The sequence below is a fragment of the Mycobacterium sp. IDUB_9 genome (assembly GCF_055419505.1).
On the sequence record NZ_JBVAXU010000001.1, the window covers coordinates 335,255 to 504,583 of the forward strand.

A 169,329-nucleotide genomic window follows, 5' to 3' on the forward strand; every position below is an offset into this window, starting at 1 on the left:
AGTCCCGCTTCTACGGCTCGCACAACGGCGGCGCCTGGACGATTTTGATCATGATCTTCCTGGTCATCGCCACCTACGCGGTCTTCCGCGGCGCGGCCGTCAACGTGCTGGGCGAGAACTTCCCCTACCAGACGGGCGCTTTCTTCTCCGACGGCATGGCCGCCCTGCTCGCTCCACTGGGCCACACCGCCAACGTCTGGCTGGAGACCATCGCATTGATGGCCCACCTGGGCGTCATGCTGGCCTTCCTGCTGATCGTGCTGCACTCCAAGCACCTGCACATCGGCCTTGCCCCGATCAACGTCACCTTCAAGCGTCTGCCCGACGGCCTCGGCCCGCTGCTGCCGATGGAATACAAGGGCGAGCAGATCGACTTCGAGGATCCCGCCGAGGATGCGGTGTTCGGCAAGGGCCGCATCGAGGACTTCAGCTGGAAAGCCAACCTCGACATGGCCACCTGTACAGAGTGCGGTCGCTGCCAGTCGCAGTGTCCGGCCTGGAACACAGGTAAGCCGCTGTCGCCCAAGCTCGTGATCATGAACCTGCGCGACCACCTGTTCGCCAAGGCTCCCTACATCATCGAGGGCAAGCCGATGCCCGAGGAGGGCTCGGTCGATTTCGCCAAGCTGGGCGACAGTCTGCACGGACACGGTGTGCCCGAAGACGGCTTCGCCCGCATCGAAGGTTCCGGCCCCGAGCAGGCGCTGCGCCCGCTCGTCGGTACCGCCGAGCAGGGCGGCGTCATCGACCCGGATGTGCTGTGGTCCTGCACCAACTGTGGTGCGTGCGTCGAGCAGTGCCCGGTGGACATCGAGCACATCGACCACATCGTCGACATGCGTCGCTACCAGGTCATGGTCGAGTCGGAGTTCCCCGGCGAGCTCGGTGTGCTGTTCAAGAACCTGGAGACCAAGGGCAACCCCTGGGGCCAGAACGCCAAGGACCGCACCAACTGGATCGACGAGGTCGACTTCGACGTCCCGGTCTACGGACAGGATGTCGAAAGCTTCGACGGCTTCGAGTACCTGTTCTGGGTCGGCTGCGCCGGCGCCTACGAGGACCGGGCCAAGAAGACCACCAAGGCCGTCGCCGAGCTGCTGGCCGCCTCGGGCGTCAAGTTCCTGGTGCTGGGTACGGGTGAGACCTGTACTGGTGACTCGGCCCGCCGCTCCGGCAACGAGTTCCTGTTCCAGCAGCTGGCTGGGCAGAACGTCGAGACCATCAACGAGCTGTTCGAGGGCGTCGAGACCGTCGACCGCAAGATCATCGTGACCTGCCCGCACTGCTTCAACACGATCGGTCGCGAGTACCCGCAACTGGGTGCCAACTACACCGTCGTGCACCACACCCAGCTGCTCAACCGGCTGGTGCGGGACAAGAAGCTGGTGCCGGTCAAGTCCACCGGTGGGCCCGAGGTCACCTACCACGACCCGTGCTTCCTGGGTCGTCACAACAAGGTCTACGAGGCTCCGCGTGAGCTGGTGGAGGCCTCCGGCGTGACGCTGAAGGAAATGCCCCGCCACGCCGACCGCGGCCTGTGCTGTGGTGCCGGTGGCGCGCGGATGTGGATGGAAGAGCACATCGGAAAGCGCGTGAACGTGGAGCGCACCGAAGAGGCGATGGACACCGCCTCGACCATCGCGACCGGCTGCCCGTTCTGCCGCGTGATGATCACCGACGGTGTCGACGACGTGGCCGCTGCGCGCAACGTCGAAAAGGCCGAAGTGCTCGACGTGGCTCAGCTGCTCCTGAACTCGTTGGACACGAGCACCGTCACGCTGCCCGAAAAGGGCACGGCGGCAAAGGAATCCGAGAAGCGGGCCGAGGCTCGTGCCGCTGCGGAGGCCAAGGCCGAGGCCGCAGCACCGGTTGTCACCGAAGAAGCACCCGCTGCCGAGGCTCCCACCGCGGAGGCACCTGCAGCACCCGCCGCGCCGGCGGCGCCGGTCAAGGGTCTGGGCATGGCCGGAGGCGCCAAGCGTCCCGGCGCCAAGAAGGCTGCAGCCCCGGCTGCGTCGGCAGCTCCCGCCGAGGCGCCCGCCGCCCCGGCGGCGCCGGTGAAGGGTCTGGGTATCGCCGGAGGCGCGAAGCGTCCGGGTGCCAAGAAGGCTGCGGCTCCGGCAGCTCCTGCCGCCGAGGCTCCCGCTTCGGAAGCTCCGGCCGCTCCCGCGGCGCCGGTGAAGGGTCTGGGCATGGCGGCCGGCGCGAAGCGTCCGGGTGCCAAGAAGACTGCGGCCCCGGCCGCGTCGGCTCCCGCGGCAGAGGCACCGGCTGCCGCTCCTGCGGCCGCCGAACCGGCCAAGCCGGAACCCCCGGTGGTCGGGCTCGGCATGAAGGCGGGCGTCAAACGCCCCGGTAAGCGCTGAGCACGTCCCTGACGTACCGAACGGCCATCTCCGCAAGGAGGTGGCCGTTCGGCGTATCGGGGAGCGCGACGCGTGTCTCCGCCGGCATGTCCCTGCCCGACCACTGTGACGAGCGTGCAGCATATTGCGCCGTCCAGCGCGGATCAGTGAAAAATCCTGCACGCTCGTCACAGTGGACCTCAGGCAACATCGGGCCCGAAGCAGCTTCCGGCAGCGGTGCCGGTGGGCGTCAGCCTCCGCTGCCGCCGTAAGGCGGGGCCTTGACCGCAGGCGCCGCGACCGCGGGAGCGATCGTGCCGGTGTAGGTGACGGTCGTGGTTTCACCGAGGGTCATCGCTCCGCCCGAGACGACGGTCGCCGGGCCCTCCTGCTGCGCCCCGCCGAGGGTCGCAACGACGACGCCCATTGCGACGACGGCGCTCCCGCCGAGGACCGGGGCCAGGGTGCTGACCCGGAACATGCTGGTAATTCGTGCCATGTGATTGCCCATCGTGTCGAATGGTTGCCGACGCAAATACCCTTTGACCTGGGGAAATCGTCGGCCATTTGCGTTCCAGCCATGGTTGCGCAGGTTTTTGGCCGGCGCGCGGCCACCCAAGCGGATCCACAGCGGTCTCGCATACGAATCCCAGGGACGCCCACATATGCCAGGTACCGGCAAATCGGCGGACTGTGGCGGTGGCCACCCACAAGATCGGCAAATTCCAAATTCGGTGGACGGTGATGAGACCATGGTGAGCGTGACTACCCATCAGTTGCCGTGGCAGACCGGTCAGCACCCGAAGCCGCGTACGTTTACCCAGTCCACGAAGCTGCAGGACGTCCTGTACGAGATCCGTGGACCGGTACACGAGCACGCCTCACGGCTGGAAGCTGAAGGGCACCGCATCCTCAAGCTCAACATCGGCAACCCCGCGCCGTTCGGCTTCGAGGCACCCGATGTGATCATGCGCGACATGATCCAAGCACTGCCGTATGCGCAGGGCTACTCCGATTCCAAGGGCATCGCCAGCGCCCGCCGCGCGGTGTTCACCAGGTACGAGCTGGTCGAGGGCTTCCCCAAGTTCGACATCGAAGACGTCTACCTGGGCAACGGTGTCTCCGAGCTCATCACGATGACGCTGCAGGCCCTGTTGGACAACGGCGACCAGGTGCTCATCCCGGCGCCCGACTACCCGTTGTGGACGGCATCGACCGCGCTGGCGGGCGGCACCCCGGTGCACTACATGTGCGACGAGACCCAGGGCTGGAATCCCGATGTCGCCGACATCGAGTCGAAGATCACCGAGCGCACCAAGGCGCTCGTGGTGATCAACCCGAACAATCCCACGGGTGCGGTGTACAGCCGCGAAACCCTGGAGCAGATGGTGGAGTTGGCGCGCAAGCATCAGCTCTTGCTGTTGGCCGACGAGATCTACGACAAGATCCTCTACGACGACGCCGAACACATCTCGCTGGCGACCCTGGCGCCCGACCTGCTGACCCTGACGTTCAACGGGCTGTCCAAGGCCTACCGGGTGGCGGGTTACCGCTCCGGCTGGCTGGTCATCACCGGGCCCAAGGAGCACGCGACCAGCTTCATCGAGGGCATCAGCCTGCTGTCGAATATGCGGCTGTGCCCGAATGTGCCTGCGCAGCATGCGATTCAGGTGGCCCTCGGTGGCCATCAGAGCATCGACGACCTGGTTCTGCCGGGCGGCCGGCTACTCGAGCAGCGCGACACCGCATGGACCAAGCTCAACGAGATCCCCGGGGTGTCCTGTGTGAAGCCCTCCGGTGCGCTGTACGCGTTCCCCCGCCTGGATCCCGAGGTGCACGACATCCACGATGACGAGCAGCTGGTGCTCGATCTGTTGCTGCAGGAGAAGATCCTGCTGACCCAGGGCACGGGATTCAACTGGCCCACACCGGATCACCTGCGCATCGTCACCCTGCCGTGGGCCCGCGACCTGGCCCAGGCCATCGAGCGGCTCGGCAACTTCCTGGTGAGCTACCGCCAGTAGGCGCCAGGAACCCGACAGCCGCTCGCTCTACTCTGTCGGGGTGGCGCACACGCATTCCCACTCCCACTCGTTGGCCGGCCCGTCTCCGCTGGGTCCGCTGGCCGCCCGCATCGTCGTCGGCCTGTTGATCGCCATCGGGCTGGCGGTCATCGTCGGCGCCGGCGTGCTCTGGCCCAGCCATCAGAAGGTGGACATCCCGCTGCCCTTCCAGAACGCCGCGGGCGGGGCCGTCACCACCGAGGCCGGCCATGTCACATCCAGCACCCTGGCCGACTGCGGCAGCCCATCGGCGGGCGGCGTGTTGACGTCTGCACCGAGGCCTGCCGAGCCGGGCGGCGGCACGTGTGTGCAGAACCTGGTGGCCATCGATTCCGGCCCGAACCAGGGGGCCAAGACCCTGCTGGAGTTCACCACAGGTCCCGGGCAGCCGAATCTTGCTGCCGGGGACAGCATCCGGGTGAGCCGACAGGTCGACGAGGCCGGCACGACGACCTATGCGTTTTTCGACTACGAGCGCACCTGGCCCCTGATCGCCCTGGCCGCGGCGTTCACGGTGGTGATCGTGGCGGTGGCGCGGTGGCGCGGATTGCGCGCCATCGTCGGCATCGTGGTGGCCTTCGCGGTCCTGATGATCTTCCTGTTGCCCGCGCTGCGCGACGGCGCCCCCGCGATCCCGGTGTCACTGGTGGCCTCGGCAGCAATTCTGTACGCGGTGATCTATCTGGCCCACGGCGTGAGTCTGCGTACCAGCGCGGCCCTGCTCGGCACCCTGACCTCGCTACTGCTGGCGGCGATCCTGTCCTGGGCGGCAATCGAATTGGCCCATCTGACCGGCTTGTCCGAAGACCAGAACAACGAGGTCGCAGCGTACATGGGCAACGTGTCGATCACCGGCTTGCTGCTGGCCGGGTTCATCATCGGCTCGCTCGGTGTGCTGAACGATGTGACCATCACCCAGGCCTCGGCGGTGTTCGAGCTCGCCCAGCACGGTGGGTCTCGGAGGTCGATCTTCGTCGGTGCGATGCGGGTGGGCAGTGACCACATCGCCAGCACCGTCTACACCCTGGTGCTGGCCTATGCCGGCAGTGCGATGCCGCTGCTGCTTTTGTTCAGCGTGGCCAACCGGTCACTGGGTGATGTGCTGACGGGTGAGAGCGTGGCGATCGAGATCGCCCGCTCCGCGGTGGGCGGCATCGCCTTGGCGCTGTCGGTCCCGTTGACGACGGGCATCGCCGCGGTGCTGGCGACACCGCAGGCCGGCAGGCAGACCAGCAGGCACTGACCCGACACGTTTGACTACCGTCGGCAGGGGTATTCGGCGACGGTGAGTCAGCCCAATCGTCACCGCAGCGCGGTCACGCTCGAAGTCGACGGAACCCGGCGCAGTCTGACCGTCGACAACCGCATGACGCTGCTCGACGCCCTGCGTGAGCGGCTCGGCGTCACTGCCCCGAAGAAGGGCTGCGACCACGGCCAGTGCGGCTCGTGCACCGTCCTGCTCGACGGTCGCCGGGTGACCACCTGCCTGCTGCTGGCGGCAGCCGCTGACGGAGCGTCGGTCACCACGGCCGCCGGGCTCGAGCACGACGGTGAACTGCATCCGGTGGCCCAGGCGTTCTACGACGAAGACGGGTTCCAGTGCGGCTATTGCACACCAGGCCAGATATGTTCTGCGGTAGGCATGTTGGACGAAGCCAAGGCGGGTGCCCCGAGCTTCGTCACCGATGATCTCGAACTCCCACCGGCGCTGACCGATGACGAGATCCGCGAACGGATGAGTGGCAATCTGTGCCGGTGTGCGGCGTATCCGAACATCGTCGCGGCGATCGGGCTGGCGTCCACGCAATGAAACCGTTCGACTACCACCGCGCCACCAGCCCCGCCGAGGCGGTGGCGATGCTGACGGAGCACCCGCACGCCGCGTATCTCGCCGGTGGCACCAATCTGGTCGATCACATGAAGCTCGGCGTTGCGGAACCGGACCTGCTGGTCGATGTCAGCCGGCTCGATCTGGCGGAGACGGTGACCACGCCTGACGGCGGCGTGCGCATCGGTGCGAACGTCCGAAACAGCGATCTGGCCGCCAACCCGGTGATCCGCTCGCACTATCCGATGCTGGCGCGGGCCCTGCTGTCCGGTGCGTCAGGTCAATTGCGCAACGCTGCCACCACGGCCGGAAACCTGCTGCAGCGCACCCGGTGTGCCTACTTCCAAGATGTCACCACACCCTGCAACAAGCGGGTTCCCGGCAGCGGCTGCTCGGCGTTGGGCGGCTACGTCCGCTACCACGCGATCCTCGGGGCGTCCCCGCACTGCATCGCGGTGCACCCGTCGGACATGGCGGTGGCGATGTGCGCGCTGGATGCGCAGGTGGTGGTCGAGACCGGCGACGGGGAACGCCGGATACCGGTCGACGAGTTCTATCGCCTTCCGGGCGACCAACCGGACCGCGACACCGTGTTGGGGCACGGCGAGCTGATCACAGCGGTCGAGCTGCCCGCCGCGCCGGAAGGGGCGGCCTCGGATTACCGCAAGGTCCGTGATCGGGCGTCCTACGCGTTTGCGCTGGTGTCGGTTGCCGCCGAGCTGACTTTCACCTCGACGTTCCAGATCGGCTCGGCCCGCATCGCCTTGGGCGGTGTGGCGCACAAGCCGTGGCGGGCGCGGCGCGCCGAGCAGGTTCTCACCGGCGATCAACCCTCGGCGGAGACGTTCGCCGCGGCGGCCGACGCAGAGCTCAAGCAGGCCGAGCCGTTACCGGGCAACGAGTTCAAGGTTGCCCTGGCCCGCCGTACCTTGATCGCCCAGTTACGCATGCTGACCGAGCGGAGGCGGCCATGACCCTCGTCGAACCCCATGCCATCGGTCAGCCGCTGGCCCGCACCGATGGCCGGGCCAAGGTCACCGGAACCGCGCGCTACGCCTTCGAGCAGCAGGTCGAGCATCCGGCCTACCTTCATCCCATCCAGGCCACCATCGCACGTGGCTGCGTCGTGGCGATGGACACCACCGGAGCCCTCGCTCTCGACGGCGTACTCGACGTGTTGACCGTGTTCGACGCTCCGAGGCTCGCCGATACATCCGATGGCGAATTGGCGATCCTGCAGGACAACCAGGTGCACTTCCGCGGGCAGCTCATCGGTGGCGTTCTCGCCGAGACGGCCGAAATCGCCCGGGAGGCAAGCGCTCTGGTGCGAGTGGACTACGACGAGGAGTCGCAGGACACGGAACTGTCCGCCGATCACCCCGGCCTGTACACCCCCGAGTCGGTCAATCCGTCGTTTCCTCCCGACACCGAACAGGGTGACGTCGACACGGCGCTGGCCACAGCCGAGGTGACCGTCGATCAGACCTACCGCACGCCGATCGAGCACAACAATCCCATGGAGCCACACGCCTGTATCGCACAGTGGGCGATACGCGACGGTCAACCCGCGGTGACTCTGTACGACTCCACCCAAGGTGTTCACGTCGTGCGCAAGACGCTGGCCCCACTGTTCGACCTGCAGCCCGAACAGCTGCGAGTGGTCGCCCCGCATGTGGGCGGCGGCTTCGGGTCCAAGGGAGCACCCCACGCCCACGATGTGCTGGCCGTGCTGGCTGCTCAGCGCTGCGACGGCCGCCCGGTGAAACTCGCATTGACCCGACAGCAGATGTTCTCACTCGTCGGCTACCGAACCCCCACCATTCAGCGGGTACGGCTGGGCGCCGACAAAGACGGCCGGCTCGTCGCCCTCGCCCACGAGGTGGTCGAACAGACCTCGGCGGTCAAGGAATTCGCCGAGCAGACGGGCGTGACATCCCGCAAGATGTACGCCTGCCCGAACCGGCGCACGTCGCACCGGCTGGCCACGCTCGACGTTCCCGTTCCGTTCTGGATGCGGGCGCCGGGTGAGTGCCCGGGCACCTTCGCCGCCGAGGTGGCGATGGACGAACTCGCGGTGGCCTGCCATCTCGACCCGATCGAGCTGCGTGTCCGCAATGAACCCAAGGTGGATCCCGAAACGGGCAAGCCCTGGTCGGGGCGCCACCTGATCGAGTGCCTACGCGTCGGGGCTCAGCGCTTCGACTGGTCGCCGCGTGACCCGCGGCCTGCGAAATATCTTGCCGGCCATTGGTTTATCGGTACCGGGGTAGCCGCCGCGACCTATCCGGGCATGGCGATGGAGGGCAACACGGCCCGCATCACCCACATCGAGCAGGGCCGCTACACCGTGCAGATCGGTGCGGCCGACATCGGCACGGGCACCTGGACGGCGTTGACTCAGATCGCCGCCGATGCCCTGGATTGCGATGTTGCGGCGGTGGACCTGCAGATCGGGGACACGGATCTGCCGCAGGCTTCGGTGGCGGGCGGCTCGTCCGGCATCACCTCCTGGGGTTCGGCAATCGTGGCTGCCGCCAAGCAGTTTCGCCGCGAACACGGGGACCATCCACATATCGGTGTGACGGCTGAGGCGGAGGCACCGCAGAACCCCGACGCCGAGAAATTCACCGTGCAGTCGTTCGGCGCCCACTTCGTCGAGGCACACGTCAACTGCGACACCGGTGAGATCCGGATACCGCGGATGCTCGGGGTGTTCTCGGTGGGGCGTGCCATCAACGCGCGCACGCTGCGTTCCCAACTGATCGGCGGCATGTCCATGGGCTTGTCCATGGCGCTGCACGAGGAGAGCGTCCGTGACCCGCGCTTCGGGCATGTCGTCACGCAGGACCTCGCGTCGTACCACATCAGTGCGCACGCGGATGTTCCCGATGTCGACGCGATCTGGCTCGACGAGGTCGAGGAGCACCTGAATCCGATGGGCTCCCGCGGTGCGGGCGAGATCGGCATCGTCGGCGCCGCCGCGGCAGTGGTCAACGCCGTCTACCACGCCACCGGGGTGCGCGTCCGGGATCTGCCGGTCACTCTCGACAAGGTGCTCGCCGGCCTGCCCTGACGGCGTGTCAGCCCGCGAGGTCTTTTTCGGTGAGCTCGGTGGCCGCCAGGGCTGCGGCCAGGGTGTCGTGACGGAACGCCGACGTGACGTGGTCGTGCACCACCCGGAACGCCGCCGCGCCGGTGCGGGTGGTTCCGTCGGCCGCCATGATGGTCTGTTCGACGACGACCACGCCGTCGTGCACGAACATCCGCCCGGGCGTCACGGTGTCCCCGCCGGACGCGGCCCACTCACGCAGGGCGGCGTGCCCTTGGGCGGCACCGTTGGCGTCGCCCACCTCGATGTCATCGCTGGACAGCGCTATCAGGGTGTCGATGTCGTCCTCGTCCAGCGCGTCATGCCAGGCCAGAACCGTCGCGATCTCGGATGTGGTCATGAACGAAACCTACGCCTCTCAGAACGGTGTGCGGTCGAGCCAGGCGTCCCAGGTTGCGGTGTCGCCGAACACTTCCAGACCGAGGTCGGCAGCCGTGCCCCGGCGGGTGACCGCCATCAGTAGCTTGTGAGCCGGGCCCTTCAGCGCGACCGTGCCCTTGCCGTGACTGTGAGACCACCCGAGCCCGTCCTCGTCGTGCTCTACCGTCCACTCCCCCGTCGGCCCCAGGCCGTCGTCGGTCGCGTGCAGGTGGATGCTGGTGCCCAAAGCGAGCGGTACTCCGTGCCGTTTCTTGGCCATGCCGGTGGCGATCTCGAGCCATTCACTGACCGCGTCGGCGGCGAGATCGGCGGGTGGCACGAACTCGGTTCCCACGGCCAGTGCGGCGTCGGCGTGGTGTACCGCCGCCTCGTGAACGCGTCGCCGTACCCACCAACCCGCGGGTTTGGGGCCCAGGAAGGTCCACACCCTGGCGTCGGTGCCGATCTGGTCCACCGACTTGAGGACCTGGGCCGCACCCGCGTTGAGCCAGTCGATCGCGGCGTCCGGATCGTCGGGCGGCTTCCCTTCGTGGACCTCGCGGGGGTCGAGAGGTGAGACCCGGCGCTCGGAGATAATCTGTGCCGCCCAACGGTTTCCGCGCCCGACATGTCGGAACAGTTGCTTGAGCGTCCAGTCCGGGCACGTCGGCACCAGCGTCTCGGGATCGCTGGCGGCGATCAGTTCCCCGAAGCTCCGGGTCTGGTCGAGCAGAGCAGCTCGGAAGTCCACGTCACGAACCTACCGCTGTGCGTGCCTTTCCGAGTGTTATCGGCAGAGTCGACCAGCCGCGCAGGATCCGGGTGTCGCGGCGACTGCCTTCGCCGGCGGCCCGGGCGTCGGGGAAGCGATCGAAGAAGGTTTGCAGGCCTACCTGTCCTTCCGCCCTGGCCAGTGCCGCGCCGAGGCAGAAGTGCCGGCCGCCGGAGAACGACAGGTGCCGGCCCGCGTTGTCACGTTCGACGTCGAAACGGTGTGGGTCGGTGAAGACCGCGGGGTCGCGGTTGGCGCCCGCGAGATGCACGATGACGAGTTCCCCGGCCTGCACCGCGGTGCCGGCGACTTCGGTGTCGCGGAGGGCCACCCGCGCGCTCATCAGTACCGGGGAGTCGAGCCGCAGGATTTCCTCCACCGCGTTCGGCCACAGCTCGGGGCGGGCCGCCAGGGTCTGCAGGTGCTCAGGTTGGTCGAGCAGCATGCGGATTCCGTTGCCCAGCAGGTTGACCGTGGTCTCGAAGCCGGCCGCCAGCACCAGCCCGGCCAGCGCCCGCAGTTCCGACTCGTTGAGCGGTTCCCCGGCCGCTCCGGCATCGGAGGCCTGGATGATCTGGCTGAGCAGGTCATCGCCGGGATTGCGCCGCAGCCGGCGCAGGTGATCGGTCAGCCAGGTCTCGAATCCGTGGATGCCGGAGTTCACCTTCTGGTACTGCCGCCAGGTCAACCCGATGTCCAGGCTCGGGGCGCCTAGCTCACCGAAGCGCAGGATCTGGGGCCGGTCGGCGTCCGGTACGCCCAGGATGTCGCTGATCACCGCGACCGGCAGTTGGGCGCAGTACCGGTCCACGATGTCGACCACACCGCTGTCCATCGAGTCCAGCAGCTCGTTCGCGGTTTCCTCGACGCGTTCCCGGAGCCGGGCGACCGCGCGGGTGGTAAATACCGAGGAGACCAGCTTGCGGTAGCGGGTGTGATCTGGGGGTTCTGTCGCCAGCAGTGACGGCGGCAGCAGCGGGTGCAGCATCCCGGTGTCGGTCTTGTCGGCCACCCAGCGCAACGGTTTTGGCAGGTTGCCGCCCAGCCGCGACACCCGGAAGTCGTCGGAGCGCAGCAGGTCGGTGGCCACGTCGTGGTCGAACGTCATCAGGAGGGCGCGGCCACGCACCAGCGGTCCGCGACGGCGCATTTCGTCGGCGAACGGCGCCGGGTCGGCGCGCACCGCCGGGTCGGCGATCAACCGAGCCTGCGGATCGCCCCGACGCATGCCGACCGCAGAGATACCTCGTACCACCCCGTGCAGGGCCATCCACCGGATTCGTTCCCGCATGGCCCGAGCCTACGACCGCGGAATTTGTTCTACAAGTGTCAAACAGTGGCGACGGGGCGTCCCAGTGCGTACACCCGCCATCCGGCGTCCCGCCACCGCTCCGCATCCAGGCAATTGCGGCCGTCCACAACGACTTTGACCCGCACCGTGTCGGCCAGCTCGGCCGGGTCCAGGTCGACGAATTCGGCCCACTCGGTGAGCACCAGCACCGCGTCGGCCCGGTCGCAGGCTTCGATCACCGAGGTGGAGTAGTTCAGCGTCGGGAAAACCCGCTGTGAGTTGTCCATCGCCTTGGGGTCGTACACGTTTACCGCAGCCCCGTTCAGTTGCAGCATGCCGGCGACGTTGAGGGCAGGTGAATCGCGCACGTCGTCGGACTCGGGTTTGAATGCCGCGCCGAGGACGGCGATGTTGGCACCCAGCAGGGATCCACCGCAGGCCCGGGTGGTCAGTTCCACCATCGCGGTGCGACGACGCATGTTGATGCTGTCGACCTCGCGCAGGAAGGTCAGCGCGTGGTTTGCGCCGAGTTCGCCTGCACGGGCCATGAAAGCGCGGATGTCCTTCGGGAGGCAGCCACCGCCGAAACCCAGGCCCGCATTGAGGAACCGGCGCCCGATGCGTGGGTCGTAGCCCAGTGCGTCGGCCAGGAGGGTGACGTCAGCGCCGGCTGCTTCACACACTTCGGAGATCGCGTTGATGAACGAGATCTTGGTCGCCAGGAACGCGTTGGCCGACACCTTGACCAGTTCGGCAGTCTGCAGATCGGTGACGAGAAACGGCACGCCGTCCTCCATCAACGGGGCGTAGAGTTCGCGGACCGCTGCCTCCGCCCGAAGCGAATCGTGCTGCACCCCAACCACGATGCGGTCGGGGTGCAGGGTGTCGTGCACCGCGTAGCCTTCGCGGAGGAACTCCGGGTTCCAGGCCACCTCGACGTCGACCTCCGCGGGAGCCAGTGCCCGGGCCCGCTCAGCCAGGTCAGCGGCCGTGCCGACCGGAACGGTCGACTTGCCGACGATCACCGCGGACCGGCGCAGCCGCGGCACCAGGGTGTCGATGACGGCGTGCACGTGGCGTAGATCGGCGCTGTATTCGCCCTTCTTCTGCGGCGTACCGACGCCGAGAAAGTGCACATCGGCGAAATCGGCGGCCTCGTCATAGTCGGTGGTGAACCGCAGCCGCCCGGCAGAAAGGTTGTCGTTCAACACCTTGCGCAGGCCAGGTTCGTAGAACGGGATGTCACCGGCGGCCAGCTTGGCCACCTTGCCCGGGTCGATGTCGACCCCGATCACCTCGTGGCCGAGCTCGGCCATCCCCGCGGCATGTGTCGCGCCCAGATAGCCGGTACCGAATACGGTGCATCGCATACTGCCTGGATAGGCCGCAAGTATGAGCTAGCCGCTACGTGACACTGAGCGGCAGGCCAACGTCAGGTGACGGTTTCAGTGCCCGCCAAATGACGGGAAGGGCCACAGCCCACCGCCGTCACTGCCACCGCGCGAACCCCCGGACCGACCGGGGTTCCAATCGCCGGATCCCGAACCACCCGGGTTCCAGTCACCCGAGCCACTTGAACGACCGGGATTCCAGTCGCCCGAGCCCCGGCCGGGATTCCAATCGCCCGACCCGCGGCCCGGGTTCCAGCCTGAGCTCGGACCCGAGTCATCCGAACCTGAGCCCGGCCACTGCGGGGTTTCGGGTTCGTGGCGCGACGGGGGCTCCCACGGCCGCTGACGCTGCGGCGGATCCCACGGGGGACGGAAGATGTTCGGCAGTCGCGGTGCAGGCGGCAGCACGACCAGCGGCGGGATGTAGGGCGCCGGCGGGTTGTAGATCGGCGCCGGTGGGGGCGGTGCCACGGGAATCGGAGCGGGTGCTTCGGGGGCCGGAGCCGGAGCCTCGGGCGCCGGCGGCGGGGCCGCGGCGGGCTGCTCGACGTAGACCGTGCGCGGCGGTGCCTGCGGTGCGGGCGCCGGGGCCTCCTGGACCACCGGGATCGGCGCCTTGATGGTCTCTGGCGGCGGGGCTGGTGGCGGCGGTACCTGCGCTTGGGGCGGCGGCGCCGGGGCGGGGAGCTTGGCCGGGGCGCTGGGCGCCACGGCGCCCTGCGCCGGAGACGGGCGTTGATCGACCGTCGGCCGGATGCTCACGGCCAGCGAAATAACCAGCGCCACAACGCCAACCACGAACACCGACGTCAACGCGGAACCGACGAGCAGGAACGGTTTGCGCTCCTCTTCCATCGGCATCTCGTCGCCGACGAGTTCCACGCCGTCGAGCGGCGCATCGCCCAGCGGTGCCATCGCGGTGGCCAGACCGGCCAATGCGTAGGCGCTGCCCGCGGTGGTGCCGTCGGGATCCTGCGAATAAGCCAGCCCGACCGTGGTCGCTTCGAACGCGGGCGCGGTGGCCGAGGCCAGCGCTGCGCCGCGGGCCAGCGCCATCTCCGGCTCGTCTGGTGCGCTGACCGGCAGTGACACCAGGTTCTCCAGATGCGCCTTCACCGAGGCGACGTCCACACCGGAGCCCAGGACGAACATGCCGTCAGGCGCGGAATCGGAAGCTTCGACCGCCGCAGCCATATCGGTGAGCACGGCCATGGCGTCGGTGGTGTGCAGAGACTGCGCCAGCACCTTGACCACCGAACCGTCGTCGGTCTTCACCACCGACAGCGTCGCCGCATCACGGTCGATGAACAGCAGCGCCGTGGTGTCGTAGCCGACCGCGCGACCGACCGCCTGGGCCAGTGCCGCGGCGGCGTGGCTTTCGGAGACCAGCATGACGTCGTCGATGCCGTGCGCGGACAGTGCGTCGCGCAGAGCGGCCGCGTCCGAATGGTCCGTCCAGGTGACGCCGATTGACTTCAGATGATGCCCACCCGTGGTGGCGCTCTCCTGGGTTCCGAGGATGGCCGCGACCACCTGATCGGACGTACTGATGGTTGCCGAATCATCACCGGCGGTGACATCGAAGACGTCGTGATCGACGGTAACTCCGTCTGCCTTCTCCCCCTCGACCAGCACCATGCGGACTGTCGTAGGTGCCATCGCCACACCCAATACGATGTCCACCGAGCCCTCCAATGTGTTTGCTGCACTGCCTTTGTCGCCATTGCGCACACATTCCGCACGAACCGACAACTAGAACCTTTTTCGGTGTAACCAGCTTGATCGTTACACCCGTGCGCATTAGCTACAGCGCTGAGATTCTGGTCGGACCGCGACGGTGTGGTGCACGCCGGCGCCGGTTAGTTAGACCCTACTCGGCATTACGACAAAGAGCGCCGCCCGGTTCATCCCGCGCTGTCTTCCTCGGCCGGATCCGGGCGCTGCGTCAGGCTCCCGGGCTGGCCCAGCTGCCCGAGCGTCCCGCCGAACAATCCAGGTCGGCGGGCAGGCAGATGGCCGTGCACACCCTCGGCGTACGCGGTTTCGGCGTGCTGGGTGAAGTCGACGCCGGTGGTCTCATCCTCGGGGCTGAGGCGGAATCCCATGAACCGGTCGATGGCCTTGGCGAGCAGGTAGGACATCGTGAAGGCGTAGGCCGCCACCACGACCGCACCGAGCAGCTGCTTGCCCAGCTGCGTCAGCCCGCCGCCATAGAAGAGGCCCTGCGGACCTTGGGTCATGACCTCGGTGGCCAGGAATCCGATCAGCAGGACGCCGACCACGCCGCCGACGAAGTGCACGCCGACCACGTCGAGCGAGTCGTCGTAGCCGAACCGGAACTTCAGGCCGATCGCAAAGGAACACACCACACCGGCGGCCAGGCCCACCACGACCGCGCCAAGGGTGTTGACGGTGCCGCACGACGGGGTGATCGCCACCAGACCGGCCACGACACCGGAGGCCGCGCCGAACGTGGTCGGCTTGCCGTCGCGGACCTGCTCGACCGTCAGCCAGCCGAGCATGCCCAGGCAACCGGCCACCAGGGTGTTGAGGAAGATCGCGGCAGCGGTGCCGTTGGCGGCCAGCGCCGAGCCGGCGTTGAACCCGAACCAGCCGAACCACAGCAGACCGACACCGAGCAGCACGAAGGGCAGGTTGTGCGGGCGCATCGCGTCCTGTTTGAAGCCGATGCGGGGGCCGAGCACCAGGGCCAGTGCCAGGGCCGACGAGCCGGAGACGATTTCGACGACGAGGCCGCCGGCGTAGTCCAGCACGCCGAGCCCGGCCAGCCAGCCGCCCGGGCCCCAGACCCAGTGGGCGACGACGGCGTACACCGCGACCGCCCAGAGCGGGACGAACACCATCCAGGCGGCGAACTTCGCCCGGTCCGCGATGGCCCCGCTGACCAGGGCGGCAGTGATGATGGCGAAGGTCAGCTGGAACGTGGCGAACAGCAGTTCGGGTACCGAGCCGTGGGCGGTGCTGGGCGTGATGCCGAGCATGCCGAAGTGCTGCAGGCCGCCGATCAGGCCGCCGCCCGCGTCGTCGGAGAACGCCAGGGTGTAGCCGACCAGCAGCCAGGCCACCGTGACCAGCGGGATCGAGATGAAGCTCATCATGATCATGTTGAGCACGCCGGTGGTGCGGACCATGCCGCCGTAGAAGATGGCGAGGCCGGGGGTCATCAACAGGACCAGCGCGGTGCTGGCGAGCAGCCAGGCAGTGGCGGCCGGATCGATCTCGTGCACGTCGGGCTCCTTCGGTCCCGACGAGAATCTCCGGCGCGCGTTTCAGGTGCGCGGCGGGCGTGTTTCAGCCGTGTTTCGTGTTGCGGTGTGGTTACTGAAAGTTCACCGGATTTGCGCGGATGACGCTGGTGTCGCCGCTGGTGTCGCCGCTTTCTGCACCAGGGCTATTGATCGACAATTTCCACAGCCCAGGCGTAGAAATCGGTGCAGGCGTGGCTCGTCACCCCTCGCCCACTTCTACGCCAGGGCTGCGATCGGCGATTTCCACAACCCACACGTAGAAAACGACGCAGGCGTGGCTCCCTAGGACTTGATGAAGTTCAAATGTGAGCGCGACGGCGTCGGGCCACGCTGACCTTGATATTTCGAGCCGACCTTGTCGCTGCCGTACGGGTGCTCGGCCGGACTGGTCAGCCGCAGCAGGCACAGCTGGCCGATCTTCATGCCGGGCCACAGCGTGATCGGCAGGTTGGCGACGTTGGACAGCTCCAGGGTGATGTGGCCAGAGAAGCCGGGGTCGATGAACCCCGCCGTCGAGTGCGTCAACAATCCGAGGCGCCCCAGCGAGGACTTTCCTTCGAGACGTCCGGCCAGGTCGTCGGGCAGCGTGCACACCTCGAGCGTGGAGCCGAGCACGAACTCGCCGGGGTGCAGCACGAACGGCTCCCCCTCGGTCGGTTCGACCAGCGTGGTCAGCTCGTCCTGCTGTTTGGCCGGGTCGATATGCGTGTAGCGGGTGTTGTTGAACACCCGGAACAGGCTGTCCAGGCGGACATCGACGCTCGACGGCTGCACCAGGGCATCGTCGAACGGCTCGATGGCCAGGCGTTTCGCGGTGATCTCGGCCCGGATGTCCCTATCGGAGAGCAGCACCCGACGAGCGTATCGGTTACCGACGGACCACCTGCGGCAACGGTGGCGCGACGCCGTCGTCATACGGCGTCGCCAAGGTTTTCTGAGCCGCCCGCCCAGCCAGAGGCTCCACCTTGCGTACCACGGCGTGGATCGGCGGCTCTGGCGGCGAGACCGGCGCAGTGTGTTCGGCCGGGGTCGACGCCTGCGACGGGTGGCTGCCGTCGTGCCCATCAACAGTGATCGCCAGGAACACCGACCCCGCCACGATCAGCACCGCCGTCGTCACGATCATCGCCAAGGTGCGCATCAGTGGGTCGCGCTTGGGCGCCGACGCCGCCTCGTCCCGAACGTCGGCGCTGGCAAGCAGCGCACCACGCGCCAGGAGGAGGGCCGCATCGTCACCGAGCACGACGGGGCGCGCCATCACTGAATTCGTTTCCTCGACAAGGCTTTCCGCGTTCGGGGCCGATCCCGCGATGGCAACCTCGGCGATCGGCTCGGGGAAGCTCTCGCACATGCCACGCAGCGCCAGCAGCGCGGTGGGCTGATCGGGTCCGTCCAAGCGGCGGCTACGAAATCGGCGTGTGCCGTCCTCACCTTCGGCCCCGATCACCGCCAGCATGGTCTCGTCGGGTTCCACCACGCACATCGCGATGGAATCGCAGTCAGCGATCTGGACGGTGTATTCAGCGGCGGCTTCGAATGCGTCGGCCGTGGAGACCGCCACCACCTGGGCGATACCCAGCTCCTCAAGGTCACCCAGGACCAGTTTGGCCTCACTGGCCACCGCTTCGGTCCAGGTCAGCGCGACGCGCGTGACGGTGTGCCCATTTGCCGGCGCGGCGGCGCGGCTGTCGATCACCGCGTTGACGACGTGCTCGCGGAAGCTCGGATGCTCGACGCCGATGTGAGCTTCCGTGTCGAACGAGTCATGGTCGATTACCGCGCCGTCGCCGTGGCTGCCCTCCACCAGGAGCAGCTGGGCGTCGCGCGAGGTCATGGCAATACCGATAGCAACATCCATGGGTAAAACCCCTCGGTTGGTTCGGTCCGATCTGCGGGCCTGTTCGCTCCATTCAGCGCCGGATGGAGCCCGTGACACCCACGGTAGAGCGGGCGCCTGAGAACGACAGCCCGATGTTTTACGTGACTCTCAGGGTCGGGCGTGAACAGCAATCATGTTCTGGGGTCATATGTTTCGCCACACGCTCCGTGGCCTCGGGTCCGCACTGGGCAGCCGTGCGTCGGCCACGTCGGCGACCTTCGCCAGTTCTCGACCATCACCCGGTGGACACCGGCGTCAATTTCTTAGACTCGCCGAGACGATATCCGCCCGGCTTACCCACGACCCGGGTCGTATTGCTATCCTTCGTCAGCACCATGCCGATGTAGTTCAATGGCAGAACATCAGCTTCCCAAGCTGAATACGCGGGTTCGATTCCCGTCATCGGCTCCATACATGCAGGTTAGCGCCGTATAGCAATTTGCCGGCTAACTCGAATCGGCGGACCAGTGATCACCCGCTGCACATAGTGGCATTCGGTGCTCCGAGCTGCGCGTGACCGAGCTGGTGTCGCGCGGCCTCGACGCCGAGCCATGCCCGACAACAGTTCCGGTAGACGTCGGAAGCTGTGCGGTGTCACCCATTTGAGGCGTTCGCGACGGGCGAGTGCTTCCCGCAGCGACGACCGGTCACTCCTCCAGCTCACCTGGCAAATCTGGCGCGCGATCATCGGAAACGACGTCGACCACACGAGTAGCATTACTACTTGTCGGGGACCATCAGCCGGAGGTACCGATCATGTTCGACTCGAAACGCTCGCTCGTCGTTACTGCCGCAGCAATACTGACGCTGGGCTTCAGCACCGCCGTCGCCAATGCCGACCCGCCAGCACCCGGCTCCGCCTGCGGCCCCGGCAAGGTGATCACGTCCGTCAACACCTGCGAGCCGCTCAACTCATCGTGCACGGGGTACGACGGCATGGTGATTGGGCGGGTGGCTGCTGACGGCCGGTGCGTGATTCCTGGGCTCGACGGCACCCGGTGGTAGGCCGGACCGGTAGCGGGCGAGTCGTCACCGACCGTCGATGATTGCCGCTGCTCCAGCACCAGAAACCCACGAAAGTGGTTGCAGCGCAATACTTCAGCGAACGATGGCGGACGGCATTCTTCACCGTCGTGCACGCGCTTGATCTTGCCAGCGCCCGGCTCACGCCGCCAGATCCTCCCATTCATTGAGAACCCTCATTGACAATTGTGCTCTCGGCAGCCGACAGTGCTAGGCATCCACGCGACGAGAGGCACGGAATTGAGCACGAACCACCCCGACGGCCAGCTCAACGAGCTCGGCTATTACGCCGTGACCCGCCACCCCGCGGATGTCCGGGTGGTCTTGCCCGAAGCCCGTACGGCGGACACGCTCGGCCTGGGCTCCTGCCACATCGGTGAACGCTTCACGGTGAAAGACCCGGCGGTCCTCTCGGGTGCGGTCGCGGGTGCCAGCACCACTCTGGGTATCGCGCCGTCGACGAACTACCACACGCGGCATCCCACGGTCACCGCGACGATCGGCTCGACGATGCACGCGCTCACCGAAGGCCGCTTCGCGATGGCGTTCGGGCGTGGGATGGCGGCGTACTGGCAGGCGATCGGCCTGCCGGTGGTGACCGAGGCCCGGCTGCGCGATTTTTTCGGCATCCTGCGCCGGCTCTGGGCCGGCGAGATGATCCTGGATCACGACGGTCCGGCCGGGAAGTGGCCGTTCCTGCGTCACGCCAGCGGCCTGCCCGACGGACCTCCGATCGGCCTGGTGGCGGTCGGCCCCAAGACGATGGAACTCGCCGGCGAGATCGCAGATTTCGTTGTGCTCCATACCTTTTTCTCCGATGAGGCGACGACGTCGTCGGTCGCGGCGGTACGCCGGGGTGCGGAACGCGCAGGCCGGGATCCCGACAGCGTCCGCATCTGGGCGTGCCTGGCGACAGTCCCCGACGCGTTGTCGCCGGAGGATCAGATGCGTCGCGGGGTCGGGCGGCTGGCCACCTACCTGCAGGCATACGCGGACGTGTTGGTGTCGGCCAACGGCTGGGATCCCGCGGTGTGGGAGCGGATCAAGCAGACCGAGCTGTTCGCCGATGCGGCCACTGCGGGGCCGATCGACGCCAGTGCCTCATTCGAGACGCTGCAGCGCATCGCCGAGTTGATCCCCACCGAATGGCTGGACTCGGTAGCCAAGGGATCACCACAGGACTGCGCGAAAACCATTGCCCGGCAGTATGACCTGGGCACTCATTCGGTCATCATGCATGGCGCGAGTCCGAACGAGCTCGCGCCCGTCGTGCAGGCATACCGGGACAACCGGCCGACCCTGCGCCGAGCGGTCGCGGCGAACCCTGGACGGTTCGCCTGAACACCCGCGAATCCCCGCAGGCCACCCGCGCTCGGGAACAGTGGGTGGCGGCGGTCCCGTCTGCCGACATTCAGTCGGCCGCGGGCACCCGGCTGAACAAGCGCGGGTTGGAGACCCGGGCACGCCTGCTCGACGTCGCCATCCACTGTCTGGCCGACAGCGGTGGCGAGCCGGTGTCGGCGAATCGCGTCGCCAAGGATGCGGGTGTCACTTGGGGCACGGTGCAGCATCAGTTCGGCGATCTGGACGGCCTGTGGGTGGCGGTGATCACCGAGATTCATTCCCGCAGTTGGTCATCCAATTCCGGGCCGTCGGTGCGCAGTGGCACCTTGCGGGAACGGGTGACCGCAGCCATCGACTCGGTCTGGACGTACCTGGACACCACCGAGGGGCGGGCGCTGACGGCGTTGCGCACGTCACTGCCCGCGCGTCGTTCCGACATCGCCGCCGAGTATCCGCTGACGGCTGCGGCTTTCGCGGCACGAGAACTCGATTGGATTCAAGGCTTCGACTACCTGATGGAGGGCCTCGACCTCGACCCGGACCAGCTGTACCGGGTGCGGTGCCTGTTGCCCGCCGCGATCCGGGGCCTGAGCAACGAGCGTCAGATCGGTTTCACCTCGGACCTGGAGATCGCCCGCGCGACGTTGACCGACGCCGTGGTGGCGTTGCTATCCGAGGCGCGCTCGTAAACCTCCCCAACCCGCCGCGATTTCTACGCCAGGGCAGTTGAGCGGCGGTAGTTACGACCCTGCGGTGGAAAGCGGCGCTGCTGCCCGCCGATCCCGCTGCCGCGTGAGCGGATAACAGCACAGCCCGATCAACAGCGCCGCTACATGGCCGATCGCAGTGAAGTTGACATCGGTGACCAGCGCTGCACCGAAGTACACAAACACCACGCCGAGATACACCCACCGCCATGGGCGCACGATGCGGTAGGCCAGCACCGCGCCCACCCCGAGCAGAAAGTAGCTGACCCCCACGTCGCGGACGTGCACGAGGCGTTCGGGTGCGACGTGATCGTGGATCGCCACATACAGCAGGCCTTCGCTGATGTAGGTGGCCAGCACGTGTGCGATCAAACCTACTGCCAACCAACGAATCTGGCCGAGCCAGCGCTCTGCCGGCGCGAGAATCAAGGTGAACAACACCAGGTACGGCGTCCAGTAACGGCCGTCGATCCAGAACAGGCTGGTGACCAACACGTAGAGCGGGTCCGTCCCCAGGTGATGGATGTTGGTCGATCTCTCGACCAATAGGGCATGCAGCTCCCGCCCGGGCATTTGGTGCTGAATGATCGTGGTGACCAGCAGCGCGGCCAGCCAGGCATAGGTCAGCGGGGCGCTGCGCACATATCTCCACACCGCCGACGGCCATGACCTCGGACGCACAGCATTCAGTATGTGCTCGACGGCTGGACGCCCGCCGGGATAGTGCTGACGTGACGCAAAGTTCCCCGTCGACCCCCAGTCGTCCTGTGTTGAAATATATTGTGTACCAATATATTTAGCCACGAATACTGTCGTTCGACAGGTAATCAACTCCAGCGCACAGACCACCACAGCAGACTCACAACCACCGAACCCGTCGGCATGGGATACTCCCTGGATGGGTAGCGCGCAGCAGCACGAGATGACCCGAACTCCGGTCGACGAACTGTCGGCATTCGAGGTCGCAACCCGAGATCTGGTGGGCGTAGCGCTGCGCAGCGTGGAGCAACTGGAGATCTCGCTGCCGCAGTTCCGGCTGTTGCGCGTGCTGCAGGAGCGCGGGAAGTCGGCGTCGACGGAGTGCGCCCAGGCCCTCGGGGTGGTCGGGTCGACGGTGACGCGGTTGGCCGACCGGCTGGATGCCTCCGGCCATCTGACGCGCGGTTCCGACCCGAGCAACCGCAGTGTCGTCACCCTCGAGCTGACCGAGCGCGGCCGGAAACTGGTCCGGCAGGTGAACTCCCGGCGGCGGCGGGAACTGAGCAAGGTGCTGGACCGGCTCGATCCGGCCGAGCGGGCGGCGTGTGCGTCGGTGTTGCGGAATTTCCATGACCTGCTCGCAGATGATGACGCCGACGATCTGAACCGTCCGATTCCCTTGTAGGAATATCACCCTTAACGGGTGAGCACAGGGCGCCTTTCTCAAAGGTAAATACCTTGGCCCACAATGGATTTCAACTTTTATTAGCTCGTGCGGTGATTTATCCGGACAATGTGCCCAATCGGGCATAGTGTCAAACAACATGGAATCGAACAACGATGACATGGCCCAGACCGATGGCAACAAGCGCGGCAAACTGTCGAGACGTTCGATGCTGGGGGGCATCGCCGCTACCGGAGTCGGAGTAGCCGCAGCCGGCGCGTTCGTCGCCGGATGTGAAGACAACTCGGGAAAGCCGGGCCCTAGCGGAAAAGCCGGCCCGCCCGATTACGGGACCGGCATCAACGAAGGCTTCGACGGGAAGATCGAACTGGATGTTCGTGACTCGAAGCCGGATTGGAAGCCCTTCGAGCTCAAGCATGCCCCGGAGGGTGCGCCGAATGTCCTGGTGGTGCTCTTCGACGACACCGGCATGGCCTCATGGTCGCCATATGGCGGACGGATCAACATGCCGACGCTGCAAAAGCTGGCCGACAACGGGCTCACCTATTCGCAGTGGCACACCACGGCATTGTGTTCGCCCACCCGGTCCTGTTTGTTGACCGGCCGCAACCACCACGTGAATCGGTTCGCGAGCATCACCGAGGGGTCCGACGGCTTCCCGGGCGCGGCGGCCCGACTGCCCGCCCAGTGCGCGACCGTCGGACAAGTGTTGCAGGACAACGGCTACAGCACGTTCTGGGTCGGTAAGGACCACAACGTGCCGGAAGAGGATGTCTCCAGCGGTGGCAGCAAATCGGAGTGGCCGCTGCAGAAAGGCTTCGACAGGTTCTACGGCTACCTGGGCGGCGAAACCAACCAGTGGTACCCGGACCTGACGGAGGACAACCGGTTCATTGAGCAGCCGTACGCCCCCGAACAGGGATATCACCTGTCGAAGGACCTTGCCGATCAAGCGATCCGGATGTTGCGCGATCAGCGTTCCAGCAACCCGTCCAAGCCCTGGTACATGTGGTTCTGCCCGGGCGCGAACCACGCCCCGCATCACAGCCCCGAGGAGTACTCGGCGAAATACAAGGGCAAGTTCGACGACGGCTACGAGGCCTACCGCGAGTGGGTGCTGGGCCGGATGATCGACAAGGGCATCATGCCGAAGGGTACTGAGCTGACCCCCATCAATCCGCTACCCGAGGACGTCGCGTCGGAGGCCGATGCGGTACGTCCGTGGGATTCACTGAACCCCGACGAGAAGAAGCTGTTCAGCCGGATGGCCGAGGTGTTCGCCGGTTTCTCCGAGTACACCGACGCCCAGGTGGGCCGTGTCGTCGACTATCTGGAGCAGACCGGGCAGTTGGACAACACCGTCATCTTCTATTGCGCCGACAACGGCGCGTCCGGTGAGGGATCTCCGAACGGTTCGGTCAACGAAAACAAGTTCTTCAACGGCTACCCGGACGACCTCGCCGAGAACATGAAGATGCTCGACGTGATCGGCACCCCCGACACCTACAACCACTATCCGACCGGCTGGGCGGTCGCGTTCTCCACGCCGTTCCAGATGTTCAAGCGCTACTCGCAGTTCTCCGGCGGCACGTGCGATCCGATGGTCATCCACTGGCCCAAGGGCATCAAGGCCAAGGGCGAGGTGCGCCACCAATATCACCACGCCACGGACGTTGTCCCGACGATCCTCGACGTCGCGGGAATCAAGATGCCGGAGGAGTACCGCGGCATCAAGCAGTATCCGGTCAACGGGGTGTCGATGCGGTACAGCTTCGACGGTGCGGATACCCCCACCGCCAAAAAGCGGCAGTACTACGCGATGCTGGGCACCCGCGGTATCTGGGCCGACGGCTGGAAGGCGTCGGCACTACACGCGCCCATCAGCGGAAAGGGCCATTTCGATCAGGACAAGTGGGAGCTCTTCCACGTCGACGAGGATCGCTCCGAGGCCAAGAACGTCGCCGATCAGAATCCGGAGAAGCTCAAGGAGCTGATCGACGCGTGGAACGAAGAGGCCAAGAACAATTACGTCCTGCCCCTCGACGATCGCGTTGCCGTCGAAATGACCACCATCGAGCGGCCGCAGTTCGAACCGCCACGCAATCGCTACCTGTACTACCCGGATACCGCGCCGGTGCCTGAAGGCGTGGCGGTCAACATCCGCGGCCGGTCCTACAAGGTCATCGCCGATGTGGATATGACCAAGGATGCCCAGGGCGTGTTGTTCGCCCATGGTTCGCGCTTCGGTGGGCACGCACTGTTCATCAAGGACAACAAGCTGCACTACGTCTACAACTTTCTGGGCATCAAGCCCGAGCAGGTGTTCGTCTCCGGTCCGTTGCCGGAGGGCAAGCACGCGCTGGGCATGGAGTTCATCTGGGAAAAGAAGGGCGAGCACGGCGAATCCCTGGGAACCACAATCCTTTACGTAGACGGCAAGGAGGCCGCGAAGGGGCCGATGCGGGCCCAGATCGGCAAGTTCACTCTCGCCGGTGACGGGTTGTGCGTGGGTTTCGACAGCGGCGACAGGGTGTCCGAGCTCTACGAGACGCCGGGTCGGTTCACCGGCGGCACCATCAGGGGCGTCGCGGTCGACGTGAGCGAGGAGAAGTACGTCGACCTTAACCGGGAGGCGCAGGCCGCGTTCGCGACCGACTGATCAGGCGGCGACGGCGACTCTCTGGCCCAGCAGCGGGTGCTGGGCCAGAGTGCTGTATGGACACCCTGTGGCGAACGTGCAGGCTGTTGAGGCGAAACTGCGAATCCCGGGGGCAAAAGCCTGCACGTTCGTCACAGCGCCCCTCGCGACTAGTTTGATCAGAGAACCCTGACGATTGGAACAGCCGTGGACTCCGACACCATCTGGCGCAATGTCGATGAACAGCGCGGACAGCTCGCTGATCTCCTCGACACCCTCCGACCCCAACAATGGGCCACGCCGTCACTGTGCGCGGGCTGGACGGTGCGCGAGGTCGCCATCCACATCACGCAGTCCCACGCGAGCGTCGGCGAGATGTTGCCGGCAGCGCTCAAGTCAGGCTTCCGGTTCGACGCCATGGTCCGCCGGGCGGCGCTGGAGGACCCGTCCGACCCGGCCGCCGTCACGGCGCGGCTGCGCGCGATGGCGGGGTCGCGTAAACGCCCGCCGCTGACCAAAGAGGTCGATCCGCTGCTGGATATCCTGATCCATACACAGGACATCTGCATCCCGCTCGGGATCGACCGGCCGATGCCTACTGCTGCCGCCGTCGCCGTCGCGGACCGCTTGTGGCACATGAAGTTTCCGTTCGCCCCGCAGCGGGACCTGCCGGGCTACCGGTTCGTCGCCACCGATGCCGACTACGCCGTCGGCCCGGAGTGGGGTGGGCGGCGCGAGGCGCCGATCCGTGACATCGTGCTGATGTTCTCGCGACGACGCGACGTGCCCGACGCGGAACCCGAGCCCGAGCCCGAGTAGCCGGCCAAGAATCGAGTAGTCCGCTACTCATGTAATCCGGCCACCGCGATGTGACGCTCTGTGCATGGGGACATCAGTCGGCTGGGACCGGCAACAGGTGGCTGGACCGGGGTCCGCCTCACCGGACAGCGATATCACCGCAGTATCCCGATTCCGCGACAACCTGGAAGTCTGGTGGACCGGGCCGGATAACGTTGTGCACGGCGGCTTCTGGTACGACGATGGCCAAGGCTGGAAAGGCCCATACGTCGTGCCCGGGCCGGTCGGGTCGACGCCGGCCGGCGGCCTGACCGCCGCCTCGCGGATCAACACCAGCATGGAGGCGTGGTGGATCGGCGCGGAAACCTCGGTGCGCGGTGCGTTCTGGTACGACGACAGCAAGGGTTGGCGCGCGTATCACGACCCTGTGGCGCTCCCGACGGCCGCAGCCCCCACGAGCGGCGTGGCCTCCTTGTCACGCATCGACACCAGCATGGAGATCTGGTGGGTCGGCTTGAACGGGTCGGTGCAGGGCGCTTTCTGGTACAAGGGCCAGCATCACGATGCGTGGCAGCGGTACGAACTCGCGCCGCTCGGCCAGGCCTCCCCGACCAGCGGCATCGCCGCGGTCTCACGGATCGACACGGCGATGGAGATCTGGTGGGTGGGCCCGCAGGGCTCGGTGGAGGGCGGCTACTACTACGCCACTGACACCAAGCCGTGGCAGACCTACACGGTCGCGCCCAATGGCAGTGCCTCTCAGACACACAGCATCGCGGGGGTGTCCCGCAGGCCCAAGAGTATGGACGTCGTCTGGATCACCCCGGACGGCGGTGTCGAGGGCGCCTTCTGGAATGAGGGTGACGACTGGGCCCGCTACCCCGACGCGCTGGCACCTGCCGGCAGCGCGTCGAAGACCGGCGGTCTGGCCGCCGTAGCCCGTTCCGACGCCAGCATCGATGTGTGGTGGATCGGTACCGACGGCTCGGTGCAGGGGGCGACCTGGAACGAGGGTGTGGGCTGGCGTCGCTACGACGACCCGGTCTCAGGGCCCGGTACGGCCTCGAAAACCGGTGGTCTGGCGGCGATGTCACGAACCGAAACCACGACCGAGGTGTGGTGGATCTCCGACGACGGTTCCGTGCAGCTCGCCATCCGCGACGAAGCCAGCGGCCCGTTCTCGTTCCGCATCCTGCGCCCGGACGATCTGGTGCACCTGGAGATCGACGTCGTCGGCTGTCGGCTGAGTTCCAGTTCGGGGATTGTCCCGACGCCGACGCCGGTGGCCGACACCCATGTGGTGCAGGCCGGAGACACGTTGTGGGACATCGCCAACCACTTCTACCACGATCCGTTCAAGTACCACCTGATCGCCAACGCGAACCACCTGGCCAACCCGAACCTGATCATCGTCGGGCAACGGCTGACCATCCCCCGGCTGACGCCGCCGCCACCGCCGCGGTCTCAGATCGTCGCGGTCGACGACGGCGCACACATGATCGTGCACTTCGGGGTGCAGAACATCTACGAAGAGTGGTTCCTCAAAACGGCTTTCCCCGACGCCGACAAACAGCCGTCGGCGGTATCGCGAGCTCGTGCCGCGAACTCGTCACGGGTGGTGTTCGAACTGCCCCCGAAGACCCGCATCGACTACACGGTGTCCGGCGTTCTGGCCGCGCTCACCACTCTCGGGTTGCGGGTGGCACCACTCGCGCTGCCGCGCGTAGCCCCTGGGGATGAGCGCCCTGCCTCCGCGAAAGGTGCGAACGGCATTCCGACGGCACCCAAACTGGATCAGACAGCGATCGAAGCTCCGTACCGACTTGTCTTGTCGCCCAATCACAAGTATTGCGGATTCGTACATTCTGCGGATGCGCACACCGCCAACGATGACACGTCCCGTGTCGAGCTCTGGCATACGCGGTTGGGCGTGCGGGTAGTGAAGGACGGCACGTTCGTCCGCATCGACGAAGACGACGCTGAACACCGGACCGTGCGGCCGATCTGGGCTCGCGATAAGGAGCTGGAGGTTCCGGCCCCGCCCGATACAGGATTCGATGGATCGCTGACACCGCGGTATCGCCGTCTCATCGTGCACCAGAGCGCGGATGCGCAAAAAGTCGAGCCAGAGCCGTTCGCAGTCGATCGGCTGTATCTGAGTTCGCTTGGTGCCTGGCTGGATTGGCGGGTCACGTGGGATGAGAACCTGTATCCGGGCGATAAGCTCAGCGCCTACCGGCATCTGGCCACACAGGGCCGGGACCAGTATGTGCGGGTCGAGGAACCCATCTACCTCTTCCCCTTCGGGCACCGCGGCACCAAGATCACGATCACCGAACGCAAGATCAAACTGAACACGCCGAATCCGGCGGCCTACCTGTATCAGCGCACGTACATCGTGCTTCGCGAACGCACGCGCCGTTACGACGCCACCAAGGCGCCGACCGATCTACCGTTCGTCGCGGTGTCGATCGATCCCGTGGTCTCACCTGACCTCGATGAGATCGATCACCCGGACCAGCCGTTTGTCCCGGCCGTCGGTGGAAAAGCGTTCGGTTGGAAGATCACCGGGGTCGACCACGCCGGGCATCTGGTCACGCTGACAACGGCATTGGTCGCCGTTCCCCGCAACGGCACTGCGTTCGGGCAGGCACTCAAGACCTGGCAAGACTCTGTCGTCAAGTCGACGCAACCCCCTGAGCTCGTGCACCCTATCGACGTCGGCGGCGCCGAGGTGGCCTTCGCGCCGGAGGCCAACCGGGGTGACACCACCTCGCGGGTGCAATACATCGAGTTCACCGGCGTCGCGGGGCCGGAAACAAGTACACCTTCGATGCTCAAGGCTCACATCGAGATTCCGGCGCTCACCGCCCTCAACGGGGGTCGTAAACCGATCGGCGTGACGTATCGCGACAAGTACATCGCCGGCGGCTTCTCGGCCAACCAATCAGAGATTTTCCTGACGCTGGATCCCGCGGACACCACCAAGCTCGACTTCTCCGGCGGCAGCGACAAGGGCGGCGGGTTCATCGAGCCCAGTACCGCGATCACCGCGCTGTCGCGCAAGCACGGCGCGGTCGGCGACGCCGGCGGGGGCGCAGCGGGAGGCATCGACGACGGCAAGTTCGACCCGACACGGTTCCTCGGCAGCGCAGGCCCGAAACTCTTCGGCTTGCTCAGTCTGGCGGACATCCTGGAACTCGATACCCCTCTGACGCAGGCACCCAAGCTCATCGCCAACCAGCTGGGCTTCGTCGCCTCGGTGCCCGCTGAATACGCGAACCTGAAACTCGCACTGGAGAAATCCGTCACGACTCTCCAGTCCGACGTCAGCAATCCGAGCACCCCGGATGCCCTCAAGCAACGGTCCCAGGCCTTGCTGACACAGGCCAACGACGCACTTCAGGCGCTGAGCGGACACGGGCCGGATCAGCTGGTGCAGGCTCTAGCCCAACTGGACATCGGCACGGCCGCCGCGGAGGCCAACGCGATCCTCGGCACGCTCGGCAAGACCAAACAGCTGGCGAGCAGTCCGGATCTCGCTGCCTTCCTCCGTTCGATGGTCCAACGGTCGCTGCAGTCACTGGAATCGGTGCTCGCCACTGCGAAGAAGAGCACGGACCTGCTGGCCGCTCTCCGCGCATCCAGCGCGGGCAACGTCGTCCGCTACGACTGGTTCCCCACAATCAAAGGCTGGCCGGCCGGCGCCGACGTCAAGCACATCTTCCACCCCAACGCTCCGGACGGCCTGGCGATCTCGGTGGAGGTGCGCACCCCCAAGGACGGCAAGCCGCAATCGGATATCAGTGCACAGCTTCGCGATTTCGAACTGAGACTGCTCCCTGCCACAGATCCCCTGATCACGATGAGATTCGCCCGGCTGGGATTCCGGATATCGACCGGCGGCAAACCGGAGGTCGACGTCCTCTTCAGCAACATGGTGTTCGGTGGCGTGCTGTCCTTCATCGAGAAGCTGCGTCAGGTCATCCCGTTCGACGGGTTCTCCGATCCGCCGTATGTCGACGTCACCCCCGAAGCCGCCCGGGCCGGATTCGACCTGGCGCTGCCGAGCCTGGCGATCGGTGTGTTCAGCCTGGAGAACATCCGCCTGGGCGCCGATTGCCGGGTGCCGTTCCTCGGCGAGGCCGTCACCGTCGGCTTCTTCTTCTGCACCAAGGAGGCGCCGTTCCGGCTCACCGTGCTGGCGATCGGTGGCGGTGGCTGGGTCGGACTCCGGTTGGCCCCAAAGGGTCTGGTGCTGCTGGAGATGGGCTTGGAGGCCGGGGCCTCGCTGAGCGTCGACCTGGGCGTCGCCTCGGGATCGGTGTCGGTGATGGTCGGTGTCTACCTGCGTCTGGAAGATGACGAAGGGAAGCTGACCGCGTACTTCCGGATTCGAGGCGAGGTGGAGGTACTGGGCATCGCCTCGGCATCCATCACGCTCGAGCTGTCCATGACGTACGACACCAAGACCGGCAAGTTGACCGGGCGGGCCAGCTTGGTCGTCGAGATCGAGGTGGCGTTCTTCTCCGCGTCGGTGGAGATCACCTGCGAACGCAAGATCGCGACTCGCGACGGTGATCCGTCCCTCAAAGACATCATGCCGCCCGACGAGGGCGGACAGGACATGTGGAAGAACTACTACACCTCGTTCGCGATCGGAGCGTAGACCATGGCGACCACCACCCGCGTGATGACCACGGTGCTGCCGTACTCGGTCGACCCGGACGGCACCTTCCATGTGTCCCTGTTGTTCTCGCATCGGCTTACCGGCAGCGCAAAGCTGTCCGATTATCCGGCGGTGGTCAACTGGGTGAAGTCGCTCAAGGCGGCCACGTTCACTCTGCACACCGATGCCCTGGACCCGGTTCGGTGCACACCGCTACTCGGAGTGACAGATGAAAGTGTGTGGCTGAAGGCGTTTCCCGCGGACACCACCACGGTTGCCGACTTTCCGAATCCCGATGTTACGCAGAATGACTGGAAGAGCTACCCGGCCCACCGCACGCCCGATCACGCCTTCGACGCCCACAACGCGTCGGCATGCGCCTCCCCGGTCAGCCGTCCGGCGGTCACCACGGCCCCGCTGGCAGCGGAGCTGTTCACCACACTCGGTGACATCGAGGGACTCCGGGAATTGATAGCCGGGTTGCTGAACTACCGCGCGCGCCGCGACCGCGACCTCGACAACTTGGAGGCAGCGCGGACCCGAACCGTGCAGGGAGCCCTGGCGCCGACCAAGCCTGCGCCCGATGCCGGGCCACCCGCCGGCGGCGGCGGGGGCGGCGGACCGCACCTCGGCATTCAGGAAGAGGGAGGACAAGAGGCTTCGATCGTCCTTCCCAAGTCCCCGATCGACCTCCTGCTCTCGGCGGAGAATGTCGACAATCACGTCAGCAATTACATTGCGCAGCTTGATGACACCACCGCCAATACGCCTGTCAAGAAGATGCTGCGCGATGTGCACGCCGCCGTCGGCTACTACCACCGTCCCGAAGAGCAGCCACACGACACCGACAACCTGGCGGACGAAGCTCCTCCCCGCACACCGCATCCCGATCCGGATTTCCATGAGCGGGCGGCTGCAGCCGGCAGTGTGAAGACCTTGGCCCGAGCACTCGGCCTGGTGGTCGACGTGAAGGTCCACAAGGACGATCTGGCGAAACTAGCCACCGCTAACCGGATCTGGTGCGACGTCACGATCGCGCAGACCGAGAAGTACGTCTCCCCGGTCACGCTGTGCACCACCTCGGGCACACAATTGCTGGCACAGGCCAGGGAGCCTGACCGCTGGACCGGCGGGCGGCTGCGCCTGGGTGACGAGGACCGCTACCGGGTACTGGATCTGGATCCCGACGCGGGCGGCATGTCCGTGGAGCAGATGCTGCGGAGCGTGCTGCGTGCCCTGGCGATCGAAGTCAACGGCGACGGCGGCTCTTTCGCGCCACCTAGTGTGCGCGCCACGGGATTCGCGGTGGCCGAGATCGATCGCCCGGACCGGCTCAAGGATCAACTCGACACCAGCCCGAAGGGTGAACCCGCCGTCGACCAGGGCGGCGCACAGCCGGGTCCCGACCTCAAACTCGAGCACCTGCTGCGCGGTACCCGGCTCGAGGTGTGGGACGACCTCACCAACAGCTGGCACAGTCTGCATGAGCGGTCGGTGGTCGCATCGTTCGGCAAAGACGAGATCTTCAAAGCCAACGACGACGCCGGGCATCTGCAGAACCCGCCGATGAGCCAGGTATCGGGCGATCCGACCAACAACCCCTTCTATGTGCACGAAGTGCTGGCCGGTTGGGATGGTTGGAGCCTTTCGGCGCCACGACCGGGAAAGCTGGTGATTCACAACCCTTCCGATGCCCCGGAGCCCGGTAAAGAACGAATCACCGACAAGCAGGAGGCCACCGCGAATCCGGGACTCGGGGTACGGTCGACCGCCAAGCACGGCTCACTGCCGGCACTGCGGTACGGCTGCAGGTACTCGTTCCGGATCGCCGGGGTGGACCTGGCCGGCAACAGCGTGCCGATGAACACGGATCTGCCGCCCGTCGTCTCAGAAGCCCAGATCCAGGCCGCGACGGCCTATCTGGACGGCGTCCGCACGAAGACGACGGCACGCGACAACGCCAGTGTCACGGCAGACCTGCGGACGCGGGGCAAGCTGCAGGCTCCGACGTTGGGCACCGGCAACGGGGTGCGCGCCGAGGCCGAACGTGCGATGGCCTCGGTGATCAGCACCGCGTCGTCGGTGCGGACCCGCCCGGAGCTGGACACCCCGCCCGAGGACCTGGCCCGGTTGATCGCCGATGCTGACGCCGCGACCATCACGGTGCCCAAACCGTTCCTGCGCTGGGATCCGATCACCGCGCCCACCCTCGTACCTCGCGCGGCGTACGTGACCGGTGAGTCCCTACAGCGCATGGTGATCCGCACCGGATTGACGGGAACACCGGGCGTGACCGAACGCCACATCGTGCCACCGAAGGGCAGCGAACTCGAAGCCGAGCAGGACGGCCGTCTCGATGGGCTGATGCGGGAAGGCCACGTGGCGCGGGCTTACGCGATCGCCCTCAAGGAGCGCGGCAGCCTATTTTACAAGGAGGTCCAGGACCTCGACAATCCGAAGGGCACCATCATTCAGCCCGGCATCAAGCTGCTCTCGATGCCCAATGTCACCAATCCCCTGACGTTGGAAGAGATCCAGGACCCCGAGGTGCAGCCCGCGGCGGGACAGTACATCGTGCACGACGTCGACAACCTGTTGATCCCATATCTGCCGGATCCGATGGCCGACGGCGTGGCGCTGGTGTTCTACGAAGCCGGGGCGGATCACAAGTTCACCAACCCTCGTGTGCTGCAGTCGGTCACGCTCAAGTACGCCGGCGAGTGGCCGCTGCTACAGCCACTGCGCCTGGTGCTACACAACGCCCCGCGGTTGGACGCCGAGCAGGTCGGCAACGTCATCCACGTCGGGCTGCCACCCGGTGAGCAGGTCGCGGTCAAGGTGTCCTCCACCCTCGATGACGCCCATCTGAACAAGATGGGCCTGTGGGTGACCAGCCCGATCAACGATCCCAATGTGCCGGAGGCCGACCGTGAGGTGCTGGCCGCGGCGGCCCGCGACGGTTGGCTGTGGTGGCTCACCCCGGACGAAGACCTGCGCCTGGTCCACGCCACGGCGCGGCCGGCAATACCCCCGAAGATCTCCAGGCTCGTCGCCGAACCCCGCTCGGCCAACGTCGTCGCAGCCAATCTGGACGGCGTGCTCGACGTCCACGGGGCGAGTACCGACAAGGTCGAGTTGCGCGCGGAATGGACTGAGCGCGTCGATGATCCGAATGCATCCGAGTGGACGTTCCGCACCACGCGGGAAGTCGTCGTCAGTCATCGGATCGAGGAGAATGAACGCTTCTCGCTGCTCACCCTCGACCCGAACGCGAAACACGTCGGCTCCCGCGACGCCGAGGTGCCGGTCAGGCGTGCCGTTCACACGCTGCCGGATACCAAGGCACGCACGGTGACCTACCAGTTGTACGGATCGTCGCGGTATCGGGAGTTCTTCGTCCCCGATGAACTGCCGGCTGTCGATGACCCTGACTCGATGGGCAACAAGGTCGAGGTCAGCATCCCGAACTCGGCGGTTCCCGCGCCGCCGGTGGTCCATGATGTGATTCCGATGTTCCTGTGGGAACAGACAACTGAACCCGAACATCCGTTCGCGATCCGGCGTAGCCGTCGCAGCGGGGTCCGGATCTGGCTGGACCGGCCGTGGTTCTCCAGTGGGGATGGCGAGATGCTGGCGATCATCGCCACCGGTGATCCAGCGCTGGCGAAGGACAAGACCGACAGCGTCAGCCTGTGGGCTCGCGACCCGATCCTGGCCGGGGCCAAGATTCCCGATTCCTACGAGGTGCCGGTGCTCACGGCGTGGCAGCAACGGGCGGTGCAGTTGAACCTCGAACCGGAGAGCCTCCCGGGTCGGCCCGAGCTGCACGTGGTCAAACCCGGCAGTCCGACCGCAGGCGACAAGGTGATGAACGCCTACGCCTACACCCCAGATTTCGACAAGGACCGTAAGCGCTGGTACGTCGACGCGGTCTTCGAATCAGCCGGGGTCAACTGGCCCTTCCTGCGACTCGCCGTCGCGCGTTATCAGCCGAATTCGATTGCCGGGATGGAGTTCTCCCAAGTAGTGGCCACCGATTTCGTCCAGTTGCCACCGGAACGCATGGGCACCCTCAGCCGTCCCGACGCCGATCATGTCCGCATCAGTGTCACCGGCACCACCTCGGTGACCAACGCACCCGGCATCACGCTGCCCAACCAGCCGGCCACCCTCACCGAGCGGTTGACCACGTCGCATCGGGTGGTTGCGACACTGCAGGTCCGTAGCAAGACCTCAGGATCGGACCTGGAGTGGAAGAGTGGCAGTGAGGTGCCGTGTGCGCTGGCCGGCGTCGATGCAACCACATACAAGGCAACGTGGACAGCAGAATTGGCGCTGGAGCCGTCCGAACAGTTGCAGACCCCGGGCACGGCCGACGACCTGCGCGTGCAGATCGAGGAGTACGAAATCCTCTCGGCTGACGAAACTCCGGGAACGCCGGGGCTCACGCCCGTCGAGCGGTTGGTGTATGCCGACCACTTCTACCTGTAGCCGCGGCGCCCATCAGCTCCCGTTCTGCACTTCGTGCAGTCGCTTGTACAGGCCGTCCTGCGCCATCAGGGTCTGATGATCACCGCTCTGCGAAATGCGCCCGTCTTCGAGCACCAGGATCCGGTCGGCCACCGCGGCAATGAAATCCAGATCATGGCTGACCACCACGCACGTGCGGTCCTTGGCGTAGCCACGGATCACCCCGATCATCCGGGCTCTCTCGTCGGCGTCGAGATTCTCGGTCGGCTCGTCGAGCAGCAGCACCTCGGGTCGGCGCAACAGACAGCGCGCCAGCGCGATCAGGCGTTTCTGCCCGCCGGAGGGGATCTGGACGTCCACCACCGTGTCGTAGCCATCGTGCATCTTGGTCGTGATGACCGAGTGGATGTGTGCCTCGGCGCAGACTTCTTCGATGTCCGCATCTGTGGCGGGCGGCCGGGCCAACCGGATGTTCTCCCGGATCGTGTCCTTGGTGAAGAACGGGAACTGGGCGAGTTTGGACACCTGATCGCGCAGTGACTCTATGGTGACGGTCGAAATATCGTTCCCGTCCAACAGGATCCGCCCGTTCTGCGGGTCCCGGAATCGCAGCATCAGGTTGAACACCGTCGACTTGCCCGAGCCGATACCACCGACCAGTCCGACTGTCTCCCCCTCGGCGACCGAGAACGACAGCCCTTCGACGATGTTCCGGCCGGGGGTGTAGCCGAAAGTCACGTTCTCGAAAACCAGGTTGCCGTGCACCTCGCCCAGCGCTACGGCATCCTCGGCCTCGCGCACGGACGGCGAAGTATCCAGCAGTTCGTAGGTCGAAATCACGTTCGGCGCCAGGGACTGGTATGTGGTGTACGCCCCTAGAACCCGTTGAGCCGCACTGAACATCACCGGAACCACACCTGCGAAGACCAGGAGGCCTGCGAATGTCAGTCCGAAGTGCGCACTGAGCCCCACACCGACCAACAGAACGATGACCGTGCTGAGGGCCACAAAGATCTGCGAGCCGTTGACGGTGGCCTGCATCCAGACAACTGAGGCCGCCGATCCCTTCGCGGCTTCCTCGGACACCTCGTGAAATCGCTTGCTGCGGACCGGTTGCGCGTTGAGCATCTGGATTTCGGCGATCCCGCTGATCGTCTGCTCCACCTCGGTGGCCATCGCTCGTTCCGCATTCATCACGCGCATCATCACCGCCTGCACGTGGCGCCCGACCAATCTGAGGGTGATCAGAGCCAGCGGCGTGAGCACCAACGCGGCCACCGTCATCTGCCACGAGATGGCCAACAGGTAGCTGATCACCACCACCAAGACGACGATGTCGATCAGCGGCGGTAGTAAGCAGTCGGTCAAGAGTCGTTGCACACCAGCAGATTCCGTCATCACCCGGTGCATCAACTCGCCACTGCGTGAGGTCAGGAAGAAGTCGAGGGACAGCGACTGCAGGTGATCGTGGACGCGCTGGCGGATATCGACCAACAGGACCCGTTCGACCTTCGCCCCGATCCAGGCGTTGACGAAGTACATGAGCTGGGTCAGGATCAGCGAGCCGGCCCAGACCACCAGAAGCACCACGAACGGCACCGGCCCGGCCAGCGATTTCAGCAGGCCGTCCTGACGGGCCACCAGCGGGCCACTCAGATCCCATACGCTGCTGAGGTTTCCGCTGTTCCCGGCCTCGGAGATGACCTGCACCATCGGCCCGAAGGCGGCCACCGTGACGTAAGGCAACGCCGAGGCGACCACCCCGATCGGCAGCAGCAGTACCAGCCCGCCCCGCACAGCCCGCAGCATGCCGAGACTGCGCCACACCAGATTCAGCGACGATGCTACGTCCGCCACGTGCACCCCCTCCGTCCTGCGAAGGCTAACCTGCGGCGTCGTTGCTGTCGCGCGAAGCCTCCGACGGCACCGGCGCATCGTCGGAGAAGAACTCGCGGATCGCGAGGAACCCACCGCGCCGGTATGCCTCGTAGGCCCAGATCGCAGCGATGATCGGCAACGGGCCGAACGCCACCCACCACCGCGCCGAGGGCGGCACCAGTTCAGCGATCACCTGAGAGCTGGGTTGATCGTCGACGACGGCCGGCAGCCATTCGTGCAACAGGATGGTCAGCATCCGGGTGGCCTCGAACGGGCCCGCCACGGTGGACAGCACCCAACTCAGGCACGCGATGATCAGCGCCCACGGCCAGGCCAGCAGGAGCGACTGGTCGTCGACGATGTCGGCGGCCGATCGGATCGATTCGGCGATGAACGCAAAACCCAACGCCACCAACAGCACACCGATCTGCGCCGCCAGCAGATCGTCGAGCACCGAGTTCGCCAGCTCGTCGCCGCTGCGCGTCGGCAGCCCGAACGCCAGGGACAGCAGGCCGGCCAATAGGGCCAGCAGCATCAGCGCCGAGGTGGAGTCGTCGACGCGCATAAACGAATCGGTCAGGATGCGCATCACCAGACGCGACGAGGACGACGGCCGCGTCCGGTACAGGATCATCACCACCAGCCCGGAGATGACGATCGAGAGCAGCCAGGCCACCACGGCCGCACAGATGATCACCAGCGCGAGGGATCCGATGACTGGAACCAATTGCTCGTTCGCGGTCTCCCCGTTGCGGACCACCAGCAGCGGCACCAGCCCGATGGCCACCACACCCAGGGCACGCACCAGGATCGGCAGGGTGAATCCGGCGATGTCGCCGGCATCGAGGTCAGGATCGGTGCGGCGGATCGAGGCGATCTCGGCACTCATCACGGAGCGCGCCCGGCGGAACGACATTCTTCGCGCCATCACGCGAATCTAAGCGGCCCAGGGCTCCCTGGTCTTGGGACACGCCACGCTCAGCGCAGGTAGAGCTCGCCGCCGGTCGGATATCCGCCACCCTTGGTGGTCAGGTGAACGTGGTCGTAATGACCGTAGCCGCCGGCTTTCGCGCCGCCGTCGGGCGTGTAATAGGTGCCGCGCCAGATAGCATCCTGCAGCGCGAACCGATCAGCGTTCTTCAGGGCATATGCCACGATCCGGTTACCGAGCGCGATGCCCTCAGAACTGCTCGGGTTGGGGATCATCACGTCGAGTGCCAGGCCGTTGGGGTGCCAGCGCAGCGCGTCGGGACGGACGCCGCCGATCTCGTGGATCTGCGGGAAGTCGGCGTGGACGCTGCGGGCGGCCAGGATCGTCTTGACCTGCAGGCCCCGCTCGGGTGCGATGCCGACGGGCAACAGCTGGGGAATGTTGATGACGCGCCAGCGCGAGGCGGTGCCGGGCTGTGCCTGCGCCGCGCTCAACGAGAGGCTCTGTACCGAGGGAGCCGACGCGGACGCGGCCGGTGCGGCGACGATCTCCATGCAGCACGGCGCGGCTTCGGGGGCCGCGATGGGCTGGGCGGTGTCCTTGACGGGATACGGGTGGGCATCGCCGCCGGCGGCGAAGAACGCAGCGACCGGCGCAAGGATTGCAGCCGCTACCGCCGGGAGTTTGCGCTGGCGGGGGCTGGCTAATGCGTGTCGGCCCACACGGGCACCATACGGGCACTTCCGGAGTAACGCAGCAACCCCTCCCCCGATCTACGAGTTTCCTCAGAAACGTGTCAAGCATCTCCGCGGCGTGTTTTCGCAGGTCATTGGTTACAAATTGGTCACGAAAATAAGAGCAGCCTAAGAGGGTTTTGGGCGCCACACCGGAGCCGCTCGGCCGGTATTCAAAACGGAAACACCATCCCGTGCACTTCCCTATCGCTACGCTCCGATCCGGATTGACGCAGCCGCAGACCGCGAGGAGGTCTCCGTGTGGCACTGAAGCCCTGGAACGGCGAACGGCCTCAGACCCGACGCATCCTGCTGGGCGAGCGCGCAGTCGGGACCCGTGGCCTGTCGCTGCGATACGCCACCGAACAGATCCACTCCTCGACCGATTGGTGCTGTTACGACGACGCCCGGCACCTGGTCTACGTCCACCGCGCCGGGCAACTGCGCTCGATGGAGACGGACCTGGACTGGGGCCCGTCAGGGCGGGCCCTTCCCAGCGTCGGCGATATCTGGGTGGTGCCGGCCGGCGACAAGTGCGCGTCCCTGGTCGAGGGGGACACCGCGGAGTACTGCGAGATCGCCATCCCCGACCATGTGCTGGGCGCGACGACTCTGATTCCGCGGGTCAAACACCGCGATCCGCTGATCCATCAGATGGTGGAGCGCATCCTCGAAGTCTCCGATCGCGACGACGCGCTCGCGCGACTCCTCGGCGATTCGATCGGCGAAACGCTCAGGCTGTTGCTCACCGACATGTACACAGTCGACCCGCCGCAGCGCGCCGAGCACCGTCCCGACACCCTGGATGCAGCGACCCGCTCGAAGATCATCGAATTCCTCGAGGACGGCATGGACTCGGAGATCACTCTCGAAATGCTTGCGCAGCAAGCGAAGATGTCAGTCGGCGGCTTTATCAAGGCATTCCGGGCCGCATACCACACTACGCCTTACCAGTACCTACTGGACCGACGCATCGAACGCGCAAAGTCGCTGCTGCTGCACACGACTCGGACTGTCACCGAGATCAGCGCGATGGTGGGGTTCTCTACGCCCAATCATTTCGCCACCGCCTTCCGGCGCCGGGTCGGCATGTCGCCCCGCAACTACCGCGACCCTCGCTGATCAAGGGCATCAGCCTCGCCGCGTCAATAATTCAAAACGTCGAAAAGAATGCGAATGTTGTTCGGCGACTTTCCAGATACCTTCGCGCGGTCAGCAATAGCTGACATCCCGCTGTTGCGAAGGAGACCTTCTTGAACCTCGCTCTACGGCCGTATATGACGGCCGGTGTCGCCTTGGTCGGCGCCGGCGTCATCGCCGTGACCCCGGTGGACGCGCCCCCGCCTCAGATGCAATCCCACTCGATACAACTCAGTGCGGCGATCGATGACCCGATCGAGGTCTTCTCCCCGGTGTTCACTCAGGCGAGCACCGTGATTCAGAATGCGATCCAAGCCGAAATCGACGATCCGTTCCCCATCATTGTCGGGCTGGCCGGCAAGCTCGCCGCGGACGGCAAAACGCTTGGCGACATCGCCAATGCGCTCGGGAAGTCCTACGGCGGGCTTGTGGCCGGCCTCCCTGGGGCATTGACCACCTACGCGCAGAAACTGGCGGCCGGCGATTTCACCGGAGCGGTCGGCGCGTTCATGCCCATCGCCATCGGACCGTTCTTCGCCACGTTCACGCAGCTTATGAACTTCCAAAGCTTCGTGAAGACCCAGTTCGATGTCACTAGGGATTTGACCAACGCCGCCATCATGGGCGCCTACGGCCTCGGCCCTGGCCAGCTTCTGTCGGTGTACGGCGTCATCGCCGCGGTGACAGGCACCCTGGACGGACTCGTGAAGGCGGTGCCGACAGGTGATCCCGGCCAGGTCATCAACGTCATCCAGCACGGCATCGCCAACATCGCGACCACGGCCCTCGGTGCTGCCGACCTCTGGAGATTCTCCTTCGACGACACCCGTCAAAAGTTCCGCGACATCCTGAACCCGCCGCCGCCGGACCCGGAGGAGCTCACCACTGCGGTGACCTCGAAGGTGACAACGCTGGCACTGCCAGCAGTCGAGACTCCCGCGATCGAGGCGCCTATCGCTGAACACGTGAGCGAAACTGCAGGCGGCGCAACTGAAGCAGATGCCGCCGCAGCCGCGCCGGCCAATTCAGCGGAAACAGTGAAACCCGCCGTGCGCGAGAGCCTCCTCTCCGTTCCCGGAAAGGTCGGCACTCTCGGCAAGGTCAATAAGCCTGCGGTGAGGGTGGCCTCCGATGTTCGCGACGGAATCTCGGCCACTGCCAAAAGGATTGGCGAAAACGTCAAGAAGGCATTCGCCAAGCCCGAGAAGAAGTCAACGAGTGCGTCGACCGGTTCCGACAACGGGGCTGGCTCCGGCAGTTCGGGAGATACCAAGTAGCAGCGCCGCGTCGCCCCCGCCCGCTTGGGAGGGGGCGACGCATGCTCAGTCGACTACGAACGCCGGCGATACTCGCTGGGCGAAATTCCCACGCGTCTCCGGAACGCGTTCGCGAAGTGACTCGGCGTGGAAAAGCCCACTGACGCACCGATTTCTGCGATTCTCCGCGGGCTAGTCAGCAGTAGTGTCTTGGCGCGCTCGATCCGCAGGTCCAACAGGAACTGGTACGGCGTGGTGTGAAAAGCGCGGCGGAAAGCCCCGATGAAACCCTGGACAGGCATCCCGGTCAGCTGCGCCAGAGCGTCCAGATGGATCTCCGAATCCAGGCTGTCGTTGAGGTAATCGACCAGCATCGTGCGCGTAGCAGTGTCGAAAGCCCGGTGTTCGCGCGCCTTCGGCGGCGCCTCGGCATACTTGTCCCTAATCAGAAGCCGCATGGTCTCGGCGACGGAGTCGGTGAGCAACCGCGCGATCGCATCATCACGATCGGCGACGCTGTAGATCTCCTCGACCAGGTGATGGAACAGTAAATCCCGGTACTTGATCCGGGGAAGCAGTGCGGTATCGCCGATCACCTGCCGCGGGATGGCGATCTCGCAGTATCCCGCGACGCCCCCTTGAACCAGAGCTGCGCAGGGAATACCGGCGGGCTTCCACCAGATCTCCCCGGCCTTCGGCGGTATCTGCCCGGTTGGCCCCCAATCGAGCGCCGTCTGCATCGAATGCATCGCGCCGCCGCGGTATACGTACACCGGATGATGGGTGTCGCTGAAGCTGCACCAATCCGTGGGTTCCGTTATCCGCTCAGTCCCGAACGTGAACGACAGGCCTCGAGCCGCGACATCTTTCTGCTCCAGCACGATGCGCGGAGTCAGCGGCCGGCCACCATCCCACGGCTTCAATCCCATGCGAAAACCCCCAGGCACAACGATCTCGATCGGCGCCAGGCTACGCCCCCGTCCGCCCCAAACCGACCGTTTCCGCCGACCCACCACATCCCGATGGCTCCTGACCGGAATATCTGGCAAGGCAAACAGAATGTGAATGCGCACGTGCGGTTCAGTCCGTATTTTTCGGCCCGTCAGTGACAACTGACGCCCCTCATCTGAACCGAAGGAGACCGAGTTGAGTCTCGCTCTACGACCCTACGTAACCGCAGGCGTCGCCCTTGTCGGCGCCAGCGTCATCGCCGTCACGCCGATAAGTCCTCCCCCGATTGACTTCGACGCCGCCCTACCGCAAGTTTCGACAGCTTTGGTGGAACTTACTGCCGCCGTCGATCCCATCGCGGCATGGGCGGACTTGTTCACGCACACACCCGAGAACATGTTGGCGCTAGGAAATCTGATCGCCGAGAATCCCGCCCCGATCCTCGGGCAGATCGTCGCCAACTGGTCGGGCTACGCCCAGACATACGGCGCCGCGCTCCAAATGGCCGGGACGGGCCTCAGCAACTATCTGACGACCCAACTGCCGACGGCCCTTCAGACGTTCTCCAATCAGCTGATGTCCGGTGATATACAGGGCGCTGCACAAACGTTCAGCGGCGCCATTCTCAACCTGGTGCAGGGCATCGGGTTCCCGATGTTGAACGTCCTGAGTATCCCCGCCGACATCACACAGAACTTCGCAAATGTAGTCGCTACCCTCCCCGGGTTCGCGGGCCCTGTGGTCAGTGCTGGTCTCGGCGCTCTCATCACGCTGACCGGAACCACCTTAGCGACGGGTGAGAGTGCCCAAGCGGTCGTAGACGCGTTCAAAAGCGGGGACCCCGTTGGGGCAGTCAACGCGCTCGCCGCCATGCCCGCCACGATCGCAGACGCCCTCCTAAATGGCTATGCAAGTCCAGACGGCGGCCTCTACTCAGGGCTTCTCACTGTCTCGCATCCCCGATCGCCTGACGCGGAGCCCTGGGATCCCTGGTGGTCTGACGGCTTTCCGGCAGCACTACTGAAGAGCCGGCTCACAATTGCGAAAGCGCTGGGTTGGGAGGATCCCGCAACAACCGGGGCGCTGTCACGGCTCGTCGCCCCGACTTCCGAGCCGACCGCGCTGCCATCGGCTTCGTCCGTGCCTGCCACCGCAACCTCAGTAACTCTGCCGGCGAATGCGACTCCCGTCGAGGCGGAGGCCAACGCGGCCTCGCCGACTGATGTCGTCGCAGCCCCAGCCGATTCCGCACCAACCGAAGCCGCGGGATCCCAAACCACCAAACAGGAATCGGTTCCGCTCGTGCGTAAGAGCCTCGCCGCAACTCCCGGCAAGACCGGCACTCTCGGCAACGCCGACAAGCCAGCCACGAAAGTGGCCTCCGATGTCCGCGACGGAATCTCGGCTACCGTCAACAAGATTGGCGAAAACGTCAAGAAGGCATTCGCCAAGCCTGAGAAGAAGTCAACGAGTCCGTCGACCGGTGCCGATAAGGGGGCCGGCCCCAGCAGTTCGGGGGACACCAAGTAGCACCGGCGCAATCGACCTGGCCGCGAATCGTCATCGCTCGCGGCCAGGCCGTCGTCCGGTAGGCCGATATCGTTCGCCTTCGCGAACTGGGCCGGTGTCGAAGATCCCACTGACACTGCAATTTCTGTGATGCGCTGCGAGGTGTGCTCAACAGAAGCAAGTCGCTCCTTGCGTGGTCTGAAAGATGCTCAGAGATTGCGTCAGAGGTCCTTCAGAAATGGGCACCCGACCCCTTCTCGGCGATGACCACCGCCGAACAATCGCGTACGGGTCAAATTTTTGAATTGAAACGATCACCCCGCCCACCTGCGCTCGCTAGTCTGCTGCCCAGCAGTGATGGATATGCAGATCGCGCAGGAGGTTTCCGTGTGGTGATGAAGCCCTGGAATGACGATCGCCCCCTGACCCGGCGCATCGTGCTGGGTGAGACCCGCGTGGCCACCCGTGGCTTGTCCATCAGATTCGCCACCGAGCAGATTCACACCGCGACCGATTGGTGTTGTCGCGACGACGCCCAACACCTGGTCTACGTGCACCGCGCCGGAAGACTGCGCTCGATGGAGACCGACCTGGACTGGGGCCCCTCGGGCCGGGGCGTGCCGAGGGTGGGAGACATCTGGGTGGTCCCCGCGGGTGACAAATGCGCGTCGTTGGTCGAAGGGGACACGGCCGAATACTGCGAGATCGCCATCCCCGAGCACCTGCTCGGGGCGACGACGCTGATTCCACGCATCAAACACCGCAACCCGTTGATCCATCAGATGGTCGAGCGCATCTACGCCGTCGCCGATCGCGACGACGCTCCCACCCGACTCCTCACCGAGTCCGTGGGTGAAACCCTGAAGTTGGTGATCACCGATGTGTGTGGGGTGGACCCACCACCTGTGACCGATCGCAGGCCCGACACCCTGGACTCGGCCGCCCGCGCGAAGATCATCGAGTTCCTCGAGGACAGCATCGACTCGGCGATCACGCTCGAAACGCTTGCCCAGAAGGCGGACATGCCAGTGCCCGTCTTCATCACCGCATTCCGCGCCGCGTTCCACACCACCCCGTACCAGTATCTGCTGGACAGGCGGTTCGAACGCGCCAAATTCCTGCTGAAGAACACCGCGCGGACCATCACCGAAGTCAGTGCGATGGCGGGGTTCACGACCCCGAGCCACTTCTCCACTGCCTTCAGGCGTCGCGTCGGGGTGTCACCCCGGGCCTACCGCGTCGGCCGCTGAACGCATAGCTGCCGGCGCGTCGACACGCTCCGCGAGCGCGTCCACCGATCAGGCGGGGATCGATCGCGATGTAAAGAGACTTCTACGAGGCAGTCATCACCGCGGTGAAAGTCATCCGGTCACCCCGATACAGGGAGCGCCGTTGCTCGATCGGGATCCCGTCCTCGTCGTAGGACACTCGATTGAGCAGGAACATCGGCGTGCGACTGTCCACAGTGAGCAGTGCGGATTCCCGCGAGTCTGGCAGCGCGGTATCGATGGTGTCGACAGTCCGCGCGAAATGAACGCCACGGCTGCGGATCTCGGCATAGAGCGAGTTGCGGTAGTCGAAAGCTTCCCGCAGACCCGGATATCGCGCGGCCGGCAGCTTGGTGGTCTCCAGCCCGACCCGGATGCCATCGGTAGTCAGGACCCGCTCCAATTGCAGGATGGGTGCGCCGATTTCGATGGCAAGCTGCCCGGCCAGGATGTCTTCGGCGACCAGATCGCTCCAGCCGACCAGGATGCGCCCACCGCTGCGGCCCTGCTCCTTGGCGGCCTCGGTGTAGGACCCCATGGACAGAGGCTGCAGGATCTTGGGCCGCGCGACGACGGTGGTGCGGCCGCGTCGTTCGATGCGACCGGCCAACAACAACTCTCGCAACGCCTGACGGACTGTCTCGCGGGCGACGTCGAATCGCTCGGCGATCTCGCGCTCGGCCGGGAACGAGTCTCCGACCTCCAGGTCGTCGAGCAATCGCTCCAGCTGCGCGCGCACTACCTGGTGCTTGAGAACCCGAGGTTCGGCACTTGTCGCCACCCGCTCACCGTAGCAAGTTTTGGTATAGACCAAGACTTGCCGTGTTGTTAACCTCCTCGCCAACTTCGATGCACCCGTTGGTATAGACCAACCCACAGGGTGTGGGGCAGGGCAGTTCTCCGCTCCCGCAAGCGCACTGCCCGTCAAACGTCCCCGCCCCGAAAGGTCCCGCGCGCCATGAAGTTCCGTACCTCTCGTACGTCAGCCCGGATCGCGACCGTGGCAGCCGCCTGTACGGCGGTCCTATTGTCGGGCTGCTCCAGTTCCGACAACTCCGACGCCAAGACCGCCCAGGGCTTCCCGGAAACCCTCACCCTGGCCGCGATTCCGGCTGAGAACTCGACCGACCTCAAGGCCAGCTACCAGCCGCTGATCAAGCTGCTGGAGAAGGAGACCGGCGCCAAGGTCGAGTTCGTACAGGCCTCCGACTACGCCGGGGTGGTCGAGGGCATCATCGCCAACAACGTCGACCTGGCCTTCTTCGGCCCCTTCGCCTATGTGGTCGCCGGTGTCAACGGGGCAAAGACGACTCCGGTCGGCGCGGTGATCCAGGAGCAGGGTGCAAAGCCCGGCTACCAGTCCTATGGTCTGACCCGCGCGGACGAGGCGAACATCAACGGCCTCAAGGACTTTGCCGGCAAGAAGGTCTGCTTCGTGGACCCCAGTTCGACGTCGGGATTCCTCTATCCGACCGCCGGGCTGATCGAGGCGGGAGTGATCAAATCCGGTTCCGAGGGCGACTTGTCAAAGGCGATGTCCCCGATCTTCGCCGGTGGCCACGATTCCTCGGCCCTGGCGGTCGCCAACGGTGACTGTGACGCCGGCTTCGCGTTCGACACCATGGTGGACAAGACCATGATCGCCAAGGGTGACCTCAAACCTGGTCAGCTCAAGACGGTGTGGAAGTCGGAGATGATCGCCGGGTCGGTGTTCGCCGCCAATGACTCCCTGGGTAGCGAGGCCATCGGCAAGCTCAAGACTCTCTTCGCCGACAAGGTCAACGTGCCCAACCTCGAGGCAGAAGGCTTCTGCCAGGGCGACGCCTGCCGGATCACCGACGAGCGCGCCTGGGGATTCGTCCCGGTCGAGGATTCGGACTACAGCGGCGTGCGCCACGTCTGTGACGTCACCGGTTCCGAGAAGTGCAAGGGCTGAAAACCTTGAGCACCAACGGACCCCACCATCCCGTCGCGGGCGACGATCTCGTCGTCATCGCCAAAGACGTCACGAAACGCTTCGGTGACACCCTGGCTCTGGACCGGGTGAGCCTTGAGGTCCGGCGCAGCGAGATGCTGGTGCTGCTCGGCCTGTCCGGATCGGGCAAGTCCACCCTGCTGCGCTGCCTCAACGGGCTGCAACCCGTCACCTCGGGCAGCGTCGAGGTGGGCGGCACCCATGTCGACACGGCTTCCGGTAAGCAGTTGCGTGCACTGCGCCGCAACGTGGGGTTCGTCTTTCAGCACTTCAATCTGGTCGGGCGGTTGAGCTGCCTGGAGAACGTCCTGATCGGCGGCCTCGGCCAGCTGCGGCTCCCCCGCTACGGAGCGCTGACCTATCCCAAGACGTTGCGCGCCGAAGCCCTGACCTATCTGGACCGGGTCGGTCTGGCCGACTACGCCGAGCGTCGCGCCGACACGCTTTCCGGCGGGCAACAGCAGCGCGTCGCGATCGCCCGCACTCTGATGCAGAAACCCGGCCTGCTGCTGGCCGATGAACCCGTCGCTTCACTGGATCCCGAAAATGCCGGTGTGGTCATGGATCTGCTGTTCCGGGTGTGCATCGAGGAGAAGCTGACGGTGGTGTGCACGCTGCACCAGGTGGACCTCGCGCTGGGCTGGGCGCATCGCTTGGTCGGCCTGCGCAATGGACAGAAGATCCTGGACCGGCCCGCGGTAGGCATGAGCCGCGAGGACGTCATGGAGATCTACCAACGCGTCGACCCCGCTGCCCGTTCGGCGGCCCGTCCATCGTGAGCACCGAACTCGCCGAACGGCCCACCCCGTCGGCCCCGACGCCCGAGCGCAGGCCGCTGCCCGGCCTCCTGCACCTGGTCGCCGTCGCCGCGCTGCTCGCCACCATCGCCGCCGCCTGGTACATCGACTTCGCCCCCGGCACGCTGCTGGACGGTGTCGACGAAGTGATGGCCCTGCTGGAGCGCATGATTCCGCCCCGGCTGGACGATCCGGGGCGCATCGGCGGCCTGGCCATCGAGACCCTGTTGATGGCCGTGCTGGGAACCGTGCTCGCAGCGATCGCCTCGGTGCCGCTGGCCTTCCTGGCCGCCCGCAACACCACCCCGCACCCGGCCGTCCAGGCGGTCGCCCGGGCGATCATCACATTCTGCCGCGCCATGCCCGACCTGCTGTTCGCCGTGCTGTTCGTCCGGGCCCTCGGAATCGGGGTACTGCCCGGCATTCTCGCGCTGGCCATCCATTCCATCGGCATGCTCGGCAAGGTATTCGCAGACGCCATCGAGCAGACCGATCCGGGTCCGCGGGAGGCGGTGCGCAGCACCGGCGTCGGCTACCTCCGCGAGATGCTCAACGCGGTCGTTCCTCAGGTGGTGCCCTCCTGGATCGCCACCTTCATCTACCGCATCGACATCAACCTCCGGATGTCGGTGGTGCTGGGCTTCGTCGGCGCCGGCGGAATCGGTTTCGCACTGCAGGATGCGTTGCGCGGCTTGATCTATCCGCGCGCTCTCGGAATCGCCTGCGTCATCCTGGCGATCATCGCCGCCATGGAGCTGCTGTCCATCCTGATCCGGCGGATGCTGTTGGATTCGGCGCAGTCGAATCCCGCCCGCGAGCGCGCCGCCCGGTTCTTCTTCAGCGGTGCCCTGGTCGCAACCTGCCTCGCAGCCCTGGTGGCGCTGAAGGTCAACCCGGTGTCCCTGGTGACATGGGTCGGACCAGCCATCGAGGTCTTCACCCGGATGATCCCGCCCAACTTCGGTGCGCTGGGAGGCGAATTGGTCGCGGCCGCCTGGCAAACCGTGGCGATCGGCGTAGTGTCCACCGCCATCGGCGTGGTGCTGTCGATCCCGGTCGGAATCCTGGCTGCCCGCAATGTCACGCCCCACCCGGTGGTCTACTGGTTGGCCCGGACGTGGATTCTGATGGTGCGGGCGGTACCCGAACTGATCCTGGCCGTGGTGTTCGTCGCCGCATTGGGACTGGGCCCGATCGCCGGTACCTGTGCGTTGGCCATCGGCTCGATCGGATTCCTGGGTAAATTGGTCGCCGATGCCGTCGAGGAGATCGATCCCGGGCCGCTGGAAGCCGTTCGTTCCGTGGGTGGCGGCTGGTGGAAGATGTTGTTCTCCGCGGTGATTCCGCAAGCCATGCCGGCGATGGTCGGTTCCAGCCTGTACATGTTCGACGTCAATGTGCGGACCTCGACGATCCTGGGCATCGTCGGTGCGGGCGGAGTCGGCTATCTGCTGTTCGAGTCGATCCGCACACTGAACTTCGATGTCGCCGGCGCGATCGTCATCGTCATCTTCGTCATCGTCTACGCCATCGAAAGGTTGTCCGGATGGATCCGATCACGCCTCGTGTGACGTCGGCCGCCGTCTGGACCGGCTCCGGCATGGACGTGCGGACGGTCCCGGTCCCCGAACTCGGGGCGGGCGAGGTGCTGGTCCGGGTGCGACTGGCCACGGTGTGCGGCAGCGACCTGCACACTGTCACGGGCCGGCGTCCCGCCGCCTGTCCGTCGGTCCTCGGCCATGAGGCTGTCGGCGACGTCATCGCCACTGGTCCGGAAGCAGATGCCCAAGTCGGGCAACGCGTTATCTGGTCCGTGACGGTGGCCTGCGGTGAGTGCCCGCGTTGCCGGTCCGGGCTGAGCGCCAAATGCCTGTCGGTACGCAAAGTGGGCCATGAGCCGTTCGACGGGGACTGGCCGTTGTCGGGTTCCTATGCCGCCCATGTGGTTCTGCCGCGTGGCACCACGATCGCCGCAGTCCCCGACACCCTGCCCGATGCGGTTGCCGCACCGGCGGCGTGTGCGACGGCGACGGTGATGGCCACGCTGGAAGCCGCCGGTGAACTGGCCGGCCGGCGCGTGCTCATCGGCGGGGCGGGCATGCTGGGGCTGACCGCGGTCGCGGCCTGCGCGGACGCCGGCGCCGACGTGCAAGTGATCGACCTCGATGCCGAGCGTCTGGCGTCGGTACCGCAATTCGGTGGCCGCGACTCCGACGGCGGGCCTGTCGATGTGGCGATCGACTACACCGGGTCTTGCGCGGCCGTGTCGGATGCGTTGGCGCGCCTCGACATCGGCGGCACCCTGGTACTGGCCGGATCCGTCACCCCTGGGCCGCCGATGGTGGTGGACCCGGAAACCGTTGTGCGGCAATGGCTGACCATCACCGGCGTGCACAATTACGAGCCCCGGCATCTGCACCGGGCCGTCGAGTTTCTCGACCGCACCCGCGAGCGCTTTCCGTGGGAAGCGCTGGTCGTCCCCGCGGTGCCGCTCAAACAGATTGCGTCGGCGCTGAATCCGCCGCCACCAGGAAAGCTCCGCACTGCGGTCTGTCCGTAGCTTCGGCGGCAAAGCAGGGAAAAGTCAGCCCTGGAAGACGCGAATCCAGTCGACCAGCATCTCGGCGGGGTAGTTGCCACCGCTCGGATCGCGGCCGCCGGATCCGCCGACTGCGATGTTGAACACCGGCACCAGTGTGTAGCCGGGATCGTTGAAGGGCCAGTCGTCCAGCGAGTTCGCCGGGACCTCGAAGAAGGGGTCCATGCCCGGGGCATAGTCCTTCCAGAAGTACATGCCCTGCGGCGTCCACGACATCCGCCAGGTGTGCCACCCGCTGTCGATGGCATGCGGGTTGGTGGCGAAGGACTCGCCGTCCAACCGGGCGTGCACAGTGCTGCCCGACGGCCAGTCACGGTTGCCGTACCACTCGACCAGGTCCACCTCGCCGCCACGGACGGGATCGTCGTTGAGGAGCCAGAACGCGGGCCAGGCACCGTCGGTCAGGCAGTTGAGCTTGACCCGGGCTTCCCACGTGGTGCCGATGCCGCCGCGCCAGTTTCCGATGACCTTGGCGCTGGCGTACTTCTCCTGGACGGTGGTGCCCGGACCGCGGGTCGCGCGGATCACCAGGTTGCCCTTGCCATCCTGGAACGCGTGGTCGGTATCGGTGACGTAGCGGCCCATGTTGAACGGCTTGTCCCACTCGACCGGGTTCTTGATGGTCTCGCGCTCGGGCACCAGGTGCCACCACGCCGGGTCCGGCGGGGAACCGGCCGGACCGTTGAATTCATCCTGGAACAGGAAGGTCGGTGACGCCGCGGTAGCAGCCGGTGGGGTAGGCGCTCCGGGCGCGGCGGGACCAGGTGCGGCCGGGTCGGCGTTGGCCGTCCCGGCGGGCAGCGCTGCGGCTGCCACCCCCAGACCCATCATGAACATCACACTGCGACGATCCATCTCAGGCACAGCAGAACCTTAACCGAACTCTTACCCACATACTCGCTCCCTACCCAAAGTTTCGTGGTTACAAGACCATTTCCCCAGCTAGGGACACTGGGCGGGCGCGTCGTCACGCACCGGAGCGTCGGCGGGCAGCGTGTAGGTCACGACTACATCGGCATCGTCGGCCGCCTCGTTGGTCACCTGGTGGGCCACCCCGCCCGGGATCACCACCATCTGGCCCGCCGTGTACACCGCAGGCGCACAATTGCCCGCGCTGCGCACCACCACAGCGCCCTCGTTGATCACCGACTGCTCCGGCCCGGGATGGGTGTGCCAACCGCTGCCGGCCCCGGGTTTGAGCAGCAGGCCCTGTACGTGCAAGGTGGTCGGCTGCCCCGCCGTGACGACCCAGATCGGCGCGGTGGTGGTGCCTTTGCCGAGATCGGTGCGCACGACGTCACCCTCGGCGGGAGTTGCCGCAGCCGGGCCCGCCAACACACCTGCGGCGACGACGGCGACGGCAACCACGGCGACGGTATGAATGTGCTTCATCTTTCCTCCCGGTTTTGACCGAGAAGGTACAGCCGAACCACGCTCCGGGCAGCGTATTGCCGAACCCCGCACTCAGTCGTCGCCGGCGGCCGAACCCTTCGCCGCAGCCTTCCCGCCACGACTCGTGTCACCCTCGGCGTTCTCGCCGGCCTTGGGGCCTCGGACTTCGAGGTTGTAAGACTCAGCGGTGCAGCGATTTCCGGCGTGGCATCTGCCTGCCCGGCGCGTTCGGTACAGCGGTCAGGTAGTAGGAGCCTCCGGTCGGGGTGACGTCGATGAGGGCGCCGGCCAGCATGGCGCCGACGTTGACCAGGATGTCGTTCGGGGCATCGCCCTTGATCTCGACGCCGCCGAGCAGATTCGTCAGAAAGATGGACGCAGCAATGGAATTCGGCCACCACACCGGGTTGAGCGTGACGGGCTCATCCGACAGCACGTCGTACGCCCAGGTGACGTCCGCCGTCGCGGCATTGAGGTCGATGCCGGAGAACTGGTTGGCCCCACCCATTCCCACCATGGCCCGAGACGTTACGCCGCCGTCAGTTCATTGTATTGACAATGCGCACAACGCTTTTCGCGCGCAACGAACCAGGTCGCAGCAAGGCAGAATGAGCGAAAAAGGGCAGGCAGGCGATCCGCCGCTCCAACCTTTGCCAAATACCGCTCAGTAATGAACCGGCAGCACCACGGGCGTCACGGATACGGCTGGTACGGATACTGAGGCTGCTGCTGGTAGGGGTACTGCGGCTGTTGCGGGTACTGGGGTTGCTGCGTCTCGCCGCGGTTCGGCACCTGGATCGGAATGGGCACCGGAACGAACGGCACGGTGACATACGTAGTCGTCATCGGGTTCGTCGTCGTGGTGGTCGTGGTCGGCGTCGTCGTGGTCGTTGTGGTCGGCGGCGTTGTGGTTGTCGTCGTCGTGGTCGTGGTGGTGGTCGTGACGGGCGGAGGCGTCGTCGTCTGCGTGACGACGTGCGTCTCCGTCACCGGCGGTGGTGGCGCCTGAGTCACCGTGACCGGCGGCGGTTCAGGGGCCTGCGTCACAGGCTCGGGGGCCGGCGGCGGCTCGACCGGCGGCGGCGCGACGGGGCTCGGTGCCACCTCCTGCGGAGGCAACGGCTTGGGCTCGGGTGGCTTGACCTCTGAACTCGGCGCGGTACCCGTCGCGCTGGTCAACGCATACGTCACACCACCGATGGCGACCAGGACCAGCGCGGCGGCCACGGCGAAAACCGTCAACGGCAACCGCTCCCACCCGCCACGCGGTTGTTCGATGGGACCCGTTGGGGGCACGTACTGCACAGCCGGACGCGCCGAGGTCTCAGTGCCGTAGGACTCCACCAAATCGGGTCCGGTGTAGGGCACCACGTCGTCGCCCGCCTCATCCTCCGACCAGGCCAGTGCACGGAAGGTGGATGAACCCTCAGAACCCTCTGCGCCGGAAGGCATTCCGGCCGGCGGGACTGCCGCCACGCCGAGGGTGGGGGCCACGCCGGTCTGCGCATCGGCATCGGCGGAGTAGGCGGCGGACAACGCGGCCCCGATCGCGGCATCCAGCGCCGGTTGCGGTGTCGTCACGACCTGCGCCTGCGAATGTTCCGAAAGCCTTTGGGTAACAAGGGGAATACTGGCCCCGCCGCCGATGGTCACCACTGCCGAGACTGCCGGCCAGCTGATCCCGTTGCGTTCCAACGCCTTTTCCAGCGCATCCAACGCACCGGCGAGCGGCGCCTGCATCAGCCCCTCGAGTTCGGTGCGGGTCACCCGCACCGTGGCCGAATATCCGGGTAGCTCGACCACCAGGTCGGTCGCGGTCTCTGCCGACAGTCGTTCCTTGGCCTGACGGCATTCCTCACGCAGCCGGGCCAGGGAGCCGACCGCGGCGGTTCCGGCCGGATCGATACCGCCGGCCTGGGCGACACCGTCGAGTACATGGGTCAGCAGGGCCTGATCGATCTGATCACCGGAGAAATCGGGATAGCGGGTGGTCTCGTCGATCGGCTCGAAAGCCGACGTGGCGTCGGCCAGCGTGATGCTGGTGCCGCCGCCGCCGAAATCCAGCAGTGCCACCACGCCGTTGGACGGCAGGCCCGGGTTGGCGCGCAGCGCCGCGAGCGAGGCAACGGCATCCGGGATGAGCCGGGGCGGCCGCCCATCGTGCGACAGGCTGGGATTGTGCCGGAGCGCGTTGCGCAGGGCCCGCAAGGTCGGTGCGCCCCAGTGAGCAGGCACCGCGACCGCCAGCTGTTCGGAGGGTCCGCCGACCAGCTCGACCATCGCATCGAGGGCCTCGACCAGCAGGGTGTCGGCGGGATAGGACGCACCGTCGGGCGCCACCAAGGGCACCGGGTCGCCGACCCGCTCCACAAATCCACTGAGCGTGACACCGGGACCGGATTCAGGCATGCCGACCTGCGGCGTCCGGTCTGTCGACAAGGTCAACACCGAACGCCGGCTGACAGGTTGATTGCCGACTCGCGCCGCAACCAAGTTGGTGGTCCCGATCGACAACCCCAACGGGCCGCTCATAACGCACGCCACGATAGCCGCCGCGCGGCTCCGCGGCCTTTCGACACTCCGCAGCCGCCGGGCCAAGCGCGTTCCGCCGGTGCGCCTTTGACCAGCTCAGCAACACTCAGCGGGTACATAGCCACCACGATGGTCACCGAACTCCGCGGCTGAATCAGTCGACCGGCAAACCGCTTCAGCCCCTGGGGCGAGTGTGCAGCTTCTGTCGCCGAACACCGCTTCGCTGCCGCGAAAGCCTGCACGTTCGCCACAGTGGACACAGAAGGTATTGCGCCCGCCGGAGGTGTGCTCCAATGTCGTGCATGGGTGACATCGACGACATCAAGCAAGTCAAATACCGGTACCTGCGTGCGCTCGACACCAAGCACTGGGACGAGTTCGCCGACACCCTCACCGAGGACGTCGCGGGCGACTACGGACAGTCCATGGGCCAGACCCTGCACTTCACCGAGCGCGATTCGCTGGTGGAGTACATGAAGGCCTCGTTGGGCCCGGAGGTCATCACCGAGCACCGCGTCGCGCACCCTGAGATCGTGGTCGACGGCGACGAGGCCACCGCCACCTGGTACCTGCAGGACCGGGTGATCGTCGCGAGTATGAACTTCATGTTGTTCGGGTCGGCGTTCTATCAAGACCGCTACCGCCGCACCGCTGACGGCTGGAAGATCAGCGCCACCGGCTACGACCGCACCTACGACGCCACTCTCTCGCTGGAGGGGCTCAACTTCAAGCTGGAACCCGGTGCCGCCCTGAATCTTTGAGCTATTGCGCGACGGCGATCAGCGCGCCTGGCCGTAGCCACTGCATGATCTTGACGAGCGTGGCGTCGTCGATCGCCACACAACCGGCGGTGGGCCCGCCATCGGTGGTGTGCACGAAGAACGCACCACCGTTGCCGGGCACCCGCGCCTTGTTGACGCCCATCACCACAGCGTGTTTATAGGCCGTGATGTCGAGGTTCTCGGTGCCGCTGGCCGGATCGGTGTTGAACGGGCACTGCGCCTTCTTGCACACCTGCATGGTGTTGTAGGTGGGGCTCTTCATGTCCCCGTCCCACCAGTGGTCGGGCGTCACCTGGACGTACTGCAGCCCGCCACCCGGATTCGGGGCGGTGCCGAAGGCGAAGTCGAGGGTGAAAATGCCCATGGGCGTCTTCATTTCGCCGTCATGGGTCTGCGGGGCCATGCCGTTGGAGCCGACGTTGGCCGGGATCCCGGCACCGACCGGTTGCCACCCCGCCGGCCCACGTTGCCAGACATCCATCTTTGCCTTCGAACCGCCCACTCCGACAACGGAGATCACCTGGGTGGCGTTGCCCACCGAGGAGGCGAACCAGGGCGGATCGACGGCACCGGCTGTGGGCGCGCATGCGAGAGCCAACACCCCGGCACACAGCATCGCGAGCAGTCGGCGCATCCGTCCATCGTCGTCGGCATCCCTCTCGGCCCGATAAAGCTTGGGGCACGATCCGGTCCCGACGGCTACGTTGGCGGCATGGACGCGCGCGCGATCGGCAAGGGCCTGGGCACGTTGGACCGCGAGGTCTTCGAGGCGGTTGCCGAATCGCCGAGCCCGCTGCTGGACACTGTGATGCCCGGGCTGACCAGGGCGGCAGACCATTCCAAGCTGTGGTTCGCCATCGCGGCCGCCATGGGTGCGCTGGGCGGCGCGTCGTTGCGGCGTGGCGCCGCGCGGGGCGTCGTCAGCCTGGCGGTGACCAGCCTGGTGACCAACCAGGTGGCCAAACGGATCTGGCGGCGCCCTCGGCCCGACCGCAGCCTGATCCCGCTGGCGCGGCGGACCCGACGCGTACCCACCTCGCATTCCCTGCCGTCGGGGCACTCCGCGAGCGCCGCGGCCTTTGCGGTGGGCGTCGGCCTGGAGTCCGCATCCGCCGGCCTGCCGCTGGCACTGCTCGCCGGCCTGGTCGGGTTGTCCCGGGTGGCCACCGGTGCGCACTATCCGGGCGATGTATTCGCCGGATTCGGCATCGGCGCCGCGATCGCGGTCCTCGGCGCACGCATCGTCCCGACCATCCCGGCCGCCACGCTGCCGACGTCGGATCCGCTGCGGTTCCACACGGAGCCCCGACCGGACGGTGCCGGCGTGGCCCTGGTGATCAACCCGGCCTCCGGTGACGGGACGGGCGCACGGATCATCGACGACGTGCGAAAAGCCCTACCGCGCACGGAGATCGTCGAGCTCGGCGACGACGATGACATCGAGACCGTGTTACGCGAGACCGCTGCCCGCGTCGACGTGCTCGCGGTGGGCGGCGGCGACGGCACGGTGGCCTGCGCGGCGGGCATCGCCGTCGAGGCAGATGTCCCGCTCGCGGTGTTCCCCGGCGGGACCTTCAACCACTTCGCCAAGGACATCGGCTGCGATTCGGTGGCCCGGACCGTGAAAGCGATCGCCGACGGCTCCGCGGTCTATGTCGACCTGGTGTGCCTCAACGAGGAACGCATGGTGATCAACACCGCGAGCATCGGCGCGTACCCGAACTACGTGCGGATGCGCGAGAAGCTCGAACACCGGATGGGCAAGCGCTTGGCCGGGATGTACGCGCTGTATCTGACGCTGCGCCGGGAGGCCCCGGTGCGGATCAGCTACGACGACAAGACACTTGAGACGGAACTGTTCTTCCTGGGCAATTCGACCTACTTCCCGTCCGGGTTCGCCCCGTCGCTGCGGCCGCGTCTCGACGACGGTCTCATCGACGTGCGGATACTGGAAACCGGGCGGCGATTCAGCCGGCTGCGCATCGCGACGTCCGTGGCGTTGGGCCGGCTCGAACGCAGCCCGCTCTATCACGAGTTGCAGGTACCGCAGTTCCGGTTCGTCGCTGTCGACGGGCCCACCACCGTCGCCCACGACGGCGAGGTGGGCGAGGCGCTGCGCGAAGCGAGCTTCACCGTGCGCTACCGGGTGCTGCCGGTGTTTCGTCCACTGCCGTGACGGCCGGCGGGTACGGCGGGTACAGCAGGAACACCGCCACGAACCACACGTAGCCCAGCGCCCACCCGGCCACCACATCCGAAGGATGGTGGACGTTGAGCACCACCCGGCCCACGCCGATCGCGATGACAACGAGTGCTCCGGCGGCCACCCACCAGCCCCGCGGCGCGGGCCGCAGCATGGGCCAGGCGAGCGTCAGCAGGGCCAGCACCGAGACCATGACGCCCATCGCGTGCCCGGACGGGAACGAGGTAGATAGGGCGTGCACCAGCGCGGTGGACGGACGCGGACGGTCGACCAGGGACTTGGCCACCTCGGTCGTCACCGCGCTGAGCTCGATGGTCAACAGCAGGAACCACGCGATGCGCCGCCGGCGGCGCACAAGCGCGACAACGATCATCACCAGTGCCAGCAACCGGAAGGCAAAAGGCCCGAGCACGGTACAGAACACGTCCCAGGCGGTCACCCAGCCCGGGTGCGCCGATCCGAACCGGTACGGACCCGCCAGGCCCGCGGCGTCGACGTCGGCCAGCCAGGTCCACTGCCGCTCGTAGCCGATCCACAGTGCCGCGTACACCGCGGCGGCCAGCACCGCGGTTGCGATCAGCCACCTGACACGGGTTCTCACCAGACAATCTCTACCAGCTCCCACTGATTTGCCATGTTTGCGCGCTACCGTCGAGGGCATGGCTCTGATCCTGCGAAAGCTGATGCACATCGGCGGACTGCCGGACGGTCTTCGGTCAGAGGCAGAAGCCGAGGGCATTCTGTTCCTGGCCGAATACATCCCGGTGACCAGGCGTTTCACCGGATCGATCCCGGGCACGCGTTCTGCAGGCAGTGTTGCCAGCTACGCCGGTTCACTGGTTCTCACGAACTACCGGGCACTGGCCACCATGTCCACCCTGCCCAAGCTCGCCGGCCGCAGCATCGACCAGCCGTGGTCGGCCCCGCAGGTCGGTGCGGTGCAGGCCGAGATCAGCGACACCGGACTCACCCTGCAGGCCGACGTGGCCCAGATCGACCGGCGCGGTCACGGGCGGCTTTCGCTGCACTACAAGACCGACATCCCGGACGAGATTCTCACGCAACTGCCCCGCCGGTTGCTGGCCTTCGACGTCGGCCCGGAGTACGTCCTCCGCGCGGTCGGCGTGCCATACCACCCGTAGCAAACCCCACCGGAAATCGGGTATTTACCGAGACTCAATGTCTCGGTAAATTGGGGCCATGGTTTCCACCTCGCCCGACGCCGCATCGCTGGATGCGGACTACCGGGATCTACTGCAGACACTGTCCGAGGGTTCCGTGCGCCGCCGCTTCGATCCCTATCTGGACATCGCGTGGGACTCCCCCGATCTGGCGATCGACCTCGACGATCCACGTTGGGTGCTGTCACCGAGCGTCGATCCGCTGGGCGCCACGGCCTGGTATCAGAGCCAGCCGCAGGCCCGGCAGATCGCGATCGGCCGCTGGCGGACGCTCAACTCCGTCAAGGTCGGCGCGGCCTTCGAGAGCATCCTCATCCGCGGGTTGATGGCCTTCATCATGAAGCTGCCCAACAACTCGCCCGAGTTCCGCTATGCGTTGCATGAGATGACCGAGGAGTGCAACCACATCCAGATGTTCCAGGAGCTGGTCAACCGCAGCGGCCTGGACGTGCCCGGCATGCGGCCACTGTTCCGACGGTTATCGCCGTACATCGGCCTCGTCGGCCAGTACTCGCCGACGGCGTTCATGGCGGGCATCCTGGCCGGCGAAGAGCCGATCGACCATTTCCAGAAGGGGCTGATCCGCGAGGGCGCCAACATCCCACCCGCGGTGCTGCGGACCATGCAGATCCACATCGCCGAGGAGGCACGCCATATCTCCTGGGCGCACGAATTCCTCAAAACCCATCTGCCGGAACGCTCGTGGCGCATGAAGGCTTTCGCGTCCGTCGCATTTCCGCTGGCCCTGCGCTGGCTCGCCCACGAGATCATGGCTCCGCCGAAGTCATTCGGTGAGGAGTTCGGGATTCCGCGGGAGGTGATCAAGGATGCGTTCTGGCGTAGCCCGCACTCACGCAAGATCTTGAACGGCTACTTCGGTGAAATGCGTTCCCTCAGTGAGGAACTCGGGCTGATGAATCGGGTCGGACGGTGGACGTGGAACCGGTGCGGAATCGGCGGTCAGCCGGCCCGCTACCGCGGCGTGCCGGACCGCGAAGCGGTTGCCCTCCTCTGATGCCCCACGTCATCACGCAGTCCTGCTGCAGCGACGCCTCGTGCGTCTATGCCTGCCCGGTGAACTGCATCCACCCCACGCCCGACGAACCCGATTTCCACACCGCGCAGATGCTCTATGTCGACCCGGTCGCATGCGTCGATTGCGGCGCATGTGTATCGGCGTGCCCGGTCGATGCGATCAAACCGCATACCAAGCTGACCGGCGCGGAGGACGTGTTCACCACGCTGAACGCCGATTTCTACACCACACCACGGCCACGGCCCGTGCTGGCGCCGGTGGTGCCGCCGTTGCAGGTCCGAGCCGGCGACCTGCGGGTCGCGATCGTGGGATCGGGTCCGGCCGCGATGTATGCCGCCGAAGAGGTGCTGACCATTCCCGGGGCCCGGGTGCGGATCTATGAAAAGCTCACGCAGCCCTATGGTTTGGCCCGCTACGGGGTGGCCCCCGACCACCAGAGCACCCGCAAGGTGACCCGGCAGTTCGACCACATCACCGCGAGCCCACGCTTGGAGATGCATCTGGGTGTCGAGGTCGGCAGCGGCGTCACCCACGACGATCTGCTCGCCGAGCACCACGCCGTCATCTACGCGGTAGGTGCCTCGACCGACCGTCGGCTCGACATCCCCGGCAGCGAACTGCCCGGCGTCACCTCGGCCACCGAATTCGTCGCCTGGTACAACAACCACCCCGACTACACCGGTCGGACCTTCGACCTGTCTCATCGCCGCGCCGTCGTGATCGGCAACGGCAACGTCGCACTCGACGTCGCCCGCATCCTCACGATCGACCCAGACCGTCTGGCCTCGACGTCGATCGCCCCGCACGCCCTGGAAGCACTGCGCCACAGCGCAATCGAAGAGGTGGTCGTGGTCGGCCGACGTGGGATCGAGCAGTCTGCGTTCACCGTCCCCGAACTGGTCGGGCTGTGCTCCACACCGGGTGTCGACGTCGTCGTCCGTGACGAGGATCTGCGGATGCTGCCTGGCCCGGATCCCCGGTCCACGATCCTGCGGGCGGCATCGCGCGGAGCAGGCAATCGCCGGATCGTCCTCGAATACCTACTGTCGCCGACGGCGGTCCACGGCCAGTCCGCAGCCACCGGCGTGGAGTTCGTCCACAACGAACTGATCGCCGCGCCCGACGGATCGGTCCGGGTGAAAGCCACTGGGCGCGAACGGCTCATCGAAGCCGGTCTGGTGTTGACATCCATCGGCTACCGGGGCCGGCCGGTGGCCGGGCTACCGTTCGACGACGCCACCGCCACCGTGCCCCATCACGCGGGCCGGGTCACGCAGGCCCACGGCGCGTACGTCACCGGGTGGATCAAACGCGGGCCGACCGGATTCATCGGGACCAACAAGTCCTGCGCCCAGGAAACCGTGCGCAGCCTGGTCGACGATTACAACGCCGGGCTGCTCTAGCGTTTGGTCAGCGCGGCGATCACGGCCGTCAACTCGTCGTCGCGGTTGATCTCCAACCCGCTGGCACGGGCGGCGCCGTCCAGGACGTACCAGGCGAAATCGGCCAGGTGCGTCACGATCTCTTCCCGTGACCGCTCCGGCGCCGCACCGCGGATCCACGCCGACAGCGTGGCCTCCACCATGGTCACCACCGCGAACGGAACGGTCTTGAACGCAGCGTCGTCCACGCCGATGGTCTGCGCGATCGCGGCGATGACGCCTTCGGACTGCCTGGTCATCCGGAGCTTGAGCTCGCTGACCGCATCCAGCGAGCCGTCGCTGGAGAACGTCGGCCCGCGGCGGACGAAGTCATCGAGCCGCGGGTGATCAAGCATCCAGTCCGCGACCGCCGCCACGGTGCGGGTCAGGATGTCGCGCAACGAGCCGTTGGTGACATCGAGGTTGGTGTCGAGAATCGCGGCGAAATCATCGAACACCCAGGACCGGACGCGTCGCTCGAGCTCGTCCTTCCCGCTGAACTGCCGGTACACCACTGACTTCGCCACTCCGGCGCGTTCGGCGATACGCACCATCGAGATCTCGGCGCCCGGCGGATTCTCCTCGACCAATGCCACCGCGGCCTGCAGGATCTGGGCGCGCCGCTCGGTGTTGTGCTGCTCCCAACGGGCCTCGTAGCCGCTCGCCGCAGCGGGATCGGTGGCGGTCGGCATGGAGTCCACCCTACCGACGACGACGCGCCGCATATGTAGCTCTCGATGAGCCAAACGGTTGCGGGCGGCGCATTCGGGCTGTTCGGTCGTAGGGTGGACCGAAAGGATGTGACGTGAGCGAGCTGCAACGGCAGAACCTGTTGATCGTGCACTGGCATGATCTCGGGCGCTATCTCGGCGTGTACGGCCACCCTGATGTGGCCAGCCCGCACCTGGACCGCCTCGCCGCCGAGGGGATCCTGTTCACCCGGGCCCACGCCACCGCACCGCTGTGCTCACCGTCGCGGGGCTCGTTGTTCACCGGCCGCTACCCGCAGAGCAACGGCCTGGTGGGCCTGGCCCACCACGGCTGGGAGTACCGCGCCGGGGTGCGCACACTACCCCACTTCCTTGCTGAATCAGGTTGGCACACAGCTCTGTTCGGCATGCAACACGAAACCTCGCAACCTGCCAATCTGGGATACGACGAGTTCGACGTGTCGAACTCGTTCTGCGAGTACGTCGTCGAGCAGGCCAACGCCTGGCTGAGGGCGTCACCGCAGCAACCGTTCCTGCTCACCGCCGGATTCTTCGAGACGCACCGGCCCTATCCGCGCGACCGATACGAACCCGCCGAGGCCGACGACGTCGCCGTACCCGACTATCTGCCCGACACCTCTGCGGTGCGTGACGACCTCGCCGAGTTCTACGGCTCGATTGCGGTAGCCGACGCGAAAGTCGGGGAACTGCTCGGCACCCTGGCCGCGAGCGGTCTCGACGAGAACACCTGGGTGGTGTTCATGACGGATCACGGGCCTGCGTTGCCCCGGGCCAAGTCCACGCTGTACGACGCGGGCACCGGCATCGCGCTGATCGTGCGCCCACCGCGGGGGTCTGCTCTGGCGCCGCGCCGCTACGACGAACTGTTCAGCGGGGTCGATCTGCTGCCCACCCTGCTGGAACTTCTCGGCGTCGAGATTCCCGCCGAGGTCGAGGGTCTGTCACACGCCAGCAACCTCACGGCAACCCCCATTGAAACGGTTGAGGTCCGTTCCGAGGTGTACACCACAAAGACGTACCACGATTCATTCGACCCAATTCGCGCCATTCGCACCAAGGAATACAGCTATATCGAGAATTACGCGGCGCGACCATTGTTGGACCTGCCGTGGGATATCGCCGACAGCCCCTCTGGACGTGCACTCGGCGATACCGTCCGGAGCCCCCGGCCCGGCCGCGAACTGTACGACCTCGTCGCAGACCCCACCGAAAGCAACAACCTGCTGGGACCGGACGCCACCGACAAGGCCGAGGCGATCGCGAACGACCTGGCACTGTTGCTGAACGACTGGCGCGAGAAGACGCTCGACGTCATTCCGTCCGAATTCGCCGGCACCCGGATATCGGAGCGTTACACCGACACGTATCTGCATATCCACGGCCGTCCGGCCACCAGCAGATCGGCCATCGCCACCGACCGCGGTATCACCGATACCCGCCATTAGTTTTCATCACGGTGAACGAAACCTCTTGACGCCGTTTTAAATAGGCGCCGCAAACAAATCATGGATAGAGTCTCGCCCATGCCAGATCATCCGACGGCCTACCTGGTGCTCGCATCTCAGCGCAGCGGCAGCACCTTGCTGGTGGAATCCCTACGTGCCACCGGCATGGCCGGCGAGCCCCAGGAGTTCTTCCAGTACCTGCCGACCACCAGCATGTCGCCGCAGCCGCGGGAATGGTTCGCCGGCGTCGAGGACGAGTCGATACTGCGCCTGCTCGACCCACTGGTCGAGGGCAAGCCGGACCTGGCCCCGGCCGAGGTCTGGCGCGACTACGTCCGCACCGTAGGCCGCACCCCCAACGGGGTGTGGGGCGGGAAGCTGATGTGGAACCAGACCCCGCTGCTACTGGAGCGCGCCGAGGGCCTGCCCGACAGATCCGGGCCCGGCCTGCTCGCCGCGATCCGCGCCGTCACCGGCGGCGATCCGGTGCTGATCCACGTCTACCGGCCCGATGTTGTGTCACAAGCGGTTTCGTTCTGGCGTGCGGTGCAGACCAGGGTGTGGCGCGGCCGGGCCGATCCGGCGCGCGATGCGCGTGCCGAATACCACGCGGGTGCCATCGCCCACGTGATCAAGCTGCTGCAGGCCCAGGAGGAGGGCTGGCGCTCCTGGTTCGCCGAGGAGAACGTCTCCCCCATCGACGTGTCTTACCCGTATCTGTGGCGCAACCTGACGACCGTGGTGGCCACCGTGCTGGAAGCGCTGGGCCTGGACCCGCGCCTGGCGCCACAGCCGGTCCTGGAACGTCAGGCCGATCAGCGATCCGACGAATGGGTCGACCGCTACCGCCGCGACGCCGAGGACCAGGGTCTGCCTGGTCTGACGGACTTGACGGGTTTGGCCGGCCTGGCTGACCTGCCCGGCGTGCCCTCTAACCTGTGATTTGTGGAGTTTTAGCCGCACCCGCCACGGCTGAAACTCCACAAATCGCGTCGATGACGCGGTCAGCGTGGGTCAGGTACAGCCCGTGTGCGGCGCCGGCGATCTCGATGAGCTCCGCATGCGGCAGCAGCGCAGCCGTGCGTCGTCCGGTGAGCTCGATGGGCGTCGACGCGTCGGCGTCGCCGTGGATCAGCAGCACCGGAAGGTCGAGTTCGGCGAGCTCCGCACGGTAGTCGGCGTGCGCACCCATCCGCTGGGTGGCCAGCAGGGTCTCGACAGGAACGGCAGCGATCTGGTCCACGGTCCACTCGACGATCTCGGGCGCCACGGTGTGCGGTCCGAAGAACGGTGGCGTGTTGTCGATGCACCATTGCCGCACATCGCGTTCCAGCTCGACGAGCATGGTGTCGAGGATGGCCTCGTCGACCCCCTCGGGGTTGTCCGGCGTCTTGACCACCAGCGGAAGTTGGCCCGCCACCAGTACCGCGCGGTTCACCCGCGCCGTCCCGTGCCGGCTGAGGTAACGCACGATCTCACCGCATCCCAGGGAATGCCCCACCAGTGTCACGTCGTCGAGTTCGAGGTGTCCCAGCACTCGGGCCAGATCGTCGGCCAGCAGATCCACCGTCCACTCACCGTGGTGGGCCCCCGAGCTCCCGTGCCCACGCCGGTCATAGGCGACACACCGAAAGCCCTTGTCCACCAAGCGTCGGACCACCTCATTCCACTGGCCCGAATTGAGGCCCCACGAGTGGGTGAAGACCAACACCGGCCCGGATCCGGTGTCGGTGTAGTGGATGTCGGTTCGGTCGGCCGTCTCTAGCGTAGGCATGCGTCGATAGTCGACCGCACAGGTACGCATGTCGATTACGTCGTAGGTAATGCCTACCCCGCGATTTGGGCCACCACGAACACGCGCCGGAACGGGAAGAACGTGATGCCGTCATCGCGTTTGGGGTAGGCCTCGGCCAGCATCGGGATGATGGCCTGCCGGTACTGCTCCCACAGCTCTTCGGTAAGCCGACCTTTCACCTGTGTCAACGCCGTCCCGGTGATCCAGTCCAGAACCGGTGTCTCACCAGATAATTGGTGCACGTAAGTGCTCTCCCAGGCATCCACCACGCAGCCCGCGTCGGTCAACAGCCCGGCATATTCGACGGGCGTATCCACTTGGCCGACATCGCGCCACGGCATGTCTCGCAGCGGCTCGATGAACGGCTCGCGGCGGGCCAGCTCGCGCACCGCGTGGTGGGACGGGGCGTCGAAATTGCCCGGCACCTGAAAAGCGATCCACGCACCCACAGGCAACTGTCCAACCCAGCGCACCACGAGTTCGCGATGCGTGGGCACCCATTGCAGTGCCGCATTGGAGATCACCACGTCCGTGTCGGGTTGCGGCGTCCACTCCTCGATCGCCCCGACGTGTGCCTCGAGCCCGCGCCCCTGCGCGGCTGCCACCATCTCCGGAGAGCTGTCCCAGGCCTCCAGCGTCGCATCTGGCCAACGCTGCGCCAGCGTCTCGGTCAGGTTGCCCGGCCCACAACCCAGGTCCACCACGCGGCGCGGAGCCGACGCAGCCACCCGCGATAGCAGGTCGTAGAACGGACGTCCGCGGTGATCGGCAAAGGCGAGGTAGGTGTCCGGATTCCACATGCCCCGATCATGCCCGGCGGTCGCATTTTCGAGGACGGCTATCGTCAGAGCGCGATGGACGAAGCAAACAAAGTACGGAAGATCTGGACCGAGCTGGGCCTGCCCGGCATCGTCGACGTACACACTCACTTCATGCCCAAGAACGTCATGGACAAGGTGTGGCAGTACTTCGACAGCCAGGGCCCGATGATCGGCCGCGAATGGCCCATCACCTACCGCGCCGACGAGGCGGAACGGGTCGCCACGCTGCGGGAGTTCGGCGTGCGCAGGTTCACCTCGCTGATCTACGCACACAAGCCGGCGATGGCCGCCTGGCTCAATCAATGGGCCAAAGACTTCGCCAGGGACACCCCGGACTGCCTGCACACCGCCACGTTCTTCCCGGAACCCGAGGCCCCAAAGTACGTCGCGGAGACGATCACCGCAGGTGCGCAGGTGTTCAAGGCACATATCCAGGTGGGGAATTACGACCCGAATGATCCCCTGCTCGACCAGGTCTGGGGGCCGATCGAAGACGCCGGCGTCCCGGTCGTGATCCACTGTGGTTCCGGTCCGGTGCCGGGCCGGTTCACCGGGCCAGAGCCGATCGCGAAACTGCTGGGCCGCTATCCACGCCTGGTGCTGATCGTCGCGCACATGGGGATGCCCGAGTACACCGCCTTCCTGGATCTCGCCGAGCAGTTCGGGCAGGTGAGGCTGGACACCACGATGGCGTTCACCCCGTTCGTCGAGGCGATGATGCCCTTCCCCGCCGCCGACGTCGCCCGGCTCAAAGCCATGGGTGAACACATCCTGTTCGGCAGCGACTTCCCGAACATCCCATACGGCTACGCCGAGGCGATACACCACCTGACCGACCTTCCGGGTATCGACGACGCCTGGCGCCGCAATGTCCTACACGACAACGCCGCGAAGTTGTTCGGGCTGAGCTGAGCGGTTGGCTAGCATCGGGAAGCGTGGAGCCGTCCAGCGCAGATCCGGTCGAACCCCCGATCCCTGTTCCCGATGTCCCCGGCGGTGATGCCGGTGCGGGCGGTCTGCCCCGGCGGGCCGATCTGACCGTGCGCCAGCGGGCGATCGTGGATGCCTCCGCGATCGCCGACATCGCGTTGCGCACGGGAGTTGCCTCGATCGTGGCCACGTCGATGGTGCCGACCACCCTTGCGTCGATGCTGGCTTCGATTCGGGACCCGTCGCAATCCCGCGCCGAGCACGACCACATGCGGTTCTACGCCGATCTGGCTGCCGCGCAAGATCCCGCGGTGTCATTTCCGGCGCCCACCCGGCCGCCCCGGGTATCCACCCGCCAGGCCAACCCGATCGCCGAGGTGATCGCTCACGGCCGGGTGGAGAACATCCGGTTCGAGAGCAGTTTCACCGCAGTCAACCCGGCACTGCGCGAAATGTGTGACGGGTTCACCCGCAACAATGTTGTGCGAGCCCAGCATTGGCGCCATGACGACGGCCCGCACCCCACGTTATGTGTGATCCACGGTTTCATGGGGTCGCCGTATCTGGCGAACGGCCTGTTCCTGTCGTTGCCGTGGTTCTACCGCTCCGGCTACGACGTGCTGTTGTACACCCTGCCGTTTCACGGTCAACGCGCCGAACGGTTCTCACCGTTCAGCGGCTACGGATACTTCTCCCACGGGTTCGCCGGGTTCTCCGAGGCCATGGCCCAGGCGGTGCACGACTTCCGTTCGGTGATCGACTATCTGGAGTTCACCGGCGTCGACCGGATCGCCCTGACCGGAATCTCTCTGGGCGGATTCTCCTCGGCGCTACTGGCCAGTGTGGACGACCGGATACAGGCCGTGGTCCCGAATGTTCCTGTGGTGACACCGGATCGCACGGTCGACGAATGGTTCCCGGCCAACAAGTTGGTGGCCCTGCAACGTCGGGTGGCCCGAATCGATCCCGCGTTGACCGAAGCGGCGGCACGGTATGCCTCACCGCTGAACTATCGTCCGGTGGTACCCAAGGAGCGACGAATGATCATCGCCGGCCTCGGCGACCGGCTGGCTCCACCGCAGCAAGCCGAGATGCTCTGGGAACACTGGGATCGCTGTGCGTTCCACTGGTTCCCGGGCAACCACCTGCTACATGTGAGCCAGCCGGACTACCTACGCCGGATGACCCGCTTCCTGCGGGATTTCATGTTCGACTGACCGCTGAAGCAACGTCTGCGGCGTCGCGGCCGGGGTACCGTCCAAACGGTCCGAGGACAACGGGTTCAACGCTGCCAATGCCGGACGGTGCCGGCCACCCGCCGGTTTCAGGCCCGCCAGTGGGCCCTTGCGTGCGGGCCGGTCCTCCGTGCGGAGCGCCGCGGCCACCGTCAGCTGCGGCTGAGTCGGAGATCCGCTGAATTCCAGTGCCGTCCAGGTTTCCTGGGCCGGCAGCGCGCCGAGCCCGGCGAGCACCGCGTACAGCTTGTCGCTCACGCTGACGCGGTAGGCCGCGACAAATCCCGAGTCGTCCTTCACCCCTCGCCAGGTTTCCTTACCGGGGTCGGGCAGCGGGGAATCCACCCCGTCGACGAGCGTGACCGTCCAACCCTGCTCACGCAAGTGGTCGGCGAGCCGACGCCCGACGACTTCAGTGGTGTCCCGCAACGGGATTCGCGATGAACGCGCACGCAGCGCATCGAGATTGTCCACTGCTGCCACGGTCACGCTGATCCAGCTGCGGCGGGTACCGCCGGCGTCACGGTGGGTGATCCGGACCTTGTCGCAGCGAATGCCGTAGCGGTCGAGATAGCTGACCACCACCGGCAACTGGGCCGGGTCCGCAGGATCGACACGCAGCGTGACGGTCTCTGAATCGGCCGGCTGCTCAGGCTGCTTTTTGGCGAGGTTCCGCCGCCACATCGCCAGGTGCCGGGCGACCCGCGTGGTCAGGAACAACCCTCCCCACCAGGCCAGCAACAGCACCACTGCCGCGATGGAAACCCCGAGCACCCACCGTTCGGTGTTGGTCTGCCATGGCCGGGCCAGCACCGCCGTGACGATGAAGAGGGATGCCAGCGCGAGTCGGGCGGTCATGTGGTGGGGTCCTTCCGTCGATATGCGGCGAACGCGACAACGATGGCCGCCAGCGCAAGTACCCCGGTGCCGGCGAAAGCGACGATTCGGCCGGTGTTGTCACGCGGGGTTGGTTCTGGTGGTGCGGCAATGGGTTTGCCTGCAGGAGCCGCCGGTCCGTCCAGCGGCATGTCGGCGACATCCCAGCTGAGTGCGGCCACCGGATCGACACCGCCGGCGCCGATGACGTTCGACGGCGAGCGGGCCGCGCCCTGGGCCGTCGTGGTCAACCGGTGCACCACCTGTCGGGCGTTCAGATCAGGAAACTTGCTGCGCACCAAGGCCGCAACGCCGGACACGTAGGCCGTCGCATAACTGGTGCCGCTGAGCGGAATGAGCTTGCCCTGGTCGGTGGGCAGCGCGTTGGCCAACCCTCCGCCCGGCGCATTGCTCACCGAGGAGATGTTCTCGCCCGGCGCCGAGATCCCCACCCAAGGGCCGGCCATGGTGAATCCGGACGGTTGGCCGGTGGCGTTGAGTGCGCCGACCGACAACACGTAGGGCTGCCACCACGACGGGATCGACACTGAGGAGACACCGCCCCAGTTGCGCGGATCATCGGGGGTTCCGGACAGCGGATTGGATGCGCACGCGGTACCGGTGGTGACCCCGCCCTGGGTGTTGCCGGCGGCAGCGATGATGACCGCATCCTTCTCGAGCGCCGCATAGCGCAGTGCCGCACCGAGTTCGGTCTGGTCAACCGGTTTGTCGGCGGGCAGACACGTCACCACCGAGATGTTGATGACACGCGCACCCATGTCGGCAGCACGGACCACTGCCCGGGCCAGACTTGCCACATCGGCGGCGGCACGGGCCTGGGCGGCATCGGCGCTGGGGGTGCGCGGCGCGAATCGCGGCGAATTCTGCCGGATCGAGATCAACCGGGCTTCCGGCGCAACCCCGGAAAAACCGTCGGGCCCGGGTTGGCCGGCGATGAGACCCGCGACCGCGGTGCCATGGCCGTCACAGTCGGTCAGGCCGTCAGTGGATTCGATGAAGTCTCCACCGCCCTCGACATGGGGCAACCGGGGTCCCGGCTGCACCCCGGTGTCGATGACCGCAACGGTCTGACCCTGGCCGCGGCTCTGTTTCCAGGCTCCGGACAGGTTGAGTGCCAACTGGTTCGGATTGACCGCACCGGGATCGGTACCCGGCCTGGCTTCAGTGCTGACGCACGCCGAACGCTGCGCCATCGCCTCCACCGGGCCGGCACTGCCGGCCGGCGGGGCGATCTGCGGGTCGACCTCGGGCGGGCTGACCGCACCCGCCGACGGGGAGCCGACCAACAGCACCAGGCCGGCTGTGGCCAGAACACCCAGAGTCTTGTGGATCACCGATTCATCACCTGTCGAGAACGAGGCTGAACAGCCCGACGAGGAAGGCCATCACCGGAATCAGCGAAGCATCGAGCCCGGTCCCCAGGAAGCCCACCAGACGCCGCATCGGCAGCGAGTAGGTGTCCGGAGACGCCGCGCGCGGATTCAGTGCGGCGAAAACCCACACCACGACGAGCGCGGCGAGCACTGCCAGCGCCAACCAGGCCGCCTGGTACCGGCCGTCGATCGCGAAGGCCACCAACAGGACAACGGACAGGAGGTAGGGCTGGCTCAGCAGCCAGGCCTTGCACGAGGCGGAGTCCCAGACGCGAGCCTTCAGCACGGCGCCGAGCGCGCCAGCGACCACGACGTACCAGGCCCACGGCGACGCGGTCGACGAACCGACCAGGGCCACCGATCCCGCGACACCGAGCAGCACACCCGCGGCGATCACGCCGGTCTGATGAGACTGACTCACCCGAACCCGACGCGGCAGGTCGGCCAGCACCGACAGCGGTTGCGGCGACGGGGACGGATCACCGGGCGCCGGGATGACCGGCAGCGGGAAGCGCGCCCACATCGCGGACAGTTGAGCGGCCTGAACCGTGACCAGCAAGGCGATCAGGATCAGGGCACACCCGATCACTGTCGCGTTGATCTCCCACAGCGTGGCCGCCGCGGCGACCAACAACACGCCGGCTCCGACCACCGTGGTCGCGGTGAACACCGCGATACCCCGGTCGTCGGGCGAGCTGGCCATGCTGATCAACGACCAGGCAGCCACTCCGGCCGCGGCCAACAGGATGCTGGGCGCACCGAATTCGCCTGGCACACCGAGCGCGAACACTGCGCCGACGGGTACGAGCGCGGCGAGCGCCAACGCGGTGGCCAGAGCTCCTGACCGGCTCCGGGTCGACAGCGCGGCGAGCACGGTGGCGATGGCGATGCCGCCGGCCACGAACAGCCCGAGCAGTTCACCGGTCAGCACGCGATGGGCGACGGCCAGGCCGGTGCCCACCAGGATCAGCCCGATCAGGGCCAGCGATGCGTACCGCGCGATATGGGCGGCCCCCCACGGGCGCTGGCGAGCCGCAGAGAAGATCACCGCAGCGTCGGCGATGTCCTCGACGATGCGCGGGGCGGCCGGCCCGGCGGGAACGGCTTGCAGCGCAAGCAGATCACCGTCCACCACACCGACCGTGTCGAGTGTGGCGTCCAGGCTGTACGGTGCACCTCCCACCGGGGCCAGGCTCAGCCGCACCGGGTCGTTGGCGCCGTCGTCACCGCCGGCGTTGGGGGGCAGCACGATGCGCTGGACCGCGGGCAGGATCTCGCGCAGCGGCAGCTCGGACGGCAGGGCCATCTCGGTCAGCCGGCCACCGTCGTCTCCGGCGGCCAGCACGGCCACCCGGACGATCGGCATCACAGTGTTGTCGGACATTCCTATGCTTTCTGGGTTCTTCTCATGGAGCGTGGATCTCGGTGGGCTACAACGTCATTAGAGCCATTGGACAAATATTGGTTGACGGCTTCGCTGTCGAAGTCGCGGATGAGCGGTTGGTCGGGGAACCAGGAACCGCTCGGCAGGGAGGCGGTGAGCCGCTCGATCGCCATCGCGATCGCCTCGGCACTGCCCGCCGTGAAAGTCGAAATCCACTCCCCGTCGAAGGCTTTCGACGGGGAGACCAGAATCCGCCCTCCGGGGGTGTCGATGATGCTGACCCCCACCTGGGTGGTGACCCGGTGGCCGTCGCGATGTTCTCCGGCCACGATCTCGACATACGTCCGTCGCCCGTCGAACACCGCCTCCACGATCGGGCGGGCCGAGGCTGGGACTCCGAGGAATCCCAGCACCTCGGTCAGCGGCGTGCCGTTGCGGATCTGCTCGTCGGCACGGGCGCCGGCCGCGGCCGGCAGCGCGAACTCCTCGAACCGCGCGGGCCTGCGCTGCGACAGTCCGGCTGTGAGCACCGGTCCCAAGGCGTGCGGGTGGGCGATGTCCATCTCGGTGAACGTCACCAACTGCGCGTTGCGCAGGACGACAACTGTCCGGCCGGCCCGGTCTCCGCTGTGCTCGTCGACTCCTCGCGCAACGATGCCCCGCAGCAGATCTCCCGGCCCGGAGACAAACCGCAGATCGAGCCACTGGGTCGGCCGACAAGCCAACCGAACCCATTGCGCCACCTGCGGATTGACTCCGCCACCGGCGTCGAGCACGCCCATCCTGGTCAGTTCAGCGGCCCGTCCGGCGACAAAGCCGGCCCGCTGTGCCGGTTCGCTGTAGGGCGGCGTGATGGCCAGCACCCACGGGTACGCCCCGGCGCCGAGTACCTCCGCGAGGTACCAGGCCTGATCGGTGGTCAGCTCGACGGCGTTAGCTCCGGTACTCAATGCGGAGCCACCGGCACTAGCCCCACTTGGCGCCTTCAGCCGCGTCGCGGGCACTCATCGACATGGTGTTCATCTCGTGAGTGGACGCCATCGCACGGTAGGCCCGGGTCAGCTCTTCCATCGCCTGGTTCCACTGGGCCTGCCAGGCCTGGTAGGTCATACCGGTGTCACCCTGCCAGGCGCTGCTCAGCGCGGCCTGCTCACTGGCGATGTCAGCACCGACGGCGTGCAGGGCAGCCGAGTAGGTGTTCATCTCTCCGGCGTGAGCCAGCATTGCCGGGTAGTTGTACATGATCTGAGACATGAAAACTCCTGTATCCGGGGTGATTCGGTTAGACCGAGGTGTAGGTGCTGGCGGCGGCGGCATCCTGGGCGACGTAGGTGCCCGCGGCGTCGCCGAGGTTGAGCTGCGCGATGTCGAGCAGCGCGTTGACCTTGGCCGACACCTCGACGAACCGGGCGTGGGCGGCCTGGAACGCGGCCGAGGCTTCACCCATGTGGAAGGCCTGAGACGACATGGCGGCCTGCTCGGCCTGCGCGATGGTGCTGCGCATCAGTGCGGCCTTGGCGCCGAAGGCGGCCTCGGAGGCGATCAACTGGGGGATGTGAGCATCCAACAGGCTCATGGATTTTCCTTTCGGGTCGTGGACATTTGGCGGTGCGACGAACGTGATGACGATGATCTGGTCAGCTGCGGTTACCCCCTTGCGAATCGCCGGGTTCCCAGGAGCCGGGCAGCATCGGCGAGACAGGACTGTCGTCGTAGCTCTCGCCGGCCAGCGTGGTCAGCCCGGCCGCGGTGGCATCGGATTTCGTTTCGGTACCGGTGAATCCCATGGTGCCGGCACCGCTTTCGGACGCTCGGACCCGCGGCTCCGGCTGTGGCTCGGGGTCTGGATCGGGTTGCTCGTAATCCATGTAGGCGTCCGCATAGGCGTGGTCTTCCAGTGCCGCACCTCGCTTACGACGCCGCTTACGCCGGGCCGCGAGCGACGCGGCCACACCCGATGCCGCCGCAGGAATGCCGGAAGCCGGTGCCGAAGCGCTGGACTTGCCGCCGACAGTCGGGCTGAACCCCTCATCGGGGTCACTGCCGAGCACCGCATACGGCGCGAAAGCCGCTGCTGCGACAGGCGCCGGTGCCGCAACCCCTCCGGAGGCAGGTGCAGCGGCGGGCGCGGCGGCTGCTCCTGCCCCACCCCCGACACCCGCAGGACTCAGGCCGGCCATCGGGAGTCCCTGATCGCTGCGGACCGGTGCCACCGGAGCGTCCCCATCGGCCGGAACGTCGACCGGTGCAACGTCGTCGGTGGGAAGCAGGTCGAGGAAACCCAGTGCGGCAAGACCCATTCCGAGGAGCGGGGCCAGGAACGGCGACAGCGCGACACCGATCCACGTGCCCCAGCCCACCGGCTGGAAGATCAGCTGATAGATGACGCCGAACAGGAACGGCCCCCAGGTGGTCAGGAAGCCGGACGGGTTGGTCATCAGGTCGGTGAGCATGCTCTGGATGGTTCCGAGCGGATCGTTGAGGAACCGCAGCAGCTCCTTGCCGCCGATCATCGAGTCATTGCCCAGGTAATCGACCAGCCACTGCGGCAGATTGGGGTACTCGCTGTCGGCCGTCGCGTCGGCACTGGTCAGGGCCGAACCTGATTCCGTCGCAGTGCCCTGCGCCATCATCTGCTGTGCGTTGGCCGAGGCGGCGCCGACTTCCCCGGCACCTGGCTTGAGCAGCATCGGCGATGGCGTGCCGGTCGGTGCCGCCATCACGGCGGCCCCGGAGACAGCCTGGTAGGTGGCCATGGTGGTGGCCGCCTGGATCCACATCCGGACGTAGTCGGCCTCGTTGACCGCGATCGGAATCATGTTGATACCGAAGAAGTTCGTGGCGATCAGCACGCCGTGCACCACATGGTTGAGCGCGAGCTCGGGCATGGTCGGCATGGCCGCCACCGCCGTGGTGTACGCCGCGGCCGCGGTCTCGTGCTGCACGGCCACCGCAGCGCTGTTCGCGCTCTGCTGCGCCAGCCAGGTCAGGTAGGGCCCGTGCGCGGTGATGTACTGCTCCGAGCTCGGACCTTCCCACGACCCGGCCTGCACCGCACCCAACACGCTGGTGAGTTCTGCTGCTGCCGAGGCATATTCGGTACTCAGCGACTGCCAGGCCCCCGCGGCGGCCAGCAACGACCCGGCGCCCGGGCCGCTGGCAAGCAGCGTCGAGTGCACCTCGGGTGGTAGGGCCATCCAAATGGGGGCAGTCATCTCAGATGCCGCGCGCAGTCATGTAGGACGAAGCCGCCATCGCGTCACCGGTGATGTAGCTGGCACCGGACTCGCCGACGCCGACGCCCGAGCGTCCGAGCTCCTCCACGCCCTGGGCCGCGATCGCCGTGTGCTGGGCGCCGTGGGTGCTGAACCCGGTCGCGGTCTGCAGCGAAACCGCGTCGGCCGCAGGCGGAATCACCGCTGAGACCAGGGGTGCGGCCGCGGCGTGCGCGGCGGCCAGCCGCGCGGTGAGCGCCTCGACGGCCGCGCTGGCGGCGGTCAATCCTTCTGGAACTACCCGCAATGTCATCAGAATTCCTTTCGCCCGTTGTTCACGGAAAGTGCCGTGTCATCGATGAGTGGGTTGACGAGCTGGACGAACTCGGGCGCGTCGCCGTCCCCGAGCAACATGCCGCGACCCGCGGGGAACCGGGCGAACCGGTGTCCGCGGAGCTTGCCGCTGTCGGCCGGATTGCCCGACAGCATCAGGGTGGTCGCCTGCAGATCGTTGAGACGACGCAGCAGCGGTGCCGTCATCACGGCGTGCGCCGATCCGGTGGCCCGGGCCGTCACGATGACGCGCAGACCCAGATCGGTGGCCTCGGCCAACAGTCCGACGATGTTGGTCCACGGGCGTTGCCCGGCGAACGGACCGCTGACCGCGGGGCCGTCGGGAATCTGGTCGACGTCGTCGATGATCAGGTAGTGGATGTGACCGTCGGGTCCTGACCGCTGATTCCACGCGCTGAGTTCCTGCGGGCTCAAACCGGCCGGCGGACGGCGCTTCTCGATGAGTGCCGACAGACCCAGCATCGCCGGCAGCACGCGGTCGATGTTGGCCGTGTACTCGTTGTCCGGGAACAACGGCTCCTCCACCAGGTGCAGCCGTCGGTCGACGACGGTGAAGGCCACCTCGTCCGGCCGGGAGTTCTCCCGGATGGTCCGGATGATGTGACGCAGCAGCGTGGTCTTACCCGACTTCGTATCGCCGAACACCGTCAGCAACGGGTTGTCCTTGAAGTCCAGCACCACCGGTGCCAGATCCTCTTCGCGCTGACCGATGACCACCCGCTCGGGGGCCGGGTAGAGCGGCGCCAGCACGGCGGGGGCCAGCGCGGTGGGCAGCAGGCGCACCGGCGGTGCGGTCTGCCCCGGGTAGCGGGAGTTGATGACGGCGATATCGCTCAGCTCTGGCTCGGCGAACAGGAAGTGCTCGGCGGCCATGGTCAGGCCTCGGCCCGGCTGATCGGCAGGTACGGACTCCGCCGGGCGGCGCAGCGCACCGACCACCCGCACGATGCTGTCGTGGCTGTCGTGCAGCTTGAGCTCCAAGCGCAGGCCCAGGCCGTCACGCATCGCGAGCGGTACCTCCAGCCAGTTCGGCGTGGTGATCACGACATGGATGCCGTAGGCGAGGCCGGTGTTGGCCAGCTCGGTCACCTTGGCCAGCAGCGGATTACGGGTGTTGAACGTGTCGGTGTTGTCCCGGCTGAACGCGTACAGGTTGTCGATGACGAAGAAAACCTCGCCGTAGCCGTCTTCATACTTTCCGGTGGAGCTGCCCACCCGGCTCACCGCACCCTGGCGCTGGCGGGCCCGCAGCAGCTGCTCGAGCTCACCGAAGGTGCGGCGGATGCGTTCGGGCTCCAGCGGCGTGGCGACACTGCCGACATGCGCCAGATCGGCCAGGCCGGCGAGCTGTCCGCCGCCGTAATCCAGGCAGTAGAAGCTCACCTCGCTCGGCGAGTGCAACGCAGCCGCCGACAGCACGAAGGTCTGCAGTGCGGTCGACTTGCCCGAGCGCGGACCACCGTGGATCAGCACGTTGGCTGCCGACGAGTTGGCATCGAACACCAAGGCATCCCGGCGCATCTCGAACGGCTTGTCGATCTCGCCCAGCGGCCAACGCAGTTGACCGGGCTCGATCTCGGTGCGGGCCAACACGTCGTCCAGCGCAATCGCGCCGTCCAGCGGCGGCAGCCACAGCTTCGGTGCCTGCGGGCCGTAGGCGGCCAACTGGTCGCCGATGGTGGCGATCAGCTTGCGCGGTGGCGCGACGTTGACCTCTGGCTCGTTCGTGACGATCACCGTATCGGGCTCGGGCTCAACGCGCGAGGCGGTGAACAGCTGTGGCTGCGGCAGCGCCCGCACCACGATCGACTTCTCGGCCCGCGGCGGATCGTAGATGCCGTCGACGTAGGTGCTGCGGAACTTGACCGGCACCGCGCCCGGGGCGGGCACCAGGAAGCCTTCGCCCTTGTGCTCGCGACCCGACTCGATGTGATAGGCGTCCTCGACCCCGATGATCTGACGAGAGATGCTGGGGCTGGCCACCTTCAGACCGATCCGGTACGACGTGTTCTTGTCGATGTCCTTGATCCGGCCCACGTCCAGGGTCTGCGACGCGAACAGGATGTGAATCCGGAACGAGCGGCCCTTGCGCGCGACGTAATCGAACAGGTCGGCGTACTCGGGATGGTCGGCGAGCATCAGGGTGAACTCGTCGGCGACCACGAACAGCGTCGGCATCGGGGGCAGGTCATGTCCGGCTGCGATGGCAGCCTCATACTCGGTGACCGAGTTGAACGCGCTGCCCTGCACGCGGCGGCCGGCTTCCTTGAGCACCTGCTCACGGCGGGCCACCTCACCGCGCAGGGTGTCGGCGAACCGATCGGCCAGCGACTTCTTCTCGGCCATGTTCGAGATGACCGCGACGACCTGCGGGAAATTGCGGAAGATGTCGGCGCCGGCCTCACCCTTGAAGTCGGCGTAGATCACGATGAGCCGCTCAGCGGAGTGAGTGGTCAACAGCGACAACAGGATCGACATCAGGGTCTGGGACTTGCCCGAGCCCGTCATACCGATCATCAGGCCGTGCGGGCCCATACCGCCCTCGGCCTCGTCCTTGAGGTCGAAGTACAGCGGCTCGCCGGTGGCGGTGACGCCGATCGGCACCCGTAGCTCGTCGTCGCGGTTGCGCGGGGCCCACAGGCTCGCCACGTCCAGCGCCGAAGCATCCGGGATGTCGAGCAGCGTGCCGAAGGTGGCGCCGCCGGTAGCGGTGGACCGCACGTAGCCGGGATTGGAATCCCAACGCGACAGCCGCCGCGCGATGTGGGCCGCCTCGGCAGCCGACATCGTGTCAGCCTGATTGACGTAGGGCTGCCAGCCGCTGCTCTGCCAGCGCTCGATCCGGCCTTCGGTGACCCGCAGGATGGGCCGCTCGGGATCCGGGTACTGCTCGCGGTTGGGCAGCTTGTCGCTGCGGTGGATCACGGTGACGCCGGTCAGACCTGGCTTCCGCGCGATGTCGTCGGGATCGGCTTCGGGATCGTCGAGGACGACCAGCAGATGCTTGAGGACCTGGTCCGCCTCGGCGGGGAACGCGGGCCGGCCGGTCAGCGCCCAATCGAGCTGTCCGCGCAGCTCGGTGACGCCGGTCGTCAGGTACCGGGCCGGGCCGACACCGTCGGCCTGCGACGGAATGTCCACGTGCGGAAGCCACTTCAGCCACGACCAGGCCTCGGAGTCGACATCGGGAGAAGCCAGGGCCACCCCGAGCATGGTCGGGTCGTGCCAGGTGACGGCCTGGGCGATCCAGGCGCGCAGCGCATCGCGGACTTCTTCGGCCTCACCGATCACGGTGATCCGGGCGAGCTTGGTGACGTCGATGCCGGTCGGGGCATCGCGCACGGTGCGCTGCACGTCGAGCAGACCACGAAGGGTGCTGTGCGACACCGGCTCCAGGTCGATCTCGTCGGCGGTGTCCTTGACCTTCAGCGCCGCATCCAGTGGCACATCGTGCAGCCCGGCGCGCAGCACCAGGAAGTCGCGGTCACGCGGGTCACGTTCCCACTGCCGGCGGGTACCCGGGACGGTGGCCAGCACCTCGGGCTCCGGGTGCGACCACTCCAGCGCCGCACGCTGCTCACCGGCATGCGCACGGACGTTGTCGCGCACCACCGACAGGTAGCGCAGGTAATCGGCGCGTTCGGCGTCGACCTCCTCGGTGCGCATCTTGTTGCCGCCGCGGTACAGCGCGGTGGCGGCCAGCAGCAGCACGAACGGGAAGAACAGCATGGTCGGCGAGATCATCCGCATCCCGGTGGCGAAAAGGGCCACGATCATGCCCACGATCAGGATGACGATCAGGTAAGGCAGCACCCGGCGCAGCAGTGACGGGGGAACGATCCGCTCCAACTGGGGCGGCGGCTCGATCGTGATGGTGCCCTTGCGGGTGGTCGGCGGAGCCAGCCTGCGCTGGTGCTCGAAGATCAGCCTACTCATTAGCGGGTCGCCTCCAGGCGGGCAGCATTGGCATTGGACGACAGCGCATCATGAGCGGTCAGGGCGTCGCCACGGGACAGGGTCGGGCCGGCCGCGAACTGCGTCAGGATCGACCAGGGAATGGGTAGGGCCGGCGAGGTGAGGCCAAGCGCCGCAACAACTTTGTCGTCACCGGCGGTTTCGATGCCGTAGCGGACGCCGGTGTCGCTGACCCAGAACAACGAGCCTGCGGTCGGCGAACCTGGCTCGGCCCCGACGGTCTGGACGAAGTAACCGCTGCCCGGGGTGAGCGCGACCCGGCTTGCGGCGCCGTTGCTGCCCGCTCCGACCAGATCGACGGTGTGCAGGCCGTCCGGCACCGGCAATGCCGCACCGGAGAGGACCGCCAGCTTGCTCTCGGTGGCACCCGTCGGCTTGATCCATTGGGCACAGGTCACCGGGGCGGTCGACGACGCAACCAGCTTGACCGGTGTGCTCGGGTAACCGGCGGTGTCGATGGCACGTGAGACGGGCATCCGCGACACCTCGTCGGGCCCGATCCGCGGCGCCTGGTCCAAGCCATAGGAGTTGGTGTTCCGCAGGATCGAGGCCAGGACCGGCGAGACCGGCTGTAGACCGTCATTCAGCACCGCGTAGTAGCGGGCGGTGTTGTCGGCGTCGTACGCCGCCACCACGCCGCCGATGGGCACCGGCGTCGACAGCTCGTAGCTCGTCGGCGCACCGGCGTCGGCGATGTGCGGAGCCGCCAGTGCCGGGGCTTCGGGGATGGCGTTGAACAGGCCGGCGGCGATCGGCCGCGGCGCGGGGATCTGCCCGCCGAGACCGAGGGCATCGGTGACGGCGCGGTTGGCCAGATCGATCGAGCTGCGCTTGCCGTCCCACAGCAGCCAGTCGCCCGGCGTCGGGCCTTCCGCGTTGTGCACCAGGACCGCCTGGTCGGACGTCAGCGTCAGGGCACGCTCACCGCCCGATGCGAGGTTGCCGGCGATGACGGTCACTCCGGCGTTGGCGCCCGAGACCGCATCGCACACAGTCCAATCCGCGTCGGTGCCGGCGCTCTGCACCATCCGCTCCGGCGCGCCGGGGATGCCCAGCAGGTTGCCGCGCGGGAACTTGTCGATCTCACTGGTCTTGACCGTGCTCGGGTTGTCCGACTTGCCGGTGATCAATCGCGCCGAGGTCAGGTTGAGCACGGGATGTAACTGTTCGCCCACCCGCACGTACAGCGCAGCCGTGGACCGGTCGGCGAGAACGGCATCGTTCCCGGCAGTCCCACCGGGTCGGAACAAGGAGAACAAGAAACAGCCGACCAAGCCGGTGATCACGATCAATGCGCCGGTCAGCACCGCACGGCTTTGCGTACGCAGCGGGTCCACCAGCATGCGGGTGTCGTGCAGCGCGACGCCAGAAGCGATGCGGCGCATGACGAATCGCCAGCCGGTGACCTGGTTCTTGGTGACAAAGCCGCGCCGGTACGACACCTGGTCGGGGTTTTCGTTGGACGGCGTGCGGGAGGTGAAGGAACGACGCTCGTCGGAAGGGCCGGGCGCGGTCATGCGGGCACCGTCAGACCCAGGCCGCGCAGCAGCGGGCCGGCAGAACTGTTCACGTCACCGGCGGTGATCGTCATCATCTCCTCGTCGGTGAAGTCGTCATTGTCGGAATGATCGAGGCGGTACTCGCGCTCCTCCTCGGAGCGCTCGACCAGGTTGCGGACGAAGCGGCCGTTACCGGCGATGTCGAGGCTGCGGCGCGGAACACCGTTGGCGTCGGGCATGGTTGCCTCGGCCAGATAACCGAACAGCTTCTCCATGTCGTCGTGCGCGGCCTTTTCGAACGTGCTGTCACGCTTCTCGGCCATCCGCTCGGCGATCTCGACGAGTTCGGACGAGGAGTACGACGGGAAGTCGATGCTGCGGGTGAAGCGCGAGCGCAGACCTTCGTTGGTGTCCAGGAAGCTGTCAAGGTCCTTGCGGTAGCCCGCGACGATCACGACGAGCCGGTCGCGGTCGTTCTCCATGCGGGCCAGCAGCGTGTCGATGGCGACCAGACCGAAGTCGTTCTTGGCGCCGGTGGACACCAGTGCGTAGGCCTCGTCGAGGAACAGCACGCCGTCCAGCGCGCTGTCGATGATGGCGTTGGTCTTGGCCTCGGTCTCACCGATGTGCTGGCCGATCAGGTCGGCGCGGTGCACCTCGCGGACCGTCTCCTTCTTGAGAAGCCCCAAGCCGCAATAGATCTTGGCGACGACGCGGGCGATGGTGGTCTTACCCGTTCCAGGCGGGCCGGCGAACACGAGGTGGTTGGTGCGCTGCGCCACGGCCAGCCCGCGCTCCTGGCGCCGGATCGACATGGCGACCGAGCTCTTGAGCCGCGCCACCTGGAACTTCACTTCTTCCAGGCCGATGAACTCGGCGAGCTCGGCTTCGGCCTCGACGAGCAGATGTGCCTTGCGCTCCTTGGCCCCCGGGTCGACGAAGTCGGATTCTGACGGTTCGGTGTCCGGGTCCCACGGGTCGGACCGGGCGTCGATGCGTGCGGCGTTGGTGATCAGCAGCCCGAACGTCGGATCCGACAGAGCCTCTTCGACCTGCTTGTTTTCGGGGTGCGCGGCGAAGAGGTCCTGCAGCACCTCGCCTGCGTCTTCATCCTCGCCCTGCCCGCGCAAGGTCAGTGCCTTCGCCAGCGCGCCGTCGAGCGCGGCCACCGCGACCGGGCCGGACGGGTCCTCCAGGTACGACAAGGCGGGCGCCGGCATGCCGAGCCGGGCCAGCGCGATGCCCAGGGTGATTCGCGCGGCGTGACCGGTGACCTCGTCGAGGGACGAGTCGGTGACGACGGGGGTGAGCAGCCGCACCACGTCGTTCCAGCGCTGGGCCCGGTGGTTGATCGCCACCCGCAGCCAGGTGGCGTTCAACCAGCCCGGCCGGCGGGCGAGCAGCTCGCCCACGAGCGCGTCGGCCTCGGCGAGCTGGCCCTGCGCGGCGCACCGCGCCGCGTAGGCCAGCTGGAAGTCGTCCACCTCGCTGGCACGGAACTGCAGGTACAGCCCGCTGTCATAGGTGAAACCGAGGTCGCCGGCAGCGAGGTCGATCTCGCGTTGCAGCAGACCGGCGCTGGCCCGGGTCCGCCACACCGCGTCGATGACCACACCGGATACGTCGCCCGCGGCGGCCAGTCCGGTCCAGGCGTCACAGTGGTCGTGCGCGATGTGTGCCAGTCCAGCAAAGCCGGACCGGGCTGCGGCGAGATCGGCCGGACGCTGCCGGTCGTTCACCGTCAAGCCCAGCGCACGACAACATGTGGCGAAACGGCTGATCACATCGCGATCGAGCCGGGGCGCTCCCTGAGGCGGAGCCGCAAGCGTGTCACTACCCATATGCGTGCACGGGAGCGACTAAGCCCCCGAATCTCTCCCTTATGTATGGCTAAGCTAACTTTTGCTGAAGTTAGCATTGCATAACTTAACTGTCGAGAGGCACGTAGTCTGGCTAGCTCGTGAACTGCCTCACCTTTTGGTCGCAGCCACCAAGGTGATAGTTCCCGTCATCAGGCCTGCTTCTGATTCCGGACCGGGAACGGGCCGGCCCGCTCGGCGCAGAAGGTCGTGCAGCGGTGTCACAGCGGCTTCCCAGCCATGCGCGCCGAACCACTGCTCTGCGGGCGCGTGTTGCTGGTTGTAGACGAGAGTGAAGAACGCGTTCTCCTCACCGGATGACAGGGCTTCGGCGCGCTTGGCCTCGAACGCCTCGTCCGGCATCGGCATCGCTTCCTCGATACCGACGAAGCTGCCCGGCGCGGCGAGCGCATCAATGCCAGCAAACAACTGTTCCTGTGCTGTGGCGGGCAGATAGATCAACAGCCCCTCGGCAATCCAGGCCGACGGCCGCGACGGATCGAAGCCGCTCGCGCGCAGCGCCGCCGGCCAGTCCTCCCGGAGATCAATCGCCACCTCGCGCCGCTCGGCCGTCGGCGCCTCACCCAGCCGCTCGACAGTCTCGCGCTTGAACTCGAGCACCCGGGGCTGATCCAGCTCGTAGACCACGGTGCCGTCGAGCCATGGCAGGCGGTAGGCCCGCGAGTCCAGACCGGCCGCCAACAGCACAACCTGTGTGATCCCGGCGTCGATGGCCCGGAGGAAGTACTCGTCGAAGTACTTGGTCCGGGCGCCCTGGAAGTTGACGAAGCTCTCACCGAATTCGGTCTGCAGCGGATGCTCGGGGTCGGTGCCCTCGACCGCGGCCGTCCATTCGCCGCCGACCGCGCGACAGAACGCCTCGGCATACTGGTCGACGGCGAGCGGATCGGGCTTCCTGGCCTCCAATGCCCTTGAGGCAGCGACGAATAGCGCCGTCGAGCCTACGCTTGTGGTGATATCCCAGTTGTCATTGTCTGTTCGTCCGGTACTCACGCGCGCGACAATACGCCGGGAGCCTGGCACCCGTCCGCGCGTCATCATCGCTCGTTGATGCGTGTGATGCGCATAGGATGACATCATGCGCACCACCATCGCCATCGCGGACGAACTGCTGGCTGCTGCCAAGCATCGCGCTCGGCAACGGGGGCAGTCGCTGGGTTCACTCGTCGAAGACGCGCTGCGCCGTGAGCTGGCAGCCGAGCAGAGCTCGGCGCCTCGGCCCGCCATTCCGGTGTTCACCGGGGGCAACGGGCCGCGCCCCGGCGTTGATCTGCGGTCCAACCGGGAGTTGCACGCAACCCTCGACGACGGCGTCGAACTCAACGCGCTGCGGTAGGCACGCGTGCATCTACTCGACGTGAACGTCGTACTCGCAGTCCACCGCAGCGACCACCCCGATCACGAATCCGTCATCACCTGGTTCGATCGGATGCTCGACGCCGAGGAACCCTTCTCAGTCCCAGCAGTGGTGTGGGGCTCGTTTCTACGAATCGCTACCAATCGGCGAATCTTCGAGATCCCCACGCCCCGCAACGCAGCGTTCTCGTTCATCACGGCGGTGGAAGCCCAGCCCAATCACTTGAGAGTCGGGCCCGGAGCCCGCCATCTCACGCTGCTGCAGGACCTGTGCGATGAGGCCGATGCCGTAGGCGACCTGATACCGGACGCGGTTCTGGCGGCCATCGCTGCCGAACACCACTGCGACGTGGTCACGCTGGATCGGGACTTCGCCCGGTTCAACTCGGTGCCGCACATCCGGCCCCTCTAAACCAGCGGTCGACCGGTCCGAATCCGCCAGTCGAGGTCTTTGAGCAGCACGTTGAACGGGAACTGCCGCAGGACCGACGGCAGCAGGTCGTTGATCGTGCGCAGCACAGAGATCAGCCGGTCGAACCGCTTCTGGCTCTCGGTGTCCCACGGCAACCGCATCTCCTCCCGGAACCGCTGCGGCAGGAATCCCGTGGTGATCAGCAGGGCGACCGCATCGAGTCGGCTCTGCACGAAGCGGGGCAGTTTCGGATTCTTCGGCCGACCCGCGGCGATCGGATACAAGTAGCCCCGCACGGTGTCGTCGATGCGCAGCTGTTCCAGGGATTCCTCCCAATACCGGTCGAACGCGGCCCGGTCAGCCGGCCACATGTCCTCGGGCACCTGCAGAGTGGTGCCCATCGTGACGCTGTCGCGGTAGTGCCGGTCGGCGGTCTCGTCGTCCAACTCACCGATGAACATCCGGAACACGTCGACCCCGCCCTTGTAGAGGCAGGCCGCCACCCAGAGCTGAAGGTTCTTGTCGAACGCGTTGTACTTCACCGGGCTGTCCTCGGTGGAGTACACCTGCGCGTGCGCCTTGTTGACCGCCCGCCGGTAGGCCGCCTTCTGCGCGTCGCTGCCCCGGGTGGCCACGGCCAGGTAGGTGAAGGTGGTCCTGGCCCGCTTGACCGGGTGCAGGTCGGTGCGGCCGCTCTCGACGCGGCTCTCGACGACGCCGTAGCCGACGCCGGGGTTGGCCAGCTGCATGATCACGTTGGCGGGGCCCGCCAGCAGCGCCACACCCATCAGCCCGTCGTCGAAACCGGCGCCCCGCCGACGCTTGGGCACGGCCCCGGGACGCGCCGACTCGTTCATCGGCCGCTCGACGTGCGGGATCGGTTCGCGGACCGTCATGGCCACTCCTCCTGGAAACTGAGAACCTGTGTTTCCTGATACTGGCCTGCCAGACTGACAGGTGTCAAGATGTGTGGGTGAAGCAGGTCCGCCCGTACCGCGGCGTCGAAGCGGCCGACCGCCTGGCGCAGCGTCGCAGCCAGCTACTCGAGGCCGGGCTGGATCTGCTGGGCGCCGAGGACGCCGAGGTCACCGTGCGCGCGGTGTGTCGCACCGCGGGGCTGGCCGCACGGTATTTCTACGAGAGCTTCACCGACAAGAACGACTTCATCGCCGCGGTCTACGACTGGGTGATCGCCGATATCGCGACCTCGACGCAGGCCGCCGTCGCGGCTGTGCCGCTCGCCGACCAGACCACCGCCGGTATGACCAACATCGTGCATCTGATCGCCAAAGATCCGCGGATCGGCCGGCTGCTGTTCAGCGTCAAACTGTCCAACGACGTACTGGCGCGTAAGCGTGCCGAATCCACTGCACTCTTCGCCGCGCTGCTCGGTCAGCACGCCGGCGATGCGCTGCAGCTCCGCACGAACGACTACCTCAGAGCCACATCACATTTCGCCGTCGGCGGGGTAACCCAGACGATCAGCGCGTGGCTGTCCGGCGAGATCACCCACTCCCCCGACCAGCTCATCGACCAGTTGCGATCGATGCTCGACGCGCTGGCCGGTATGCAACAACCCGGGAGCTGACGTGCCGGGCCCGGCGAATCGGCGCGTCGCCGAAGGTTCCCAGCCAGGGTCCCCCGTGCTGCCGTAACCGACCCAGGCGGCGTGCATCTCGGCGGCCAAACCAGCCGGAGGTTCGTCGGGGCCGAGCAGGGCGCCGGGGCCACGCAACGACTCCAGTCCGATCCGGTCGAACACGAATGGCAGCTCCACCGCATGCGCTGCCCCCAACGCGCCATCCACCGCCTTTGACCGCCACGAGAATTCGTAACGGTGCGTCGCGGCGCCACCCTGCTCCGCGTGGGCTCGCGCCGTACCGTCACTGCCCGTCCGGAACAACGCGTCACCGAGCATTGCCGAACGCAGCTCACCCCACCCCGCGTGGGGGAAGCGCAAGCGATACCGCCGGACGAGCGCGGCCGGGTCGCTGCCCACCTGCGAGGCGAGCTGCTCGACGTCCGCACGGGTCGATGCGTCGAACTTGCCCTGCGGAACCAGATACAGGTTGCCCTCCTCGGTGTTGGTCCCGATCAACAGCCCCACGTCGGGATTGAGACGCAGCACCGGCTGTTCTTCCAGCACCAGGCTGAACGGGCTCAGACCCAGCAGCGGGTCGAAGTGCCCTCCGGTGCGCAGATCCAGACCGGCCAGCCTGGGGAGCACCTCGACGAACTGCTCGTCAGACACCCGGTCGAAACCGGCGACGGTGGGCTCGACACCCAGAGCCTCGGCCGCCGCCGCGGCGACCCGGGCGGCCTGGTCCGGGCTGAACGCACCGAATCCATTGCCGCTCTGCATGATTGCCCGACGGATCAACCGGTGCACGCCGGGTGTGGCCAGCACTCCCGCAGTGAGCGTCGCGCCGGCAGACTGGCCGAACAGGGTGACGTTGCCGGGATCTCCGCCGAAGGCCCTGATGTTGGCCTGCACCCAGTCCAGCGCGGCCAGCACGTCGAGCAGGCCACGGTTGGCGACCGCTCCGGGCAGGTCCAGGAATCCGGTGACCCCCAGTCGATAGGTCACCGTCACCAGCACGACGCCGTCGCGGGCGAAGGCGCCGCCGTCATAGAGCGGCGAGCGGGTGGAGCCGGCCACGAAGCCACCGCCGTGGACGAACACCATGACGGGACAATCCCGCGCGTCCGGCGGCGCCCACACATTGACGGTGAGGTAGTCGGGATCCCGCACCCAGCCGGGCCCGAAGAAGGGCGACATATCCAAGCGCCCGAAGCTGTTTCGAAGTGGCTGCGGCGCGGTCGGCCCGGGCCTCGTGGCATCGCGGACATCGCGCCACGACTCGTGCACCTCCGGGGCCGCGAAGCGACCGACGACGGCGGGTGGCGCGGCGTAGGGGATGCCGAGAAACGTTTGCGCTTCCGAGGTCTGGAACCCCCGCACGGCGCCGGCGGTCGTCTCGACGATCGGTCGAGCCATGCTCAGGCCCCTCTCACCCGGTCGAACGCTGCCCATTCCTTGATCGCGAACCGGTCGCCGTCCCGCATCACCTCGGCCGCGCCGTGGCCACCGAAGTGAGCCGGGATCACCAGTGTGTTGGTGTCGGCCGCCTCGCCCAGCACCCGCAGCCGGGTCTCCCGCGCCTGCCTCGGGTCCTCGCAGTAACAGCTGTTGGTGTCGGGTTCGGCGATCTGCAGCGCGGTGTGCATCATGTCGCCGACGAACACCGCGCGGTCACCGCCAGACTCCAGCCGGACCACCGCGGAGCCCGGCGTATGCCCGGGCGCCGGTTCGAGCGCGAGGTTTGAATCGATGCGAAAGCTGTTCTCCCACAATCGTGTTTTCCCCGATGCGTGTACGGGAGCAACGCTGTCGAGGAAGACGTTGTCCCGCCCTGAGACGGGCTCACCGCGGTTCGCCGGATTCCAGAAATCGAAGTCCGCGCGCGGCATCAGATAGGTGGCATTCGGGAACGTCGGGACCCAGTTGCCGTCCTCGAGGTACGTGTTCCAGCCGACGTGGTCGACGTGGAGGTGGGTGTTGATCACCACGTCGACGTCCTCGGGGGCGACGCCGGCCCTGGCCAGATTGCCGAGGAAATCGGTGTCGAGCTGATGCCACACCGGGGCATGGGGCCGCTCCTTGTGGTTGCCCACCCCGGTGTCGACCAGGATGGTCCGGCCCTCACTACGCAGCAACCAGGTCTGGATCGCCGAGATACATACATCGAGGTCGGCGTCGTAGAAGTCAGGTGCCAGCCAATCTTCGTTCCGCCGCCACGTCTCGGCAGGGCTCTCCGGGAAGAACTCCTGTGGCGACAGCCGCACCGAGCCGTAGTACTCCATGACCCGGGTCACCGTGACGTCGCCCAACACGATTTCGTTCATGTCTCCAGCCTGGCAACACAGCGACCGGCCAACCAGGCCCAACGGTGCCTACCCCTGACAGGGTCAGGCACGGCGCGTCGGACCGGAGGCATAGTGGGGTGGTGGCCACCGGACAACTCGGCGAATTCCTGCGGGCGCGGCGTGGGCGCCTGCATCCAGAGGACGTGGGGCTGTCCCGGTACGGCGAACGACGACGCGTGGCGGGCCTGCGGCGGGAAGAGGTCGCCCAGCTGGCCGGAGTCAGCGTTTCCTACTACACGCGGCTGGAACAGGGGCAGTCGGTGAATGCCTCGGAAGCGATCCTCGACGCGCTGGCGCGGGCCCTGCAATTGGACAGCCACGAGCATGCACACCTGCGGGAGTTGGCATCCCAGCGGACACAGCCGCCGCGCCGCCCTCCGGTTGAGCGCGTCAGCACGTTGACCCGTGAGCTGTTGCGCTCGATGGATCACCTGCCCGTACTGGTGATCGGCCGCCGCACCGATGTACTCGCCTGGAATGAGCTGGGCCATGCCCTGCTGGCCGGCCATCTGAATTTCACGTCGGTGGACAACCCCGCGAACCGGCCCAACCTGGCCCGCCTGCTGTTCCTCGATTCGCATACACGCGACCTGTATGGGGATTGGCACCGCAAGGCCCGGGCCGTGGTCGGCAGCCTCCGTCTGGCCGCCGGCCGGCATCCCGACGATGCGCTGCTGTCCGCCCTGATCGGCGAATTGTCGGTCAAGAACCAGGAATTCGTGACGCTGTGGGCCGATCACCGGGTGAAACCGTGCGAGGCCGACTCCTACGACCTGCGCCATCCGCTCGTCGGCCCGCTCACCGTCACCATGCAGAACCTCAACCTCGCGCGGGACGTCGAGCAATCACTGTGCGTGGTGACGACGGCGGAGGGCTCGGGTTCAGCGGACACGCTGCAACTCCTGGCGCAATCGACGCCGGGCAAAAATATCCGAGCCCCGAGCACGGCCGGGCGCGCATGATGGCGATATGACCAACTCTGGACAGACCTCAGGTCGGGCCGTAGCCGATACCGGAGTCCTGGTGGCGGCCATCCGCGCCGAGGAAACCCGCCGCCCCGACCGGCTTTTCGACGATCCGTTCGCTCAGAAACTCTCCGGTGAATCCGGCCGGCGGTTGCTCGCCGAGGCGGTCGCAGCCACCGGTGACAAGTCGATGGTGCAGATCGTGGTGCGCACCCGGTTCTGGGACGAGGCGCTGTCGACTGCCGTACCGCCGGTGAAACAGGTGGTGATCCTCGCCGCGGGACTCGATGCCCGGGCCTACCGGCTGCCCTGGCCCGACGACACCACGGTCTTCGAGCTCGACCAGCCTGCTGTGATCGCCGCCAAGGCGGATGTGCTGGCCGGCGACGAACCACGCTGCCGACGGGTTGCCATCGGCGTCGACCTCACGCAGGACTGGACCGATACCTTGCGGTCCAACGGTTTTGACCCGACGATACCGGCCGTGTGGTTGATCGAGGGACTGTTGCAGTACCTCGACGAGGACGCCGTCCACATGGTGTTCGAGCGGGTCGACGCATTGTCGGCGCCCGGTTCGGTGCTGCTCTACGACATCGTCGGCAAGACGCTGCTGGACAACGTGATGCTGGCGGCAGTCCGCGAACAGATGGAGCGCAGCGGCGCGCCGTGGCTGTTCGGCACCGACTCCCCCGAGCAACTGTGCGAACCGCTGGGCTGGTCGGCGGTGGTCACCGATGTGGCCGAGCCGGGCAACAAGTGGAACCGGTGGTTCGCGCCGGCGGTGCCGCTCGACGTTCCGGGCGTGCCGCGCGGCTACTTCGTCACCGCCACCAAGCGGTAACGGACCGGACTACCGACCGGCAGTCACCGGCGGACGTCGGTCGGCCGCCGTCTTGGGCGCCGTCTGTGCGTCGTTGTCGGTGAATTCCTTGGTCCAACACGCGAATTCCAGGGTGACCCCGTCCGGGTCGAGGAAGTAGAACGACCGGACGTAGACGCCTGGGTGCACTGTGGCCGAGGCCTGCATCGGGCTGTCGTCGTGGTTGAGCACCGGCCCGACGCGCACGCCCTTGGCCTTGAGCTTCTGCCGGTACTCATCGAACTTCTCGGCGGGCACATGCAGGGCGATGTGGTTCAGCGAACCGGTGGCGCTGACGAATTCGCCGATGCCGGGGATGGCGGCGGGCGCCGAGATGCCGGGCACCCCGTCGGGAGCGTCACGGAACCAGAAGAACGCGATGCAGTCCCCGTTACCCGCATCGAAGAAGAAGTGTTGCCCCATGTCGCCGGGCAGATCCAGCGATTTGATCAGCGGCATGCCGAGCACGTTGGTGTAGAAGTCGACCGTGCGCGCCATGTCCGCGCACACCAGTGCCACATGGTTGATTCCGCCGAACTCGAACTCCGAGTTGGGATTGCTGGGCTTGATCACGTCGATAAACCTCCCGGGGCGATTACACCAAGGACTGGCGCAGCTGCGAATCTGAATCTAACATCAGATTCAGATGTGATCAATGGCCGTTCAAGATTTCCCGGCCCGCCGGGAGTGAGGAAATCCGTGACCGTCAGCCCCCGTACCCCGCTGCCGACCGCCCGCGGCCGCCAAACCCAGGCGGCGATCGACAACGCAGCTCGCGCGGTGATCGCCCGCAAGGGCATCCTGGCCACGACGATCTCCGACATCGCCTCCGAAGCAGGCCGATCGGCCGCGTCGTTCTACAACTATTACGCCTCGAAAGAAGCCATGGTCCGCGAATGGGCCCTGCGCTTCCGCAACGAGGCCCGCGAACGCGCACTTCCGGCGACCGGACCCAACCTGACCAACCGGGAACGCTGCCGGCAGGCGGCCTCCGCACACTGGATGACCTACCGGCACCGCCTGGCGGAGATCATCAGCGTGTCCCAGATGGCCATGATCGACGACGACTTCGCCGAATACTGGGACGAGATCTGCCAGCTACCGATCGCCATGATCACCGAGATGATCAAACATGCTCAGCAGCAGGGATTCTGCCCCGACGACGACGCCCACCTCACCGCCGTCGCGTTGGTGTCGATGCTCAACCAGTTCTGCTACGTCCAACTGTCCGGCGGCCGCGACGCCGTCGCCGACGACGCCGCCTGCGTCACCACCCTTGCCAACGTGTTCTACCGGACCATCTACCACGAGGAGAGCCCGCGTTCATGAGTACAGCGTCACCGGAGGTGGTCCGCGAGTTCATCGGGCTGGAATCCCCCACGGCTCAGCGCGCCGGCGCGGGTGGATACCCGTGCCAGGGCCTCTACTACCGCGGCGCGGGACGCAAACCCACGGTCGCGGTGATCGCCACGCACTACCAGATCGACTTCTCCGAGCACTACATCGCCGACTACCTGGCCACCCGGGGTATCGGCTTCCTCGGCTGGAACACCCGTTTCCGCGGTTTCGAGAGCAGCTTCCTGCTCGACCATGCCTTGGTCGACATCGGCGTCGGAGTGCGCTGGTTGCGCGAGGTCCAGGGACTCGAAACCGTTGTGCTGCTCGGCAACTCCGGGGGCGGATCACTGATGGCGGCCTACCAGTCCCAAGCCGTCGAGCCGAACGTGCAGCCACTGGAAGGCATGCGGCCGGCGCCGGGGGCGACCGAACTGTTGCCCGCCGACGGGTACGTGGCGAGCGCGGCCCACCCGGGTCGGCCGGACGTGCTGACCGCCTGGATGGACGCCTCCGTCGTCGACGAGAACGACGCTGTTGCCGCCGACCCGGAACTGGACCTGTTCGACGAGCGCAACGCGGCACCTCTATCGGCCGAATTCGTGGCCCGGTACCGCGCGGCGCAGATCGCGCGCAACGAGAAGATCACCGACTGGGCCGAGAGCGAACTCAAAAGGGTTCAGGCGGCCGGATATTCGGATCGCCCGTTCACCGTCATGCGCACCTGGGCCGACCCGAGGATGGTCGACCCGACCGTCGAGCCGACCAACAGGCAGGCCAACCTCTGTTATGCCGGGGTACCGATCAAGGCCAACCGGTCGGCCCGGGGAATCGCCGCGGCCACCACCGTGCGGAACTGGATCGGGATGTGGAGCCTGCGCCACGCCCAGACCCGGGCCGAGCCGCACCTGGCCCGGATCACCTGCCCGGCACTGGTGATCAACGCCGGGCAGGACACCGGCGTGTACCCGTCCGACGCCCAACGCATCCACGACGCGCTGGCGAGCACGGACAAGGCGCAGTGCTCGATCGACACCGACCACTACTTCACCACTTCCGGCGCCCGCGACCAGCAGGCCGATACCATCGCCGAATGGATCGCGAAACGGTGGCGGTGAACCCCGGCCCGATCCGGGTCCTCGCCCACTTCACCCCGGGCGACAATGTGCTGGATTTTATTGCGCCCCATAAGGACTGGCTCGACGTAAGGTTCTGCGCCGAGGATGACGACGCTGCGTTCTACCGCGAGCTTCCCGACGCCGAGGTGCTCTGGCACGTGTTGCGGCCGGTCTCCGGTGACGATCTGCAGCGCGGCCTGCGGCTGCGGCTGGTGCACAAGATGGGCGCCGGGGTGAACACCATCGACGTCGACACCGCCAGTCAGCTGGGCATCCTGGTGGCCAACATGCCCGGCGCCAATGCCCCTTCGGTGGCCGAGGGCACCGTGCTGCTGATGCTGGCTGCGCTGCGCCGATTGCCCGAACTCGACCGCGCCACCCGGGACGGCAAAGGTTGGCCGTCGGATCACAGCCTGGGCGAGACCGTCCGCGACATCAGCGGGTGCACGGTGGGCCTGCTCGGCTACGGCAACGTCGCCAAGCGGGTCGAGAAAATCGTCGTCGCCATGGGCGCCGAGCCGTCACAGGTACTGCACACCAGCACCCGCGACACCGGTCATCCGCGGTGGCGCAGTCTGCCGGACCTGTTGGCCGCCAGCGATATCGTCTCGCTTCATCTCCCGCTGACCGATGCCACCCGGGGCCTGCTCGACCAGAAAGCCCTGTCATCGATGAAGCCCGGTGCGGTCGTCGTCAACACCGCGCGCGGACCGATCATCGACGAGCCGGCCATGGTGGAAGCGCTGCGGTCCGGGCAGCTGGCCGCGGCCGGGTTGGATGTGTTTGCCGAGGAGCCGGTACCGCCGGGCAACCCTCTGCTGGAACTACCCAATGTGGTGCTGACGCCGCACGTCACCTGGTACACGGCCGACACCATGCGGCGGTATCTGACCATGGCGGTGGACAACTGCCGGCGCATTCGCGATGGCGAACCGTTGGCCCACGTAGTTAACGGAGTGCGATAGGCCGCCGGAGTGGCGCGCGTCACGCCGGGGTACCCTCGGCCCAACCGACCGGTTAATAGGGATATGCCCCGGATGGAGGAACTGCATGCCCATCGCGATCACATCTGAGCACAGCGACCTGGCCGATTCGGTCCGATCCCTGGTGGCACGGGTGGCGCCCTCGGAGGTGCTGCACGAGGCACTCGAGACTCCGGTCCCGAACCCTCCGCCGTACTGGAAGGCCGCGGCCGAGCAGGGGCTGCAGGGTGTCCACCTTTCGGAATCCGTTGGCGGGCAAGGCTTCGGCATCCTGGAGCTGGCCGTGACGCTGGCCGAGTTCGGCTACGGCGCGGTCCCCGGGCCCTTCGTCCCGTCGGCGATCGCCGGCGCACTGATCTCGGCCGCCAACCCCGAGGCCGAGATCCTCGGGGGCCTGGCCTCGGGCGAGACCATTGCCGCATACGCCATCGACTCCGGCCTGACCGCGACCCGCCACGGTGACGGACTGGTCATCCGCGGTGAGGCTCGAGCGGTGCCCGCGGCGGCGCAGGCATCGATCCTGGTGCTCCCGGTCGCGATCGAGTCCGGTGTCCAATGGGTGGTGCTGGACGCCGCCCAGCTCGAGATCGAGCCGGTGCGCAGCGTCGATCCATTGCGCCCGCTGGCCCATGTGCGGGCCAACGCGGTCGAGGTCGAAGCCGACCGGGTGCTGGCCGACCTGAGCCGCGCCCACGCCAGGGCACTGATCACCACACTGCTCTCGGCCGAGGCGATCGGTGTCGCGCGCTGGGCCACCGACACGGCCACCGCGTACGCGAAGATCCGCGAACAGTTCGGCAGGCCGATCGGCCAGTTCCAGGCGATCAAGCACAAGTGCGCCGGGATGATCGCTGACACCGAGCGGGCTACCGCCGCAGTCTGGGACGCCGCCCGGGCGTTGGACGACGCCCAGGAAGACCCCTCGGCGACAACCCATTTCGAGTTCGCTGCGGCTGTGGCCGCCACGCTGGCACCTGCTGCCGCGCAACACACCGCCCAGGACTGCATCCAGGTGCACGGCGGTATCGGATTCACCTGGGAACACGACACCAACGTGTACTACCGTCGCGCGCTCGTCCTGGCGGCCTGCTTCGGCCGGGCCTCGGACTACCCGCAGCTGGTGGTCGATACCGCGACCGCGACCGGCATGCGGCCGGTCGACATCGACCTCGACCCCGACACCGAGAAACTGCGCGACGAGATCCGCGCGGAAGTTGCTGGATTGAAAGCGATTCCGAGCGGCGCCGAACGCAACACCGCGATCGCCGAGGGCGGCTGGGTACAGCCCCACCTGCCCAAGCCGTGGGGCCGCGCGTCCGAGCCGATCGAGCAGATCATCATCGCCCAGGAATTCGGCAGCGGCCGCGTGCGGCGCCCGCAGATGGGCATCGCCTCCTGGATCATCCCGTCCATCGTGGCGTTCGGCACCGATGAGCAGCAGCAGCGGTTCCTGCCACCGACGTTCCGCGGCGAGATGATCTGGTGCCAGCTGTTTTCCGAGCCAGGTGCGGGTTCGGACCTGGCCAGCCTGACCACCAAGGCCACCAAGGTCGACGGTGGTTGGCGGATCACCGGGCAGAAGATCTGGACGACGGGCGCTCAGTACTCGGCGTGGGGCGCGCTCTTGGCGCGCACCGACTCCAGCGCGCCAAAGCACCAGGGCATCACGTACTTCCTGCTGGACATGAAGGCTCCGGGCGTCGAGGTGAAGCCGCTGCGCGAGCTGACCGGCAACGCGATGTTCAACACCGTGTTCATCGACGACGTGTTCGTGCCCGACGACATGGTGCTCGGCGAGGTCAACCGCGGCTGGGAAGTCAGCCGCAACACCCTGACCAACGAGCGGGTGTCGATCGGCAGCAGCGAGCCGCCGTTTTTGGCCAACCTCGAGCAGTTCGTGGCGTTCCTGGGTGCGGGCCAATTCGACCAGATCGACCAGAATCGTGCGGGCCAACTGATCGCGGAGGGGCACGCGGCCAGGGTGCTCAACCTACGTTCCACCCTGCTGACGCTGGCCGGCGGCGATGCCATGCCCGCCGCCGCGATCTCCAAACTGCTGTCGATGAAGACCGGCCAGGGCTACGCGGAGTTCGCAGTGGCCTCCTTCGGCACCGATGGCGCCGTCGCCGACCCCGAGCAGGAATTCGGCCGCTGGGCCGAGTATCTGCTGGCCAGCCGCGCCACCACGATCTACGGCGGTACCACCGAGGTCCAGCTCAACATCATCGCCGAACGCCTGCTGGGCCTGCCGCGCGATCCGTAGGCCCGAGGCGGCTCATGAGCGCGTTGCTTTGGCGACGAGTTCGCGTACGTCGCGCAGGTGGTCTTCCATGGCCCGACGCGCGGCGAGACGGTCGTGAGTCCGAACCGCATCGAAGATCTCCTGGTGACCACGTACCGACGCGCAGCGCCCGTGCCTCGTGGAATGCGAGTGCTTACGCACCTCACCGGTCCACTCGCTGGCCAAGGTCTGCAGTGCGGTCAGAAGTGGGTTCTGCGCGGCCTGCGCGAGCAACAGGTGAAACTCGACGTCGAGGCGAAGTGACTCAGCCTGCAGAAGGTTCTCGTGTGACTTGTCGAGTACGTCGCGAAGCTGCAGCAGGTTCGCCGACGTAGCCCGGTGTGCCGCGAGTTCTGCGATCGAGGGCTCGATGACAGAACGCAATTCGGCGGCATGCTCTTGCTCTGTGCCGCCGCCGGCTATCGCCAGTAGCTCGTCGACGCTCGCCGTCGGCGCCAACACGATGGTTCCGCGGCCCCGGACGCGCGAGACGAGACGCTTCGATTCGAGTTCGTGCATCGCCTCGCGAAGCGAGGACCGCGATACTGACATCGCCGCCGCGAGCTCACGTTCCGACGGGAGTCGCGTCCCGTGTGAGATCTCGCCGGTCGCGATGAGACGCTCGAAATGTGCTGCCAGCGCGACCGATACACTTTGCGGCCGCTGGATCAACGGCGGGATCGCCCCGCCTGCAGGTGCGTTCAACACGGTTTCTGCCTCCCTGTTCAGATCCCAACATAGGTCCGATGGTCGGGCCAAGCAGTCCAAAAAACGACGCTGGCCGTTTCCGTCGAGATAACTCTTTGTTACTCGTGTTACGAGACGCGTTCCCGGCGTGCTGCTCCTTTGGCGGCCACCTAATTTCAATGCCAGTTGGCCGGACCATCCGGCCATGACCGCCCCGCTCCCCTTCCGCGTCAGTGAATAGGACCTGCCATGAATCGCTCGCGTTGCACTGCACTTCTCGCCGTGGCCGTCGGTGTCGCACTCGCCGGTTGTTCCTCCTCGACCGAGGCGGCCACCACCGAAAAATCCAGTGAATACAGCGATCTGGCATCATCCGCGGCATGCACTGACCTGCGGGCCAAGAATCCGGATCTCAACGGCAAGACCCTCACCAATGCGATCAACCCCTACACGCCCGGGTATGAGACGGTGAATCCGGAAAACCCCAGCGAATACCACGGTTTCGATATCGACCTCGGGAATGCGCTCGGCGCCTGCCTGGGCTTCGACAACGACTACATCCCCGTCGGGTTCTCCGAACTCATCCCGACGGTCGCCAGTGGCCAGGCCGACTGGATCCTCTCCAACCTCTACGCGACGAAGGAGCGCGCTGCCGGCGGAGTCGACTTCATCAGCTACTCAAAGGTATTCGACGGCATACTGGTGGCCAAGGGCAACCCGAAGAAGATCACCGGGATCGACACCTCGCTGTGCGGTCTCACAGTCGGGCTCAACAAGGGATACGTCGAAGTGCCGCTCGTCGAGGCAATCGGACCCGACTGCGCGGCAGCCGGCCTCAAGGAGCCGGCCGTCAGCCTGTTCGACTCGAGCGCCGACTGCACGCAAGCGGTCCTCGCCGGCCGCGCCGACGCGTACATGAACGACGTCAACACGGTCAACGGATTCGTTGCGGCCCATCCGGACAAGCTCGACTCCGCCGAGACCGTCATGCTCGACTACACGATCGGTATCGGGGTGCCACAGGGCAAGCACGAGTTCCGCGATGCCATCCAGGCCGCCCTCACCGAAGTGCAGTCGAGCGGGCTGCAGGACAAGCTGGCCGCCAAATGGAAGCTGACGGAGAACGCGGTCGCCGAACCGACGATCCTCAGCGTCGGTTGATATCGCCACTCAACATCACAGCGACCCAACGCAAATGACAGAAGTGAGGTGAGCTCATGGACCAATTCCTGCACTACCTGACGCTGCCCTGGCTGCTCGACGGCATGTTGTTCACCCTCCAACTCACGCTGTACGGCTTTGGCGGCGGTATCGTGCTCGGCGCTCTCCTTGCCGCACTGCAACTTACAAGGTCTCGCGCGCTCACCGCGATCGGCCGTACCTACGTCGTCATCTATCGTGGCACGCCGCTGATCCTGCAGTTGGTGTTCGTCTTCACCGCGCTACCCCACATCGGAATCACCCTGCCGCCCTTGGTCGCCGGCTCGGTCGCCCTCGCGATGAACGAAGCGGTCTTCATCTCCGAGATCCTGCGCTCGGGAATCAAGGGTGTCGACCCGGGACAGTCACTCGCCGGTCGAGCTCTCGGCCTCGAACCCCGCAAGCTCATGCGGCGCGTGATCGCCCCTCAGGCATTCCGATCGATGATCCCCGCCCTGGGCAACGAGTTCATCTCCACCATGAAGAACAGTGCGCTGGCGTCGGTTATCGCTGTGCCCGAGCTCACCCTTCGCACCCAACAACTCGCCTCGGCCACCTTCGACTACTTCTCGATCTACTTCGCGACGGCCGTCATGTACCTCACGCTCACCGCCGTCCTCAGCGTCGTCCAGCTGATTCTCGAGGACACACTCAACCTCGACCGCGATCACAAGTCCCTGCTGTCACGGCTGGGGTTCCGGCGAAGGACGAGCACACCGACTCCGCCGACGAAGCCCGCGGTCGCGCCCTCGGCCGCTGCCAAGCGTCAGGACATCGGGGAGACCATTCTCGAAGTCCGCGACCTGCACAAGGCGTATGGCGAAAACCGCGTGCTCAACGGCATCAGCATGTCGGTGCGCCAGGGCGAAGTCATTGCGCTGCTGGGGCCGAGCGGATCCGGGAAGAGCACCCTGCTGCGCACGATCAACCACCTCGAGTCGGTCGACACCGGAACTGTTCGCGTCGCCGGGCAGGCCCTCGGCTACAGCGAGTCCGGTACCCCGCTTCCCGAAAGACAGATCGCGCGCGCCCGGATCGCCGCCGGAATCGGCATGGTCTTCCAGCACTTCAATCTGTTCAAACACATGACGGTGAAGGAGAACATCGCGGCGCCGCTGCGCTGGATCCAGCGCCTGCCTCCAGAGGAAGCTGCCGAGCGTGCTGACCTGCTGCTGTCGCAGGTAGGGCTGGCGGACAAAGCCGATGTTCTCCCGCACCGGCTGTCCGGCGGGCAGCAACAGCGGGTCGGGATCGCGCGCGCCCTCGCCGCCCGTCCCAGGGTCCTGCTGCTCGATGAACCGACAAGCGCGCTCGATCCCGAACTTGTCGCGGAGGTCCTCAGCGTCATCCGCGGGCTGGCCCACCACCACGGCCTCACGATGATCATCGCGACGCACCAGTTGCGGTTCGCTCTTGAGGTCGCCGACCGGGTCGTCTTCATGGCGGGCGGAGTAGTCGTAGAAGAGGGCACCGCCGAGCAGGTGATCACCCGGCCGCAGAACCCGGTCACCGCCCGATTCGTCAACGCGATGCAGCTGGCGGACGCATGAGCCACGCTTGCGGAGCGAATCAGCAACCGATATGTGAGACCCGAGCCTGCGAGGGAATCGCATGATCGCCAAACAGACCTTCAGTTTCACTGCCGTCGAAGGCATTCCGCCGCAGGTCGGTCCGTTCGCCCACGCAACACGGTGGGGAGACACCCTGTACGTGACCGGCCAGATGCCCACCGATCCCGGGACCGGCAGACTCATCGCCGGCGACGTGGCCGAGCAGGCGAATCAAGTCATGGCCAATCTTTCGGCAGTACTCGCCCAGTTCGACGCCACGCTCGACGACGCCCTGATGGTGCGCGTCTATCTCACCGACTTCGACGACTTCGACGTGTTCAACGTCGAATACGTCAAGTGGTTCGCCGGCCCGCTGCCCAGCCGTACCTGTGTCGGGGTCACCGGTCTTGCGGTGGGAGCGGCCGTCGAGATCGATCTCATCGTCGGACTTTCCCGGCCCCAGTCCAACCCCATCCCCGCACCCATGGAGGCATGATGATCTTCCCGACTCTTCATCCAGGCGAAGGCCACATCGGTGGCGAGCACTACCTGCAATCACACCCCGACGACGTGCTGTGGGGATGGCTTCCCAACGCGAGGACAAAGCCCGTGCTCTCGGTGGCTTCTGGCGAGACGGTGACGATCGACACCGTGAGCCATGAGGGGATCCTCGAAGACCAAGGGCGAGACCCTGTTTCGTACTTCGCGCAGTTCGGCATCCATAACGTCCTCAAGGACGTCATCGACATCGCGGCGAGTCCCCTCGCCCATGACGACACCTGTGGGCCGCACATCGTCACGGGGCCGATCCATGTCGGCGAGGCGCGCCCCGGCGACGTACTCAAGGTCGAGATTCTCGACCTCGCGATGCGTGTTCCCTACGGCTTCATCAGCAGCAGGCACGGTTACGGCGCACTCGCCGGCGAGTTCCCCGAGTTTCCCGACTCCGAGCCGGTGCGTGCGGTCGACCAGATCGTCTCGATGGGCACGATCAGTCATTTCAGCTGGGTCGAGAAGCATCAAGGGATGCCCTACGGCATGCTGTCGGCGGGCAGCTGCACCGGCCGCACCGTGCGATTCCCGATCGACCCGTTCCTCGGCATCATGGGCGTCGCCCGGGCAACCGAGGAACCGGTGCCATCGGTACCTCCCGGGGACCACGGCGGCAACATCGACATCAAACATGTTGTGGCGGGTTCGACCCTGTATCTGCCTGTGCAGGTCGACGGAGCCGGCTTTTTCACGGGCGACCCGCATTTCGCACAAGGAAACGGCGAAGTCGCGCTGACGGCGCTCGAAGCACCGCTGCGGGCCACCATGCGACTGTCCGTTCTGAAGTCCGACGACGCGCGGGCAGCGGTAGGCGCAATCGCAAATCCGGTGGTGGAAACCGCGACGCACTGGATCCCGACCGGCATGGACGCCGACCTCAACGAGGCCATGCGCATTGCGGTCCGAAATGCCGTCACGTTTCTCAACACTCGGCTGAACGTGCCGCGCGATGTCGCCTTCGCGTACCTCTCGGCGGCCGGCGATTTCGAGGTGAGCCAAGTGGTGGACGCGGTCAAGGGAGTGCACTGCATGATCCGGAAGGCCGACTGGGCCGCTTGGTCCTAGGCAGTTCCGCCGGCCGGCCCCGGAAACCGGCGACAAAGCGACCTGCCCGTTCGCCACCGCAGGCGTACCGTCGAAATAGGCGACCACCAGAAACGGTTGAAATTCGACGATGAGCACGTCACGACTTCGCATTCTGCGCCCAGTGCTGTTGGGTGCAGCGGCGCTGTCTGTCGTCCTCGCGCCGACCGCCGTGTCGTGGCAGATGTCCCCGGGGCCCGCCGAGATCCAGGCGGAACCATGTGTGAACGGCGTCATTCCGTGGAACCCGTATGTGGTGAACTGCAACCTGCAGCCAAGACCGCCGCGAGTCCGCGGGTCCGCTCCCGATGCCGGCGCCATCATCGCGTGCCGCGGCAGGCCGGGCTGTCTGGGCTGGTACGTCAACGGTCCGCCGTGACGATCTGAGCGCGCACCATGGGCAGCGACGAGGACGACGTAGAAAAGCGTTGGCACGATCCGGAGATGTTCCGATCGGCCGTGGGTTACGTGCTGGCCGTGGTCGCTGTCGCCGCAGTCGCCATGATCTTCTACGCCTTTGACCATTCCGTGCTCTCGGCAACGCTGGTTCCGACGATCATGTTCGTCGGAGGGGTCGGGGCATTCATCCGGACCTACCAGGTGTGGCGAGCCGAGGGCACCTGGCCCATCTGGCAGGGCGCAGGCTGGTTCCTGCTGGCATTGTCGTTGATGTGCCTGGCGGTGCCGGGCTCGGCACTACTCTCCTGACGCACCCTCGCTGAGTGCGGCTTCCACAACGCGACTCCGGTCGAGCGCCGTTTTCGCCAGGCGTAAGGACAACCGTGGCGACAGCCGCTCCAGGTACCAGAACGCCTTCCACCACGCAGGCACGATGATGATCGCGTCATTGCGCAACACGGCCCGCACCACCCGTTCGGCGAACACGTGAGGATCCATGGGCCGCAACGGTTCCCATACCTTCTTGATGAACTCTTCATCTCTGACGCCAGGGGCCTTGAGCCGCCCGAACTTGCCGCCGGTGAGGATCGGCGTGCGGATCACACCCGGGCAGAGCGCCGAAACCCGCACGTTGTGGCGGTCGGCTTCGACTCGCAGGGTCCGCGAGATGGCAACGACTGCATGTTTGGTGGCGGAGTAGCTCGCCTGCCCAGCGCCGGTCATCAGGCCTGCCATCGACGCCGTGTTCACGATATGCCCGCTGTGCTGCCTGATCATGATCGGATAGACCGCCTGGATGCCGTGCACCACACCGCGCAGGTTCACATCGAAGACGTCGTTCCAGTCATCGAGCGTGTACGAGTCGACTTCGCCCCCGACCCCGATGCCCGCATTGTTGAACAGATAGTCGATGCGGCCCGACTGCTCGACAATCCTGGCGGCCGCGCGTTCGAACGACGTGTAGTCGCGCACGTCGAGCTCGATCGCGTGTGCTGTTCCACCCCCCGCATTGAGGCGGCCGGCGAGCTCCTGCGCAGCGTCGGTCTGCCGGTCGGCGATCCAGACCTCAGCGCCTTCGCCGGCCAGCCTGGCCGCCAGCGCCGCACCGATACCTGACGCACCACCGGTGATGACAGCGATCTTTCCCGACGCACTCCGCCCCATGACCGCAGAATACGTTCGATCTCGGGGCCCCGCCGGTGGTTGCCCGACTGGGGATTACGGCAAAATCGAGTCGACGTAACCGCCGTCGACCCGCAACGCCCCGCCGGTGGTGGCCGAGGCGAGCGGAGAGGCCAAGTAAGCCACCATGTTTGCGATCTCTTCGGGCTCGATCAGGCGCTGGATCAATGACTGCGGCCGGTGCTTGATCATGAATTCGCGCTGCGCCTCGTCCCACGGCAAGGACTTGTCGACGAGTTGGTAGACGAAGTCCTCCACGCCGGCCGTGTGCGTCGGCCCGGCGATCACCGAGTTCACGGTCACGCCGGTACCCGCGGCTTCCTTGGCGAAACCGCGCGATACCGCGAGCAGTGCCGTCTTCGAGACGCCGTAGTGGATCATCTCCGCCGGCGTGACAATGGCGGAGTCACTGGCGATCTGGATCGCCCGGCCCCAGCCTCGCTCGGTCATCCCGGGCAGGTAGCTGCGGATAAGCCGCACCGAGGCAAGGACATTCACGTCGAAGTAGGTGCGCCACTGCGCGTCGGTGATCTCCAACGGCGGCACCGCCCCGAAGATACCCAGGTTGTTCACCAGGATGTCGACCTCGGGCAGCTGACGCAGCAGGTCGGCTGTTCCCTCCTCGGTGGAGACGTCGGCGGCAACACCTATTACGTCGAACTCGCCCAACTTCGAGACAGCTTCATCGACGCGGGCCGACGTGCGGCCGTTGACGGCGACCCGGGCACCGCTGCGGGCCAGTTGATCGGCGATGGCCAGCCCGATGCCTTGTGTCGAGCCCGTGACGAGCGCGGTCTTTCCGCTGAGGTCGATGTTCACAAGGTTGTACTACCACCGTTCGGAGCGAACTATTCCAGGTTGCGGAGCTCGCGCTTGAGAATCTTGCCGGTTGGGTTGCGCGGCAACTCGTCGAGGAACACCACCTCACGCGGCACCTTGTACCGCGCCAGATGCTCCTTGACGTAGGTCTTGATCGTGTCCTCGTCGATGCTGGCGCCCTCGGCCTTCACCACGTAGGCCTTGAGCCGGGCACCCCACTCCTTGTCCTCTACACCGAGCGCGGTGGCCTCGATGACGTCGGGGTGCCCGCTGATCAGATCCTCGACCTCGGCCGGGAAGACGTTCTCCCCGCCGGAGACGATCATCTCGTCGTCTCGCCCGCTGACGTAGAGCAGGCCGTGCTCGTCGAAATATCCGACATCGCCCGACGACAGCATGCCGTCGATGATCTCCTTACCCCCACCGCCGGTATATCCCTTGAACGGGAAGGTGTTTCGCACGAAGATGCGGCCCACCTGGCCGGCCGGGAGCTCCTTGCCATTGTCGTCGATGATCTTGACGGTGATGCCCTTGACCACCGGCCCGACCGTCGACGGATTGATCGACAGATCCTTGGGACGCGCGATGCTCGCGAAGGCGATCTCGGTCGATCCGTAGAGGTTGTAGATGACCGGCCCGAGTTCTTTGAGTGCGCGGGACGCCAGTTCAGCGCCAAGCTGGGATCCGGAGACGAACACGATCCGCAACGACGACAGATTGGGTTTGGGCTTCATCTGCTCGAGATGGTCGAGCATCCGCGACAGCATCACCGGCACCACCACCATCCCGGTGACCCCGTGTTTCTCGACGTCTTCGAACACGGTGGCCGGCTTGAACCGGCGACGGAGCACCAGGGTCGAGCCCAGCATCATCGCGACGGTGGCGTGCAGAAACCCGAGCGCGTGGAACATGGGCGCGGGCAGTGCGGTCACCTCACCGCCTTTGAACGGGACGTGCGACAGCACTCCCCCGATCGGCGCGAGCGACGGTGGGGCGGCACGGTTGGCACCCTTGGGAGTTCCGGTGGTGCCGCTGGTCAGGATGATGATCGCGGGATGTTTGGTGGCCTTGGGTGCGGGCTTGCCATTGCTGCGCGCGATGACGTCGGCCAGGGTCTCGTCGGTGCTGCCCGACAATCCAGTACTGTCCGGGTTGACCCCCAGGGCCCGGAGCTTGCCCAGTTCGGGTTCGGCGTGGGCGACCGCGGCGGTGTACTCGTCGTCGTAGATGATCACTTTCGCGCCTTCGCGCTCGGAAACCTCCTTGATCTGCGGTCCCGAGAACTCGGAGTTGAGCATGATGATCCGGGCTCCGACGCGCGCCGCACCGTATTGGGAGATCAGGAACCACCGGTGGTTGCGGGCCAGGATGGCCACTCCATCGCCGCCCCGCACGCCCATCGTGAGCAATTCGTTGGCCACTGCGTGCGCCGCAGCGTCGAGCTCACCGAACGTCAACTCACCTTCGTCGTCGATGACGGCGACACGGTTGGGATGCCGGCGCGCGTTGAGTGCCGGGATCATCCCGATCTCACCCCAGGTCCGGATGTCGTTCAGCATGGCCGCGATATGTTGTGGTGACTCCAGCCGCAGCGCGCCCGCCTCGAACATCTTGCGCGCGTAGTGCAATTCGGCCGCGCCTCGCTCCGCGTACTGCTTGGCCTTCGCGGTCAGGTTCGCCGGCAGATCAGACAGACTTGGCATGTCGCAACAATAAGTGACATCTATCGCACTGCGGGCGGTAACTACCATGTGGTCATGGCCGGTGCAATGTCGCTGGAGATCGATGGCCTCGAAGTGGCCGTCAGCAACCCCGACAAGGTGGTTTTCCCTGACGCGCACGTCACCAAGCTGGACCTGATCAACTACTACCGATCAGTGGCCGACGGTGCGCTGCGCGGGGTTTACGAACGCCCGATGATCCTCAAGCGGTTCGTCAAAGGCATCGCCACCGAAGCCATCTTCCAGAAGCGGGCGCCGGAGAAGCGGCCGGATTATGTCGACGTCGCCGAGCTCAAGTACCGGTCGGGCACGTCGGCCAAGGAAGCGGTCCTGCGCGATGTCGCGGGCCTGGCGTGGGCGGTGAACCTGGGATGCGTCGATTTCAACCCGCATCCGGTGCGGGCCGAGGATCTCGACCATCCCGATGAGCTCCGCGTCGACCTGGATCCGATGCCCGGGGTCGGCTGGTCGCAGATCGTCGATGTCGCCCACGTCGCCCGCGAGGTCCTGGAAGAGCACGGCCTGACCGCGTGGCCCAAGACGTCGGGCTCGCGTGGCTTCCACATCTATGCGCGCATCCAGCCGAAGTGGCCGTTCACCAAGGTGCGGCTGGCGGCCGAGACGGTGGCTCGGGCGGTAGAGCTCAGGGCACCGGACATTGCGACCGCGCGCTGGTGGAAAGAAGAACGGGGGACCCGGGTCTTCGTCGACTTCAACCAGAACGCCAAGGACCGCACGGTGGCCTCGGCCTATTCCGTGCGGGCCACCCCCGATGCCCGGGTGTCGACCCCGCTGCGCTGGGACGAGGTCGACGATTGCCGGCCCGAGGCATTCACGATCGCCACGGTGCCCGATCGGTTCGCCGAGATCGGCGACCCGTGGGAGGGCATGGATCTCGCGGTCGGCGAATTGGACGCGCTGCTCGGGCTCGCCAAAGAACTCGGCCCGGCCGAGAAGGCGCCCAAGGGCGCTTCCCACGACGGGCGCAGACAGTCGAGCATGCCGCTGATCGAGATCGCCCGCGCCAAGACCAAGGACGAGGCCATGGCGGCGCTGGATGTGTGGCGTGAGCGGTACCCCGCGGTGGCTGCGCGACTGGAGCCCGTCGACATCCTGCTCGACGGCATGCGCGGCCCGAGTTCGATCTGGTACCGGGTGCGGATCAACCTGCTGCACGTGCCGGAGGCCGACCGCCCGCCGCAGGAAGAGCTGATCGCCGATTACAGCCCGTGGGAGCACTATCGCGGCGCACAGTGGCAGCGCGGCGGAAACACTTAGGAGTGCGTATGCGAATCGCCCTGTTCGCGACCTGCCTGGCGGATGCGATGTTCCCACCCGCGGCGATTGCCACGGTTCAGCTGCTCGAGCGCCTCGGCCACCAGGTGGAGTTTCCCAAAGGCCAAACCTGTTGCGGCCAAATGCATGTCAATACCGGCTATCTCAAAGAAGCCACGGCGCTGGTCCGCAACCACGTCAAGGCCTTCGAATCCGCGAACTGCGACGCGGTGGTGGCGCCCTCGGGCTCGTGCGTCGGTTCGGCCCGCCACCAACACGCGATGGTGGCCCGCCGGGCCGGCGACGAGGACCTGGCCACGCGCGCCGAGAGACTGGCCGAAAAGACCTATGAGTTGTCTGAATTCCTGGTCGACGTCCTCGGTGTCGACGACGTCGGTGCCTACTATCCGCACCGCGTCACCTATCACCCGACCTGCCACTCACTGCGCATGCTCTGGGTGGGCGACAAGCCGCTGCGGCTGCTGCGCAACGTGCGAGGCCTGACACTGGTGGAGCTGCCGGATGCCGAATCCTGTTGCGGATTCGGCGGAACCTTCGCGATCAAGAACTCCGATACGTCCACCGCGATGCTGGCCGACAAGATGGCCCACATCGCAGCGACCGGGGCCGAGGTCTGCAGTGCCGGGGACTCGTCGTGCCTGATGCACATCGGCGGCGGGCTGAGCCGGCTGCGTTCCGGCGTGCGCACCGTGCACCTGGCCGAGATCCTGGCGGCCACATGACCACATTCCTGGGCACCCCCGGCGTCGGCAACCTGAGGGGCGACGAAGCCTTCCCGAAAGCTGCCCGCACCGCGCTGGCCGATTCCCAACTGCGTCGCAACATCGGCCACGCCACCCACACCATCCGGACCAAACGGCTGGCCGCCGTGGCCGAATGCGACGACTGGGAGCAGTTGCGTGCCGCGGGCAGTGCCCTCAAACAGGACGTCATGGCGCGCCTTCCCGAGTTGCTCGAGCAGTTCGAGGACAACGTCAGCCGGCGAGGCGGCGTGGTGCACTGGGCCCGCGACGGCGATGAGGCCAATCGCATTGTCGCCGAGCTCATCCGCGCCACCGGCTCCGACGAAGTGGTCAAGGTCAAGTCGATGGCCACCCAGGAAATCGGTCTCAACGAATATCTGGAAGCCCAGGGTATCGCCGCGTTCGAAACCGACCTGGCCGAGCTCATCGTGCAACTCGGCCACGACAAACCGAGCCACATCCTGGTGCCGGCCATCCACCGCAACCGGGCCGAGATCCGCGAGATCTTCAACCGGGAGATGCCCGACGCGGGCGAGCTCACCGACGACCCCCGGGTACTGGCCATGGCGGCCAGGGCCCATCTGCGGCGCAAATTCCTCACCGCGAAGGTCGCGATCAGCGGGGCGAACTTCGGTGTCGCCGAGACGGGCACGCTGGCCGTGGTGGAATCCGAAGGCAACGGCCGGATGTGCCTGACGTTGCCGCAGACGCTGATCACGGTGATGGGTATCGAGAAGATCGTCCCGTCGTTCACCGATCTCGAAGTCTTCATGCAGTTGCTGCCGCGGTCGTCGACGGCAGAACGGATGAATCCGTACACCTCGATGTGGACCGGTGTGCACCCCGGCGACGGGCCCCAGGAATTCCACCTGATCCTCCTCGACAACGGCCGCACCCGGGTGCTGGCCGATGAGGTGGGTCGCGCCGCGTTGCACTGCATTCGCTGCAGCGCCTGCCTGAACGTCTGTCCGGTCTATGAACGCACGGGCGGGCATGCCTACGGTTCGGTCTACCCGGGCCCGATCGGGGCGATCCTGAGCCCTCAGCTCACCGGCACCACCGGTCACGACGATCCCAACGCCAGCCTGCCGTTCGCCTCCTCGCTGTGCGGAGCGTGCTTCGAGGCCTGCCCGGTGCGCATCGACATCCCGTTGATCCTGGTGCACCTGCGCGCGCAGCAGGTGGACAAAGAAAGAGGGGCCCTTCCGTCCGGACAGGATCTGGCGATGAAGGCCGCGGGCTGGGCGATGTCCGGCGCGGGCCGGTTCGCGCTGGCTGAAAAGGCTCTGGGTGCCGGGCGGCTGATCGCCGGGCGCGATCACCGCATCTCCGCGCTGCCCTGGCCCGCGTCCAAGTGGACGGCCAGCCGCGACATTCCCGAGCCGCCCGCCGAGACGTTCCGGCAGTGGTGGAGCCGCACCCACGAGGGCGGCCGAGGGTGACCGGCCCGACCCCCGACGCGGCTCGGGCCACGGTTCTCGGCCGGATCCGCGGCGCCCTGGCCTCCGCACCCCCGCCCGCGGTCGCGGTGCCCAGGGACTACCACCGTGAGCCGCTGACCGGCGCCGGCGACGTCGAGCGGTTCGCCGAGACAGTCGCCGAGTACCGGGCGCGGGTCCATCGCATCGGGGTTGACGAGATCGCGTCGACCGTCCTCGGTCTGGTCGGGCCGGAGGCCACCGTCGTCATCCCGGCCGATCTGCCGCCCGAGTGGGCGACCGGGCTGACAACGGTCACCGACATGCCGGCGCTGCGTGTCGAGCAACTCGACAGAGCCGATGCGGTGCTGACCGGGTGTGCGCTGGGGATCGCCGCGACGGGCACGATCGTGCTGGATGCGGGGCCCGGACAGGGGCGGCGTGCGCTGACCCTGGTGCCCGACCATCACATCTGCGTGGTCCGGGTCGATCAGATCCTCGATACCGTGCCGCAGGCATTTGCCGAGCTGACGCCGACGCGGCCACTGACGTTCATCTCCGGCCCCAGCGCCACCAGCGACATCGAACTACAGCGGGTAGAAGGAGTCCACGGGCCCCGAACGCTCGACGTGCTGGTCGTGTGAACCTTACTGACGAGTAAGCCTCGGAGGGTTCTTAGCAAAGTATTAACGCTGGCTCCCAGCAGCCTTATTTTGCCCGCATAGCGTCATGGACAGGTTGACGCGACGGAGCTCAGCCCGAGCTCAAGAAAGACGGCGGGAGGCTGATCATGACTTTCACGAACAACACCCCGGCAATGGATCGACACTTTCGGTACGGGAACTCGGCAGTCATCTGCGAGGGCGCATCGATGCGCGCGCAGTGCCGCCAACTGGCGACAGTGGTGACCATCAAGGGAGACGTCGACAGCAACAACATCGATCAGATCGCGTCATATGTGAATCGGTTCATCCTTGCGGAGAAGCCGTTGGCGCTCGATCTGAGTGGCGTGAACAGCTTTGCACCGCACGCGATCTCGCTTTTCTACGATATCGATGAACGGTGCGGTGCACTGGGCGTGGACTGGGCGGTAGTCGCCAGCCAGCCGGTCACCGCTGAGATCCGCCGCCAGGAGGTGGGCGTCCCGCTCAGCTCGTCGGTGCCAGAAGCCCTGCATCACTTCGCCGAAGGCAACACGGCACGCCGCCGGTTGCTGCCCCTGCTTACCAAGAGCGCCTGAGAGAAAGGCCAACGCAATGTTGATCGATGTCCGCTGGTTGTCCCGCCTGCTTCGCCATCGTCACCGGGTGGTGCACATCTAAGCCCAACGCACACAAGACATCTTTCGAAGCGGCTGCCGGACCTGGTCCGGCAGCCGCTTCGTTCTGTCAGGGTCTATGTGATGTCGAGCGGTCCGGCCGGGCGTGGCCGAGAAGTTGTTCTCGAATCGAATCTTGGTGCGCTGCACGGTGAACGGGTTGCACTCGCAGTAAGAGTAGCTCTCATCCCGGGGATCGATTCTCACCGACTCGGCTGCGCCGGGCAAAGTGTCCTCACCCGCTCCTGCAAATGCTGACACGTCACGGCGAGCCACGTCCTTGCCGAGCGAACGATTCGTCGCACACACCCTGTTTCACCTGCTAAAGTTCGGCCCGCCGGGCGATGCAATCGGCACCTGCCCGCCTCGGGAAGGAGTCCCGCTGTGTCCCGCACTCTGACCACCGCGCGCTACGGAATGGTGCCGGCTTTCGCCGCCGGTGCCGTCGGGGTTGTCGTGGGTCTGTTCAGCCCCGTGACAGCGGCCGCCGAGCCGCCACCGCGCCCACCCGATTGCACGGCCGCCGATCTCGCCGGCATCGCCTCCGGGGTCGCCGCCGCAACTTCCACCTATTTGTGGGCCCATCCGGACGTGAACGATTTCTACACAAATCTGCACGGCCGCCCACAGGAAGAAGTGCCGGACGCCACCCGAACCTTCTTCGACGGCAACCCCCAGGCACACGCTGACCTGGTCGGGATCCGTCAACCGCTGACCGACTTCCGCGCCCGTTGCGGGATCAAGCCACCCGATCAGCCCTTAGGACAATGATGAAGAACCCAACGCCTCGATCATCATGGCTCCGCGCGGCCACGGTCGCACTCGCCTTCACCGCGCTGCCCGGCGCCATCGTCCTGGCCGCCCCGGCCGGGACGGCCAGCGCCGACGTGTGCGCCAGCGCCGGACGCCGGATCTCGGTCGGCGGGTGCGTCAACGTCGCCGACGCCGTCGCGCCATACGTTCCGCCGCCGGCCTACTACGCCCCGCTTCCGGAGGACGTGCCACCGCCGCCGCCCCCACCGGGTTCGAACGTCAGCGGCTGCATCGGCTACAACGGCCGGTGGGTCCACGCCGGCGGTTGCAACTAACTCAGGCGATCGCGCCGGCGTGCACCGATTTCGCCGACATGCACCGTTTTCCACCCAGGGGTTGTGACCGCGGTCGGTGAACAGCCCTGGCGTGGAAACCGGCGTCCGGGCAGAGCGGGCCCCGGACTCAGCGAGTCAGGCGATCGCGCCGGAGTCCTTGAGTTCTTCGATCCGGTCCCAATCGATACCGAGCTCCATCAGCACGAGCTCGGTGTGCTCGGAGGCCTGAGGTGCCCGGGTGGTCTCCAGCGGTTCGTGGTTGAACTGCACCGGCCCCCGCACCACCTTGAACGGCTTGCCGCCGTCGGTGGCCTCGACCTCGACGATCATGTCATTGGCGACGGCCTGGTCATCACTGGCGAGGTCGGTCAGGCTCTGGAACGGCGCCCACTGACCCTTCATGGTCTTGAGGTGTTGGCGCCAGTATTCGAACGGCTTACTTCCGATCGCCTGGGCGATGAGTTTGACACCTTCCGAGGCGTTCTCGATCAGCGGCAGCACGTCGGAGAAGCGCGGGTCATCGGCGAGCTCGGGCAGACCGAGGTGTTCGAAGGCGTCGCGGATGTAGCCGGTCGGGCTGACGATGCACAGGTTGATGGTCCCGCCGTCGGACGTCCGGTAGTTGGCCATGAACGGATTCACCGAGGTGGCGTCGTCCGGCATCAACGAGCGCATGGTCTCCCCGGTCTCCATGCCCTGGGTGACGCTGGCGCCGGCCGCCCACCACGCCGTGCTCAGCAGCGACACGTCGATCTCGGCGGTTTCCCCGGTCCGCTCACGGTGGAACAGGGCCGCGGAAATGCCTCCGGCGATGTTCATCCCGCCGATCGAATCGCCGAAGGCCGGGATACCCTGGGACAGAGCACCATTGATCGCTTCTGGGGTGAGGGCGTGCCCGACGCCGCTGCGGGTCCAGAAGGCGGTGCCGTCGAAGCCACCGGTATCACGCTCGGAACCTTTGTCGCCGTATGCGCTTCCGCGGGCATAGATGATGTCGGGGTTCACCGCACGGATGTGCTCGACATCGAACTTGTTCTTCTGCCGTTGGGCGGGAAGGTAATTGGTCAGGAAGACATCGGCCGTCTTGGCGATCTCGTACAGCACCTCCTGCCCGCCGGGGGTCGAGACGTCGATACCGACGCTTCGCTTGCCACGGTTGGGGTGCTCGATGAGCGGATGCCGGTTCGGGTCGAGTTGGTGCCCACCCATGTTGATGAAGCCGCGCTGCGTGTCGCCGCGCACGGGATGTTCCACCTTGATGACGTCGGCACCCCAATCGGCGAGGATGGCGCCCGCCGCCGGGACGAACGTGAACTGAGCGACCTCAAGTACTCGCACGCCCTGCATGACCTTGATCAACGCGGCTCCTAACCGTTGCACTTACGGTAAGTGTAGCGAGAGACCGCCGCCCGGATCGGGGCCCCGCCGAAACGGCATTCCGGCTGAAGAAGTTCGAGAGCAGCCCTGCCGGAATGCCGTTTCGGCGAAATTTGGCGCGGGTATGCCACCGGCGGACGGATGTATGGAGGCCGGCGATGACCGCTACCGGAGAAGTCAACGAACGACAGGCCAGGCAGGTCGCCGAGCAGGCGCGTGAAGCCCAGTGGCGCCAACCCAGTTTCGGCAAAGAGCTCTTCCTCGGGAGATTGCGGCTGGATCTGGTCCACCCACATCCACGCGGTCCGGCCGAGACGACGCAGCGGGGTGAGGCATTCCTGGCCAAGCTGCGGCAGTTCTGCGAGACGCAGATCGACGCCGCGGTCATCGAACGCGACGCGCAGATCCCCGACAAGGTGATCCGTGGGTTGAAGGAACTCGGCGCGTTCGGCATGAAAATCTCGACCGAGTACGACGGGCTCGGCTTGTCCCAGGTCTATTACAACAAGGCACTCGCCCTGGTCGGCTCGGTCCATCCCGCGCTGGGGGCGCTGCTTTCGGCACACCAGTCGATCGGAGTCCCGCAGCCGGTGTCGATGTTCGGGACGGCCGAGCAGAAGCAGACCTGGCTGCCTCGGTGCGCGCGGGAAATCAGCGCATTCCTGCTCACCGAACCCGATGTCGGCAGCGACCCGGCCAGACTGCACGCCACCGCCACCCCCGACGGTGACGACTACCTGCTCAACGGGGTCAAGCTGTGGACCACCAATGGCGTCATCGCCGACCTGCTCGTGGTGATGGCCCAGGTGCCGGCAAGCGAGGGGCACAAGGGTGGCATCACCGCGTTCGTCGTCGAAGCGGATACGCCCGGCATCGTCGTCACCAATCGCAACGCATTCATGGGACTGCGCGGCATCGAGAACGGCCTGACCAAGCTGACCGACGTACGGGTGCCGGCCGCCAACCGCATCGGTCGCGAAGGTGAAGGCCTCAAGATCGCGCTGACCACCCTCAACGTGGGACGGCTCTCGCTGCCGGCGGTGTGTACCGGGACGGCGAAGTGGTGTCTGAAGATCGCCAGGGAATGGTCGAAGGAACGCGTGCAGTGGGGTCGGCCGGTCGGTGAGCACGACGCGGTGGCCGGCAAGGTGGCGTTCATCGCCGCGACGGCCTACGGAATCGAGTCGATGGTCGAGCTCGCCAGTGAGCTCGCCGACGCCGGGCGGACCGATATCCGGATCGAGGCTGCCCTGGCCAAGTTGTACGGGTCGGAGATGACGTGGTTGATCGCCGACGAGCTGGTGCAGATTCGTGGCGGGCGTGGCTTCGAGACGGCCGAATCGCTGGCAGCCCGCGGTGAGCGTGGCGTGCCGGTCGAGCAGATCCTGCGCGACATGCGGATCAACCGCATCTTCGAAGGTTCCACCGAGATCATGCATCTGATGCTGGCCCGCGAGGCCGTCGACGCCCACCTCTCGGTGGCCGGCGACATCATCGACCCCGACGCCGACCTCAAGCACAAGGCGAAAGCGGCGGCACAGGCCGGTAAATTCTATGCCCGCTGGCTACCCACCCTGGTCACCGGGAAAGGCCAACTACCAACCTCATTCACCGAATTCGGAGCGCTCGGCGAACACCTGCGCTATGTCGAGCGGGCCAGCCGCAAGCTCGCCCGCAGCACCTTCTATGCGATGTCCCGATGGCAGGGCAAGCTGGAGCACAAGCAGCGCTTCCTTGGCCGGATCGTCGACATCGGCGCGGAATTGTTCGCGATGACCGCGGCCTGCGTCCGGGCCAGCAGCGACGCACCGGACTCCGCGGTCGAGCTCGCCGACGCGTTCTGCCGCCAATCCCGGGTGCGGGCCGAGCGGCTGTTCACCGAACTCTGGGACAACAGCGACGATTCTGACCGGACGCTGGCGCATGACGTGCTGGGCAGCCGGTACACCTGGCTGGAGGACGGGATCATCGACCCGTCGATCGAAGGGCCGTGGATCGCCCAGGAGGGCGGCGACGTGACGGAGGACGTGCACCGTGTCATCGGTTGAAGAAAGTACTTGCGCACGTGAACAAGTCACCCACGAATGCTTCCTGAGAACCGGGCACGCTCGTAGAATCAACGAGTTATGACGACCCCGTCGAACGCGCACGGCGGATGGGCACAGTGGCCCCATTCGGTGCCTGCGCTCGACCACCGTCTCACCCGCAGACAGGCGCGTCAGCTGAGCCGCCGGTTCGCCGGGGTGGGCGTGGGCATCGCCGCGGCCCGCCTTCGCGAAATCTCCTCCGGTGCCCCTGCCGCCGAGACTGAACTGGAACATGTCGAGTTCGCCTTCGTAGCAGACGAACTCATGAAGGACGAGCGGATCGCGAAGTTGGCACGCGGCAAGCAGCGCTGTGTGTCGTGGTTCGTGGTCCTCGTCATGGGGCTGATCATGTTCAGTTCACTGTTGTGCATGGTCGTGCTGATGTTGAGCCTGATGCAGCATTCGGCACCGTTCTGAGTCGGCCGCTCAGTCAAAGGCGACGCTGAAGTACTGCGTCTCCTGAAACTCCTCAAGCCCGACACGCGCGCCTTCGCGACCGAGACCGCTCTGCTTCATCCCGCCGAACGGGGTCGACGGGTCGGACACGACGCCCCGGTTGATGCCGACCATGCCGGCGTCGAAGGATTCGGCAAGCCGTACCGCATCCTGCAGCCGTCCGGCGTAAACGTATGCGGCCAAACCATATTCGGTGTCGTTGGCCCAACGCAGAAGATCCGCCTCGTCTTCCCACACCACTACCGGGGCAACAGGTCCGAAGATCTCGTCGGCGAGGATCGCGGCGTCCGGGGCAACTCCCGTCAACAGCGTGGGGGCGACGAACCAGCCCTCGGAGGGCGCCTGGGCCTGCGCGGTGATCATGGCGCCGCCGGCCACCGCGGCATCGATTGCGGCCGCCACCCGCTGGGCAGCGCGCTCGCTGACCAGGGGGCCGATCTGCGATGCCGGATCCGACGCGGGGCCCACCCGCAGCGCCGCCACCTCAGCACCGAAGCCGGCGATGAATTCGTCCGCCACCGACGCGTGCACGTAGAACCGGTTGGCCGCGGTGCAGGCCTGACCGCCGCCGCGGAACTTGGCCACCATCGCGCCCGCGACGGCCGCTTCGACGTCGGCGTCGGCAGTCACGACGAACGGGGCGTTGCCGCCGAGTTCCATGCTCGCGTTGACGATCCGGTCGGCGGCCTGCTTGAGCAGTACCCGCCCGACGCCGGTCGAACCGGTGAAGGACACCTTGCGGACCCGCGCGTCGCCCAGCCAGGCCTCGACCACGGAGGCCGCATCGGTGGTGGGAACCATGTTGACCACGCCGTCGGGAACACCTGCGGCTGACAGGATTCCGGCGATCGCCAGTGCGGTCAGGGGTGTCTCGGCCGCCGGTTTGAGGACCACGGTGCAGCCCGCGGCCAATGCCGGGGCGATCTTGCGGGTTGCCATCGCGGCCGGGAAATTCCACGGTGTCACCAGTGCGGCGACCCCCACCGGCTTGTGGGTCACCAGCGTGCGGGTGCCGCCGGCGGGGCTGATGCCGTAGGCGCCGTCGGTCCGCACCGCCTCCTCGGAGAACCAGCGGAAGAACTCGGCCGCATAGCCCACCTCGGCACGGGCGTCGGCCTGCGATTTCCCGTTCTCCGCGCAGATCAGCGCGGCCAGCCGCTCGGTGTCAGCGACCATCAGGTCGAACACCCGGCGCAGGATGTCGCTGCGTTGCCGCGGGCTGGTCCGGGCCCAGTCACCGAAGGCCCGGTGCGCGGCGTCGACTGCGGAGCGGGCATCGGAAACGGTGCCGTCGGACACTTCGGCGATGGTCAGACCCGTGGCCGGGTCGTGTACGTCGAACGTGGTGGCGGCCCCGCGGGCCTGCCCGTCGATGACAATGCCGTGCTTGGCGTCGAGTTCAGCGATCGCGTTGTGCGTATTCACAACAAAGGTCCCCGGACTCAGCGGGTCTCGGCGAAGATGGCGGCCAGGATGTCCAGGCCCTCCTCCAGCAGGTGGTCGGGCATCGACAGCGGCGGCAGGAACCGCAGCACGTTGCCGTAGGTGCCGCAGGTCAGCACCACCAAGCCCTGGGCGTGTGCGGCGGCAGAGACCTGCTTGGCCAGGTCGGCGTCGGGTTCGGTGGTGCCGGCCTTGACGAGTTCGACGGCGATCATGGCGCCGCGGCCACGGACCTCGCCGATCCGGGAATCCTCGGCGGCGATCGCGTCGAGGCGGCCGATCATGGTCTTCTCGATCTCCACGGCGCGGGCCAGCAGTCCGTCCCGCTCGATGGTGTCGATGACGGCGAGGGCAGCGGCGCACGCGATCGGGTTGCCGCCGTAGGTACCGCCGAGGCCGCCGGCATGCGGCGCGTCCATGATCTCGGCACGCCCGGTGACCGCCGACAGTGGCAGGCCGCCCGCGATGCCCTTGGCGGTGACGATCAGATCCGGCACGACATCGTCGTGCTCGACGGCGAACATCGCACCGGTGCGAGCGAAGCCCGACTGCACCTCGTCGGCGACGAACACCGCGCCGTTGTCGGTGCACCAGTTCTGCAGTGCGCGCAGGAATCCCGGTGCGGGAACGATGAATCCGCCTTCGCCCTGAATGGGTTCGATCACGACGGCGGCGACGTTGTCGGCGCCGACCTGCTTGTCGATGAGGTCCAGGGCGCGGGCGGCCGCAGCAGCGCCGTCGTTCTCGCCGTCACGGAACGGGAAGGAGGTGGGCACCCGGTACACCTCACCGGCGAACGGCCCGAAGCCGTTCTTGTACGGCTGGTTCTTGGCGGTCATGGCCATGGTGAGGTTGGTGCGGCCGTGGTAGGCGTGGTCGAACACCACAACTGCCTGCCTGCGGGTATAGGCGCGCGCGATCTTCACGGCGTTCTCGACGGCTTCGGCGCCGGAGTTGAACAGCACACTGCGCTTGTCGTGGTCGCCGGGAGTGAGCCGGTTGAGCTCCTCGGCCACCCGCACATAGCCCTCGTACGGCGTCACCATGAAGCACGTGTGGGTGAACGCGGCGACCTGTTGGGTGACAGCGTCCACCACGGCGGGTGCGCTGTTGCCCACGGTGGTGACGGCGATGCCGGAGCCGAAATCGATGAGCTGGTTACCGTCGGCGTCGACGAGGATTCCGCCGCCTGCGGCCACCACATAGACGGGCAATGTGGTCCCCACACCACCGGCCACCGCGGCGGTCTTGCGCGCCTGCATCTCCTGGGAGACCGGGCCCGGAATGGTGGTGACGAGCCGGCGTTCCTGGGTGACGGCCGCACCCGCGATCTCAGCGATGGTCACGTGTTCCTCCTGCAGCTGGCGGTATTCGTTCCTCACGCTAGGCAACCGTCGGCGCCGCCAGCAGGTCAGAAGTGCACATATGTCTCGTCTGTACTTGTGCAACACTGTCGGTGTGGTCCTGGTCGGCGATCTGCTGGAAGCACGCGCACTCGGGCTGCGTGCCGTCCAGGTCTGTCGCCCCGAGGCAGCGGTCCGCTGGGTGGCCACGAGTGAGCTCGCCGACCCGGGGCCATTCCTGGAAGGCGGCGAGATCCTGCTGACCACCGGCCTCGAAACCAGCACCTGGCACGACGAGTGGGACGGCTACGTGCACCGGCTCGGCGACGCCGGCGTGGCCGCAGTGGGGTTCGCCGTCGGACTCACCCACGCCGAGACGCCCGCTGAACTGACCGACGCATGCCGGCGACACCAGGTGAATCTGTTCGAGGTGCCGCGGCCGACCACGTTCGTCGCGATCAGCCGGCACGTCGCGCACCTGTTGGAGGAACAGGAGTCCACTGCCACACGCGAGTCGCTCAAGACGCAGCGCAAGCTCATCTCGGCCGCGGCCAAACCGGAACCTGCCGTTGCGGTCATCACGGCGCTGGCCGCGGCTCTCGACGGCGCGACGTGCCTGATGAATCCCGACGGCCGCGTCGTCACCGGCCCGGTCGGCACCCGCCGCGCCGAATTTCCACTCGACGAGGTCGCCGGCGACGTCAAGAGACTTCAGGCACACGGATTACGTTCGGCTGCCGCACAGTCGAATCCGACAACCTCGGTGTCGGTCCACCCGATCGGTCTGAGCGGGCGGGCATCGGCCTATCTGGCCGCCTTGATGCCGGCCCGGGCGTCGGAAGGACAGCGTCAGGCCGTGACGACGGCGGTGGCGCTGTTGGGGCTCATCGACGAGCAGGACCGGAGCCGTGCCACCACCCGACGGCACCTGCGCAGCCGCGCCCTAGAGCTCCTCGCCGAAAGTGACCTCCGCACAGCACAATTAGTGCTGGAGATGGACCAGGCGGCGATCGAGCTACCGAAGCACATTCGCTTCCTCCGAGGCGCCGGAGACGAATCCGCCATCGAGAACGCGGTAGCCACCCTCGAGCGACGCGGCATCCTCGCCGGGGTGTACGCCGGTGAGCTGTGCGCGGCCACCGAGCCTTCCCGTGCCGAAGCGACCGGTTCCCGGTTGGCCGAGGAAGGATTGCTCATCGGCATCGGGAATTCGGTCACACCCGGCGACGGCGAGACCGGCTACCGCACCGCCGGCCTGGCACTGGGTCAGGCCACCGATGTTTCCGGTGCGGTGGTGTGGGACCGGGTGATCGACAACGGCCCGCTCGGGCTGATCGATCCCGAGAAAGCCACCGCCTTCGCCGAATCCTGGTTGCGCGGGCTCGATTCCGAGCAGCTGGAGACTCTGCGTTGTTTCCTGCGCCACCACGGATCCCGGCTCAAGGTCGCCGAAGAACTCGGCCTGCACCGCAACACGGTGCGCAATCGTCTCGCGGCCATCGAGGCGGTGCTACCCGGGAAGCTCGACGATCCGCAGACCCGAGTGAGCGCCTGGATCGCCCTGCAATCGGTCCCCGAGGACCGCGGGCCGTGAAGTCTCAGGCCTTGAAGTAGACGAACTGGTGGCTGGTGGACAGCAATGCGCCGGTGCGGCCGAACAATTGCGCCGTCTGGTCGAAGTAGCCGCCGGAGTACTTGTGCGCCCGCGCCGTTCCCAGCATGAAGTCGTCCCCCTGCGCGGCGAGCTGCTCGCCGTCGGCGTGGAAATACACCGTGATCGACACCGTTCCGGCCGGTACGAACTGGCCGTGACGCAGGAAAACCCGCGGATAGAAGATGTCGCTCACCGCGGCCAGGGCGGCGAAATCCATTGGCCTGGAAGGCTTGTTGCGCACCCACAGGCTCGTGGTGGAACTCGCCGATGCAGTCGGTTCACTGCCGATGTCGGGCATCCCCCCGTCGACGAACCGCATGTCGTAGTTGTCGAACCACGTCACGCCGAACGGCGGCACCGTCGGCTCGATGTCCTCGGGCGCCGGAGCCTGCGGCCATTCGATCTCGGTGTCGGACCAGCCGTCGCGTCGTAGCCCGAATACCGCGGTGGCGGTGGTCTTGACCTCACCGTCCTGACTGAGTTCGACGATCCAGTGCTGATTGGATCGGTTGGTCTTGACGGCCCTGGTCACGATGTCGAAGTTGCCGTCGACGATCGGTGCCGCATAGTTCACCGTCAGGGCGATGGGCTGGCCGTGCCGTTTCGGGTGCAACTCGACCGCCCGCAGCATGGCGGCCGCGGTGATGCCACCGAACGGGCCGACCATGTTGGCCCACTCGGGGATTGTGCGCCCGCGCCACCGATCATCGCCGGACGGTTCGAGTTCCAGGGCCTTGTCGAAGGGATGCACCCGGCCACACTACCGAGGTGGCAGCACTTCTCCACCGTGGCGTCGGGATCGCCCGCTGTCAGGCGACGGTGACCGCTTTGCGCACCGGTTCGCTGCGGTAACGCGACGCGGGACCGTCAATTCGCAGAATCCGCCACAGGATCTTGGCGATCGGGTTCATCAGGCCGGTGTCCTCGGCAAGCATCCTCACGTCGCCGTAGATCTCGCGCAGCATCGCCCTGGAATTGGGCGACCGCCAGTAGATGTCTTTCATGACTGATCGCGGAATGTCGAACTCACGCCAGAAGGAGCGTGGTGGTTTGGCGATGAGCTTGGCCGCCAGGCGGAAGCTCAGCGGATACATGATCGACAGCCCAAATCGGTTGAACCGCCGCATTTCCGGGATTCGGCGACGCAGGAACTCGTGAGCAAATGAGATGTGGCGAGCTTCCTCGGCGACGTGTATCGCCATCACGCGCTCCATGATCGGGTGGACGTTGCCGCCCTCGCGCAGGATCGATTTCTGCAAGTGGTCGATCGGCTCCTCGCCGCACAACACCATCATGAAGAAGAACGTCGGCATCGGACTCGCGAACAGCGGCGGCAGCCAGTGGATCCATCTGAGCCACCGCACCAACCCCGGAGCGTCCACGCCCGTGTGATTCACCAACTCCTGGAACATCAGGGTGTGGTTGCACTCTTCCACCGCCTCGTGCAGGCAGTACCGGTATTCGGGGCTGCCGTTGGGAACCCAGAATGTGTAGTTCAGGATCCCTCGGATCAGCATGTTCTCGAATTGCAGGCCGGCCCTGGCGACATTCGCCTGACGCCACATGCCGATCGCAATCTGCTTTTCCAGCGGCTGCGCCTGGTACCACGCGTGCCCGCCCATGGGGTCGCTTTTGGGCAGCACCCATCGCGGGTCGTTCGCCGTCACCGTGAACTGCGGCGAATCCCACGGGATGTCCAGATACGGGTTGAAGTTGCGGTGCACCGATCCCGCCGACAGGGTCGCCAGCCTCGTGCAGTAATCCGCATCGTCGCTGACGTCCATCCGGTCCCGCCACCGCCGGACCGCCTTCGTCAATGCCATGACGTCCCCTCCCCAACACACCCAGGCCACATTTACCGGGACCGTGAGTCCCATTCCTCTTATCTGTATGGGACCCCCTGTCCCATACAGATGTCAAGGGCGTGCCGCGGCAAGGCGTCGGTTCAGCCGGTTTACTTCGCCGGCGAGTAGTTCGGCCGGCCCAACCCCAGTGCCTGCTGGGCGATCATGTTGCGGAACACCTCGAGGGTGCCCCCGTAGATGCCGGTGGGGCCGGCCAACCGGAAGATGTACTCGGCACCTCCGTCGTCTGCCGCCCCGGTCGCGCCGACGGGCAGCGCACCAGCCGACCCCAGGAGGTCCATCAGGTCCGGGGATACCTCGCGCATGGTCTGGGCGATCGCGACGCGGCCGTACATGCCGGGACTGCTCAGAGCGGCTTCCAACCGGGCGACGCCTCGGCCCAGTCGGTAGCTCGACGCCGCGTCGTCGGGGGCGACGGCCGCGACGTGGTCCACCGCTTCGGCCATCAGGTTGATGTGCTCGGTCATGGTGGCGAGCTTCTGCAGACCACGCGTCTCGCGTTCGAAGGTGCCATGTTCGAGTTCGAGGGCACCGCGCAGGACCGTCCAGCCGCCGTTCACCTCACCGACGCGGTAGCGGTCACCGACCCGCACATCGCTGTAATACGTGATGTTGGTGCGGTCTCCGTCGACGGTGCGGATCGGCTGGATCTCGACGCCGGGGGAATCCAGCGGCACCAGGAACATCGTCAGGCTCTTGTGTTTGGCCGCAGACGGATCGGTGTTGGTCAGCAGGAACACGTACTGGGCGTTGTGCGCATTCGAGGTGAACATCTTGGAGCCGTTGATAACCCAAGTTGATCCATCCGCTTCCCGCACCGCGCGGGTCTTGCAGGTCGCGACATCGGACCCGCCTTCGGGTTCGGTGTAACCCAGGCACAGCCGCAACCGCCCGTCCAGAACTCCCGGCAGCACCTCGTCGAGAAGCTCGGCCGAGGCGAACTTCTCGACGGTGTGGGCGACCATGGCAGTCGTCCCCCAGTGGAACCAGGGGGTGTGCGCGCGGCCGATCTCCAGCTCCCAGATGCGGCGCCGGACCGCGCTGAATCCGCCGTCGGCCTCGGCCCGGTAATCCCCGGCCAGATACCCGGCCCCGCCGAGGGCCAGATGCACCGCCTCGTCGAAGTTCTCCCCGGTCTCGCGGTCACGCGCGATCACCTCGTCGGTGACGACGCGGGCCAGGAACGCGCGCAGCTCTTCCCGGAAGGCCACGTCCTCCTCGGCAAGCTCGACATGGGAGAAGTCCATCAGGACACCGTGACACTTTCATCGTCATTTGTAAATACGACCTGCCCCCGTCGCAGCAGCAGGAGGAGCGCGCCACCGATGAACGCGGCGATTCCGGCCAGCACCAGGAACCCGTCGAAGCTGTTGGTGGCAGCCAACATACGACTCAACACCACCGCACCCAGGGCCGACGACACCCCGATCACCGCGGACAGGATGCTGAGGACCGTGCTGTACACGCCCAGGCTGAAGTGGCGTGCCACCAGGTAGGCGATCACGTCCCCTTCAGCTCCCCAGGCCGCTCCGAGACAGCAGACGGCCACGGCGAGGACACCGATGCCGTCCCACGACGAGGCGATGAGCAGGCAGCCGAGACCCGGCAGTGCCATCGCCACCGCGGCAACCGCCTGCGCGGGCAGTCGATCGAGCGCCACACCGCACACAAAGCGGCCGACGATGACGGCGGTCGCGAACACCGTGATGAGTACCGCGACGTCACCGCCGGCTCCGGCGTCGCCGAGCATGATGCCGAGTTGGGTGGTGGTGACCGAGTGGTAGAGATTGCACAGCAGCACACCCAGCAGCAGGATCCAGAACACCCTGCTGCGCCCGATGGCGCGGTAATCCCTGCCGGCCTTGCGTTCTCCCGCGGCCGGCACGGCGTCGCCGTTGCGCCTGGGCACGAGCATCAGGGCGATGACGCCGATGACCGCGATCGTGACGGCGATGGCCACACACCCGGCCCGCCAACCATGTGCGCGGTTCACGGCATCGACCACCGGAGCGCCGATCGCACCCAACAGGGGTGGACCTGAGATCGCGATGGCCAGGGCGAGACCCCGGGCCGCCTGGAAACGCGTTGCGACCAGCCGGCTGTAGATCGCCGGCGTCGTGGTCACCCCGAGCGCGATGAGTGCGACGTTGATCGCGAAGTACTGCCAGATCGGACCGGACATCAACGCGTACGCGATCCAGCACGACGGCAGCCCGACGACGCCGATGACCGCGACCCGCCGCACCCCGACAACGTCGGCGAGGCGGCCGTAGACCGGCAGGAACACGAACGTGAGCAACGTGATCGCGCCCGTCAGCGCGAAGTCCGAACGACTCCACCCGAACGCCGCCACGAACTGCGGCCCCATCACGGCGTTCGTGTAGGCGCTCAGGCTCAGACCCGCACTGAGGCCGGCGGTCGCGGCGGCCAGCGGCTGCCAATTGGTCCGAAACTCGCCGAAGTAGGTCATCGCCGGTGAATCTAGCCGGTGGACACCGGAATCGACGTTGTGTCCTCATCGTCGGCGCGGGGTGTGCGCGGCGGCACCGGTTTCCGGAAGTGGTTGTCCCCGCGGGGATAAACGACTTGTGGCCACCAGAACCACCGACCCAGCAGGGTGGCGATCGACGGCATCAGCAGCGAGCGCACGATGAAGGTGTCGATCAGCAGGCCGATAGCGATGGTCGAGCCCATCTGGGCCAGCACAATCAGCTTGCTCGCCATCATGCCGGCCATCGTCGCCGCGAACACCAGCCCGGCCGAGGTGACCACGCCACCGGTGCCGGCCATGGACCGGATGATGCCGGTCTTCAGGCCGGCGTGGATCTCGTCCTGGAACCGGGATACCAGCAGCAGGTTGTAGTCCGATCCGACCGCCAGCAGGATGATTACCGACATCAGCATGACCAACCAGTGCACTGGCATCCCGAACAGGTCTTGCCAGAGCAACACCGAGATGCCGAACGACGCGGCGATCGAGCTACCGGCCGTCAGCACGATGGTCAACGCGGCCACCGCACTGCGGGTCAGAATGAGCATGATCATGAAAATCAGCGTCAGCGCCGACACCACCGCGATCATCAGGTCGTAGCGGGCACCGTCGGACATGTCCTTGTACGTCGCCGCGACACCGCCGAGATAGATCTTGGCGTCCGACAGTGACGACATCTTCAGGGCCTCCTGCGCGGCCTTGCGCTCGGAATCGACTCGTGCGATCCCGTCCACCGTCGCCGGGTCGGTCTGGTGGGTGATGAACATGCGGGCGGACTTACCGTCCGGCGACAGGAACATTTTGAGGCCGCGCTCGAAATCGGGGTTCGTGAAGGCTTCCGGGGGCAGATAGAACAGGTCGTCGTTCTTGGCGTCGTCGAAGGCCGCACCCATTGACAGCGCCGTGTCGTTCATCGCCTGCATCTGGTCGATCAGGGCCTTCTGCGAGTTGTACGACGCCAGCGACAGGTCCCGGCTGGTTTCCATCGACGCGATCGTCTGGGGGAGCAGCGCAGTGAGTTTCGGGGCGAGGTCGGCCAGTTGGTCGGTATTGACCTGCACCGACGACGTCTTGTCGGTCAGCTCGTCGATCCCGTCGAGAGCATCGAAGACCGAACGCGCCGCCGAACACATGGGGATGTCGAAGCAGTGCGGTTCCCAGTAGAAGTAGTTGCGCATGGGCCGGAACTGGTCGTCGAAGTTCGCGATGTTGTCCCGCATCTTCTTGGTGACCTCGAGCAGCTCCTGCGACTTGGCCGCGGAGTCCTGTGTGAGGTGGGTCTGTTCGAGCGAGAGCTGGTATTGCCTCTTCATGATGTCGATCGAGGTGTTGGTCGCGTCGATCATCCGAAGCTGGTCTTCGAGTTGCTTGCGCTGGAACGGCAGGTTCATATTGCTGGTCTGCCCCGAGATACTGGTCTGGAACGGAATCGAGCTGTGCTGGATGGGGATTCCCAGCGGCCGGGTGATGCTCTGCACCATCGCGATGCCTTCGGCGTGCATCACATTGCTCGAAATCTTGTTCAGCACAAGCATGTCGGCGGGATTGCGCATGTCATGGGTGGACTCGACCATCAGGATGTCGGGGTTCATCCTGGCCTGGGAGAAGTGCCGGTCGGCAGCGGCGAAACCGACGTTCACCGGGGCGTCCTCGGGCAGGTAGTACCGGTCGTTGTAGGCCGGCTTGTACCCGGGGATGGCCACCACCCCGATCAGCACGATGAACAGGCTGGCCACGAAAATCGGTGCGGGCCAACGCACCACCGCGGTGCCGACTTTGCGCCAGAACTTGCTCTGCGGGGGCCGCTTGGACTCGTACAGCCCGATACGGCTGCCAAGGTAGAGCACCGCCGGGCCGAGCGTGACCGAGATGACCACGACCACGACCATGCCGATCGCGACGGGGGCACCCATGGTGGAGAAGTAGGGCAGTCGCGCGAAGCTGAGGCAGTAGGTCGCTCCGGCGATGGTCAGACCGGAACCCACGATGACGGGCGCGACCGATTTGAAAGTCGCGTAGTACGAGTCATCCCGGTCCAGGCCCATGCCGCGGTCTTCGCGATACCGGCCGAAGATGAAGATTCCGTAGTCGGTGGCAGCGGCGATCGCCAGCATGGTCAGGATGTTGCCCGCGAAGGTGGTCAACCCGAATACGTCGTGCATCGCCAGCACGGACACCACGCCGCGGGCGGTCAGCAGCGCCAGGAACGTCAGGAACAACTGGATCAGCGTGGTCCTGATCGAGCGATAGACCACCAGCAGCATGACTGCGATGGCGACCAGGGTGATCAGGGTGATCTCGGCCAGGCTCGCGTTGCCGATGACATGCATGTCATTGGTCAGTGCGGCTGGGCCGGCGACGTGCGCCTGCACCCCCGGGGGAGCCTTCGTTTCCTCGATGACCTTGCGGACCGCCTCGACGCCCTCGTTGGCCAGCGTCATGCCTTGCTCGCCGGCGAGGTTGATCATCACGTACGACGCCTTGCCGTCGGCGCTCTGCGCGCCGGCCGCAGTCAGCGTGTCACCCCAGAAGTCCTGGATGTGCTGGATGTGCTCGGGATCCTGCTGCAGTTTGCGGATGATCTCGTCGTAGTACTGGTGCGAGTCCGGGCCCAGCGGCTCCTGGCCCTCGATGACGACCATGATCGTGCTGTTGGAGTTGAACTCCTTGAAGTTGGCCCCCATCAACTTCATCGCCTGCATCGACGGGGCGTCCTCGGGCGCCATCGGTGCGGCGTGCAATTCGCCGACGACCTCGAGCTGCGGCGCGATCACATTGACGACGACCGCGATCGCGACCCAGATCAGGATGATCGGCCACGCCAGAATGCGGAGCAGGTGCGGGAAGACAGGTCGTTTCGGCTTGCCGGTGGGCTCAGGCGAGGTGGCGGATGTGGTCATGCGGACTTCACCAGGCAGTAGGTCTGGGCGTTGACGCCATTGGCGGATTGCTCCTCGCGGACAGTGCCGTTGACGGTGACCCGGCACCCGATGTGGTCGCCGCTGCTTTCACTGTCGCTGCGCGCCATCAGGTTCGCACTGACGGTCGGCAACGTGGTGGACAGGGTGACGGACCAGGGCAGCGGGGTGTTGACCGAGTGCACCTTGGCGTCCGGATCGAAATAGCTGATCTCGGCGGAAGTTCCGGGCGGTCCGTACACCTCGTACAAGACCACCTTGGGGTTGAACTGGACGATCTCGATCCCGGCGCCGGCATTCGCGTTGAGGTCCTCGGACCCGAACATGCGATGCAGACGGGAGACCACCAGGCCCGATACGGCCAGTACGACAATCAGAACCATCGGAATCCATGCGTATTTCAGCGAACGACGAACAGCCCGACCAGGACTCACCGGTACCTCCCGACGATTGCCCGCACCCGCCACTGGCACAGGCCCCGGCGATCGGCGAATTAGTTCGAATAACTATGTACAGCGGGGAGGAACTTTACACCGCCGTGAGCGGGAACGCAGTCGGGGCCCGCAGCCTGAGAACTTGCTGTCGGTTACCTGAAAGTCCCGGCCTTGCCCACCAGCCCGCGCGGCTAGGCTGCCGTGCCGTTGCCCGACGGACGGTCGAGATAGCCTCGGGCGACAGCCATTTCAACCAACCTCGAACGCAGCGCACGACGCCCGCGGTGCAATCGCGACATCACTGTTCCGACCGGAATCTGCAGAATCTCCGCAATCTCCTTGTAGCGGAAGCCTGCAACGTCGGCGTAGTACACCACGACGCCCTGCGATTCCGGCAACGCTCGCATGGCCTGGCGCACGTCGTCATCGCCCATCGATTCCAGGGCCGCCAGTTCCGCCGAGACCACGCCGAGCGGGAAGCGCTGCGCCACCTCTGCGAGTTGGGCATCCGAGAGTGCGTCGGCGAAGACCTCCCGCGGTCGACGCTGCGCGGTGCGGTACGCGTTGATCCACGTGTTGGTCAGGATGCGAAACAGCCAGGCCCGAATGTTCGTACCGTCCTGGAAGGTGTGAAAGCTGCTGTACGCCTTGACCATTGTCTCTTGAACCAGATCTTCGGCGTCCGCGGCATTGCGCGTGTATCGACGCGCGGCCGCGTAGAGCTGATCCACCAACGGCAGTGCATCGCGCTCGAACCGTTCCGCGCGACAATCGTCACTCACGTGTATATCCGTGCTCATCGGCATGGCCCCCGCTCCTGCCACTGCTCATATCGCCGGCCTCAGACAGTTCGCTCCTCGAAGTTATCCGGCGGCGCAGCCGTTCCCCAGGGGGATTACCCCCGGATTCGCGGCGGTTTTCCACACCGCACCGGTCGCGCCGAACTGTCATGCACGCAGCATGACACCTCAACCCAAGTTGAGGTCAAATGGTTTTCTGGCGCCAATCTCTTTGCGGCTGTTGCCCTTCAACATGTCAAAATTGACTCCACAGCAGCTGACTCAGACGGTGTTGGGCTCCACAGCCTTCCGCGCGCGCCGGGATCGAGCCGGAGGCCGCCAGTCGCGCCCATACGGTCATCGGCGATACGCCGCGAAACCGGGCCGTTCCCGCCTTAGGCTCATCGGTTATGAATCGACTCGATCGCTTCTTCGAGATCTCGGCCCGCGGCTCGACGGCCCTCTCCGAGATCCGCGGAGGCCTGGTCACCTTCATCGCGATGGCCTACATCATCGTGTTGAACCCGGTCGTCCTCTCCGGTTCCGCCGACGTCGCGGGCAACAAGCTCGAATTCGCTCAGGTCTCGGCCACCACCTGCCTGGCGGCAGGGGTGATGACGATCCTGTTCGGGATCATCGCGCGGCTGCCGTTCGCGTTCGCCGCGGGTCTGGGCATCAACTCGTTTCTGGCCACGACCGTGGTGGGCACGGTCACCTGGCCCGAGGCCATGGGCCTCGTGGTCATCGACGGTCTGATCATCGTGGCACTGGCGGCCAGCGGATTCCGCCGACTGGTGTTCGACGCGGTACCCATGCAACTCAAGCTGGCGATCACCGCGGGCATCGGGTTGTTCATCTTGTTCATCGGATTGGTCGACGCCGGATTCGTCGGTTCGACCGGCCTGCCATCTCCCCCGGTCGGTCTCGGCACAGGGGGTGTCGGCTCGATCAACACCGTACCGACCGTCGTCTTCGTATTCACTCTCCTGTTCACCGGAATCCTGGTGGCCCGGAAAGTGCGCGGCGGCATCCTGATCGGTCTCGTCACCGGCACCGTGGTCGCCGTGATCGTCGAGGCGATCTGGCACCTCGGCTCCGCTCAGGAGAACGCCGGCGGGTGGGGGTTGTCGGTGCCGACCCTGTCGGGCTCCCCGTTCGCACTGCCCGACCTGTCCCTCGTCGGCGATGTCAGCCTCGGCGCGTTCAGCCGGATCGGCGCCCTGGCGGCCATCATGCTGGTGTTCACCCTGGTGTTCGCCAACTTCTTCGACGCCATGGGCACCATGACCGGGCTGTCACGGGAGGCCGGACTGTCCGACGCCCAGGGCAACTTCCCGCGGCTGAAATCCGCATTGATCGTCGAAGGTGCCGGTGCCGTCGTCGGCGGCTCCTCATCGGCGTCGTCGAACACGGTCTTCATCGAATCCGGCGCGGGCATCGAGGAGGGTTCTCGCACCGGATTCGCCAACCTCATCACCGGCGCGCTGTTCCTGGCGGCCATGTTCGTCGCGCCGTTGGCCTCGATCGTGCCCACCGAGGTCGCCGCCGCGGCCCTGGTGATCGTCGGCGCCATGATGGTGTCGCAGCTGCGCCACATCGATCTCTCGGAGTTCTCGGTGGCCCTGCCGGTCGTGCTGACGGTGGCCACCATGGCATTCAGCTACTCGATCGCCAACGGCATCGGCGTGGGCTTCGTGGCCTGGGCCGTGCTGCGATCGGCCGCGGGTAAGGCCCGCGAGGTCAGCCCGCTGCTGTGGGTCGTGGCTGCCGGCTTCATCCTGTACTTCGCCCGCGGCTGGATCGAGTCGCTCATCGGCATGTGAGGGCCGGTAACCTTCACGATCATGGTGACGACATGAGCGCCGGCCTGTTCGGTTTGCTCGACGACATTGCGGCGTTGGCCCGGCTGGCGGCGGCGTCGATCGACGACATCGGTGCCGCGACCGGGAAGGCGACCGCCAAGGCCGCCGGCGTGGTGATCGACGACACCGCGGTGACGCCGCAGTACGTCCACGGCCTCACCGCCGATCGCGAGCTGCCGGTGATCAAGCGCATCGCGATCGGGTCGCTGCGCAACAAGATCGTTTTCATCCTGCCCGCGGCGTTGCTGCTCAGCCAGTTCGCTCCATGGCTGCTGACGCCGATCCTGATGCTCGGCGCGACCTACCTCTGTTTCGAGGGCGCCGAGAAGGTCTGGGGACGCTTCCTCAACCACGGCGGTCACGACGCCCACGACGCGCCCACCACGGCCGTCGGCGGCGACCCCGAAAAGTTCATGATCACGGGTGCGATCCGCACCGACTTCATCCTGTCGGCCGAGATCATGGTGATCGCGCTCAACGAGGTCGCTCACCAGCCCTTCCTGCCGCGGCTCATCATCCTGGTGATCGTCGCGCTGGTGATCACGGCCGCGGTGTACGGCGTGGTGGCCGGCATCGTGAAGATGGACGACATGGGCCTGCTGCTGGCCCAACGCTCATCGAAGGCGGCGCAGAAGATCGGCCGCGGCCTGGTGGCCGGGATGCCCAAGCTGCTCTCGGCACTGTCGACGATCGGCACAGTGGCGATGCTCTGGGTCGGTGGACACATCCTGCTGGTCGGTACCGACACCCTTGGGTGGCACACGCTCTACGGCCTGGTCCACCATGCCGAGGAGGCGGCGCGCCATGCAGTCGGCGGTGGGTTCGGCGGCCTGCTGGCCTGGCTGGTCAACACGGGTGTGTCAGCCGTCATCGGTCTGGTGATCGGCACCGTGGTGGTGGGGATCATGCACGTGCTGCCGTTCGGCAAGAAAGCCGATCACGACGCTCCTGCGTGATCGTCACCGCCGGTCCACCTGATTCGACCGAACGGCACGGGGCCCCACCCAGCCAAACGTCTGCGGCAGAAGCAAATTCTTTTAGGCGCCCCACCCATCGACGTGTCATACTTGATCCGGACGTTTTTGGTACGTCCAGTTTCACGATGAGAGAAGTAAAAATATGACACAGGGAACTGTGAAGTGGTTCAACGGCGAAAAGGGCTTCGGCTTCATCGCTCCTGACGGCGGCGCCCCGGACGTTTTCGTCCACTACTCCGAGATCACCGGCGGTGGTTTCCGGTCGCTCGAAGAGAACCAGCGTGTCGAGTTCGAGATCACCCAGGGAGCCAAGGGCCCCCAGGCAACGGGAGTTACCGCGGTCTAACCGCCCCAAGACCTGATGGTGGGCTGGTACGGATGAATTCCGTACCAGCCCATTTTCTTTCGTTCACACAGGCGTTTGCGCCTGAAGATCCCCCAGCCATCTCGCAGATTCGACCTGGGCGACGCGCAGCACGCGATCTGCGGTGTCGAACATGGGAGTACGCCGCACCGTTTCCTCCACAGGCATGGACGCGGCGCAGCGCATCACCAACCCGCCGAGATTGACGGACGTCTTGCACGGGACGACAAGCAGTTTCACGCACTGGTCCCGGCCCGCCACCATCATCAGACGGGGCCGGCTCAGCTTCACCCCGGTGGGCAGGCGGGTGCCGGTCACGATCGAGTCGAGGTCCAGCTGCCCCTGGGCGGCCGACCAGTTGACGCGAATATCGACAACTTCGCCGATCGATCGATGCAGAACTCCGACGAGCTCCGGCAGTTCGTTCGCCACGGAGGCGGTGTGCGGCCACCACGCTCCGTCAATATCGGCACCCAACTGACGGGCGAGGGCGAGCCGGACCGGACTGGCCAGCCGTCGAGTCCCGTTGAGGCCGTTCACGACGGCGACTGGGCGTCTGCGCGAGGCGGTGGCGCCGGCCGATCCGTGGGCCGATCCGAGAAGACCAGCCCCCAGGCCGGGTCACTCGAGCTGTCGACATCCGGCATAGGTTCTTGCTGTTCAGGGTGTGAAAACAGTTCGGACGATTCCATAGAGAGTGTCCTTGAGAGGTGCGGGACTACCGCACTGGTATTGGATAGCAAGCGATGGTTAATCGCCGGCTGCTGACGGTTCAACATCGAAAATCGTGACTGTCGAACGTCACGGTTGACCAACTGATGTATCCGGCCTGATCACAATCCTACCCCCGATGAACCGCACGCCGACGGCCCGGCACCCCGGGCACCGCCGTCAGCGGCCCCGTACGGCGGGCAGGATCAAGTTGTCGATGACGTCCCGGACGTACTTCGAGTCGACACTCTGACCGTTGACCACCCGCATCAGGCCCATCCCGGTCAGCACATCAGCGACCAACGACCAGTCCCGGTCGGCCGACACCTCGCCGCGGGCGACGGCTTGCTGAAGGATCGTCGTCATCACCCGCCTACCCTTGAGCAGCATCAGATCTTCGAGCGCAGAGCCGAGGTGCGGATCGTGGGTGGCCTCGACCGCGACCCTCAGCACCAGATCGTAGGAGAATAGGTCGTTGTCGCTGCGCGCCGTGCGCCGCACGATTTCGTCGAAATCGCCTTCCAGACTGCCGGTGTCGGGCGCATCGTCGTCGAGCAGGTCGGGCTTCCAGTACACGAGCGCGTCGGTGATCAACGCGGCCTTCGACGACCAGCGACGGTAGATGGCCGCCTTACCGACACCGGCGCGCGCCGCGATGTCGTTCATGTTGGTGTTGACATAACCGTTTTCGGCCAACGCGGCCAACGCCGCGTCGAGGATGGCCGGATCACGCGACCGGTCGAGTCGGCCGTCAGTCCGCTGGCGCAATCTCGACTTCGACTCTGCGTCAGGCGGGTAATCCGGGCCAGTCACGGCTGTCACACCGTCGTTGTCGGTATCGGCGCGGTGTTGTCGTCGGTCTCGCCCGCCTTCCGGGCACGCTCTTCGCGACCGCGCCTGGTGATCTCAAAGGTGTTGAGCGGCCACCAGAACCAGCGGCCCAGCGCCGCGGCGATCGACGGCGTCATGAACGAGCGCACGATCAGCGTATCCACGATCAGGCCGATACCGATCGTCATACCGAGTTGGCCGACCACCCGCAGGTCCGACACGATCATCGACATCATGGTGAAGGCGAACACCAGGCCGGCCGCGGTGACGACACGTCCGGTCGCCCCGATCCCGCGGATGATCCCGGTATTGAGCCCGGCGTGTATCTCTTCTTTGAAGCGCGAGACCACCAGCAGGTTGTAGTCCGAACCCACTGCCAGCAGAATCACCATCGACAGCGGGATCACGATCCACTGCACGCCCAGGCCCAGGATGTCCTGCCAGAGCAGCACCGACAAGCCACACGCCGTACCCAGGGACGCGGCCACGGTGCCCACGATCACCAAGGCGGCCACCACACTTCGGGTGATGATCAACATGATGCTGAAAATGAGGATCATCGCCGCGATCACCACGATCATGAGATCGGTTTTCACACCGTTCTGCATATCGCTGTAGAGCGATGCCGTACCGGCGAGTGAAACCTTCGCACTGGCCAGCGGGGTGCCCTTGAGGGCGTCGGCGACAACACCTTTGAGGTCGCGGACATGTTCGATGCCGTCCACCGAGGCGGGGTCGCCCTGGTGGGTGATGATCATCCTGACCGCCTTGCCATCGGGCGACATGAACATCTTGACCGCCCGGTTGAAGTCCGGGTTCTCGAAAACATCCGGCGGCAGGTAGAACATTTCGTCGTTCTTGGCCTGATCGAAGTACAGGCCGATCTCCGTCGCGCCCTTGGCCGCTTCCTGTTGTGCGGCCTGCGTGCCGGCCATGGTGCTGTGGGTCGCGATCATGAAGTCGCGCATCCTCTTCATCGTCCCGATGGTGTCCTGCAGCACCGGCAACATCTGCGGCATCAGCTGATCCATGCGGTCCATGTCGGTGGTCAGCGTCTGCATCTTGTCGGTCAGCGTGTCGATGCCGTCGAGCGTGTCGAAGATCGACCGCATCGACTGACACATCGGGATGTCGAAGCAGTGCGGTTCCCAGTAGAGGTAGTTGCGCAACGGCCGGAAGAAATCGTCGAAATTGGCCAGGTTGTCCCGCATCTCCTTGGTCGCTTCCACCATCTCGTGGGTATTGCCGACCATGCTGTGAGTGGTTTCGGTGAGCTCCTTGGTTATGGCGTACATGCGTTCCATGCTGGCGACGGTCTTGCTCATCTCGTCAGCCTGTTCGAGCATCTGCGCCGAGTTGTCGTTGTTGAACTTGGCGGACTGCAGTGTGCTGGCGTTCTGCGCGCCGAGAAGGAACGGGATCGAGCTGTGCTCGATCGGGGCACCCAATGGGCGGGTGATGGTCTGCACTCGTTCGATGCCCCGCATGTGCATCACGTTCTTGGCGACCTTTTCGATGACCAGCATGTCCGAGGGGGTGCGCAGATCGTGATCGGCCTCGAGCATCAGCAGCTCGGGGTTCATCCGGGCTTGGGAGAAGTGCCGGTCAGCAACGCCCATGGCGAGGTTCGCCGGCATATCAGCGGGGGTGAACTGCTTGTCGTTGTACTGCGGCACATAGGTCATGAGGGCGACGAAGCCGATGACGGCTATCAGGCTGGTGACGAAGACGATGGGGATGGGCCAGCGAACCACCGACGTGCCGACCTTTCGCCAACCCGGCGACGCGATTTTGTGCTTGGGATCGAGTAGACCGAACTTCGACGCGACGGTGAGGACCGCGGGTGCCAACGTCAGTCCGGCAATGATGATCACCAGAACCGCGATGGCGCAGGGCAGACCCATGGTCTGGAAGTAGGGCAGCGTCGTCATGGTGAGGCACAGGCACGCCCCGACGATCGTCAACCCGGAGCCCAGGATGACGTGAGACACGCCGCTGTAGGCCACATAGAACGCGTCTTCCCGCTCCAGGCCTTTCGATCTCTCCTCGTGATATCGCCCAAGGAGGAAAATCACATAATCGGTTCCCGCCGCCAGGGACAGCATGGTCACCATGCTCACCGCGTACGGGGTCAGGCCGATGATGTTCAGGTAGCCGGTAGCGGCCGTAACACCCTGTGCAGCAAAAAGTTCCAGAAGAATAACAACCATCGAAACGAGCAGCGTCACGACAGAGCGGTACACCGCGAGCAGCATCACGATGATGACGCCGACCGACACCAACTCCATTTTCGCCATACTTTGATGCCCCGCCACCTGGGTGTCGGCGTTGAGCACACTGTTTCCGGCGACGTGGGCCATGATGCCCGGCGGGGCGGGTACCGAGGCCACGATGTCACGTACTGCGGCCACCGACGCGTAGCTCTTGCTGGTGCCCTGGTCCCCGGCGAGGAAGATCTGGACATAGGCGGACTTACCATCCACACTCTGCGAGCCCGCCGCGGTCATCGGATCGCTCCAGAAGTCTTGAACGTTCTGGACGTGCTCGGGATCGGCCTTCAGTTTGGCGACGATCTCGTCGTAGTACTTGTGCGCAGCCTCGCCGACCGGCTCATCGCTCTCCAACACCACCATCGCCGTGGAGTCCGAATCGTACTGCTGAAACACCTTGCCGATGTTCAGCATCGCCTGATACGAATCGGCGCTGGTGGGGCTCAGTGGTACCGATCTAGACGCCGCGACCTCGTCAAGTGACGGGACAAGCGTTCCCAGAGCAACTGTGAGGAGCACCCAGAAAACGATGATCGGCAGCGAGAAGATCCGGACCATCCGACCCAGGAACGGGCGATGGGACTTCGTGTGCGCGTTGCTCATACGGATTTCACCAAGCAGTAGATGAACGGTTTGAAGGTGTCGGTGCTCGTCCGGTCGTCACGCACGTCGTCATCGACAGTTACCCGGCACCCGAGGTCTGTTACGTTCCGTTCGCCCTGAGCCATGATGTTGGCCGACATGGATGGCAGCGTCGTCACGATCGTGAATGACCAAGGCAACGGGGCCTTTTCGATGAGGTTGGGTTGACCGTATTCGTCGAGATAGTTGATGTTCGCCGTGCCTCCGGACCCGGTGATCTCGTACTTGATGTGCTTCGGATTGAAGTTCTCGGTAATCCCGGAGCCCTCCGCCACGTTCGGTTCCTGCTGCCCAGTACCCCGAATTCGAAGGATCGCGTAGGCGCCCAGAGCGACGACCACCACCAGCACCAGCGGTATCCACGCCTTCTTGAGCAACTTGAACACCGTTGCGCCTCCCCGACTGTGACACTCGAAAATTTACCCAGACGGAACCCAAGTTCCGCCTAAGAGGATGCTGAGCACTGTACCCGAGCCGCCCTTGCGTCACGACCCGTACCTACTCGGCCAGGAACCTTTCGAGCCCGGAGATCACGATGTCGAGGTTGAATTCGAAGTCCTGGGCAGCGGTCGCGGCGACACCGCGATCGGCCACCACACGGCTGAGCAGTGGAAATTCACTGGACGGAAGGTCTTTCAGCGCACGCACCACCTCGGGTGTCTGATGATGCAGCCGTGACTCCGCCGAGCCCAGCACATCGTGCGCGGCCGACATCGCCAGTCCGGACACCAGGGTGAGCACCCGCCCGGCGTCGTCGGTGCTGAATCCACCGTCGGTCAAAGCCTGCAGCACCTGTTCGGCCAGCGCGAGGCTCGCCGCCCCGCCGGTGCCGCTCAACCGGAAACTCGTCGCTGTCACCCCGAGTTTGAGTACGCCGTGGCGGATCGCGTTGCCGTAGGCCCGCAGAATCTCCTGCCAGCTCGCACCTTCGGGCAACTTGATCGAGCGCAGCTCGGTCTCGAACAGATCGGCCACCACCAGCTCCAGCAGGCCGTCGCGATCACCGACGTAGTAGTGCAACGTGGTGCGGTCCACCCCGAGCGCATCGGCGACCGCCTGCATGGTCAGCGCACCCGGGGGCATGGCGCGTGCCGCGGCAACGATCTGTTGCTGATCGATGCGCGGTGGACGTCCCCGGCCCCGACGTGGCGCATTTCCGGTGGTCACACAGGCAATTCTAGTTCCTCACGACGCCGCCGGAGCGCCACTCTTCCCTTTTTCTCACGGTCGTGGAAAACTGCCCGAAACCGAGCAAGGAGCTGCTGCGATGTCACAAACTTCGCCATACCGGGTTGTCCAGTGGACGACGGGAAACGTCGGGAAGAGTTCGGTTGCGGCCATCGCCCGCAACCCCACCCTGGAACTGGTCGGCTGCTACGCCTGGTCACCGGACAAGGCCGGCAAAGATGTCGGCGAGCTCGTCGGCCTCGAGCCCCTCGGCGTCGCGGCCACCAATGATGTCCAGGCACTGCTGGCCCTCAAACCGGACGTCGTGGTCTACAACCCGATGTGGATCGATGTCGACGAACTCGTCGAGATCCTCTCCGCCGGAGTCAATGTGGTTGCAACCGCGTCATTCATCACCGGCCACAACCAGGGCGAGGGCCGCGAACGCATCGCCGAGGCCTGCCGCAAGGGTGGCTCGACCATGTTCGGATCGGGCATCAGCCCCGGCTACGTGAACCAGTTGGCGATCGTGGCGGCCGGCATCTGCGACCGGGTGGACAAGATCACCGTCAACGAGGCGGCCGACACCACGTTCTACGATTCGCCCGAAACCGAGAAGCCGGTCGGGTTCGGTCAGCCCATCGACCATCCCGACCTGCAGGCCATGACGGCGCATGGCACGGGGGTCTTCGGCGAGGCGGTCCGGATGATCGGTGACGCGCTCGGCATCGAGTTCGACGAGGTGCGCTGCGACGCCGAATACGCCCAGACCACAGAAGATCTCGACCTCGGCTCATGGACCATCCCGGCCGGCGGCGTGGCGGGGGTGTTCGTCAGCTGGAAAGGCATCATCGGCGACATCACTCGGGTGGAGCTCACCCTGCGGTGGCGCAAAGGCCAGACACTGCAACCTGATTGGCAGATCGACCAGGACGGCTGGGTGATCGAGGTGGCCGGTCGTCCGACCGTGACGATGAAGGTCGGCTTCCTGCCGCCGCCGGACTTCGAGGCCACCACCCTGGAGGAGTTCATGGTGCTGGGGCACATCATGACCGCCACTCCCCCGATCAACGCGATCCCCGCGGTGATCAACGCCGCACCCGGCATCGTCACCTACAACGATCTCCCGCTGATCCTGCCGCGGGGAGTGGTACCGGCGAGTTAGCATCCAGCCATTCACGCATCGGCCTATCGGGGGACACATGACGCAGTTTTCGGGTTGGGTCGGAGCCGGTGTACTGACCGCCGGAGTATCCGCGGCGCTGCTCGTCGGAGCCGGCGCAGCCAACGCCGACTCCGACGGCGCGTCTGATCCAGGACCGGCGAAGACATCGTCGGCCGACAGCGGGAAATCAAGCGCCACAACAGCCAACCGGCGCCATCAGAAACGGGTCTCGGACACGCCCGCCGGGCCGCAGAGCCGCAAGAGCTCCGCCAAACGGGGTGACCGCCCGTCGGGGGCGATCCCGCGTCACCGCCCGGCTGCCGAGAAGACGGACGACACGGCGGAGACGCCCATTTCGAGAACCCTCACAGCGTCGGCACCGGTCCACCGACTGGCCGTGCTGCGTAACGAAGTACGCGACCGTCTGGCGCCGTCGACTGCCGATCCGCAACGCGCACCAGTCATCGGCAGCCACCGCGCACAGGCCGTTATTGCTCAAGTGGCGGACAAGGTTTCAACGCCGACCGCAGACCAGACCAGCCCATCCCCCACGTCGATACTCGGCCCTTTCCAACCCGACTATCCACCGCTGGTCAGGGCCGTCGGGTCGCTCGTCTTCAATGCCATCGGCGGACTGATCCAGACCGTCGACGGTCCGCCGGTGGTGCCGCCCGCGCTCCGCGACTCGGTCCAGGTGAGTAGTTCGACGCTGGTCGTCGCCCCGGGCACCGAGGTGCCTGCCGATTGGTATATCCCGACGCAGGGCGGGTCGGAACGGTTGATCTACCTCCAGCACGGAGTCCTGGCCACCGGTCCGATGTACAGCTACACCGCGTCCTATCTCGCGGAAAGAACCAACAGCGTGGTGGTGGTCACCACCGTGACGTCCAATCCGTTCGCTGACGGCGGGATGTGGCTCGGCGGGGACAACATGCACAAGGCCGTCGCTCAGCTCTTCCTCGACCCCGACCGAAAAGCGTTGAACGCCAGCATGACCACGGCGACATTGAAGGCGGGCCAGGAGAGCTTCGCCGTCCCGCAACAGTTCGTCCTCGTCGGGCACTCACTCGGCGGTGGATTCGCTCCCGGGGTCGCCGGCTACTACGCAGAGGGGTTGGTGGCGCGGCGAGCCGACGGCCAGGATGTCGCCAACGATCTCGCCGGCGTGGTGCTGCTCGATGCGGTTCCCGTCTCGCCGATCATGCCCAATGCGATGGAGCGTCTCGCACTCCTCGAGGCCAGCAACGGCAATGATCCGTCCGACTACGTGCCGGTCTACGAGATCGGTGCGCCACCGAATTTCCTGAACTCCACGAGCAGTGTGAACGACGATCTCTCGGCTGCCCGCCCGGGAAAGTTCAACGGCGTCGTCGTCGACGGCGGCGTGCACATGGACTCCATGCTCGGCGGCAACCCGCTGATCCAATTCGCGGCCTACCTCGTTGCGGGCATTCCGCAGCCGCAGAACCCACCGGCCGTGCAGTGGTTGATGGCGGGATGGATCAACGACATGTTCGAAGGCAACATCGATCCCGTGACCGGACAATGTTCGAGCGACTGCAACGGTTCGTACGGCGCTCCGGGTGCGTCCATCGACATCGACGGCGACCATGGGAACGCTACGGGAGTCGTCATCGAATCCGGATCATTGCCCGACGAATCCAGCTGGAGCGCACCCCGGTTCATCCCGGTCGACGCGTCGTTCATCCCCCGTTCGGTGCTGTCACGATCGGTGTAGCACTCACCGGGAAGTTGACCGAGTTGGCGATGAAGCACATCCGGTGGACTTCGTGATGCAGTTCCGTGGCGTCGCCGACCCGGTCCGGCTCGGCGATGATCACCTGCGGCCGTAACGTGACATCGGTGAAAAGGCCACTGCCTTCGGCATTCTCACTCATTGTGCCTTCCGGCCGGTCAGAGTAGGCGGTCACGGTGATGCGTTCACGGGCACACAGTGCGAGATACCACAGCATGTGGCATTGGGACAGGCTGACCACCAGCAGTTCCTCGGGGTTCCAGCGCTGCGGGTCTCCCCGGAAGGCGGGATCGGCGCTACCCAGGATTGCGGGCTTGCCCGGCGCATCTACGCCCGTCACGTCGTGGTCGCGCGCGTACTCGCGGTAACCACTGGTTCCCGAACCGGTGTTGCCGGTCCAGGTCACCTCGACTTCGTAGCGGTGAGTCCGATTGGCCATGTTCGCGAACATACCAATCGCTGCGTCAGCTCATCTCCTCACGGACAACAGTGCCCCCCTCGGCAGCCGACGTGGCGGCCCACGAGGCGAGCAGCTCCAGGGCGTGCGCTGTGGCCGAAGCAGGTTCGGCCACATAGATCGTCAGCGTGAGGCCGGGGTCGGAGATCATGTCGACGCTTTCGTACGCCAGTTCCAGGTCCCCGACGACGGTGTGGTGGAAGTGCTTCACCCCGGCACCGTGCAGACGTACGTTGTGAGAACCCCACAGGCGGCGGAATTGTTCACTGCGGGTGGACAGTTCGCCGACCAGATCATGCAGCGCCTTGTCGTGCGGGTCGCGCCCGGCCTCCGTCCGCAGAATAGCCACGGCGGTGTCCGCGGCGGTGTCCCAGTCCGGGTAGAAGCGTTGCGAATCCTCGTCGAGGAACGTGTAGCGGGCGAAGTTCGGTACGTCGCCCGGCTCGCTGTCGTACAGGCAGGAGTGCATCGCCCGGCCAAGGTGGTTGGTCGCCAACAGGTCCATGCGGCCGTTACGAATGATGGCCGGGGGCGCAATACCGTCGAGCACCCACTGCAGTGCCGGCCGCGGCGTCCAGCGTGCGGATGGACGTCGCCTCGGACGCATTCCGGCACTCGTGCCGTCGGCGGCGTGGGCGAGGTGGAACAGGTGCGCCCGTTCGGCGTCGTCGAGTTGCAGTGCCCGAGCCAGCGCGTCGAGCACTGACGCTGACACACCACCGAGAGAGCCGCGTTCCAGTTTGGCGTAGTACTCGACGCTGACGCCGGCCAACGTCGCGACCTCGCTGCGGCGAAGACCTGGGACCCGGCGGTGTCCCGCGTCGGGAATACCCGCCTGTTGCGGGGTGATCTTGGCTCGCCGCGAAGTCAGGAACTCGCTGACCTCGGCTCGATTGTTCACGTATTCGACGGTACGACTGACAGAAGGTTCCTGGGATGCACTCTCAGTACACGTCTCGACCGGGACTCCCTGATCCCGTCGGTGTCGCGTTCCCTGGTGACATGCAACAAACAACCCACTCAACCCGGCTGCCGACGCTGGTGTACGTCGTCGCCGCCGGCATCTTCTTGATGGGTACCACCGAGTTCATGCTGGCCGGTCTGTTACCCGATGTGGCATCTGACCTCGGCGTCGACGTGACTCGAGCGGGTCTGCTCATCACCGCGTTTGCCGTCGGAATGATCATCGGTCCACCGGCCATGGCGTTGGCCACACTGCGACTGCCCGCGCGTGCGACGCTCGTCGGGGCGCTGTCGGTGTTCAGTGCCGGCCACGTGGTGGCGGCGCTCAGCGATTCATACGGTGTGGTCGTTGTCTCGCGGGTGGTCACCGCCCTGGCCACCGGAACCTTTTGGGCAATCGGAGCGGTGGTCGCCACCGCTGTCGCAGGGCCCGGTGCCGGCGCGCGGGCGATCGCGGTGATGTCAGGCGGCCTGAGCCTGGCAGTCGTCGCCGGCGTTCCACTGGGCACCTTCGCGAGCTTGTTCACCGGGTGGCGCGGCCCGTTCTGGATGCTTGCCGGGCTGTCGTTGGTCATCGGCGTGGCGGTGTTTCGCATCGCGCCTCCCACGCTCGGCCAATCTCCGGCAAAGGTGTCCGTGCGCAGCGAAGTGGCCGGGCTGCGGCCGTGGCGGATGTGGGTTGTGCTGGCGGTCATAGTGCTTGCCCAGGCCGGATTCCTCGGCATGTACAGCTTCATCAGTCCGCTACTGACCGACCGTGCCGGTATTGCACCGGCGCTCGTGCCGGTGGTGTTGGTCGCGTTCGGCATCGGTGCGTTGGCAGGCACTGCCATCGGGGGCCGCTTCGGCGACCGCCATCCCCTGACCACCATTGCGGTGGCGGTGACGGCCTCGGCGACCGGGATGCTCGTGCTGGCAGCCACTGCCGAACACTCTGCGGTCGCGGTCATCGTGGTGGTGCTGTTGGGTGCGTGTGGGCTCGGAGCCAATCCGGTGCTGATCGCGCAGACGCTGCAGCATGCCGGTGGCAGTTCCACCCTGGCGTCATCGCTGGCCACCGCCGCGTTCAATCTCGGTACCGCGGGCGGGTCGGCCCTGGCCGCGGCCACCATCTCGACGGCGTTGGGGCTGAGCGGCCCAGCCATTCTCGGAGCTGCCATCACCGCTTCGGCGCTGATTCCGCTTGCCGTGCTGATCACGCTCCGGCCGAGAGCTTCTGCATCACCGCGAACCCCAGAGTGCACCCTGGCCGCGTGAGTACCTCTTCCATCTCATCGCCCAAGGAGTATCGAAATGACCTTCAATGAAACGTATTTGAGCCGACGCAAGGCGTTGAAGCTGGCCGGAGCCGGAGCGTCGGCCCTGACGGCACTGACCGCTTCGGCGTGCGCGTCACGGCCGTCCGGTATCGCTCCGCCATTGCCGGCCACCGCCGGTACGCCCGATCTTCCTGCCGGCGACATGAGCCACGGCGCCGACAATTTCTTTGTCAGCGATCGGGTTGATGTGCAGAAGGTGACCTTCAAGAACCAGTATCAGATGGAGGTCGGCGGCAACCTGTTCGTCCCGAAAGACCTGAACCGCAAAGGAAGAACCGCCGCCATGGTTGTCGGGCATCCGATGGGTGCGGTGAAGGAGCAGAGCGCCAATCTCTACGCCACCAAGATGGCCGAACAGGGCTTCGTCACCATGTCGCTGGACTTGTCGTTCTGGGGTGAGAGCGAGGGCCGGCCGCGCAATGCGGTGTCACCGGACATCTATGCCGAAGACTTCAGTGCCGCTGTCGATTACCTGCGCACGCAATCCTTCGTCGACCGGGAGCGGATCGGCGCCCTCGGGATCTGCGGCAGCGGAAGCTTCGTGGTCAGTGCCGCGAAGATCGACCCACGCATCAAGGCCGTCGCGACGGTCAGCATGTACGACATGGGCGCGGCCAACCGTCACGGATTGCGCAATAGCCTGAGTCTGGAACAGCGGCAACAGCTCATAGACCGGGCAGCCCGTCAACGTGATGCCGAATTCATCGGCGGCGAAACCGAATACACCAGCGGTACGGTGCACGAACTGACCGAGAGCTCCACCGTTGTCGAGCGGGAGTTCTACGACTTCTACCGGACGCGGCGCGGCGCCTTCACGCCCGACGGCCAGTCACCCGACCTCACCACACATCCCACCCTCACCAGCAACGTGAAGTTCATGAACTTCTATCCGTTCAACGACATCGAGACGATCTCGCCGCGTCCCATGTTGTTCGTCACGGGAGGGCGGGCCCACTCGCGGGAGTTCAGCGAGGACGCTTACCGCTTGGCGGGCGAGCCAAAACAGCTCGCCATCGTTCCCGGGGCCGGCCACGTCGATCTCTACGACCGGGTCGACCTGATCCCGTTCGACACACTGACCGCTTTCTTCAGAGGCAACCTGACCTGACGGCACCACGGATCTTCGCGAGCCGGCACCCATTGACACATTGGCACGAATAACTAGACTTTGTGCCATGGCTAATGTCAGCGCGGCCGACACGGACATAGTGCGACCGAACGTGCTGGCGGATTTCCGCAGGCACTCGGGCAGCATCCTGGGCGGCGCCTTCGGCGCCGCCGCGTTCGACGAAGTCGCCCTGGTCCCGGTGGCCGCGGCCGTCGACCGCAGCGGCCGGTTCGAACGAAACTTTCTCGATCGCGGTGTGCGCAGCGGATTTTCGGCGTTCCTGGCGATCTGGGGTGACGCCACGGACCGCGAGGCGGAGGGGCGCCGCCTGCAAACGATGCACCGCGACGTCCGCGGACACGGCAAAGACGACTTCGCCGAGGTCCGCTACAGCGCCCTGAACCCGCAGCTGTGGAACTGGATCGCGATCAGCGGGATCTTCGTCGTCCTGCATTCGTTCACGCCGGCGACCGGCATCACGATGAACGCCGCCGAGCAGGAGGCCGCCTACGGTCAACTACTCGAGGCGTTTCGCTCGATCGAGCTGCCGGGTGCGTCGGCGAAACTCCCGGAAACGTACGCCGAGGCGTCCCGCTACTACGACGACATGGTGGAAAACCAGTTGCAGGGCAACGAGTTCCTGACCCGCGTGACGGCCGGACTGACTCAGCTTCCATTGCCGACCCTACTGCTGCCCGCCCCGGTGCGACTGGCGTTGACCCCATCCTGGACAGCAGTTCGACCGATCGCCGGCCGGGTGATCAAAGTGTGCTCATTCGGCATCATGCATCCGGGGATTCGGGAGATGACAGGGTTCCGTTGGCAGTCCCGGCACGACCGGGAATTCGCCGTCTACACCCGACTGCTCCAACTGGCCTGGCGGGTGTTGCCCGACCGGCTACTGCTGGTGCCTCTGGCCTACAACCGGCTGCAGTACGAGAAGCTGGTTCGCCTGCACCGATCGGTGGCGCTGGATTCGTTCGCGCCACTGGGATGCCCGGCAGCGGGCTGACACACTGGTAGCGATGCCACCACGCAGCAACGCCAGCCAATCCGAACAGGAAGACGCCATCCTCAAGGCCACCGCCGAGGAGGTGGCGCTCGTCGGCCTCGGCCGGGCCAGTCTGGATGTCATCGCCAAGCAGGCCGGTGTCAGCCGCCGTACGCTCTACCGCCGCTTTCCCACCCGCGACGCGCTGATCACCGAACTCGGGCGGCGCACCTTCGACGCGGCGATGCACCGGCTGCGCACCGTCGCAATCGATTCCGGCCCCAACGAGGCTGCGGTGGCGGCGTTCTGCGAAGGTGTGCGGCTGCTGACGACCGAGCCGGTGATGCGCAGGTTCCTGCGCCTGGACACCGATTTCACGGCAGTGGCCGGAGCCTACGACCAGGCTCCGGCGTTTCTGCACCACGCCTCGTCGGCGATGGCCAAGGCCCTTCGCGCGGCGGGCGCGACCATGCCCGATCCCGACCTGCTGGCCGTCGCCGAACTGCACATCCGCTTGGCGTGCTCACTGGCCCAGATGCCGACGCCGGTGTTGGATGTCAACGACGACACGGCGGTTCGCTCCTACGCGCGAAAGCATCTGGCCCCACTCGTGCGGTAGCTCCGTCTCGGGGTCTACCCGCGCAAGCCGGCAGCCGCGTCGCGCACCGCGGCCGTGATGGCGGCGACCATCGGGCTGTCGAGCTTCCAGCACTGCCAGAACAGCGGCACGTCCAGATACTGTTCGGTGATCCGGACAAAGTCGTCGTCCACCAGTTCCTCGGGATACATCCCCCAGCCCAGCCCGGCGCGCACTGCGGCGCCGAAACCCTCGGCAGTCGGGATGTAATGCGTCGGCCTGACCACGTCCCTGCGGAATACCTTGCGCACCAATTGATCCTGTAGCGCATCATCACGGTTCCAGGACAGCGAGGGCGCCGCGTGCGCCGCGTCGCGGGTGAACCCTTCCGGCAGGTAGCGCTGCACATATTCCGCACTGGCCACCGGCACGTAGCGCATCGCGCCCAGCGGGTGCACCCGACAGCCCGGCACCGGGTTCCGCTCGGTGGTGACGGCTCCCATCACCACGCCCTCGCGCAGCAGTCGTGCCGAAAGGTCCTGATCCTCGATCCTGATGTCGAACAGGAACTCGGCGGCCCGGGCGAACACCCCGGTGAACCAGGTCGCCATCGAATCGGCGTTGACGGCCAGCGCGATCCTGGTGCGTTGCGCGGTGCCGCCGCCCATCTCCGCCAGTGCCTCGGACTCCAGCAATGCCGTCTGCGCCGCCAGCCTGAGCAGTGGAACGCCGGCAGATGTTGCTGTGCAGGGCTTTTCGCGAACCACCAAAACCTGCCCGACACGTTGCTCCAGGGCCTTGATGCGCTGGCTGACCGCCGAAGGAGTCACATGCAGACGCTGCGCGGCTGCATCGAAGCTTCCCAGCTCGACCACCGCGGCGAAGGCAGCAAGCTGCTGGCCGTCGATCTGCACGCCCCGATCCTAGTCGGGCAGACCCCCGTCGCCGCGCAAACCGCTGCCGGTGAACCGGACCAACTGGTCGACCCACCCACGGTCCAGTCCGCCGGGCCCCAAAGGCCGCCCGTAGAGAGTCAGATCGGAGCTGGCCAGCGCACCGATCATCGCAAAGATGGCAATCGTGCTGCGCTGCTGACCTTCTGTGGTCTGGATGTCCGGCACCGCCCGTCCCGCGGCGGCGAAGAACAACTCGGGCAGGCTCGGTGTGCCCGCCAATTGATCGAGCCAGATCTGATCTTCGTCCAAGGCAAGCTGATTCATTACCTTGAGCCAGCGCAATCCACCGATCGGATCCTCGTCAAGCAGCCGGACGTAAGGCGCGATGAGAGCCTCGACGACGTCGCAGACACCGATCTCGTTCCCGGACTCAGCCACCCGCACCAGCTCCTGGACGACGGCCCCGAACACCGTCGGCACCCGCCGTCGTGCCACCTCGAGCACCAGGTCCCGCTTGGCCGGGAAATGGTAGGCCACCGCGCGGCTGGCCACGCCTGCCTCGCGGGCCACTGCCCGCGCCGCCACCGCACCGATCGACGTCTCGGCGAACATTCGCTCAGCGGTATCGACGATCAGGGTTCGGGTGTCGACATCACGCCGGGGACCACGTCTATGGGTCGAGCTCGAGACCACAAGAGGAGCCTAACCACTTGTGGCGCCATCGTCCTGTGGTCGGTTCAGTTCTCCTACTACGGTCGTAGGTCAAGATCGGACACCAGAGCGATGTGGGTTGACCTGCGTTCTTCGTAGCGTCGAGCCATGACACGAGCACAGCGTTCCCCAGCTATCTCGATAGCGAATTCAGTGACAGGCGTCGCCCGTGGATGGACGGCGAAAGATGCCGTCGTCACCCCACCGGTGACCGACCGGGTGACACCGCCGCACCAGGGCTCCCAGGACGCCGGCCGGTGGCGGCGCGCGGTGGCCGCGGTGCGCGCAGCACTGGCCACCGTGCCCCGCCCCGACCTGAAGCAGCCCTACTATCCGCCGGTGCGCGAACGCTTCGTCGAGGACGCCGCGATGTCACGCGAAATGTGGCGACTCTGAATTGCTGAAATCCGGCCCCCGAAAATCCAGCCCCAGAAAATCCGGCCCCCGAAAATCCAACCGTAGTAGGAGGCGCAGCAACGCCTTCACCTTCTACGATCACAACATGCTCGGTAGCATCGCGCGCGGGTTCCGTGCGCACGTACACCGGCGGGGCTATGCGCTCCCGGTGGGCTACAACTGGGCCATCGTGTTGGCGTTCGACACGACGGTGATCGGTGCCGGCCTGGTGGCGATGTTGCAGCGCCCGACGGCCGACCTTCAGGCCGGCCTGCTCGCGTTCGTCGTCTGCGCTGCGCCCTTCGCGTTGTTCTACCTGTCGGGCGTCGATTTCAAGGCGCCGATCGTCTGGGGAACCTGGACCACCGCGACTGCCGTGTTGCTGTTCGCGACGGCAACACCGGTATCCAACGACTTCGCTCCGTTGATCGCGGTGCTGATGGTCGGCGAGGTCGCCTCACTCACCGGGGTGTGGGGTGGATTCTTGGCGTCGCTGACCGCGGCCACCCTGCTGCTGACCGCTGCCTCGCAACACCGTCTCGATGCCCTGCCGCTCTATCTGGGGATCCTCGGGATGGGTTGGCTGGTGGGCTATCTCGTGCACACCCAGCAGCAACTCATGCGACAGCAGCAAGAGTCGCAGGCCGCGCAGGCCCGCCATGCCGCGGCCGACGAACGGCGCCGTATCGCCCGCGAGGTCCACGACGTGATTGCGCATTCACTGAGCGTGACGCTGCTGCACGTGACCGGGGCACGTCGGGGGTTGCAGCAGGACCGCGACGTCGACGACGCGGTCGAGGCATTGGAGCAGGCCGAACGCCTGGGGCGTCAGGCCATGGCCGATATCCGGCGCACGGTCGGACTACTCGACGGCGCCCCGATGAGCATGGCTCCCGAACCCGGAGTCGACGACATCAGTTGCCTGGTCGACGATTTCGTGCATGCCGGGCTCAACGTGCGGTTCGACGCGACCGGCCGCACCGATGTGGTCTCCGCCGCGGTGGGCTTGGCGTTGTACCGCATTGCCCAGGAGTCTCTGGCCAACATCGCCAAGCACGCGCCCGATGCGGAAGCGACAGTGCTGCTGAGGATCTCACGGAACTCGGCGACCTTGACCGTCGCCAACCGACTGCCAGTGGCCGCTCTCGCCGTCCGGAACGGCCGCGATGCGGAGGGCCGCGGTGTGCGCGGTATGCGCCAGCGCGTCGAGCTGCTCGGCGGGATCATCAGCGTCGGTCCCGGCGACGACGGATGGTCGGTGCGCACGAACATTCCCTTGGATGACACCGACCGGGCGCCCCGGCGATGCCCCGTGGTGTCATGACGGACCCCGTGACCGAGGTCGCGGTCCTCCTGGTCGACGACCAGGATCTGGTGCGCTCCGGGCTGCGACGCATTCTGCGGCGCAAGGACGGCTTCACGATCGTCGCCGAATGCGCCGATGGCGACGAGGTGCCCGATGCCATCAGCCAGTATCGGCCCGACGTGGTGGTGATGGACCTGCGGATGAAACGTGTCGACGGGATCGAAGCCACCCGCCAGGTGACGGCGGTCGACGGGCCTCCGGTGCTGGCGCTGACCACGTTCAACGACGACGAGTTGCTCTCGGGCGCGCTGCGGGCCGGGGCCAGCGGATTCGTACTCAAGGATTCCTCCGCCGAGGAACTGATCCGGGCGGTGCGCGCGGTGGCCCAGGGCGACAGCTATCTCGACCCGGCGGTGACCTCACGGGTGCTCACCACGTACCGCAAGTCCGCCGAGCCGCGTCGCAACGGCGCCGTCGGCGATCTCACCGCACGGGAGCTCGACGTGCTGACGCTGATCGCCAAGGGGCATTCCAACGCCGAGATCGCCGATGAACTCTGCATCTCCGGGCTCACCGTCAAGAGCCATATCGGCCACATCTTCATCAAGCTCGACCTGCGTGACCGTGCCGCCGCCATCATCCACGCGTACGACGCCGGGCTGGTCAGCCCCCAGTAACAGAGTCTTTCGGCCGTCGCCTGAAGGACTTTCGGCAGGAGAATACCGACGGATGACCGCTACCCTCCGTTGCCCACGGAGAGTAATCATCGGTTATGGCCGCAGCGGAAATTCACGAAACACACACCGGGATCGTCGCGTTGGTGGGCGACAGGGCCTACAAAGTCAAGAAACCCGTCACCACTGACTTTCTCGATTTCAGCTCGGTCGAGCACCGTGAACAGGTGTGCGTACGTGAGGTTCGCTTGAACCAGCGACTCGCGCCCGACAGCTACCTCGGGGTCGCCCATCTCTCCGATCTGCAAGGTGGTCAGCCCGAGCCGGTGATCGTGATGCGCAGATACCCTGATTCGCGCCGGTTGACGTCGATCGTCGCCAGTGGTGAACCTGTGGTTGAGCATCTGTCAGCGATCGCCGATGCGATCGCGCGGTTTCACGCTGACGCCGAACGGTCCGGCGACATCGACCGCGCAGCGGCGGTGCCCGCGGTCGCCGGCCGTTGGCGGGACAACCTCACTGAATTGCGCCGGTACGCGGGAACGGTGGTGCCCGCTGAATCACTGGCCGAGGTCGATCGGCTCTATGACCAGTTCATCACGGGTCGCACCGCACTGTTCGGCGACCGCATCGCCAACCGCCGCGTCGTCGACGGCCACGGCGACTTGTCGACCGGAGACATCTTCTGCATGCCAGACGGTCCGGCCATCCTTGACTGTCTCGAGTTCGACGACGGCCTACGCCATGTCGACTGCAGCGACGACGCCGCGTTCCTGGCGATGGACCTGGAATTCCTCGGCCGCCGAGACCTGGCGGATTACTTCATCGCCGAGTACCAGCGGCTCTCCGGGGATGTGCCGCCGAGCGCATTGGTGGACTTCTACATCGCCTACCGTGCCGTGGTCCGCGCCAAGGTCGACTGCATCAGGGTTCAGCAGGGCAACGAGAGCGCGACGAATGATGCCCGGCGCCATCTCGACATCGCCCTCGATCGCCTCCGCCGAGGTGCCGTGCGACTGGTCATCGTGGGCGGTGGCCCCGGAACCGGCAAGACCACGCTCGCGCACGCGCTCGCTGAACAGGTGGCTGCGCGAGTCATCTCCACCGATGATGTGCGCCGCGAACTGCAGGAGCGTGGAGTCCTCGACGGCGCGGCCGGGATTTTGAACGAGGGGCTGTACAGCAAGGAGAACGTGTCCGCCGTTTATGCGGCCGTGCTGGAGAAGGCCCGACAAACACTGGCCATGGGACAGTCGGTGATCCTCGACGGTACCTGGCGAGATCCAGACCTTCGACGGCGAGCGCGGGAGATTGCAGCGGAACAGAGTTGTCCGACAGTGGAATTGGCGTGCACTGCGCCTCTCGACGAAGCCAAGCAGCGCATCGTCCAGCGGCAGGTCACCAACTCAGATGCCACCCCGCAGATCGCAGAAGGTTTGGCGACCGACGCCGATTGGCCTGACGCCCATCTCGTCAACACGCGCCGCCCGCTCGCGGAATCCGTCGCCGAAGCCCAACGGATCTGTTGCACGACAATCTGACCCTCAAGGGTCTGAACCATTACGAAGTGAGGTTCCTGTGTAAACCCGGAGCCGCAGGCCCGCCGAACGCCCTTGTAAAGTAAAACGGCGGCCTTCCTTTCGGCTGCCACCTGCACAAACGTTCCGGGCAGCGAGGTTCGGCACATCCACCAAGGGGGAAACATGAATGAAGTGCTGGCCCGCGCCGGCATCTTCCAAGGTGTGTCGCCAGACGCCGTGGCCGCGCTCGTCCGGCAGTTGGAGCCGGTGACCTTCCGTCGGACCGAGGTCGTGTTCACCGAGGGCGAGCCCGGCGACACGCTGTACATCATCACCGCGGGCAAGGTGAAGATCGGCCGCAAGTCGACGGACGGCCGCGACAGCCTGATCACGCTGATGGGCCCGTCGGACATGTTCGGCGAACTCGCCATCTTCGATCCGGGTCCGCGAACCTCGACGGTGACCGCGCTGACCGAAGTGAAGGCGGTGGTGATGAGCCGCAGCGTGCTGCGGAGCTGGATCGCCGATCGACCTGAGATCGCCGAACAACTGCTGCGGGTGCTGGCCCGCCGGTTGCGTCGCACCAACGACAACCTGTCCGACCTGATCTTCACCGATGTGCCGGGCCGGGTTGCCAAGCAACTGCTCTACCTGGCGCAGCGATTCGGCAGCCGCGACGGCAGCGCACTGCGTGTCGACCACGAACTGACGCAAGAAGAGATCGCCCAGCTCGTGGGCTCCTCGCGGGAGACGGTCAACAAGGCGCTGTCGGACTTCGCGCAACGCGGCTGGATCCGCGTGCAGGGCCGCAGCATCCTGATCGACAACGCCGAGCGATTGGCGAAACGCGCGCACTGAACGTGTGACCGCACAGACATTGTTAGTACCCTAACTATTAGGGTACATTCTAAGTATGACCGCAGTATCCGAAGCGTCGACCGCACCCTCCGGAACCCTCGGCGCCGATCCCCTGGCCCTCGAGCGACAGGTCTGTTTCGCACTGGCCGTCAGCAACCGCGCCGTGCTCGCGGTTTACCGGCCGCTGCTGGAGCCGCTGGGGCTGACCCATCCCCAGTACCTGGTGATGCTGGCGTTGTGGGATCACCAACGGTCCGGCTCGGGCGGCATTCCGCCGCTCTCGGTCAAAGAGATCGCCTCCGCACTGCAACTCGATTCGGCGACGCTTTCACCGATGCTCAAACGGCTGGAAGCACTCGGCCTGCTGACCCGCAGCCGCCGGGCGGGCGATGAACGCGCAACTGATGTCGCGCTCACCGAGGCCGGGATCGCCCTGCGTGAACGGGCCCTGGCGATCCCTCCCGCAGTGGTCGAGCGCCTGGGCGTCGACCTCGCCGAACTCGAAGAGCTGCATCGAGTGTTGAGCCGTATCAACGTGGCTGCACTGGCGGCCAACTCACTCACCGACTGACCCGAGGAGTCCACCATGGCCGGCCAGAAAACCGAAGACCGTCCCAACCTCTTCCAATACATCGCCTACTGCTACGGCAAGCGGTTGCCCGATTCCATGCGGGACTGGGTGGCCCACGACCTGGCCGACCATGGCGCAGTGCGCCGTCATCTGATCCGGATGGCGATCCCGCCACTGTTCGTGCTGGCGCCGCTCTGGCTGCTGCCCGCTTCGCTGTACGTGCACATCGAGATGACCGTGCCGATCTACATCTGGGCGATTTTGATGGCGCTCGCGCTCAACAAGATCTGGCGCCGGCACCGGCTGGCACAGCACGGCCTCGACCCCAATCTGGTCGACGAGATCCAGTACAAGAAGGACCTGCAGAAGCACGAGGACTACATCCGCCGGTTCGGACCGCGCCCCGAATCGTCCAAGCGTCAGACCAACAGCAGCCCCTTCTGACGTTCAACCTGGCCAGACCCCTTGCATGCAAGCTTGCATGCAAGGGGTATAGTCGTCCTCCGTGGTCACGGACGAGAAATCGAGCAACAGCCAGCGCGTCTACCGGATGACCAAGGACCAGATCCTCTCCGGTGAGTTTCGAGGCGGGCAGCTGCTCAGCGAGGTAGAGGTGGCGACGCAGCTCGGCGTCAGCCGCACACCTGTCCACGAGGCGTTTCTGCGCCTGGCTGCCGAGGACTTCCTGGATCTGGTGCCGCGGCGCGGCGCCGTCGTCGTCCCCGTGTCCGCGCAAGAAGCCACCGACCTGCTCGAGATGCGCCTGGCGCTGGAGACCGCGGCGGTGCGCCGGCTGTGCCGATCACCGGAATCCATCGACACCCTGTTCGGTGAACTCACCGAGTTGGTGGAGCGGCAGCGCCATGGCGCCGCGATCGGGGATGCCGATCAGTTCGCAGCCGCCGACGACGCGTTTCACCGCCGGATCGTGCAGGTCGCCGGGAATTCGATCGCCGGGCGCTTCTACGGATCGCTCAGCGACCGGCAGCGCCGCATGATGGCCGACGCCGCCCGCTCGGACTCAGCCCGGCTCACCGAACTGATCGGCGAGCACGCGGATCTGGCCGATGCCATCGGACGTCGCGATGTCTCCGGTTTCGAGGCAGCACTGCTGGCCCATCTGGAAGCGACCTACCGGGTGGTGCTGGCATGACCGCTGTCGCAACGGAATTCGCCGAAGCACCGGTTCGGCTGCCGCGCCGCCTACAGCCCTGGCTCGCGGTGGCCATCGCCGTCTTCTGCATCGGTTGGGGCGGAAACCAATTCACCCCGCTGCTGATCGCCTATGCCCAGCACTCCGGCTACACCCGGGTGGACGTCGACATCCTGCTCGGCGCCTATGTGCTCGGCCTGATTCCCGGCCTGCTGATCGCCTCGACGCTGTCGGACCGTCACGGTCGGCGCAATGTAATGGCCGCCGGTGTGCTCAGTGCGGCGCTGGGCAGTCTCATCCTGGCAGTCGGCGACTACTGGGGTTTCCCGGCCCTGTTCGTCGGCCGGTTGTTCAGCGGGGTGGCAGTCGGGATCGCGATGGCAGTGGGTTCGGCCTGGATCACCGAACTGTCCAGGCCGCCCTTCGACGACGCTTCGGACGGCGCCGGAGCGCGACGCGCCTCGATCTGCCTGTCGTTGGGCTTCGGGGTGGGACCTCTGTGCGCCGGGCTGCTCACCGTCTACGCGCCGCTACCGCTGGTGTTGACCTACCTGGTCCACGCTGCCCTGTGCGTGCCGGTGCTGTGGGCGGTGTGGAATCGGACCGCCGAGACCCGTGAGCGCACAACCTCTCGACCTTTCCTGGACGGCCTCAAGGTGCCTGCAGCGGGCCACCGCCGGTTCCTGCATGTCGTTGTTCCCATGGCGCCGTGGATCTTTGGCTCGGCGGCAATCGCCTACGCGGTGGTGCCCGCACTCGTCGCCGACCAGCTCGGGTCGTGGGCCCTGCTCTATACCGTGGGGTTGACCGTCCTGACGCTGGGCTGTGGTGTGGCGATCCAACCGATTGCACGTCGGCTCGACGACGTGTCCAGCTCCCGGGCCGTGGTGGTGTCGATGGCGCTCATGGCGCTGGGGATCTTCGCCGCAGTCGCCACCGCCGTGACCCGATCGGCGCTCGTCGCGCCGCTTGTCGCGATGCTGCTCGGCAGCGCCTACGGCATTGCGATCGTGTCGGGTCTGCTTGAGATCCAACGCATTGCACCGCCCGACGAGCTTGCCGGCATCTCGGGCGTCTACTACTCACTGGCCTATCTCGGGTTCCTCCTACCCGCGGTGCTCGCCGCACTCGCGCACTGGTTCAGCTATCCGGTCATGCTGACCGCGGTAGGCGTACTGGCCATCATCTGCACGGCAGTGTGCGCATCAGGATGGGCGAAGCATCTGGAGCCGCGGACGCCGACGTCCGTTTGAGATCGTCCCTCAGATGCCGGCGCTACAACTCAGCAACGCGCCCGTTGTCGACCAGCCACCTGCGGTCCAAGCGAACGTTCTGCAGCATGCGGCGGTCATGCGTCACCAGTAACAACGCCCCGTCATAAGACTCAAGCGCCAGCTCGAGTTGCTCGATGGCAGGCAGGTCCAGATGATTCGTCGGCTCATCGAGAACCAGCACGTTGGTGCCGCATGCCTGCAGCAACGCCAGGCCGGCACGGGTTCTCTCCCCCGGCGATAATTCGTCAACCGGACGTTCGACGTGATCGGCCCGCAGCCCGAACTTCGCCAGCAGGGTGCGCACATCGGCGGTCGACCAGGCCGGCAGCCGCTGCTCGAACCGGTCGACGAGTCGCGCGGTACCGGTGAAATCGTTACGGGCCTGGTCAATCTCGCCGATGGCGACGCTGGCGCCGAGACCGGCGCGCCCCGCATCGGGCTGACGACGCCCCAGCAGAAGCCGCAGCAATGTCGACTTTCCGGCCCCGTTGGCGCCGGTGATTCCGATCCGCTCGCCGGCATCAACCTGCAACGACACTGGGCCCAACACGAAATCACCCTGCTGCACAACGGCATTGTCGAGGGTGGCGACGACCGAGCTCGACCGTGGCGCGGCGCCGACGGTGAACTGCAGAGACCATTCCTTGCGGGGTTCCTCGACTTCCTCGAGGCGGGCGATCCGGCTCTCCATCTGACGCACCTTCTGCGCCTGCTTCTCGCTGGATTCGGTGGCGGCGCGCCGGCGGATCTTGTCGTTGTCCGGTGACTTGCGCATCGCGTTGCGGGTGCCCTGGCTCGACCACTCGCGCTGCGTGCGGGCGCGGGACACCAGGTCGGCCTTCTTCTCGGCGAATTCCTCGTACTGTTCGCGCCGGTGCCGGCGGCCGACCTCACGCTCCTCTAGATAGCTTTCGTACCCACCGCCGAAAACGGTGGTGGTGTTCTGTGCCAGATCCAGCTCGAGGATGCGAGTCACGCTGCGGGCGAGGAACTCCCGATCGTGACTCACCAGCACCACACCCCCACGAAGCTCCGTGACGAACTGCTCCAGCCGGGCGAGTCCGTCAAGGTCCAGATCGTTGGTCGGTTCGTCGAGCAGCACGACATCGAACCGCGACAGCAGCAGTGCCGCCAACCCGACCCGTGCCGCCTGCCCGCCTGACAACGCGGTCATCGGCGTCGAGTCGGGTCGCACCGCATCGGTGTCGAGCCCGAGATCGGCCAGCACTGCCGGCAGCCGTTCGTCGAGATCGGCCGCACCGGTGGCGAGCCAGTGATCCAGCGCGGCCGAGTAGGCAGCGGCCGGATCCTCTTCCCCTGAGCTCGGGTCTGCCAGTGCCGCGGCCGCGGCGTCCATGGCCTGCGTGGCATCGGTGCATCCCGTGCGGCGGGCAATGTAGGCCGCGACGGTCTCCCCTGGTACGCGCTCGTGCTCCTGCGGCAGCCATCCGACGAATGCGTCTGCCGGCGCCACGCTGACCGTGCCGTCGAGCGGCTCGAGATCCCCGGCCAGGATCCGCAGCAGTGTGCTCTTGCCTGCGCCGTTGACCCCGACAACCCCGATGACATCACCCGGCGCGACCGTCAGGTCGACCCCCTCGAAGAGGGTGCGATGGGCGAATCCGCCGGCCACATTCTTCGCGACAAGCGTTGCGGTCATGGCTTCTATCGTCGCATTACGCCGAGTTGCCCCGCGCCCGGCGCATCGGTTCCGCCGCTGAGGTTGCAAGCTGGGCCCTGTGGCGAACGTGCAGCCTTTGCAGCAGGACGGTGGCGGGCCGCTACCAGAACCTGCACGTTCGTCACAGTGAGCCGCGGGGATGCCAGGAAGCGAAGACCGGGATCCGAAGCGGACCAGACGCGGCGTGTTTCAAAGGCCAAACTCCGCACGGGGTCCACCGCCCGGCTACCGTCGATCTGGTGGCAATGTCACGGACCCGCCTCGCCCGGTTCTGCGCCATCGGAACCGTCATGATCACCCTCGTCGCGGCCACATCGTGCGGGCAGCCGGCGCGTCCACCGGCGGCCAGTTCCACGTCGACAACGACCGCGCCGGTCCCCACGGTCCCGATTCCCAGCACAGCCGCCGTCGTGCCCATGGGTGACTTCACCCCGATCGCCCAGCTCGTCAACGACGCGATTGCGGTACCTCGACTACCGGGTGCGGTGGTCCAGGTCGGGCACGCCGGCAAGATCGTCTTCCGCCAAGCGTTCGGGTCGCGCAAACTGGCCGGCGAACCGGGACCGGACGGAGCGTCCGCCCCCGCCGAGCCGATGACCGAGGACACGATCTTCGACCTGGCCTCGTTGTCGAAGTGCCTCACGACCGCCGTTGCCATCCTGCAGCTATACGAACAGGGCCAGGTTCAACTCGATGAACCCGTGCAGACGTACCTGCCCGACTTCAACCCGACCAACGATCCACGCCGCGCGCAGGTGACGGCGCGGATGTTGCTCACCCACACGTCGGGCCTCGCGGGAGATCTGAGTCTGGACGGGCCGTGGGGGCTGGACAAACCCGACAAGGCCGAAGGCATCCACCGGGCGCTCGGCGCGTGGGTCGTGTCCGAGCCCGGAGAACGCTTTCACTACTCCGACATCGGGTTCATCATCCTCGGGGCGCTGCTCGAGAAAGTCACCGGTGAACCCGAGGACGTCTACATTCAGAAGAACGTGTTCGCGCCGCTCGGGATGGCAGACACCCGCTATCTCCCGGTGGCCAAAGCATGTGGCCCACACCAGGTCCGGGGAACCGCGATCGCCGTCGATCCGCGCGCGGATGAAGTGAACGACTGCCCGGCGGGTACGTGGAGCACCGATCTCCTGGCGCGCGTCGCACCCACGGCACTCGACGAAGACACTGCGGGCCTCAATCCGGACTTCGGCCACCCGCTGCGCGGCACCGTGCACGATCCGACGGCCCGCCGGATGGGTGGTGTCGCCGGAAGTGCCGGCGTGTTCTCGACGGTGAACGACGTCGGCCGGTTCGCTCAGGCCCTCCTCGACCGTCGCGCCGGCCGCCCGAGTGCATTCCCGCTGAAGCAATCGACCCTGACGTTGATGACCACCCCGCAGCAGCCCGGACACAGCGAGGTACAAGTCGAGGCGGCGAACAACGCCACCCGAGCGGCGATCGAAAACACCCCCAACACAACACATCCCCTGCTCGCACCTAACTATCCGGCAATAGCCGGACAAGACCTCCGTGGCTTCGGCTGGGATATCGACACGGACCAGTCCCGGCCGCGGGGCATGGTCTTCCCCATCGGCAGCTTCGGCCATACCGGCTTCACGGGAGTGACGCTCTGGATGGATCCGGGATCGGACACCTACGTCGTCGTTCTCGGGAACGTGATCCATCAGCGCGGCGCCCCGCCCATAGCCGGGCTGAGCGGTGAAGTGGCCACACTCAGCGGCCGGGCGCTACATCTGTACGGGAACTAGCCGGCCACCGCTGAGCCGACAAAGTAACTGCCCAGCAGACAGACTCCGATGAGCACGACCCATCCGTCGGTGAGGCGGCACAGCAGTACGGGCGCGTGACGGACCTCCATGAACTCTCGGAAGATGATGCGCACCTTGATGAGTGCGATGACGATTGCGCTGACGGTGACGACGGTGCTGGCCTTGAGGGTGCCGTTCTGGTCGACGGCTTCGTCCAGCCAGACGTAGGCGAGCGTCATCGCCGTCAGGATCACCCAGACGATCGGCAGTCTGCTGTTGAATTTGGTGCGCACCACTCACCTCACGACGTAGATCAACGCGAAAATCAGGACCCACAGGAAATCGACTGTGTGCCAGTACGTGGCACCCGTTTCGACAAGCTGCTGGGATCGCCGCTCCGGACTCCACAACTGGTAGACGACCACACCCAGCACCACGAAGCCGATGAGTACGTGTATGCAGTGGATCGACGTCAGGAAGAAGTAATGCTGAAAGAACTCATCGCTGGTGAACGTGTTCCCCATGCCTATCTGGGTGACCCATTCGATGATCTTTCCGGCCAGGAAGACGACACCGAACGAGACCGTCAGGAACGCGTTCGTCAACGCGGATCGGTAGTTGCCCTCACGTGAGGCCTGGACGCACCGCGCGATGGCCCACGAACTCAGCAGCAGGGCAATGGTATTGACCACCCCGATGCGTAGGTCGAGGTGGGACTGCGACTGCAGGAAGAGTTGCGGATTCTGGGTACGTGACACCAGGTACACCGAGAAGTACGCGGTGAACAGCAGCGATTCGAACAGCACGAACATCCACATGTCGGGCTGCCCGGGAACCGCCCGGGTGCGGTCACGGTCGACTTGCTGGGTCATCGAACCGCCTCCGCCGGCGCGTGCTGGTCTGCGGCATCCTTGCCCGGAAGGTCCGGTAGCGGGCCGGTGCCGAAGTCTTCGCGTTCGATCATCTTGCGTAGCAGCACGATGAAAACTCCTGTGTACGTGACGAACACGACCATGTTGACCCACCAGGCGATTGCGCCGTTCCAGGCGAAGGCGCCCCGCTGGAAGATCCACGCGGGAGCGACGACCACCTCGGTCAGCGCGTTGCACAGGTTGAGATAGCCGAACCACTTCGGGAACACGCGGTTCTTGTCGAGCAGGATCGCGGCCATCCACACCAGGGAGCCGATCAGGAACACACCCATGGTGCCGCTGAACGACAGGAAGGCGAATTCGTAGAGCCAGTGGACGATCTCGGGATCGCGGTCGGGCCGTAGCGCGGCAGCGGTCATCGCGATGGCCATGACGAGCATGCCCGGAATTGCGCTCAGCGAGTACATGATCAGATACGAGTACGCGAAGACCGGACTGACCGACATCCGTCGCATCGAGTACGCGAGAAGGGCGTTCATCGGCGCACACAACCCCGTGATGAGGAAGACGACGCCGAAGCCGGCGAGAACGCCGAACCGGTGGTCGGTCATCCAATGCACGACCATCGGGGTGTCCCAGGCCGGGCTCGGTGGGGGCTGTACGCGGGTGACGAAGAAGAACAGCACACCGTAGAGCTGGTAGAAGAACACCATCACGTACCACGCGAACCACAGTTCACGTTTGGGATGGTGGCGGAGGTTCCACCTGAGCCTGCTCAACCGTGAGCCGCTCACGCGGGCACCTTGTCCATCGCCCGTTGCTGCTTGATCGTCTGGGCGAGAACGACTCCCATCACCAGAATCCAGACCGCGATGGCGATGTTCTTGAGCCAGAAGGACAACGCCCCGTCCCAGGCGAGGGGCCCGTCGAACGACAGTGCGGTGAACGTAGCCGGGGCCAGCGCTGCCGCGACGATGAGGTTGAAGTACCCCACCCACGGCTTGAACACCGGTCGTTCCTGATGGTCCCAGTAGATCGCCAGCGCCAGCAGCAGGCATTGTGCGATCAGGTATGGCACCAGCAGCGTGAAGGTGAGCCAGGCGAGGTCATTGAGCACCTGGGTCAGCTCAGGAGCGCGGTCCGGGCGGAACGAGCCGAGCAGCCAGAACATGTTGGCGATGAGGAACAGTGCCGGCGGACCTCCGGCGGCGGCAATCAAGCTGTAGGACAGGATCGGCGTGCGGTGGGCCATCCGGCGTACCTGCATCGCCAGCAGCATCACGATCGGGATGAGGCCGACGCCGAACCAGTTGAACAGGATCATGCTGTAGCGGATCCGTGCGGTGTTGTCCTGATAGAAACTCGCGACCTGGTCGGCAGACATGTTGGGGGACATCGGATGTGCGAACCCGGGGAACAAGAAGAACGCGGAGATCCAGATGATCGCCACCACGGGCAACGTCCCTAAGAGGATCAACTCACCGTCAGGTCGTCTCATGGTCGGACTCTCTTCATGCGTCGCGTTGGTTGCCGATCGGCAACTTGGACGGTAGCCGATCGGCAACTAGGCGGTCAATCGTCGGTTACCGTTGATGCTGTGACGTCCACTCAGGAGGCCCGCACTTTCGGCGCGATCACGCGCACCGCTGCTCAGACACGGGTGATGGATGCAGCCCTGAAACTGATCGCCAATCACGGGGTGAGCGGCACGTCGCTGCAGATGATCGCCGACGAGATGGGTGTCACGAAGGCCGCCGTGTACCGGCAGTTCAAGACCAAGGAAGAGATCGTCATCGCGATCACCGAACGGGAGATGAGCTTCCTCGAGGAAGCACTGGAGGAAGCTGAGGCCCAAGGCTCCCCCCGAAAAGCCCGTGAGGCGCTGCTGGACCGGATGATCGAGCAAGCCATCGACCGCCGCGGCGCCTTCAGCATTCCGATGTTCGATCCCGTCATCATTCGCCTGCAGGCCGAGTATGAGCCGTTTCAGCGATTCATCGAACGCCTCTTCGCGACCCTCCTCGGCACCGAGGCCGGCGTGGAGGCTCGACTCCACGCCGCGATGCTCTCAAGTGCCATCAGCGTCGCCGTCATGCATCCGCTTCTCGCCGACATCGACGGCGAGACCCTTCGGGTGCAGTTGAACCAGATGACGCGCCGGATGCTCGGGCTTGCCGACTAGCGACGAGGCGTCGTGGTGATGTGCACGTGGTCGAAGTGCCCGTAACCGGAGGCCTGCGGGCCCGATGGCGTGTAGTAGGTGCCACGCCAGATCACATCCTGTAACCCGAACCGGGCCACATTGCTCATCGCGAACGCAAGAATCTCATTGCCGAGCGCGATGCCCTCGGGGCTTTCCGGATTGGGAATCATGATGTCGATCGCCAGCCCACTCGGATGCCACGGCTTCGAGTCCGGCCGCACCCCGTCGATGTCGGCAATCTGGGGAAACCGTGCGCTGACGGCCCTGGCGGCCACGATGGTGTTGGGCTGCAACCCGGCCTCGGAGGCGACACCGACGGGCAGCGACTCCGGGATATCCGCCTCGCCGCCCGGCATCACCGCCGCCGCGTTGTCGACGACCGCCTGCTGTTGCGGTGTCAACGCCCCGTATTGCGCCTCCGCTTCGGCGATCTGACGCAGCAGCTCACGCCACTTGCCCTGGAGGTCTGCGCGCACCGCGTTCGCCCGCTCGGCCGCGGTGTGGGCGTCGGCGGCCGATTTCTCTGACGCACCGGCGGCGGCGGCCGCGCGCTCACGCGCCGATCGATAGGCCTCCATCTTGTCGGCCGCCCCATCGACCACCGCCCGCTGCACCGACAGCTGATCGATCAGCTGCCGCGGGGAGCCTGCGGTCAGCACCGCCGCCACTCCACCGGTGCGTCCACTCATATACGTCATCGCCGCCACCCCGTCGACCGCAGCCTGAAAGGGCTGAAGCTGGGTGTTCGCGATCTCGAGGGCCTCCATGTCGGCGCGATGGCGGTCCGTCGCCGCTGTCTCCTCGGCCAGTCTGGCATCGACGTCGCGTTGGGCAGCCGTGACGGCCTCACGACTCTGAACCGCCTGACGGGACAACTCGTTCAGCTTGGCCAGCCCGTCAGCCGCAGGCTCCGCATTCACGTCGGCCATCGGCGTCAGAATCAGGACCGCGGCCGCCGCACCGCACACCGTTCGCCGAAGTAAACGGCGCACCCCGATCATTCGGATAGTCACGATCCTTCGCTGCAAGGACCGATCCTGGCCCGGCGGTATATCTCCTGGACAGGCTACGAACTGCCTCGGACGATGTCCACCCGTCTTTATCCTGGATTGTCGACCGCCACCCGGCCCTCAGCCAGCACCAGTTGCCGCCGGATCAGGAACAGCGGGAATGCCACGCTCACCGCGATGACCGCACTGAGCACGATGTAGATCCACACCTTCGGGATGCCGATCCGGCGCGCCTCGACGACCATGAACACGAAGGCCGCCAGCCCGAACAACAGCAGGTCGTTGGTGAGTGAGGACGACCCGTAGTTGGCGTAGCCGCTCTGGAAGAAGTCGATCAGGCTCGTGCTTTCCGTAGTGAAGTAGCCGATGTTGTTCCACCAGGTCGCCACCAGCGCTACCACTGCGATCACTGCATAGGTGCCGCACAAAATCTTGTCGTTTCGTGTCAGCATCGCCATCGTCACGCCTCCCCGTCAGACCGATCAGTCCAGGTGAACGTATCTATCCAGCGACCTCCACGGAGGCGATTTGTCCCACCAGTTGTCCCATGACATGGTGAGTGAGTACTCTCTCACCATGTCATCCGGACGCGACCGACTCTTGGCCACAGCGCTCAAGCTGTTCGCCGCCAGGGGGTACGCCGCCACGTCCGTGGCTCATATCCAGCAGGCGGCCGGCCTGGCGCCGGGCTCGGGAGCGCTCTACAAGCACTTCGGCTCCAAACGCGAACTGCTTGAGTCCGCGGTCTCACACCGCATCGAGGCCATCGTGAGTGCCCGGGAGCAGTACGACGCCGGCCATCCCAAGACCACCGAAGAGGCGGTTCGCAGCGCCGGGCAATTGATCTGGGCCAACCTGACCCAGAGTGAGGAACTGCTACGGGTCATGCTGCGCGAACCCGACGAACTCGGTGACCTCGACGAGAAAACGTGGCAGGTCATCACCGACAACGCCTATCAACGGTTCGCCGATGAACTGGCCGCATCGAATCGCTCGGGCCGCACCCAGATCCCCGATCCCGAGGCCACGGCAGCCGTCGCGATCTCCGCACTGTCCTATGCCGCGACGCTGCAGGCGCTGACCAAACGCACGCCGGGCAACGTCGACAACGATCGCTTCTTCGAGGCCTGGGTCACCCAGACCGTCAGCGTGATCGAACAACACCGCTCGTAAACCACTGACCACCAACATATTTCAGGAGCCAACCGTGACGTTCTCCATGCAGCTGAGCGACGATGTGATCGAGGTCCGTGACTGGGTGCACCAGTTCGCCGCCGAGGTGGTGCGTCCGGCCGCCGCGGAATGGGATGAGCGCGAGGAGACCCCGTGGCCCGTCATCCAGGAGGCCGCCAAGGTCGGCCTGTATTCCCCCGAACTGTTCGCCCAGCAGGCCGCCGAACCCACCGGGCTCGGCATGCTGACCGTGTTCGAGGAACTGTTCTGGGGTGACGCGGGCATCGCCCTGTCGATCCTGGGCACAGGCCTGGCCGCAGCGGCCCTGGCGGGCAACGGAACCCCCGAACAGATCGGCCAGTGGCTGCCGGCCATGTTCGGCACACCCGGCGAGCCGCACCTGGGTGCGTTCTGCTCGTCCGAGCCCGACGCGGGATCCGACGTCGGCGCCATCCGCACCCGCGCCCGCTTCGACGAGGCAACCCGCGAGTGGGTGCTCAACGGCACCAAGACGTGGGCCACCAACGGCGGCATCGCGAACGTCCACATCGTGGTGGCCTCGATCTATCCCGAACTCGGCTCCCGCGGACAGGCCACGTTCATCATCCCGCCGGACACCCACGGCTTCACGCAGGGCCAGAAGTTCAAGAAGCACGGCATCCGCGCCTCCCACACCGCCGAGGTGGTGCTCGACAACGTCCGCCTGTCCGAGGATCTGATCCTGGGCGGTCGGGAGAAGTTCGAGGAGCGCATCGCCCGCGTGAAGTCCGGCGCCTCGGCCGGCGGCCAGGCGGCGATGAAGACCTTCGAGCGCACCCGGCCCACCGTGGGCGCGATGGCGGTCGGCGTGGCCCGCGCCGCCTACGAATACGCTCTGGACTACGCCTGCCAGCGCGAGCAATTCGGCCGCAAGATCGGCGAGTTCCAGGCCGTCGCGTTCAAGCTCGCCGACATGAAGAGCCGTATCGACGCCGCCCGGTTGCTGGTCTGGCGAGCCGGCTGGATGGCCCGCAACAACCAGGCCTTCGACAACGCCGAGGGCTCGATGGCCAAGCTGGTGGCCAGTGAGACCGCGGTCTATGTGACCGATGAGGCCATCCAGATCCTCGGCGGCAACGGCTACACCCGCGACTACCCGGTCGAGCGGATGCACCGTGACGCCAAGATCTTCACGATCTTCGAGGGCACCAGCGAAATCCAGCGCCTGGTGATCTCTCGCGCCATTACCGGACTGGCGATCCGCTAGTCAGCAGCGGCTATTTGCCGGTGCGCTCGCGGTGCTTGCACCCGGGCCAGCAGCACGGTCGCCGCTGCCCTTCCTCCAACTCCTCCTGCGTCCGGCGGATCCGCCGCTCGCGCGTCGCCTGCTGCTTGGCGTCCTCGACCCAGCAGATGAACTCGTTGCGCGCGAGCGGCGTGATGTCCTGCCAGGCGGCCAGCGCCGTGGAGTTTCCGATCAGGGCTTCGCGCAGGTCGGCCGGCAATTTGTGCACCACCCCGCCGGACACGCGTTGGCCAGTCATAAAGCCAGGTTAAGCGCCTGAGCTCAGCAACACACTCGCGACACGGCGTACCCCTTATCGTTACCTTAAAGGGGCCTTATTTTTCTTAGAGTTGAGGTACGGTGGGCGTGCAGGGCGGTCATCCCGCCCCGGCAGTGACGGAAGGAACCCGACATGCAACCTGCAGCAGCCACCCGGATCGCACTTGTCACCGGCGCCTCGCGGGGTATCGGCGCCGATGTCGCACAACAGCTCGCCGGTCCGGACACCCACGTCGTCGTCAACTACCGCGAGAAGGCGAAACGAGCCGACTCGGTTGTCGACGCCATCCACCGCGCGGGCGGTCGCGCCTCTACGCTCGGGGCCGACATCTCCGACGAGGCTGCCGCCGCCGCGATGATCGAACGGGTGGGTCGCGAGTTCGGTCGGCTGGACGTGCTGGTGCTCAATGCATCGACCGGGCTGAATCTGGGTGCCGATCCGGGTTACGCGATGCGGCTGAACCGCGATGCCCAGCGCCGGTTGGTCAAGCTGGCCCTGCCACTGATGCCGGTGGGCGGTCAGATCGTGTTCGTCACCAGCCATCAGGCCCACTTCTTCCCCAACAAGGCCGTGCCGAAGGGCTACGCAGCGATCGCCGCAAGCAAGCGCGCCGGCGAGACCGCGCTCTATGCCATGCGTTCCGAATTCGACCGGCGGGGAATCGATTTCACCGTGGTGTCCGGTGAGGTGATGTCTGACCGCGAGCTGGCGACCACCATCGCTCGGGCGGCATCCGCGCCGTACCCGTCCGGGATCGTCTACGCCGGCGGTCCAGACTTTCTGTGCCAGATGTCGGCCTGACAAATAGCCTTTCGCCCGAGACCTACTGCGAACCAGAGGTATTCGCCTGCAGTTGGTCCCGGACCGCGGTGCCCAACGCGCTCGTCGTCGAGGCTCCGCCCATGTCAGGAGTCAGGATGTCACCTCCGCGCGCCAGCACGTCCTCGACGGCTTTCATGATCGCTGCCGCGGCATCACGTTCACCCAGGTGGTCGAGCATCAACGATGCGCTCCATATTTGGCCGATCGGATTGGCGATGCCGCGTCCGGCGATATCGGGGGCGGAGCCGTGAACCGGCTCGAACAGGCTCGGAAAACGCCGCTCCGGATTGATGTTTCCACTGGGCGCGATGCCGATGGTGCCGGTGCACGCCGGCCCCAGATCAGACAGGATGTCGCCGAAGAGGTTGCTCGCGACGACGACATCGAACCAGTCGGGATGCAGAACGAAATTCGCCGCGAGGATGTCGATATGGAACTTGTCCACGTCGATATCGGGGAACCGCTCACTCATCTGCTCGACGCGCTCGTCCCAGTACGGCATCGTGATCGAGATACCGTTGCTCTTCGTCGCCGAGGTCAGGTGTTTCTCGGGTCGCCGTTGGGCAAGCTCGAACGCGTACTTCAGGATCCGGTCGACACCGACGCGGGTCATCACCGTCTCCTGCATCACCGTCTCGCGGTCCGTGCCCTCGAACATCTTGCCGCCGACGCTCGAGTACTCACCTTCGGTGTTCTCCCGTACGACGACGAAGTCGACGTCGCCGGGTTCCCGTCCCGCCAGCGGGCTTTTCACTCCGGGCATCAGCTTGACCGGACGTAGGTTGACGTACTGGTCGAAGTGTCGACGGAACTGTAGGAGGCTGCCCCACAGCGAAATATGGTCGGGCACAACGTCCGGCCAGCCGACGGCGCCGAAGAAGAGCGCGTCGAAGCGGCTCAGCTCGTCGAACCATCCTTCAGGCAGCATGGCGCCGGTATCGGTGTAGTACTCCGCGCACGCGTAATCGAACTGTTCATAGTCGATGGCGAAACCGAAGGCGGCCGCTGCCGACTCCAGCACCTTGAGGCCCTCGGGGACCACTTCCTTGCCGATACCGTCGCCCGGGATCACTGCCAGCCGGTGGGTGGTGGTCATTCCGCCACCTTACGTTTTGGCGATCCGGCGCCGGCGACCAGCGAGGGGCGCCCGGTGTGGGCGCCCCTCGCTGGTGTCAGGTGTCAGCGACCGTTGCCGAATGTCGATGTGACGACACCGGTGGTGGCCTGGTGCTGGATGTCGTGCACCCATTGGTTGTGGGTGACGTCGGCTTGTGCCGGCGCGGCCAGGCCAACGATGGCGGCGGCGAAGCCGGTGGCGATCATGCTCGCAAAACCAAATTTCTTCATGTCGAAGCCCTTCGCTCTGGGCGTTCGAGCCGTGGCGTGAGTGTCGCGGTTCGGACGTCTGTCCTCCGGTTCGGGAGATTCCTACCCGGTCTGACTCTCACAACACGCAGGTCAACGCGGTTAATTCCGCTGGCAGAAATTGCGCGGGGGTTGGCAGAAACAACTGATCTCGGCGTGCCGGCGCGCCGTTTTCTACTGCAGGGTTGCTCTGCGGCACCGGCTACGACCCAGCAGTAGAAAGCGACGTGCACAAGGGCTTCACAGCACACCCAATGCAGTACTACATTCGGTAGTAGTCGACTCCAAGGAGGCACGATGCGGTGGCGCGGAGTAAGTCATGTCGAGTTCGCGGTGTTGGACTACGACGAATCGATCGAGTTCTACGACTCGATGCTGGGCTGGCTAGGGTACAGCAGTTTCTCCTCGCTCAACATGGAGTACCAGTCGATCTACTACATGACGCGATACCTCAACCCGCACAGCTACATCGGCATCCAGCCGGCGCGGACCGGAGACAAGCTCACCCACCGCGACCAGGCCGTCGGGATCAACCACATCGCATTGTGGGCCCGAAACCGGAAGGAAGTGGACCGCTTTCATCGCGACTTTCTCATCGCCCGGGATATCCCGGTCACCGATGAGCCCAAGGACTACCCCCAGTACTGGCCGGGCTACTACGCGGTGTTCTTCGACGATCCCATCAACGGCATCCACTGGGAACTCGCCTGGGTTCCGAAAGTTCCGACGCCACAGCAATGGTGGTCGTTCTATCGGACAATCCGCGCCTTCGGCAAGCAGCGTCCCGATCTGGCCAACACGGTGCCCGGCATCACCCTGCAGGCGCGGCGGATGCTGCCGGGCAAATGAGCCCGGGAGTTAGGCCAGCGCGACACCCAGTTCCTGGGCGAACACCTTGATCATGTGCTGAACCGCAATCTCGTTGCGGCCGATGATCATGTGGTCATGCTGACCGTGCCGGACCCCTTCACCGCATTGCGGCAGCATGGCGAAATCCTCGTCGCGCACCGCGGCATGAACCCCCTCGTAGACTGCGTCGTACGCCGCTCGCATGTCGTCATTCGTGGCCGGGACCCGCCCCATCCAGCTGTGCCGCACCGTGCAGCGGGTGGGTTCGCCCTCGGGCAACATGTCGATGATCTCGACCCCGACCGGGCTGTTCGCCAGGATGAGGTTGGGATACACCCAGTAGATGACGCCCATGTTGGCCGACGGGTCGAACGAGGCGCTGGCATCGTCGGGGAGATTCTTGATCCAGTTGAACGGGAAGCCGATGCGGTGATGCTTGCCGAACTCGTCGTAGATGGCGGTGTTCGGCAGAGTGTTCTGCCCAATCAGACTCTCGCCGTGGACGAACGGGAAGTGATAACCCTCCGCGAACGCCTCGAGCGCACCCTTCCACGACACCTCCGAGGAGAACTCGCGATCGGTGTGGTAGCCGTAGGACTCGTAATTCCATTGCGCCAGTTCAGGTCCGAGCGCACCGAGGTGACCGTCGACGTCGATGGTCGCATCAGCGGACAGGACCGCCCAGATGAAACCGTGGCGTTCCTCGGACGGCAGCTCGACCAGGCCGTACTCCGCGGTGTCCATCGTGTCGAAGCCGGCCTTGCCCGGAACCATGAACAGCTCACCGGTGTTGCGGTAGGTCCACGCGTGATACGGGCAGACGAAGCGGGACGCGTTGCCCGATCCACAGGCCGGCATAGCGCCGCGGTGGCGGCAGTAATTGAGGAAAACGTGGCTGGCGCCGGTGCGGTCCCGGGTGACCAGCAGAGAGTCCCCGAGCACCGAGCGGACGACGAAGTCGTTCTTCGCCGCGATCTGGGCCGACGGCACGATGGCCAGCGGGACCCGACGCAGGATCTGGGACTCCTCGATCTCGGTGATCTTCGGATCCCGGTAGTAGTGCAACGGCACCTTCAGCACCCGGTCAGCCATATCCGTCGTCCCCTCGACGGCATGCCGCAGCGCGCGGCGGGTCAGTTCCTCATCAGTACTGCTCACTGGGCTGACAGTCATATTCAGACCATACAATGACTATCAACTGCATTGTCAAGATCGAATCGTCAATCATGCGACCATCAACGGATGCGCAGGCACGGCTGGTCGGGAGACATTCCCGCCGACGACGACGAGGCCGTCCGCCGCATCATCGGTGCGGCCCGGCAGGCGATCGACACGCGCGGCACGGTGAGCGTGTCGGAGGTGGCCCAGGCCCTCGGGGTGACGCGGCAAACGGTGTACCGCTATTTCCCCACACTGGAGAACCTCATGGTCGCCACCGCCGTGTCATCGGTGGACGGCTTTCTCGACCGACTGGCCGCAGAACTGGGTTCGATCAGCGACCCGAGTGAAGCCGTCGTGGAGGGCATCGCCTACACCGCTGAACAGATCCCGCATGACCGCTACCTGAGCCTGGTCCTGCAGCCCGGCAAGGCCAGTGCGTTCACAGCGGGCGTGACTTCGGATCTCGCCATCGAATTCGGCAAGTCGATCCTGCGGCGTTTCGACATCGACTGGCCTGCGGTGGGGTTCGATGGCGATGAACTCGATCAGCTGGTCGAGTTCATGCTGAGGACACTGCAGTCGTTCATCATCGACCCGGGCGGACCGTCGCGCCGGGACTCCGGATTGCGTACCTACCTGCAGGATTGGGTGGCGCCGGCGGTGTCGGCACGCGCGACCTACCCGTCGTCGCCGGCCCCATGATTGGGGTTGGTGCAGATGGTGCCCTCACACGGCACATCTGAGCCATCACCATTCGGGTTGGGCATCA

General features: G+C 66.0%; 153 protein-coding genes, 1 tRNA gene and 3 pseudogenes (1 of these 157 running past the window's edge). 82 read left to right on the top strand and 75 right to left on the bottom strand.

The features are described from left to right. Positions 1-2,366 carry the 3' portion of a (Fe-S)-binding protein gene (locus tag ACZY08_RS01760; RefSeq protein ID WP_463742898.1) on the top strand. Its footprint begins 451 nt before the window's first position, so only the last 2,366 of its 2,817 coding nucleotides appear in the window; its start codon lies off the left edge, out of view; the stop codon is at positions 2,364-2,366. Positions 2,367-2,595: 229 nt separating this feature from the next. Here ACZY08_RS01760 and ACZY08_RS01765 read toward each other — a convergent pair whose 3' ends face one another. After that, the gene (locus ACZY08_RS01765; protein WP_463742899.1) at positions 2,596-2,844 is read right to left on the bottom strand and encodes a hypothetical protein; all 249 of its coding nucleotides are present in this window, start codon (positions 2,842-2,844) and stop codon (positions 2,596-2,598) included. A 235-nt stretch (positions 2,845-3,079) separates the two neighbouring features. Here ACZY08_RS01765 and ACZY08_RS01770 point away from each other — a divergent pair, with 235 nt between their 5' ends. From ACZY08_RS01770 to ACZY08_RS01790, 5 genes are read left to right on the top strand one after another with little or no spacing between them, the layout of a single operon-like run. After that, positions 3,080-4,369, top strand: coding sequence for a pyridoxal phosphate-dependent aminotransferase (locus ACZY08_RS01770; protein ID WP_463742900.1), 1,290 nt, complete (start codon positions 3,080-3,082; stop codon positions 4,367-4,369). A 40-nt stretch (positions 4,370-4,409) separates the two neighbouring features. After that, the gene (locus ACZY08_RS01775) at positions 4,410-5,651 is read left to right on the top strand and encodes a YibE/F family protein (protein ID WP_463742901.1); all 1,242 of its coding nucleotides are present in this window, start codon (positions 4,410-4,412) and stop codon (positions 5,649-5,651) included. 42 nt (positions 5,652-5,693) lie between these two features. After that, on the top strand, positions 5,694-6,218 hold the full coding sequence (locus ACZY08_RS01780) for a 2Fe-2S iron-sulfur cluster-binding protein (protein WP_463742902.1): 525 nt from the start codon (positions 5,694-5,696) through the stop codon (positions 6,216-6,218). Continuing rightward, on the top strand, positions 6,215-7,210 hold the full coding sequence (locus ACZY08_RS01785) for an FAD binding domain-containing protein (protein ID WP_463742903.1): 996 nt from the start codon (positions 6,215-6,217) through the stop codon (positions 7,208-7,210). Before ACZY08_RS01780 ends, ACZY08_RS01785 begins: the two co-directional genes overlap by 4 nt. After that, on the top strand, positions 7,207-9,309 hold the full coding sequence (locus ACZY08_RS01790; RefSeq protein WP_463742904.1) for a xanthine dehydrogenase family protein molybdopterin-binding subunit: 2,103 nt from the start codon (positions 7,207-7,209) through the stop codon (positions 9,307-9,309). The genes ACZY08_RS01785 and ACZY08_RS01790 overlap by 4 nt, the downstream gene beginning before the upstream one ends. A gap of 7 nt (positions 9,310-9,316) precedes the next feature. Here the strand turns inward: ACZY08_RS01790 and ACZY08_RS01795 are convergent, their stop codons facing one another. From ACZY08_RS01795 to ACZY08_RS01830, 8 genes are all read right to left on the bottom strand, one after another. Continuing rightward, positions 9,317-9,685, bottom strand: coding sequence for a nuclear transport factor 2 family protein (locus ACZY08_RS01795; RefSeq protein WP_463742905.1), 369 nt, complete (start codon positions 9,683-9,685; stop codon positions 9,317-9,319). Between the two features lie 18 nt (positions 9,686-9,703). Then, on the bottom strand, positions 9,704-10,456 hold the full coding sequence (locus ACZY08_RS01800) for a maleylpyruvate isomerase family mycothiol-dependent enzyme (protein ID WP_463742906.1): 753 nt from the start codon (positions 10,454-10,456) through the stop codon (positions 9,704-9,706). Position 10,457: 1 nt separating this feature from the next. After that, positions 10,458-11,768: a cytochrome P450 gene (locus ACZY08_RS01805; protein WP_463742907.1), complete on the bottom strand. Its 1,311-nt coding sequence runs from the start codon at positions 11,766-11,768 to the stop codon at positions 10,458-10,460. A 38-nt stretch (positions 11,769-11,806) separates the two neighbouring features. Beyond that, a complete protein-coding gene (locus tag ACZY08_RS01810; protein WP_463742908.1) occupies positions 11,807-13,138 on the bottom strand; it encodes a UDP-glucose dehydrogenase family protein in 1,332 nt (443 codons plus the stop codon). Positions 13,139-13,213: 75 nt separating this feature from the next. After that, the gene (locus tag ACZY08_RS01815) at positions 13,214-14,842 is read right to left on the bottom strand and encodes a DUF7159 family protein (RefSeq protein WP_463742909.1); all 1,629 of its coding nucleotides are present in this window, start codon (positions 14,840-14,842) and stop codon (positions 13,214-13,216) included. A 221-nt stretch (positions 14,843-15,063) separates the two neighbouring features. Then, positions 15,064-16,407, bottom strand: coding sequence for an ammonium transporter (locus ACZY08_RS01820; protein WP_463742910.1), 1,344 nt, complete (start codon positions 16,405-16,407; stop codon positions 15,064-15,066). A 303-nt stretch (positions 16,408-16,710) separates the two neighbouring features. Further along, positions 16,711-17,280, bottom strand: coding sequence for a dCTP deaminase (gene dcd, locus ACZY08_RS01825; protein WP_463742911.1), 570 nt, complete (start codon positions 17,278-17,280; stop codon positions 16,711-16,713). Between the two features lie 16 nt (positions 17,281-17,296). Then, a complete protein-coding gene (locus ACZY08_RS01830; protein ID WP_463742912.1) occupies positions 17,297-18,286 on the bottom strand; it encodes a DUF7159 family protein in 990 nt (329 codons plus the stop codon). A 358-nt stretch (positions 18,287-18,644) separates the two neighbouring features. On the opposite strand from ACZY08_RS01830, the gene ACZY08_RS01835 reads away from it, so the two are divergent. Then, positions 18,645-18,718: transfer RNA gene (locus ACZY08_RS01835), tRNA-Gly, on the top strand. Positions 18,719-19,044: 326 nt separating this feature from the next. Here ACZY08_RS01835 and ACZY08_RS01840 read toward each other — a convergent pair. After that, positions 19,045-19,497, bottom strand: coding sequence for a hypothetical protein (locus ACZY08_RS01840; RefSeq protein ID WP_463781766.1), 453 nt, complete (start codon positions 19,495-19,497; stop codon positions 19,045-19,047). Between the two features lie 73 nt (positions 19,498-19,570). Here ACZY08_RS01840 and ACZY08_RS01845 point away from each other — a divergent pair, with 73 nt between their 5' ends. Both ACZY08_RS01845 and ACZY08_RS01850 read left to right on the top strand, forming a co-directional pair. Next, positions 19,571-20,671: a TIGR03857 family LLM class F420-dependent oxidoreductase gene (locus ACZY08_RS01845; protein ID WP_463742914.1), complete on the top strand. Its 1,101-nt coding sequence runs from the start codon at positions 19,571-19,573 to the stop codon at positions 20,669-20,671. A gap of 44 nt (positions 20,672-20,715) precedes the next feature. After that, positions 20,716-21,363, top strand: coding sequence for a TetR/AcrR family transcriptional regulator (locus ACZY08_RS01850; RefSeq protein ID WP_463742915.1), 648 nt, complete (start codon positions 20,716-20,718; stop codon positions 21,361-21,363). A gap of 51 nt (positions 21,364-21,414) precedes the next feature. Here the strand turns inward: ACZY08_RS01850 and ACZY08_RS01855 are convergent, their stop codons facing one another. Further along, the gene (locus ACZY08_RS01855; protein WP_463742916.1) at positions 21,415-22,062 is read right to left on the bottom strand and encodes a rhomboid-like protein; all 648 of its coding nucleotides are present in this window, start codon (positions 22,060-22,062) and stop codon (positions 21,415-21,417) included. A 217-nt stretch (positions 22,063-22,279) separates the two neighbouring features. Here ACZY08_RS01855 and ACZY08_RS01860 point away from each other — a divergent pair, with 217 nt between their 5' ends. From ACZY08_RS01860 to ACZY08_RS01880, 5 genes are all read left to right on the top strand, one after another. Continuing rightward, positions 22,280-22,765 (top strand): MarR family winged helix-turn-helix transcriptional regulator, encoded by a 486-nt coding sequence (locus ACZY08_RS01860; RefSeq protein WP_463742917.1) that lies wholly within the window; start codon positions 22,280-22,282, stop codon positions 22,763-22,765. A gap of 139 nt (positions 22,766-22,904) precedes the next feature. Next, positions 22,905-25,424: an arylsulfatase gene (locus ACZY08_RS01865; RefSeq protein WP_463742918.1), complete on the top strand. Its 2,520-nt coding sequence runs from the start codon at positions 22,905-22,907 to the stop codon at positions 25,422-25,424. A 186-nt stretch (positions 25,425-25,610) separates the two neighbouring features. After that, positions 25,611-26,222 (top strand): maleylpyruvate isomerase family mycothiol-dependent enzyme, encoded by a 612-nt coding sequence (locus ACZY08_RS01870; protein WP_463742919.1) that lies wholly within the window; start codon positions 25,611-25,613, stop codon positions 26,220-26,222. 64 nt (positions 26,223-26,286) lie between these two features. Further along, positions 26,287-30,870 carry a LysM peptidoglycan-binding domain-containing protein gene (locus ACZY08_RS01875; protein ID WP_463742920.1) on the top strand — a complete coding sequence of 1,528 codons (4,584 nt, stop codon included), beginning with the start codon at positions 26,287-26,289 and terminating at the stop codon, positions 30,868-30,870. A gap of 3 nt (positions 30,871-30,873) precedes the next feature. After that, the gene (locus ACZY08_RS01880; RefSeq protein ID WP_463742921.1) at positions 30,874-35,361 is read left to right on the top strand and encodes a hypothetical protein; all 4,488 of its coding nucleotides are present in this window, start codon (positions 30,874-30,876) and stop codon (positions 35,359-35,361) included. A 12-nt stretch (positions 35,362-35,373) separates the two neighbouring features. Here the strand turns inward: ACZY08_RS01880 and ACZY08_RS01885 are convergent, their stop codons facing one another. From ACZY08_RS01885 to ACZY08_RS01895, 3 genes are read right to left on the bottom strand one after another with little or no spacing between them, the layout of a single operon-like run. Continuing rightward, entirely contained in the window at positions 35,374-37,197 is a 1,824-nt protein-coding gene (locus ACZY08_RS01885) for an ABC transporter ATP-binding protein (protein WP_463742922.1), read from the bottom strand. A 25-nt stretch (positions 37,198-37,222) separates the two neighbouring features. Continuing rightward, positions 37,223-38,146 (bottom strand): hypothetical protein, encoded by a 924-nt coding sequence (locus ACZY08_RS01890; protein ID WP_463742923.1) that lies wholly within the window; start codon positions 38,144-38,146, stop codon positions 37,223-37,225. Positions 38,147-38,196: 50 nt separating this feature from the next. Next, entirely contained in the window at positions 38,197-38,871 is a 675-nt protein-coding gene (locus ACZY08_RS01895; protein ID WP_463742924.1) for a hypothetical protein, read from the bottom strand. A 273-nt stretch (positions 38,872-39,144) separates the two neighbouring features. On the opposite strand from ACZY08_RS01895, the gene ACZY08_RS01900 reads away from it, so the two are divergent. Then, positions 39,145-40,005, top strand: a complete 861-nt coding sequence (locus ACZY08_RS01900; protein WP_463742925.1) for a helix-turn-helix transcriptional regulator — start codon at positions 39,145-39,147, stop codon at positions 40,003-40,005. A 173-nt stretch (positions 40,006-40,178) separates the two neighbouring features. Beyond that, positions 40,179-41,300, top strand: a complete 1,122-nt coding sequence (locus ACZY08_RS01905; protein ID WP_463742926.1) for a hypothetical protein — start codon at positions 40,179-40,181, stop codon at positions 41,298-41,300. A gap of 53 nt (positions 41,301-41,353) precedes the next feature. Here ACZY08_RS01905 and ACZY08_RS01910 read toward each other — a convergent pair whose 3' ends face one another. Then, entirely contained in the window at positions 41,354-42,208 is an 855-nt protein-coding gene (locus tag ACZY08_RS01910; protein WP_463742927.1) for a helix-turn-helix domain-containing protein, read from the bottom strand. A 217-nt stretch (positions 42,209-42,425) separates the two neighbouring features. Here ACZY08_RS01910 and ACZY08_RS01915 point away from each other — a divergent pair, with 217 nt between their 5' ends. Beyond that, entirely contained in the window at positions 42,426-43,760 is a 1,335-nt protein-coding gene (locus ACZY08_RS01915; RefSeq protein WP_463742928.1) for a hypothetical protein, read from the top strand. Positions 43,761-44,134: 374 nt separating this feature from the next. Then, positions 44,135-44,989, top strand: a complete 855-nt coding sequence (locus ACZY08_RS01920) for a helix-turn-helix transcriptional regulator (protein WP_463742929.1) — start codon at positions 44,135-44,137, stop codon at positions 44,987-44,989. A gap of 82 nt (positions 44,990-45,071) precedes the next feature. Here ACZY08_RS01920 and ACZY08_RS01925 read toward each other — a convergent pair whose 3' ends face one another. Continuing rightward, positions 45,072-45,788 (bottom strand): GntR family transcriptional regulator, encoded by a 717-nt coding sequence (locus ACZY08_RS01925; protein ID WP_463742930.1) that lies wholly within the window; start codon positions 45,786-45,788, stop codon positions 45,072-45,074. Positions 45,789-45,965: 177 nt separating this feature from the next. Here ACZY08_RS01925 and ACZY08_RS01930 point away from each other — a divergent pair, with 177 nt between their 5' ends. The 4 genes from ACZY08_RS01930 to ACZY08_RS01945 are packed head-to-tail and all read left to right on the top strand — an operon-like array spanning position 45,966 to position 50,339. Beyond that, on the top strand, positions 45,966-46,943 hold the full coding sequence (locus tag ACZY08_RS01930; protein ID WP_463742931.1) for a phosphate/phosphite/phosphonate ABC transporter substrate-binding protein: 978 nt from the start codon (positions 45,966-45,968) through the stop codon (positions 46,941-46,943). A 5-nt stretch (positions 46,944-46,948) separates the two neighbouring features. Next, on the top strand, positions 46,949-47,761 hold the full coding sequence (phnC, locus tag ACZY08_RS01935) for a phosphonate ABC transporter ATP-binding protein (protein WP_463742932.1): 813 nt from the start codon (positions 46,949-46,951) through the stop codon (positions 47,759-47,761). Next, entirely contained in the window at positions 47,758-49,350 is a 1,593-nt protein-coding gene (gene phnE, locus ACZY08_RS01940) for a phosphonate ABC transporter, permease protein PhnE (RefSeq protein ID WP_463742933.1), read from the top strand. The genes phnC and phnE overlap by 4 nt, the downstream gene beginning before the upstream one ends. After that, positions 49,326-50,339: a zinc-binding dehydrogenase gene (locus ACZY08_RS01945; RefSeq protein WP_463742934.1), complete on the top strand. Its 1,014-nt coding sequence runs from the start codon at positions 49,326-49,328 to the stop codon at positions 50,337-50,339. The genes phnE and ACZY08_RS01945 overlap by 25 nt, the downstream gene beginning before the upstream one ends. 24 nt (positions 50,340-50,363) lie before the next feature. Here the strand turns inward: ACZY08_RS01945 and ACZY08_RS01950 are convergent, their stop codons facing one another. From ACZY08_RS01950 to ACZY08_RS01965, 4 genes are all read right to left on the bottom strand, one after another. Continuing rightward, positions 50,364-51,233 (bottom strand): glycoside hydrolase family 16 protein, encoded by an 870-nt coding sequence (locus ACZY08_RS01950; RefSeq protein WP_463744107.1) that lies wholly within the window; start codon positions 51,231-51,233, stop codon positions 50,364-50,366. An 87-nt stretch (positions 51,234-51,320) separates the two neighbouring features. Beyond that, positions 51,321-51,770, bottom strand: a complete 450-nt coding sequence (locus ACZY08_RS01955; protein ID WP_463742935.1) for a cupin domain-containing protein — start codon at positions 51,768-51,770, stop codon at positions 51,321-51,323. A gap of 181 nt (positions 51,771-51,951) precedes the next feature. After that, positions 51,952-52,287, bottom strand: coding sequence for a hypothetical protein (locus ACZY08_RS01960; protein ID WP_463742936.1), 336 nt, complete (start codon positions 52,285-52,287; stop codon positions 51,952-51,954). A 176-nt stretch (positions 52,288-52,463) separates the two neighbouring features. After that, positions 52,464-54,302, bottom strand: coding sequence for an Hsp70 family protein (locus tag ACZY08_RS01965; protein WP_463742937.1), 1,839 nt, complete (start codon positions 54,300-54,302; stop codon positions 52,464-52,466). Positions 54,303-54,604: 302 nt separating this feature from the next. Between ACZY08_RS01965 and ACZY08_RS01970 the strand changes: the two genes are divergently transcribed. Beyond that, positions 54,605-55,063, top strand: a complete 459-nt coding sequence (locus ACZY08_RS01970) for a nuclear transport factor 2 family protein (protein WP_463742938.1) — start codon at positions 54,605-54,607, stop codon at positions 55,061-55,063. Position 55,064: 1 nt separating this feature from the next. On the opposite strand, the gene ACZY08_RS01975 is transcribed toward ACZY08_RS01970, so the two are convergent. After that, the gene (locus tag ACZY08_RS01975; RefSeq protein WP_463742939.1) at positions 55,065-55,718 is read right to left on the bottom strand and encodes a L,D-transpeptidase family protein; all 654 of its coding nucleotides are present in this window, start codon (positions 55,716-55,718) and stop codon (positions 55,065-55,067) included. A 78-nt stretch (positions 55,719-55,796) separates the two neighbouring features. Here ACZY08_RS01975 and ACZY08_RS01980 point away from each other — a divergent pair, with 78 nt between their 5' ends. Continuing rightward, positions 55,797-57,260 (top strand): bifunctional phosphatase PAP2/diacylglycerol kinase family protein, encoded by a 1,464-nt coding sequence (locus ACZY08_RS01980; RefSeq protein WP_463742940.1) that lies wholly within the window; start codon positions 55,797-55,799, stop codon positions 57,258-57,260. On the opposite strand, the gene ACZY08_RS01985 is transcribed toward ACZY08_RS01980, so the two are convergent. Further along, positions 57,214-57,888 (bottom strand): phosphatase PAP2 family protein, encoded by a 675-nt coding sequence (locus ACZY08_RS01985; RefSeq protein ID WP_463742941.1) that lies wholly within the window; start codon positions 57,886-57,888, stop codon positions 57,214-57,216. The genes ACZY08_RS01980 and ACZY08_RS01985 overlap by 47 nt on opposite strands. Positions 57,889-57,946: 58 nt before the next feature. Here ACZY08_RS01985 and ACZY08_RS01990 point away from each other — a divergent pair, with 58 nt between their 5' ends. From ACZY08_RS01990 to ACZY08_RS02000, 3 genes are read left to right on the top strand one after another with little or no spacing between them, the layout of a single operon-like run. After that, positions 57,947-58,429 (top strand): hypothetical protein, encoded by a 483-nt coding sequence (locus ACZY08_RS01990; RefSeq protein ID WP_463742942.1) that lies wholly within the window; start codon positions 57,947-57,949, stop codon positions 58,427-58,429. Between the two features lie 58 nt (positions 58,430-58,487). After that, the gene (locus ACZY08_RS01995) at positions 58,488-59,483 is read left to right on the top strand and encodes an AurF N-oxygenase family protein (RefSeq protein WP_463742943.1); all 996 of its coding nucleotides are present in this window, start codon (positions 58,488-58,490) and stop codon (positions 59,481-59,483) included. Then, positions 59,483-60,907, top strand: coding sequence for an FAD-dependent oxidoreductase (locus ACZY08_RS02000; protein WP_463742944.1), 1,425 nt, complete (start codon positions 59,483-59,485; stop codon positions 60,905-60,907). The genes ACZY08_RS01995 and ACZY08_RS02000 overlap by 1 nt, the downstream gene beginning before the upstream one ends. Here the strand turns inward: ACZY08_RS02000 and ACZY08_RS02005 are convergent. Beyond that, entirely contained in the window at positions 60,904-61,617 is a 714-nt protein-coding gene (locus ACZY08_RS02005; RefSeq protein WP_463742945.1) for a TetR/AcrR family transcriptional regulator, read from the bottom strand. The genes ACZY08_RS02000 and ACZY08_RS02005 overlap by 4 nt on opposite strands. Before the next feature lie 113 nt (positions 61,618-61,730). Here ACZY08_RS02005 and ACZY08_RS02010 point away from each other — a divergent pair, with 113 nt between their 5' ends. Together ACZY08_RS02010 and stf0 are read left to right on the top strand one after the other, a co-directional pair. Then, positions 61,731-63,101 (top strand): sulfatase family protein, encoded by a 1,371-nt coding sequence (locus tag ACZY08_RS02010; RefSeq protein WP_463742946.1) that lies wholly within the window; start codon positions 61,731-61,733, stop codon positions 63,099-63,101. A gap of 78 nt (positions 63,102-63,179) precedes the next feature. Continuing rightward, positions 63,180-63,977: pseudogene (gene stf0, locus ACZY08_RS02015) on the top strand (trehalose 2-sulfotransferase); the annotation flags it as partial. Between the two features lie 55 nt (positions 63,978-64,032). On the opposite strand, the gene ACZY08_RS02020 reads toward stf0, so the two are convergent. Both ACZY08_RS02020 and ACZY08_RS02025 read right to left on the bottom strand, forming a co-directional pair. Then, positions 64,033-64,875, bottom strand: a complete 843-nt coding sequence (locus ACZY08_RS02020; protein ID WP_463742947.1) for an alpha/beta fold hydrolase — start codon at positions 64,873-64,875, stop codon at positions 64,033-64,035. Between the two features lie 53 nt (positions 64,876-64,928). Further along, a complete protein-coding gene (locus ACZY08_RS02025) occupies positions 64,929-65,696 on the bottom strand; it encodes a trans-aconitate 2-methyltransferase (RefSeq protein ID WP_463742948.1) in 768 nt (255 codons plus the stop codon). Positions 65,697-65,750: 54 nt separating this feature from the next. Between ACZY08_RS02025 and ACZY08_RS02030 the strand changes: the two genes are divergently transcribed. Then, positions 65,751-66,629 (top strand): amidohydrolase family protein, encoded by an 879-nt coding sequence (locus tag ACZY08_RS02030; RefSeq protein ID WP_463742949.1) that lies wholly within the window; start codon positions 65,751-65,753, stop codon positions 66,627-66,629. Positions 66,630-66,652: 23 nt separating this feature from the next. Next, positions 66,653-67,864: an alpha/beta hydrolase family protein gene (locus tag ACZY08_RS02035; RefSeq protein ID WP_463742950.1), complete on the top strand. Its 1,212-nt coding sequence runs from the start codon at positions 66,653-66,655 to the stop codon at positions 67,862-67,864. Here ACZY08_RS02035 and eccE read toward each other — a convergent pair. The 12 genes from eccE to ACZY08_RS02095 form a co-directional block, all read right to left on the bottom strand. Next, entirely contained in the window at positions 67,820-68,740 is a 921-nt protein-coding gene (gene eccE, locus ACZY08_RS02040) for a type VII secretion protein EccE (protein ID WP_463742951.1), read from the bottom strand. The genes ACZY08_RS02035 and eccE overlap by 45 nt on opposite strands. Then, on the bottom strand, positions 68,737-70,113 hold the full coding sequence (mycP, locus tag ACZY08_RS02045; protein ID WP_463742952.1) for a type VII secretion-associated serine protease mycosin: 1,377 nt from the start codon (positions 70,111-70,113) through the stop codon (positions 68,737-68,739). The genes eccE and mycP overlap by 4 nt, the downstream gene beginning before the upstream one ends. 7 nt (positions 70,114-70,120) lie before the next feature. Beyond that, complete coding sequence (gene eccD, locus ACZY08_RS02050) at positions 70,121-71,536, bottom strand: type VII secretion integral membrane protein EccD (RefSeq protein WP_463742953.1); 1,416 nt, start codon at positions 71,534-71,536, stop codon at positions 70,121-70,123. A 2-nt stretch (positions 71,537-71,538) separates the two neighbouring features. Continuing rightward, a complete protein-coding gene (locus tag ACZY08_RS02055) occupies positions 71,539-72,486 on the bottom strand; it encodes an ESX secretion-associated protein EspG (RefSeq protein ID WP_463742954.1) in 948 nt (315 codons plus the stop codon). A 16-nt stretch (positions 72,487-72,502) separates the two neighbouring features. Beyond that, positions 72,503-72,790, bottom strand: a complete 288-nt coding sequence (locus tag ACZY08_RS02060; RefSeq protein ID WP_003880383.1) for a WXG100 family type VII secretion target — start codon at positions 72,788-72,790, stop codon at positions 72,503-72,505. Between the two features lie 28 nt (positions 72,791-72,818). Continuing rightward, entirely contained in the window at positions 72,819-73,112 is a 294-nt protein-coding gene (gene esxG, locus ACZY08_RS02065; protein WP_029106090.1) for a type VII secretion system protein EsxG, read from the bottom strand. A 61-nt stretch (positions 73,113-73,173) separates the two neighbouring features. Continuing rightward, entirely contained in the window at positions 73,174-74,751 is a 1,578-nt protein-coding gene (locus ACZY08_RS02070) for a PPE domain-containing protein (RefSeq protein WP_463742955.1), read from the bottom strand. 1 nt (position 74,752) lies between these two features. Continuing rightward, on the bottom strand, positions 74,753-75,064 hold the full coding sequence (locus tag ACZY08_RS02075; protein ID WP_463742956.1) for a PE family protein: 312 nt from the start codon (positions 75,062-75,064) through the stop codon (positions 74,753-74,755). Then, a complete protein-coding gene (gene eccCa, locus ACZY08_RS02080) occupies positions 75,064-79,041 on the bottom strand; it encodes a type VII secretion protein EccCa (protein ID WP_463742957.1) in 3,978 nt (1,325 codons plus the stop codon). Before eccCa ends, ACZY08_RS02075 begins: the two co-directional genes overlap by 1 nt. Then, positions 79,041-80,597: a type VII secretion protein EccB gene (gene eccB, locus ACZY08_RS02085; RefSeq protein ID WP_463742958.1), complete on the bottom strand. Its 1,557-nt coding sequence runs from the start codon at positions 80,595-80,597 to the stop codon at positions 79,041-79,043. Before eccB ends, eccCa begins: the two co-directional genes overlap by 1 nt. Then, on the bottom strand, positions 80,594-82,363 hold the full coding sequence (gene eccA, locus ACZY08_RS02090) for a type VII secretion AAA-ATPase EccA (protein ID WP_463742959.1): 1,770 nt from the start codon (positions 82,361-82,363) through the stop codon (positions 80,594-80,596). The genes eccB and eccA overlap by 4 nt, the downstream gene beginning before the upstream one ends. A gap of 186 nt (positions 82,364-82,549) precedes the next feature. Then, positions 82,550-83,497, bottom strand: coding sequence for a class I SAM-dependent methyltransferase (locus ACZY08_RS02095; protein ID WP_463744108.1), 948 nt, complete (start codon positions 83,495-83,497; stop codon positions 82,550-82,552). A gap of 40 nt (positions 83,498-83,537) precedes the next feature. Between ACZY08_RS02095 and ACZY08_RS02100 the strand changes: the two genes are divergently transcribed. Both ACZY08_RS02100 and ACZY08_RS02105 read left to right on the top strand, forming a co-directional pair. After that, positions 83,538-83,795 (top strand): antitoxin, encoded by a 258-nt coding sequence (locus tag ACZY08_RS02100; protein ID WP_463742960.1) that lies wholly within the window; start codon positions 83,538-83,540, stop codon positions 83,793-83,795. A gap of 6 nt (positions 83,796-83,801) precedes the next feature. Next, complete coding sequence (locus ACZY08_RS02105) at positions 83,802-84,227, top strand: TA system VapC family ribonuclease toxin (RefSeq protein WP_463742961.1); 426 nt, start codon at positions 83,802-83,804, stop codon at positions 84,225-84,227. Here the strand turns inward: ACZY08_RS02105 and ACZY08_RS02110 are convergent. Further along, positions 84,224-85,123 (bottom strand): oxygenase MpaB family protein, encoded by a 900-nt coding sequence (locus ACZY08_RS02110; RefSeq protein ID WP_463742962.1) that lies wholly within the window; start codon positions 85,121-85,123, stop codon positions 84,224-84,226. The two genes, ACZY08_RS02105 and ACZY08_RS02110, sit on opposite strands and share 4 nt — an antisense overlap. A 77-nt stretch (positions 85,124-85,200) precedes the next feature. Here ACZY08_RS02110 and ACZY08_RS02115 point away from each other — a divergent pair, with 77 nt between their 5' ends. Beyond that, the gene (locus ACZY08_RS02115) at positions 85,201-85,815 is read left to right on the top strand and encodes a TetR/AcrR family transcriptional regulator (RefSeq protein WP_463742963.1); all 615 of its coding nucleotides are present in this window, start codon (positions 85,201-85,203) and stop codon (positions 85,813-85,815) included. Between the two features lie 15 nt (positions 85,816-85,830). On the opposite strand, the pseudogene ACZY08_RS02120 reads toward ACZY08_RS02115, so the two are convergent. Then, positions 85,831-87,225: pseudogene (locus ACZY08_RS02120) on the bottom strand (carboxylesterase/lipase family protein); the annotation flags it as partial. 2 nt (positions 87,226-87,227) lie between these two features. Further along, a complete protein-coding gene (locus tag ACZY08_RS02125; RefSeq protein WP_463742964.1) occupies positions 87,228-88,133 on the bottom strand; it encodes an MBL fold metallo-hydrolase in 906 nt (301 codons plus the stop codon). Positions 88,134-88,234: 101 nt separating this feature from the next. Here ACZY08_RS02125 and ACZY08_RS02130 point away from each other — a divergent pair, with 101 nt between their 5' ends. Continuing rightward, positions 88,235-89,116: a helix-turn-helix transcriptional regulator gene (locus ACZY08_RS02130; protein WP_463742965.1), complete on the top strand. Its 882-nt coding sequence runs from the start codon at positions 88,235-88,237 to the stop codon at positions 89,114-89,116. A 7-nt stretch (positions 89,117-89,123) separates the two neighbouring features. Beyond that, positions 89,124-89,960: an SAM-dependent methyltransferase gene (locus ACZY08_RS02135; protein ID WP_463742966.1), complete on the top strand. Its 837-nt coding sequence runs from the start codon at positions 89,124-89,126 to the stop codon at positions 89,958-89,960. Positions 89,961-89,969: 9 nt separating this feature from the next. On the opposite strand, the gene ACZY08_RS02140 is transcribed toward ACZY08_RS02135, so the two are convergent. Next, entirely contained in the window at positions 89,970-90,551 is a 582-nt protein-coding gene (locus tag ACZY08_RS02140; RefSeq protein ID WP_463742967.1) for a VOC family protein, read from the bottom strand. Between the two features lie 126 nt (positions 90,552-90,677). On the opposite strand from ACZY08_RS02140, the gene ACZY08_RS02145 reads away from it, so the two are divergent. The 4 genes from ACZY08_RS02145 to ACZY08_RS02160 all read left to right on the top strand — a co-directional run bounded on the left by ACZY08_RS02145 (position 90,678) and on the right by ACZY08_RS02160 (position 95,677). Next, positions 90,678-91,307, top strand: a complete 630-nt coding sequence (locus ACZY08_RS02145) for a TetR/AcrR family transcriptional regulator (protein WP_463742968.1) — start codon at positions 90,678-90,680, stop codon at positions 91,305-91,307. Then, positions 91,304-92,431: an alpha/beta hydrolase family protein gene (locus ACZY08_RS02150; protein WP_463742969.1), complete on the top strand. Its 1,128-nt coding sequence runs from the start codon at positions 91,304-91,306 to the stop codon at positions 92,429-92,431. Before ACZY08_RS02145 ends, ACZY08_RS02150 begins: the two co-directional genes overlap by 4 nt. Continuing rightward, positions 92,407-93,396, top strand: coding sequence for a 2-hydroxyacid dehydrogenase (locus ACZY08_RS02155; RefSeq protein ID WP_463742970.1), 990 nt, complete (start codon positions 92,407-92,409; stop codon positions 93,394-93,396). The genes ACZY08_RS02150 and ACZY08_RS02155 overlap by 25 nt, the downstream gene beginning before the upstream one ends. A gap of 85 nt (positions 93,397-93,481) precedes the next feature. Next, positions 93,482-95,677, top strand: a complete 2,196-nt coding sequence (locus ACZY08_RS02160; protein WP_463742971.1) for an acyl-CoA dehydrogenase — start codon at positions 93,482-93,484, stop codon at positions 95,675-95,677. A gap of 12 nt (positions 95,678-95,689) precedes the next feature. On the opposite strand, the gene ACZY08_RS02165 is transcribed toward ACZY08_RS02160, so the two are convergent. Further along, positions 95,690-96,403, bottom strand: coding sequence for a FadR/GntR family transcriptional regulator (locus ACZY08_RS02165; RefSeq protein WP_463742972.1), 714 nt, complete (start codon positions 96,401-96,403; stop codon positions 95,690-95,692). A gap of 228 nt (positions 96,404-96,631) precedes the next feature. Here ACZY08_RS02165 and ACZY08_RS02170 point away from each other — a divergent pair, with 228 nt between their 5' ends. The 7 genes and pseudogenes from ACZY08_RS02170 to ACZY08_RS02200 all read left to right on the top strand — a co-directional run bounded on the left by ACZY08_RS02170 (position 96,632) and on the right by ACZY08_RS02200 (position 101,475). After that, positions 96,632-97,543: an ABC transporter substrate-binding protein gene (locus ACZY08_RS02170; protein ID WP_463742973.1), complete on the top strand. Its 912-nt coding sequence runs from the start codon at positions 96,632-96,634 to the stop codon at positions 97,541-97,543. Between the two features lie 56 nt (positions 97,544-97,599). After that, positions 97,600-98,217 (top strand): annotated as a pseudogene (locus tag ACZY08_RS02175) (amino acid ABC transporter permease); the annotation flags it as partial. A 150-nt stretch (positions 98,218-98,367) separates the two neighbouring features. Continuing rightward, positions 98,368-99,132, top strand: a complete 765-nt coding sequence (locus tag ACZY08_RS02180) for an amino acid ABC transporter ATP-binding protein (RefSeq protein WP_463744109.1) — start codon at positions 98,368-98,370, stop codon at positions 99,130-99,132. A 61-nt stretch (positions 99,133-99,193) separates the two neighbouring features. Then, positions 99,194-99,628, top strand: a complete 435-nt coding sequence (locus ACZY08_RS02185) for a RidA family protein (protein ID WP_463742974.1) — start codon at positions 99,194-99,196, stop codon at positions 99,626-99,628. Then, complete coding sequence (locus ACZY08_RS02190; protein ID WP_463742975.1) at positions 99,628-100,749, top strand: acetamidase/formamidase family protein; 1,122 nt, start codon at positions 99,628-99,630, stop codon at positions 100,747-100,749. The genes ACZY08_RS02185 and ACZY08_RS02190 overlap by 1 nt, the downstream gene beginning before the upstream one ends. Before the next feature lie 109 nt (positions 100,750-100,858). Continuing rightward, positions 100,859-101,146 carry a hypothetical protein gene (locus ACZY08_RS02195; RefSeq protein WP_463742976.1) on the top strand — a complete coding sequence of 96 codons (288 nt, stop codon included), beginning with the start codon at positions 100,859-100,861 and terminating at the stop codon, positions 101,144-101,146. Between the two features lie 17 nt (positions 101,147-101,163). After that, positions 101,164-101,475 carry a hypothetical protein gene (locus tag ACZY08_RS02200; RefSeq protein ID WP_463742977.1) on the top strand — a complete coding sequence of 104 codons (312 nt, stop codon included), beginning with the start codon at positions 101,164-101,166 and terminating at the stop codon, positions 101,473-101,475. Here ACZY08_RS02200 and ACZY08_RS02205 read toward each other — a convergent pair. From ACZY08_RS02205 to fadD2, 3 genes are read right to left on the bottom strand one after another with little or no spacing between them, the layout of a single operon-like run. Then, positions 101,464-102,330: an SDR family NAD(P)-dependent oxidoreductase gene (locus tag ACZY08_RS02205; protein ID WP_463742978.1), complete on the bottom strand. Its 867-nt coding sequence runs from the start codon at positions 102,328-102,330 to the stop codon at positions 101,464-101,466. The genes ACZY08_RS02200 and ACZY08_RS02205 overlap by 12 nt on opposite strands. A 54-nt stretch (positions 102,331-102,384) precedes the next feature. Further along, positions 102,385-103,167 carry an SDR family NAD(P)-dependent oxidoreductase gene (locus ACZY08_RS02210; RefSeq protein WP_463742979.1) on the bottom strand — a complete coding sequence of 261 codons (783 nt, stop codon included), beginning with the start codon at positions 103,165-103,167 and terminating at the stop codon, positions 102,385-102,387. A 29-nt stretch (positions 103,168-103,196) separates the two neighbouring features. Further along, the gene (gene fadD2 / locus ACZY08_RS02215; RefSeq protein WP_463742980.1) at positions 103,197-104,870 is read right to left on the bottom strand and encodes a long-chain-fatty-acid--CoA ligase FadD2; all 1,674 of its coding nucleotides are present in this window, start codon (positions 104,868-104,870) and stop codon (positions 103,197-103,199) included. 54 nt (positions 104,871-104,924) lie between these two features. Between fadD2 and ligD the strand changes: the two genes are divergently transcribed. The 7 genes from ligD (at position 104,925) to ACZY08_RS02250 (ending at position 110,751) form a co-directional block, all read left to right on the top strand. Further along, positions 104,925-106,166 (top strand): non-homologous end-joining DNA ligase, encoded by a 1,242-nt coding sequence (ligD, locus tag ACZY08_RS02220; protein ID WP_463742981.1) that lies wholly within the window; start codon positions 104,925-104,927, stop codon positions 106,164-106,166. Between the two features lie 8 nt (positions 106,167-106,174). Then, positions 106,175-106,906 carry a (Fe-S)-binding protein gene (locus ACZY08_RS02225; RefSeq protein ID WP_463742982.1) on the top strand — a complete coding sequence of 244 codons (732 nt, stop codon included), beginning with the start codon at positions 106,175-106,177 and terminating at the stop codon, positions 106,904-106,906. Further along, positions 106,903-108,369, top strand: a complete 1,467-nt coding sequence (locus tag ACZY08_RS02230; RefSeq protein ID WP_463742983.1) for a LutB/LldF family L-lactate oxidation iron-sulfur protein — start codon at positions 106,903-106,905, stop codon at positions 108,367-108,369. The genes ACZY08_RS02225 and ACZY08_RS02230 overlap by 4 nt, the downstream gene beginning before the upstream one ends. Then, positions 108,366-108,989 carry a LutC/YkgG family protein gene (locus ACZY08_RS02235; RefSeq protein WP_463742984.1) on the top strand — a complete coding sequence of 208 codons (624 nt, stop codon included), beginning with the start codon at positions 108,366-108,368 and terminating at the stop codon, positions 108,987-108,989. Before ACZY08_RS02230 ends, ACZY08_RS02235 begins: the two co-directional genes overlap by 4 nt. A gap of 146 nt (positions 108,990-109,135) precedes the next feature. Further along, positions 109,136-109,585, top strand: a complete 450-nt coding sequence (locus ACZY08_RS02240; protein WP_463742985.1) for an STAS domain-containing protein — start codon at positions 109,136-109,138, stop codon at positions 109,583-109,585. Positions 109,586-110,047: 462 nt separating this feature from the next. Beyond that, positions 110,048-110,434: a heme-binding protein gene (locus ACZY08_RS02245; RefSeq protein ID WP_463742986.1), complete on the top strand. Its 387-nt coding sequence runs from the start codon at positions 110,048-110,050 to the stop codon at positions 110,432-110,434. Beyond that, positions 110,434-110,751, top strand: a complete 318-nt coding sequence (locus ACZY08_RS02250; RefSeq protein ID WP_463742987.1) for a hypothetical protein — start codon at positions 110,434-110,436, stop codon at positions 110,749-110,751. The genes ACZY08_RS02245 and ACZY08_RS02250 overlap by 1 nt, the downstream gene beginning before the upstream one ends. 135 nt (positions 110,752-110,886) lie before the next feature. Here ACZY08_RS02250 and ACZY08_RS02255 read toward each other — a convergent pair whose 3' ends face one another. Continuing rightward, complete coding sequence (locus tag ACZY08_RS02255) at positions 110,887-112,098, bottom strand: CaiB/BaiF CoA transferase family protein (protein ID WP_463744110.1); 1,212 nt, start codon at positions 112,096-112,098, stop codon at positions 110,887-110,889. 188 nt (positions 112,099-112,286) lie between these two features. On the opposite strand from ACZY08_RS02255, the gene ACZY08_RS02260 reads away from it, so the two are divergent. Both ACZY08_RS02260 and ACZY08_RS02265 read left to right on the top strand, forming a co-directional pair. Beyond that, on the top strand, positions 112,287-114,176 hold the full coding sequence (locus ACZY08_RS02260; protein ID WP_463742988.1) for an acyl-CoA dehydrogenase family protein: 1,890 nt from the start codon (positions 112,287-112,289) through the stop codon (positions 114,174-114,176). Between the two features lie 78 nt (positions 114,177-114,254). Next, positions 114,255-114,632 (top strand): hypothetical protein, encoded by a 378-nt coding sequence (locus tag ACZY08_RS02265; protein WP_463742989.1) that lies wholly within the window; start codon positions 114,255-114,257, stop codon positions 114,630-114,632. A gap of 9 nt (positions 114,633-114,641) precedes the next feature. Here ACZY08_RS02265 and ACZY08_RS02270 read toward each other — a convergent pair whose 3' ends face one another. Together ACZY08_RS02270 and gabT are read right to left on the bottom strand one after the other, a co-directional pair. Beyond that, on the bottom strand, positions 114,642-116,096 hold the full coding sequence (locus ACZY08_RS02270; RefSeq protein ID WP_463742990.1) for an NAD-dependent succinate-semialdehyde dehydrogenase: 1,455 nt from the start codon (positions 116,094-116,096) through the stop codon (positions 114,642-114,644). 17 nt (positions 116,097-116,113) lie between these two features. After that, complete coding sequence (gene gabT / locus ACZY08_RS02275) at positions 116,114-117,460, bottom strand: 4-aminobutyrate--2-oxoglutarate transaminase (RefSeq protein WP_463744111.1); 1,347 nt, start codon at positions 117,458-117,460, stop codon at positions 116,114-116,116. A 79-nt stretch (positions 117,461-117,539) separates the two neighbouring features. On the opposite strand from gabT, the gene ACZY08_RS02280 reads away from it, so the two are divergent. Beyond that, on the top strand, positions 117,540-119,051 hold the full coding sequence (locus tag ACZY08_RS02280) for a PucR family transcriptional regulator (RefSeq protein ID WP_463742991.1): 1,512 nt from the start codon (positions 117,540-117,542) through the stop codon (positions 119,049-119,051). Positions 119,052-119,055: 4 nt separating this feature from the next. On the opposite strand, the gene ACZY08_RS02285 is transcribed toward ACZY08_RS02280, so the two are convergent. The 7 genes from ACZY08_RS02285 to ACZY08_RS02315 all read right to left on the bottom strand — a co-directional run bounded on the left by ACZY08_RS02285 (position 119,056) and on the right by ACZY08_RS02315 (position 127,625). Beyond that, on the bottom strand, positions 119,056-119,862 hold the full coding sequence (locus ACZY08_RS02285; RefSeq protein ID WP_463742992.1) for an acyl-CoA thioesterase: 807 nt from the start codon (positions 119,860-119,862) through the stop codon (positions 119,056-119,058). A 58-nt stretch (positions 119,863-119,920) separates the two neighbouring features. Further along, positions 119,921-120,934, bottom strand: a complete 1,014-nt coding sequence (locus ACZY08_RS02290; RefSeq protein WP_463742993.1) for an AurF N-oxygenase family protein — start codon at positions 120,932-120,934, stop codon at positions 119,921-119,923. Between the two features lie 131 nt (positions 120,935-121,065). Next, positions 121,066-122,223, bottom strand: a complete 1,158-nt coding sequence (locus ACZY08_RS02295; protein WP_463742994.1) for an acyl-CoA dehydrogenase family protein — start codon at positions 122,221-122,223, stop codon at positions 121,066-121,068. Beyond that, complete coding sequence (locus tag ACZY08_RS02300) at positions 122,223-123,446, bottom strand: MFS transporter (RefSeq protein WP_463742995.1); 1,224 nt, start codon at positions 123,444-123,446, stop codon at positions 122,223-122,225. The genes ACZY08_RS02295 and ACZY08_RS02300 overlap by 1 nt, the downstream gene beginning before the upstream one ends. 11 nt (positions 123,447-123,457) lie before the next feature. Further along, the gene (locus ACZY08_RS02305; protein WP_463742996.1) at positions 123,458-126,367 is read right to left on the bottom strand and encodes an MMPL/RND family transporter; all 2,910 of its coding nucleotides are present in this window, start codon (positions 126,365-126,367) and stop codon (positions 123,458-123,460) included. Beyond that, positions 126,364-126,768, bottom strand: a complete 405-nt coding sequence (locus ACZY08_RS02310) for an MmpS family transport accessory protein (protein ID WP_463742997.1) — start codon at positions 126,766-126,768, stop codon at positions 126,364-126,366. The genes ACZY08_RS02305 and ACZY08_RS02310 overlap by 4 nt, the downstream gene beginning before the upstream one ends. A gap of 242 nt (positions 126,769-127,010) precedes the next feature. Continuing rightward, positions 127,011-127,625 carry a sigma-70 family RNA polymerase sigma factor gene (locus tag ACZY08_RS02315; RefSeq protein ID WP_463742998.1) on the bottom strand — a complete coding sequence of 205 codons (615 nt, stop codon included), beginning with the start codon at positions 127,623-127,625 and terminating at the stop codon, positions 127,011-127,013. 383 nt (positions 127,626-128,008) lie between these two features. Here ACZY08_RS02315 and ACZY08_RS02320 point away from each other — a divergent pair, with 383 nt between their 5' ends. The 3 genes from ACZY08_RS02320 (at position 128,009) to ACZY08_RS02330 (ending at position 130,783) form a co-directional block, all read left to right on the top strand. Beyond that, positions 128,009-129,421, top strand: coding sequence for an NCS2 family permease (locus tag ACZY08_RS02320; protein WP_463742999.1), 1,413 nt, complete (start codon positions 128,009-128,011; stop codon positions 129,419-129,421). A 32-nt stretch (positions 129,422-129,453) separates the two neighbouring features. Beyond that, positions 129,454-130,416, top strand: coding sequence for a DUF808 domain-containing protein (locus ACZY08_RS02325; protein WP_463743000.1), 963 nt, complete (start codon positions 129,454-129,456; stop codon positions 130,414-130,416). A 163-nt stretch (positions 130,417-130,579) separates the two neighbouring features. Further along, complete coding sequence (locus ACZY08_RS02330; protein WP_166908296.1) at positions 130,580-130,783, top strand: cold-shock protein; 204 nt, start codon at positions 130,580-130,582, stop codon at positions 130,781-130,783. A gap of 63 nt (positions 130,784-130,846) precedes the next feature. Here the strand turns inward: ACZY08_RS02330 and ACZY08_RS02335 are convergent, their stop codons facing one another. The 5 genes from ACZY08_RS02335 to ACZY08_RS02355 all read right to left on the bottom strand — a co-directional run bounded on the left by ACZY08_RS02335 (position 130,847) and on the right by ACZY08_RS02355 (position 136,422). Then, positions 130,847-131,341 (bottom strand): DUF5994 family protein, encoded by a 495-nt coding sequence (locus tag ACZY08_RS02335; protein ID WP_463743001.1) that lies wholly within the window; start codon positions 131,339-131,341, stop codon positions 130,847-130,849. A 351-nt stretch (positions 131,342-131,692) separates the two neighbouring features. Further along, positions 131,693-132,325 (bottom strand): TetR/AcrR family transcriptional regulator, encoded by a 633-nt coding sequence (locus tag ACZY08_RS02340; RefSeq protein WP_463743002.1) that lies wholly within the window; start codon positions 132,323-132,325, stop codon positions 131,693-131,695. 5 nt (positions 132,326-132,330) lie between these two features. After that, positions 132,331-135,216 carry an MMPL/RND family transporter gene (locus tag ACZY08_RS02345; protein WP_463743003.1) on the bottom strand — a complete coding sequence of 962 codons (2,886 nt, stop codon included), beginning with the start codon at positions 135,214-135,216 and terminating at the stop codon, positions 132,331-132,333. Further along, positions 135,213-135,632, bottom strand: a complete 420-nt coding sequence (locus tag ACZY08_RS02350) for an MmpS family transport accessory protein (protein WP_463744112.1) — start codon at positions 135,630-135,632, stop codon at positions 135,213-135,215. The genes ACZY08_RS02345 and ACZY08_RS02350 overlap by 4 nt, the downstream gene beginning before the upstream one ends. Positions 135,633-135,753: 121 nt before the next feature. Then, positions 135,754-136,422 carry a TetR/AcrR family transcriptional regulator gene (locus ACZY08_RS02355; RefSeq protein WP_463743004.1) on the bottom strand — a complete coding sequence of 223 codons (669 nt, stop codon included), beginning with the start codon at positions 136,420-136,422 and terminating at the stop codon, positions 135,754-135,756. 100 nt (positions 136,423-136,522) lie between these two features. Between ACZY08_RS02355 and ACZY08_RS02360 the strand changes: the two genes are divergently transcribed. Next, positions 136,523-137,587, top strand: a complete 1,065-nt coding sequence (locus ACZY08_RS02360; RefSeq protein WP_463743005.1) for an NAD(P)H-dependent amine dehydrogenase family protein — start codon at positions 136,523-136,525, stop codon at positions 137,585-137,587. A gap of 37 nt (positions 137,588-137,624) precedes the next feature. Further along, complete coding sequence (locus ACZY08_RS02365; RefSeq protein ID WP_463743006.1) at positions 137,625-139,325, top strand: alpha/beta hydrolase; 1,701 nt, start codon at positions 137,625-137,627, stop codon at positions 139,323-139,325. Here ACZY08_RS02365 and ACZY08_RS02370 read toward each other — a convergent pair. Together ACZY08_RS02370 and ACZY08_RS02375 are read right to left on the bottom strand one after the other, a co-directional pair. Then, positions 139,291-139,782 (bottom strand): OsmC family protein, encoded by a 492-nt coding sequence (locus ACZY08_RS02370; RefSeq protein WP_463743007.1) that lies wholly within the window; start codon positions 139,780-139,782, stop codon positions 139,291-139,293. The genes ACZY08_RS02365 and ACZY08_RS02370 overlap by 35 nt on opposite strands. 25 nt (positions 139,783-139,807) lie before the next feature. Beyond that, positions 139,808-140,701, bottom strand: coding sequence for a helix-turn-helix transcriptional regulator (locus ACZY08_RS02375; RefSeq protein ID WP_463743008.1), 894 nt, complete (start codon positions 140,699-140,701; stop codon positions 139,808-139,810). A gap of 101 nt (positions 140,702-140,802) precedes the next feature. Here ACZY08_RS02375 and ACZY08_RS02380 point away from each other — a divergent pair, with 101 nt between their 5' ends. The 4 genes from ACZY08_RS02380 to ACZY08_RS02395 all read left to right on the top strand — a co-directional run bounded on the left by ACZY08_RS02380 (position 140,803) and on the right by ACZY08_RS02395 (position 144,800). Beyond that, complete coding sequence (locus ACZY08_RS02380; RefSeq protein WP_463743009.1) at positions 140,803-142,020, top strand: MFS transporter; 1,218 nt, start codon at positions 140,803-140,805, stop codon at positions 142,018-142,020. A gap of 36 nt (positions 142,021-142,056) precedes the next feature. Continuing rightward, on the top strand, positions 142,057-143,190 hold the full coding sequence (locus ACZY08_RS02385; RefSeq protein ID WP_463743010.1) for an alpha/beta hydrolase: 1,134 nt from the start codon (positions 142,057-142,059) through the stop codon (positions 143,188-143,190). A gap of 67 nt (positions 143,191-143,257) precedes the next feature. Continuing rightward, positions 143,258-144,202, top strand: a complete 945-nt coding sequence (locus ACZY08_RS02390; protein WP_463743011.1) for an oxygenase MpaB family protein — start codon at positions 143,258-143,260, stop codon at positions 144,200-144,202. Positions 144,203-144,215: 13 nt separating this feature from the next. Continuing rightward, positions 144,216-144,800, top strand: a complete 585-nt coding sequence (locus ACZY08_RS02395) for a TetR/AcrR family transcriptional regulator (RefSeq protein WP_463743012.1) — start codon at positions 144,216-144,218, stop codon at positions 144,798-144,800. A 14-nt stretch (positions 144,801-144,814) separates the two neighbouring features. Here the strand turns inward: ACZY08_RS02395 and ACZY08_RS02400 are convergent, their stop codons facing one another. Continuing rightward, complete coding sequence (locus ACZY08_RS02400) at positions 144,815-145,672, bottom strand: LysR family transcriptional regulator ArgP (protein WP_463743013.1); 858 nt, start codon at positions 145,670-145,672, stop codon at positions 144,815-144,817. 9 nt (positions 145,673-145,681) lie between these two features. After that, positions 145,682-146,347 (bottom strand): TetR/AcrR family transcriptional regulator, encoded by a 666-nt coding sequence (locus ACZY08_RS02405; protein WP_463743014.1) that lies wholly within the window; start codon positions 146,345-146,347, stop codon positions 145,682-145,684. 126 nt (positions 146,348-146,473) lie between these two features. On the opposite strand from ACZY08_RS02405, the gene ACZY08_RS02410 reads away from it, so the two are divergent. The 9 genes from ACZY08_RS02410 (at position 146,474) to ACZY08_RS02450 (ending at position 154,096) form a co-directional block, all read left to right on the top strand. Beyond that, positions 146,474-146,761 (top strand): hypothetical protein, encoded by a 288-nt coding sequence (locus ACZY08_RS02410; protein ID WP_463743015.1) that lies wholly within the window; start codon positions 146,474-146,476, stop codon positions 146,759-146,761. Positions 146,762-146,867: 106 nt separating this feature from the next. Then, entirely contained in the window at positions 146,868-148,085 is a 1,218-nt protein-coding gene (locus ACZY08_RS02415; protein ID WP_463743016.1) for a sensor histidine kinase, read from the top strand. Further along, the gene (locus ACZY08_RS02420) at positions 148,082-148,744 is read left to right on the top strand and encodes a response regulator transcription factor (protein ID WP_463743017.1); all 663 of its coding nucleotides are present in this window, start codon (positions 148,082-148,084) and stop codon (positions 148,742-148,744) included. Before ACZY08_RS02415 ends, ACZY08_RS02420 begins: the two co-directional genes overlap by 4 nt. 95 nt (positions 148,745-148,839) lie before the next feature. Beyond that, entirely contained in the window at positions 148,840-150,282 is a 1,443-nt protein-coding gene (locus ACZY08_RS02425) for a bifunctional aminoglycoside phosphotransferase/ATP-binding protein (protein ID WP_463743018.1), read from the top strand. 162 nt (positions 150,283-150,444) lie between these two features. Next, on the top strand, positions 150,445-151,119 hold the full coding sequence (crp, locus tag ACZY08_RS02430; protein WP_463743019.1) for a cAMP-activated global transcriptional regulator CRP: 675 nt from the start codon (positions 150,445-150,447) through the stop codon (positions 151,117-151,119). A 55-nt stretch (positions 151,120-151,174) separates the two neighbouring features. Then, entirely contained in the window at positions 151,175-151,690 is a 516-nt protein-coding gene (locus ACZY08_RS02435) for a MarR family winged helix-turn-helix transcriptional regulator (protein WP_463743020.1), read from the top strand. Between the two features lie 15 nt (positions 151,691-151,705). Next, the gene (locus tag ACZY08_RS02440; RefSeq protein WP_463743021.1) at positions 151,706-152,134 is read left to right on the top strand and encodes a DUF5313 domain-containing protein; all 429 of its coding nucleotides are present in this window, start codon (positions 151,706-151,708) and stop codon (positions 152,132-152,134) included. 61 nt (positions 152,135-152,195) lie between these two features. Beyond that, positions 152,196-152,843 carry a GntR family transcriptional regulator gene (locus tag ACZY08_RS02445; protein WP_463743022.1) on the top strand — a complete coding sequence of 216 codons (648 nt, stop codon included), beginning with the start codon at positions 152,196-152,198 and terminating at the stop codon, positions 152,841-152,843. After that, a complete protein-coding gene (locus tag ACZY08_RS02450) occupies positions 152,840-154,096 on the top strand; it encodes an MFS transporter (protein WP_463743023.1) in 1,257 nt (418 codons plus the stop codon). The genes ACZY08_RS02445 and ACZY08_RS02450 overlap by 4 nt, the downstream gene beginning before the upstream one ends. Before the next feature lie 22 nt (positions 154,097-154,118). Here the strand turns inward: ACZY08_RS02450 and abc-f are convergent, their stop codons facing one another. Continuing rightward, positions 154,119-155,777, bottom strand: a complete 1,659-nt coding sequence (gene abc-f / locus ACZY08_RS02455; RefSeq protein WP_463743024.1) for a ribosomal protection-like ABC-F family protein — start codon at positions 155,775-155,777, stop codon at positions 154,119-154,121. A gap of 266 nt (positions 155,778-156,043) precedes the next feature. On the opposite strand from abc-f, the gene ACZY08_RS02460 reads away from it, so the two are divergent. Beyond that, the gene (locus tag ACZY08_RS02460) at positions 156,044-157,561 is read left to right on the top strand and encodes a serine hydrolase domain-containing protein (RefSeq protein ID WP_463744113.1); all 1,518 of its coding nucleotides are present in this window, start codon (positions 156,044-156,046) and stop codon (positions 157,559-157,561) included. On the opposite strand, the gene ACZY08_RS02465 is transcribed toward ACZY08_RS02460, so the two are convergent. The 4 genes from ACZY08_RS02465 to ACZY08_RS02480 are packed head-to-tail and all read right to left on the bottom strand — an operon-like array spanning position 157,558 to position 159,931. Beyond that, positions 157,558-157,854 (bottom strand): cytochrome C oxidase subunit IV family protein, encoded by a 297-nt coding sequence (locus ACZY08_RS02465; RefSeq protein ID WP_463743025.1) that lies wholly within the window; start codon positions 157,852-157,854, stop codon positions 157,558-157,560. The two genes, ACZY08_RS02460 and ACZY08_RS02465, sit on opposite strands and share 4 nt — an antisense overlap. A 3-nt stretch (positions 157,855-157,857) precedes the next feature. Continuing rightward, a complete protein-coding gene (locus tag ACZY08_RS02470; RefSeq protein ID WP_463743026.1) occupies positions 157,858-158,433 on the bottom strand; it encodes a cytochrome c oxidase subunit 3 in 576 nt (191 codons plus the stop codon). Continuing rightward, complete coding sequence (locus tag ACZY08_RS02475; protein WP_463743027.1) at positions 158,430-159,227, bottom strand: hypothetical protein; 798 nt, start codon at positions 159,225-159,227, stop codon at positions 158,430-158,432. The genes ACZY08_RS02470 and ACZY08_RS02475 overlap by 4 nt, the downstream gene beginning before the upstream one ends. Continuing rightward, positions 159,224-159,931 carry a hypothetical protein gene (locus tag ACZY08_RS02480; protein ID WP_463743028.1) on the bottom strand — a complete coding sequence of 236 codons (708 nt, stop codon included), beginning with the start codon at positions 159,929-159,931 and terminating at the stop codon, positions 159,224-159,226. The genes ACZY08_RS02475 and ACZY08_RS02480 overlap by 4 nt, the downstream gene beginning before the upstream one ends. A 165-nt stretch (positions 159,932-160,096) precedes the next feature. On the opposite strand from ACZY08_RS02480, the gene ACZY08_RS02485 reads away from it, so the two are divergent. Then, positions 160,097-160,615, top strand: coding sequence for a TetR/AcrR family transcriptional regulator (locus ACZY08_RS02485; protein ID WP_463744114.1), 519 nt, complete (start codon positions 160,097-160,099; stop codon positions 160,613-160,615). Here ACZY08_RS02485 and ACZY08_RS02490 read toward each other — a convergent pair. Both ACZY08_RS02490 and ACZY08_RS02495 read right to left on the bottom strand, forming a co-directional pair. Continuing rightward, the gene (locus tag ACZY08_RS02490; protein WP_463744115.1) at positions 160,612-161,637 is read right to left on the bottom strand and encodes a coiled-coil domain-containing protein; all 1,026 of its coding nucleotides are present in this window, start codon (positions 161,635-161,637) and stop codon (positions 160,612-160,614) included. The genes ACZY08_RS02485 and ACZY08_RS02490 overlap by 4 nt on opposite strands. Positions 161,638-161,735: 98 nt before the next feature. Beyond that, positions 161,736-162,104, bottom strand: a complete 369-nt coding sequence (locus tag ACZY08_RS02495) for a DUF2834 domain-containing protein (protein ID WP_463743029.1) — start codon at positions 162,102-162,104, stop codon at positions 161,736-161,738. 118 nt (positions 162,105-162,222) lie between these two features. Between ACZY08_RS02495 and ACZY08_RS02500 the strand changes: the two genes are divergently transcribed. Continuing rightward, positions 162,223-162,819 carry a TetR/AcrR family transcriptional regulator gene (locus ACZY08_RS02500; RefSeq protein ID WP_463743030.1) on the top strand — a complete coding sequence of 199 codons (597 nt, stop codon included), beginning with the start codon at positions 162,223-162,225 and terminating at the stop codon, positions 162,817-162,819. A 34-nt stretch (positions 162,820-162,853) separates the two neighbouring features. Then, entirely contained in the window at positions 162,854-164,065 is a 1,212-nt protein-coding gene (locus ACZY08_RS02505; RefSeq protein ID WP_463743031.1) for an acyl-CoA dehydrogenase family protein, read from the top strand. A 10-nt stretch (positions 164,066-164,075) separates the two neighbouring features. Here ACZY08_RS02505 and ACZY08_RS02510 read toward each other — a convergent pair whose 3' ends face one another. Continuing rightward, entirely contained in the window at positions 164,076-164,342 is a 267-nt protein-coding gene (locus ACZY08_RS02510; RefSeq protein WP_463743032.1) for a YdeI/OmpD-associated family protein, read from the bottom strand. A 153-nt stretch (positions 164,343-164,495) separates the two neighbouring features. Here ACZY08_RS02510 and ACZY08_RS02515 point away from each other — a divergent pair, with 153 nt between their 5' ends. Beyond that, entirely contained in the window at positions 164,496-165,164 is a 669-nt protein-coding gene (locus ACZY08_RS02515; RefSeq protein ID WP_463743033.1) for an SDR family oxidoreductase, read from the top strand. A gap of 22 nt (positions 165,165-165,186) precedes the next feature. On the opposite strand, the gene ACZY08_RS02520 is transcribed toward ACZY08_RS02515, so the two are convergent. Both ACZY08_RS02520 and ACZY08_RS02525 read right to left on the bottom strand, forming a co-directional pair. Next, entirely contained in the window at positions 165,187-166,281 is a 1,095-nt protein-coding gene (locus tag ACZY08_RS02520; protein ID WP_463743034.1) for a tartrate dehydrogenase, read from the bottom strand. A gap of 83 nt (positions 166,282-166,364) precedes the next feature. Then, a complete protein-coding gene (locus ACZY08_RS02525; RefSeq protein WP_454787931.1) occupies positions 166,365-166,532 on the bottom strand; it encodes a hypothetical protein in 168 nt (55 codons plus the stop codon). A 315-nt stretch (positions 166,533-166,847) separates the two neighbouring features. Between ACZY08_RS02525 and ACZY08_RS02530 the strand changes: the two genes are divergently transcribed. Further along, entirely contained in the window at positions 166,848-167,399 is a 552-nt protein-coding gene (locus ACZY08_RS02530; protein ID WP_463743035.1) for a VOC family protein, read from the top strand. A 9-nt stretch (positions 167,400-167,408) separates the two neighbouring features. On the opposite strand, the gene ACZY08_RS02535 is transcribed toward ACZY08_RS02530, so the two are convergent. After that, positions 167,409-168,572, bottom strand: a complete 1,164-nt coding sequence (locus tag ACZY08_RS02535) for an aromatic ring-hydroxylating oxygenase subunit alpha (protein WP_463743036.1) — start codon at positions 168,570-168,572, stop codon at positions 167,409-167,411. 69 nt (positions 168,573-168,641) lie between these two features. Here ACZY08_RS02535 and ACZY08_RS02540 point away from each other — a divergent pair, with 69 nt between their 5' ends. Further along, complete coding sequence (locus tag ACZY08_RS02540; RefSeq protein WP_463743037.1) at positions 168,642-169,262, top strand: TetR/AcrR family transcriptional regulator; 621 nt, start codon at positions 168,642-168,644, stop codon at positions 169,260-169,262. Positions 169,263-169,329 lie beyond the last annotated feature (67 nt).

Coding starts and splice junctions, on each gene's coding strand:
- ACZY08_RS01765 (WP_463742899.1), bottom strand. CDS start 2,844: ATGGCACGAATTACCAGCATGTTCCGGGTCAGCACCCTGGCCCCGGTC.
- ACZY08_RS01785 (WP_463742903.1), top strand. CDS start 6,215: ATGAAACCGTTCGACTACCACCGCGCCACCAGCCCCGCCGAGGCGGTG.
- ACZY08_RS01790 (WP_463742904.1), top strand. CDS start 7,207: ATGACCCTCGTCGAACCCCATGCCATCGGTCAGCCGCTGGCCCGCACC.
- ACZY08_RS01795 (WP_463742905.1), bottom strand. CDS start 9,685: ATGACCACATCCGAGATCGCGACGGTTCTGGCCTGGCATGACGCGCTG.
- ACZY08_RS01805 (WP_463742907.1), bottom strand. CDS start 11,768: ATGCGGGAACGAATCCGGTGGATGGCCCTGCACGGGGTGGTACGAGGT.
- ACZY08_RS01810 (WP_463742908.1), bottom strand. CDS start 13,138: ATGCGATGCACCGTATTCGGTACCGGCTATCTGGGCGCGACACATGCC.
- ACZY08_RS01830 (WP_463742912.1), bottom strand. CDS start 18,286: ATGGATGTTGCTATCGGTATTGCCATGACCTCGCGCGACGCCCAGCTG.
- ACZY08_RS01840 (WP_463781766.1), bottom strand. CDS start 19,497: ATGAATGGGAGGATCTGGCGGCGTGAGCCGGGCGCTGGCAAGATCAAG.
- ACZY08_RS01860 (WP_463742917.1), top strand. CDS start 22,280: ATGGGTAGCGCGCAGCAGCACGAGATGACCCGAACTCCGGTCGACGAA.
- ACZY08_RS01865 (WP_463742918.1), top strand. CDS start 22,905: ATGGAATCGAACAACGATGACATGGCCCAGACCGATGGCAACAAGCGC.
- ACZY08_RS01875 (WP_463742920.1), top strand. CDS start 26,287: ATGGGGACATCAGTCGGCTGGGACCGGCAACAGGTGGCTGGACCGGGG.
- ACZY08_RS01880 (WP_463742921.1), top strand. CDS start 30,874: ATGGCGACCACCACCCGCGTGATGACCACGGTGCTGCCGTACTCGGTC.
- ACZY08_RS01890 (WP_463742923.1), bottom strand. CDS start 38,146: ATGGCGCGAAGAATGTCGTTCCGCCGGGCGCGCTCCGTGATGAGTGCC.
- ACZY08_RS01910 (WP_463742927.1), bottom strand. CDS start 42,208: ATGGGATTGAAGCCGTGGGATGGTGGCCGGCCGCTGACTCCGCGCATC.
- ACZY08_RS01920 (WP_463742929.1), top strand. CDS start 44,135: ATGAAGCCCTGGAATGACGATCGCCCCCTGACCCGGCGCATCGTGCTG.
- ACZY08_RS01930 (WP_463742931.1), top strand. CDS start 45,966: ATGAAGTTCCGTACCTCTCGTACGTCAGCCCGGATCGCGACCGTGGCA.
- ACZY08_RS01945 (WP_463742934.1), top strand. CDS start 49,326: ATGGATCCGATCACGCCTCGTGTGACGTCGGCCGCCGTCTGGACCGGC.
- ACZY08_RS01950 (WP_463744107.1), bottom strand. CDS start 51,233: ATGGATCGTCGCAGTGTGATGTTCATGATGGGTCTGGGGGTGGCAGCC.
- ACZY08_RS01955 (WP_463742935.1), bottom strand. CDS start 51,770: ATGAAGCACATTCATACCGTCGCCGTGGTTGCCGTCGCCGTCGTCGCC.
- ACZY08_RS01960 (WP_463742936.1), bottom strand. CDS start 52,287: ATGGTGGGAATGGGTGGGGCCAACCAGTTCTCCGGCATCGACCTCAAT.
- ACZY08_RS01965 (WP_463742937.1), bottom strand. CDS start 54,302: ATGAGCGGCCCGTTGGGGTTGTCGATCGGGACCACCAACTTGGTTGCG.
- ACZY08_RS01970 (WP_463742938.1), top strand. CDS start 54,605: ATGGGTGACATCGACGACATCAAGCAAGTCAAATACCGGTACCTGCGT.
- ACZY08_RS01975 (WP_463742939.1), bottom strand. CDS start 55,718: ATGCGCCGACTGCTCGCGATGCTGTGTGCCGGGGTGTTGGCTCTCGCA.
- ACZY08_RS01980 (WP_463742940.1), top strand. CDS start 55,797: ATGGACGCGCGCGCGATCGGCAAGGGCCTGGGCACGTTGGACCGCGAG.
- ACZY08_RS01990 (WP_463742942.1), top strand. CDS start 57,947: ATGGCTCTGATCCTGCGAAAGCTGATGCACATCGGCGGACTGCCGGAC.
- ACZY08_RS01995 (WP_463742943.1), top strand. CDS start 58,488: ATGGTTTCCACCTCGCCCGACGCCGCATCGCTGGATGCGGACTACCGG.
- ACZY08_RS02000 (WP_463742944.1), top strand. CDS start 59,483: ATGCCCCACGTCATCACGCAGTCCTGCTGCAGCGACGCCTCGTGCGTC.
- ACZY08_RS02005 (WP_463742945.1), bottom strand. CDS start 61,617: ATGCCGACCGCCACCGATCCCGCTGCGGCGAGCGGCTACGAGGCCCGT.
- ACZY08_RS02020 (WP_463742947.1), bottom strand. CDS start 64,875: ATGCCTACGCTAGAGACGGCCGACCGAACCGACATCCACTACACCGAC.
- ACZY08_RS02025 (WP_463742948.1), bottom strand. CDS start 65,696: ATGTGGAATCCGGACACCTACCTCGCCTTTGCCGATCACCGCGGACGT.
- ACZY08_RS02030 (WP_463742949.1), top strand. CDS start 65,751: ATGGACGAAGCAAACAAAGTACGGAAGATCTGGACCGAGCTGGGCCTG.
- eccE (WP_463742951.1), bottom strand. CDS start 68,740: ATGACCGCCCGACTCGCGCTGGCATCCCTCTTCATCGTCACGGCGGTG.
- eccD (WP_463742953.1), bottom strand. CDS start 71,536: ATGTCCGACAACACTGTGATGCCGATCGTCCGGGTGGCCGTGCTGGCC.
- ACZY08_RS02060 (WP_003880383.1), bottom strand. CDS start 72,790: ATGTCTCAGATCATGTACAACTACCCGGCAATGCTGGCTCACGCCGGA.
- esxG (WP_029106090.1), bottom strand. CDS start 73,112: ATGAGCCTGTTGGATGCTCACATCCCCCAGTTGATCGCCTCCGAGGCC.
- ACZY08_RS02070 (WP_463742955.1), bottom strand. CDS start 74,751: ATGACTGCCCCCATTTGGATGGCCCTACCACCCGAGGTGCACTCGACG.
- ACZY08_RS02075 (WP_463742956.1), bottom strand. CDS start 75,064: ATGACATTGCGGGTAGTTCCAGAAGGATTGACCGCCGCCAGCGCGGCC.
- eccCa (WP_463742957.1), bottom strand. CDS start 79,041: ATGAGTAGGCTGATCTTCGAGCACCAGCGCAGGCTGGCTCCGCCGACC.
- eccB (WP_463742958.1), bottom strand. CDS start 80,597: ATGACCGCGCCCGGCCCTTCCGACGAGCGTCGTTCCTTCACCTCCCGC.
- ACZY08_RS02095 (WP_463744108.1), bottom strand. CDS start 83,497: ATGACGCGCGGACGGGTGCCAGGCTCCCGGCGTATTGTCGCGCGCGTG.
- ACZY08_RS02100 (WP_463742960.1), top strand. CDS start 83,538: ATGCGCACCACCATCGCCATCGCGGACGAACTGCTGGCTGCTGCCAAG.
- ACZY08_RS02110 (WP_463742962.1), bottom strand. CDS start 85,123: ATGACGGTCCGCGAACCGATCCCGCACGTCGAGCGGCCGATGAACGAG.
- ACZY08_RS02125 (WP_463742964.1), bottom strand. CDS start 88,133: ATGAACGAAATCGTGTTGGGCGACGTCACGGTGACCCGGGTCATGGAG.
- ACZY08_RS02135 (WP_463742966.1), top strand. CDS start 89,124: ATGACCAACTCTGGACAGACCTCAGGTCGGGCCGTAGCCGATACCGGA.
- ACZY08_RS02150 (WP_463742969.1), top strand. CDS start 91,304: ATGAGTACAGCGTCACCGGAGGTGGTCCGCGAGTTCATCGGGCTGGAA.
- ACZY08_RS02155 (WP_463742970.1), top strand. CDS start 92,407: ATGGATCGCGAAACGGTGGCGGTGAACCCCGGCCCGATCCGGGTCCTC.
- ACZY08_RS02160 (WP_463742971.1), top strand. CDS start 93,482: ATGCCCATCGCGATCACATCTGAGCACAGCGACCTGGCCGATTCGGTC.
- ACZY08_RS02170 (WP_463742973.1), top strand. CDS start 96,632: ATGAATCGCTCGCGTTGCACTGCACTTCTCGCCGTGGCCGTCGGTGTC.
- ACZY08_RS02185 (WP_463742974.1), top strand. CDS start 99,194: ATGATCGCCAAACAGACCTTCAGTTTCACTGCCGTCGAAGGCATTCCG.
- ACZY08_RS02190 (WP_463742975.1), top strand. CDS start 99,628: ATGATCTTCCCGACTCTTCATCCAGGCGAAGGCCACATCGGTGGCGAG.
- ACZY08_RS02195 (WP_463742976.1), top strand. CDS start 100,859: ATGAGCACGTCACGACTTCGCATTCTGCGCCCAGTGCTGTTGGGTGCA.
- ACZY08_RS02200 (WP_463742977.1), top strand. CDS start 101,164: ATGGGCAGCGACGAGGACGACGTAGAAAAGCGTTGGCACGATCCGGAG.
- ACZY08_RS02205 (WP_463742978.1), bottom strand. CDS start 102,330: ATGGGGCGGAGTGCGTCGGGAAAGATCGCTGTCATCACCGGTGGTGCG.
- fadD2 (WP_463742980.1), bottom strand. CDS start 104,870: ATGCCAAGTCTGTCTGATCTGCCGGCGAACCTGACCGCGAAGGCCAAG.
- ligD (WP_463742981.1), top strand. CDS start 104,925: ATGGCCGGTGCAATGTCGCTGGAGATCGATGGCCTCGAAGTGGCCGTC.
- ACZY08_RS02225 (WP_463742982.1), top strand. CDS start 106,175: ATGCGAATCGCCCTGTTCGCGACCTGCCTGGCGGATGCGATGTTCCCA.
- ACZY08_RS02230 (WP_463742983.1), top strand. CDS start 106,903: ATGACCACATTCCTGGGCACCCCCGGCGTCGGCAACCTGAGGGGCGAC.
- ACZY08_RS02240 (WP_463742985.1), top strand. CDS start 109,136: ATGACTTTCACGAACAACACCCCGGCAATGGATCGACACTTTCGGTAC.
- ACZY08_RS02250 (WP_463742987.1), top strand. CDS start 110,434: ATGAAGAACCCAACGCCTCGATCATCATGGCTCCGCGCGGCCACGGTC.
- ACZY08_RS02255 (WP_463744110.1), bottom strand. CDS start 112,098: ATGCAGGGCGTGCGAGTACTTGAGGTCGCTCAGTTCACGTTCGTCCCG.
- ACZY08_RS02260 (WP_463742988.1), top strand. CDS start 112,287: ATGACCGCTACCGGAGAAGTCAACGAACGACAGGCCAGGCAGGTCGCC.
- ACZY08_RS02265 (WP_463742989.1), top strand. CDS start 114,255: ATGACGACCCCGTCGAACGCGCACGGCGGATGGGCACAGTGGCCCCAT.
- ACZY08_RS02280 (WP_463742991.1), top strand. CDS start 117,540: ATGTCTCGTCTGTACTTGTGCAACACTGTCGGTGTGGTCCTGGTCGGC.
- ACZY08_RS02290 (WP_463742993.1), bottom strand. CDS start 120,934: ATGGCATTGACGAAGGCGGTCCGGCGGTGGCGGGACCGGATGGACGTC.
- ACZY08_RS02295 (WP_463742994.1), bottom strand. CDS start 122,223: ATGGACTTCTCCCATGTCGAGCTTGCCGAGGAGGACGTGGCCTTCCGG.
- ACZY08_RS02300 (WP_463742995.1), bottom strand. CDS start 123,446: ATGACCTACTTCGGCGAGTTTCGGACCAATTGGCAGCCGCTGGCCGCC.
- ACZY08_RS02305 (WP_463742996.1), bottom strand. CDS start 126,367: ATGACCACATCCGCCACCTCGCCTGAGCCCACCGGCAAGCCGAAACGA.
- ACZY08_RS02310 (WP_463742997.1), bottom strand. CDS start 126,768: ATGGTTCTGATTGTCGTACTGGCCGTATCGGGCCTGGTGGTCTCCCGT.
- ACZY08_RS02315 (WP_463742998.1), bottom strand. CDS start 127,625: ATGCCGATGAGCACGGATATACACGTGAGTGACGATTGTCGCGCGGAA.
- ACZY08_RS02320 (WP_463742999.1), top strand. CDS start 128,009: ATGAATCGACTCGATCGCTTCTTCGAGATCTCGGCCCGCGGCTCGACG.
- ACZY08_RS02325 (WP_463743000.1), top strand. CDS start 129,454: ATGAGCGCCGGCCTGTTCGGTTTGCTCGACGACATTGCGGCGTTGGCC.
- ACZY08_RS02330 (WP_166908296.1), top strand. CDS start 130,580: ATGACACAGGGAACTGTGAAGTGGTTCAACGGCGAAAAGGGCTTCGGC.
- ACZY08_RS02345 (WP_463743003.1), bottom strand. CDS start 135,216: ATGAGCAACGCGCACACGAAGTCCCATCGCCCGTTCCTGGGTCGGATG.
- ACZY08_RS02360 (WP_463743005.1), top strand. CDS start 136,523: ATGTCACAAACTTCGCCATACCGGGTTGTCCAGTGGACGACGGGAAAC.
- ACZY08_RS02365 (WP_463743006.1), top strand. CDS start 137,625: ATGACGCAGTTTTCGGGTTGGGTCGGAGCCGGTGTACTGACCGCCGGA.
- ACZY08_RS02370 (WP_463743007.1), bottom strand. CDS start 139,782: ATGGCCAATCGGACTCACCGCTACGAAGTCGAGGTGACCTGGACCGGC.
- ACZY08_RS02380 (WP_463743009.1), top strand. CDS start 140,803: ATGCAACAAACAACCCACTCAACCCGGCTGCCGACGCTGGTGTACGTC.
- ACZY08_RS02385 (WP_463743010.1), top strand. CDS start 142,057: ATGACCTTCAATGAAACGTATTTGAGCCGACGCAAGGCGTTGAAGCTG.
- ACZY08_RS02390 (WP_463743011.1), top strand. CDS start 143,258: ATGGCTAATGTCAGCGCGGCCGACACGGACATAGTGCGACCGAACGTG.
- ACZY08_RS02395 (WP_463743012.1), top strand. CDS start 144,216: ATGCCACCACGCAGCAACGCCAGCCAATCCGAACAGGAAGACGCCATC.
- ACZY08_RS02410 (WP_463743015.1), top strand. CDS start 146,474: ATGACACGAGCACAGCGTTCCCCAGCTATCTCGATAGCGAATTCAGTG.
- ACZY08_RS02415 (WP_463743016.1), top strand. CDS start 146,868: ATGCTCGGTAGCATCGCGCGCGGGTTCCGTGCGCACGTACACCGGCGG.
- ACZY08_RS02420 (WP_463743017.1), top strand. CDS start 148,082: ATGACGGACCCCGTGACCGAGGTCGCGGTCCTCCTGGTCGACGACCAG.
- ACZY08_RS02425 (WP_463743018.1), top strand. CDS start 148,840: ATGGCCGCAGCGGAAATTCACGAAACACACACCGGGATCGTCGCGTTG.
- crp (WP_463743019.1), top strand. CDS start 150,445: ATGAATGAAGTGCTGGCCCGCGCCGGCATCTTCCAAGGTGTGTCGCCA.
- ACZY08_RS02435 (WP_463743020.1), top strand. CDS start 151,175: ATGACCGCAGTATCCGAAGCGTCGACCGCACCCTCCGGAACCCTCGGC.
- ACZY08_RS02440 (WP_463743021.1), top strand. CDS start 151,706: ATGGCCGGCCAGAAAACCGAAGACCGTCCCAACCTCTTCCAATACATC.
- ACZY08_RS02450 (WP_463743023.1), top strand. CDS start 152,840: ATGACCGCTGTCGCAACGGAATTCGCCGAAGCACCGGTTCGGCTGCCG.
- abc-f (WP_463743024.1), bottom strand. CDS start 155,777: ATGACCGCAACGCTTGTCGCGAAGAATGTGGCCGGCGGATTCGCCCAT.
- ACZY08_RS02460 (WP_463744113.1), top strand. CDS start 156,044: ATGTCACGGACCCGCCTCGCCCGGTTCTGCGCCATCGGAACCGTCATG.
- ACZY08_RS02470 (WP_463743026.1), bottom strand. CDS start 158,433: ATGACCCAGCAAGTCGACCGTGACCGCACCCGGGCGGTTCCCGGGCAG.
- ACZY08_RS02480 (WP_463743028.1), bottom strand. CDS start 159,931: ATGAGACGACCTGACGGTGAGTTGATCCTCTTAGGGACGTTGCCCGTG.
- ACZY08_RS02485 (WP_463744114.1), top strand. CDS start 160,097: ATGGATGCAGCCCTGAAACTGATCGCCAATCACGGGGTGAGCGGCACG.
- ACZY08_RS02490 (WP_463744115.1), bottom strand. CDS start 161,637: ATGATCGGGGTGCGCCGTTTACTTCGGCGAACGGTGTGCGGTGCGGCG.
- ACZY08_RS02495 (WP_463743029.1), bottom strand. CDS start 162,104: ATGGCGATGCTGACACGAAACGACAAGATTTTGTGCGGCACCTATGCA.
- ACZY08_RS02500 (WP_463743030.1), top strand. CDS start 162,223: ATGTCATCCGGACGCGACCGACTCTTGGCCACAGCGCTCAAGCTGTTC.
- ACZY08_RS02510 (WP_463743032.1), bottom strand. CDS start 164,342: ATGACTGGCCAACGCGTGTCCGGCGGGGTGGTGCACAAATTGCCGGCC.
- ACZY08_RS02515 (WP_463743033.1), top strand. CDS start 164,496: ATGCAACCTGCAGCAGCCACCCGGATCGCACTTGTCACCGGCGCCTCG.
- ACZY08_RS02520 (WP_463743034.1), bottom strand. CDS start 166,281: ATGACCACCACCCACCGGCTGGCAGTGATCCCGGGCGACGGTATCGGC.
- ACZY08_RS02525 (WP_454787931.1), bottom strand. CDS start 166,532: ATGAAGAAATTTGGTTTTGCGAGCATGATCGCCACCGGCTTCGCCGCC.
- ACZY08_RS02530 (WP_463743035.1), top strand. CDS start 166,848: ATGCGGTGGCGCGGAGTAAGTCATGTCGAGTTCGCGGTGTTGGACTAC.
- ACZY08_RS02535 (WP_463743036.1), bottom strand. CDS start 168,572: ATGACTGTCAGCCCAGTGAGCAGTACTGATGAGGAACTGACCCGCCGC.
- ACZY08_RS02540 (WP_463743037.1), top strand. CDS start 168,642: ATGCGCAGGCACGGCTGGTCGGGAGACATTCCCGCCGACGACGACGAG.